At 66.2% G+C, this 225841-nt stretch carries 204 protein-coding genes, 6 tRNA genes and 2 riboswitches (1 of these 212 cut by a window edge); of the genes, 113 read left to right on the forward strand and 97 right to left on the reverse strand.

Going from position 1 to position 225841, the window contains the following annotated elements:
- Nucleotides 1–170: 170 nt before the first annotated feature.
- Entirely contained in the window at nt 171–734 is a 564-nt protein-coding gene (locus ACM9LZ_RS03480) for a TetR/AcrR family transcriptional regulator (protein ID WP_416617953.1), read from the reverse strand.
- 342 nt (nt 735–1076) lie between these two features.
- On the opposite strand from ACM9LZ_RS03480, the gene ACM9LZ_RS03485 reads away from it, so the two are divergent.
- The 5 genes from ACM9LZ_RS03485 to groL all read left to right on the forward strand — a co-directional run bounded on the left by ACM9LZ_RS03485 (nt 1077) and on the right by groL (nt 4007).
- Nucleotides 1077–1274, forward strand: coding sequence for a hypothetical protein (locus ACM9LZ_RS03485; RefSeq protein ID WP_416617954.1), 198 nt, complete (start codon nt 1077–1079; stop codon nt 1272–1274).
- Nucleotides 1271–1498, forward strand: coding sequence for a cytochrome P450 (locus ACM9LZ_RS03490; RefSeq protein WP_416617955.1), 228 nt, complete (start codon nt 1271–1273; stop codon nt 1496–1498). The genes ACM9LZ_RS03485 and ACM9LZ_RS03490 overlap by 4 nt, the downstream gene beginning before the upstream one ends.
- Nucleotides 1499–1697: 199 nt before the next feature.
- Nucleotides 1698–1829 carry a hypothetical protein gene (locus ACM9LZ_RS03495; protein WP_416617956.1) on the forward strand — a complete coding sequence of 44 codons (132 nt, stop codon included), beginning with the start codon at nt 1698–1700 and terminating at the stop codon, nt 1827–1829.
- Between the two features lie 181 nt (nt 1830–2010).
- A complete protein-coding gene (gene groES / locus ACM9LZ_RS03500; protein ID WP_094458166.1) occupies nt 2011–2301 on the forward strand; it encodes a co-chaperone GroES in 291 nt (96 codons plus the stop codon).
- Nucleotides 2302–2354: 53 nt separating this feature from the next.
- The gene (groL, locus tag ACM9LZ_RS03505; RefSeq protein WP_416617957.1) at nt 2355–4007 is read left to right on the forward strand and encodes a chaperonin GroEL; all 1653 of its coding nucleotides are present in this window, start codon (nt 2355–2357) and stop codon (nt 4005–4007) included.
- Nucleotides 4008–4132: 125 nt separating this feature from the next.
- Here the strand turns inward: groL and ACM9LZ_RS03510 are convergent, their stop codons facing one another.
- Complete coding sequence (locus ACM9LZ_RS03510) at nt 4133–5092, reverse strand: hypothetical protein (RefSeq protein ID WP_416617958.1); 960 nt, start codon at nt 5090–5092, stop codon at nt 4133–4135.
- Between the two features lie 187 nt (nt 5093–5279).
- Between ACM9LZ_RS03510 and ACM9LZ_RS03515 the strand changes: the two genes are divergently transcribed.
- From ACM9LZ_RS03515 to ACM9LZ_RS03530, 4 genes are all read left to right on the forward strand, one after another.
- Nucleotides 5280–6071 (forward strand): ABC transporter ATP-binding protein, encoded by a 792-nt coding sequence (locus tag ACM9LZ_RS03515; protein WP_416617959.1) that lies wholly within the window; start codon nt 5280–5282, stop codon nt 6069–6071.
- A 91-nt stretch (nt 6072–6162) separates the two neighbouring features.
- Entirely contained in the window at nt 6163–7035 is an 873-nt protein-coding gene (locus ACM9LZ_RS03520; protein WP_416617960.1) for a transporter substrate-binding domain-containing protein, read from the forward strand.
- Between the two features lie 85 nt (nt 7036–7120).
- A complete protein-coding gene (locus ACM9LZ_RS03525) occupies nt 7121–7834 on the forward strand; it encodes an ABC transporter permease (protein ID WP_416617961.1) in 714 nt (237 codons plus the stop codon).
- A 16-nt stretch (nt 7835–7850) separates the two neighbouring features.
- Nucleotides 7851–8528 carry an ABC transporter permease gene (locus ACM9LZ_RS03530; protein WP_416617962.1) on the forward strand — a complete coding sequence of 226 codons (678 nt, stop codon included), beginning with the start codon at nt 7851–7853 and terminating at the stop codon, nt 8526–8528.
- Here ACM9LZ_RS03530 and ACM9LZ_RS03535 read toward each other — a convergent pair whose 3' ends face one another.
- The 5 genes from ACM9LZ_RS03535 to ACM9LZ_RS03555 form a co-directional block, all read right to left on the reverse strand.
- Entirely contained in the window at nt 8529–10958 is a 2430-nt protein-coding gene (locus tag ACM9LZ_RS03535; RefSeq protein ID WP_416617963.1) for a patatin-like protein, read from the reverse strand.
- 67 nt (nt 10959–11025) lie between these two features.
- Entirely contained in the window at nt 11026–12105 is a 1080-nt protein-coding gene (locus ACM9LZ_RS03540) for an NAD(P)/FAD-dependent oxidoreductase (RefSeq protein WP_416617964.1), read from the reverse strand.
- Between the two features lie 7 nt (nt 12106–12112).
- Nucleotides 12113–13984 (reverse strand): LodA/GoxA family CTQ-dependent oxidase, encoded by a 1872-nt coding sequence (locus tag ACM9LZ_RS03545; protein WP_416617965.1) that lies wholly within the window; start codon nt 13982–13984, stop codon nt 12113–12115.
- Between the two features lie 282 nt (nt 13985–14266).
- A complete protein-coding gene (locus ACM9LZ_RS03550; protein WP_416617966.1) occupies nt 14267–14617 on the reverse strand; it encodes a hypothetical protein in 351 nt (116 codons plus the stop codon).
- A gap of 143 nt (nt 14618–14760) precedes the next feature.
- Nucleotides 14761–14836 (reverse strand) — tRNA-Ala (locus tag ACM9LZ_RS03555).
- A gap of 247 nt (nt 14837–15083) precedes the next feature.
- Between ACM9LZ_RS03555 and ACM9LZ_RS03560 the strand changes: the two genes are divergently transcribed.
- From ACM9LZ_RS03560 to ACM9LZ_RS03575, 4 genes are read left to right on the forward strand one after another with little or no spacing between them, the layout of a single operon-like run.
- Nucleotides 15084–15377, forward strand: a complete 294-nt coding sequence (locus ACM9LZ_RS03560; RefSeq protein ID WP_416617967.1) for a YggT family protein — start codon at nt 15084–15086, stop codon at nt 15375–15377.
- 3 nt (nt 15378–15380) lie between these two features.
- Complete coding sequence (locus tag ACM9LZ_RS03565; protein WP_416617968.1) at nt 15381–15698, forward strand: DUF167 domain-containing protein; 318 nt, start codon at nt 15381–15383, stop codon at nt 15696–15698.
- A 28-nt stretch (nt 15699–15726) separates the two neighbouring features.
- A complete protein-coding gene (gene folD, locus ACM9LZ_RS03570; RefSeq protein ID WP_416617969.1) occupies nt 15727–16641 on the forward strand; it encodes a bifunctional methylenetetrahydrofolate dehydrogenase/methenyltetrahydrofolate cyclohydrolase FolD in 915 nt (304 codons plus the stop codon).
- Nucleotides 16638–17693: a magnesium transporter CorA family protein gene (locus ACM9LZ_RS03575; RefSeq protein WP_416617970.1), complete on the forward strand. Its 1056-nt coding sequence runs from the start codon at nt 16638–16640 to the stop codon at nt 17691–17693. Before folD ends, ACM9LZ_RS03575 begins: the two co-directional genes overlap by 4 nt.
- 49 nt (nt 17694–17742) lie before the next feature.
- On the opposite strand, the gene mtgA is transcribed toward ACM9LZ_RS03575, so the two are convergent.
- Complete coding sequence (gene mtgA / locus ACM9LZ_RS03580; protein WP_416617971.1) at nt 17743–18441, reverse strand: monofunctional biosynthetic peptidoglycan transglycosylase; 699 nt, start codon at nt 18439–18441, stop codon at nt 17743–17745.
- Between the two features lie 118 nt (nt 18442–18559).
- Here mtgA and ACM9LZ_RS03585 point away from each other — a divergent pair, with 118 nt between their 5' ends.
- Together ACM9LZ_RS03585 and metZ are read left to right on the forward strand one after the other, a co-directional pair.
- Entirely contained in the window at nt 18560–19195 is a 636-nt protein-coding gene (locus ACM9LZ_RS03585; protein WP_416617972.1) for a glutathione S-transferase family protein, read from the forward strand.
- 88 nt (nt 19196–19283) lie between these two features.
- A riboswitch (SAM riboswitch) is annotated at nt 19284–19361 on the forward strand.
- Between the two features lie 84 nt (nt 19362–19445).
- Entirely contained in the window at nt 19446–20651 is a 1206-nt protein-coding gene (gene metZ, locus ACM9LZ_RS03590; protein WP_416617973.1) for an O-succinylhomoserine sulfhydrylase, read from the forward strand.
- Between the two features lie 40 nt (nt 20652–20691).
- Here metZ and ACM9LZ_RS03595 read toward each other — a convergent pair whose 3' ends face one another.
- Nucleotides 20692–21471, reverse strand: coding sequence for a class I SAM-dependent methyltransferase (locus ACM9LZ_RS03595; RefSeq protein ID WP_416617974.1), 780 nt, complete (start codon nt 21469–21471; stop codon nt 20692–20694).
- 154 nt (nt 21472–21625) lie between these two features.
- On the opposite strand from ACM9LZ_RS03595, the gene ACM9LZ_RS03600 reads away from it, so the two are divergent.
- The 6 genes from ACM9LZ_RS03600 to ACM9LZ_RS03625 all read left to right on the forward strand — a co-directional run bounded on the left by ACM9LZ_RS03600 (nt 21626) and on the right by ACM9LZ_RS03625 (nt 26674).
- A complete protein-coding gene (locus ACM9LZ_RS03600) occupies nt 21626–21832 on the forward strand; it encodes a hypothetical protein (RefSeq protein WP_416617975.1) in 207 nt (68 codons plus the stop codon).
- 156 nt (nt 21833–21988) lie between these two features.
- Nucleotides 21989–22444, forward strand: coding sequence for an MmyB family transcriptional regulator (locus ACM9LZ_RS03605; RefSeq protein WP_416617976.1), 456 nt, complete (start codon nt 21989–21991; stop codon nt 22442–22444).
- A 115-nt stretch (nt 22445–22559) separates the two neighbouring features.
- Nucleotides 22560–23492, forward strand: a complete 933-nt coding sequence (locus ACM9LZ_RS03610; protein ID WP_416617977.1) for a substrate-binding periplasmic protein — start codon at nt 22560–22562, stop codon at nt 23490–23492.
- A 180-nt stretch (nt 23493–23672) separates the two neighbouring features.
- On the forward strand, nt 23673–24119 hold the full coding sequence (locus ACM9LZ_RS03615) for a tripartite tricarboxylate transporter TctB family protein (protein WP_416617978.1): 447 nt from the start codon (nt 23673–23675) through the stop codon (nt 24117–24119).
- A 3-nt stretch (nt 24120–24122) separates the two neighbouring features.
- Complete coding sequence (locus ACM9LZ_RS03620; RefSeq protein ID WP_416617979.1) at nt 24123–25631, forward strand: tripartite tricarboxylate transporter permease; 1509 nt, start codon at nt 24123–24125, stop codon at nt 25629–25631.
- A 71-nt stretch (nt 25632–25702) separates the two neighbouring features.
- Nucleotides 25703–26674 (forward strand): tripartite tricarboxylate transporter substrate-binding protein, encoded by a 972-nt coding sequence (locus tag ACM9LZ_RS03625; RefSeq protein WP_416617980.1) that lies wholly within the window; start codon nt 25703–25705, stop codon nt 26672–26674.
- Between the two features lie 220 nt (nt 26675–26894).
- On the opposite strand, the gene ACM9LZ_RS03630 is transcribed toward ACM9LZ_RS03625, so the two are convergent.
- Entirely contained in the window at nt 26895–27272 is a 378-nt protein-coding gene (locus tag ACM9LZ_RS03630) for a VOC family protein (RefSeq protein ID WP_416617981.1), read from the reverse strand.
- A 220-nt stretch (nt 27273–27492) separates the two neighbouring features.
- Between ACM9LZ_RS03630 and leuD the strand changes: the two genes are divergently transcribed.
- The 8 genes from leuD (at nt 27493) to sucD (ending at nt 35416) form a co-directional block, all read left to right on the forward strand.
- Nucleotides 27493–28104 (forward strand): 3-isopropylmalate dehydratase small subunit, encoded by a 612-nt coding sequence (gene leuD, locus ACM9LZ_RS03635; protein ID WP_416617982.1) that lies wholly within the window; start codon nt 27493–27495, stop codon nt 28102–28104.
- Nucleotides 28105–28248: 144 nt separating this feature from the next.
- Nucleotides 28249–29364 (forward strand): 3-isopropylmalate dehydrogenase, encoded by a 1116-nt coding sequence (gene leuB / locus ACM9LZ_RS03640; RefSeq protein ID WP_416617983.1) that lies wholly within the window; start codon nt 28249–28251, stop codon nt 29362–29364.
- 22 nt (nt 29365–29386) lie between these two features.
- Complete coding sequence (locus ACM9LZ_RS03645; RefSeq protein WP_416617984.1) at nt 29387–29860, forward strand: GNAT family N-acetyltransferase; 474 nt, start codon at nt 29387–29389, stop codon at nt 29858–29860.
- 412 nt (nt 29861–30272) lie between these two features.
- Entirely contained in the window at nt 30273–31238 is a 966-nt protein-coding gene (gene mdh, locus ACM9LZ_RS03650) for a malate dehydrogenase (RefSeq protein WP_416617985.1), read from the forward strand.
- A gap of 761 nt (nt 31239–31999) precedes the next feature.
- Nucleotides 32000–32314, forward strand: coding sequence for a hypothetical protein (locus tag ACM9LZ_RS03655; protein ID WP_416617986.1), 315 nt, complete (start codon nt 32000–32002; stop codon nt 32312–32314).
- A 343-nt stretch (nt 32315–32657) separates the two neighbouring features.
- Nucleotides 32658–32969: a hypothetical protein gene (locus tag ACM9LZ_RS03660; RefSeq protein ID WP_416617987.1), complete on the forward strand. Its 312-nt coding sequence runs from the start codon at nt 32658–32660 to the stop codon at nt 32967–32969.
- Nucleotides 32970–33345: 376 nt separating this feature from the next.
- Complete coding sequence (gene sucC, locus ACM9LZ_RS03665) at nt 33346–34542, forward strand: ADP-forming succinate--CoA ligase subunit beta (RefSeq protein ID WP_416617988.1); 1197 nt, start codon at nt 33346–33348, stop codon at nt 34540–34542.
- A 1-nt stretch (nt 34543) separates the two neighbouring features.
- Complete coding sequence (sucD, locus tag ACM9LZ_RS03670; RefSeq protein ID WP_416573306.1) at nt 34544–35416, forward strand: succinate--CoA ligase subunit alpha; 873 nt, start codon at nt 34544–34546, stop codon at nt 35414–35416.
- Between the two features lie 89 nt (nt 35417–35505).
- Here the strand turns inward: sucD and ACM9LZ_RS03675 are convergent, their stop codons facing one another.
- A complete protein-coding gene (locus tag ACM9LZ_RS03675) occupies nt 35506–35976 on the reverse strand; it encodes a helix-turn-helix domain-containing protein (protein ID WP_416617989.1) in 471 nt (156 codons plus the stop codon).
- A gap of 829 nt (nt 35977–36805) precedes the next feature.
- Here ACM9LZ_RS03675 and ACM9LZ_RS03680 point away from each other — a divergent pair.
- On the forward strand, nt 36806–37024 hold the full coding sequence (locus tag ACM9LZ_RS03680) for a hypothetical protein (protein ID WP_416617990.1): 219 nt from the start codon (nt 36806–36808) through the stop codon (nt 37022–37024).
- Here ACM9LZ_RS03680 and ACM9LZ_RS03685 read toward each other — a convergent pair.
- The 6 genes from ACM9LZ_RS03685 to ACM9LZ_RS03710 form a co-directional block, all read right to left on the reverse strand.
- Nucleotides 36995–38686 (reverse strand): PAS domain-containing sensor histidine kinase, encoded by a 1692-nt coding sequence (locus ACM9LZ_RS03685; RefSeq protein ID WP_416617991.1) that lies wholly within the window; start codon nt 38684–38686, stop codon nt 36995–36997. The genes ACM9LZ_RS03680 and ACM9LZ_RS03685 overlap by 30 nt on opposite strands.
- A 113-nt stretch (nt 38687–38799) precedes the next feature.
- Nucleotides 38800–39922, reverse strand: a protein-coding gene (gene prfB, locus ACM9LZ_RS03690; RefSeq protein WP_416617992.1) for a peptide chain release factor 2 whose coding sequence is annotated in 2 segments (ribosomal slippage) — nt 38800–39852 and nt 39854–39922 — 1122 coding nt in all. Because the reading frame shifts where the segments join, the coding sequence is not laid out codon by codon here.
- A gap of 160 nt (nt 39923–40082) precedes the next feature.
- Nucleotides 40083–40739: an OmpW/AlkL family protein gene (locus tag ACM9LZ_RS03695; RefSeq protein ID WP_416617993.1), complete on the reverse strand. Its 657-nt coding sequence runs from the start codon at nt 40737–40739 to the stop codon at nt 40083–40085.
- A 180-nt stretch (nt 40740–40919) separates the two neighbouring features.
- Nucleotides 40920–43211, reverse strand: a complete 2292-nt coding sequence (locus ACM9LZ_RS03700) for an ATP-binding protein (RefSeq protein WP_416617994.1) — start codon at nt 43209–43211, stop codon at nt 40920–40922.
- A 139-nt stretch (nt 43212–43350) separates the two neighbouring features.
- A complete protein-coding gene (gene odhB, locus ACM9LZ_RS03705; RefSeq protein WP_416617995.1) occupies nt 43351–44565 on the reverse strand; it encodes a 2-oxoglutarate dehydrogenase complex dihydrolipoyllysine-residue succinyltransferase in 1215 nt (404 codons plus the stop codon).
- 55 nt (nt 44566–44620) lie between these two features.
- Complete coding sequence (locus tag ACM9LZ_RS03710; protein WP_416617996.1) at nt 44621–47557, reverse strand: 2-oxoglutarate dehydrogenase E1 component; 2937 nt, start codon at nt 47555–47557, stop codon at nt 44621–44623.
- Between the two features lie 243 nt (nt 47558–47800).
- Here ACM9LZ_RS03710 and ACM9LZ_RS03715 point away from each other — a divergent pair, with 243 nt between their 5' ends.
- From ACM9LZ_RS03715 to ACM9LZ_RS03725, 3 genes are all read left to right on the forward strand, one after another.
- Nucleotides 47801–48409 (forward strand): TetR/AcrR family transcriptional regulator, encoded by a 609-nt coding sequence (locus tag ACM9LZ_RS03715; protein WP_416617997.1) that lies wholly within the window; start codon nt 47801–47803, stop codon nt 48407–48409.
- A 3-nt stretch (nt 48410–48412) separates the two neighbouring features.
- Nucleotides 48413–49714: a hypothetical protein gene (locus tag ACM9LZ_RS03720; protein ID WP_416617998.1), complete on the forward strand. Its 1302-nt coding sequence runs from the start codon at nt 48413–48415 to the stop codon at nt 49712–49714.
- A gap of 61 nt (nt 49715–49775) precedes the next feature.
- Nucleotides 49776–50687 carry a peptidylprolyl isomerase gene (locus ACM9LZ_RS03725; RefSeq protein WP_416617999.1) on the forward strand — a complete coding sequence of 304 codons (912 nt, stop codon included), beginning with the start codon at nt 49776–49778 and terminating at the stop codon, nt 50685–50687.
- A 100-nt stretch (nt 50688–50787) separates the two neighbouring features.
- Here the strand turns inward: ACM9LZ_RS03725 and purF are convergent, their stop codons facing one another.
- Genes purF through radA form a run of 3 tightly spaced genes read right to left on the reverse strand, consistent with a single transcriptional unit; the run spans nt 50788 to nt 54439 of the window.
- Nucleotides 50788–52242 carry an amidophosphoribosyltransferase gene (gene purF / locus ACM9LZ_RS03730; protein WP_416618000.1) on the reverse strand — a complete coding sequence of 485 codons (1455 nt, stop codon included), beginning with the start codon at nt 52240–52242 and terminating at the stop codon, nt 50788–50790.
- Nucleotides 52243–52302: 60 nt separating this feature from the next.
- Nucleotides 52303–53025, reverse strand: coding sequence for a CvpA family protein (locus ACM9LZ_RS03735; protein ID WP_416618001.1), 723 nt, complete (start codon nt 53023–53025; stop codon nt 52303–52305).
- 13 nt (nt 53026–53038) lie between these two features.
- On the reverse strand, nt 53039–54439 hold the full coding sequence (radA, locus tag ACM9LZ_RS03740) for a DNA repair protein RadA (RefSeq protein ID WP_416618002.1): 1401 nt from the start codon (nt 54437–54439) through the stop codon (nt 53039–53041).
- Nucleotides 54440–54710: 271 nt separating this feature from the next.
- Here radA and ACM9LZ_RS03745 point away from each other — a divergent pair, with 271 nt between their 5' ends.
- Nucleotides 54711–55049: a hypothetical protein gene (locus ACM9LZ_RS03745; RefSeq protein ID WP_416618003.1), complete on the forward strand. Its 339-nt coding sequence runs from the start codon at nt 54711–54713 to the stop codon at nt 55047–55049.
- 346 nt (nt 55050–55395) lie between these two features.
- Here ACM9LZ_RS03745 and ACM9LZ_RS03750 read toward each other — a convergent pair.
- Nucleotides 55396–55469, reverse strand: a tRNA-Gln gene (locus ACM9LZ_RS03750).
- A gap of 347 nt (nt 55470–55816) precedes the next feature.
- On the opposite strand from ACM9LZ_RS03750, the gene ACM9LZ_RS03755 reads away from it, so the two are divergent.
- The 3 genes from ACM9LZ_RS03755 to ACM9LZ_RS03765 all read left to right on the forward strand — a co-directional run bounded on the left by ACM9LZ_RS03755 (nt 55817) and on the right by ACM9LZ_RS03765 (nt 58997).
- On the forward strand, nt 55817–56779 hold the full coding sequence (locus ACM9LZ_RS03755) for a Ppx/GppA phosphatase family protein (RefSeq protein ID WP_416618004.1): 963 nt from the start codon (nt 55817–55819) through the stop codon (nt 56777–56779).
- 145 nt (nt 56780–56924) lie between these two features.
- Nucleotides 56925–57635 (forward strand): RlmE family RNA methyltransferase, encoded by a 711-nt coding sequence (locus ACM9LZ_RS03760; protein ID WP_416618005.1) that lies wholly within the window; start codon nt 56925–56927, stop codon nt 57633–57635.
- Nucleotides 57636–57926: 291 nt separating this feature from the next.
- Nucleotides 57927–58997: an HD-GYP domain-containing protein gene (locus tag ACM9LZ_RS03765; protein WP_416618006.1), complete on the forward strand. Its 1071-nt coding sequence runs from the start codon at nt 57927–57929 to the stop codon at nt 58995–58997.
- Nucleotides 58998–59208: 211 nt separating this feature from the next.
- Here the strand turns inward: ACM9LZ_RS03765 and ACM9LZ_RS03770 are convergent, their stop codons facing one another.
- Nucleotides 59209–59724: a DUF2059 domain-containing protein gene (locus ACM9LZ_RS03770; protein WP_416618007.1), complete on the reverse strand. Its 516-nt coding sequence runs from the start codon at nt 59722–59724 to the stop codon at nt 59209–59211.
- A 59-nt stretch (nt 59725–59783) separates the two neighbouring features.
- Nucleotides 59784–60881 carry an ABC transporter substrate-binding protein gene (locus ACM9LZ_RS03775; RefSeq protein WP_416618008.1) on the reverse strand — a complete coding sequence of 366 codons (1098 nt, stop codon included), beginning with the start codon at nt 60879–60881 and terminating at the stop codon, nt 59784–59786.
- A 178-nt stretch (nt 60882–61059) separates the two neighbouring features.
- Here ACM9LZ_RS03775 and ACM9LZ_RS03780 point away from each other — a divergent pair, with 178 nt between their 5' ends.
- On the forward strand, nt 61060–62196 hold the full coding sequence (locus tag ACM9LZ_RS03780; RefSeq protein WP_416618009.1) for an acyltransferase family protein: 1137 nt from the start codon (nt 61060–61062) through the stop codon (nt 62194–62196).
- Nucleotides 62197–62286: 90 nt separating this feature from the next.
- On the opposite strand, the gene ACM9LZ_RS03785 is transcribed toward ACM9LZ_RS03780, so the two are convergent.
- From ACM9LZ_RS03785 to ACM9LZ_RS03850, 14 genes are all read right to left on the reverse strand, one after another.
- Nucleotides 62287–64128 carry a DUF885 domain-containing protein gene (locus ACM9LZ_RS03785; protein ID WP_416618010.1) on the reverse strand — a complete coding sequence of 614 codons (1842 nt, stop codon included), beginning with the start codon at nt 64126–64128 and terminating at the stop codon, nt 62287–62289.
- A 293-nt stretch (nt 64129–64421) separates the two neighbouring features.
- Nucleotides 64422–64784 (reverse strand): hypothetical protein, encoded by a 363-nt coding sequence (locus tag ACM9LZ_RS03790; protein ID WP_416618011.1) that lies wholly within the window; start codon nt 64782–64784, stop codon nt 64422–64424.
- A gap of 120 nt (nt 64785–64904) precedes the next feature.
- Nucleotides 64905–65723, reverse strand: coding sequence for a ferritin-like domain-containing protein (locus tag ACM9LZ_RS03795; protein ID WP_416618012.1), 819 nt, complete (start codon nt 65721–65723; stop codon nt 64905–64907).
- 92 nt (nt 65724–65815) lie between these two features.
- Nucleotides 65816–66160 (reverse strand): HesB/IscA family protein, encoded by a 345-nt coding sequence (locus ACM9LZ_RS03800; protein ID WP_416618013.1) that lies wholly within the window; start codon nt 66158–66160, stop codon nt 65816–65818.
- Between the two features lie 11 nt (nt 66161–66171).
- Nucleotides 66172–66561, reverse strand: coding sequence for an SUF system Fe-S cluster assembly protein (locus tag ACM9LZ_RS03805; protein WP_416618014.1), 390 nt, complete (start codon nt 66559–66561; stop codon nt 66172–66174).
- 15 nt (nt 66562–66576) lie between these two features.
- The gene (gene sufU, locus ACM9LZ_RS03810) at nt 66577–67059 is read right to left on the reverse strand and encodes a Fe-S cluster assembly sulfur transfer protein SufU (protein WP_416618015.1); all 483 of its coding nucleotides are present in this window, start codon (nt 67057–67059) and stop codon (nt 66577–66579) included.
- A 65-nt stretch (nt 67060–67124) separates the two neighbouring features.
- Entirely contained in the window at nt 67125–68393 is a 1269-nt protein-coding gene (locus ACM9LZ_RS03815) for a cysteine desulfurase (protein ID WP_416618016.1), read from the reverse strand.
- The gene (locus ACM9LZ_RS03820; RefSeq protein ID WP_416618017.1) at nt 68393–69286 is read right to left on the reverse strand and encodes a GNAT family N-acetyltransferase; all 894 of its coding nucleotides are present in this window, start codon (nt 69284–69286) and stop codon (nt 68393–68395) included. The genes ACM9LZ_RS03815 and ACM9LZ_RS03820 overlap by 1 nt, the downstream gene beginning before the upstream one ends.
- 3 nt (nt 69287–69289) lie before the next feature.
- A complete protein-coding gene (gene sufD / locus ACM9LZ_RS03825; RefSeq protein WP_416618018.1) occupies nt 69290–70549 on the reverse strand; it encodes a Fe-S cluster assembly protein SufD in 1260 nt (419 codons plus the stop codon).
- Between the two features lie 3 nt (nt 70550–70552).
- Nucleotides 70553–71440: a GNAT family N-acetyltransferase gene (locus ACM9LZ_RS03830; RefSeq protein ID WP_416618019.1), complete on the reverse strand. Its 888-nt coding sequence runs from the start codon at nt 71438–71440 to the stop codon at nt 70553–70555.
- 18 nt (nt 71441–71458) lie between these two features.
- Nucleotides 71459–72217 carry a Fe-S cluster assembly ATPase SufC gene (gene sufC, locus ACM9LZ_RS03835; RefSeq protein ID WP_416618020.1) on the reverse strand — a complete coding sequence of 253 codons (759 nt, stop codon included), beginning with the start codon at nt 72215–72217 and terminating at the stop codon, nt 71459–71461.
- An 86-nt stretch (nt 72218–72303) separates the two neighbouring features.
- Nucleotides 72304–72588 (reverse strand): GIY-YIG nuclease family protein, encoded by a 285-nt coding sequence (locus ACM9LZ_RS03840; protein ID WP_416618021.1) that lies wholly within the window; start codon nt 72586–72588, stop codon nt 72304–72306.
- Between the two features lie 167 nt (nt 72589–72755).
- Nucleotides 72756–74237: a Fe-S cluster assembly protein SufB gene (gene sufB / locus ACM9LZ_RS03845; RefSeq protein ID WP_416618022.1), complete on the reverse strand. Its 1482-nt coding sequence runs from the start codon at nt 74235–74237 to the stop codon at nt 72756–72758.
- Nucleotides 74238–74274: 37 nt separating this feature from the next.
- Entirely contained in the window at nt 74275–74733 is a 459-nt protein-coding gene (locus tag ACM9LZ_RS03850) for an SUF system Fe-S cluster assembly regulator (protein WP_416618023.1), read from the reverse strand.
- A 668-nt stretch (nt 74734–75401) separates the two neighbouring features.
- Here ACM9LZ_RS03850 and ACM9LZ_RS03855 point away from each other — a divergent pair.
- Nucleotides 75402–75794, forward strand: a complete 393-nt coding sequence (locus ACM9LZ_RS03855; RefSeq protein WP_416618024.1) for a helix-turn-helix domain-containing protein — start codon at nt 75402–75404, stop codon at nt 75792–75794.
- A 55-nt stretch (nt 75795–75849) separates the two neighbouring features.
- Here the strand turns inward: ACM9LZ_RS03855 and ACM9LZ_RS03860 are convergent, their stop codons facing one another.
- The 3 genes from ACM9LZ_RS03860 to rho all read right to left on the reverse strand — a co-directional run bounded on the left by ACM9LZ_RS03860 (nt 75850) and on the right by rho (nt 79479).
- Complete coding sequence (locus tag ACM9LZ_RS03860) at nt 75850–77649, reverse strand: M3 family oligoendopeptidase (RefSeq protein WP_416618025.1); 1800 nt, start codon at nt 77647–77649, stop codon at nt 75850–75852.
- Nucleotides 77650–77711: 62 nt separating this feature from the next.
- Nucleotides 77712–77921 (reverse strand): hypothetical protein, encoded by a 210-nt coding sequence (locus tag ACM9LZ_RS03865; RefSeq protein WP_416618026.1) that lies wholly within the window; start codon nt 77919–77921, stop codon nt 77712–77714.
- Between the two features lie 289 nt (nt 77922–78210).
- The gene (gene rho / locus ACM9LZ_RS03870) at nt 78211–79479 is read right to left on the reverse strand and encodes a transcription termination factor Rho (RefSeq protein ID WP_416618027.1); all 1269 of its coding nucleotides are present in this window, start codon (nt 79477–79479) and stop codon (nt 78211–78213) included.
- Nucleotides 79480–80013: 534 nt separating this feature from the next.
- On the opposite strand from rho, the gene ACM9LZ_RS03875 reads away from it, so the two are divergent.
- The 3 genes from ACM9LZ_RS03875 to ACM9LZ_RS03885 all read left to right on the forward strand — a co-directional run bounded on the left by ACM9LZ_RS03875 (nt 80014) and on the right by ACM9LZ_RS03885 (nt 81735).
- Entirely contained in the window at nt 80014–80658 is a 645-nt protein-coding gene (locus ACM9LZ_RS03875; RefSeq protein WP_416618028.1) for a response regulator, read from the forward strand.
- The gene (locus tag ACM9LZ_RS03880; protein WP_416618030.1) at nt 80648–81181 is read left to right on the forward strand and encodes a hypothetical protein; all 534 of its coding nucleotides are present in this window, start codon (nt 80648–80650) and stop codon (nt 81179–81181) included. Before ACM9LZ_RS03875 ends, ACM9LZ_RS03880 begins: the two co-directional genes overlap by 11 nt.
- 227 nt (nt 81182–81408) lie before the next feature.
- Nucleotides 81409–81735 (forward strand): hypothetical protein, encoded by a 327-nt coding sequence (locus tag ACM9LZ_RS03885; protein ID WP_416618031.1) that lies wholly within the window; start codon nt 81409–81411, stop codon nt 81733–81735.
- A gap of 15 nt (nt 81736–81750) precedes the next feature.
- On the opposite strand, the gene ACM9LZ_RS03890 is transcribed toward ACM9LZ_RS03885, so the two are convergent.
- Complete coding sequence (locus ACM9LZ_RS03890; protein WP_416618032.1) at nt 81751–82554, reverse strand: polyphosphate kinase 2 family protein; 804 nt, start codon at nt 82552–82554, stop codon at nt 81751–81753.
- 198 nt (nt 82555–82752) lie between these two features.
- Here ACM9LZ_RS03890 and ACM9LZ_RS03895 point away from each other — a divergent pair, with 198 nt between their 5' ends.
- Nucleotides 82753–84936 (forward strand): M3 family metallopeptidase, encoded by a 2184-nt coding sequence (locus ACM9LZ_RS03895; RefSeq protein ID WP_416618033.1) that lies wholly within the window; start codon nt 82753–82755, stop codon nt 84934–84936.
- A gap of 158 nt (nt 84937–85094) precedes the next feature.
- On the opposite strand, the gene ACM9LZ_RS03900 is transcribed toward ACM9LZ_RS03895, so the two are convergent.
- Entirely contained in the window at nt 85095–85814 is a 720-nt protein-coding gene (locus ACM9LZ_RS03900) for a hypothetical protein (protein WP_416618034.1), read from the reverse strand.
- Nucleotides 85815–85921: 107 nt separating this feature from the next.
- Nucleotides 85922–86590 carry a glutathione S-transferase family protein gene (locus ACM9LZ_RS03905; RefSeq protein ID WP_416618035.1) on the reverse strand — a complete coding sequence of 223 codons (669 nt, stop codon included), beginning with the start codon at nt 86588–86590 and terminating at the stop codon, nt 85922–85924.
- 531 nt (nt 86591–87121) lie between these two features.
- Between ACM9LZ_RS03905 and ACM9LZ_RS03910 the strand changes: the two genes are divergently transcribed.
- The 7 genes from ACM9LZ_RS03910 (at nt 87122) to ACM9LZ_RS03940 (ending at nt 94297) form a co-directional block, all read left to right on the forward strand.
- Nucleotides 87122–87577: a GNAT family N-acetyltransferase gene (locus ACM9LZ_RS03910; RefSeq protein WP_416618036.1), complete on the forward strand. Its 456-nt coding sequence runs from the start codon at nt 87122–87124 to the stop codon at nt 87575–87577.
- Entirely contained in the window at nt 87574–89184 is a 1611-nt protein-coding gene (locus ACM9LZ_RS03915; RefSeq protein ID WP_416618037.1) for an ABC transporter substrate-binding protein, read from the forward strand. Before ACM9LZ_RS03910 ends, ACM9LZ_RS03915 begins: the two co-directional genes overlap by 4 nt.
- Before the next feature lie 118 nt (nt 89185–89302).
- Nucleotides 89303–89761: a GNAT family N-acetyltransferase gene (locus ACM9LZ_RS03920; RefSeq protein WP_416618039.1), complete on the forward strand. Its 459-nt coding sequence runs from the start codon at nt 89303–89305 to the stop codon at nt 89759–89761.
- Nucleotides 89762–90098: 337 nt separating this feature from the next.
- Nucleotides 90099–91160 (forward strand): efflux RND transporter periplasmic adaptor subunit, encoded by a 1062-nt coding sequence (locus ACM9LZ_RS03925; RefSeq protein ID WP_416618041.1) that lies wholly within the window; start codon nt 90099–90101, stop codon nt 91158–91160.
- 59 nt (nt 91161–91219) lie between these two features.
- Nucleotides 91220–91909 carry an ABC transporter ATP-binding protein gene (locus ACM9LZ_RS03930; RefSeq protein WP_416618042.1) on the forward strand — a complete coding sequence of 230 codons (690 nt, stop codon included), beginning with the start codon at nt 91220–91222 and terminating at the stop codon, nt 91907–91909.
- Nucleotides 91906–93063 (forward strand): ABC transporter permease, encoded by a 1158-nt coding sequence (locus ACM9LZ_RS03935; protein WP_416618043.1) that lies wholly within the window; start codon nt 91906–91908, stop codon nt 93061–93063. Before ACM9LZ_RS03930 ends, ACM9LZ_RS03935 begins: the two co-directional genes overlap by 4 nt.
- Before the next feature lie 46 nt (nt 93064–93109).
- On the forward strand, nt 93110–94297 hold the full coding sequence (locus ACM9LZ_RS03940) for an ABC transporter permease (RefSeq protein WP_416618044.1): 1188 nt from the start codon (nt 93110–93112) through the stop codon (nt 94295–94297).
- A 130-nt stretch (nt 94298–94427) separates the two neighbouring features.
- On the opposite strand, the gene ACM9LZ_RS03945 is transcribed toward ACM9LZ_RS03940, so the two are convergent.
- The 5 genes from ACM9LZ_RS03945 to ACM9LZ_RS03965 all read right to left on the reverse strand — a co-directional run bounded on the left by ACM9LZ_RS03945 (nt 94428) and on the right by ACM9LZ_RS03965 (nt 99665).
- Nucleotides 94428–96587, reverse strand: coding sequence for a TonB-dependent receptor (locus ACM9LZ_RS03945; protein ID WP_416618045.1), 2160 nt, complete (start codon nt 96585–96587; stop codon nt 94428–94430).
- An 82-nt stretch (nt 96588–96669) separates the two neighbouring features.
- Nucleotides 96670–96873, reverse strand: a complete 204-nt coding sequence (locus ACM9LZ_RS03950; protein WP_416618046.1) for a hypothetical protein — start codon at nt 96871–96873, stop codon at nt 96670–96672.
- Nucleotides 96870–98021 carry a PepSY-associated TM helix domain-containing protein gene (locus ACM9LZ_RS03955; RefSeq protein ID WP_416618047.1) on the reverse strand — a complete coding sequence of 384 codons (1152 nt, stop codon included), beginning with the start codon at nt 98019–98021 and terminating at the stop codon, nt 96870–96872. The genes ACM9LZ_RS03950 and ACM9LZ_RS03955 overlap by 4 nt, the downstream gene beginning before the upstream one ends.
- A 206-nt stretch (nt 98022–98227) precedes the next feature.
- Entirely contained in the window at nt 98228–98644 is a 417-nt protein-coding gene (locus tag ACM9LZ_RS03960) for an HRDC domain-containing protein (protein WP_416618048.1), read from the reverse strand.
- A 277-nt stretch (nt 98645–98921) separates the two neighbouring features.
- Entirely contained in the window at nt 98922–99665 is a 744-nt protein-coding gene (locus tag ACM9LZ_RS03965) for a SapC family protein (protein WP_416618049.1), read from the reverse strand.
- Nucleotides 99666–99996: 331 nt separating this feature from the next.
- Here ACM9LZ_RS03965 and ACM9LZ_RS03970 point away from each other — a divergent pair, with 331 nt between their 5' ends.
- On the forward strand, nt 99997–100899 hold the full coding sequence (locus ACM9LZ_RS03970; RefSeq protein ID WP_416618050.1) for a LysR substrate-binding domain-containing protein: 903 nt from the start codon (nt 99997–99999) through the stop codon (nt 100897–100899).
- Between the two features lie 35 nt (nt 100900–100934).
- Here ACM9LZ_RS03970 and dapD read toward each other — a convergent pair whose 3' ends face one another.
- Nucleotides 100935–101780, reverse strand: a complete 846-nt coding sequence (dapD, locus tag ACM9LZ_RS03975; RefSeq protein ID WP_416618051.1) for a 2,3,4,5-tetrahydropyridine-2,6-dicarboxylate N-succinyltransferase — start codon at nt 101778–101780, stop codon at nt 100935–100937.
- Between the two features lie 199 nt (nt 101781–101979).
- Nucleotides 101980–102732, reverse strand: coding sequence for a pyrimidine 5'-nucleotidase (locus ACM9LZ_RS03980; protein WP_416618052.1), 753 nt, complete (start codon nt 102730–102732; stop codon nt 101980–101982).
- 111 nt (nt 102733–102843) lie between these two features.
- On the opposite strand from ACM9LZ_RS03980, the gene ACM9LZ_RS03985 reads away from it, so the two are divergent.
- The 4 genes from ACM9LZ_RS03985 (at nt 102844) to ACM9LZ_RS04000 (ending at nt 107840) form a co-directional block, all read left to right on the forward strand.
- Nucleotides 102844–104520 carry a sensor domain-containing diguanylate cyclase gene (locus tag ACM9LZ_RS03985; RefSeq protein ID WP_416618053.1) on the forward strand — a complete coding sequence of 559 codons (1677 nt, stop codon included), beginning with the start codon at nt 102844–102846 and terminating at the stop codon, nt 104518–104520.
- Nucleotides 104521–104572: 52 nt separating this feature from the next.
- Entirely contained in the window at nt 104573–105850 is a 1278-nt protein-coding gene (locus ACM9LZ_RS03990) for a DUF2336 domain-containing protein (protein WP_416618054.1), read from the forward strand.
- 4 nt (nt 105851–105854) lie between these two features.
- A complete protein-coding gene (locus tag ACM9LZ_RS03995; protein ID WP_416618055.1) occupies nt 105855–107141 on the forward strand; it encodes a CCA tRNA nucleotidyltransferase in 1287 nt (428 codons plus the stop codon).
- A gap of 147 nt (nt 107142–107288) precedes the next feature.
- The gene (locus ACM9LZ_RS04000; protein ID WP_416618056.1) at nt 107289–107840 is read left to right on the forward strand and encodes a DUF924 family protein; all 552 of its coding nucleotides are present in this window, start codon (nt 107289–107291) and stop codon (nt 107838–107840) included.
- 27 nt (nt 107841–107867) lie between these two features.
- On the opposite strand, the gene ACM9LZ_RS04005 is transcribed toward ACM9LZ_RS04000, so the two are convergent.
- From ACM9LZ_RS04005 to ccmA, 3 genes are all read right to left on the reverse strand, one after another.
- The gene (locus tag ACM9LZ_RS04005; protein WP_416618057.1) at nt 107868–109298 is read right to left on the reverse strand and encodes a peptidoglycan DD-metalloendopeptidase family protein; all 1431 of its coding nucleotides are present in this window, start codon (nt 109296–109298) and stop codon (nt 107868–107870) included.
- 224 nt (nt 109299–109522) lie between these two features.
- On the reverse strand, nt 109523–110188 hold the full coding sequence (gene ccmB, locus ACM9LZ_RS04010; protein ID WP_416618058.1) for a heme exporter protein CcmB: 666 nt from the start codon (nt 110186–110188) through the stop codon (nt 109523–109525).
- The gene (gene ccmA / locus ACM9LZ_RS04015) at nt 110185–110871 is read right to left on the reverse strand and encodes a heme ABC exporter ATP-binding protein CcmA (RefSeq protein ID WP_416618060.1); all 687 of its coding nucleotides are present in this window, start codon (nt 110869–110871) and stop codon (nt 110185–110187) included. Before ccmA ends, ccmB begins: the two co-directional genes overlap by 4 nt.
- A gap of 755 nt (nt 110872–111626) precedes the next feature.
- Between ccmA and ACM9LZ_RS04020 the strand changes: the two genes are divergently transcribed.
- From ACM9LZ_RS04020 to ACM9LZ_RS04035, 4 genes are all read left to right on the forward strand, one after another.
- A complete protein-coding gene (locus ACM9LZ_RS04020; protein ID WP_416618061.1) occupies nt 111627–112754 on the forward strand; it encodes a type III PLP-dependent enzyme in 1128 nt (375 codons plus the stop codon).
- Between the two features lie 280 nt (nt 112755–113034).
- Nucleotides 113035–113739 carry a TorF family putative porin gene (locus ACM9LZ_RS04025; RefSeq protein ID WP_416618062.1) on the forward strand — a complete coding sequence of 235 codons (705 nt, stop codon included), beginning with the start codon at nt 113035–113037 and terminating at the stop codon, nt 113737–113739.
- A 177-nt stretch (nt 113740–113916) separates the two neighbouring features.
- Nucleotides 113917–114345 (forward strand): flagellar basal body rod protein FlgC, encoded by a 429-nt coding sequence (locus tag ACM9LZ_RS04030; RefSeq protein ID WP_416618063.1) that lies wholly within the window; start codon nt 113917–113919, stop codon nt 114343–114345.
- Between the two features lie 204 nt (nt 114346–114549).
- Complete coding sequence (locus ACM9LZ_RS04035) at nt 114550–115131, forward strand: hypothetical protein (RefSeq protein ID WP_416618065.1); 582 nt, start codon at nt 114550–114552, stop codon at nt 115129–115131.
- 69 nt (nt 115132–115200) lie between these two features.
- On the opposite strand, the gene ACM9LZ_RS04040 is transcribed toward ACM9LZ_RS04035, so the two are convergent.
- From ACM9LZ_RS04040 to oppB, 4 genes are read right to left on the reverse strand one after another with little or no spacing between them, the layout of a single operon-like run.
- Nucleotides 115201–116202: an ABC transporter ATP-binding protein gene (locus ACM9LZ_RS04040; RefSeq protein WP_416618066.1), complete on the reverse strand. Its 1002-nt coding sequence runs from the start codon at nt 116200–116202 to the stop codon at nt 115201–115203.
- A 19-nt stretch (nt 116203–116221) separates the two neighbouring features.
- Nucleotides 116222–117235, reverse strand: a complete 1014-nt coding sequence (locus tag ACM9LZ_RS04045) for an ABC transporter ATP-binding protein (RefSeq protein ID WP_416618068.1) — start codon at nt 117233–117235, stop codon at nt 116222–116224.
- Nucleotides 117236–117248: 13 nt separating this feature from the next.
- Nucleotides 117249–118166 (reverse strand): ABC transporter permease subunit, encoded by a 918-nt coding sequence (locus ACM9LZ_RS04050; protein ID WP_416618070.1) that lies wholly within the window; start codon nt 118164–118166, stop codon nt 117249–117251.
- Nucleotides 118167–118181: 15 nt separating this feature from the next.
- Nucleotides 118182–119105: an oligopeptide ABC transporter permease OppB gene (gene oppB, locus ACM9LZ_RS04055; protein ID WP_416618071.1), complete on the reverse strand. Its 924-nt coding sequence runs from the start codon at nt 119103–119105 to the stop codon at nt 118182–118184.
- Nucleotides 119106–119748: 643 nt separating this feature from the next.
- Here oppB and acnA point away from each other — a divergent pair.
- Nucleotides 119749–122457, forward strand: a complete 2709-nt coding sequence (gene acnA / locus ACM9LZ_RS04060; RefSeq protein ID WP_416618072.1) for an aconitate hydratase AcnA — start codon at nt 119749–119751, stop codon at nt 122455–122457.
- Between the two features lie 211 nt (nt 122458–122668).
- Here the strand turns inward: acnA and ACM9LZ_RS04065 are convergent, their stop codons facing one another.
- The 5 genes from ACM9LZ_RS04065 to znuC form a co-directional block, all read right to left on the reverse strand.
- Entirely contained in the window at nt 122669–123277 is a 609-nt protein-coding gene (locus ACM9LZ_RS04065) for a periplasmic heavy metal sensor (RefSeq protein WP_416618073.1), read from the reverse strand.
- A complete protein-coding gene (locus ACM9LZ_RS04070) occupies nt 123274–123789 on the reverse strand; it encodes a hypothetical protein (RefSeq protein WP_416618074.1) in 516 nt (171 codons plus the stop codon). The genes ACM9LZ_RS04065 and ACM9LZ_RS04070 overlap by 4 nt, the downstream gene beginning before the upstream one ends.
- The gene (locus tag ACM9LZ_RS04075) at nt 123786–124481 is read right to left on the reverse strand and encodes an RNA polymerase sigma factor (RefSeq protein WP_416618075.1); all 696 of its coding nucleotides are present in this window, start codon (nt 124479–124481) and stop codon (nt 123786–123788) included. The genes ACM9LZ_RS04070 and ACM9LZ_RS04075 overlap by 4 nt, the downstream gene beginning before the upstream one ends.
- 397 nt (nt 124482–124878) lie before the next feature.
- On the reverse strand, nt 124879–125670 hold the full coding sequence (locus ACM9LZ_RS04080; protein ID WP_416618269.1) for a metal ABC transporter permease: 792 nt from the start codon (nt 125668–125670) through the stop codon (nt 124879–124881).
- Nucleotides 125663–126499, reverse strand: a complete 837-nt coding sequence (gene znuC, locus ACM9LZ_RS04085; protein WP_445376559.1) for a zinc ABC transporter ATP-binding protein ZnuC — start codon at nt 126497–126499, stop codon at nt 125663–125665. Before znuC ends, ACM9LZ_RS04080 begins: the two co-directional genes overlap by 8 nt.
- A 153-nt stretch (nt 126500–126652) precedes the next feature.
- On the opposite strand from znuC, the gene ACM9LZ_RS04090 reads away from it, so the two are divergent.
- The gene (locus tag ACM9LZ_RS04090) at nt 126653–127588 is read left to right on the forward strand and encodes a zinc ABC transporter substrate-binding protein (protein ID WP_416618076.1); all 936 of its coding nucleotides are present in this window, start codon (nt 126653–126655) and stop codon (nt 127586–127588) included.
- A 61-nt stretch (nt 127589–127649) separates the two neighbouring features.
- A complete protein-coding gene (dapB, locus tag ACM9LZ_RS04095; protein ID WP_416618077.1) occupies nt 127650–128447 on the forward strand; it encodes a 4-hydroxy-tetrahydrodipicolinate reductase in 798 nt (265 codons plus the stop codon).
- 79 nt (nt 128448–128526) lie between these two features.
- Here dapB and ACM9LZ_RS04100 read toward each other — a convergent pair whose 3' ends face one another.
- The 6 genes from ACM9LZ_RS04100 to ACM9LZ_RS04125 all read right to left on the reverse strand — a co-directional run bounded on the left by ACM9LZ_RS04100 (nt 128527) and on the right by ACM9LZ_RS04125 (nt 132295).
- Nucleotides 128527–129180, reverse strand: a complete 654-nt coding sequence (locus ACM9LZ_RS04100; RefSeq protein ID WP_416618078.1) for a TerC family protein — start codon at nt 129178–129180, stop codon at nt 128527–128529.
- Nucleotides 129181–129514: 334 nt separating this feature from the next.
- Nucleotides 129515–129886, reverse strand: coding sequence for a hypothetical protein (locus ACM9LZ_RS04105; RefSeq protein ID WP_416618079.1), 372 nt, complete (start codon nt 129884–129886; stop codon nt 129515–129517).
- Between the two features lie 110 nt (nt 129887–129996).
- Nucleotides 129997–130608 carry a histidine phosphatase family protein gene (locus ACM9LZ_RS04110; RefSeq protein WP_416618080.1) on the reverse strand — a complete coding sequence of 204 codons (612 nt, stop codon included), beginning with the start codon at nt 130606–130608 and terminating at the stop codon, nt 129997–129999.
- A 10-nt stretch (nt 130609–130618) separates the two neighbouring features.
- Nucleotides 130619–131518 carry an oxygen-dependent coproporphyrinogen oxidase gene (hemF, locus tag ACM9LZ_RS04115; RefSeq protein WP_416618081.1) on the reverse strand — a complete coding sequence of 300 codons (900 nt, stop codon included), beginning with the start codon at nt 131516–131518 and terminating at the stop codon, nt 130619–130621.
- A 46-nt stretch (nt 131519–131564) separates the two neighbouring features.
- Nucleotides 131565–132050, reverse strand: a complete 486-nt coding sequence (locus ACM9LZ_RS04120; protein ID WP_416618082.1) for a tRNA (cytidine(34)-2'-O)-methyltransferase — start codon at nt 132048–132050, stop codon at nt 131565–131567.
- A 2-nt stretch (nt 132051–132052) separates the two neighbouring features.
- On the reverse strand, nt 132053–132295 hold the full coding sequence (locus ACM9LZ_RS04125) for a hypothetical protein (protein WP_416618083.1): 243 nt from the start codon (nt 132293–132295) through the stop codon (nt 132053–132055).
- 281 nt (nt 132296–132576) lie between these two features.
- Here ACM9LZ_RS04125 and rpmB point away from each other — a divergent pair, with 281 nt between their 5' ends.
- The 6 genes from rpmB to ACM9LZ_RS04155 all read left to right on the forward strand — a co-directional run bounded on the left by rpmB (nt 132577) and on the right by ACM9LZ_RS04155 (nt 138011).
- A complete protein-coding gene (rpmB, locus tag ACM9LZ_RS04130; protein WP_416618084.1) occupies nt 132577–132873 on the forward strand; it encodes a 50S ribosomal protein L28 in 297 nt (98 codons plus the stop codon).
- A gap of 162 nt (nt 132874–133035) precedes the next feature.
- Entirely contained in the window at nt 133036–133809 is a 774-nt protein-coding gene (locus ACM9LZ_RS04135) for a queuosine precursor transporter (RefSeq protein ID WP_416618085.1), read from the forward strand.
- A 126-nt stretch (nt 133810–133935) separates the two neighbouring features.
- On the forward strand, nt 133936–135186 hold the full coding sequence (gene tgt, locus ACM9LZ_RS04140; RefSeq protein WP_416618086.1) for a tRNA guanosine(34) transglycosylase Tgt: 1251 nt from the start codon (nt 133936–133938) through the stop codon (nt 135184–135186).
- A complete protein-coding gene (locus ACM9LZ_RS04145) occupies nt 135183–136094 on the forward strand; it encodes a diguanylate cyclase (protein WP_416618087.1) in 912 nt (303 codons plus the stop codon). The genes tgt and ACM9LZ_RS04145 overlap by 4 nt, the downstream gene beginning before the upstream one ends.
- A 17-nt stretch (nt 136095–136111) precedes the next feature.
- On the forward strand, nt 136112–136888 hold the full coding sequence (locus ACM9LZ_RS04150; RefSeq protein ID WP_416618088.1) for a glycosyltransferase family 2 protein: 777 nt from the start codon (nt 136112–136114) through the stop codon (nt 136886–136888).
- A 130-nt stretch (nt 136889–137018) separates the two neighbouring features.
- On the forward strand, nt 137019–138011 hold the full coding sequence (locus tag ACM9LZ_RS04155; protein WP_416618089.1) for a TerC family protein: 993 nt from the start codon (nt 137019–137021) through the stop codon (nt 138009–138011).
- Nucleotides 138012–138072: 61 nt separating this feature from the next.
- On the opposite strand, the gene ACM9LZ_RS04160 is transcribed toward ACM9LZ_RS04155, so the two are convergent.
- The gene (locus tag ACM9LZ_RS04160) at nt 138073–138756 is read right to left on the reverse strand and encodes a DUF1194 domain-containing protein (RefSeq protein ID WP_416618090.1); all 684 of its coding nucleotides are present in this window, start codon (nt 138754–138756) and stop codon (nt 138073–138075) included.
- A gap of 25 nt (nt 138757–138781) precedes the next feature.
- Nucleotides 138782–139870, reverse strand: a complete 1089-nt coding sequence (mutY, locus tag ACM9LZ_RS04165; protein WP_416618091.1) for an A/G-specific adenine glycosylase — start codon at nt 139868–139870, stop codon at nt 138782–138784.
- 28 nt (nt 139871–139898) lie between these two features.
- On the opposite strand from mutY, the gene ACM9LZ_RS04170 reads away from it, so the two are divergent.
- Complete coding sequence (locus tag ACM9LZ_RS04170) at nt 139899–140372, forward strand: DUF721 domain-containing protein (protein WP_416618092.1); 474 nt, start codon at nt 139899–139901, stop codon at nt 140370–140372.
- Between the two features lie 40 nt (nt 140373–140412).
- Here the strand turns inward: ACM9LZ_RS04170 and ACM9LZ_RS04175 are convergent, their stop codons facing one another.
- Nucleotides 140413–141582, reverse strand: coding sequence for an aminotransferase (locus ACM9LZ_RS04175; RefSeq protein ID WP_416618093.1), 1170 nt, complete (start codon nt 141580–141582; stop codon nt 140413–140415).
- An 81-nt stretch (nt 141583–141663) separates the two neighbouring features.
- A complete protein-coding gene (ispH, locus tag ACM9LZ_RS04180; protein ID WP_416618094.1) occupies nt 141664–142638 on the reverse strand; it encodes a 4-hydroxy-3-methylbut-2-enyl diphosphate reductase in 975 nt (324 codons plus the stop codon).
- Nucleotides 142639–142805: 167 nt separating this feature from the next.
- On the opposite strand from ispH, the gene ACM9LZ_RS04185 reads away from it, so the two are divergent.
- The 6 genes from ACM9LZ_RS04185 (at nt 142806) to ACM9LZ_RS04210 (ending at nt 149717) form a co-directional block, all read left to right on the forward strand.
- Nucleotides 142806–143360, forward strand: coding sequence for a hypothetical protein (locus ACM9LZ_RS04185; RefSeq protein WP_416618095.1), 555 nt, complete (start codon nt 142806–142808; stop codon nt 143358–143360).
- A gap of 59 nt (nt 143361–143419) precedes the next feature.
- A riboswitch (glycine riboswitch) is annotated at nt 143420–143520 on the forward strand.
- Between the two features lie 171 nt (nt 143521–143691).
- Nucleotides 143692–144810, forward strand: a complete 1119-nt coding sequence (gene gcvT / locus ACM9LZ_RS04190; protein ID WP_416618096.1) for a glycine cleavage system aminomethyltransferase GcvT — start codon at nt 143692–143694, stop codon at nt 144808–144810.
- Between the two features lie 193 nt (nt 144811–145003).
- Nucleotides 145004–145375 carry a glycine cleavage system protein GcvH gene (gene gcvH / locus ACM9LZ_RS04195; RefSeq protein WP_416618097.1) on the forward strand — a complete coding sequence of 124 codons (372 nt, stop codon included), beginning with the start codon at nt 145004–145006 and terminating at the stop codon, nt 145373–145375.
- Nucleotides 145375–146721, forward strand: a complete 1347-nt coding sequence (gene gcvPA / locus ACM9LZ_RS04200) for an aminomethyl-transferring glycine dehydrogenase subunit GcvPA (RefSeq protein WP_416618098.1) — start codon at nt 145375–145377, stop codon at nt 146719–146721. Before gcvH ends, gcvPA begins: the two co-directional genes overlap by 1 nt.
- Nucleotides 146721–148274 (forward strand): aminomethyl-transferring glycine dehydrogenase subunit GcvPB, encoded by a 1554-nt coding sequence (gene gcvPB / locus ACM9LZ_RS04205; RefSeq protein WP_416618099.1) that lies wholly within the window; start codon nt 146721–146723, stop codon nt 148272–148274. Before gcvPA ends, gcvPB begins: the two co-directional genes overlap by 1 nt.
- A gap of 603 nt (nt 148275–148877) precedes the next feature.
- The gene (locus ACM9LZ_RS04210) at nt 148878–149717 is read left to right on the forward strand and encodes a substrate-binding periplasmic protein (protein ID WP_416618100.1); all 840 of its coding nucleotides are present in this window, start codon (nt 148878–148880) and stop codon (nt 149715–149717) included.
- Nucleotides 149718–149747: 30 nt separating this feature from the next.
- Here the strand turns inward: ACM9LZ_RS04210 and ACM9LZ_RS04215 are convergent, their stop codons facing one another.
- Entirely contained in the window at nt 149748–151325 is a 1578-nt protein-coding gene (locus tag ACM9LZ_RS04215) for a peptide ABC transporter substrate-binding protein (RefSeq protein ID WP_416618101.1), read from the reverse strand.
- A gap of 154 nt (nt 151326–151479) precedes the next feature.
- Between ACM9LZ_RS04215 and ACM9LZ_RS04220 the strand changes: the two genes are divergently transcribed.
- The 4 genes from ACM9LZ_RS04220 to smc all read left to right on the forward strand — a co-directional run bounded on the left by ACM9LZ_RS04220 (nt 151480) and on the right by smc (nt 157230).
- Nucleotides 151480–152217, forward strand: coding sequence for a TerC family protein (locus ACM9LZ_RS04220; protein WP_416618102.1), 738 nt, complete (start codon nt 151480–151482; stop codon nt 152215–152217).
- Nucleotides 152218–152383: 166 nt separating this feature from the next.
- Nucleotides 152384–152773, forward strand: coding sequence for a winged helix-turn-helix domain-containing protein (locus ACM9LZ_RS04225; RefSeq protein WP_416618103.1), 390 nt, complete (start codon nt 152384–152386; stop codon nt 152771–152773).
- Between the two features lie 102 nt (nt 152774–152875).
- Nucleotides 152876–153523 (forward strand): thioredoxin domain-containing protein, encoded by a 648-nt coding sequence (locus tag ACM9LZ_RS04230; RefSeq protein ID WP_416618104.1) that lies wholly within the window; start codon nt 152876–152878, stop codon nt 153521–153523.
- A gap of 182 nt (nt 153524–153705) precedes the next feature.
- Nucleotides 153706–157230: a chromosome segregation protein SMC gene (smc, locus tag ACM9LZ_RS04235; protein WP_416618105.1), complete on the forward strand. Its 3525-nt coding sequence runs from the start codon at nt 153706–153708 to the stop codon at nt 157228–157230.
- A gap of 59 nt (nt 157231–157289) precedes the next feature.
- Here smc and rlmN read toward each other — a convergent pair whose 3' ends face one another.
- Entirely contained in the window at nt 157290–158492 is a 1203-nt protein-coding gene (rlmN, locus tag ACM9LZ_RS04240; RefSeq protein ID WP_416618106.1) for a dual-specificity RNA methyltransferase RlmN, read from the reverse strand.
- A gap of 319 nt (nt 158493–158811) precedes the next feature.
- On the opposite strand from rlmN, the gene ACM9LZ_RS04245 reads away from it, so the two are divergent.
- Both ACM9LZ_RS04245 and ACM9LZ_RS04250 read left to right on the forward strand, forming a co-directional pair.
- Nucleotides 158812–159075 (forward strand): hypothetical protein, encoded by a 264-nt coding sequence (locus ACM9LZ_RS04245; RefSeq protein WP_416618107.1) that lies wholly within the window; start codon nt 158812–158814, stop codon nt 159073–159075.
- Nucleotides 159076–159120: 45 nt separating this feature from the next.
- The gene (locus ACM9LZ_RS04250) at nt 159121–160581 is read left to right on the forward strand and encodes a methyl-accepting chemotaxis protein (RefSeq protein WP_416618108.1); all 1461 of its coding nucleotides are present in this window, start codon (nt 159121–159123) and stop codon (nt 160579–160581) included.
- A 113-nt stretch (nt 160582–160694) separates the two neighbouring features.
- Here ACM9LZ_RS04250 and thpR read toward each other — a convergent pair whose 3' ends face one another.
- The 3 genes from thpR to polA form a co-directional block, all read right to left on the reverse strand.
- A complete protein-coding gene (thpR, locus tag ACM9LZ_RS04255; protein WP_416618109.1) occupies nt 160695–161246 on the reverse strand; it encodes an RNA 2',3'-cyclic phosphodiesterase in 552 nt (183 codons plus the stop codon).
- Between the two features lie 25 nt (nt 161247–161271).
- Nucleotides 161272–162315 carry an aldo/keto reductase gene (locus ACM9LZ_RS04260; RefSeq protein WP_416618110.1) on the reverse strand — a complete coding sequence of 348 codons (1044 nt, stop codon included), beginning with the start codon at nt 162313–162315 and terminating at the stop codon, nt 161272–161274.
- Nucleotides 162316–162394: 79 nt separating this feature from the next.
- A complete protein-coding gene (gene polA / locus ACM9LZ_RS04265; RefSeq protein WP_416618271.1) occupies nt 162395–165325 on the reverse strand; it encodes a DNA polymerase I in 2931 nt (976 codons plus the stop codon).
- 392 nt (nt 165326–165717) lie between these two features.
- On the opposite strand from polA, the gene ACM9LZ_RS04270 reads away from it, so the two are divergent.
- Nucleotides 165718–167904 (forward strand): putative bifunctional diguanylate cyclase/phosphodiesterase, encoded by a 2187-nt coding sequence (locus tag ACM9LZ_RS04270; protein ID WP_416618111.1) that lies wholly within the window; start codon nt 165718–165720, stop codon nt 167902–167904.
- Nucleotides 167905–167945: 41 nt separating this feature from the next.
- On the forward strand, nt 167946–168455 hold the full coding sequence (secB, locus tag ACM9LZ_RS04275; RefSeq protein ID WP_416618112.1) for a protein-export chaperone SecB: 510 nt from the start codon (nt 167946–167948) through the stop codon (nt 168453–168455).
- 42 nt (nt 168456–168497) lie between these two features.
- Here secB and ACM9LZ_RS04280 read toward each other — a convergent pair whose 3' ends face one another.
- Nucleotides 168498–169520 (reverse strand): 2-dehydropantoate 2-reductase, encoded by a 1023-nt coding sequence (locus tag ACM9LZ_RS04280; RefSeq protein ID WP_416618113.1) that lies wholly within the window; start codon nt 169518–169520, stop codon nt 168498–168500.
- Between the two features lie 7 nt (nt 169521–169527).
- Nucleotides 169528–170082, reverse strand: coding sequence for an Mpo1 family 2-hydroxy fatty acid dioxygenase (locus tag ACM9LZ_RS04285; RefSeq protein WP_416618114.1), 555 nt, complete (start codon nt 170080–170082; stop codon nt 169528–169530).
- A gap of 94 nt (nt 170083–170176) precedes the next feature.
- Between ACM9LZ_RS04285 and ACM9LZ_RS04290 the strand changes: the two genes are divergently transcribed.
- Nucleotides 170177–170839 carry a TetR/AcrR family transcriptional regulator gene (locus ACM9LZ_RS04290; RefSeq protein ID WP_416618115.1) on the forward strand — a complete coding sequence of 221 codons (663 nt, stop codon included), beginning with the start codon at nt 170177–170179 and terminating at the stop codon, nt 170837–170839.
- Between the two features lie 3 nt (nt 170840–170842).
- Here the strand turns inward: ACM9LZ_RS04290 and ACM9LZ_RS04295 are convergent, their stop codons facing one another.
- From ACM9LZ_RS04295 to secA, 4 genes are all read right to left on the reverse strand, one after another.
- The gene (locus ACM9LZ_RS04295; RefSeq protein ID WP_416618116.1) at nt 170843–172258 is read right to left on the reverse strand and encodes a DegQ family serine endoprotease; all 1416 of its coding nucleotides are present in this window, start codon (nt 172256–172258) and stop codon (nt 170843–170845) included.
- A 34-nt stretch (nt 172259–172292) separates the two neighbouring features.
- On the reverse strand, nt 172293–172550 hold the full coding sequence (locus ACM9LZ_RS04300; RefSeq protein WP_416618117.1) for a hypothetical protein: 258 nt from the start codon (nt 172548–172550) through the stop codon (nt 172293–172295).
- A gap of 133 nt (nt 172551–172683) precedes the next feature.
- Nucleotides 172684–173319: a MarC family protein gene (locus ACM9LZ_RS04305; protein WP_416618118.1), complete on the reverse strand. Its 636-nt coding sequence runs from the start codon at nt 173317–173319 to the stop codon at nt 172684–172686.
- A 201-nt stretch (nt 173320–173520) separates the two neighbouring features.
- Nucleotides 173521–176271, reverse strand: coding sequence for a preprotein translocase subunit SecA (gene secA / locus ACM9LZ_RS04310; RefSeq protein WP_416618119.1), 2751 nt, complete (start codon nt 176269–176271; stop codon nt 173521–173523).
- Nucleotides 176272–176619: 348 nt separating this feature from the next.
- On the opposite strand from secA, the gene ACM9LZ_RS04315 reads away from it, so the two are divergent.
- Nucleotides 176620–177510, forward strand: coding sequence for a peptidylprolyl isomerase (locus tag ACM9LZ_RS04315; RefSeq protein WP_416618120.1), 891 nt, complete (start codon nt 176620–176622; stop codon nt 177508–177510).
- A 93-nt stretch (nt 177511–177603) separates the two neighbouring features.
- Here ACM9LZ_RS04315 and ACM9LZ_RS04320 read toward each other — a convergent pair whose 3' ends face one another.
- Complete coding sequence (locus tag ACM9LZ_RS04320; RefSeq protein ID WP_416618121.1) at nt 177604–179040, reverse strand: hypothetical protein; 1437 nt, start codon at nt 179038–179040, stop codon at nt 177604–177606.
- A 285-nt stretch (nt 179041–179325) separates the two neighbouring features.
- Here ACM9LZ_RS04320 and ACM9LZ_RS04325 point away from each other — a divergent pair, with 285 nt between their 5' ends.
- Entirely contained in the window at nt 179326–184272 is a 4947-nt protein-coding gene (locus ACM9LZ_RS04325) for an alpha-2-macroglobulin family protein (RefSeq protein ID WP_416618122.1), read from the forward strand.
- 149 nt (nt 184273–184421) lie between these two features.
- On the opposite strand, the gene trpB is transcribed toward ACM9LZ_RS04325, so the two are convergent.
- On the reverse strand, nt 184422–185639 hold the full coding sequence (gene trpB, locus ACM9LZ_RS04330; protein ID WP_416618123.1) for a tryptophan synthase subunit beta: 1218 nt from the start codon (nt 185637–185639) through the stop codon (nt 184422–184424).
- A 133-nt stretch (nt 185640–185772) separates the two neighbouring features.
- Nucleotides 185773–186918, reverse strand: coding sequence for a succinylglutamate desuccinylase/aspartoacylase family protein (locus ACM9LZ_RS04335; protein ID WP_416618124.1), 1146 nt, complete (start codon nt 186916–186918; stop codon nt 185773–185775).
- Nucleotides 186919–187008: 90 nt separating this feature from the next.
- On the opposite strand from ACM9LZ_RS04335, the gene ACM9LZ_RS04340 reads away from it, so the two are divergent.
- Genes ACM9LZ_RS04340 through ACM9LZ_RS04355 form a run of 4 tightly spaced genes read left to right on the forward strand, consistent with a single transcriptional unit; the run spans nt 187009 to nt 190184 of the window.
- The gene (locus ACM9LZ_RS04340; protein WP_416618125.1) at nt 187009–188232 is read left to right on the forward strand and encodes a hypothetical protein; all 1224 of its coding nucleotides are present in this window, start codon (nt 187009–187011) and stop codon (nt 188230–188232) included.
- A gap of 46 nt (nt 188233–188278) precedes the next feature.
- Nucleotides 188279–188584 (forward strand): hypothetical protein, encoded by a 306-nt coding sequence (locus ACM9LZ_RS04345; protein ID WP_416618126.1) that lies wholly within the window; start codon nt 188279–188281, stop codon nt 188582–188584.
- Complete coding sequence (locus ACM9LZ_RS04350) at nt 188551–189210, forward strand: hypothetical protein (protein ID WP_416618127.1); 660 nt, start codon at nt 188551–188553, stop codon at nt 189208–189210. The genes ACM9LZ_RS04345 and ACM9LZ_RS04350 overlap by 34 nt, the downstream gene beginning before the upstream one ends.
- Entirely contained in the window at nt 189207–190184 is a 978-nt protein-coding gene (locus tag ACM9LZ_RS04355; protein ID WP_416618128.1) for a glycosyltransferase family 2 protein, read from the forward strand. The genes ACM9LZ_RS04350 and ACM9LZ_RS04355 overlap by 4 nt, the downstream gene beginning before the upstream one ends.
- Here ACM9LZ_RS04355 and ACM9LZ_RS04360 read toward each other — a convergent pair.
- From ACM9LZ_RS04360 to ACM9LZ_RS04385, 6 genes are all read right to left on the reverse strand, one after another.
- Nucleotides 190091–190564, reverse strand: a complete 474-nt coding sequence (locus tag ACM9LZ_RS04360) for a helix-turn-helix domain-containing protein (protein ID WP_416618129.1) — start codon at nt 190562–190564, stop codon at nt 190091–190093. The two genes, ACM9LZ_RS04355 and ACM9LZ_RS04360, sit on opposite strands and share 94 nt — an antisense overlap.
- A gap of 204 nt (nt 190565–190768) precedes the next feature.
- Nucleotides 190769–191536, reverse strand: a complete 768-nt coding sequence (locus ACM9LZ_RS04365; RefSeq protein WP_416618130.1) for a glycosyltransferase — start codon at nt 191534–191536, stop codon at nt 190769–190771.
- Between the two features lie 3 nt (nt 191537–191539).
- On the reverse strand, nt 191540–194536 hold the full coding sequence (locus tag ACM9LZ_RS04370) for a polysaccharide biosynthesis/export family protein (RefSeq protein WP_416618131.1): 2997 nt from the start codon (nt 194534–194536) through the stop codon (nt 191540–191542).
- Nucleotides 194537–194674: 138 nt separating this feature from the next.
- Nucleotides 194675–195553: an N-carbamoylputrescine amidase gene (gene aguB, locus ACM9LZ_RS04375; protein ID WP_416618132.1), complete on the reverse strand. Its 879-nt coding sequence runs from the start codon at nt 195551–195553 to the stop codon at nt 194675–194677.
- A gap of 163 nt (nt 195554–195716) precedes the next feature.
- Nucleotides 195717–196703 carry a FecCD family ABC transporter permease gene (locus ACM9LZ_RS04380; RefSeq protein ID WP_416618133.1) on the reverse strand — a complete coding sequence of 329 codons (987 nt, stop codon included), beginning with the start codon at nt 196701–196703 and terminating at the stop codon, nt 195717–195719.
- 7 nt (nt 196704–196710) lie between these two features.
- A complete protein-coding gene (locus tag ACM9LZ_RS04385; RefSeq protein ID WP_416618134.1) occupies nt 196711–197649 on the reverse strand; it encodes an ABC transporter substrate-binding protein in 939 nt (312 codons plus the stop codon).
- Nucleotides 197650–197905: 256 nt separating this feature from the next.
- On the opposite strand from ACM9LZ_RS04385, the gene ACM9LZ_RS04390 reads away from it, so the two are divergent.
- Nucleotides 197906–198469 carry an AAA family ATPase gene (locus tag ACM9LZ_RS04390; RefSeq protein ID WP_416618135.1) on the forward strand — a complete coding sequence of 188 codons (564 nt, stop codon included), beginning with the start codon at nt 197906–197908 and terminating at the stop codon, nt 198467–198469.
- Here ACM9LZ_RS04390 and ACM9LZ_RS04395 read toward each other — a convergent pair.
- On the reverse strand, nt 198462–199766 hold the full coding sequence (locus ACM9LZ_RS04395) for a pentapeptide repeat-containing protein (RefSeq protein ID WP_416618136.1): 1305 nt from the start codon (nt 199764–199766) through the stop codon (nt 198462–198464). The genes ACM9LZ_RS04390 and ACM9LZ_RS04395 overlap by 8 nt on opposite strands.
- A 117-nt stretch (nt 199767–199883) precedes the next feature.
- Here ACM9LZ_RS04395 and phoU point away from each other — a divergent pair, with 117 nt between their 5' ends.
- From phoU to ACM9LZ_RS04415, 4 genes are all read left to right on the forward strand, one after another.
- Nucleotides 199884–200615 carry a phosphate signaling complex protein PhoU gene (gene phoU, locus ACM9LZ_RS04400; protein WP_416618137.1) on the forward strand — a complete coding sequence of 244 codons (732 nt, stop codon included), beginning with the start codon at nt 199884–199886 and terminating at the stop codon, nt 200613–200615.
- 121 nt (nt 200616–200736) lie between these two features.
- On the forward strand, nt 200737–201234 hold the full coding sequence (locus ACM9LZ_RS04405; RefSeq protein ID WP_416618138.1) for a PAS domain-containing protein: 498 nt from the start codon (nt 200737–200739) through the stop codon (nt 201232–201234).
- Between the two features lie 103 nt (nt 201235–201337).
- Nucleotides 201338–202111 (forward strand): hypothetical protein, encoded by a 774-nt coding sequence (locus ACM9LZ_RS04410; protein WP_416618139.1) that lies wholly within the window; start codon nt 201338–201340, stop codon nt 202109–202111.
- 116 nt (nt 202112–202227) lie between these two features.
- The gene (locus tag ACM9LZ_RS04415) at nt 202228–202464 is read left to right on the forward strand and encodes a hypothetical protein (protein WP_416618140.1); all 237 of its coding nucleotides are present in this window, start codon (nt 202228–202230) and stop codon (nt 202462–202464) included.
- Between the two features lie 58 nt (nt 202465–202522).
- Here ACM9LZ_RS04415 and ACM9LZ_RS04420 read toward each other — a convergent pair.
- Nucleotides 202523–202597: transfer RNA gene (locus tag ACM9LZ_RS04420), tRNA-Thr, on the reverse strand.
- A gap of 53 nt (nt 202598–202650) precedes the next feature.
- On the reverse strand, nt 202651–203871 hold the full coding sequence (gene rlmB, locus ACM9LZ_RS04425) for a 23S rRNA (guanosine(2251)-2'-O)-methyltransferase RlmB (protein WP_416618141.1): 1221 nt from the start codon (nt 203869–203871) through the stop codon (nt 202651–202653).
- 138 nt (nt 203872–204009) lie between these two features.
- Here rlmB and ACM9LZ_RS04430 point away from each other — a divergent pair.
- The 15 genes from ACM9LZ_RS04430 to ACM9LZ_RS04500 all read left to right on the forward strand — a co-directional run bounded on the left by ACM9LZ_RS04430 (nt 204010) and on the right by ACM9LZ_RS04500 (nt 221255).
- Nucleotides 204010–204094 (forward strand) — tRNA-Tyr (locus ACM9LZ_RS04430).
- Nucleotides 204095–204173: 79 nt separating this feature from the next.
- Nucleotides 204174–204247, forward strand: a tRNA-Gly gene (locus tag ACM9LZ_RS04435).
- Between the two features lie 67 nt (nt 204248–204314).
- Entirely contained in the window at nt 204315–205502 is a 1188-nt protein-coding gene (gene tuf, locus ACM9LZ_RS04440; protein ID WP_416618142.1) for an elongation factor Tu, read from the forward strand.
- Between the two features lie 265 nt (nt 205503–205767).
- Nucleotides 205768–205843, forward strand: a tRNA-Trp gene (locus tag ACM9LZ_RS04445).
- Nucleotides 205844–205928: 85 nt separating this feature from the next.
- Entirely contained in the window at nt 205929–206144 is a 216-nt protein-coding gene (gene secE, locus ACM9LZ_RS04450; protein ID WP_416618143.1) for a preprotein translocase subunit SecE, read from the forward strand.
- A 2-nt stretch (nt 206145–206146) separates the two neighbouring features.
- Nucleotides 206147–206677 carry a transcription termination/antitermination protein NusG gene (gene nusG / locus ACM9LZ_RS04455; RefSeq protein WP_416618144.1) on the forward strand — a complete coding sequence of 177 codons (531 nt, stop codon included), beginning with the start codon at nt 206147–206149 and terminating at the stop codon, nt 206675–206677.
- A 137-nt stretch (nt 206678–206814) separates the two neighbouring features.
- The gene (rplK, locus tag ACM9LZ_RS04460) at nt 206815–207249 is read left to right on the forward strand and encodes a 50S ribosomal protein L11 (RefSeq protein WP_416618145.1); all 435 of its coding nucleotides are present in this window, start codon (nt 206815–206817) and stop codon (nt 207247–207249) included.
- On the forward strand, nt 207249–207956 hold the full coding sequence (gene rplA / locus ACM9LZ_RS04465; protein ID WP_416618272.1) for a 50S ribosomal protein L1: 708 nt from the start codon (nt 207249–207251) through the stop codon (nt 207954–207956). The genes rplK and rplA overlap by 1 nt, the downstream gene beginning before the upstream one ends.
- Nucleotides 207957–208260: 304 nt before the next feature.
- A complete protein-coding gene (gene rplJ / locus ACM9LZ_RS04470; protein ID WP_416618146.1) occupies nt 208261–208779 on the forward strand; it encodes a 50S ribosomal protein L10 in 519 nt (172 codons plus the stop codon).
- A 45-nt stretch (nt 208780–208824) separates the two neighbouring features.
- The gene (gene rplL / locus ACM9LZ_RS04475) at nt 208825–209202 is read left to right on the forward strand and encodes a 50S ribosomal protein L7/L12 (protein ID WP_416618147.1); all 378 of its coding nucleotides are present in this window, start codon (nt 208825–208827) and stop codon (nt 209200–209202) included.
- Nucleotides 209203–209581: 379 nt separating this feature from the next.
- Complete coding sequence (gene rpoB, locus ACM9LZ_RS04480) at nt 209582–213775, forward strand: DNA-directed RNA polymerase subunit beta (protein ID WP_416618148.1); 4194 nt, start codon at nt 209582–209584, stop codon at nt 213773–213775.
- Nucleotides 213776–213863: 88 nt separating this feature from the next.
- Nucleotides 213864–218153, forward strand: a complete 4290-nt coding sequence (rpoC, locus tag ACM9LZ_RS04485) for a DNA-directed RNA polymerase subunit beta' (RefSeq protein ID WP_416618149.1) — start codon at nt 213864–213866, stop codon at nt 218151–218153.
- 518 nt (nt 218154–218671) lie between these two features.
- Entirely contained in the window at nt 218672–220315 is a 1644-nt protein-coding gene (locus ACM9LZ_RS04490) for an EAL domain-containing protein (RefSeq protein WP_416618150.1), read from the forward strand.
- Between the two features lie 309 nt (nt 220316–220624).
- Nucleotides 220625–220963 carry a hypothetical protein gene (locus ACM9LZ_RS04495; protein ID WP_416618151.1) on the forward strand — a complete coding sequence of 113 codons (339 nt, stop codon included), beginning with the start codon at nt 220625–220627 and terminating at the stop codon, nt 220961–220963.
- Nucleotides 220964–220973: 10 nt separating this feature from the next.
- Nucleotides 220974–221255: a hypothetical protein gene (locus ACM9LZ_RS04500; protein ID WP_416618152.1), complete on the forward strand. Its 282-nt coding sequence runs from the start codon at nt 220974–220976 to the stop codon at nt 221253–221255.
- 193 nt (nt 221256–221448) lie between these two features.
- Here the strand turns inward: ACM9LZ_RS04500 and ACM9LZ_RS04505 are convergent, their stop codons facing one another.
- Nucleotides 221449–221850: a DUF2306 domain-containing protein gene (locus ACM9LZ_RS04505; RefSeq protein ID WP_416618153.1), complete on the reverse strand. Its 402-nt coding sequence runs from the start codon at nt 221848–221850 to the stop codon at nt 221449–221451.
- Nucleotides 221851–221875: 25 nt separating this feature from the next.
- Nucleotides 221876–223213, reverse strand: a complete 1338-nt coding sequence (rimO, locus tag ACM9LZ_RS04510; RefSeq protein ID WP_416618154.1) for a 30S ribosomal protein S12 methylthiotransferase RimO — start codon at nt 223211–223213, stop codon at nt 221876–221878.
- Between the two features lie 811 nt (nt 223214–224024).
- Here rimO and rpsL point away from each other — a divergent pair.
- The 3 genes in view from rpsL to fusA are tightly spaced (at most 36 nt apart) and all read left to right on the forward strand, a layout consistent with a single transcriptional unit that may run on beyond the window.
- The gene (rpsL, locus tag ACM9LZ_RS04515; protein ID WP_029013599.1) at nt 224025–224396 is read left to right on the forward strand and encodes a 30S ribosomal protein S12; all 372 of its coding nucleotides are present in this window, start codon (nt 224025–224027) and stop codon (nt 224394–224396) included.
- A 12-nt stretch (nt 224397–224408) separates the two neighbouring features.
- Nucleotides 224409–224879: a 30S ribosomal protein S7 gene (rpsG, locus tag ACM9LZ_RS04520; RefSeq protein ID WP_416618155.1), complete on the forward strand. Its 471-nt coding sequence runs from the start codon at nt 224409–224411 to the stop codon at nt 224877–224879.
- 36 nt (nt 224880–224915) lie between these two features.
- Nucleotides 224916–225841: the start of an elongation factor G gene (gene fusA, locus ACM9LZ_RS04525; protein ID WP_416618156.1), read on the forward strand. The gene runs 1147 nt beyond the window's last position; only the first 926 of its 2073 coding nucleotides appear in the window; it begins with the start codon at nt 224916–224918; the stop codon falls past the right edge of the window.

The raw sequence follows: 225841 nt of genomic DNA on the forward strand, positions 1-225841 counted from the left end.
TTCACGACGCACAGCCGCGGCGGGCGCAGTCGCCAACGGAGCTGTTTCCGGTCGACCGAAAACAGCTCTAACGGAACATATCCTGCCGCAGCGGCCGGATCAGGTCGCCGGCACGGCCATCACGGCGCGGCAGGGTCAGTCCCCGCACCAGCACCAGCCGCATTATAGTATCAGTCCCCGCCCGCGGCCCGGCGGAAGGCCGCGCGCTGCCTTTCCGCGGTCCAGTATGACTGGTCGAAGACCGTCTGCATGGCGATGCCGTAAAGCGCCTTGCAGATATCCTCCGCCCGCTGGTCGGCCGCCGGGTCTGCCATGCCTGCGGCAATGAAATGGGTGCGCAATCGTTCGCGCGTGCCGACAAGCCCGCGCTGATGTTCCTGCGACAGGCCCGGTTCGAACAGGGCCGCGGTCCAGAAGCACAGCCAGATGATCCAGTGCCGCCGCTGGTCCGGCCCCACGGGCAGCAATTCCTCCATCGCCCTTACCGGATCGGCCGGCAGTCCCGCCAGCGCCTGCTCGCGAAGGGCCACGGCCTGCATGAAATTGTAGCGGTAGGTCTCCAGCAGCACCTCGTTCTTGTCGCGGAAGAAGTGGCTGATGACGGTGGTGCTGCAGCCCAGCCGGGTCGCCAGGTTGCGGAAGGTCACGGCATTCAGCCCACCTTCGATGATCAGGTCCGCCGCGGCGGCGGCAACTTCCGTCCGGCGCTGGCCACTATCCACGGCAACGGGCATCGGCCCCCATCCTTACCTACTATGCGACACCTGTTCTACAGGCCCGGCCGGCCCGGCGGAAGAGGGGATAGAAAATGCGCATCAGTGCAAAAAAATATGGTGTGCAACATATGCTTTACACCCATGATCCGGAACAGGGAGGCGCGGTCGCCTGTCCGCAGAACAGGGATGGGCCGCGGCAGAAGAAGGAAGATCGGCGATGCAGCAGCACCCCGTCATTCCCGACCATGTGCCGCCGGGCCTGGTACGGGATTTCAGCTATTTCAGGTCGCCCGGCATGGCCCCGACGCCCAACGGCAATCCGCAGGCGGGCTCAGCTTTGTGCATCAGGGTGGGCCGCCCGTGTTGTACGCCCCGGCCAACACCTATGACGGGCGCGGCACCTGGGTCATCACAAGGGCCGATGACCAGTTCCACGGCACGCTGGAAAAGCGGCTGGCCGCTATGCGCACCGTCGTGGATTTCATGAAGGGCCTGGCGAACTGCGCCGGCGGGAGCCGGCGGACGATTTCGTCGGCTTCCTGCTGCGCGCCGGGGTGAAAGGCCGGCCGCTGACCGACAAGGAGGTGCTGGGCATTGCCGTGCTGCTGTTCGAGGCCGGCCTGGACACGGTGGCCGCGGCCCTGGGCTTCGACCTCTACCATCTTGCCACGCATCCGCAGGATCAGCAGCGCCTGCGCGACGACCGCGAATTGATCAAGCCGGCGGTGGAGGAGTTCTTCCGCGCCTATTCCACGGTGCAGATGCTGCGCCCTGGCGCGTGAGAACAACCGTCACACGGCCTTCGCCTATGGTCCGCACCGCTGTCTGGGGTCCCATCTGGCACGGCGGGAACTGATCATCGGGCTGGAGGAGTTCCTGGAGCGGATTCCGGCATTCCGGATCAAGCCCGGCACGGCGCCCATGACCCATGGCGGCATGTGTTCGGGATCGAGAATGTCGTGCTGGACTGGATGGGGGGAATTGAGAAATGCGCATGGAGACCCACGCAAGGTCGGCCTGTCGCTGGTCTTGACGGTGCTGTTCCTGCTGCTGCCGGCGGCCTGCCTGCGGGCTGGGGGCCGGGCGGCGATGCGGCGGCGGCTGGCGGATTGATGTCGCGGGCGGTGGGCCGGGGTGCGACCCCTTTCGCCGCCGTCATGGCAACCCCATCCAATTATGCCAGCGCCCCTCTTGACAGGCGGGGATGGGATGAATAGCTCTGTTGGCACTCACCGAGCGTGAGTGCTAACAAAGGCTCACGCCAACCCTTTTGCCTATCTCAGGGAGAGATCCTATGAAGTTCCGTCCGCTGCACGACCGCGTCGTGGTCAAGCGCGTCGAGTCCGAAAAGAAGACGGCCGGCGGCATCATCATCCCCGACACCGCCTCGGAAAAGCCCCAGGAGGGCGAGGTGGTCGCCGTGGGTCCGGGTGCCCGTGACGAGGCCGGCAAGCTGGTGGCTCTCGACGTCAAGGCCGGCGACCGCGTCCTGTTCGGCAAGTGGTCGGGGACCGAGGTGAAGATCGACGGTGTCGAATACCTGATCATGAAGGAAAGCGACATCATGGGCGTGCTGAACGCCTGAGTCGGATCACCTGATCCACGCCCGACCCCATAGAATTCAAAAGGATTAGAGCAATGGCTGCCAAGGAAGTTAAGTTCGGCTCCGACGCCCGCACCAAGATGCTGCGCGGCGTGGACATTCTGGCCGATGCCGTGAAGGTCACCCTGGGCCCGAAGGGCCGCAACGTCGTGATCGAGAAGAGCTTCGGCGCTCCCCGCATCACCAAGGACGGTGTCTCGGTCGCCAAGGAAATCGAACTGTCCGACAAGTTCGAGAACATGGGCGCCCAGATGGTCAAGGAAGTGGCGCAGAAGACGGCCGATCTGGCCGGCGACGGCACCACCACCGCCACCGTGCTGGCCCAGTCCATCGTCCGTGAAGGCGCCAAGGCCATCGCCGCCGGCATGAACCCGATGGATGTGAAGCGCGGCGTCGATCTGGCCGTCGCCACCGTCGTGGCCGACATCCAGTCCCGCTCGCGCAAGGTCACGACCAACGACGAGATCGCCCAGGTCGGCACCATCTCCGCCAACGGCGAAGCCACCATCGGCGCCCAGATCGCCGAGGCCATGGCCCGCGTCGGTAACGAAGGCGTCATCACGGTTGAAGAGGCCAAGAGCCTGGAGACCGAGCTGGACGTCGTGGAAGGCATGCAGTTCGACCGCGGCTACCTGTCGCCCTATTTCGTGACCAATGCCGACAAGATGGTCGCGGACCTGGAAAACCCCTATATCCTGCTGTTCGAAAAGAAGCTGTCGGGCCTGCAGGCGATGCTGCCGGTTCTGGAAGCCGTCGTGCAGTCGTCCCGTCCGCTGGTCATCGTGGCCGAGGATGTGGAAGGCGAGGCGCTGGCCACGCTGGTCGTCAACAAGCTGCGCGGCGGCCTGAAGATCGCCGCCGTGAAGGCCCCGGGCTTCGGTGACCGTCGCAAGGCGATGCTGGAAGACATGGCCATCCTGACGGGCGGCCAAGTCATCAGCGAAGATCTGGGCATCAAGCTGGAGAACGTGACGCTGGACATGCTGGGCCGCGCCAAGAAGGTGACGATCAGCAAGGACAACACCACGATCGTCGACGGCGAGGGTGCGAAGGAAGACATCACGGCCCGTATCGCCCAGATCAAGGCCCAGATCGAAGAGACCACCAGCGACTACGACCGCGAGAAGCTGCAGGAGCGTCTGGCGAAGCTGGCTGGCGGCGTTGCCGTCATCCGCGTCGGCGGCGCCACCGAGGTCGAGGTGAAGGAGCGCAAGGATCGCGTTGACGACGCGATGCACGCCACCCGCGCCGCCGTGGAAGAGGGCATCGTCGCCGGCGGCGGCGTGGCCCTGCTGTACGCCACGAAGAAGCTGGAAGAACTGGTCGCCCCGAACGCCGACCAGAAGTTCGGTGTGGACATCGTCCGCAAGGCCCTGCAGGCCCCGGTCCGCCAGATCGCCCAGAATGCCGGTTTCGACGGCTCGGTGATCGTCGGCAAGCTGCTGGAGCAGGCTGACACCAACCATGGCTTCAACGCCCAGACCGGCGAATATGGCGACATGTTCAAGTTCGGCGTCATCGACCCGACCAAGGTCGTGCGCGCCGCCCTGCAGGACGCCGCCTCCATCGCCGGCCTGCTGATCACCACCGAGGCGATGATCGGCGAGAAGCCGCAGCCGCCGGCCGCCGGTGGCGCCGCTCCGGGCGGCATGGGTGGCATGGGCGGCATGGGCGGCATGGACTTCTAAGTCCGGGCCGTTCAGCCGAACAGGCATGAATGCGAAGACCCCCGGCAGGGCAACCTGCCGGGGGTTCTTCTTTTCGGGGAGCCCCCCTTCTGCGGGAGCGGGGTGCCGGTCCTTGGTGCCGGTCCTTACCGCGGCGGCGCGCGGCTGGCCAGACGCCAATGCTTGGCCTGGGAATAGCTGCGGGCCAGGAACTGGTATGTCTTTTTCAACACGGCCTCGAAGGGTGCCCCCTTCTCGATGGCGACGGCTTCCCAATCCTCCATCACCTCGTCCCAGGGCAGCAGCGTCTGGTGCAGGTCGTCACGCATCTCGCGGATATAGGTGATGTTCTTGTCGAACAGGGTCAGCATCGACAGGACCTCTCCCGTCTGGGCATCGACCTGCGCGAACCGCTGCTCGATATCGGTGATGGGCGGCAGCGACAGGGTCTGCATGCGCACGATCTCCTCGCGCAGGGTGCGCTCGATCTTGTAAAGGCGGTGCGCCAACTCCAGCCCGTCGCGGATCTTGTGCAGGCGGCTCGCCCGTTCGCGCAGCGCCTCGATATAGGACAGTTCCTTGGCCAGCGCGTCGATGCGGTCTTCCACCTGCTGCTCGGCATTGCCGGTCAGGGCCAGCCGGTTGGCGATCATCTGGAAGGCCTCGCGCACGCGGGTTTTCGTGGTCGGGTCCTCAACCACCTGTTCCAGTTGCTCGGGGCTGGAAATGACCGTCTCGCCACCTGTCAGCCAGGTCACCATCTGCACCGTCAGCCGACCCTTGGCGATGGCATAATGCCGGTCATCGACGCGCCAGGATGCGGTACCGTCGATCAGTTCATTGGGGATCGTGTCGCCGGGCCGGATCTCGCGCACATATTTCAGGCCCTTGGCCACCATGTCGATCAACTGGCCATCGAAGCTTTTGGGATCGATCTTGAACTCGTTGCACAGCTTGTCGAGCGCCACCTCTGCCTCCACTTTGCCGAGGAGGAAACGCATCACCGCCTCCTCGGCGGACCGGGACCAGACGAAGCGGCAGCCTTCCACCGTGAAGACCTTGTGTTCGAACAGGAAATGCGTGCTGCGGTTCGGGGTTGGCTGCATGCCTTGGCTCATGCTGGCGCGGGGCTCCGGAACAGGGGAACGGTACGGCCTTCCTTCCATAGCATGGGATGCCGCCCGCCCGCCCGTCAATTCCGCCACGCCTGGGGCCGGATTTCCCCTTTCGCTGCCGGGGGTTGGCGAGGTAGCTTTGCCTTGTCACCCGTCCACATCGCAGCCATGGACCCCGATGCCACCCACCCCCACCGTTTCCGCCCCCGTGCCGGCCGTGCAGGTGGAGGCGCTGCACAAGCGTTTCGGTGACAACGAGGTTCTGAAGGGCGTCTCCCTGTCGGCGCAGGAGGGCGAGGTGGTGGCCCTGATCGGATCGTCCGGGTCGGGCAAGAGCACGCTGCTGCGCTGCATCAACCTGCTGGAAATCCCCGATGACGGCATCGTGCGCATCGAGGGGGAACAGATCGCCATGAAGCGCACCCGCCATGGCGCGCAACCGGCCGATGGCCGGCAGGTGGATCGTATCCGCCAGCGCTGCGGCATGGTGTTCCAGGGTTTCAATCTCTGGACCCATATGACGGTGCTGGAAAACATCATCGAAGCCCCCGTGCATGTGCGGGGCCAGCCGAAGGACCAGGCCGTCGCCCGGGCGGAGGCGCTGCTGGCCAAGGTCGGCCTGTCGGCCAAGCGCGACGCCTATCCTTCGCAGATGTCGGGCGGGCAGCAGCAGCGCGCGGCCATCGCCCGCATGCTGGCCATGGAGCCCCGCGTCATGCTGTTCGACGAGCCGACCAGCGCGCTGGACCCCGAACTGGTGGGCGAGGTGCTGCGGGTCATCCGCGACCTGGCATCGGAGGGGGCGACGATGCTGATCGTCACGCATGAAATGGCCTTCGCGCGGGAGGTGGCGCACAAGGTCGTCTTCCTGCATCAGGGCCGGATCGAGGAGGAGGGGACGCCGGCGGAACTGTTCGGCAATCCCAGATCCGAACGCTGCCGCCAGTTCCTGACCCGCGAGGGGCTGTGACCGGCGGCGGACAGAAAACCGGAAAAGCAGGCACGCAATCCAGACGCCGGGCACAGGGCAGGCAGGCACAGGGTCGAGGGGGTATCGGGTGATGAGGAAATTGATGGTGGCGCTGGCCATGGCCGGCCTCGTGGCGCTGACGGGCTGCGGCAAGGAGGGAGGCGAACAGGCGGCGACGGCGCCGGGTGGCATACCCGATCCGTTGCGCGTGGCGACCGAAGGCGCCTATCCGCCCTACAACATGCTCGACGCATCCGGCAATCTCGTCGGGTTCGAGGTCGACATGATGAAGGATGTCTGCCGCCGCATGGCGGTGCGCTGCCAGTTCATCGCCCAGGCCTGGGATGGCATGATCCCGGCCCTGCAGGCCGGCCGCTTCGATGTCATCGTGGCCGGCATGTCCATCACCGGGGAACGCCAGCAGGCCGTCGACTTCACGAAGGGTTATGCCACGACGCCGGCCTATCTGGTCTCTGCCAACGCCAACCCGTTGCAGCAGGTGGATTACGGCGTGGAACGGGTGGACCTGACGGAGATCGACCAGGCGGAGCAGGCCGCCATCGACACGCTGCGCGAACACCTTAAGGGCAAGGTCCTGGGCGTGCAGACCAGCACCATCCACGCCAATTTCGCCGATACCTATCTGGCCGATGTGGCCAGCATCCGCCGCTATGACACGCAGGAGAACCTGGCGCTGGACCTGCAGACGGGCCGCGTGGAGGTGGGACTGGCCGACGCCATCACCTGGAACGCCTTCCTGCAACGGCCGGAAGGCAAGGATTTCAGCTATTTCGGGCCGGGATTCGATGGTGGGCTGTTCGGCCGCGGCCAGGGTATCGCGGTGGCCAAGGGCCGGCCGGACCTGCTGGGCGCGCTGGACAAGGCGGTTGCCGAGATGAAGGCCGACGGCACCATGTCGAACCTGTCGGTGCAGTGGTTCGGTTTCGACAGTTCCATGCCCTGACCCGCCCCGGAGGCCGGAGGGGACGGGGGACGTACCCCGTCGGCCCTGACGGCCCGCCCAGGACCAAGCCGGACCGGACCTGCCCATGCTCGACCTTCTTCGTTTCGGTGCCGATGGTTGGGGCGATGAAATCGCCGCCGGTGCCGCCATGACCCTGGCGGTGGCCATCCTGGCCTATCTGCTGGGGCTTGTCGCCGGATCGCTGGCGGCCGCGGCCAAGCTGGCGGGACCGGCGCCCGTGCGCTGGCTGGCAGCCATCTATACAACCGTGGTGCGCGGGGTGCCGGCGCTGCTGGTCATCTGGCTGCTGTTCTTCGGGGGGGCGGGCTTCGTCACCTGGATGGCCGGCCTGTTCGGCTATACGGGCCGGGTGGACCTGCCGACCTTTGCCGTGGGCGTCGTGGCGGTGGGCATCGTGTCGGGCGCCTATGCGGCGGAGGTGATCCGCGGTGCGGTGCAGGCCGTGCCCAAAGGCCAGATCGAGGCGGCGCGCGCGCTGGGCATGCATCGCCTGCTGATCCTGCGTCGCATCCTGGTGCCGCTGGCCCTGCGCCATGCGCTGCCCGGCCTGGGCAATGTCTGGCAGATGACGCTGAAGGATACGACGCTGGTATCCGTCGTTTCCCTGGCCGAACTGATGCGACAGTCCTTCCTGGCCATGCAGTCCACGCGCCAGGCTTTCCTGTTCTATGCCACGGCGGCCATTCTCTACATGATCATGACGACGGCGTCGGAACTGGGCTTCCGGGCCCTGTCGCGCCGGGCCGAGCGCGGCGTGCGCCGGGCCGGCGGCAATTGAGCGGGGGAGAGGCGGCATGAATATCGATCTCGTCCTGTCCTCCCTGCCGGCCCTGCTGGCCGGAACCTGGACCACCTTGCAACTGGTCGTCCTGTCGCTGGGGCTGGGCTTCATGCTGGCCATGGTCGTGGCCTTCGGGCGCCTGTCGTCCAGCCCGGTCCTGTCGGGCCTGTCGGGGACCTACATCTTCCTGTTCCGGTCGACGCCGCTGCTGGTGCAGATATTCCTGATCTATTACGGGCTGGGGCAGTTCCAGGCGGTAAGGGACAGTTTCCTGTGGCCCGTGCTGCGCGAGCCCTACGGGTGCGCCATCATCGCGCTGACGCTGAACACCGCCGCCTATACGGGCGAGATCATCCGCGGTGGCATCCGGTCGGTGCCGTTCGGCCAGATCGAGGCGGCGCGCGCGCTGGGCATGTCGCGCCCGCTGCTCTACCGCCGCATCGTGCTGCCGCAGGCCCTGCGCCAGATGCTGCCCGCCTATGGCAACGAGATGATACAGATGGTGCAGGCCACCTCGCTGGCCAGCACCATCACGCTGGTGGAACTGACGGGGGCCGCCCGCAACATCGCCTCGCGCACCTTCCAGCCCGTGGAAATCTTCATCATCGCGGGTGCCATCTATCTGGCCATGAATTTCATCATCGCCCAGGCCATCCGCTGGGCGGAGCGCCGGACGGCGGCGGCGGGCTGATCAGCCGCAGCCCTCCACCCAGACACGCACCTGGGCCAGCGCCCGGTTGTCGGGGCCGAGCCGCCGGGTCTCCGTGGCCAGGATGGCGTCGAAGGCGCGACGCTTCAGCGCGTCGATGCGATCGGCGGGCAGGGTGCGCCCCCCGGCATCCACGACCAGGTCGATGCAGCGTTCCGCCGCCTGCAGGCGGCCCAGCAGGTAATCATGTTCCCGGTCATGGCGGCTGAAGAAGCCGCCGAAGGCGTTCATGCGGGCGCTGCGCAGGTCGGTGGGCGCGCCGGCCTGCTGCAAAAGCCGTGCATCGGGCGGCGCGATGCGGTCCACGCGGATGGCGTGGAACTCGTCCAGTTCGACCCAGCCACTGGTGGAGAAGGTCAGCACATCCCAGAAGGCGAAACCCAGATAGGCCTCGAATATCTGCCGCCGTGCGGCCGGCCCCAGATAGTTCAGGCCCATCAGGGCGAAAATCTCGTCGATCTCGTCAGACTGCGCTTCCAGGTTCCAGGCGGCGGCCAACTGGCCCAGCACGCGGTCCAGCGTTTCGGGGCCGGGCACGGGGCCGTCGGCCCGCATGGTGTTGTTGAGCGCGCTGCGCTCCCCGGCATTGAACACGCCCAGCCCGTCCGTTGCGGCCCCCGACGGGCCGGGCAGCCGTTCCAGCGCGCTGTACAGGCTGGCCTTGATCTCGTCCAGGTCGTCGGGGAGGGTGTCTGCATGCTCACCCGTCCCGACCATCGGATAGATGGCATTCAGTTCCCGGATCAGGAAACGCAGGCGCCGCGCGCGGAAGGCGATGTCGAAATCGCGCAGGAACCGCACCCAGGCCAGCATCTCCCCTTCCCGTCCCGCATCCAGCCGGTCGGGCAGCACGCCACGCGACCGCGCCCATTCATGCAGGGCCGCCAGCAAGGCCGGCCGCGCACCGGCATCCAGCCGGCCCAGGCAGGGAACCAGCAGGTCGGCCAGATATTCCAGGGCGCCCTCGATCTTCAGGCGCAGATAGGCCTCGAACGCGAAGCCGGCCTGTTCAGCGGCCCGCGCGCTGGCCCGGTCGCGCCAATGGCGGATCTGTTCGATGGTCGGGGCGAAGGGCAGCGGCCCGCCCACCACCAGCGCCACCTGTTCGGCCACGCGCGGCCGGGCGGCATCCAGCAGGCCGCGCAGCCGTTCCACGCGGGCATTGCGGGCGGCGATGGCCAGCAACTCGTCGCGCACGGGTTCATTGCGGGGAATGTCGGACAGGGCGCCGCGAATGGTCCGGAAAAATCCCGGCACGTCCCGCCGTCCGCCCGGCGCCTGTGCCCTGGCCGCCGGCTTGGGGTCGATATAGACGACGCGGCGGTCCACCTCGCGATAGGCCGGCCGGCCCGCGATGGCGGCCACGGCGGCGGCGAAGGGTTTGTTGTTCAGGACCGACCCGTCGATGAAGCTGGCCTGGTCGGGATCGGCGCCTTGCCGGCGGTATTCGGCGAAATTGCGCTGGAAGAAATGCGCCCGGCCGTCCCACCCCTCGCCGCGTTCGTTCAACAGCCGGTCGATATGGCGCAACTGGGCGGGCGGGAAGGCACCGGGGTAGGACGCGGACGCCCGTGCCGCAAAGACCAGCCCCGGCACGTCGCCATCCCTGAAATCGCTTTGCACGTCCCCCGCCCCACCCCGGCGGTAATGGAAGGAGAAGCGGTGCCGATGCTCCCGCTCCAGAATCTCCGGCGGGTCATGGGCCGGGATGCGGGTCGTGTAGCCGTGGAAATCCGTCACCGTCACATGCAGCGACAGGGGCAGGCCGCGCGGCATCAGGCTGGCCTGGGGCTGCGCGTCGCTTCGGCCCATGGCATGCGCGGCGTCCAGCAGAAATCCCATCAGGCGGTTGCCGTCGAAGGGGGGCCGGAACCAGCGCGAGCGCACGAACAGCGACAGCTTGTCCCGCACCTCCGGGTCGGGTGCCAGCCGTTCCAGCCGCCGCGTCATGGCCCAAAGCACGGGCCGCATGAACCATTTGCTCCATTTGCCGGCGCGGCTGTCGGCCGTCAGCAGCCGTGTGACGTCGGCATTCTCCAGCCACAGGCCCGTCAGCGGATCCAGGTCCAGGTCATGGGCCAGGGCGCGGGCCAGCAGCACACCGTTGATGCCCCCGGCGCTGGCCCCGGCGACGACATCGATCAGCACGCGCAGGGACAGGTCGGGAAGCAGATCGTGCAGCAGGTCGAAATACACCGATTCGGTGTCGAAGGGCCGGTTGTCGCCGACGCTGGCGGCCGCGAAATCGTGGGACTGGCCGTGGCCCGTGCCCGGGCGCCCATGGCGGCCGGCATGCAGTGCCTGGCTGGCACGGACCAGCTTCCACAATTCCTTGGTGACGCCGTGCATGTAGACCGCCAGGCTGACCCCGCCATAGCAGACCAGTGCTATCCGCAGTTCCTTTTCCTTCACCGTCCCGGTTCCTCCCCTTTCCGGTTCCAGGGGGCAGAGTGGGGCCGGGCGGCGGCCAGCGTCAATCTCATCCGCGATCCGGCCGGCGTGCCCAGAAGGGCCGGCCGGCCCAGCGCCGCTCCAGCCCATAGAACGCGGTCAGATGCGCGCGGTAGGCGGCGCGGATGTCGTTCAGGCGGCCGGTATGGGTGCCGGCCGCCCCGGCCCTGTCGCCAGCCAGGGCGCGATCGGCCCCTTCCGCCGCGGCCAGGCCGGTATAGAGCGCGTTGAACAACCCCTGGGCGGACAGCGGATCGAACGCACCGGCCGCATCGCCGCAGGCAAACCAGCCGGGTCCGGCGGGCGGGTCCAGCACGCTGCCATGCGCGGCCGTGAAGCCGCCCGGTCCGGCCGGCACGGCCCCTTGTGGCAACAGGGGGGCCAGCGCCTTCACACCGGCGGCCCGCCACAGCAGGCCCACCCTGTCATGCACGCTGCCCGCGGCATCCAGATCGGCATCGGTATGGAAGGCCAGCACACGCTGTCCGCCCGGCAGCGGCGCGCTGTACCACCAGCCGTCGGGTTCCGCCACGATGCTGGTCAGGCCGGGGGCAGCGCCCGTGTCGGGCAGGTGGGCCCAGGCGCAGGCCAGCCGGTCCAGCGGGCGCGGCATGACGCCCAGCCGGCGGGCCAGCGGGGCCGCCCGGCCACCGGCATCGATCAGCACGCGGGCCTGCACGATCCGGCCACCGGCCAGCCGCACCCGCCATCCGTCGCCGTCACGTTCCAGCCCGGCCAACTCATCGGGAATGGACAGTGCCGCCCCGCGACAGCGGGCAACATCGCGCAGCCAGCCGTCGAACCGGGCCCGGTCCAGGTGCCAGCCATGGCCATAGGGGTCGCGCAGTGCATCGCGTTCCACCGGCTCCGGCCCGCCCCACAGGGAGCGCTGCCCGTGGCAGGGGGCATGACGTTCGGCCAGGAAGGCCGGCAGCAGTCCCATGTCGGCCAGCAGGCGCCCGGCCGCTGCGGGCAGCGACTCGCCGATACGCGGCGGACAGTCCGCCCGCCGGTCGATCAGCAGCACGCGCCGCACCGGGGCCAGGTTCAGCGCGGCGGCGCAGCCGGCCGGACCCGCCCCGATGACCAGAGCATCGACGCTTTCCACGCCTGCGTCAGAGGCGGACGCGGGAGGTGAAGCGCCGCACCTTCTCGATCTTCGACAGGTCGGGCGGGGCGCCGTCCGTCTCCAGACCGGCCTTCAGCAGCGCAGGCGGCGGCGCCTCCCGGTCGGCGACCTCCATCACCTTGGGAAGCGGCAGGTCGCCCGGACCGGGGGCCACGTCCACCACGGCCACGATATCGATATTATTGGCCAGGTTGTTGATCTGGCTGATGTAGGTGCCCTTGCCCAACGGATCGTTCCAGGAGGCGCGGCGGGCGAAGGCGGCCAACCTTTCCTCCGCCGGCAGCTTCTTGTTCATCACCGTCTTGTAGTCGCTGGGCGTCAGCACCTGGTTGGGGACGCGCGCTGGCCAGAAGGTGGGCAGATAGGGATCATAGGCGGTGTCATAGCCCGACCGGCAGCTTGCCGTGTCGGTCTGCCAGGGCACCGCCATCCAGCGGGAGATGGAACCCGGCCGCTGGCCATAGAGCGGGCCATCTGGCGTCCCGCAGATCTCCGATGTCATGACGGGGCCGTAATCCGGTTCCTTGCTGCCGGCGGGCGCATGCAGGAAGCGGTAGGCGCCCATGAAGATGCTTTCCGACCGCACGGGCCATGTCATCTCGCAGCCGGGATGAAAGGCGTCGGCCAGACAGAATTCCAGCGACGCGCGGTCCAGCATGTCGGGCTGCCGTTCCACGGGCACCTTGTCCAGGCTGGCCGGCGGCCTGGCCGTGGGGTCGTAATCATTGATAAAGTCGCCGGCCACCCACTGTTTCAGGAAGCCCAACTGGGTCTCGGTCAGTTGCGTGAACTGGCGCGGTGTCCTGGCGGCCGGCACGCTCATCGCGTCGCCATAGACCCAGGGCCAGGGCACGGGCGACCAGCTATCCCGGTCACCCTGGCGGAACTGGTTGTAAAGCTGGCGGCGGGTTTCCTGGTTGGAAGCGGAACCGTCGGCCAGCTTGGCCTGCCAGTCCGGGCTGGTGAAGTCGAACGGGGAACCCCAGCCGAAACCACGGGCGAAGCCGGCATTCACCCATTGCAGCCGGCTCAACCGCTCGAAGATGGGCAGGATGTCCCCGGTGAAGGACGGACGGGCCGGCCGCTTCAGAAAGGCCAGATCATAGGCGATGTCGCGCATCAGGTCCCACATGGTGCGGACCGATTTCTGCTGCGGGGCATAGTTGGGCGGGCCGACGACGATCCAGGCCGGCGTCACCTGGATATCCTTGCCCTGCCAGCGCACGGATGCCGTCACCGGCCCGTCGGCCACATCATCATGCCAGCCATCATTGTTGCCGAAGGTCACGGCCGGCGCACCATTGTAGGAGGCCGACTTGCCATGCCCGCCCAGCACGACCAGACGCCCCGCCTCATCGGTACGCAATTCGCCCAGATAGACGCGCTTGCCCACGAACTCCCCGTCATCGAAGGCAACCGGACCCTTGCCGGCACCTGCCAGCGAGCGCGGGCCGGGATCGATGGTCAGCGAGGCGCGGTCCTTCACCTGGGCATTGCGGCGGTAGGAGGGCGGGGCGGCGGCCGCTTCCGGAATGTCCAGCGCCAGTTGGAATTCGTACCAGGAGGCCTTCTGGTTGGCCAGATGCACGGTCCATTCCACCTCCGCCCCCTTCGCCCCCGTCAGTTCCTTCACCGGCAGGCCGGCGGCGTTAAGGCCATAGACCCGGAACCGGGCCGCCTGCCGCTTCAACGCTCCCGTTTTGTCCCGGTAGAAACCGGCGGGCTGCGGCGGCGGGTCCGGCACCTCGGGACCATAGAACCATTCCTGCGGGCTGTTGCCGACGCGCGCGACACCGATGGCCGGATAGATCGCCGCGCTGACGATCGTATCGTCGACAGAAGGGGCCTTCTTCGCCATGACCGGATTTCCTTGCCTTGACCATAGGGCCGCCACGCTGGCGGATCACGACGAAATTGCGCGAATATCTTTTTAAGTACAACAATTAAAACGATAGAAAGTCCTATTGTCGATAGGTGTCACCCTGGCCGTGTCCGGCCGTGTCTGGCCGCCGGGGGCGACGGTACGGGCGCAACAAAGCCCGCTCCGGGGCGAGGCGGCGGGCCGCCGCCGGCCATTTTCATTTCCCATCGGGAGACAGTGGAAATCCTGGCGGCCGCGACCGCGGCCGTGCGCGATCCGTCACGCCACGCGGGTGCCGCCGCGTTCGTTCTGGGCGCTCTTGTGGACGACAAGGGTGATCTTGTCGTTCATCATGTGCAACTGCTTGGCCGATTTGGTCGGCAGCGGGATGCGCTGGTTGATGCAGAAGAAGATCAGGCAGGCGGCCAGCGTGGGATTGTCCACCCAATGCACCTGACGCGCCCCGTCATCCTGCCCGACATGCAGCGCACAGCGCACGGGGTCGGCCATCACCTCCATCCGGATGACGCTGCCCGACGGCATGGGGTTGCCGGCACGGCGGTGATATTCCACCACGGCGCGGATCACCTCGTCATTGCTGAACAGGATATGGCGGATTTCAGTCGGCATGCCCAACCTTACCCGCCCCGCCGGGATACGTCACCAGCCGGAAACGGGAAATGAAACCAGGGTACGGGAGACATCAGGGCGCAGGAAGGTGGCGGAGCGGCAAAGCCCGCAGCCTGTCGAACGAAACGGATATGAAGGAGGAATGGTGGAGCCGAGGAGGATCGAACTCCCGACCTACGCATTGCGAACGCGTCGCTCTCCCAGCTGAGCTACGGCCCCACACCATCGTTGCCCGAAACGACAAGTCAACCGGGCCCCTGAAGTGGCGCGGATAATGCTGATCGGGCCGGCCCCTGTCAAGCGCGGCATTGCGCCCCAGGGTTCCGTCCCGTGCATGGGGCCCGCGCATGGGTCCGTTCCAGGGCGGCGGGGCCCGGATGGGGGGTGGACAGGGACAGGTGGCGACATTACGTTCCACAGCACAAGGCGCCTGTTGCCGATACCGTCCACCAGATCCGGAAAAATCATGGACCCGCTGCTGCGCACCATCGTCGAAATCCTCTATGTGGTGCTGGACCTTTATGTCTGGGTTCTGATCATCTCGGCCATCCTGTCCTGGCTGATCGCCTTCAACGTCATCAACACGCATAATCGCGTGGTCTATACCATCTCCGACATCCTCTACCGCCTGACGGAACCGGCGCTGCGCCCCATCCGCAACGTCCTGCCCAATCTGGGCGGCATCGACCTGTCGCCCGTGGTCCTGATCCTGATCATCATGTTCGTGCAGCGGCTGATCCTGAATTACGGGCTGTTGTAAGGGATGAAGCCGGCCCTGGAAGGTGCGGCCGGCGGCGTCCGGCTGTTCGTGCGGGCGGCACCCAGGGCCAGCCGCAACGCCGTGCAGGGGATGGCCCCCGGTGCGGATGACAGGATGCAGGTGAAAATATCGGTCACGGCCGTGCCGGAGGATGGCAAGGCCAATGCCGCCATCATCGGGCTGCTGGCCAAAGCGTGGCGAATTCCGAAAAGCAGCATCAGCGTCGTCGCGGGTGGCACCGACCGGTCAAAGATATTATTCGTTGCCGGCGAAACAGAGGCCCTGATGACCCGGCTGTCGGACTGGCTGGGCGGGCTGTAACGTCGACAGGATCGAAGGGGAACCGGGCATGGCCGAGGCACGCATCATCGACGGCAAGGGCTTTGCGGCCGGCTTGCGGGCACGAATCGCAACGGCGGTGGACCAGTTGCGCACGGCGCATGCGCTGGTCCCCGGCCTGGCCGTCGTGCTGGTGGGGGAAGACCCGGCCAGCGCCATCTATGTGCGCAGCAAGGGGGAGCAGACGCGCGAGGCGGGGATGCATTCCGTCACCCACCGCCTGGACGCGGCCACCAGCCAGGAGGATCTGCTGCGTCTGGTCAACCAGTTGAACAACGACCCCTCGATCCACGGCATCCTGGTGCAACTGCCCCTGCCGGCCCATATCGACAGCCAGACCGTGCTGGCCGCCATCGATCCGGCCAAGGATGTGGATGGGTTCCACGTCATTAATGCCGGGCGGCTGTCCATCGGCCTGCCGTCGCAGGTGCCCTGCACGCCTCTGGGCTGCATGCTGTTGCTGAAGGACACGGTCGGGGACCTGCGCGGCCTGCACGCCGTCGTCATCGGCCGGTCCAACATCGTGGGCAAGCCCATGGCGCAGTTGCTGCTTCAGGCCGATTGCACCGTCACCATCGCCCATTCCCGCACGCGCGACCTGCCCGCCATCTGCCGGGAGGCGGATATCCTGGTGGCCGCCGTCGGCCGGCCGGAAATGGTGAAGGGCGACTGGATCAAGGAGGGGGCGGTCGTCATCGATGTGGGCGTCAACCGCGTGCCCGCGCGTGACCCGGCGGCGGCGGCGGCCGGCAAGACCCGGATCGTCGGTGATGTCGCCTATGCCGAGGCGGCGTCGGTGGCCGGCGCCATCACGCCGGTGCCCGGCGGCGTGGGGCCGATGACCATCGCCTGCCTGCTGTCCAACACGGTGACGGCCGCCTGCCGCGCGGCCGGCGTGCCGGTGCCCGCCGGGATCGGTCTTTGATCACGGTCTATGTCCGTGATGGCACGGGCCTGCGGGCCCAGGCCCTGGACCCCGGCGAGCCCGTGCCGTCGGGGACGATCTGGCTGGACATGCTGTATCCGGACGAGACGGAGCGGCTGACCGTTTCCACCCTGCTGTCGGTCGACCTGCCGACGCAGGAGGATATCAGCGAGATCGAAACCTCCTCCCGCCTCTATACCGAGGGGGAGGTGGCCTTCATGACTACGCCCGTGATCGTGCGCTCATCCACGGGGCCGCTGGAACGCGGGCTTCTGACCTTTGTGGTGGCGCCGTCGCTGCTGGTGACGATCCGGCATGCCGAACCCCTGTGGTTCACCATCTTCGCGGCCCGCGCCCAGCGGCAGGTGGAACTGGTCACCTCGCCGCTGGAGGCGTTCCTGGGGTTGCTGGAAGCGGTCGTGGACCGCGCGGCCGACGTGCTGGAACGGGTGACGGCCGACCTGGACCGGCTGTCGCACCGCATCTTCGCCGATCACGAGGACCGGGTGGTGGAACCGCTGGTGGGGCGTGATGGCGGGGTGGTACAGCGCCGGCAGGCGGTGGCCCGCGAACATACCCGCCGCCGCCCGCCCACCACCGTGTCCATGCGCGCGGTCATCACCGCCATCGGCCGGGCCGGCGACCTGACCCAGAAGGTACGCGACAGCCTGGCCGGCCTGGAACGGCTGGTGGCCTTCGCCACGACCGTCGCCGGGCCGCGCATGGCCAAGGACCAGAAGGCGCGGCTGAAGACCATCGGCCGCGACGTGCATTCGCTGGTCGAACATGCGGCCTTCCAGGCCATGCAGACGAATTTCCTGCTGGATGCCACGCTGGGCGTGATCAATATCCAGCAGACGAACATCATCAAGATTTTCTCCGTCGCGTCCGTGGCCTTTCTGCCGCCGACGCTGGTCGCCAGCATCTATGGCATGAACTTTCACCATATGCCCGAACTGGACTGGACGCTCGGCTATCCGCTGGCGCTGCTGCTGATGGTGCTGTCGGCGGTGGGGCCGCTCTGGTATTTCCGCAAGCGCGGCTGGCTGTAGGCTGGGCGCCCGCCCCCGCGCTCAACTCAGAACGCCGTCCTTGCGCCTGTCAGAGGACGCAATCATCCAGCGCATCGCGACGGACGATCGCCATGCGCTGCATCAGCGTGCCGGCCCGCGACGCGACATAGGGTCCGGGCGGGTCGGCCTTCCACTGGCGCGGGCTGGGCAGGATGGCGGCCAGCAGGGCGGCCTCGCGCGTCGTCAGCGCATCGGCCCCCTTGCCGAACCAGTGACGGGCCGCCGCCTCGGCGCCATAGACGCCCGGCGCCCATTCCACGATGTTCAGATAGACCTCCAGGATGCGCCGCTTGGACCAGAAGGTCTCCACCAGCAGCGTGAAGCCCAGTTCCACCCCCTTGCGCAGCCAGGAGCGGTCGGGCCACAGGAAGGCGTTCTTGGCGACCTGCTGGCTGATCGTGCTGCCGCCACGCAGGCGCCCGCCCGACTGGTTACGTTCCAGCGCCCGCTCGATGGCGTCCATGTCCAGGCCGCCATGGGCGCAGAACCGGCTGTCCTCCGCGGCGATGACGGCACGGACCAGATGGGGGCTGATCCGTTCCACGGGGCGCCATTCATGGTGCCATTCCTGGCCCTGGATGGCGCGGATGACCATCAGCGGCGTGCCCGGCACGGGAACGACCGCATAGGCCAGCACCCAGGTCACGCAGAAGCCGGCCAGCGCCAGCAGAACCACCCCCAGCCAGAGCGCGACCCTGCCGATCCTGCCGCGCCCGCTCTTCGCCATTGCCGCCAATGCCCGTTCCCCGCATGGTGCCGACCGCCACCGCAGCCTTCATTCGTTGAAGGCTGCCAAGCATAAGGTAAAAACCGGTCCGCCCCTTTCCAACCCGGAAGATGTGACGATGTACAAGCTTTACTGGAATCCCGGTATGGCCAACCTGGCCCCGCACATGGCGCTGGAGGCCATTGGCGTTCCCTATGAACTGATCCGCGTCGATACCGGTGCGGGCGAACAGCACAACGAAGCCTATCGCCGGCTGAACCCCACGGGCCGCATCCCGACCCTGGTCCATGACGACCAGCCCCTGTTCGAGACGGCGGCCATCCTGCTGCATCTGGCCGACCGGCACCCGGAAGCCGCGCTGATGCCGGCGCCGGGCACGCGGGACCGGGCCCTGGCCTATCAATGGCTGATCCATCTGACCAATACGGTGCAGGCGACATATCTGGCCTACTATTATCCCGAGCGCCAGGTGGCCGACCCCGCCCTGGCCGGCAGCGTCCGCCAGGCGGCCGAAACCCGGCTGGGGGAGATGTTCGACCTGCTGGAGCAGGCCCTTGACGGTCGGGAATGGATGGTGGGCGAGGGGCCGACCATCGTGGATTTAATGCTGCTGATGATGATCCGCTGGGGCCGCAATTTCGCCCGCCCGCCGCGCAGCCTGCCCAACCTGGGCGTGCTTGCCGCCCGCATCGCCGCCCTGCCGCCCGTGCGCCGCGCGTTCGAACAGGAAGGGCTGGCCCAGCCCTGGTACTGAACCCGACCGGGGCGGATGACAGGGTTGGCGCCAGCGCCGGCCCGGCCGCAACCGGACGGCTTGACAAGCAGGGGCGGGAGGGATTTAACCAAGCCCACGTGGTGATTTGGTGACCGGATTGCAGACCACGTTAAAGAAACTGCTAAAAGGTCGATGCCATGAACCAGATGCCGGATACGGACGGGAACAGGGCCTCGATCGAACGGTCGGGGCCGCTGGAAGCCGGCCTTTAGGCAAGTCTGGAAGGAACATGGCGATGAGTGATCTGCCCGATGATGTGAACCCCGCGACCCTGCTGGTGCATGGCGGCACGCGCCGCAGCCAGTTCGAGGAGACGAGCGAGGCCATCTTCCTTACTTCGGGTTATGTTTATGGCAGTGCGGAGGCGGCCGAGGCGGCCTTTGCCAATGACGGATCGCGCTTCGTCTATTCCCGCTTCCGCAACCCCACGGTCGCCATGTTCGAGGACAGGCTGGCGCAGTATGAGGGGTATCCCCGCTGCTTTGCCACGGCGTCCGGCATGGCGGCCGTGCATGCCGCCGTCATCGGCCTGCTGAAGGCCGGTGACCGGCTGGTGGCCAGCCGCGCGCTGTTCGGCTCCTGTCTTTACATCGTGTCCGACATCGCCCGGCGGTTCGGGATCGAAAGCGTCATCATCGACGGCACGAAGCCGGAGGAATGGGAGAAAGCCCTGTCGGTGCCGACCGACCTTGTGTTCCTGGAAACCCCCAGCAACCCCTGCCTGGACGTGGTGGACCTGGAACATGTCGTGCCGCTGGCGCATAAGGCCGGGGCCCGCGTCGTCGTCGACAATGTGTTCGCCACGCCCGTTCTGCAGAAGCCGAACCGGTTCGGGGTCGATGTCGTCGTCTATTCGGCCACCAAGCATATCGATGGGCAGGGACGCTGCCTGGGCGGCGCCATCCTGTGTGACGACACGGTGGCGGCGCTGCTGGCGCCCTATCTGCGCCATACCGGCCCCGCCATGAGCCCGTTCAACGCCTGGACCCTGCTGAAGGGGCTGGAGACGCTGGAACTGCGGGTGAAGGCGCAGCAGGCCGCCGCCCTGAAGGTTGCCACGTTCCTGGAAGGGCACCCGGCCGTGGCGCGCGTGCTTTATGCCGGACTGGACAGCCACCCGCAGCGTGCATTGCTGCGGCGGCAGATGGCCGGTGGCAGCAACCTGATCTGCTTCCACCTGAAGCCCGCCGGCGGCGACGCCAAGGCGGCTGCCTTCGCCACCCTGAACGCGCTGCGGATCATCAAGATTTCCAACAATCTGGGCGACAGCAAAAGCCTGGCGACCCACCCCGCCACCACCACCCATCAGCGCCTGACGGTGGAGGAGAAGGAGACATTGGGCATCGGCCCCGGGACCATCCGCCTGTCGGTGGGCCTGGAAGACCCCGACGACCTGATCGCCGACCTGAAGCGCGGGCTGGATGGGCTGGTATAATACCAGCCCCGGGGATCAGAACTCACCGGGCCCCGGCGGATCAGCCGCGCCTTGCCTGGATCAGCATGGTGTCCAGCCGGAAACTGCCGTCGGGCTGGATGGCGAAATGGTCCTTCACCTCCGGGGCGGCACCGGCCTGAAGGCTGGCAAGGGCCGGGCGGTGGGCGGTGGGTGTGCCGATCCTTTCCATCCAGCTTTCAAAGGCGATGGGCAGCCGGTAGGTCTGCGGCGCCTGCGGCACCAGCCCGGCGCCGGTCAGCATGTGCCGCCATTCGGCCAGGCTGTAATTACGGACATGGCTGGGGTCGCGCACCATTTCAATGGTTTGCAGGTGGCTGTCCAGCAGCGGATCGGCCGGGGCGAAGACATCCATGATGATGCAGCGCCCGCCGGGCCGCAGCACCCGCACCGCCTCTGCCAGCGACCGGGGCACGTCGCGCCAGTGATGCGCGCTGTAGCGGCTGACCACCAGATCGAAGCTGCCATCCGCAAAGGGCAGTTCCTCTGCCCGCCCCTGACGTGTGGCGATGTTGCACAGGCCGCGTTCGACGGCGCCGGCCGCCACCACGTCCAGCATGGCGCGCGACAGGTCATAGGCCACGATATGGTCGGCGAAGGCGGCGGCATGGAAGCTGGCATGCCCGCCGCCACAGCCCAGATCCAGCATCCGGTCGGCCGGCGCGATGCGCAGAAGGGATTGGAAATCCGTCAGGTCCGGGCCGCTTGCATGGGTGGGGCTGCTGGCATAGGCGGCGGCGCGCGGCGCAAACTGCCGGACGACAAGGTCATGCTGGCTGACGGTGGCGGCTGCGGCTGACATCGGGTGACGCTCCATCGGGGATCTGGTACGGCGGCGCTGGCGATTGAGGTGCCGAAACCTTGACCATCGATCAAGATTTTCGGCCGCTGGTATAAGGCTGGCATCCTCACCAAACTGGTACAAGATAAGTAGTTATCCTGGTATGAATACCACCATGAACACGCCCCCTGTTCTTCTGAATGATGGCCGGGATGCCGCCACGGCGCAGCGGCGTCTGCTGGGGCTTTTCCTGCGGGAAAGGCGGGCACGGCTGGACCCGGCCGCCGTGGGCATCGGCAGCCTGGGCCGCCGTCGCGCACCGGGCCTGCGGCGGGAAGAGGTGGCGATGCTGGCCGGGATCAGCCCCACCTGGCTGACCTAGCTGGAACAGGGACGCGACATCCAGGCCTCTTCCCAGGCGCTGGACCGGCTGGCCCGTGCGCTGCGCCTGGCGGCGGCGGAACGCGCCTATCTGTTCCAGCTTTCCGGCCGGCGCGACCCGCGCGAACCCGGTCCGGCCGATACCGATGCGGCCCTGTTGCCGCTGCTGCGCCAGGCGGTCGATGGCCAGCAGGCTCCCTGCTATGTCCTCAACCATCGTTATGACATGCTGGCCTGGAACCGGGGGGCAGCGGACCTGTTCGCCGGCTGGCTGGATCGGCCGGGCCCGCACAACCAGCTTCGCTTTCTGTTCCTGGACCCGGTGGCGCGGCGCCTGCTGGTGGATTGGCCGGCCCGCACGGCGCGCGTGCTGGCCGAATTCCGCGCCGATCATGGCCGCCACCTGGCGGATGGGTCCCTGGCCGCGCTGGTGGGCGAACTGCGGGAGCGCAGCCCCGAATTCGCCGCCGGCTGGACAGGCGCCGATATCCGCGGGCGGGAGGGTGGGGAACGTCTGTTCCTGCACCCGGATCAGGGCCTGCTGCGCCTGACACAGGTGACCCTGGCGGTGGAAGCGCGGCCCGATCTGCGTCTGGTGCTGCTGTTGGGATAGGTGTTTTCCCGCTTGCCATCACGCCGGAAAACAGGTGACCTGTTGTCCTGGCACGGGCGGTGGGTCCAGCATCCACGGACAATAAGCGAATACCGCCCCGGGGGTAGGAGGCGCCATGCGCTGGCGGTTGGCCACGCTGCTGTCTTTGGCGGGGCTGTCTTTGGCGGGCTTGCTGACGGGTTCGCTGTTGTTTCAGGCAGGGGCCATGGCGGAACCTGTGGCCCCGAACGTCTACCGGATCGAGCATAATGCCTCGCCGGCCGGGGCCAATGTCCGCTCCTATTATATCGATCTGATCGAGGAGATATTCCACCGCACGCAGGCGGAGTTTGGTCCCGCCACCCTGGAAAGGGTGCCGGGTGACGTGCCGCAGGCCCGGCTGCTGGCACTTCTGGCCCACGGGCGACTCGATCTTCTGTGGACGACGACCAGCCGCCAGCGGGAGGCGTTGGCCACACCCATCCGCATTCCGCTGGACATGGGGCTGACCGGCCAGCGTGCGCTGGTGATCCGGGCCGACCGCAAGGCGGAATTCGATGCCATCACCAGCCTGGAGGAACTGGGCCGGCTGAAGGCCTGCCAGGGCGCCTATTGGCCCGACACCGCCGTGCTGCGCGCCGCCGGCCTGCGGGTGGTGGAGTTCGAATGGATCGATCTGGCCTATCCGGCCCTTTATGACGGGCGTTGCGATTATCTGCCGCGCGGCATCAACGAGATCGACAGCGAGGTCCGGGCGGTGGGTGATCCCGGCGTCATGGTCTATGACCGGCTGTTGCTGTCCTATCCGCTGCCCATGTACCTGTTCGTGGCGCCGCAGCGCGCGGAGTTGGCCCGGCGCCTGACACTGGGGCTGGAACGGATGGTGGCCGATGGCGGCCTGCGCCGGTTTCTGGAGCAGCACCCTGCCACATCCATGATCTTCCCCCTGGGGCGGTATCGCGGCGCCCGCGTCCTTCACCTGGCCAATCCCGACCTGCCGGAGGAGACACCGCTGAACGATCCCCGCCTGTGGCTGGATGTCGCCGGGCCGCATCGACCAAAGTCCTGATGCCCGCACCGGCCGTTGCGGGCCGTTGGCAGGAAGATTACTGTTCATGTGGGCATGAATGCCCTTCAACCCCGGCGCGTGGCCCGATCCGGACCCGAGACCGGGGAACAGCATAGGGGAGGGACGGACGGATGCGATATCCCGGGGTCGCGCGTTTCCTTGTCCGCAGGGGGGCATGCCATGCGTGTGCGTAGCCCCCAGGATCTCGTGGGCGGGATCGCCCTGGTGCTTGTCTCCATCCTGGCCTTTTCCCAAATCGGCGATTTGCGCATGGGCACGGCGTCGCGCATGGGGCCGGGCTATTTCCCGATCGTGCTGGCCGGGCTGACAGGGCTTCTGGGGCTGGTCATCGCGGGCCGGTCGCTGGTTCTGGACGGGCCACCGCTGGACCGGCTGCACTGGCGCCAGGCGTTGCCGCTGCTGGGGGGCATCGTGGCCTTCGGGCTGGCCATCCGGCCCCTGGGCCTGGTGGCTGCCTCCGCCCTGCTGTTCGGCGTGGCGGCACTGGCGTCCGACGATACGCGCTGGCGTGAATTGCTGGTGGTCAGCGTGGTCCTGATCCTTTTCGCGGTCGGGCTGTTCGTGCTGCTGCTGGGTCTGCCCTTCCCCCTGTGGCCGCGGACGTGACGCATGGATAACGTCTTCTCCAACCTCGCCATGGGATTTGGCGCCGCCGCCACGCCCATCAATCTGGGCCTGTGCTTCGTGGGGGTGCTGGTGGGCACGCTGATCGGCGTGCTGCCGGGGCTGGGCCCCATCGCCACCATCGCCATCCTGCTGCCCATCACCTTCTATCTGGACCCGCTGGGTGCGCTGATCATGCTGGCTGGCATCTATTATGGCGCGCAGTATGGCGGCAGCACCACGGCCATCCTGGTCAACATGCCGGGGGAGACCTCGTCCGTCGTCACGACGCTGGACGGGCACCAGATGGCGCGGCAGGGCCGCGCCGGTCCCGCCCTGGCCATCGCGGCGCTCGGCTCCTTCTTCGCGGGCTGTGTCGCCACCTTCGTCGTCGCGCTGTTCGGGCCGTTGCTGGCGGCGTTTGCACAGAATTTCGGCCCGCCGGAATATTTCGCGCTGATGCTGCTGGGGCTGGTCGGGGCCACGGTCCTGGCGTCCGGCTCGGTGGTCAAGGCTGTTTCCATGATCATCGTCGGCCTGCTGCTGGGCTGCGTGGGATCGGATATCGAGACGGGGGAACAGCGCATGACCTTCGGCATCGCGGAGATGGCGGAGGGCATCAATTTCACGACCCTGGCCGTGGGCCTGTTCGGCGTGGCGGAGATCCTGCGCAACCTGGAAAAGACCCAGGACCGGTCCGTGGTGCAGGCGAAGATCAGGGGTTTGATGCCGACGCTGGCCGACCTGCGGCAGAGCTTCCCCGCCGTGCTGCGCGGGACGGGCCTGGGGTCGGTGCTGGGCATCCTGCCGGGCAACGGCGCGGTCCTGGCACCCTATGCCAGCTATACCCTGGAAAAGAAGCTGGCGCGGGAGCCGCAGCGGTTCGGCCGGGGTGCCATCGAGGGTGTGGCCGGGCCGGAAAGCGCCAACAATGCCGGGGCGCAGACCAGTTTCATCCCGCTGCTGACGCTGGGCATCCCGCCCAATGCCGTGATGGCCATGATGGTCGGTGCCATGACCATCCAGGGGATCGTGCCGGGCCCGCAGGTCATGAACGAAAACCCGACCCTTTTCTGGGGCATGATCGCCAGCATGTGGATCGGCAATGCCATGCTGGTCATCATCAATCTGCCGCTGGTCGGCGTCTGGGTGAAACTTCTGCAGGTGCCCTACCGGCTGCTGTTTCCGGCCATCCTGATGTTCTGTTGCATCGGGGTCTATTCCATCAATTCCTCGGGCGTGGAGGTGATGCTGGTCGCGCTGTTCGGGCTCATCGGCTATTTCCTGCTGAAACACGGGTTCGAGCCGGCCCCCCTGCTGCTGGCCTTCGTGCTGGGCCCGCTGATGGAAGAGAACCTGCGCCGTTCCTTCCTGATCGCGCGCGGCGACCCGATGATCTTCGTCAGCCGCCCGCTGTCGGCGACCTTGCTGGTCCTCACCCTGCTTCTGTTGGCCATCGTGTTGCTGCCGGCCGTCCGTCGCCGGCGGGAGGAGGTGTTCCACGAGGAGGATTGAGGATGATGCCGGCCGGCAATGGCGGGCCGGCATGCCGAACAACCATATCGAACCATAAAGGGAGGTCCCCCATGCGTTTCAGGTCCATCATCCTCGCGGCCGCGCTGCTGGCCGGACTTGGTCCCGCTGCCGCGCAGGATTATCCGACGCGGCCCATCACCATGGTCGTGCCCTTCTCGGCCGGCGGCCCGACCGATACCGTGGCCCGCCTGGTGGCGCAATCGATGAGCCGTACCCTGGGCCAGCAGGTGCTGGTGGAGAATGTCGGCGGGGCCGGCGGTACCATCGGGGCGGCCCGCGTCGCCAAGGCGTCGCCCGACGGATACACGATCCTGCTGCACCATATCGGACAGGCGACGTCCGCCACGCTCTATCGCCGGCTGCCCTATAACGCCCTGACCGATTTCGCGCCGGTCGGGCTGGTGACCGACGTGCCCATGGCCATCGTGGCGCGCAAGGATTTCCCGGCCAGGGACCTGGCCGAACTGGTGGCCTATGTGAAGGCCAACCCCGACAAGGTGACGCTGGCCAATGCCGGGGTCGGCGCCGCCTCGCACCTGTGCGGCATGCTGTTCATGCAGGCGCTGGGCACGCCGCTGACCACGGTGCCATACAAGGGCACCGGACCCGCCATGAATGATCTGGTCGGCAGCCAGGTGGACATGCTGTGCGACCAGACGACCAACACGACCGGCCAGATCAAGGGCGGGGCGGTAAAGGCCTATGCCGTCACGACGGCGACCCGCGTGCCCTCCCTGCCGGACCTGCCGACGACGCGGGAAGCCGGGCTGCCGGGCGTGCAGGTGGCCGTCTGGCACGGCATCTACGCGCCGAAGGGCACACCGGATGCGGTGACGGGCAAACTGTCCGACGCGCTGAAGGTGGCGCTGAAGGATGATCTCGTGAAGCAGCGCTTCGGCGAGCTGGGGACCGAGCCCGTGGCCGAGGACCGCGCCACGCCCAAGGCCCTGGGCGATTTCCTGGCCGCGGAGATCGAGCGCTGGCGCCCCCTGATCACGGCCGCCGGGGTTTATGCCGACTGATAGCAGCGGCCGAAAATCTTGACCGATGGTCAAGGTTTTCGGCACCTCAAGCGCCGGGCCGGCAGTCGCCGGCCTATACCAGGAGCATCAGTCATAAATTCATGCCCCTGGTATGATACCGGGTCGGGAAATCCTGGTCCCCGGAATCCGCGCCGGCTGGCGCGCTCCCCCCCCATGTCATGCTTCATGACCTTGGGGGATGCCGGATCAGGGCAGGTGCTCACAGGCCCGTGAATTCCGTTCCCGCCGCCACGAAGCAGAGCGGGTTGCCGAACGGGTCGCGGCAATAGAAGCTGCGCTCCCCCCAGGGACGGACGGCGATGGCGCCATCCTGTGCCAGCACGGCGCCCGCCGCCACTGCCCTGGCATGGAAGGCCGCCAGGTCATGCACGGCCAGGTAGACGGGCTCGGGCAGGGGTGTCGCCGGCCCGGTGTCGCCATCGGCAACGGGGTCGTAACAGGCCAGCACCATCTGGCCGAGGTCGAAATAATGCCGCCCGGCGGACACGCGCCTTCCGGGTTGGCCCAGCAGCGACTTATAGAAATCCGCCGCGGCCCCGATCGGGCTGGCGGGCAGGATGATGCGGAACACACGCATGGCGCCTATCCCTCCCTCGACATTTTCGTCCTTCTTGATCATTGAAGATAATGTCGATGGCCGGGCTCTGCCATCCCCGCCAAGGTCGAACCCCGCCGTGCCGGGTGTTTCACGCAAGCTTCTGTCGCAGGGCAGCCTTCCGACGATCATGTATTGCGCAGTGCGGGAGCGACGTGGCAAAACAGAGGCCGTTTGATCCCCTTTTCGGTCGGGTAGTCCCATGGAGAAGTTTGTTCAGCTTACCGGCGTCGCCGCCCCGCTGCGTCTGATGAATGTCGATACGGATATGATCATCCCGGCCGACTATCTGAAGACGATCAAGCGCACGGGCCTGGGTGCCGGCCTGTTCGCCTCGATGCGCCTGAAGGACGGGGAGGAAATTCCCGACTTCGTCCTGAACAAGCAGGCCTATCGCCAGGCCAGGATCCTGATCGCCGGTGACAATTTCGGCTGCGGCTCCAGCCGTGAGCATGCGCCGTGGGCGCTGGCCGATTTCGGCATCCGCTGCATCATCGCCCCCAGCTTCGCCGACATCTTCTTCAACAACTGCTTCAAGAATGGCATCCTGCCCATCCGCCTGCCGACCGAACTGGTCGACAAGCTGATGGGGGCCGCCGACAATGGCGCCAACGCCGTCTTCACGGTGGACCTGGAAGCGCAGCAGATCACCCTGCCCGACGGGGAGAAGATCGGTTTCGACGTGGAGCCGTTCCGCCGCCAGTGCCTGCTGAACGGCTGGGACGATATCGGCCTGACCCTGCGCAATGCCGATGCCATCGACGCCTTCGAGGGCAAGTCGAAGGACGGGCAGCCCTGGCTCTGGGCCTCCTGATCGGCGTCTTCGGTCGCGATCCGCGAAGGGAAATTCCCGATCCCGTGCCCGGCGCCCCCTGGCGGCGGACGCGGGATCGGTTTATCAACGCAAGGCGTGCCCGACCGGCCGCCATCGCCCAAGAAAACATACAGAGGTATTTCGATGTCGACGAAGCGTTCGCTCCTCCTGCTGCCGGGCGACGGCATCGGCCCCGAGGTCATGCGTCAGGTCCGCCGCGTCATCGACTGGTATGCCCGCAAGCGCGGCATCGAGTTCCAGGTTGAGGAAGGCCTGGTCGGCGGCTGTTCCTACGACGCGCATGGCACGCCGCTGACGGACGAGACCATGGCCCGTGCGCTGGCCGTGGATGCCGTGCTGCTGGCCGCCGTGGGCGGACCGAAATGGGACAATCTGGGCTTCGACAAGCGCCCGGAGGCAGGGTTGCTGCGCCTGCGCAAGGAAATGGAGCTGTTCGCCAACCTGCGTCCGGCCAAGGTGTTCGACGCGCTGGTCGATGCGTCCACGCTGAAACCCGACGTGGTGCGCGGGCTGGACATCATGATCGTGCGCGAACTGACGGGCGGCATCTATTTCGGGGAGCCGCGCGGCATTTCCGACCTGCCCAACGGCGAGCGCCGGGGCATCAACACCCAGGTCTATGACACGCACGAGATCCACCGCGTGGCCCGTGTGGCGTTTGAACTGGCCCGCAAGCGCTCCAACAAGGTCTGCTCTTCGGAGAAGGGCAATGTCATGGAGTCGGGCCTGCTGTGGCGGCAGGAGGTGATCGCCCTGCACAAGGCCGAATATCAGGATGTGGAACTGTCCCACATGCTGGCCGATGCGGCCGCCATGCAGCTGGTGCGCAATCCCAAGCAGTTCGACGTGATCGTCACCGACAACCTGTTCGGCGACATCCTGTCGGACGAGGCCTCGATGCTGACCGGTTCCATCGGGATGCTGCCCAGCGCCTCGCTGGGGGCGACCGATGCCGACGGCAAGCGCAAGGCCCTGTATGAGCCGGTGCATGGTTCGGCCCCGGACATTGCCGGCCGCGACCTGGCCAACCCCATCGCCATGTTCCTGTCCTTCGCCATGGCGCTCCGCTGGTCCTTCGACCTGCAGGCCGAAGCCGACATCCTGGAACAGGCCGTGGAGAATGTGCTGTCCACGGGGCTGCGCACGGGCGACATCATGCAGCCGGGCATGGCCAGGGTTTCCACCTCCGTCATGGCCGACAGCATCCTGCGTGAGATGGACAAGCTGGCGACCGCCTGATCGCGGAACCGTGACGGCCATCGTGAAGAGACAGATCGGCGTCCGTCGGGCCACCCCGGCGGACGCCGATCTTGTTTGCGCCTTCGTCGCCGCGCTGTCGGCAGAGGAAGGCATGGACCCGCCCGCCCTGACCCCGGCGAAATTCCGCCGCCAGGGGTTCGGGGAGGATGCGCTGTTCCGCTGTCTGGTGGCGGAATGCGGGGACCGCATTGCCGGCATGGTCTTGCTCACCCCTGGCTATGACAGCCAGACCGCCACCGGCGGCATGATGCTGGAAAATATCTATGTGGAGCCGGGATCGCGCCGGCTTGGCGTGGGCCGCGCCCTGATGGCCGCGGCAGGGCGGATGGCGCTGGACCAGGGCCTGTCCTGGATCTGCTGGCACGCACGGCCCGCCAATGTCCGCGCTGGCCTGTTCTATCGGGCGCTGGGCGCGCGGACGGAGAGCGTCACCCTGCTGGGCATCGATGTGAAGCTGCTGGTGGGGACGGGCTAAGCAGGTTCCTCCAGATCGGGCCACACATGGCCCGGCCTGGAGGAACCTGCCGACTCCATGGTTAGCAGATTTTCCGAGCCCGCCCATCTGTGGGCGGCGTTCGGAAAATCTGCTTAGTGCCAGCCTTCGCCTGCGGTGGAGGCGAAGAGCGGGCGCGCAAGCAATCTGCGTCATCAACCATGCCGGTCAGGGCCTGAAATCCCGGCCGACGGCACCTTCTGCATACACGCCTTGCGTCAGGCGCTGACCAGCCACCCCGCACCCACGACCCTTGTCGGCTTGCCCGAACGGCTGTTTCAGGCTAATGACGCCGCCCAGGGTCATCCCGCATTGCAGCTAATGATGAGCGCGGCTCGGATGTTCCAAACGTAATCTTGTTTCCTGACCCGAACCAAATCGAAGGGAAATTCCCATGGCACGCAAGAAGATCGCGCTGATCGGCGCCGGCCAGATCGGTGGCACGCTGGCCCTGCTGGCTGGCCAGAAGGAGCTGGGTGACATCATCCTGCTCGACATCCCCGACTTCGCGGGCGTTGCCAAGGGCAAGGCGCTGGACATTGCCGAACTGTCGCCGGTCGCCGGTTTCGATGCCGGTTACTCGGGCACGTCGGATTATGCCGACATCGCCGGCGCCGATGTTGTGATCATCACCGCCGGCGTGCCGCGCAAGCCGGGCATGAGCCGTGACGATCTGGTCGGCATCAACGCCAAGGTCATCAAGGCCGTGGCTGCCGGCGTCAAGGAACACGCCCCGAACGCCTTCGTCATCGTCATCACCAACCCGCTGGACGCCATGGTCGGCCTGTTCCAGCAGGTCTCCGGCCTGCCGGCGGAGAAGGTGGTCGGCATGGCCGGCGTGCTGGACAGCGCCCGCTTCCGCTGGTTCCTGGCCGAAGAATTCGGCGTGTCGGTCGAAGACGTGACGGCCTTCGTGCTGGGCGGCCATGGCGACACGATGGTGCCGTCGGTCCGTTATTCCACCGTCGCCGGCATCCCGCTGCCCGATCTGGTGAAGATGGGCTGGACCACGCAGGAGAAGCTGGACAAGATCGTGCAGCGTACCCGTGACGGCGGTGCGGAGATCGTCGGTCTGCTGAAGACCGGCTCCGCCTTCTACGCCCCGGCCGCTTCCGCCATCGCCATGGCTGAGAGCTATCTGAAGGACAAGAAGCGCGTCCTGCCGGTGGCTGCCAAGCTGTCCGGCGAGTATGGCGTCGACGGTCTCTATATCGGCGTGCCGACCATCATCGGCGCCAAGGGCGTGGAGAAGATCATCCAGATCGACCTGTCCGATGAGGAGAAGGCCAATTTCGACAAGTCCGTCGACGCCGTGAAGACCCTGGTGGACGTCACCGCCAAGGTTTCGGCCGAAGGCTGATCCGGTTTCCCCCTGTCCCGCATCCGCGGGGCAGGGTCATCCGGCCTGAAAACCCCGCACAGCGATGGCTACGCGGGGTTTTTTTACTTCCGGCCTGCGAATGGTTTCATTCCGTCACCCTGGCGAGAGGTCGGGGCCTGGCTCTCAGGACGGGGCGCTTGTCATGGCCTTCCGGTGCCCGGTGCCGGGGTGAGGACAACCCCGAAAGACAGGGCCTGCATGATTCTGAAATCATGTGGAATTTTCCGGATGGGTATCGGGGGTGCAGGGATCGCGCCAGGGGGCACAGGCAATGATCCATGGTGTGATCGTGCGTTTGATGGCCTTTACTGATAATTTCCGCAAAATACACAATAAATCCTGCTCAAATGAAGCGAGGCCATTCCCTTGCTTCCCCTTGAGGCCGTTGCAACACTGGTCTGCATTGCCGCACGCCCAAAGTATAGTTTTGGTTTCCGTTGTTAACCATTCGCTTACTCGTGACCCCTATAGTCCGCGCACGACGCCGAAAGCCTGAATAATAAGGTATGTGTCGGGGGCGCATGGACAGAAGCCATCGGCTTTCAGAGGGGCAATCCGGTTAATCCGAAGTCTCTTTGATGGATGGTGGCATTCTATGCTGTGCATCCATCAAATAATAAACGTCCCCAGCCGCTGGAATGGGGAAGGACGCCTGCCCCGGAACTGTGATCACCGTCTTTATCTATCGCAGAATCCCCCACCATCACCCATTCCGTGACCGGAAGGAAAAAGGATCTCCAATGAAGACCGCCGTGCTGTTCTCCGTCGCCCTTCTCTCCCTCACCGCCGGCACCGCCATGGCGCAGAGCTGCGATCAGGGGGCTCCGCCCGTGCTGGTTGACGGTTCCACCGCGACCGAGGCGCAGATGGCAGATACGATGAAGGCCGTTAAGGCCTATATCGTGGCGACCGAGGAATACCAGGCGTGCCTTGAGGCTGCCGGCCGCGGCGGCAAGGTGGATGTGGATGCCTATAACCGCTCCGCCGCCCGCATGGAGGCGCTGGCTGCCGACTTCAACAAGCAGCTCAAGACCTTCAAGGCCCGCAACGGCTGATCGTCGTCATCGGGTCTTCCGGGGCGTCAAGAAAAGAGCCCGCGCCGGGAACCGGCGCGGGCTCTTGCTTTTGCAGTGCCGGGTGGACTGCCGGCTGATCGGTCATGGCGCTGCCGGATGCAATGTCTGCAAGAACCCTTTCCCGGCCGTTGGAATTGACGATTACTCCAGATGAACCTATCCTTCCGGCAGGTTTAGGGAGATAGGGCAGATAAGCCTAATAATTAGTCAATTGGGGATAACGCGGCACCCAATAAAACAGCAGTGGGAACGAAAATTCCATTCTTCTTGCGGGATGAGATTGGAAGTTTCCTGAATTTTTATTGTCTGGGGGTGTCCAATCATGAAGAAAGCAATCCTGATCACGACCTTTGTCTCCTGCCTGTTCGTGCCGGCGGCGTTCGCCGCCTGCGAGCAGGGTGAACCGCCCAGCCTGCCCGACGGCTCGACCGCCACGGAGGCCGAGATGGGGCAGGCGGTGCAGCAGGTGAAGGCCTACATCGCAGCGACGGAGGAGTACCAGGCCTGTCTGACCGCGGAAGGACGCCGTGGAAAGATGGATATCGACAGCTACAACAAATCGACCGAAAGGATGGAGCGTCTGGCGGCCGCCTTCAACCGCCAGCTCAAGGCCTACAAGAGCCGGGGCGGCTGACCCGGGCGGCTGATCTGGGGCATCGGGAAAGTCCGGCTCCCCTCCGGGGCCGGACATCCTGTCTGCCGGCCATCATGCCTGTCGGTAACGGGATTGTCCTCATTACATGGCACCCTTGCGTGGTGCCATTGGGTTATGTCGCACTTGCGGCACAGCGTGTTGCGATGCAAGGGTTTGCGGGCTTCCTTACCGCTGTTCGGACAGGCGGGGGGCGGCCGGCGCCGGGCCTCCGCTGCGGCCATGGGGGACCTTTGGATGGTTGATCCCGGTCGGCATAGTGCTAAAGTGCGGCCCGCGCGGGGATCAACCCGGCGCGCGGCCCGGCGGATCCCCGTCTGGCCGGCCCGTCTCCCATCCAGAGCAAGACGGCTGAGCGATGAATATCCATGAGTACCAGGCCAAGAGCCTGCTGAAGAAGTACGGCGTCGCGGTGCCGCGTGGCGGCGTGGCCTATACGCCGGAAGAAGCCGCCAAGGTCGCCACCGAGCTGGGTGGCCCCATCTGGGTGGTGAAGTCGCAGATCCATGCGGGCGGCCGTGGCGCCGGCCGCTTCCAGAATGACCCGAATGGCAAGGGCGGCGTCCGCGTCGTCAAGAGCGTGGAGGACGTGCAGTCCAACGCCGCCGCCATGCTGGGCCAGGTTCTGGTCACCAAGCAGACCGGTCCGGACGGCAAGGAAGTCGCCCGCCTCTATATCGAGGAAGGTGCGGACATCAAGCGTGAGCTGTACCTGTCCATGCTGCTGGACCGCGGCTCTTCCCGCGTCACCATCGTCGCTTCCACCGAAGGCGGGATGGAGATCGAGGAAGTGGCCCACAGCCACCCGGAAAAGATCACCAAGGTCGCCATCGATCCGGTGGAGGGCCTGCAGGGCTATCATGCCCGCAAGGTCGCCTTTGCCCTGGGCCTGGAAGGCAAGCAGGTCAATGCCGCCGCCAAGTTCATGACCGCCATGTACAAGGCGTTCGTGGATCTGGACATGAGCATGGTCGAGATCAACCCGCTGGTCGTGACCGGTGCTGGTGAGGTGATCGCGCTCGACGCCAAGGTCAACTTCGACGACAACGCGCTGTACCGCCACCCGGAAGTGGAGGAACTGCGCGACCCGACCGAAGAAGAAGCCTCGGAGACGGAAGCCACCAAGCACGGCCTGAACTATGTGAAGCTGGATGGCAACATCGGCTGCATGGTGAACGGTGCCGGCCTGGCCATGGCCACCATGGACATCATCAAGCTGTATGGCGGCGAGCCGGCCAACTTCCTGGATGTCGGCGGCGGTGCCACCAAGGAGCGCGTGACGATCGCCTTCAAGCTGATCCTGTCCGATCCGAACGTGGAAGGCATCCTGGTCAACATTTTCGGCGGCATCATGCGCTGCGACGTCATCGCGGAGGGCGTTGTCGCTGCCGCACGTGAAGTGTCCCTGCATGTTCCGCTGGTTGTCCGCCTGGAAGGCACGAATGTCGATCTCGGCAAGAAGATCCTGGCCGAAAGCGGTCTGCCGATCCTGTCGGCCGACAACCTGGCCGACGCCGCCGAGAAGATCGTCAAGGCCGTGAAGGAGGCCGCGTAACATGGCCGTTCTCGTCAATAAAGACACCAAGGTCATCTGCCAGGGCTTCACCGGCGCGCAGGGGACCTTCCATTCCGAACAGGCCATCGCCTATGGCACCAAGATGGTCGGCGGTGTGACCCCCGGCAAGGGCGGTTCCAAGCATCTGGACCTGCCCGTGTTCGACACCGTGGCCGACGCGGTGCTCAAGACCGGTGCCAACGCCTCGGTCATCTATGTGCCGCCGCCGTTCGCGGCCGACGCCATCCTGGAAGCCATCGATGCCGAACTGCCGCTGGTGGTCTGCATCACCGAGGGCATCCCGGTGCTGGACATGGTCCGCGTCAAGCGTGCCCTGGCCAATAGCGGTACGCGCCTGATCGGCCCGAACTGCCCCGGCGTCATCACCCCGGACGAGTGCAAGATCGGCATCATGCCAGGCCACATCCACAAGCGTGGCAAGATCGGCATCGTGTCCCGTTCCGGCACGCTGACCTATGAGGCGGTGGCGCAGACGACGGCCGCCGGCCTGGGCCAGACCACCTGCATCGGCATCGGCGGCGATCCGGTCAACGGCACGAACTTCGTGGACGCGCTGGAGATGTTTGCCAAGGACCCGGAAACCGAAGGTATCATCATGATCGGCGAGATCGGTGGTGACGCTGAGGTGAACGGTGCGGAGTATATCAAGGCGTCGGGCCTGAAGAAGCCGGTCGTCGGCTTCATCGCCGGCCGCACGGCTCCTCCGGGTCGCCGCATGGGCCATGCCGGCGCCGTGATCTCCGGCGGTAACGACACCGCCGAGTTCAAGGTGGAGGCCATGCGCGCCGCCGGTATCCATGTTTCCGAAAGCCCGGCCAGCCTGGGTTCGACCATGGTGAAGGCGCTGGGCTGATTTCCAGTCTGCAGCTCGCACTCCTGGTGATTGCAGGAAACCCGCCGGGGCGACTCGGCGGGTTTCGCTTTGCCGGGGCCCCGATAGCTTCACCGCTCCGGTATTTCGGCTGCCCGCGACAGCGGGTAGGCGGCCAGTTCGCTTTCCGTCAGCCGCGCCGAAGCCGCATAGAGGCGGGCGATGATTTCCCCTTTTTCCAGCGGCGTCAGGGTGTGGCTGTATTCGCGTTCCACCCGGTGGATCATGGCCGCCAGCAGATATTCATCGACTTCCAGCGAGGTTGTCGCTTCCGGTGGTGGAGGGGGATGGTTCATGGCATCCGCGCCATCCATCGCGGCCGAGGACAGAAGCATCTCCCCTTCACCTGTCAGAAGCCAGTTCAGGTTCACGCCCCGCCGCGCCAGTTCCACCAGCCATTCCACCTTGGGCGGACCGGAATCACCTTCGTAAGCGCTGTAGGTGGAGTTGGGCAAACCCAGGTGACTGGCCATGTCGGACCGGCGGTTGAAGCCGATTCGAATGCGCAATTCCCGCAGGCGCAAGGCGATACTGCTTTTCACGTTCCGGCCTCCCCCGCATTGATCGGCATGAAGGCCCGAGGCCCGGTATTCATACCTTTGTTTCCAATGAGATTGGACAGCCACCGTGGATTGTCGGAATTCACTTGCATACATTCGTATGCGATTCCGTGTTCCGGTTTCCCATGCTGCTTTATTCGCCCAACCATCGTGAAGTGAGACGGTTTTTCGTTGAATTCCCGTTTTTCGATGCGTAAAGTCATTTTCAAGTGATCGAGCCCTTGTAGGATGGAGGCACGGAGGGGGGATAAGAAGTAATTGAACCAACTTTTCCCTAATCCAGATGTTGGGGCGGGATCATCCTTTCCAGATTTGGGAAGGGGAGAGGAAATGGTTGGCCGTCAACAAAGCCGACCATTTGAATGGACTGGCTGTTGTTCTCTAGATCGTGATTTTGGGCTGGACAAACGGTTTCCGGCTTTTGCCTCCATCCGGTGAAACGACCCTAATGGTGACTGAAAACTTGTCCGTTTGTCAAAGTGGACAGTGGTCGCGACAGATTGTGACATTTTGGGTCAATGCCATTGGTCGTGCGGCATCCGTGCGGAATCCGTTGGTCAGGCTGGCTGACAAGATAGGATTTCCTTCGCCTTTTCCCATGCCTTGGCTGGCCCCTTCTATCCTCAGCGCAACTGGCCTCAGCGCAACTGGCCTCAGCGCAACTGGCCTCAGCGCAACTGGCCGAATGGAATTGCCGCCGATGTCCGTGGGAATCCCGACCGATCAGCGATACATGCAAAGGGTTGGGTTTGCGTTACCCCGCGCACTGGGGGTGGCGTCCGGCTTTTGCGGTATTCCGGGAATTCGCTGAATGAGCGACCCCATTAAAAATGGTTCGCCAACAAAATCGTTGGCGATGCATCTGGCGCCGGAAGATGATTGGCGTCGAAGCATGGAGCTTTCCCATCGCGTCGCCTTCCTGGCTTGGCTGGATTGTGCCGAGGGGGCCACCCGCCGTCAGTTGGCGGCGGAAATGGCAAAGGTTTCAGGGGCCCCGGTGTCAGGTACCAAGTGCGGTTGCTGTGGTTGACCTTTCGCGCAGATCATTGCTGGCGGCTGGTCGCGGCGCCGTGCCACGGGTGACATTGGGGGCGGGGAAACGGAAGGTGAAGGTCGTGCCTTGCCCCAGAACACTGTCCACCGCGACCTCTGCACCGTGCAACTCGGCCAGCGCCCGCGCGATGGACAGGCCCAGCCCGGTGCCGTTCTGGTGGTCCTGCACCTGGCCGACCTGTTCGAACGGATGCCAGATGCGATCCAGGTCGCTGTCGGAAATGCCGACGCCTGTGTCCGCCACCGACAGGACAAGGTCGCGGCTGTCGGGGTCGATAATGGCACCAAGGTTGATCTTCCCGCCGGCCGGCGTGAACTTCACGGCATTGCCGACGATGTTCAGCAGCAATTGCCGCAGGGCCCGCTCGTCTGCCAGAAGCAGCACCGGTTCCCCCTCGGGCAGGTCGACCCGGACGTCCAGATTCTTGTCCTGTGCAAGCCCCAGGGCAATGCGCTGGATCTGCCTTAACTCACCTTCCAGGGGAATCCAGCAGGGCTCCAGCGTCAGGCGGCCGGCTTCGATCTTGGACAGGTGCAGCATGTCGTTGATGACGGACAGAAGGTGCCGGGCCGCCAACATGATGTCGCCCGCATATTCGACATGATGGGGATCGACGGCCGTTCCGTGCTGCCCGCTGCCGGCAATCATGCCGGCGAAGCCCAGGATGGCGTTCAGCGGCGTGCGCAACTCGTGGCTCATGGTCGCGATGAAGGCGGATTTGGTCCGCGATGCCTCCTCCGCGGCCAGACGCGCGGCCTCGGCGGCGGCGGCCTTGGCCTGGGCCGTCACATCAACGACCGTGGATTGAATGGCATGGCTCCCGTCCCAGACGATGCGGCGGGCCAGCACATCCACATGGATGATCGATCCGTCCTTCTTCAGGACCTTGGCTGCCCGGAAAATGGGCAGCTTGCCGCCGGCCAGCAGGATCGACCAGGCCCGGTCGGCCTGCGCCCGTTCCGCAGCCGGAATGATCAGGGATATGTCGCCCGCGATCACGTCCAGCACCGACGAGTAGCCCAGCATGCTGGCATAGGCCGGGTTGCAGAACAGGATGCGGGATCCCTGATGCACCACGATGCCCTGCACCGACCCTTCGACCATGTCGCGCAGCCGTTGCTCGTTGGTTCGCAAGGCCTGTTCGATGTCGCGCGCCTCCGTCACGTCCCGCCCTTCCACCACCAGACGGGGATGGCCATCCCCGTCATGGTCGATTGGCGTGATGGACAGGTCGAAGACAAGCGGGGCGCCCGTTTCAGGCCCCGTTCCCAGGTCGAAGCGGATGGTGGCGCCCTTGCAGGCCGCCTGCACGGCGGAAACAAGCCGGTCGCGCGCCACGTCGGAGCCCCGCCACCAGGGCGTGTCCCACAATGCGATGCCCTGTACCTGGGAGGGGGGCAGATCGCCCACGCGCAAGGCCGCCCGGTTGGCCGCCAGCACGACGCCATCCCCGTCCAACAGGAGAAGCACCTGCGATGTGCTGTTGAAATAGGATATGAACAGCCGGTCGGCACCTGCCAGACCATCCACCCATAGATCCGAACCGGTCGCCTCCGCTGCCGCCATCAGGCATTCCCCTGCGATGTCCAGGGCGTGCGCCAGGGCGCCCAGGGCATCCGCCGAAAAAAATGGGAGCAATCCCGCCCATCGCCGGGGGCAGGACAGCCTGTCCATTTGTGATAGAAAAGCGAAAGCCCGGCAACAGAATGTTGCCGGGCTTGGGCAGGAAGATAGCCGCAGGTGGAAGATACCTACTCGTTCTTCCCGTCACCGTGGCCATTCAGCCGCTGTGCCAGGGCCGCCTGCAGGAACTTGTCCAGATCACCGTTCAGCACGCCGGCGCTGTCGGATGTCTCCACCCCGGTCCGCAAATCCTTCACCATCTGATAGGGCTGCAGGACATAGGAACGGATCTGGTGGCCCCAGCCGATATCGGTCTTGGTGGCTTCCAGGGCGCTGGCAGCCTCTTCCCGCTTGCGCAGTTCCAGCTCGTACAAGCGGGCACGCAGCATATCCCAGGCCTTGGCCCGGTTCTTGTGCTGGCTGCGTTCCTGCTGACAGGAAACCACGATTCCAGTCGGGATATGCGTGAAACGCACGGCCGAGTCGGTCTTGTTCACGTGCTGGCCACCGGCCCCGCTGGCGCGGAACGTATCGACCTTCACGTCCTTCTCGTTGATTTCCACATTGATCTTGTCATCGATCACGGGGGTGACCGAAACCGATGAGAAGGAGGTGTGGCGCCGTGCCTGGCTGTCGAAGGGAGAGATCCGGACCAGACGATGCACGCCCGATTCCGACTTCAGCCAGCCATAGGCGTTATGGCCCTTGATCTGGATGGTGGCGGACTTGATGCCGGCTTCCTCGCCGTCGGTCTCGTCCAGCATTTCCACCTTGTAGCCGTGCTGTTCGGCCCAGCGGGTGTACATGCGCAGCAGGATCAGGGCCCAGTCCTGGGCTTCCGTGCCGCCGGCACCGGCATTGACTTCCAGGTAGCAGTCATTGGCATCGGCCTCACCGGAAAGCAGGCTTTCCAGTTCCATGGTGGCGGCGCGATCCTGCAGGCTGAACACGGCCTTCTCGGCCTCGGCGACCATGTCCTGATCGCCTTCCATCTCGGCCAGCTCCAGAAGTTCCAGATTGTCCTTCAGGTCGCGTTCCAGCTGCCGCGTCCCGTTCAGGGATGCTTCAAGCTGGTTCTTTTCCCGCAGCAGCTTCTGGGCCCGGTCGCTGTCATTCCACAGGTTGGGGTCTTCGGTCAGTGCGGTCAGTTCGTCGAGGCGGAAAAGGGATTTCTCCCAGTCAAAGATGCCTCCTCAGCAGGACCAAGGACTGTTCCACAGCCTCGGCCACCGCTTGGATTTCGGCGCGCATGGGCATGCTCCCGATCAAGAACGGTGCGGCCTTGCCCGGACAGGGACCGGGGGCGGCCTTGTTGCGAAGGGCCTTGTGTACCCCCGGATGCCGCCGAGGCCAAGTCCCTTCCCAACATGGCCGCCCCCGGTTTGCGGGGACGGTCGCGCCGGACCGCCGATCAGAAGCGGTAGCCGAAGCCGACGCCGAAGATCCAGGGATCAAGATCGACCTTGGCATTGACCAGCGCGGGCAGGCCGGCATTCACCTTCACATCGGTGTTCAGCCACAGCTTCTTGACGTCCAGGTTCAGCGACCATTTGTCCGTCAGCGCCACGTCCACGCCACCCTGCAGGGCCACGCCGAAACTGTTGTCATAATCGATGCCCAGCGCGGCACCGGGATCGTCGCCATAGAAGATGGTGTAGTTGACACCGGCGCCGATATAGGGGCTGACCTTGCCCTTGGGGTTGAAATGATACTGAAGGGTCACCGTCGGCGGCAGCAGCCAGACATCGCCCAGATCCACCGACGCACCCAGCGGCGAGCCCTTTGCCTTCACATGATGATGGGTCGTGCCCAGGATCAGTTCGGCGGCGATATTGTCGGTGAAGAAATAGCTGAAATCGAGTTCCGGCACCGTGGAATTATCGACCGATGCCTTGCCGGGGATCGCCGTGGTGCCCAGCTTCAGGTTGCTGCCTTCATCAGGCTGCACATAGATGACGCGACCACGCACAAGCAGATCACCGGCTGCCTTCTCCGCCTGTGCCGGCACGGCAGCGGCGGCGGCAATCGTCAACGCGGCGGCAACCGCCGGGACAGCGATGTTCCTCATCGAAAGGCTCCTGTATTGTGTGCCGGGCGAATATTTCCCCGGCGTCATGGCGCAGTTTCGTGCGTCGTTTACAGGAAGAAGATATATTCTATTGGTCAGGCGCGATCCCTGACTTGGATCAATTTATGGATTTGACTGGATCGCCTTGGTGGAATGCAATAATCGCGGGTGTCGCTTCTTTTATTCTGCCGCGTTGCGCCGGGTCCGGGGCAGCCGGGCCTGGGCATCGGCCAGGATGGCGTCCATGGCGGCCAGGGCCGTATTCATGGGCTGGCCGGGTCGCAGCAGGGCCAGACAATCCCGCAAGGCCTGGGCATCGGCCGTGAAGCCGACGCAGTCCAGCCCGTCCGCCAGCCGCAGGGTGACACGACGAATATCCTTCAGGGGAGGGGGCTTGCGCTCCTCGGCCTGCCGGAATTGCTGACGGGCGTCGGCAACATTCTGTGCCGCCAGCGACAGAAGCCCGTCGACCGCCGGTGTCCCCAGCCGGCCACGCAGCAGCGCCACAGGCCCGGCATCCGCGAGCGGCTGGGGGGCTGATGCCGCCTCTGACGCCCGGCTCGCCTCCGGGATGCTGCCGATGCCGTCAGGCGGGATATGACGCCCCAGCGCGGTCAGCAATTCATCAAGCTTGATGGGCTTGCTCAGGAAGCCCTGCATGCCCACGGCACGGCTGCGGGACACGGTTTCGGGCAGGACATTGGCTGTCAGGGCGATGACGGGAACCGTGGCCATGGGGCCGCCACCGGCCCGCAGCCGTGCCGTGGTTTCAAACCCGTCGAGTCCAGGCATGCCGATATCCATCAGGACCAGCCTGACACGCAGCGTTTCCAGCAGGCGCAGGGCCGTCTCCCCGTCCTCCGCGGTTGTGACCTGGAAGCCCTGCCGGGTAAGAAGCTGTGTTGCGACGAACTGGTTGACGGCATCATCCTCCACCAGCAGCACGGCCGGCCGGCTGGTCCAATAGGGTAACAGGCGGCTGCCCTGGCTGGCCTGGGCGGGGGCGGCGGTCAACGGCATGGGCAGGTCCAGCAAGAAGACGGTGCCATACCCTTCGGCGCTTTCCGCCCGGATGGTGCCGCCCATCATGTCGACCAGCCGCTTGCAGATGGCCAGTCCCAGGCCCACCCCGCCAAAACGCCGGCTGTTGCCCGTCTCCACCTGATAGAAGGCGTCGAACACATGGGGCAGCTTGGCCGGTGGAATGCCGATGCCCGTGTCGGCGACGCTGATCCGGATCAGCGCCGCGCCGGGTGTGATGCTGGCATCGCCGATGCTGGGTTGTTGCCGGCTCACCTCGACCCGGATGCCGCCATGTTCGGTGAACTTGATGGCATTGCCGATCAGGTTCAGCAGGATCTGGCGCAGGCGGGCCTGGTCGATGCTGACATGGCGGGGCACGTCGGGGGCAATGGCGATATCCAGCAGCAGGCCGCCGGCCGCGGCACGCCCGGCCATCAGGTCGATGGCATCATGCAGGCGCTGGTGCAGGTCGGTCGGCTGTGGCAGCAGGGACAGGTGCCCCGCCTCCATGCGGGTGATGTCCAGCAGGTCGTCCAGCAGGGCCATCATCGACTGGCCGGCTTTCTCCATCACCTCCAGCACCTTCTGCTGGGGTGATCCCTTCGGGGGCGGGTCCTGGCGGTGCAGGATTTCCAGCCCGCCCAGCACGGCGTTCACGGGGGTGCGGATCTCGTGACTGACGGCCGCCAGGAACATGGACTTTGCATGGTTGGCCGCCTCCGCCGTCTGGGCCGCGTGGTCGCGCTCCTGTGCGACGCGCGCATTCTCCGCTGATTCCATTTCCAGACGGCGCTGCAGCCATTCGTTGGTCAGCGCCATCATGGCGATGCTGCCCATCACCAGCCCCAGGGTGGTCAGCAGGAAGTTCAGCGATGCGGTCGGGCTGGGCGCGAAAATCCCCTCCGCGTCGGGGTGCAGCAGCAGGTCGGCCAACCGTACCGACAATATCACGGCCATCCCGCCGAAGATGGTGGCGATGGCCACCCACAGCCGCGGCGCCACCTTGCGCCCGTATCGCCAGCATTCGTAGGTGATCAGCAGCTTGATGCCGACAACCCAGATGGTGGCCACGATGGAGCGCAGCACGATGTCGTCGCGCGTCAGCACATCGTAACCCAGGATGGCCGTCATCAGCAGCAGGGAAGCCACCGGCATGGCCAGCCGCGCGCGTCGCCCGTTGAAAAGGCGGATGGAGCCCAGCAGCGCGACCAGCGCCCCACCGACCAGGAAATTGCCAAAGATGACGGCAAACCAGAGCGGCGCGAACCCGCGGCTGGCCAGAACCGCGACGCCCAATCCCACAAGGAAGATGCCGACCGTGAAGTGCGACAGGCCCGGCACGGTCCGCTGACGCCACCAGTAGAGACCCACCGACAGGCCGAGTCCCAGCGCGATCGCCGAAAAGGTGACCAGTTGGGTGATGGTATCGAGGTGCCGAACCAGTTCCATGCCCGCCATCCGCCGGAACGTGTGCCGACAGTTCAAGCATGTCGTGCCCGGCTTGTCATCAAAAGGCTGTTATCCAAAAGAAAAGGCCGTCCCCTGGGGGACGGCCTCTCGCGCACAAGGTTCGGTGCCGATCCGCGGATCAGACATCCAGCAGGATGCGCTCCGGGTTCTCGATGCATTCCTTGACGCGCACCAGGAAGGTCACGGCCTCGCGGCCGTCGATGATGCGGTGGTCATAGGACAGCGCCAGATACATCATGGGCCGAACCTCGACCTTGCCGTTCACGACGACGGCGCGGTCCATGGTCTTGTGCATGCCCAGGATGCCGGATTGCGGCGTGTTCAGGATCGGCGTCGACATCAGCGAGCCATAGACGCCGCCGTTGGAGATGGTGAAGGTGCCACCCGACAGGTCTTCCATGGACAGCTTGCCGTCGCGGGCCTTCTTGCCCAGCTCGCCGATGGTCTTCTCAACGCCGGCGAAGGACAGCTTGTCAGCGTCGCGGACCACGGGAACCACCAGACCCTGCGGCGTGCCCACGGCCACGCCGATATCATAGTAGTTCTTGTAGACAAGATCGGTGCCGTCGATCTCGGCATTGACGGCGGGCAGTTCCTTCAGCGCGACCAGGCAGGCCTTCACGAAGAAGGACATGAAGCCCAGCTTCACGCCGTGCTTCTTCTCGAAGGCGTCCTTCAACTGGTTGCGCATGGCGATCACGTTCGTCATGTCCACCTCGTTGAAGGTGGTCAGCATGGCGGCCGTGTTCTGCGCTTCCTTCAGGCGCTCGGCGATGCGCTGGCGCAGGCGGGTCATGCGCACACGCTCTTCCAGGTCGGCCTTGGCGCGCGGACCGGATGGGGCGGGTGCGGCCTTGGGCGCGGGGGCCGGTGCCGGGGCGGCCTTCGGCGTCTCGATGGCGGCCAGCACGTCGCCCTTGGTCACGCGGCCATCCTTGCCGGTGCCGGCGATGGCGCCGGTATCGACGCCGTTATCCGCTGCGATCTTGGCGGCGGCCGGCATGACCGGGGCCGTGGCGGCCGGTGCGGCGGCAGCGGCGGCCGGCGCAGCGGGTGCCGGGCTGGCCTTGGCCGCGGGGGCCACAGCGGCCCCGGACCCTTCACCGATGGTGCCCAGCAGGGCGCCGACATCGACGTTGGCGCCTTCTTCGGCGACGATCTCCGTCAGCACGCCGGCGGCCTGTGCATTGACCTCCAGCGTCACCTTGTCGGTTTCCAGTTCCACCAGGGCGTCATCGACATTGATGGCGTCCCCGACCTTCTTCAACCAGCGGGCAACCGTCGCTTCCGTGACCGATTCGCCCAGGGTGGGCACCTTGATTTCCGTCGCCATATTCTGTGGCCTTCGTGATTGGATGGTCGTGGGTATGAAAGGATGTTGCCGGCGGTCAGACCGTCAGCGCGTCGTCCAGAAGCTTCGCCTGCTCCTGGTTGTGGCGCTTCAGCATGCCGGTGGCAGGGGCCGCGGATTCGGGCCGGCCGGCATATTTCGGACGGCCCGCCTTGTGCCCGATGCTGGTCAGCACCTTTTCAATGCGGCGGTCGACGAAGTTCCAGCTTCCCTGGTTCTCCGACTCCTCCTGGCACCAGACGACATCGGCGTTCGGATACTTGGCCAGTTCCACGCCCAGCGCATCGGCCGGGAACGGATAGAGCTGTTCCAGGCGGACGATGGCGATGTCCTTGAGGCCCCGGCTCTCGCGTTCCTGGAACAGGTCATAATAGACCTTGCCGGAGCACAGGACCACGCGGCGGATCTTGTCATTGGCCACCAGATCGACGCCCGTTTCGTAAAGGACGCGATGGAAGGTCTGGCCGTTGGTGAACATCTCCAGCGGCGACACGGCCAGCTTGTGGCGCAGCAGCGACTTCGGCGACATCACGATCAGCGGCTTGCGGAAATCGCGGCGGACCTGACGGCGCAGGGCGTGGAAATAGTTGGCCGGCGTCGTGATGTTGCAGACCTGCCAGTTATCCTCGGCCGAGTTCTGCAGAAAACGCTCCAGCCGGGCGGAGCTGTGTTCCGGACCCTGGCCTTCCATGCCGTGCGGCAGCAGCATGACCAGACCGGACATGCGCAGCCACTTCGATTCGGCCGAGCTGATGAACTGATCGATGATGACCTGCGCACCGTTCACGAAATCGCCGAACTGTGCTTCCCAGATGGTCAGCGCATGCGGTTCGGCCAGGGAGAAGCCATATTCGAAGCCCAGCACGGCCGCTTCCGACAGCGGGCTGTCATGCACCTCGAAGGTGGCCTGCTTGCCCGGACGGATATTGTTCAGCGGGATGTACTTCTCTTCATTCTTCTGGTCGATCAGCACGCTGTGCCGCTGGGAGAAGGTGCCGCGGCCCACATCCTGCCCGGACAGGCGCACGGCCGTGCCCTCCACGGCCAGCGTGCCGAAGGCCAGCGCCTCGGCCGTGGCCCAGTCGATGCCCTGGCCCGAGCTGATGGCCTCTGCCTTGGCCTTCAACTGGCGGGCGACCTTGGAATTGACGTTGAAATCGGCCGGCACGCGGGAGATGGCCATGCCCACTTCCGTCAGCAGGTCGGCGGGGACGGCCGTCGTGCCGCGATGCGCATCGGCCTTCGCGGCGGACAGGCCCGCCCACTTGCCTTCCAGCCAGTCGGCCTTGTTGGGCTTGTAGGACATGCCCGCCTGGAATTCGGCTTCCATCCGGGTATTGAACTCGGTGACGAAGCCCTCGGCCTCGTCCTGGCTCAGCACACCTTCAGCGACCAGTTGCTGGGCATAGAGCGCGCGGGTCGTCTGCTGCTTGGCGATGGTCTTGTACATCAGCGGCTGCGTGAACGCCGGCTCGTCGCCTTCATTATGGCCCTGGCGGCGGTAGCAGACGATGTCCACCACCACGTCCTTCAGGAACTTCTGGCGGAATTCGATGGCGATGCGGCTGACATGGATCACCGCTTCGGGATCGTCGCCGTTCACATGGAAGATCGGGGCCTGGATCGACTTGGCCACTTCCGTCGGATACGGGCCGGAACGGCTGTATTGCGGGGCGGTGGTGAAGCCGATCTGGTTGTTGATGATGAAATGGATGATGCCGCCCGTGCGGTAGCCCTTCAGTTCGGACAGCAGCAGCGTTTCCGGCACCAGCCCCTGGCCGGCAAAGGCGGCGTCGCCATGCAGCAGCACGCCCAGCACGTTCCAGCGGCTTTCGTCGGACGGCGGCACCTGCCCGGAAATCTGGCACTGCTTGGCCCGCACGCGGCCGCAGACGACCGGGTTCACGACCTCCAGATGCGACGGGTTGGGCGACAGCGACAGGTGGATGGTGTTGCCATCGAAATCACGGTCGCTGGACGTCCCCATATGGTACTTCACGTCGCCGGAGCCCTGGACATCCTCGGGGTTCGCGGGGTTGCCCTGGAACTCGCTGAAGATGGCCTTGAAGGGCTTGCCCATCACATTGGCCAGCACGTTCAGGCGGCCGCGATGGGCCATGCCCAGCACGATCTCCTTCAGGCCCAGCTGGCCGCCGCGCTTCATCACCTGTTCGATGGCCGGCACCAGCACCTCGCCGCCTTCCAGGCCGAAGCGCTTGGTGCCCGTGTATTTCACTTGGCAGAACTTCTCGAACCCTTCCGCCGCCGTCAGGCGTTGCAGGATGGCCTTCTTGCCATTCACCGTGAAATCGGTCTGGTTGCGGATGCCTTCGATACGTTCCTGGATCCAGGCCTTCTGCTCGGGATCCTGGATATGCATGAACTCCACGCCGATCGAGCCGCAATAGGTGCGATGCACCGCGTCCACGATCTGGCGCAGGGTGGCCGTCTCCATCCCCAGCACGTTGTTGATGAAGATCGGGCGGTCCAGGTCGGCGTCGGTGAAGCCGTAATGGCGGTAGTCCAGTTCCGCATGCTCGGCCCGCTTGTCCAGGCCCAGCGGGTCCAGCTTGGCCAGCAGATGGCCGCGCACCCGGTAATTGCGGATCAGCATCAGGGCGCGCAGGCTGTCCAACTGTGCCTGGCGGACCTGCTCGGGCGTGAAGCCGTTGGCGACCGGTGCCGCGGCCGCCGCGGGGGCGGCCGCCTTGTCGCCCTTGCCCGGCTTGGCCGGCACGGCGTCCGGATCGGCGGCCCCGATGACCCTGGCGGTCGACTTCGCCCAGGACGCACCGTTCAGCTCCGCCAGGATGGCATGACCGTCATCGCCCAGATCGGCGAAGAAGGCCTGCCAACTTGCGTCGACGGAGGCGGGGTCCTGTCTGTAACGGGCGTAGAGTTCCGCGATGAAGGTGCCGTTGGCGCCGAAAAGGAAGGAAAGGCGCTCACTCGGGGCTTGGTCGTAGGGGGCCATTGGGGATTCCGGTCGGAAAGGCCGTGGTGCGGAGCCGCACCGGGCCGGGTGCAAAGGCATGAAATTCCGCGACGGTTGTACGTCAGTGCAACGGTGTCATCAATATGCAGGTCTGCCGTGGCAGCCTTTTGCCTGTAGCACGGGTAGGGTGGATAGCCGGACAAAGGTCGATGCCGTCATCCGGCCGTGTTACAGATAGGAACCCGTCGCGCCAAATCCAGGGAAAATCGGGAAAAATCGCCCATGACACGCCAGCCCCGCGCCGAACTCGCCAAAGCCGTCCTGCACGAGGCGCGCAAACTGGTCGCTGACCACGGACTGGCCGCGCTCACCGCCAGGACTTTGGCGCAGGCGGTCGGTTGCTCTGTCGGGACCCTGTACAACCTGTACCCGAACCTTGATACCGTGCGCCTGCATCTGAACGCGGAACTGCTGGACCGCCTGCAGGTCGTGATGGCCGCCGCCGATGCGGCCGTGCCCGCGGATGCGGCCGTGGAGACACGGCTGCTGGCGCTGGCCAACGCCTATCTTTCGTTCGCACGCTCCAACCTGAACCTGTTCCAGACCCTGATCGACAACCGGCCGCCCGTCCTGACCGAACCGCTGCCCGACTGGCTGCTGGAACGGATCGTGCGCCTGCGCCGGGGGGTGGAGGCGGCGGTCGCCCCGCTGGTGCCCGATGCGGGGGCGGAGCGGCTGGAACGCGCGGCCACCACCATCTGGGCCGCCGTCAACGGCCTGGTGGAGGGCATCGTGTCGGGCAACCTGGCCCCCGTCAGCAGCGCCGACCCCGAATTGCTGATGAGCGAGCTGGTGGAGATGCTGGCCGCGGGCCTGCGGGCCAGGGGGTAGGCCATGGGCCGTGCAGTCACTGCCATCCTGTCATGCGTGCTGCTGGCCCTGCCCGTGTCGGCTGCGGAGCCGGCGGATCCGGCACCGGCGGAAACGCCCGCCGAAAGGGCGCTGGCCGTCCGGCTGTGTGCCGCGCTGACGGTTGCCATCGACAATGTGCCGGGGCGGGGACCCGCATTCCTGCGTTCCTACGACGCCCCGTCGGGCCAGGGCGCGCCGGAGGAGCCGGCGCTGGCCACGGCGGCCTTCACCTATGACAATGCGCTGGCCGCCATCGCCCTGGTGGCCTGTGGCCGCGCGGCCAAGGCGCGGCGTATCGGCGACGCGCTGCTGGCAGCTGTGGAGCATGACCGCGCCGGGGCCGACGGGCGGCTGCGCACGGCCTATCGCGCCGGCCCGCAGCAGGAATTCCCGATTCCACCCAATGGCTGGTGGAATCAGCGGCGGCAGCGCTGGGAGGAGGATGCCTATCAGGTGGGCACCGCCACCGGCAATGTCGCCTGGGCCGGGCTGGCTCTGCTGACCTTGGGTGATGTCCTGGACGAGCCCAGATACCATGCCGGGGCCGCGGCGCTGGGCGCCTGGGTTCTGGCCCGGACGGCGGATGACCGGGGGCCGGGTGGCTTCACGGGCGGGGTTCACGGATATGACGGCGAGACCGTGGCGCTGACCTGGAAATCAACGGAACATAATGTCGATCTGGTGGCGCTGTTCGGCTGGCTGGAACGCGCCGGTGCCGCGGGCGGGGACTGGGCCGGGGGCCGGGCGGCGGCGCGGGGCTTCCTGGACAGCTTGTGGCGGGCCGACAGCGGCCATTTCCCCACGGGCACCCTGCCCGACGGCGTGACGGTCAATGACGGCAATTCGGGCCTGGATGCGCAGCTCTGGCCCCTGATGCTGCCAGGGGCGCCGGACGAATGGCGCCGCGCGCTGGCCTATGCCGACGCGGCGCATGGTGTCGGCGGCGGCTATGATTTCAACGCCGACCGCGATGGCGTCTGGGTGGAAGGCACGGCGCAGGCGGCGCTGGCCTGGCGCATTGCGGGCGACCGGGAACGGTCCGATGCGCTGCTGGAAGGGCTGGCGGCGGATGTCAGCCCCGGCGGCTATCTGTGGGCCACGCGCAGCGACCGTGTTTCCACCGGCTTCGCCATCGGCCCCGACAGCGCGGAAGCGGATTTCTTCTATCACCGCCAGCCGCACCTTGGGGCCACGGCCTGGGCCGTGCTGGCGGCCAGGGGCTGGAACCCCTTTGCGGGCCGGCGTATCGGCGGGCCCAGCGGCGGGCCCAGCGGCGGGCCTTGAGGGCCGGGGCGCCTTCTGGGATGCTGCCGGTCCATCGGCAATCCATCACAAGAAGAAGCCCATGCGCCCGACCCTGTCCGCCGCCGCCCTGGCCCTGGCCCTGGCAGCCCCCGTTTCCATCCCCGCCGCCGCGTCGGCGGCCGCACACCCGACACAGGCGGAGGTGCTGGCCGCCTCGCCCGCGTCGGACTGGCGCGCGCCCGTGCCGGAGAACACGCTTTATCTGGAACTGCCGGCCGGGCGGGTTATCATCGAACTGGCCCCCGGCTTCGCGCCCGCGCATGTGGACAATATGCGCAAGCTGGCGCGGGAACATTGGTATGACGGCACCTTCATCGTGCGGGTGCAGGACAATTACGTCACGCAATGGGGAATGCCGGAGGAAACGCCCCGGCCCATGAAGACCGCCCTGGACCGGCTGGCGCCGGAATTCACGGTGAAGGACGGGGCGGCGGCCTTGCCCTTCACCGTCTCGCCCGATCCCGATGCCTATGCGCCGGAAGTCGGCATTTCCGACATCTTCCCCGCCGCCCGCGATCCGCGGACGGGAGAAGCCTGGATGACCCATTGCTATGGCATCGTCGGGGTGGGGCGCGGCTATGCGCTGGACAGCGGCAGCGGTGCCGAACTCTACACCGTCATCGGCCACAGCCCCCGCCCGCTGGACCGGGTGATCACCCTGGTCGGGCGCGTGCTGAAGGGGATGGAACTGCTGACGGCGCTGCCGCGCGGCACGGGGCCGCTGGGTTTCTATGAAAAGGCCGAACAACGGGTGCCGATCCACAGCGTGCGCCTGGCCGCGGACCTGCCCGCGACGGAACGGGAACGGATCGAGGTGCTGTCCGGCCAGTCCGCGACCTATGTGAAATGGCGCGAGGCGCGGCGCTTCCGCCAGGATGATTTCTTCATCCGGGCGGCCGGCCATATCGATGTCTGCAATGCGATGCCTCCGGTGCGCAGCATCGACGGCTGAGCGGCCGCCACCGGGCGGCACAGACCGGGCCCTGTGTTCCGATCGATGCCGGGATGCGCCGATGCCGCCTTGCGGGCAGCCCGGCGCATCTCCGCCGGGATCAGGCCCGCTTGGCGCCGATATAGGCCACGTCGGCGCGCGGGGTGCTGTCGAAATCGGTCAGCGGAATCGGATATTCGCCCGTGAAGCAGGCGTCGCAATATTGCGGCAGGTCGCTTTCGCGCCTGGCATGGTCCAGCGACTTGTAAAGCCCGTCCAGGCTGATGAAGGCCAAACTGTCGGCATTGATATAGCGCTGCATCTCCTCCACCGTCATGCGGTGGGCCAGCAGCTTTTCCTTCTCCGGCGTGTCGATGCCGTAGAAGCAGCTATGGCTGGTCGGCGGGCTGGAGATGCGCATATGCACTTCCTTGGCGCCGGCGTCGCGCATCATCTCCACGATCTTCACCGACGTGGTGCCGCGCACGATGCTGTCATCGACCAGGATGATGCGCTTGCCCTCGATGAAATGCCGGTTGGCATTATGCTTCAGCTTCACGCCCAGGCGGCGGATCTTGTCCGTCGGCTGGATGAAGGTGCGGCCGACATAATGGTTGCGGATGATGCCCAGGTCGAAGGGGATGCCGCTCTGCTCGGCATAGCCCAGCGCGGCGGGTACGCCGCTGTCCGGCACGGGGATGACCAGATCGGCATCCACATGGCTTTCGATGGCCAGTTGCTGGCCGATCTTCTTGCGCACGCCATAGACGGAATGGCCTTCCATGAAACTGTCCGGCCGGGCGAAATAGATATATTCGAAGATGCAGAACTTGGACGCGGTATTCTGGAAGGGCCGCAGGCTCTGGACACCGTTGCGGTCCAGCACCACCATTTCCCCCGGTTCGATGTCGCGCACGTAATCGGCGCCGATAATGTCCAGCGCCACCGTTTCCGACGCCAGCACATGGCTGTCGCCCAGCCGGCCCAGCACCAGCGGGCGCACGCCATACGGGTCGCGCACGCCGACCACCTGGTCCTTGGCCATGCAGACCAGGGAATAGGCGCCTTCGATCTGGCGCAGCGCATCGACCAGCCGGTCGATGACGCTGCCGTTCCGGCTGGTCGCCATCAGGTGGATGATGGTTTCGGTGTCCGACGTGGACTGGAACAGGCAGCCGCGGCGCACAAGCTGCCGGCGGAGCTGCATGGCGTTGGTCAGGTTGCCGTTATGGGCCAGGGCGAAGCCGCCGAACTCGAACTCGGCGAACAGCGGCTGCACGTTGCGCAGGCTGCGCTCGCCCGTCGTGGCATAGCGGACATGGCCGATCGCGACCTCGCCCGTCAGGTTGCGCATGACCGTTTCGCTACCGAAAATATCGCCGACCTGCCCCAGGGCGCGGTGCTGTGGAAAGTCCTGGCCGTCGAAACTGACGATGCCGGCCGCCTCCTGCCCGCGATGCTGGAGCGCATGCAGCCCCAGCGCCACGAGCGCCGCCGCATCCTGGGGACCATACACACCGAAGACGCCGCACTCCTCGCGCAGCTTGTCGTCGTCGAAGGGATGGGTCGTAAGCATGGGCAGAACGCCTTTCGCGGCTGAGGATGTGTCCGGTTATGTCGAGTTGGCGGGCCGGGTCTAGCGTTGGTCCCCGTCGGGACGTCGATCCGGTTCAAGGAACGGTTGGTCGGTGCTTTTGATCACCTGGTCGAGACGGCCGAGATCATCGGCATTATAGCCGCGATCGGTCTCCGGCACAGCCGCGTTCCCCGCAGATGTGGGGCGCGGATTGGCCAGCCTTTCCAGGGTGCGCCGGGCGTTCTCCGCCTCTTCCAGCCTGTGGCGCGCGCGCTCCGCCTCCCGCTGTGCCGGCGTCAGGTCGGCATTGGGCAGGAAGCCGCGCAACATGTCAGCCCCGGTTTCCAGATAGGGACGGGACTTCGCCTCGCGCAGCCAGACGGGTTGTTCCGGCCACAGCCAGGCGGCGAAAAGATAGGCCAGCGACACCAGCACCGCCCCGCGCACGATGCCGAACGCGAATCCCAGTGACCGGTCGATGGCCGACAGGCTGCTTTCCTGCACCCGACCCGAAATGGCACCGGTCAGCAGGGACAGCGCGATCAGCGAGCCCGTGAACAGGCCCAGGATGGTCACGCCGTCGGCAACATATTGGGTATCGATATGGGCACGGGTGAAGGGGGCTGCCACGGGAAACAGCCATAATGTCGCAAGTGCCGCCCCGATCCAGGCCGCCACCGACAGCACCTCGCGCACGAAACCGCGCGCGAAGGCCATCAGGGCGGAGATCAGCAGGATGATGATGACCGCGATATCGACCGGGTTCAGGCTGCTGGCTTCCATGACGGCTTCCCCCTCAATCCCGGCCGCGCGGCGGACGGGGCGGCGCATCCGCCTGGAACAATGGCAGCAGGTCGGACAAATGGTCCAGTTCGACGCGCCGCAGCCCGTCGGCCGAACCACCACCGCGCGCGCGGCGCGGCTGCGGCATCAGGGCGCGGTTGAAGCCCAGCTTGGCGGCTTCCTTCAGCCGCTGGTCGGTCTGGCTGACGGCCCTGATCTCCCCTGACAGCCCGATTTCCCCGAACACCACGGCGTCGGCCGGCACGGGTTCCCCCGTCAGGCTGCTGATCAGCGCCGCGGCCACGGCCAGGTCGGCCGCCGGTTCGGAAACCTTCAGCCCGCCGGCCACCGACAGATAGACGTCGTTGGCCCCGATGGCCACGCCGCAGCGCGCCTCCAGCACGGCCAGCACCATGGCCAGGCGCGACGTGTCCCAGCCCACCACGGCCCGGCGCGGTGTGCCCAGCGGGGACGGCGCGACCAGGGCCTGGACCTCCACCAGCACGGGGCGCGTACCCTCCAGCCCGGCGAAGACGGCGGTGCCCGTGATATCGCGGCGGCGGTCGGCCAGGAACAGTTCGGACGGGTTGGGGACCTCCACCAGCCCGTCCTCCCCCATCTCGAACACCCCGATCTCGTCGGTCGGGCCGAAACGGTTCTTCACGGCGCGCAGGATGCGGAACTGGTGCCCCCGTTCCCCTTCGAAATAAAGCACGGTGTCGACCATGTGTTCCAGCACGCGGGGCCCGGCGATCTGCCCGTCCTTGGTGACATGGCCGACGATCAGCAGGGTGATGCCCCGGCGCTTGGCCACGCGGATCAGTTCGGCCGCGCAGGACCGGACCTGGGCCACGGTGCCCGGCGCGCTGTCCAGCGTGTCGATATACATGGTCTGGATCGAATCGATGACGGCGACCTGCGGTCCGTCGGGGGCTTCCAGGCTGGCCACGATGTCGCGGACATTGTTGGCCGATGCCAGTTGCACGGGCGCGTTGGCCAGCCCCAGACGGGCGGCACGCATGCGCACCTGATCCACCGCCTCTTCCCCGCTGATATAGGCGCAGCGCGTTTCCTGTGCCAGGCAGCAGGTGACCTGCAGCAGCAAGGTGGACTTGCCGATGCCGGGATCGCCGCCGACCAGCAGGGCCGAGCCATTGACCAGCCCGCCGCCGCATACACGGTCGAATTCCTGGATGTGGGTCATGCGGCGGGGCGCATCCTTGGACACGCCGGAAAGGGCCACGAACTCTATGCGCCGCCCGCTGCCGGATTTGCCCAGCCCCTTGGGCATGGCATCGGCGGCCTGCTCCTCCACCAGCGTGTTCCATTCCCCGCAGGCATCGCATTTACCCGACCATTTGGGGTAATACGCCCCGCAATTCTGGCAGACATATCGGCTGGTGGCGCGGGCCAAGGTCGTGCAGGCTCCAGGGGTCGGGGGACGCGCCTTATATAGACGCATCATGCTGCCAAGGGGAGCCCTTCATAACACGGATGCAACATGCGCAAGGGCTGGCCGTAAGGGCTATCCCGTCGGGGGGCGGCAGGGCCGGCCCGGGGGGCGCATACGATACGTTCGATCAGATAAGCGAATGGATAGCTTGCCTGTTCATGTGGCAATGGTCAGGTTTGAAACATGCGGTCATGCTTGATCCGCGCGTTCACAATGCAAGGACCTCCCCGCCATGGGCCAAGTCATCCCCTTTCCCCGCCCGCAGGGCGCGACACGGGTTGCCGCCCTGGCCAACAGTCTGGTTGCCACCAATGCGGCACTGCCCCAATTGCTCTCGGTCATGGGGGATGTGGGGCGTTCCACGGAGGCGCTGTGCCGGTCCTTCCAGGACAGCCTGCTGCAATTGAGCGCATCGTTCGATGAGGCATTGATGCTGAATGCCGCCCATCGCCGCCTGCAACGGGCGACGCAGGACGCCATGGAACTGGCCGCCACCGATCCGGAAAAGGCGGCCTTGAGGCTGGCCGAACTGCGCGCCGATTACGCCCGCATCAATTGCCAGGGTTCCTGACGGACGGCAGGGAACGGGGCTGTTCACCTTATACTATTTTGCGGTGACCAGAACCTATAGGTTCTGGTCACCGTCCTCAATTGCCGGCGCCAACATTCGTTGGCTTGGCTGCGCCGCACGAGCGGCGCGGCGGCGGCCGCCGCCGGACCAACTGGCGATGAGTTCTACTCATCGCCAGTTGGTATTACCTCACCTCACCGCGCCCCTGGGCGCAACAGGTCACCTCACCTCACCGCGGAGGCGCCAGGCCGCGTCGGCTGGCGATGCATGCAAGGATCGGCCTGTAAGGCTATCCGTCCGGATGCCGGCCTTGTATCAGCAGGAAATATGCGATCTCGGGAAGAGGTGGCTGGGGGACTAGGATTCGAACCTAGACTGGCGGAGTCAGAGTCCGCTGTCCTACCGTTAGACGATCCCCCATCCGAACCGGCGTCCGGTGCCGCACTTGGCGACCCGCCGTCGGGGTGGGCGGGCTTATAGCACCGGGTTTCGGGGTTGTGAACCCCTTATCTTCACAAAAAACGCACGGGTCGTCCGCCGGGTGGCGGGGCTGCCCACGGGGTGGCCAGTCCGCCAGCCGGGCGGGCAGGCCTGCTTGAACGGTGCTTGCGGGCTGTCGGTCTTCAGTTACGATGGCACGACGGTTTCAACATGGCAGATGTCGCTGGGATTTGGCAGTCGTGGAAGGTGGTGTTGCAGACAGGGGCGGCTCTGACCGCTGTGGGCCGCCGGCGTCGGAGCCGGCGACAGCCGGTTGTCGCTCGCCCGTGCTGGCGGCACTGGATCTGGGCACCAACAATTGCCGCCTGCTGATCGCGAAGCCGGCGCGTGAGGGGTTCCGTGTCATCGACGCCTTTTCCCGCATCGTCCGTCTGGGCGAGGGGCTGTCGCGCAGCGACCGGCTGTGCGACGACGCGATGGCCCGCACGGTCCAGGCGCTGAAGGTCTGCCGGTCCAAGATGGAACGCCGCGGGGTCAGCCACCTGCGCGCCGTCGGGACGGAGGCCTGCCGCCGCGCCGGCAATTGCGACGAGTTCCTGAGCCGTGTGGAGGGGGAGACCGGTCTGAGGATCGAGATCATCAGCACGCGGGAGGAGGCGCGGCTGGCACTGGCCGGCGTGGCTCCGCTGCTGGATGCCAGGATCCCCAACGCCCTGGTCTTCGATATCGGCGGTGGTTCCACCGAGCTGATCTGGATCGAACTGGTGCGCGGTCGCCCGCGCGTCATCGATCAGATATCGGTGCCGCTGGGCGTCGTCAACCTGACGGAGACTTATGGCGGCGACCGCGTCTGTCCCCTGGATTACCGGCGCATGATGGACAGGGTGGGGGCCGGACTGGGCGATTTCGACGAGCGTAACGGCATCGCCCGCGCTGTGGCGGAAGGGCGGGTGCAGATGCTGGGCGCCTCGGGCACCGTCACGACGCTGGCCGGCATTCAGATGGGTCTGGAACGCTATGACAGGTCGCGGGTGGATGGCGCCTTCCTGGATCGCGACAAGGCGCGCAGCATCTCCGACACGCTGCTGGGGCTGGATTACATGGGCCGGGCCGGCCAGCCCTGCGTCGGTCGCGACCGGGCCGATCTGGTGATTGCCGGCTGCGCCATCCTGGATGCCATCTGGCGCCAATGGCCGGTGCCGCAATTGCGCATCGCCGACCGTGGCGTGCGTGAAGGCATCCTGTGCGAACTGGCCGCCGCCGCCCGCCGTCGGCGGGGCCGGGGCTAGCGGTTTCGGATGACCGGAAACGGTGCCGGCGCCTGGTGAAGGGCAGGGTAGGGCTGGGTTGCGGCCCTACCCCCTTGTGCCGGGGGGCGTTCGGGGGAATGCTACCTGCCTGATCCTTCATTTCCGTTCCGATGGCGCCTGTCCCATGAGCAAATCCTCCGGCAACATTCCCACCGGCCGCGGCCAGTCCGTCCGCGTGAAGACCGCCAAGCGCCGGTCGGTGTCATCGGCGCGCTGGCTGGAACGGCAACTGAACGACCCCTATGTCGCCGAAGCCCGCAAGCGCGGCCTGCGCAGCCGCGCGGCGTTCAAGCTGCTGCAGCTTGACGAGAAGTTCGGCCTGCTGAAGCGCGGGCAGCGCATCGTCGATCTGGGCGCCGCGCCCGGCGGCTGGACACAGGTGGCGGTCGACAAGTCGAAGTCCGACCAGGGTGGCACCGGCCAGGTGGTCGGGCTGGATTTGCTGGAGATGGAGCCCGTGCCCGGCGCCACCACCTTCCAGATGGATTTCACGACCGACGAGGCGCCGGCCCGGCTGAAATCCCTATTGAACGGCCCGGCCGATATCGTGATGTCGGACATGGCGGCCAACACGACGGGCCACACCCAGACCGATCATCTGCGCATCATGGGTCTGGCCGAAATGGCCTATCAGTTCGCGACCGAAGTGCTGGCGCCCGGCGGGCATTTCATCTGCAAACTGTTCCAGGGCGGGGCGGAGCGTGAATTGCTGGCCCGCATGAAGCAGGACTTTGCCAGCGTCCGCCATGCGAAGCCGGCCGCCAGCCGACAGGACAGCAGCGAGACCTATCTGGTCGCCATGGGTTTCCGTGGTGCAACCCCGCCGCAGGCCTGACGCCGGGCGCGATTGCGCAAGGTTGGTTTCCATTCTGGCAAAAGTAATGCCGCGCCGATCGCGTCATATCCGGAAGGGCCGGGGCGGGGTGGTATTTCCATAGGTGTAGTACAACCCGTTTGAAGGGCTGATCCAACTGAGATAAATTGTTGGCTTGGCGGCTCCAGTAAGGGGAGCCCGCTCCATTTGAGCGGGTGTGGTTCGTCCGGTGACAGGACGAATCCGACTTCAATTCTCGGGAAAGGGGATATTTGGTCGCCACTTGCGCAAACCGTGGGGCTTGGAATGCAGATGGCTATCAATATACCCGATGAAATATCGCTTAGTTCGGCACGGCTTCTGGTCATAGATGATATGCAGGTCAGCGTTGATCTGCTGATCTGTATTCTTCGCCGGGCCGGGCTGGCGCATATATCCGCGACAACTGATCCGCTGGAAGGGCTCAATTTGTGCCTTGTTTCGCCGCCGGATCTTGTGTTGCTGGATTATTGCATGCCGGGCCTGGACGGCCCGGCCTTCATCGAGGCGATGAACCAGGCCCTGGGCGATGATGCCCCGCCCGTGCTGATCATCACGGCCCATGATGCCGGCAATATGCGCCGCCGCGCGCTGGAAACCGGTGCCATCGATTATGTCACCAAGCCCTTCACCGACTGGGAAATACTGACCCGTGCCCGCAACCTGTTGCGGCTGAACATGCTGTATCGCAGCCAGCGTTCGCTTTCCCGCTTCCTGGAGGAGCAGGTACGGGCGCGCACGGCCGAACTGGAGCATACGCGCGCGGAGATCATCCATCGCCTGTGCAATGCGGGGGAGTTCCGGGACGAGGATACGGGCCGGCATGTGGCACGGATCGGACAATTATCGGCCCGGCTGGCGGCCCTGGCCGGGCTTGACGACGGGTTCGTGCAGCGGCTGGGGGCCGCGGCCCCGCTGCATGACATCGGCAAGATCGGCATTCCGGACAGGGTCCTTTTGAAGCCGGGCAAGCTTGATCCCGCAGAATGGAACGTGATGCGCAGCCACTGCGCCCTGGGCGCGCAAATCCTGGCGGGCAGCGGCCTGCCGCTGCTGGACCTGGCGTCGGAGATCGCACTCAGCCATCACGAAAAATGGGATGGGGGCGGCTATCCGCGCGGACTGTCGGGCACCGATATCCCGCTGTCGGGCCGGATCGTCGCCGTTTGCGACGTGTTCGACGCGCTGCTGTCGCACCGGCCTTACAAACAGCCCTGGTCCATGGATCGTGCGCTGGCCTATATCGGAGAGGTGGCGGGCAGTCACCTGGACCCCGACATCGCACAGCTTTTCCTGGACAACCGGGAGGAGATGATCGGCATCCGGCTGGACATGGCGGACTGATACCAACGTGCGATGAGTAGAATTCATCGCACGTTGGTCCGGCGGCGACTGCCACAGCACCGCTCGTGCGGCGTCGCCGGCGCCAACGAATGTTGGCGCCGGCAATTGAAGGCGGTGATTAGAACCAATAAGTTCTAATCACCGCAAAATAATATGATTCCGGTCCCGGTGCCGGCGGCGTGGGGATCGGCCGCGATCACCGCCGCCTGTGTCAAAGCGGTTGCGGCAGCGCCAGGCCACGCGCCTTGGCGGCTTCGACGAACCTGCCGGCCGCACGTTCCCCCACGCCCTGGCCCCAGACCTGTCCGATGGCCATCGACTGCTGGGTGATCATCGGCAGTGACTGGACAAGCTTGGAGCCGGTTGGCGTCCTGTAGAAGCGGATGATATCGTCCAGTTCGGCCATCGTGAATTGGGTGGCATAGATGCCGGCCAGTCCCCGGATCAGATCGGGCAGGGCGGCCTTGGCCTCCGGCACGAAATATTCCTGCAGCAGCGACCGGATTTCCCCCGCGTGGCCCGGATTGCGATCGATCATCTGCTGTTCCATTTCGTGGAGCATGGCGACGATCAACTGTTCCCCGATATTGGCGGCACCGGAAACCCTCAGCAGTTCGGCAGCCTTTTCCTGGCGGGCGGCCGGCTGTTCGGCGTTGCCGGCAAGGCTTGCGGGTGCCAGCAGCAAAAGCCCGGCAAGGATGGCGGGAAAGGTCTTGCGGATCGGCACGGGTTCCTCGGAGGCTGGGGGGAGGGATGGCTGGGGGGAGGGATGATGGTGCGGCCGCGTCAGACTGCCAGCACGGAGGTGACCTGCAGGTCGTATGCCCCGCGCCGCTGCCGCAGGCGGGAAAAGTCGATCCGGCTCCAGCCGTCATCACCGAAGCGGGCCAGATAGCGGTCGGCCCCCTGCCGGTCCAGCGGGGCCAGGGACAGACGCTGTTCAGCCCCGCCGGCGGCCGCGAAATCACGGCCATCGGCATGGTCGCGCAGCCAGGCCAGGGCCCAGGCACCAAGCAGGAAGTGGCCACCCATAGATAGCGCGATCCGCCCCGCCGCCACCTCTCTCAGTGCATCGGTCTGCCAGTTCATGCCGACCAGCGCCAGATCGATGCCGGTCTTGAAGCCCAGTTCCGCGGCACCGTCCAGGGCACCCAGCGCCATATCGTCATTGGCGCACCAGATACCCTCTGTCTGCGGCTGACGGCGCAGCAGGGAAATGACGCGGCTGCGCGCCTGTTCCCGGCTCCAGTTCAAGGAGACATGGTCCAGCACGACCGCATTGCCGTCCGCGGCCACGGCGAGGCGCAGCCCGTCCGACCGTTCCTGACCGGCCGGTGTGGCGGCCGGCCCGGCGATCGCCAGCAGCGGAACGGCATCCGTCCGCTCCGGCCGGCGCAGGCGGCGGCATTCGGACAGAAGCCCCCGGGCCATGGCAGCCCCCGCCGCCATATTGTCGGCGACCAGACTGCCCAGCAGCAAGGGGGAACGTTCCCGCGGGCGGCCCAGGATGGCAATGTCATCCGCCGCCAGCCCGCTGAAGACCAGCAGGCAGGGTGTGCCGGCCTCCATCGCTGCATTCGCCAGGGGGACGGCTGTGCGGTGTTCATTGACGATGGCCAGATAATCCAGCCCCTGGTCGATCAGTTCCCGCCCCTGAACAATGATCCGCTGCCGGTCGCGTTCACCCCGGCGAACCACCAGATCGATATCGAAATGATCGGCGGCCGTCCGCATCAGCCGGTCCGCCATCTGCCAGAATCCGTCCGTGGTGCGGCCGGGATTGACGAACCCCACGCGCAGGCGCCGGGCCCGCGCCTGCGATGGCAGGGTCAGGCCAGCAAGGGAACCGGTCAGCAACTGACGACGTGAAGGTCGAAAAGGCACGGGGGTGAAGCCCCTATTAGGTGTGGGCAGGTAAAGATCATACCCTGTTTGGCGTCGGAACTGCAAAGGGGTGTCGCATCTTCCGCCCTGGTTCCTTTGCATACGAAGTCATGTTGCGTATGAATTTTTTGCCCTCCCTAATGAAATGGAAAAAGTTTCTTATAAGGCAGGGGGGAATATGATTGCGCCTGTGGACCGGCGGTTCGACCGTCCGGAGCTGGATGTGTTGCGCTTCCTGGCTTTTGTCGGTGTCTTCGCCTTTCACTATATCGATTACGCGCCATTCGACCGTGATGCCCATCCGGTCTTCATGGCTTTTTGCACCATCGGTGCCTTTGGCGTTTCGGTATTTTTCCTGTTGTCGGCCTATCTGATCACCGAACTGCTTTACCGGGAACGTCAGGCGGCCGGGCGGGTCGATGTGAAGCGGTTCTTCATCCGCCGCAGCCTGCGGATATGGCCGCTTTACTTTGCGACCCTGTTCGGGCTGCTGGCGTTGGGGCAGGTGGTGCCCAAGGTGGCGCCGGACACCTGGCCGGCGGTGCTGACCTTCCTCACCTTCACCGGCAACTGGTACGTCATGGATCAGGGCTGGATCGCCGGGTCGTTCGACCCGCTATGGAGCATTTCGGTCGAGGAGCAGTTCTATATCCTGGTACCTTTCGCCATCGCGCTGTTGACGCGCCGGTGGGTCGTGGGCATCTGCCTGGGGATCATCGGCCTATCCTATGCCACCATCCTGCATTATGCGATGCACCCGGTTGCCGGGGACAACGGGATGTGGACCAACAGTCTGGTGCAGTTTCAGTTCTTCGCCGCCGGCACGCTGCTGTCCATCGGGCTGCGCGGGCGGGTGCCGGATTGGGGGATCGCGCGACGGTCCGGCCTGTTCGCGGCCGGGCTGGGGTGCTGGCTGTGGGCGCTGTGGGGGTTTGGCGTCAAAAGCTGGGATGCGCATCCCACGCCCGCCGGTGCGCTTGCCGGCTGGGCGCTGGTGCTGCTGGGGGCGGTGCTGTTCTTCCTGGCCCTGCTGGGTATGGACCGGCGGCTGGCCCCGCCCTGGCTCACCTACTGGGGCCGGGTGTCCTATGGGCTTTACCTGTTTCATTCACTGGTCATGTATCTGACCTTCGGGTTGCTGCTGGGCTGGTTCGGCACGCCGGCGCTGCTATCGGGGGAACCGGGCGGGCCGGCCCTGTGGGCGGGCACGGCGCTGTCGCTGCTCGTGCTGTTCACCCTGGCCCATCTTTCCTACCGCTATTTCGAAAGTCCGTTCCTGCGGCTGAAACAGCGTTACGCCATCGTCCGGCGATGAAGGGACGGGGTGGGGCGGCTCTCACCCCCCACCCCGTCCGCCTGGTATCAAGCCCGTCGATCGCCGGTGCCCGCCCATGGGTCCGGGGCGTCAGGCCGCGTTCCGGCGGCCCTCGATCCAGCCATCCACCACTTCTTCCAGGATGGGCAGGGTGACGGCCCCGTTCATCAGCACGGTGTCGTGGAAGCCGCGGATGTCGAACCGGTCCCCCAGGGCGGCCCGCGCCTTCTCCCGCAATTCCAGGATCTTGTTCATGCCGATCTTGTAGCCCAGCGCCTGACCCGGCCAGACGAAATAGCGGTCGATCTCGTTGGCATTGTCGGCCAGCGGGTTGGCCGTGTTCTCGCCCATCCAGGCCACGGCCTGCTCGCGCGTCCATTGCTTGGCGTGAATACCCGTATCGACGACCAGCCGCCCGGCGCGGAACAGTTCCGACACGATGCGGCCCGCCTCGTTCAGGGGAGATTTGTAGAAGCCGTAATCCTTGGCCATGCGCTCGGTATACATGGCCCACCCCTCCCCATAGGCCGTGTCCCAGGCATATTTGCGGAAGGTGGGCAGGCCCTGGGTCTCCTGCGCGATGGCGATCTGCATGTGATGGCCCGGCAGCGCTTCGTGGAAGCACAGCGCCTGCAGGTCGTGGCGTGTCTGCACCGACATGTCCGACAGGTTGGCATAGAACACGCCGGGCCGGGCGCCGTCGGGGGATGAGGGTTCATAGAAGGCGCTGGGCGTCGCATTCTCGCGATAGGCCTCCACGGGCTTCACCACGACCCTGGCCTTGGGAAGCGCGCCGAAGAATTCCGGCAGCCGGGCGCCCATCTCCTCGATATAGGCGGTGGCAGTGGCCAGATATTCCTGCCGTCCCTCCGCGCTGTCGGGGAAGCGGATGGACGGTTCGGTACGCAGGTGCTGGAAGAAATCCTGCACGCTGCCCGCAAAATCCATCGCCGCCATGGCTTCCCGCAGTTCCGCATGCAGGCGGGCCGTCTCCGACAGGCCGATGGCGTGGATCTCGTCTGCGGTCAGGTCCAGACCCGTATGGACCATGATCTGCGTGCGATAGAAATCCGCCCCGTCCGGCAGGGACCAGACGCCGTTGCTGTCCTTCTGCCGGTCGGCCATCTCGGCCACGGTGGCCAGGAAGCGCTGATAGGCGGGCAGCAGGCTGTCCGTCATGGCCCTGGTGCCGGCCCGGATGATGGCCTGCTTTTCCGCGGTGGGGATGGACAGCTTGCCCACCTTCTCCTTCAGATCGGCCAGCAGCGGGTTGTCCTTGCCGGCGCTCGCCTCGAATGGCGCACCGGCGATGACATTGCGGGCCGATTCCGTGATGCGGCCGAAGCAGAAGGCGGGGGGCAGCACGCCCTTGCCGGCCTGCCGGCGCATGTTCTCGCCGGCAATATCCATCACCTGTCCGGCCCCTTCCAGCCGGCGGACATAGTCCCTGGCATCCGCGGCACTGTTCACGGCGTGATAGCCGATCAGGAAGGATGGAATCTCGGTATGCGCACCGCCCAGATGGCTGACGGCATAGAGATGATGGCGCCAGCGGTAGAAATCGAGCTGGCGGCGCAACGCCTGGCCGAACAGCTTGTGGCTGACCTGCGCCGTGGGCGACAGTGCTTCCAGGTCAAAGGCGGACAGGCCCTGCAACTGTTCCGCCGCGATGCGCAGGCTCAATTGCTGGAAACCCTCGTCGGGCAGGGTCCAGCGGTCATGCGGACCGGGCAGCCCCATGCGCGTCCGCTGTTCGGGGCTGCGGGCCAGGTCCTCCTGCCAGCATTTCTCCAGATATTCGTTCAGCGCCTTGTCGGCCGGTCCGTCCTGGCCCGCCATCGCAAGCCGGGGGATCACGCCCTCCAGCGCAACGGCGGTGGCGGACAGGGCAAACAGGCCGGTAACGGCGGCACGGCGGGTAACGCTGGGCATGATGGCTCCGGTTCGGACGGGCGGGAATACCGGGCGCATCCTACCCTGTCCCGCCGCGCGGCCAACAGAACCATTGTAACCCGCCTGTAATACCAACGTGCGATGAGTAGAACGCATCGCACGTTGGTCCGGCGGCGACTGCCACAGCACCGCTCGTGCGGCGTCGCCCGCGCTAACGAATGTTGGCGCCGGTAATTGAGGGCGGTGACCAGAACCAATAGGTTCTGGTCACCGCAAAATAGTATAACGGGTGGGCCGGACATGCGGCCCGGCAGGTCCGGCCGGCCCCGGTTTCAATCCCGGCTGGGGCGGCCCTGCACGCTGTCACTGCTGGGGCTGCGCATAACGCTTTTGCCACTGTCCGGATTGGGGGTGTCGGTCATGCGGTCCGCGCGGCGGTTCGGGCCGCCGGGCGTGCCATAGATCTTGTGCAGCCGGTCGAATTCCTGGCGGTGATGTTCCCAGCTTTCCTGGAAGCCTGGCTCCCCGTCGCGGCGGCCGCGAACGATGATCTCGTCTTCCATCTGCTGCTGTTGCTGTGCCTTGGCGGGTGCCGGCGGTTCAGGGTTCTGCTGTGCCTTCACGGCAAGCGCTGTCATCAACGCGAACAGCGTGGCGCAAACCAGCACCAGACCCACTTCCAGCATCATCCGCATCAATCACCCCTGCATCCCGCGATACCATGCGCAGGATGCCACAGGCAGGTCAAGATGAACATAGTTCATTGGACATAGGGAGCGATCATACCAACTTGCGATGAGTAGAACTCACCGCCCTCAATTGCCGGCCAGCGGCTCGTACCAGTCCGATGGCAGGCCCGCCAGCTCGCGTGACAGACCGTTGAAGGGGCGCTTCAGTTCACCCTTGAAATGGGTGCGCACCAGTTGCTGCCACCAGGGGCCGGCCTCCTGCCCCAGGCATTGCGCGGCTACCTGGAACCAGCGGCGGCCTGTGGCGACGTGGCCGACCTCGTCGCGCAGGATGATGCGCAGGACCTCCACGCTTTCCGCATCGCCGGCCTTGGTCAGGCTGTCGATGATGGCGGGTGTGACGTCCAGGCCGCGGGCCTCCAGCACCATGGGCACGACCGCCAGCCGGGCGGCCAGATCGTGCGCCGTGGCCTCTGACGCCTGCCACAGCCCGTCATGGGCCGGCAGGTCGCCATAGGCCGCCCCCAGACTGGCCAGGCGGTCGGCGACCAGGGTGAAATGCAACGCCTCCTCGTCCGCCACCCGCAGCCAGTCGGCGTGGAACGAGAGGGGAAGCGGCGAGCCATCCGGCAGGTGCCGGAACCGGGCCAGGATATCCCAGGCCAGGTCGATGGCGTTCAGTTCGATATGGGCGATGGCGTGCAGCAGCGCGACGCGGTTGGCGATGGATTGCCCCCGCCCGCGCTTGGGCATGTCCTTCGGGTGGCGCAGTTCAGGCCTGGCCGGCCGGGCGGGACGAGCGGGCGGCATGCTGCTGCCCGGGCCGGTGATGGAGCCATCCCGCCACGCCGCCGCGAAGGCGCGGGTCAGGCGAGCCTTTTCCCGCGCGTCGGCGGTGGTCAGCACGGAGACGGCGGCGTCGGAAAGGCTGGGGGGAAGGGACATGAAAGGTCGCGAGGATGCTTATCGATGCTTTGAACGCCCACGCACACGGGAAGGGATGAACGGGGAGGCGTGGTGGATCATTGTTGGGGTTCCTACACCGAAAAACTCTCTCCGCATCCACACCGCGCCTTCTCGTTCGGGTTCTTGAAGGTGAAGCCGGACTGGAACTTGTCCTCGGCATAGTCCATTTCGCTGCCGATCAGGAACATGGTGGCGGCGGGGTCGATCAGGATGGTGACGCCCTTATCCTCCACCACCTCCTCGAACTTCTTCTTTTCCTCGGCATATTCCACGAAATAGGACATGCCGGAACAGCCGCGGGTCTTCACGCCCACGCGCAGGCCGACCAGCGGCTTCTCGGACCGGGACATCAGTTCCCTGACCCGTTCGGCGGCGGCGTCGGTCAGGGTCAGGGCCTTGGGCATGGGGCGGGCCATCTGCTCCTCCTTCAGAACATGTTCAGCGCGATGCGGGCTTCGTCGCTCATCCGGGTGGGGTCCCAGGCGGGCTCCCAGACCAGTTCGACATGCACGCTGCTCACGCCATCGACGGCGGCCACGACCTGCTGCACCTGGCCCGGCATCTCGCCGGCCACGGGGCAACCGGGGGCCGTCAGGGTCATGTCGATCTCCACATCGCCATCGCCGTCGATGTCGCAGCGGTAGATCAGCCCCAGTTCATATATATTCACCGGGATCTCGGGATCATAGACGGTGCGCAGCGCCTCGATCACCCTGTCATGCAGCGGGGCGTCGGGGGGCAGCTTCTCGTCGGCCGGAATGTCCACGGGGCTGCCCATGGAAACGTCGGGGGCGATGGGGCGGGTGGTCTGGTTCATGTCTCGTCTCTCCCGTCAGAAGGAGGCATTTTCGGTGGAGGCGGCGGCTTCGCCATGCAGGGCCGCATTCATCGTGTGCCAGGCCAGCGTGGCGCATTTCACCCGCATGGGGAATTCGCGCACGCCCGACAGGACGGCCAGCTTGTCGGTGGCATCCTCGTCCAGGGCGCCATGGTCGCCCTGCTCATCCTCGTCCTTGGTACACATGTCATGGAAATAGCCGAACAGCGCCTCGGCCTCCTTGACGGGCTTGCCGCGCAGGATCTCCGTCATCAGGCTGGCGCTCGCCTGGCTGATGGCACAGCCGCGCCCATCGAACCGCAGGTCCTGGATGATGCCGGCATCATCCACCGTCAGATAGATGGCGATCTTGTCCCCGCACATCGGGTTGTCACCCCGGGCCGTGCGGTTGAAGGCATCGGGCTTGCCGAAGTTCCGCGGGTTCTTCCCGTGGTCCAGGATCACTTCCTGATAAAGATCACGCAAATCATCGAACATTGCTTACCCCGTCAATTCCCACAGGGCGCCGGACCGGTGCCCGCCGCCCTGTGGAAGGCCCGCTGTCACCCGAAGAACGCCTTGCAGGCCTGGACCGCCTCGACCAGCGCATCCACCTCGGCCTCTGTATTATATAGGCCGAAACTGGCGCGGGCGGTGGCCCCGACCCCGAACCTGTCCATCAGCGGTTCCGCACAGTGCCGGCCCACCCGTACCGCCACCCCGCCGCGATCCAGCAGGGTGCCGATATCATGGGGGTGGATGGCGTCCATGGTGAAGCTGATGATGGCCGCCTTGTCCGGGGCCGTGCCGATGATGCGCAGCCCTTCCACCTCCGACAGCCTGTGCGTGGCATAGGCCAGCAGGCGCTGTTCATGCGCCTGGATGGCGTCCATGCCAAGTGCGGTGACATAGTCGATGGCGGCCCCCAGCCCGATCCCTTCCACGATGGCCGGCGTTCCGGCCTCGAACCGGTACGGTGCTTCGCGATAGGTCGTCTTCTCGAAACTGACCGCGCTGATCATGTCGCCGCCGCCCTGCCAGGGCGGCATGGCGTCCAGAAGCTCCTTGCGGCCATAGAGAACGCCGATGCCGGTCGGGCCATAGAGCTTGTGGCCCGTGAAGATGTAGAAATCGGCGTCGATGGCGGTGACGTCCACCGGCTGATGCACGGCGGCCTGGCTGCCGTCGAAGGCGACCAGGATGCCCTTGGCATGGGCCAGCCTGGCGATGCGGGCCGCCGGGTTGACCGTGCCCAGCACGTTGCTGGCATGGGTGATGGAGACCAGCTTCACCTCCGGCGTCAGCATGGCCTCATAGGCATCCATGTCCAGGCTGCCATCATCCAGCACCGGCACGACCTTGATGTCGATGCCGATCCGGTCGCGCAGCAATTGCCAGGGCACGATATTGGCATGGTGCTCCATCCAGGAGATGACCACCGCGTCACCCGCCTTCAGGAATCTGCCGCCCCAGCTCTGGGCCAGCAGGTTGAAGGCTTCCGTCGCGTTGCGGGTGAAAACGATGTTCTCGCGCGAGGGGGCGTTCAGGAAGGCGGCGACCTTGTCGCGCGTGGCCTCGTACAGGTCGGTGGAACGCTGGGACAGGAAATGCACGCCGCGATGCACATTGGCGTAATCATTTTCCAGCAGGTGCGACATGGCATCGATCACCTGGCGCGGTTTCTGCGCGCTGGCGCCATTGTCCAGATAGACCAGGGGCTTGCCGGGGCGGCCCTTCTTTTCATGCACCAGCCGCGTCAGGATCGGGAAATCCTGGCGGATGCGCATGACGTCATAGGGGGCGTTGCCGATCGTCCTGGTCTGCTCACTCATCATTCATCCCCGATGGCCCGCCGCAACCAGTCGCGGCCATGGCCCAAAAGATAGTCATCGACCCGCAGATGGCGGGCATATCCGTGACGGCGGAAAAAGTCCGGCTGCTGATAGTCCATCGGCATCACCGTGGACCAGCGGCAGCCCGCCTGCACCCCCGCCTGTTCCAGTGCCGCCAGCAATCGCCGGCCGATCCCCTGTCCCCGCCATGCCGGCAGCACCAGCAGGTCGACCAGCGTCAGATAGGCGCCGTCCACCACGGCCAGCCCGGCCCCGACCCGCGCCCCGGCCGCATCCGTGATCTCCACCGCCGTCTCGGTATAGGGATCGGGAATGGTCAGATACCAATGCGCGTCCAGCCCGTTCTCCACGGTGCGCACATCGGCATCGTCGGCGGCTTCGGCCCGGTGCAGGTATAGGCCCGCCGGCAGCGGCAGGGCAGGGGCGGGGGCCAGCGTCTCCTTGCGGAAATAGTGCCGGTCGTGCCCCCAGGTGAAGTCGGTGAACACGCCTTGGGCGGCAAAGCCGTAGCGTGGATAGAAATCCGGTCCCTGGAAACCCATGGTGGACAGGTAGAGCCGCGCCGCGCCGGCCGTCACGGCGGCGTTTTCCGCCGCGCGCAGCAGGGCGACACCCACCCCGCGTCCACGCCATGGCGCATCCACCCACAGCACGTGGATATAGGCGTCGCGGCCATAGAACCACAGCACGATGCCGCCCTGGATGGCCCCGCCCGCGTCGCGTGCGAACAGGGCCAGGGTCTGGCGCTCCACGCCCAGCGCCGCGCGCTCCGCCGTCATGGCCTGCCCGTGCAGCCAGCCGATCACCGCCCCGTCCGCCGGATGGCGAGGGGTCAGCGTCAGCGTGGCGTTGCGGGACGGGCCGTCGGACATGCCTCAGCGCCTTCCCATCCAGCTTTCGGCCCGGCCACGGAAATGGGCGCGGATATCTTCGTCGATGATCTCGTCCAGCGCTTCGTCCAGAAAGGCACCGATCAGCAGCACGCGGGCCGCGTCGCGCGGGATGCCGCGGGCCCGCAGATAGAACATCTGGTCCTCGTCCAGCTCGCCCGCCGTGGCGCCATGGCTGCATTTCACGTCGTCGGCATAGATCTCAAGCTCGGGCTTGGAATTGATCTCGGCATTGTCCGACAGCAGCAGCGCGCGGTTCAACTGATAGCCGTCGGTCTTCTGCGCATCGGGGCGCACGACGATCTTGCCCTGGAACACGGCGCGGGCATTGCCGTCGATCACGCCTTTCACGACCTCGCGGCTGGTGCAGCTGGGTCTGGCATGGTCGATCAGGGTGGTGATGTCGCTGACCTGATTGCCGCCGATGGCATAGGCGCCGGACACCCGCGCCTCGATCCCCGTCCCGTCCAGCACCTGCCGGGCCTCATGCCGGGCCAGGCGCGCACCCAGGTTCAGCACGAACGTGTCATAGACCGCGTCCTGTGCCAGATGGGTGGCGATGTTGGCCAGATGCCAGGCATCCAGGCTTTCGGCCTGCAGCTTGTAATGATGCAGGCGGGCGCCGGCCCCCACCTTCACATCGGCGGCGATGTTGCTGACATAGGGGCCGGCATTGGCGCCGACATGGTGTTCCACCACGGTGGCCTCGGCCCCGTCGGCGATGTCGATCAGGATGCGCGGGTTCCACAGCGCCGCCTTGTCCCCCGCACTGGCGGCGATGAAGACCAGTTCGACGGGTCTGTCCAGCTTCACCGCCGGTCCGATACGCAGGGCGGCCCCATCCGACGGCAGGGCGCTATTCAGCGCGCGGAACGGGTCGTCGCCCGTTGCGGGGGCGGCGGTGCCGGCGGCAAGCGGTTCCAGCACCGCGCCGTCGGGCAGGCCATCGGTGCGCGACAGGTCGGCCCGGAACTGACCGGCCACGAAGACCAGTCGCGGACCGGGCCGGTCCAGCGCCGTGGGAATGGCATCCACCGCCACCGATGCGGCATCGGGCGCCGGGCCCAGGATCAGCTTGTCCAGCCCGCGCAGGTTGGTGAATTTCCAGGCTTCCACCCGGGTGGTTGGCAGGCCCGCCTTGGCGAACCGGTCCAGCCCCTCGCCGCGCACACCGTCCAGGGCGGGGGCAAGCGCCACCACCTGTTCCACGAAACCCTTGGCGGTCTGGTTCTGTTCGTCGCGCATCGTCTAAAGCTTCATGTCAAAGAAGTTCATGTTCAGGCCCGGCACGTCATATTCGGCATAGCCGAAGCGCCGGAACCCATGCAGCGGATAGAAGGTCGGGGCCTGGCAATCCATCGTCTCCACCGCGGCCCGCGTGCAGCCCATCCGCCGTCCCTCGTCCAGGGCGGCGGCCAGCATGGCAAAGCCCGTGCCGGTGCCGCGCAGCCCTTCCTCCACCCACACCATGTCGACCATGAAGTCGGTTCCCACGGCATAGCAAAGGGCGGCCCCGCGCGGGGCGTTGTTGGTGCGGTCGCGGACATAGGCTGCCACCAGCCGGACGGGGGCACCCAGCAGTCCCTGACGGCGGGCATCGGTGATGCGCCATATCTCCTGCGACAGCGGCCGGGGCGGCGGCTCGTGGATGGCCAGCGCCAGGCCCGGCGGCATGTCCCGCCCCCCACCGTCGCGCGCGGCCAGCCGCTTTTCCAGCACCGTGAAGGCCCCGCCGCTTATATGGTCCGCGATCACCTGCCGCAACCCGAAGCCGGCGGCCAGATAGGGGGCCGTATCGTCATGGGCGCGGACCACCATGATCAGCCGGTCCACGTCGCGGCGCAGCAGCTCCGCCTCCGTGCGGGCCAGCAGGGTGGAGATGGCCGGCGCCGCTTCAACCCCCGGCGCCGCCCAGGCGCCCCAGAAGCAATAGGCATCGCGGCCCCACAGCGTCAGCGAGAGACCGGCCTGCGGCGTGCCCTTCTCCTGATCGCTGGCAACCAGCACGAAACGGCCGGCGGCCGGCGGCAGGTTGGCGGCGTTGTAGGCCATCAGCCCGTTCAGCACGATCTCGGCGTCGGGCGCCGTGAGCGGCACGTCATGTTCGATGCTGATGCGGATATCGGGGGAGACCATGGCCGCGGGCCCTTCGTCCTAAGCCGCCTCGGTCACGCCGAATTCGGCATAACCCTTGGCTTCCAGCTCCAGGGCCAGTTCCTTGCCGCCCGTCTTCTGGATGCGGCCATGGGCCAGCACATGCACCACATCGGGCACGATATAGTCCAGCAGGCGCTGGTAATGCGTGATGACCAGCATGCCGCGGCCGGGGCCGCGCAGCTTGTTCACGCCCTCGGCCACGATCTTCAGCGCGTCGATGTCCAGGCCGCTGTCGGTTTCGTCCAGAATGGCCAGCTTGGGCTGCAGCACGGCCATCTGAAGCGCTTCGTTGCGCTTCTTCTCACCCCCGGAGAAGCCGACATTGACGGCGCGCTTGATCATCTCGTCCGTCATCGACAGATCCTTGGCCTTGGCCCGGATCAGCTTCAGGAACTGCATCGCGTCCAGCGGGCTCTCGCCGCGCGTCTTGCGCACGGCGTTCAGCGCCTCCTTCAGGAAGGTGGTGTTCGAGACGCCGGGAATTTCCACCGGATACTGGAAGGCCAGGAACAGGCCGGCGGCGGCCCGCTCCTCGATCTCCATGGACAGCAGATCGCGGCCGTCGAAGGTCACGGACCCTTCGGTGATCTCGTATCCCTCACGGCCCGCCAGCACATAGGACAGCGTGCTCTTGCCCGACCCGTTGGGGCCCATGATGGCATGCACCTCCCCCGGATTGATGGTCAGATCGATCCCTTTCAGGATCGCCTTGCCATCGACAGCGGCATGCAGGTTCTTGATTTCGATCAGGGACATCGCCTTACACCCATTCCTTAGGGGACCTTGGTCCCAATCCTTCCTCTGCTGTCATTCCAGCGAAAGCGGGATTGACAGTGACGCTGCTAAAGCAGCGTCGAACTCAAATCCTTCCACTCCGGATTGGAGGCTTCGATCAACTCCAGCTTCCAGTCGCGGTTCCATTTCTTCATCTGCTTTTCCCGAAAGATCGCATCATCTATCCGGTCGAAAAGCTCGTAATGGACCAGTGTTTTCACACCATACTGCTTGGAGAAGCCGTCCACCAATCCTTCCCGGTGTTCGTAAATCCGCCGTCCGATGTCGCTTGTCACCCCGATATAAAGGGTACCGTTGCGCTGACTGGCGAGGATGTAGACGTAACCGGGCACACCCCTTCCTTTCCGCTTCCATCCTTCTCCACCGTCATCCCCGCGAAAGCGGGGATCCAGCGTAGCGGCGTCAGCCGCGATAGGACTCATATCGGCGCCAACCGCGCCTCACACTGGATTCCCGCTTTCGCGGGAATGACGGTAGTGAGAGTGGGCGGGGGCGTTCATCACCCCACGCTTCCCTCCAGGCTGATCGCCACCAGCTTCTGGGCTTCCACCGCGAATTCCATGGGCAGTTCCTTCAGCACTTCCTTGCAGAAGCCGTTCACGATCAGGCCGACCGCATCCTCTTCCCCCAGGCCGCGCTGGCGGCAGTAGAAAAGCTGGTCTTCGCTGATCTTGGCCGTCGTCGCCTCATGCTCCACCCGCGCCGTGCGGTTGCGGCTTTCGATGTAGGGCACGGTGTGCGCCCCGCACTTGTCACCGATCAGCAGGCTGTCGCACTGGGTGAAGTTGCGGGCGTTTTCGGCCCGGGGCAGGATGCGGACAAGGCCGCGATAGGTGTTCTGGGCGCGGCCGGCGGAGATGCCCTTGGAGATGATGGTCGATCGGGTGTTCTTCCCGATATGGATCATCTTCGTGCCGGTATCGGCCTGCTGCATGTTGTTTGTGATGGCGACGGAATAGAACTCGCCCACCGAATTGTCGCCCTGCAGGATGCAGCTCGGGTATTTCCAGGTGATGGCCGACCCGGTTTCCACCTGCGTCCAGCTCACCTTGCTGTTCCGGCCGCGGCAGGCGGCCCGCTTGGTCACGAAATTATAGATGCCGCCCTTGCCGTTCTCATCGCCCGGATACCAGTTCTGGACGGTCGAGTATTTGATGGTGGCGTCATCCAGCGCCACCAGTTCCACCACGGCGGCATGCAACTGGTTCTCGTCGCGCTGCGGGGCGGTGCAGCCCTCCAGATAGGAGACGTAGGACCCTTCATCGGCGATGATCAGGGTGCGCTCGAACTGGCCGGTATTCTTCGCATTGATGCGGAAATACGTGGACAGTTCCATCGGGCAGCGCACGCCCTTGGGGATATAGACGAAGCTGCCATCGGTAAAGACGGCACAGTTCAGGGTCGCGAAGTAATTGTCGGAATAGGGCACGACGGTGCCCAGATACTGGCGCACCAGATCGGGATGGGTCTTCACCGCCTCGCTGATGGAACAGAAGACGATGCCCTTCTCCTCCAGCTTCTTCTTGAAGGTGGTGGCCACCGACACGCTGTCGAACACGGCGTCGACCGCGATGGACGGGCTGTCGCCAGCACCCTCCACGCCGGCCAGGATGGCCTGTTCCTTCAGCGGGATGCCCAGCTTCTCATAGGTCTTCAGCAGTTCCGGATCGACCTCGTCCAGCGACTTCGGGCCGGCCGTCGTCTTGGGTGCGGAATAGTAATAGCTGTCCTGATAGTCGATCGGCGGGTAATGCAGCTTGGCCCAGTCCGGCTCTTCCATGGTCAGCCAGTGGCGATAGGCCTTCAGCCGCCATTCCAGCAGCCATTCCGGCTCCCCCTTCTTGGCGGAGATGAAGCGGACGATATCCTCCGACAGGCCCTTGGGCGCCGTTTCGGATTCGATGTCGGTGAAGAAGCCGTACTTGTACTTCCCCTCCGCCAGGCTCTTGACCTGTTCGATCGTCTGTTCAGTGGCGGCCATGTCCGTCGCTCCCTATCAACCTTCAACCCGACGCCGTTCAACCGGCCAGCGCCGCGCGGCGGGCCGGCGGCGGCTGGTCGAAATCGAACAGGTTGGGCGTGGCCATGTCGGCCAGCGTCACATCCTCCAGCGCCCGGCGCACGGCGCCGTTCACCTTTTCCCAATGGCCCTTGCGCGAGCACAGGCTCTGCACACCGCATGACCCGCTGCCGCCATCCACGCAATCGGTCAGGGCGATGGGCCCCTCGATCGCTTCGATGATATGCACGACATTGATGCGGTCGGGCGTGCGCGACAGGCTGTAGCCACCCATCGCGCCGCGGTGCGATTGCAGCAGGTCGCCACGGGCCAGCAGCTTCAACAGCTTCTGCACCGTCGGCATGGGCAGGCCCGTGCGGTCGGCCAGCGAATTCGCCGTGTGCAGCGCGCCGTCGGCATGCGCCAGCGTGGTCAGGACGACCACGGCATAATCCGTCATCTTGCTGAGCCGCAGCATGGGCTTTTGCGAACCTTTCTCAATACAGGACCAATCTGGTCCCGATTAAGTGATCCGACCGGGCACGATAGTCAAGCGCCGGCCCACCCCCCCTGCGACACGGGAGACATGCAGTAGCGTGGAAGCCATGGGCCTGCCAAGCAAAGATTGGAGAGGAAATCCGGCTTCAATGCTGGCTTCCCGCAGCCATGACCTGAGCGGGCAGCTTTCGCCCTGCACCATTCGGCATTGGACGTTGATCGGGTGGCGGGATGGGTGCAGGCTTAATTCACTGGCGGGGCAATCGGGACCAATCCCCGCCATGACCGACCTGCCCCGATGACGGGTGGCCGGACAATCGGCCGGATCATTCGCGGCAAAGCCCCCGCCTCCGCGCGGTTTAAACATGGCTTGTGCCCATCCGGCTGAGGCCGAGAGGCTATCGAAGAAACGGCGGGTCTGTCCGTGACAAGCGGATGGCCCGCCGTCTTTCGTTTCGGCCCCCCCCTGTGCCGACCGGTATCGGCCCCGTGGGCCCATCCGGTGGGCATACCCCTGCTGGACGATATCCTGATGCAAATGGATTGGTGGGACGTTTGTCCCAGGCTCGCCATTTTTCAGCCGCCCATGTGCCATCCCCGCTGCGTTCCCTGTTTATCAACTGCGACGTAACAGCGGAGCTTATTCCCATGTTGACTGGCAGCACACTCATGGCCGCCCCCCACGCCAATGGTATGGCGGCACCCGCGCAGCATATGGTGCGGGGTGACCTGGATTTGCGGCTGGATACCGGCCGTGTGCAATGGCGGGGGCGGCCTGTGCCCCTGACCATGACGGAATGCAAGATGGTGCGCCTGATGGCGCAGCGGCCCGGTACGGGCGTCACCTATCGCGACCTGTACGATCTGGTCCACGGGCCGGGCTTCATGGCGGGCAAGGGGGCGTCAGGTTACCGTGCCAACGTGCGGGCCTTCATCAAGCGTATCCGCAAGAAGTTTCGGGACATTGATGATGGGTTCGATGCCATCATCAATGATCCCGGCACGGGCTATAGCTGGGCCAAGCAGGGGGAGGCCGAATAGGCTTCCCCCCCACCGGCGGGCATCGCCCCCGGTCAGCGCCACCTGCCAGGCCGGATCACAGCCCTTCCAGTTCCGTGATGAAGCTGTCCAGAAGGCCCAGTCCCTTGTTCCAGAAGGACGGGTCCTTCAGGTTCAATCCGAACGGGGCCAGCAGATCGCCATGATGCAGGGTGCCGGCCGCGGACAGCATTTCCATATATTTGGCGGCAAACGCTTCTCCCTGGCCCTGGACCGCGGCTTCCTGATAGGCGGCGTACAGGCTGTTCACCAGGCAATCGCCGAAGGCATAGGCATAGACATAGAAGGGTGAATGGACGAAATGCCCGATATAGGCCCAATAGGGCCGATAACTGTCCTCGAACTGGAAGGCGGGGCCCAGGCTTTCGGTCTGCACCTGCATCCAGATGTCGGCGATCCGCTCGGCTGACAGTTCGCCTTCCCGCCGCTCGGTATGCAGGGTCCGTTCGAACTGGTAGAATGCGATCTGCCGGATCACCGTGTTGATCATATCCTCCACCTTGCCGGCCAGCAGCGCCTTGCGCTTGGCCTTGTCGGTGGTGGCGTCCAGCAGGCTGCGGAAGGTCAGCATTTCCCCGAAGACGGACGCGGTTTCGGCCAGCGTCAGCGGGGTGGATGCCTGGAGATGGCCCTGGGCCCGGCACAGATACTGATGCACGCCATGGCCCAGCTCATGCGCCAGGGTCATCACGTCGCGCGTGCGGCCCATATAGTTCAGCAGCAGATAGGGATGGGCCGAGGGCACCACCGGATGCGCAAAGGCACCGGGGTTCTTGCCCGGGCGCGGCGGGACATCGATCCAGGGATTGTCGAAGAATTTCTGCCCGATCTCGGCCATGGCCGGGCTGAAGCGGGCATAGGCGCCGCGCACGATCTCCTTGGCATCCGACCATGGTATCTTGCGGTCGTCATCGCCGGGCAGCGGGGCGTTGCGGTCCCAGTAATCCAGCTTGTCCTGTTTGAACCATTTGGCCTTCAGGCTGTAATAGCGGTGGGACAGGCGCGGATAGGCAAGGCGGACCGATGACAGCAGCGCGTCCACCACCTCGTCCTCCACCTGATTGGCCAGGTTGCGGGCCGACCAGGGATAGGGGTAGTGGCGCCAGCGATCCTCGATCTCCTTGTCCTTGATCAGGGTGTTCATGATGTGGGCGAAGGTGCGCTGGTTCTTTGCCAGCACGTCGCCCAGCGCGAGCGCTGCATCCTTGCGCAGCGAGGCATCGGTGGATGACAGCAGGTTCAGCGCCTGGGCGGAGGTCAGGTTCTCCCCCCGCACATTGAAGCGCAGGTCGGCCAGATGCTCGTCGAACAGGCGGGTCCAGGCGGCGCGGCCGGCCACATGCTTTTCATGGAGCAGCCGTTCGGCCTCGTCGGAAAGCTGGTGCGGCCGGAACAGACGGGTGTCGCGCAGGAAGGGCATATAGGCGGCCAGCGCCCTGTCCTTCAACTTGGCTTGTATATCCTTGTCCTCCAGCCGGTTGATCTCCAGCGTGAAGAACAGCAGGTGGACGGAGATGGCGGTCACCCGCTCGCTCATGCCCTGATAGAAGCGGCCGATGGCCGGATCGGCCATGTTGCCGGCATAGAGCAGGCCGGCATAGCTCATCACCTTGGAAAGGACCTCGTCCAGCCGTTCATAGTCGGCGATGGCCCGGGCCATTTCGGCCCCTGTCAGGCCGGGCAGCTTGCCCTGGTAGCGGCGGGAGAAGGCGACGGCGTCGGCTTCCGCCTGGTCCAGGTCGGTCTTCAATGCGGGACTGTTGGGTCCGGCATACAGGTCGGACAGGTCCCAGGTGGGCAATTCACCCAGTTCGGCTTGGTTCAGGCTGTCGGGCATTCGCCCCCTCCGGCAAAAAAGGACTGCCGGTTGCATATGGCACGGCGGGAACGTCAGTTCAATCAGGCGGCCGTCGTCACGAAGGCGGGCCGGCCGCAATCGTTGCTGGCCATGCGCCCGGCCGTCACGCGCATCAGCCGATGCACATCGTCGGCGGCGACGCCGTCACGGTCCATCAGCAGCCGCGCGATGGGATCGGCCAGCAGATCATTCAGGCTTGCTTCCCCAAGAAGATCGGGGTTCAGCGGCAAGGTCGTATCGAAAATATCCATTTGTGTCCTCCTGTCCGGGCCCTGCGGCCAGCGTCAGCGGTTCCACGAGGCAACGGGATGATCATGCGCTTGTTCCATGACAATACAATGCTCTCATGACCGATTTGACGGACCCTATACCTTTGCGTGGCCGGGTGCCGTGATGCAGGTCACGCGGTCTATGAAATGCCTATGAAAAAAGGCCGCGGCGGATATCCGCCGCGGCCTTCCATCGGGGGAACCGGTGATCGCGGGGGGCGGGGCACACCCCTCACCCCGGCTGGTGACGGCATGAGGGGGGCGGCTCCGGTCACTGGTTCATGCTGTCGAAGAAATCGTTGTTGGTCTTGGACTGTTTCAGCTTGTCGACAAGGAATTCGACGGCGTCCTGCGGACCCATCGGGTTCAGGATGCGGCGCAGGATCCACATCTTGGCCAGCGCCCCGCGATCGACCAGCAGATCCTCCTTGCGGGTGCCGGACTTCTGGATGTCCAGCGACGGGAAGATGCGCTTGTCGGACAGCTTGCGGTCCAGGACGATTTCGCTGTTGCCCGTGCCCTTGAACTCTTCGAAGATCACCTCGTCCATGCGGCTGCCGGTATCGATCAGCGCGGTGGCGATGATGGTCAGCGACCCACCTTCCTCGATATTGCGGGCGGCACCAAAGAAGCGCTTGGGGCGCTGCAGGGCGTTGGCATCGACACCACCCGTCAGCACCTTGCCCGACGAGGGGACGACGGTGTTGTAGGCGCGGCCCAGGCGGGTGATGCTGTCCAGCAGGATGACCACGTCACGCTTATGCTCCACCAGGCGCTTGGCCTTTTCCAGCACCATCTCCGTCACCTGCACGTGGCGGGTGGCCGGCTCGTCGAAGGTGGAGGATACGACCTCGCCCCGGACCGAGCGGGCCATGTCGGTTACTTCTTCCGGACGCTCATCGATCAGCAGGACGATCAGATAGACTTCCGGATGGTTGGTGGCGATGGAATGGGCGATGTTCTGCAGCATCACCGTCTTGCCGGTGCGCGGCGGCGCCACGATCAGGGCGCGCTGTCCCTTGCCCAGGGGAGCGACAAGGTCGATGACGCGGGTCGTCATGTCCTTGCGGCCCTTGCCGGAATTATCGACCTCGACCTCCAGCTTCAGCCGCTCGTCCGGGTAGAGCGGGGTCAGGTTGTCGAAGTTGATGCGGTGGCGCACCTTGTCCGGGTGGTCGAAATTGATGGAATTGACCTTCAGCAGGGCGAAGTACCGCTCCCCGTCCTTGGGCGCCCGGATCTGGCCTTCCACCGTATCCCCGGTGCGCAGGCCGAAGCGCTTGACCTGCGAAGGCGAGATATAGATGTCGTCGGGGCCCGGCAGATAGTTGGCTTCCGGGCTGCGCAGGAAGCCGAACCCATCGGGCAGCACCTCCAGCACCCCTTCGCCATAGATCGGCACATCATTGTCGGCAAGCTGCTTCAGAATGGCGAACATCATGTCCTGCTTGCGCAGCGTGCCGGCATTCTCGATCTGCAGCTCCTCGGCGAAGGCGAGCAGCTCTGCGGGGGTCTTGGCCTTGAGTTCCTGGAGATTCATCGGATCTGGCTTCGGTCGGCCGGAAGGCCGGTTGCGGGGAGGGGGAAACGGGGGATACCCGTGGGATGTGTCCCATGGCGTGCAGCCGGATCGGGCATGCATCCGGATTGCGGCAGGATCACGGCCCTGGAGGCCGCTTGGAGAATCGCTCTGGTAGCCGGTGGCACAGGGTCTGCACGAACTTGCAAGGAGGGGATCAAGAAGGGGATGGGGAGGTGTGAGCATGCCGGACAGGCATACCCAGGTGACAGCCGCGTCGAATGGCCATCCAAGATGGACTGCCGTCCGGCGATTCGCCCTGACACCTGCCCGGTGCCCGGACCCTGCAGGCGCGTTGGGGCGCCCCGTATCCGGCCTTAACCTTCTACCGTGGTCATCGATAGCCCAGCAGCCTGTGCAAGTCAAAGCAAAAGAGTGGGTAAGCCCTGTTCCACCCTGTCGCAGCCGGATCACCACCTGTTCCCGCCGGATAAGTGCGCCTCATGGCAACGGGAGACTATGCGCAATCGCCTGTTGCTGTAATATAGCGTTTAAATGGCTTACTTTTTGGGCAACAAGACCATGCGCCTGCTGATCGCCGACGACCACGATCTCTTACGCGACGCCCTGCGTTCCCATTTCGAACGGGAAGCGCCGGGCACTTTTGTCCAGGGGGTGGGCACGGTCAGCGAAGCGCTGAAGGTGCTGGATGACGGGCAGCCGTTCGATATCCTGCTGCTGGACCTGCGGATGCCGGGGATGAACGGCCTGAACGGTCTGGTCCGACTGCGGGAGCGCTATCCGTCCCTGAAGATCGCCCTGATGTCGGGCGAGGCCAAGAACGAGGATATCCGCCTGGCCATGGCCCATGGCGCCATCGGCTTCCTGCCCAAGACGCTGCCCGGTTCGGTGCTTCTGCAGGCCGTGCAGCGCATGGCGGGCGGCGAGGTGTTCATGCCGGACAATCTGCCGGAAAGCGCCATGGCCGACAGCAACGCGCTGAACAGTACCTTCACCCGACGCGAGCGGGAGGTGCTGGACTTCCTGCTGAAGGGCCAGTCCAACAAGGAGATCGCCCGCGCGCTGGACCTGGAAGAGGTGACCGTCAAGCTGCATATCCGTGGCCTTTGCCGCAAGCTGGGTGCCAAGAACCGCACCCAGGCCGCCATGCGCGCCGTGGAGCTTGGCCTTGCCCGCTGACGACCGCGCCCCCGCTGCACCGGCCGTATCCCCGCCGCTGGATGCCAACGGTCTGCCGCGCGGGCTGCGCCATGATCTGGTCAATGCGCTGAACGCCCTGCTGGGCTTCGCCACCTTCCTGGAAGCCGACCTGCCGGAAGGCCCGTCGCGCGAATTCGCCACCCGCATCCTGCAGGCCGGCCGTCAGGCCATGACCCTGGCCGAGCGCATTCCGTCCAGCAGCCGGGCGGCGGCGGTGCGGGTGCTGATGGTATCGACCGCCGCCGATGCCGATCCGCTGGTGCTGGAACTGGACGGCTATGGCTGCGAGGTGACGCTGGTGACCAGCGTTGCCAAGGCTGCCCAGGCCTTGCGGCAGGCGCCGAACGCCTGGGACGTGGTGCTGGCCGACCTGCCGGGTCCGGCCGACGCCGCGACCCTGCGCGCGGCGGCTGGCCGGATGGAGATCATCCCCCGGACGGCGGAGGCCACGGCCGCCGGTCTGGCCCTTGTCCTGCGTGCCGCAGGGACGGCGCCTGCCTGAGCGCGATGCTGCGGCATCCCCTCATCGTTCCCGATTGATCCCCCCCCGATGGGCACTCCTATGTGCGGCCCCCGGTGTCCGATGCGCCGGTGGCGCTGGCCTGTTCCTTCGCTGATCGGTTGTAAAGCTTCCGCGACCTAGCCTTTTGTACCCCTGTCGGTCAGGGTTGTTTCGTGCGAGTCTCAGGTGCTCGGCCTTTTGGCCGCATGCAACCAGGCTGGTTTCTCATGCCCTGTCGTCGATCCGCCCCCGCCCTGCTGCTGTTCGCCTTTTCGCTGGCGGCAACGCCTGTGCTGGCCGGGCCCTGCACGCTTCCGAAGATCGATGGCGGCATTGCCATCGGCGAGGCCGACCGGATCGACAAGGACCGTGACGCCCTGCTTTCCTATGAGGCCTGCCTGGCGGAGCAGGAGGAGCTGGAAGGCGCCTTCAACAGCGATGCGGCGGACCGCACCGCCTTGCAGCGCGAGGCGGCGGCCAACCTGCGCCGCACCCTGGATGCCTGGCAGAAGACGCGCCGTGCCGCCGACGCCACCCCCCAGAAACGGTCCTGAGCGCGGGGTGAGGCGTCACTTCCGCAACAGCTTTTCCGCCGCCGCCTTCACGGCCGGGTCCAGCGGAGGCGGAGTGATGTCGATGCCTTGTGACAACACCTCCACCACATGCCGCAGCACGGCCACCCTGGCATACCATTTGGCATCGGCGGGGATGGCCACCCAGGGGGCGATGCCCGTGCTGGTATGGGTGAACATGTCATCGATGGCCTGTTCATAGTCGGCCCGCCGGTCGCGGTTGCGCAAATCCTCCGCCGTCAGCTTCCAGCGCTTGTAGGGATTGCCGAGCCGTTCCCTGAACCGTTCAAGCTGCTCGGCCTCGCTGACATGCAGGAACAGCTTGACGATCCGCACCCCGTCATCGCTCAGCAGCCGCTCGAACTCGTTGATCTCGTCATAGGCGCGGCGCCATTCATGGGGCTTGGCAAAGCCTTCGACCCGCTCCACCAGGACGCGCCCGTACCAGGAGCGGTCGAAGATGGCGAAGGTTCCCGGTTCGGGCAGGCGCTGCCAGAAGCGCCATAGGTAATGCCGGCCCTGTTCGGCCGCCGTGGGGGCCGCGATGGGCCAGACATGCGCGCCGCGCGGGTCCAGGTTCTCGGTCAGGCGGCGGATGGCGCCCCCCTTGCCCGCGGCGTCCCACCCCTCGAACACGATGATGGCCCGCCGCTTGGCATGCCAGTAGGCCTGCTGCACATGCAGGATTTTCTCCTGCAACGCCGCCAGTTCCTTCTGATAGGCGGCTTTCTCGGCGAAGCGGTGCCCCTTCATGTCCAGGTCGGCCAGGCGGGGAACAGAATGGGCGTTGTCGTGCATCATGACTCCGGCAGGGTGGGGCGGACGGTCCTTCGGGTCGGCTGGCAGCTTATACCAGAGACCGGTGATCGGTTGCGATCACCGGGACTTATTAGCGACGGTGCGGATATTGTAACAGAACTGTTTCGCCCCTTGTCTTGGCACACGCCATATCGGACCCATGTAGTTTCGGACGAACCCTGGCAAAAATGGGGACATGTGGTGAAGACGGTGTTGAAGAACGGGGCCTCGGCCCTGATCCTGGCCATGGTGGGCGCTGTCGCCCCCATGACCGTGATGGCGGCGGACGCCCCGGTGCAGGTGGCGCAGGCGGAGACCAAGGTGACCAGCGAGAATCCCTTCTTCCAGGAATGGAAGACCCCGTTCGGCGTGCCGCCGTTCGACGCGATCAAGCCCGCGCATTTCCGGCCCGCCTTCGACAAGGGGATGGCCGACCATCTGGCCGAGATCAAGGCCATCACCGACAACCGGCAGGCCCCCACCTTCGCCAACACCATCGATGCTTTGGAAAAAAGCGGCCGGTTGCTGGGCGATGTGTCGCGGGTGTTCTTCAACCTGACCGCCTCCAACACGAATGACGAGCTGCAGGCGCTTCAGCGCGACATGGCGCCGCTGCTGGCCGACCACAGCAACGCCATCAACCTGAATGCGGCCCTGTTCAAGCGCATCGACACGCTGTACGCCCAGCGCGAGAAGCTGAAGGTCACCGCCGAACAGCGCCGGGTGCTGGAACGCTACCACCTGGATTTCGTGCGCGCGGGCGCCCAGTTGGAAGGCCAGGACCGCGAGCGGATGGCCGCCGTCCTGCAGCGCCTGGCCGTGCTGTCCACGCAGTTTTCCCAGAACGTCCTGGCCGACGAGAAGGAATACAAGCTGGTCCTGTCCAGCAAGGACGAACTGGTCGGCCTGCCCGACTTCTTCGTGGCTGCCGCGGCCCAGGCCGCCAAGGATCGCGGCGATGACGGCAAGTATGTCGTCACCCTGTCGCGCTCCTCGATCGAGCCGTTCCTGACCTTCTCCGCCAACCGGCCCCTGCGCGAGCAGGCGTGGAAGGCCTGGATCGCCCGCGGCGACAATGGCGACGAGCACGACAACAACGCCATCATCACGGAGATCGTGCAACTCCGTATCGAGCGCGCGAACCTGCTGGGCTACAAGACCTTCGCCGAATACAAGCTGGCCGACACGATGGCCAAGACCCCGCAGGCCGTCAGCGACCTGCTGCTGCAGGTCTGGGAACCGGCCAAGATTCGCGCCGCGGAGGAACGCGACGAGATGCAGAAGCTGGCCGCTGCGGAAGGCCAGAACATCACGATCGAGCCGTGGGACTGGTATTATTACGCGGAGAAGGTCCGCAAGGCGAAGTACGACCTGGATGAGGAGCAGATCAAGCCCTACTTCCAGCTCGACAAGATGATGGAGGCCGTCTTCTACACGGCCACCCAGCTGTTCGGCGTCACCTTCACCGAGATGAAGGACGCGCCGCGTTACCATCCCGATGTCCGGGTGTACGAGGTCAAGGACCGCAAGGGCCAGCATGTCGCCGTGTTCTACAGCGACAATTTCGCCCGCCCGTCCAAGCGCAGCGGCGCCTGGATGTCGTCCTTCCGCGATCAGGAAAGGCTGTCGGGCACCGTCACGCCCGTGGTGATCAACAACAACAACTTTGCCAAGGCGGCGGAAGGGGAGCCGACGCTGCTGTCCTTCGACGATGCGACGACCCTGTTCCATGAATTCGGCCACGGCCTGCACGGCATGCTGTCGAATGTGACCTATCCGATGTTCTCCGGCACCTCGGTCCTGCGCGATTTCGTGGAGTTCCCGAGCCAGATCCTGGAACACTGGATTTCCCAGCCGGAGGTGCTGCAGCGCTTCGCCGTCCATTACAAGACGGGCGAGCCCATCCCGAAGGAGTTGCTGGACAAGATCCTGGCCACGCAGACCTTCAATCAGGGTTTCGCGACCGTGTCCTATACCTCCTCGGCGCTGGTTGACCTGGCCTATCACAGCCTGACCGATGCCAAGGGGCTGAACCCGGACACGTTCGAGCGGGAAACGCTGGACAAGCTGGGCATGCCGAAGGAAATCGTCATGCGCCACCGCAGCCCGCATTTCAGCCATATCTTCTCCGGCGACGGCTATTCGGCCGGCTATTACAGCTATATGTGGGCCGAGGTGCTGGACGCCGACGGCTTCAACGCCTTCAAGGAGGCGGGGAACATCTTCGATCCGAAGCTGGCCCAGAAGTTGTACGAGAACATCTACAGCGCCGGCGGTGCGGTGGATCCGATGGATGCCTATGTCGCGTTCCGCGGCCGCGCGCCGAAGGTCGATGCGCTGCTGGAGAATCGCGGCCTGCTGGGCGTCGGTTCGCGCGTGAACTGATACTATTTTACGGTGATCAGAACCAATTGGTTCTGATCACCGCTCTCAATCGCCGGGCCGAACCGGCGGGAATAGGCAAGGGCCGTGGGAGGTGATCCCGCGGCCCTTTTCCGTGCAAGGAGTCGGCCCGTTCCGGTGCCGGCCCGACGGGAATGATATCAGTTCGGCGGGGTGGCGAAGGCCGACAGCGTCACGCGGGCGCCAACCACCAGCTTGTCCTGCACGCCGGGCTGGGCGTCGGCCATGGGGGCCGCCGCGGCTTCCATCATCTGCTTGCGCGCGCCGGTGACCATGACGGCCCGCGGCACGGACTGTTCGAAGAAGTCGATGCCGGCCACGCGGTAATTGCGGCCGGGGAAGGCCGTGTTCAGCCGCTTCAATTCGCCATTGACCTGGGCATAGAGCCGGTCGCGCAGGGCCGCCCGCGTCGTTTCCGTTTCCGCCAGGGTCGGGTCGAAGGCCACGGAGCCGACGCGCACCTGCAGGCCGCTGCGGCTGGCCTTCTTGGTACGGTCATTGAGGGCCGGAAGCTGGCTCTCCGGCAGGCGTGCCTGCAGCAGGGCCTGCCAGCGGTCCAGCCCGGCGCTGTCATTCTGCTTGTCCATGGCGATGAAGCGCCACTCGGCCCGGTCGGCCACGCCGGCGACGGCCTTCAGGATGTCACCGCGCAGGTTGGTGCCCTCGCCGCTGCCGGCGACATCGACCACCAGGGTGACCAGGGCCGTCTCGGTCTTCACCCAATCTTCCACGGACAGGTTCAGCGACACGCTGTCGGTGACGGGCGGTACGATGGTCTGGGCCATGGCGGTCGCCGGCATCGCGGCCAGCGGCAGGGCGAGAAGGGCGGCGGCGGTAAGGGGACCCATGAGCCGGCGCATGATTTTTCTCCGTATTTCCGTGCTGGGCGCCCTCTTGGGCGGGGCACCCCTGGGACGTATCATGTCACAGCACGTTTGGCCGAATTGCGACCGAAATGCGGAAAGGATCAGAAATCGAGATCGGCGTAATGCTTGGGCGGCGCCAGGCCCGGCTGGTGATCGGCCAGCAGCGGGCGGAAGCTGGGCCGGCTTTTCACGCGCGCGTAGAAATCCTTGGCGTCGGGATGGTCGTCCCACGGCACGTCGCCCAGATAGTCGATGGACGAAAGCTGGGCCGCCGCCGCGATGTCGGCCCAGGAGAAATCGTCCCCCGCCAGCCATTTCCGCCGTTCGGCCAGCCAGCCGATATAGTCCAGGTGATAATGGATGTTGGCCAGGCCGGCGCGGATCGACTGGGCATGCGGCGTGCCCTGGCCGGAAAAGCGTTTGAACAGCTTCTCGCCTACCAGCAGGTCGGTGACCTCCGCCTTGAACTTCACGTCGAACCAGGCGGCCAGCCGCCGCACCTCTGCACGCTGCGGCACGTCGCGGCCCAGCAGGCTGTGCCCCGGATAGGCATCCTCAAGATATTCGCAGATGGCGATCTGATCGGCGATCACGGTGCCGTCATCCTCCACCAGCACCGGCACCTCTCCGGCGGGGTTCAGCATCATGAAGGCTTCCCGCCGTTCCCAGGGCTTTTCCGGGAGCAGGTCGAAATCCAGGCGCTTTTCCGCCAGTGCCACCCGCACCTTGCGGGAAAAGGGGGAAAGGGGGTGGTGAAAGAGAGTCCGCATCCGCTGTTCCGATCCCGCTGCCCATGGCCTTCCGTCACGCCCCGGACGGCCGGTCCACGGCCGTCAAAGCTGTGCCACAGGCGGCGGGTGTCTGACAAGGGTGACCGGACCGGACAAATCCTTTTCCCGCCGGGGGTTATGCCAACGTGCGATGAGTAGAATTCATCGCACGTTGGTGCGGCGGCGACTGCCGCCGCGCCGCTCGTGCGGCGCAGCCAAGCCAACGAATGTTGGCGCCTGCGAATGAGGGCGGTAACCAGAACCTAAAGGTTCTGGTTACCGCAAAATAGTATTATGCCCGCTCGCGGTGATTACAGCCCGCCGGGGACCGATAGGACGGCGAGGGCCGCCACGCGCCCTGCGGCGCGTGTCAGAGGCCATGGATGGGGGGCTGGCGATTGAGATTTTGTGATAATCATCCCCGCCGCCTTACGCCGCATGGACAGAAACCATGGGGAGTGCGATACCCGAAGCGGCGTCGGGGGACGCCGTTACGGTTTTGGGGGAGCATGGAATTTGACGGCGGGCGGAGTGACCGTGCGTGCGGTCGGGCCTGGGGATCGTGATGCATGGCGCATCCTCTGGGATGAATATTGCGCCTTCTACCGGGTGACGGTGCCGGCGGAGGTGACGCAGACCCTGTGGCACCGGCTGCTGGACCCGGGCTCGCCGGTAAGCGGACTGGTGGCGGTGGGGCCGGATGGCAGCCTGCTGGGCCTTTGCCATTACGTCCTGCATCCGCACACCTGGTCGGTCCGGCTGGTCTGCTATCTGGAGGATCTGTTCACGGCCGGGCCGTGCCGCGGGCGCGGCGTGGGCCGGGCATTGATCAGCCATCTGCGTGAAATGGGCGCGGCGGCCGGGTGGGGCCGGCTCTACTGGAATACCGAGCATGACAACCATCAGGCCCGGGCGCTCTATGACAAGGTGGCGGGTGGGGCTGACGGCTATGTCCGTTATCTGATCCCGTTGGCGCCCCGCGGATGAGGGGCCGGGCCGGCCGGCCGGCCGGTTTCCTCCCCTGGCTGGTCCTGCTGCTGATGCTGGCGGTGCCGGCGCCGATGGTGCGGGCAGAGGCGCCGGATGGGCCGGAACTGCGTATCGGGCTGGACAGTCTGGGGGTGACCTATGCCCCCTATGCGGTCAACAGCCTGTCGACCCGCACCCTGCTGTCCCACCTTTACGAAGGACTGGTGGCGCGACGGCCCGATCTGGGTCTGGTACCGTCCCTGGCGACGGGCTGGAGCCGGCGGCCCGATGGGGCGTGGCTGTTCGAGCTCAGGCCCGGTGTGCTGTTCCATCGTGGCGGGGTCCTGCGGGCCGGCGATGTCGTCTACAGCCTTTGCCGTATCCTGGCCACGCCGGGGTCGGTCCTGGCGACCACGGTGCGCCAGTTCGCCATGGTGGAGGCTGTGGGGGCCGACAAGGTGGCGATCCACCCCCTGGCACCCTTCGCCGATGTGCCGGGGCAGATGGTGGGCCTGTGGATCGTCCAGGCGCCCTCCGGCTGGGCGGGACGCTTCGACCCGGCCGGCTGTGCCGGGGTGGAGGGAACCCCGGGCCCGGTGCCGGACGGCCCGCCGGATGCCAACGGCACCGGGCCCTACCGGCTGGTGCAGTATCAGGCCGACACCCATCTGGTCATGGTGCGGTTTCCCGGCCATTGGCATGGGGTGCCCGCCTGGGGTCGGGTCGTGATGCTGCGGATCGGCGATGCCGGCCGCCGCGCCCGCGCGCTTGTCGTGGGCGAGGTCGACCTGATCGACATGGTTCCGGCCGAAAGCCTGGCCTATCTGCAGGGCCGTCCCAATCTGGAGATCGTGGCAGGCCCGATCTACCGCGTGTTCATGATCCAGATGAACCAGCGTTCCGCGGCCATGGATGTGCAGGGGCGCAATCCCCTGGCCGATGCCCGCGTTCGGCGCGCCATATCCCTGGCCATCGATCGCGGGACGCTGGCCCGGCGCACCATGGTGAACGGGGCGAAGCCCACGTCGCAACTGGTGCCGACCGGCATGGCGGGCCACCAGCCGGACCTTTCCGACGATCCCTATGATCCCGACGCCGCCCGGCGGTTGATGCGGGAGGCGGGATTCACCGACGGGTTCACGCTCAGCCTGGCGACGCTGGACCATGCTGCGCGGCTGGGCACGGCCGTGGCGCGCTATCTTCAGCAGATCGGCATTCGTGTCATCCTCCACACCCTGTCGGAGGCGGAGTTGATCAGCCGGGCGGCTGCCGGGGATTTCCAGCTTTTCATCGGGTCCGCCAACCTGTTCAGCGGCGATTTCACCACCCTGGTGCGCGACCTGCTGGCCAGCCCGGACGAAGCCGCCGGCCGGGGCGGCTATAATCGCGGGCAGTTCCGTGACGCGGAAATGGATGCGCTGGTCGCCCGGCTGATGACGCTGCCGCCCGATGATCCCCTGCTGCCCGCCTATCGCCGCCGCGTCGCGCTTCTGGCCCATGCGCAGACGGCCGTCGTGCCGCTGGCCCATGCCGGACGGCTTTGGGCCGTGCGGCATGGGCTGGCCTTTTCCGGGCGTATGGATGGAATGACACTGGCCATGGATGTGGCGCCGCCCCCGCCCTGATCCTTCAGGATGTTCATCTGTCATCCATTACATCCATGACGGGTGATGGGATTGGACAAGGATATGGTGGACAGGTATCGTTGGGGGGATTTAAGGGTTAACAATGGAGGAAGCGGCCATGGCGGATTTCACCATCGCCCCACCCGCCCCGGAGGATGAGGCTGATTGGCGCCGCCATTGGGCACAATATCTGACCCGCTACACCGTCAATGTCACCCCGCTGACCACCGACATCATCTGGGCCCGCATGCTGGACCCGACATCCGCCATGCGCGGCCTCATCGCCCGTGATGCCGATGGGCGGGGTATCGGCTTCTGCCACCTGATCCTGCACGACAATACCTGGTCGCTGCACCCGTTCTGCTATCTGGAAGATATGTTCATCGCGCCCGAATACCGGCGGCGCGGGATCGGCCGGGCCATGCTGGACCGGATCGTCGAACTGGCACATGCCAACCAGTGGGCCCGCGTCTACTGGACGACGTGGGAGAATAATGCCGGTGCCCGGACCCTGTACGATCAGGTGACGGGCGGCGCCGATTCGCTGGTCCATTACACGATCAAGGTCAGTGCCTGACCCCCGGCCCGTGGCGCACCTCCCTTCTTCTCCCTTGGTTTCCGCCCCTGTCCGCCTGGTGGGCATGTTCTCTTTTGGTTCCGGACGCTAACCATGATAGGGTGGGCGCCGCCGGGGGGCGGAGATGTGATCGGTTGACGGTACGGGTGGACCCCGCGTGAGGCGGCGCGTTTCATCCGGGCCGACCGATGCATGTTGCTCCCTTCACAAGTTTCGCATCCACCCTATTTCCGGTCCGGGTCGCTTCCGCCGGTCGGCGGAAAGCGGGACGAACCCGGCAACAGGCCGGCGCCGCAGGCATGGCGCGGGCGGGAATGAAAATGGTTGGACGGTCGTGATGGACAATAAACGGGACCTGCTGCACTCGCTGAAGATCGACCGCCGGGAGGACCCGGCCATGCCGGCGCAGGGAACCAGCGGCTGGGTCCGTGTGGCGGGCGTGGCGGGCTTGCTGGTGCTGGGCGTCGTGGGTGGGGTCGTTGGCGCCCGCCTTCTGGGGGAAACCGGGCCGGCGGCTTCCGGTCCGGCTGCCTCCGGGGCCAATGGCGCAGCGGTGCAGGCGCCCTCTGCCGCCAGCGCCGCTGGCACCGCCAACGCCGCCCCGGCGCGGCCGGCCGGCTCGCTGGTGGCGTCGGGCTATATCGTGGCCCGGCGCACGGCGACCGTGTCGGCGGAACTGACGGGCCGGGTGCAGGATGTGCTGGTGGATGAGGGCATGGTGGTGACCAGGGGCCAGGAACTGGCGCGGCTGGACGCGACCCTGGCCGTGATCGACCTGGACCTGGCCAAGGCCCGCGTGGCCGCCGCCCAGGCCCAGGCGGAGGGGCTGTCCGCCGACCTGCGCGACGCGGAGCGGGTGTTGCAGCGCACCTCCTCCCTTTCCCGGGCTTCCAACGCCTCGGAAGCGGAACTGACGCGCGCCCAGGCCCGGGCGGAAACATTGCGCGCCCAACTGAAAGGCGCCCGCGCAGAGATGGAGGTGGCGCGCATTTCCGTGGCCCGTCAGGCGGAAACCGTGGACAGGCATGTCGTGCGGGCCCCGTTCGACGGCGTCGTGATCGACAAGAACGCGCAGCCGGGAGAGATCATCTCCCCCATGTCGTCGGGCGGCTTCACCCGTACCGGCGTCTGCACGCTGGTGGACATGACCAGCCTGGAGGTCGAGGTGGATGTGAATGAGGCCAATATCGGCCGCGTCCGGCCGGGCCAGAAGGTGGAAGCCGTGCTTGATGCCTATCCGGACTGGAAGATCGCGGCCAGCGTGATCGCCGTGGTGCCGCGCGCCAACCGCGACAAGGCGACCATCAAGGTGCGCATCGCCCTGGATCAGCGTGACGCCCGCGTCCTGCCCGACATGGGGGCCAAGGTCACGTTCCTGGACGCCAGATCGTCCGATTGAAGCATTTTCAACTTGGCGGCCGCTGTCCCCTCGGGATGGCGATTGGGGGGAGAGCGTACATGACGGCACTGATCACCATCACGGGCGGCGCCAAGCGTTTCGTCAAGGGCAAGGAAACCATCACCATCTTCGACCGGCTGGACATGCAGATCGAGGAGGGGGATTTCATCGCCATCATGGGCCCCAGCGGGTCGGGCAAGACGACACTTCTGAACCTGCTGGGCGGTATCGACAAGCCCACCGCCGGGTCCATCGATTTCGCCGGGCAGCGCCTGGATCAGATGGGCGAGGGGCAATTGTCGGCCTGGCGCGCAGCCAATGTCGGCTTCATCTTCCAGTTCTACAACCTGATGCCGGCCCTGAACGCGGCGCGCAATGTGGAACTGCCCCTGCTGCTGACCCGGCTGGGTGCGGGGGAGCGCCGGCGACGGGTGGAAACGGCACTGAAGATCGTGGGCCTGGCGGAACGCGCCCGGCATTTCCCGCGGGAGATGTCGGGCGGGCAACAGCAGCGCGTCGCCATCGCGCGCGCCATCGTGGCCGACCCCAAGCTTCTGCTCTGCGATGAACCGACGGGCGATCTGGACCGCAAGACGGCGGACGAGATTCTGGGCATGCTCCAGTTGCTGAACCGCGAGCTGGGCAAGACCATCATCATGGTCACCCATGATCCGGAGGCGGCGCGCCACGCCAACCGCGTCCTGCATCTGGACAAGGGCCGCTTCGTGGAGCAGGAGGGCGTGGCATGACCGATTTCAGCCTGATCCTGGCCAACCTGTTCAGCCGCAAGCTGCGGGCCGCGCTGATGATCGTGGCGATTTTCTTCGCCTTCCTGATCTTCGGCATGCTGGCCGGCGTGCAGAACGGCTTCAACAGTATCGGCAGCAGTGCCGGGGAAAACCGGCTGGTCACGGTGAACAAGATCAACTTCACCCAGCCCATGCCCATCGCCTATGTCAACCGCATCCGCGCCGTGGACGGCGTGGCGCGGGCCAGTTTCGCCAATTGGTTCGGGGGCTATTACCAGGACCCCAGGAACCTGGTGATGACCTTCGCCATCGATCCGGAAAGCTATCTGGACATCTATGCCAGCGACATCGCCCTGACGGCGGACGAGCGGGCGGCCTTCCTGGCCGATCGCACGGGCCTGCTGGTGGGGCGCAAGCTGGCGGAAAATAACGGCTGGAAGGTGGGGGACCGCATCCCGCTGAAATCCAACATCTATACCAACAAGAGCACGGGTGAGCAGTCCTGGGACTTCACCATCGCCGGTATCATGGAGCCGGCGCGGGAGGAGGCGGATACGAACTATGCCCTGTTCCACCACACCTATTTCAACGAGTCGGTGACATTCGGCCAGGATACGGCCGGCTGGATCGTCATGGAAACCACGGACAAGGCGCTGAACACCAAGGTGGCGCAGACCATCGACGCCATGTTCGCCAATTCCCCGGCCGAAACCGCGACAGACACGGAGAAAGCCTTCAACGAGGCGTTCATCGGCCAGTTGGGCAATATCACGCTGATCATCACGCTGGTGGTCGGGGCGGCCTTCTTCACGATCCTGATGATCGTGGGCAATACCATGGCCATGGCCGTGCGCGAGCGGACGAAGGAGATCGGGGTCATGAAGACGCTGGGCTTCCCCTCCCGCCGCATCTTCAAGCTGGTGCTGGGGGAAAGCCTGCTGTTGTCGGCGCTGGGCGCGCTACCGGCCCTGGCCCTGGCGGCTTTCCTGCTGGCCATGCTGAAGCCGGTCATCGGCTTTCCCGGCCTGGCGCTCAGCCCGCCCTACATCGCGCTGGGCCTGGGCATCATGCTGCTGCTGGGGCTGGTCACGGGCATCATTCCGGCCTGGACCGCCCTGCGGCTGAATATCGTCACCGCCCTGGGGCGGCAGTGAATATCCTCAACCGCCCCGGGGCGGTCGTGAGGGCGGGGGGACACCGATGCGTATCCTGAACCAGATCGTCGCCGTTTCGACCATCAATCTGAAAAGCCTGCCGCAGCGTTTCTGGCTGTCGCTGTCCACGGTGGTGGCCGTGGCGCTGGTGGTGATGGTGCTGCTGTCCTTCCTGGCCATGGCGGCCGGGTTCCAGCGCACCATCGAAGGGTCCGGGTCGCCCGGCATCGCCATCCTGTTGCGCGATGGCTCGCAGCAGGAACTGAATTCCATCGTGATGCTGGAGCAGATACGGCTGGTGGGGGAGGCGCCGGGTATCGTGCGCAAGCCCGATGGCAACCCGCTCCTGTCGGGGGAGCTTTATGTCGTCGTCGACGGCATCCGGCGCAGCACCGGCATGAAGGCGAACATACCGCTGCGCGGCATCGGCCAGGATGGCCCCGGCCTGCGTGACGGGCTGACCTTCTCCCAGGGCCGCATGTTCTCCCCCGGCAGCAACGAGATCGTGGTGGGCGAGGGGCTGGCACGGGAATTCACCGGTTTCGAACTGGGGCGGGAGATCAAGCTGGGGCCGACCACCTGGAAGGTGGTGGGCGTCTTCGCCATGAACGGGGCCGTGTTCGAGAGCGAGATCTGGGCCGACGTCACCGTCGTGCAGAGCATGTTCCGTCGCGGCAACAGCTTCCAGACCATCCGGGTCCGGTTGGAGACGCCACAATCCATCAAGGTGCTGCAGGATTATGTCGCGAACGAACCGCGGCTCAAGCTCGCCGTCTCATCCGAGCAGGAATTCTTCGCGGGCCAGTCCTCGGGCACCGTGAAGCTGATCCGGGGTGCTGGCTGGCCGCTGGCCATTGCCATGGCCGTGGGGGCGCTGGCCGGGGCGCTCAACACCATGTACAGCTCTGTCGCTGCGCGGACGCGGGAGATTGCGACCCTGCGCTGTCTTGGCTTCGGCGGCTTTCCCAGCTTTGTCGCCACCCTGCTGGAAAGTCTTGTCCTGTCGGCCATCGGCGGGCTGATCGGGACCGTGCTGACCTGGATGTTCTTCGACGGGTTCAGCACATCCACCCTGGGCGAGGGGTTCACCCAGATCGTGTTCAGCTTCTCCCTCACCCCGGCGCTGGCCGTGCAGGGGGTGACGCTGGCCCTGGTGGTGGGCATGATCGGCGGCTTCTTCCCGGCCTTGCGCGCCGCACGGCTGCCGATCGTCGCGGCCTATGCCCAGGGGTGATGCCAAATTGCGATAATGCCAATCCGCCTTGATACTGACCATCGGCCAGTATCAAGGCGGATTGGCATGACCTGACATCTTCCGGTTCTGTCCGGTGAGGGGGCCTGCCCCCACCGGACAGGGGTGCTGATCAGAAATCGACCGTGGTCGACAGCTTGAACGTGCGCGGCGCGCCCTGCAGAAGCGTGGTGGCGAAGGCGTCGTAGGAAGAGGCCCAGTACCGCTTGTCCGCCACATTGTCGACGTTCAGGCGCAGCGTCACCGGCCGGTCGCCCGCCAGGAACACATAGCGGGCCCCCAGGTCGAACCGCGTCCAGGCGGGGATCGACAGGGTGTTGGCCGCATCCACCTTCTGGCTGCCCGTGCGCACGACCCGCCCGGTCAGCGTGACGGCCGGCATGAAGGGCAGGTCCCATTCGACATTGCCGTTGATCGTGTAATCGGGAACGCCGATCACGTCATTGCCCTCGTTCACACCGCCGGCCGTCTTGCGCAGCTCCGCATCGCTGAGCGAGAAGCCGCCGATCAGGCGCAGCCCGTCCACCGGCTCCCCATCCAGGCTGAGTTCGATGCCGCGGTTGCGCTGTTCGCCATCCATCGCAAAGACCAGCGGGCCGGCCGGGTTGGCCGCGTCGACCGGCCGGGTGAAGGCGCTGGGCTTCTTCGTCTGGAACAGGGCCAGCGACACGGCCATGCGGCCGAAATCATACTTGCCGCCGATTTCATACTGTGTGGACTTGTAAGGGGCGAACACCTCCCCCGAATTCACCACGCGCACATCGATGGGGGCCGTCGGCCCCTGCGCCAGCCCCTGGATGCGGTTGGCGTAAAGCGACAGCCCCTCGGCCGGCTTCACGACCAGGCCGACGACGGGCGTGTTGGCGCTTTCATCATATTCGCCGGACTGGACGCCCGTGCCATAGGCATAGCTTTTCGTGCGGATGACCTGGTGGCGGATGCCCAGCGTCAGCAGCACCTTGTCGTCGAAGGCACCCAGCGTGTCGGCGATATAGGCGCTGTAAAGCCGCGTGCGGGAAATGGGATCAGGATCGTCCAGATCCCCGCCGGAGAAGGCGGAGGCCGGCTGTGCCACCGCCGGCGTGGTGTAGAGATTGCTGGCAAAGCCGCCGAAGAAATCATAGGCATTGCGGTTGACCTGCCAGACGGCCGAGCCGCCGGCATTGATCTCGTGGCTGATGGCGCCCGTGCCCAGCTTGGCCCGGATGCCGGCCTGCGCGGCTTCGTTATTGTCGGTACGCGGAATGTACGACCCGCCGCCATTGGCGGCACCGGTCAGCACATCGGTCACGGTGATGCTGTCATAGATGCCCTTTTCCGACCCGTCGCGGGCGCCGGCCGCCGCGTACAGCGTAACATTCTCCGTCACGTCATATTCACCGCGCAGGATACCGAACACGTCGCGCAGGGTGCTGTAGGACCAGGACTGGCCGTAATTGTGATCGGCCTTCGGCACGTCGGGGATGGCGTTTGTGCCCAGGGTCACCTTGGGGCGAAGGTTGCGCACATGCATGCGCTGATAGGCCAGGTCGAAGGAAAGGCGCGCACGCTCCCCCGTCCAGTCCAGGCCCGTGCCCAGCACATAGGCGCTGCGGAATTCCCCGTCGATGGCCACATCGCCGGTGCGGGCGGCGCCGTTGATGCGGATGCCGAACTGGTCGCCCTCCCCGAACCGGCGGGCCATGTCGAAGCTGCCGCCTATATGTTCGTCGCCGGTATAGTTCAGCGTGGCGCGGGCCAGCGGCCGGGCTCCCGCCCGCTTGGGCACCAGATTGACGTTGCCGCCCAGGCCCGAGCCGCCGGGGGCGGCGCCGTTCAGGAAGGCGCTGGCGCCGTTCAGCACCTGCACCTGCTCGTAAAGCTCCGGGGCGATCAACTGGCGCGGGGTCAGGCCGTACATCCCGTCGATGGCGATATCATCGCCGAACAGCGGGAACCCGCGCACGATGAACAGTTCGGCGGCATTGCCGAAGGCATAGCCCGTGCGCACCGACGGGTCATTTTCCAGCACCTGACCCAGCGTCTGCGGCTGCTGGTTCAAGATCAGGGCCGAGCCATAGGATTTGATGGCGAACGGTACATCGCCGGCCGGCTTGTCGCCCAGCACGCCGACGGTGCCGCCGCGGATGACCTGGGTCTGGTTCCCGCGCTGCGCGGTCACCACGATTTCCGACAAGGCCTCGCCCCCGGCCTGCTGAGCCTGCGCCGGCAGACCGGCCGCCAGCAATGCCGCCAGGGAGACACCGGCAATCAGGGCATGATCGAGTTTCATTCTCTTCCTCCGGCGTTGAAGCCGCTTCCTTAATCAAGGGTGAAATCGCAATCGCTTCTTAGTGGCGATTGCCTGGAACAAATCAGGACCGTCGCGCCCACAGGGCCCAGGCCACGACCAGGACCGGAATGCCAAGCGTGATCCAGGAGACCAGATCGCGCAGGCCGTCGCCCGTCAGCGCGGCGATCAGGCCGATGGTGCTGGCGATGGCGATCAAGGTGGGCGCCAGGAAGATGGCCGCCAGGGATTGCCGGCCTTGACGCCCGGTTCCGGTCCCGCGGCTCATTCCGCTGCCCCCGCCGCCTGGATGCCGCCCGTCTCCACCTCCCGCACGCGGGCTTCCAGGCTGGGGGTGCGACGGCCCAGCCAGAGATAGAGACCGCTGCCCAGCACGATCGTGGTGAAGAGGGTCAGCACCGCCCATAGCAGTTTCAGCGGCAGCCCGCCGTAATCCCCGAAATGCAGCGGCCGCGACAGCATCAGCGCTTGCATATACCAGGGCATGGGCCGGGCGGCCGTCAGGTCGCCGGTACTGGCATCGACCAGGGCGGGGGTCAGCAGTTCCTTGGTCAGCGGCGTGGCCCCTTGCAGGAACACGCCGTAATGATGGCGGGTGGAATAGGCCGTGCCGGGGAAGGCCACGAATTGCGGCCGGCTGTTGGGCACGGCGGCCTTGGCCGCCTCCACCGCGTCATGCAGGGAGGCCAGGTCGCGCGTCACCACCCCTTCCCGGTCGCCATAGGCGCTGGTCAGCGCCGCGAGCTGCCCGCGCTGCCATGCCTGGACGATGGGCGTGTCGAAGGCGTTCAGCACGCCCGTCAGCCCCACCACCAGGGCCCAGGCCAGGGACACGATGCCCAGCAGATTATGGTAATCCAGCCATTTCAGCCGTGTGCTGCGCGTTGTCCGCACCGTACCGAACGGCAGCTTGCGCATGAAGGGCGCGTAAAGCACCACACCCGACACGATGGCCACCAGGAACAGGATGCCCATCACACCCAGGAACAGCATGCCGGGCAGCCCCAGGAACATGTCGGTGTGGAGCTGCAGCAGGAAATGCATGAAGCCGCTATCATCGATGATGCCGACCAGTTCGCCCGTGCGCTGGTCAAACGACCGGATGGTCATCTCCTTGGCGGTGACATCGGGGCGCGGACCGGTGGTGATGTTCACCACGGGCCGGTCCTCGTCGAAGCTCATGAACAGCCCGATCTCGCCGGGACGGGAGGACAGCGCGATGGCCATCATCTCGTCCAGCGTCTTCAGCCCGGCATCGGTGTCGGCCAGGACCTGCCTTTCCTCCGTCAGCGCCTCGATCTCGTCATGGAAGATCAGCGGCAGCCCCGTGATGCACAACATCAACAGAAAGGCCGTGCAGATGATGCTCGTCCATTTATGGATCAGGAACCAGGCCCGGATGGTTGCCGAGGTCATGAATATCCCGCAAGGCGAAGGATTATGATAGTCATTATCAATTCTTATAGGCGCCAAAGCCTGGGCCGGCAAGCCGGTTCCCGGCATGGTGGGCGGCGTGGCCCGGACACGACAGGAATTGGCCCGCAAGCAAAACGGCCTGCCGGGCGGCATTACGCCCCGCAGGCCGGGATGGGCGGCATGGGTACTGTCGGGGAAGGGGACGGTCAGCCTGTCAGGTCTTCCATGGTGCGGCGGACCACACGCACGATCTCGGCCCCGCGCTTGTGCGCATCCTCACCCAGGCTGCTGACGATGACCGACAGCTCGATCTCCGTGGTGGGCGCGTAGCGGGCGACCTCGGCCAGCAGATGGTTGCTCATCACCTCTTCCCGGTCCACGGCCAGGTTGCGGGCGACCTCACTGCGCCAAAGGTTCAGTTCGGCCTGGATCGCGGTTTCGATCTGGGCCTGCTCTTCCTTCCGGCGCAGGTCGCGGTAATGCACCAGGATACGCCAGCTCTCACCGGCATAGGCCGTGTCGATCCGCTCGACCTCTACCGTGCGCAGGAAATTGGCGACCCGATGCTCATCATCCTCGGCGCTCGCGTCGCGGATGGTGAAGGTCCGAAGCTCAAGATTCATGATGAAAACCTGCCGCTGGTGACCTGATGCGGGCACCTGTACCGACCCGGCGGCACTGCCCGGCTGCTGCGTCCGGTCGCACCGCCCGGTGGAAGGGCCCATCCCGCGCACTATACCGTGGGCGTGTGACAGTGGCATCTATCTTCACGTATGGGTCGGGGGGCATGGAAACCGACCGGAAAACAGCAACGGCCCCGCGGTGATGCCGCGGGGCCGTTGCCAGCCGCCAACCCGCCGTCACAAGGCGGGCACGCTCAAGGCCTGAAGCCTGATCACGTCAGGCCGCGGTGCCCAGCCGGTCGACCAGATTCTGCCAGCGGCCCAGCGACACGAAATGGGCATAGACCAGACCGATCCAGTTGCGCTTGCGCCATTCCAGGAACACCTCGTCTGGCAGGGCGTTGAACTTGGCCTCGTCGATGATGCGGAAACCGGACAGCGACAGGCGCTTGCCGTCGGGGGTCACCACCTCGGCGCGCTGGTCGACCAGCAGGTCCAGCTTCTGCACTTCGTCGCAGAAAAGCTGGGTCTGACGGGCGGAATTGTTGAAGGCCACGCAATAGTTCAGGATGTCCTCGCCATCCTTGGTGCCCTTGCCATTCTCAAACAGCGGCATGTCGCCATCGGGACCAACCAGGCGTGCATCCTCTTCCATGATCAGGATGAGGCGCTTGTCTTCCGGCATTTCCACCAGAAGGAAAGGGTAGCGGCCGATATAGGCCGGCACCTGGACATTCTTGGCCCAGGCGCCATCCTTGTCCACGAACAGGTTTTCACCCGCGCGCAGGCCCGACAGTGCCATCACGCCCGCATTCGGACCGGGGCCGAACACCAGCGGATAGAAATTCTGGAGCTGCGGCATCTCCTCGGCCAGCACCGGGATCGCGTGGATATTGGCAGCATACTCGAAGCTGCGGTTGCGCTTCACCTTGACATTGGCGTGCCGCTCCGCGCTGACGGGCACGGGGTTGTTGTACAGCAGCGGCATCTGGGGGGCGTCGGCGTTGGCGACGTCGGTCATCTTGGTCAGTCCCGGCAAAAGGTATGGCAAGGGCGGTTGCCCGCCCGGTGCTGGAGCCATTCAACTGCCGCAAACCACCCCCCCTGTCAATGCCGGTGGCATGGGTTTTCAGCCGTGAAACGGCACGAAAGCAGGCCGAAAAGCAGGGAAAAGGGCCAGAAGGGACGGGTGGGGGGCGGTGCCTGGCGGGCCATGCTGGCGACTCCGGATCGGGGGGGAAGGTTCTGCCCGCATGATCGGGCTTTCCCGCCTTGACGTCGAACACCGATCCAATACAGTCGCTGTAACTTGTCGTTACAGCAAAGGTCGCGCCATGCGCCGGTTGCCGCCCATGACCATGCTGCGCGCGTTCGAGGCTGCGGCGCGCCACGAAAGCCTGTCGCGCGCGGCGGAGGAACTGAATGTGGCCCATCCGGCCCTGTCCCGGCAGGTCCGGGATCTGGAGTCCTGGCTGGGCTGCGCCCTGTTCACGCGGCACAATCGCGGCCTGTCGCTGACGGAGGCGGGCCGGGTCTATCGCGATGCGGCGGTTGCCGCCTTCGACCTGCTTGAAACGGCGACCGGCCTGCTGCGCACGGCCCCGCCGCAGGCGGGCCGGACACGTCTGGTCCTGTCGGTCGAGCCGTCCTTTGCCCAGCGCTGGCTGGTGCCACGGCTGGGCGATTTCCGCACCCGCAACCCGCTGGTGGAGGTGGTGGTGGATGCCACCCGCGCGCCGGCCGATTTCCGCAAGGGTGGGGCCGACCTGGGCATCCGCTACGGCAATGGTCCCTGGTCGGGTCTGCAGGCGCAGCTTCTATGGGCGGTGGAGAATTTCCCCGTATGCGCGCCGGGTCTGGCGGCCGGGCTGCCGGCCGATCCGGTGGGGTTGCTGGCCGGCGACCTGCTGCTGGAGGAGATGGACATGCCCTGGCATGCCTGGTTCCGTGCGGCGGGCATCGGGGTTGCGGGGCCGCTGCGGGGGCCGCGCTTCTATGATGCGGGAAACGCCATTGATGCCGCGGTGGCGGGGCAGGGGGTGGCGCTGGGTGACGCGATCCTGGCGGCCGACGACGTGGCGGCGGGCCGGCTGGTCCGGCCCTATCCGCAGACGGCGGTCCATGACGCCTACCATCTGGTCGCCCCCGCCCCGCATTTCCGCCGCCCGGCCGTAAGGGCCTTCATCGACTGGGTGGTGGCGGCGATGCGAGATTTCCATGCGCGGCGGGCGGGGCACTCCCCGCCCGGTATCTGAGCCCGGAGACCGGACAAGGTCATCGGGACCGGATATCAGTCGCGCAGCAGGTCATTGATGGAGGTCTTGGAGCGGGTCTGGGCATCCACCCGCTTCACGATCACGGCACAGGACAGGGACGGGCCGGGCGTGCCGTCGGGCAGCGGCTTGCCCGGCAGGCTGCCGGGGACCACCACCGAATAGGCCGGGACACGGCCCACGAACACCTCGCCCGTGGTGCGGTCGATGATCTTGGTCGTGGCGCTGATGAACACGCCCATGGACAGCACGGCACCCTGTTCCACGATCACGCCTTCCACCACTTCGGACCGCGCGCCGATGAAGCAATCATCCTCGATGATCACGGGGCCGGCCTGCAGCGGTTCCAGCACGCCGCCGATGCCGACGCCGCCGGACAGATGCACGTTCTTGCCGATCTGGGCGCAGGAACCGACCGTAGCCCAGGTATCGACCATGGTCCCCTGGTCCACGAAGGCGCCGACATTGACGAAGCCGGGCATCAGCACGACACCGGGGGCGACATAGGCGCTGCGGCGCACGACGCTGCCCGGGACGGCGCGGAAGCCGGCCTGGCGCCAGGCATTCTCGTCCCAGCCCTCGAACTTGGACGGCACTTTGTCCCACCAGTAGGCGCCGCCGGGGCCGCCGGCGATCATGCTGTTGTCATTCAGGCGGAAGGACAGCAGCACCGCCTTCTTCAGCCACTGGTTGACGACCCAGGCGCCGTCCACCTTGGCGGCCACGCGGGCATCGCCGGCATCCAGCAGCGACAGGGCCCGGTTCACGGCGTCGCGCACGTCGCCCGTGGTGGAAAAGCCAAGGCTGGCCCGGTCTTCCCAGGCCTGGTCGATGATACGGGCGAGATCGGCGTGGCTGGTCATCGCGGGGGCTGTCCCTATCGTCGGTTTCAAGATCGGCGGGGACTTTGTGCGTCCCCATCCGCCCTGTCAACGCGGGTGCCCGCAGGGCGCCCATGCCCCCCAGGGGCGCCGGTCCATGCCCCCCAGGGGGCGCCGGTCCATGCCCCCCCAGGGGCGCCGGCCATCCCCGCCCGAGCCCCCTGCCGTGCGGGGCGCGCGATCAGCGCCGGCGCGCCGCCAGCCCCTCCAGCCAGGTTTCCACATCATCGATGACGTGATGCACATGCGGGCCGGGATGCTGGATGGCCTGCGGCTTGAACTCTCCCTTCATCTCCGGGTGCGAGAACTCGCTTTCGGTGCGCACCCAGACGGTGGTCATCCCCATCTCGGCGGCGGGCCCCAGATTGCGGTGCAGATCCTCCACCATCACGGCGCGCGACGGTTCCAGCGCGAAGCGGCGGGCCATGGCTGCATAGGTCGCAGGATCGGGCTTTGGCACGTAATCGGCGGCGACGATGTCGAAGATGCCGTCGAACTGGTCCGCCACCCCCAACCGCGTCAGCACATTCTCCGCATGGCGCACCGACCCGTTGGTGAAGACCAGCTTGCGTCCCGGAAGCGCGCGCAGGGCCGCCGCCATGGCGGGCGAGGGGGCCACCGGCGTCACGTCGATATCGTGGACATAATCCAGGAAGGCCGCCGGATCCATGCCGTGATGGATCATCATGCCGCGCAGCGATGTGCCGTGGCGCAGATAATAATCCTTCTGCCGGGCCCGTGCCGCCTCCCGGTCCAGTGCCAGTTCGCGCGCGATATAATCCGTGATGCGGACATCGACCTGTGCGAACAGGTTGCATCGGGCGGGATAAAGCGTGTTGTCCAGATCGAACACCCATTGGTCCACATGGGCGAAGGGATCGGCAACCGGTGAACCCGCGGGCGGCGGAATGGTTTGGTGATCGACTTTCATCATGTCCTTAAGATGATCATGCCCGGCAGGGACCGCAAGTGCGATGGACCCGGCGGCGGGAGTGGAGTACCACTTGCTGTTGTCCCCCAGGGCTTTGACAGGAGCATGGCCGCCTTGCCCCCCGATGAAGGTTCGATACCGCCCGGCGATGGTGCGGATGCCCTGGCAGGCCTTATGCATGGCTGGCCCGGCCCGGCGCTGGCCATTTGCGGCGACGGACGGGTGCGCTCCTGGAACGAGTCGGCGCGGGTGATGGCCAGCCGGCATGATGGCTGGCTGACGGAACTGGCCCGCTGGGTGGGGACCGGCGGCGCGCTGAACGAACCCTGCCGCTCGGTGCCTGTGGAAACCGGCAGTGGACCGGGAGTGGTGGAATTCACGACCGTGCTGCTGCCCCAGGGCATCGTCGCCTGCCTGGGCCGCGATGTGACGCTGGAACGGCGTCTGCGGCATGCCCTGACCGAGTCGCGCCAGCGCTACAAGGATCTCGTCGATGTCTCGTCCGATTTTGCATGGGAAGTGGGGCCGGACGGGCGATTCGTTTTCGTCTCCTCGGCGGGGGCCATCGGCTACCATCCCGATGACCTGATCGGACGCCACCCGTCGGAATTCGTGCTGTCCGACTTCGCCGACCAGCCGCTGCCCTTCGATACGGCCGTGGGGATCGAACGGACGGAGGTCTGGTTGCGGGCCAAGGATGGGGAGGCCGCCTGCCTGATCTCCTCCGCCGTGCCGCTGATCGGGGTGGATGGCGGCTGGATCGGCGCGCGCGGGGCCTGCCGCGACATTACCGAAGCGCGCGTAAAGGGCATGGAACTGGCCCAGGTCCGCCTGCGCGAGAAATATCTGGGCTATATCGTCTCCTCCACGCGCGACGACGTGGACCCGGCCAAGACGCTGGAGATTGCGGTGGGCGTGGCCGTCAACGCCACGGGTGCCGGCGGGGCCATGCTCTATGCCCGCACGGGCGATGTCTTCTCCCGCGCAGCCGGCCAGGGCCTGCTGCCGGAAGGGCTCCGCCCGGCCATCGCACCGTTCCTGGAACAGGTGGCCGGACAGCCGACGCCTACCATCAGCCGGGCCGGCGGCTGGACCCTGCTGGCCACCCGGACCCTTTTCCGCCACGAGGTCAACGGCGCCGTGCTGGTCTGGCGCGACGACGGCCAGGACTGGAACGAGGATGACCTGTCCATGGTCCAGGCCATCGCCGACCAGGTGGGCGTGGCCGTGGCCCAGGCCCGTTACCAGGAACGGCTGAAGACCCTTTCCGAGCGCGACGGGCTGACCGGCCTCTACAACCGCCGCACCTTCATGGAGATGCTGGAGGCGCGGCTGGACAAGCAGACGGGTGGCGGTTCGGCCCTGCTCTATTTCGATCTCGACAATTTCAAGGCGGTCAACGACAAGTTGGGCCATGGGGCCGGCGATGACGTGCTGCGCGCCGTGGGCGAGCTGCTGGGACGGCTGGCACGCCCGGGCGACCTGTCGGGCCGGCTGGGCGGGGACGAGTTCGTGCTTTGGATCGACCGCGTGGACCAGGGGCAGGCGCTGGCCGTGGCCGACCGCCTGCTGCGCGAGGCGGCGGAGTTCCTGCGGCCCCTGTCGGCGACGCACGACAAGCCGCTGGGTGTCTCCGTCGGTGTCGCCTTCTATCGCGGCGGTTCGGGGGAGCCTGCACAGGGGCTTGTCGACCGGGGCGACCAGGGAATGTATGCTGCCAAGCGCATGGGCAAGGGCCATCGCGCGCTGGCACCGGGATTCGAGCCGGCGGGACCGGCGCAGGACAGGTAGGCCGTCGGGCCGAACCGTCCGATGGATGGAACGATCAATGCGGGTTTCGGGCATGTCAGGTTCGCGCATCCCCCTGGACTATGAGACGGCGAAGAAGCTGGCCGCCAGCCAGGACACGGGGGACAGGCGGCTGGTCGCCAGCCGCGCGGACACCCAGCCTGAAATCCTGTTCTTCCTGGCCAACGATGCCAGCGCGGAGGTGCGGCGGGAAATCGCCCGCAACGATTCGACCCCGCGCCAGGCCGATCTTCTGCTGTGCGGCGATCCCGACGAGGAGGTGCGCAGCGGCCTGGCGCGCAAGATCGCCCGGCTGCTGCCATCGCTGACGGCGGATCGTGTGGGCCAGTTGGAGCGGATGACGCTGGACATCGTTGAGGCGCTGGCCCGCGACCAGGCCATCGCCGTGCGCCGCGTCGTGGCCGAAACGCTGAAGGATACCGACGCCGCCCCGCCGCATCTGGTCCAGCAACTGGCCCGTGACCTGGAACTGTCGGTCAGCGGCCCGGTCCTGCGCCATTCGCCGTTGCTGACCGATGACGATCTGCTGTCGATCATCGGCAGTCAGCCCATGGACGGCAAGCTGGTGGCCATCGCGGAACGGGCCGGCCTGTCGGGATCGGTTTCCGAGGCTGTCGCCCGCACGCAGAACGAGGCGGCCGTGGCCGCCCTTCTGGGCAACCAGTCCGCCCAGATCCGGGAAGAGACGCTGGACCGGATCATCGACATGGCGCCCAGGTTCGAGCCGTGGCACAGCCCGCTGGTCCGCCGTCCGTCCCTGCCGCCCCAGGCCGCGGCGCGCATCGCGGGCTTTGTCAGCGAACAGTTGCTGAAGGTCCTGGAAACCCGCACCGACCTGCCGGCCGATGTGCGCGGCGCCATCCGGAGCGCGGTGCAGCAGCGCGCCAATGCCGGCAATCCTGCGCGGGGCGGGGCCGAACCGCTGGGCATCGCCGACCCCGCGGAGGAAGAGGAGCCGAAGGAACGCCCCATGGACCGCGCGCGTAAGGCGCACGCCGCAGGCAAACTGGACGAGGAGATGATCACCGAGGCGCTGACGAAGGGTGACCGCGGCTTTGTGCTGGGCGCGCTGTCCCTGCGGGCCGGCGCCCCGCTGGAGGCGGTGGACAAGATCATTGGCGGACAGAGCGCACGCGGCGTCACGGCCCTGTGCTGGAAGGCGAAACTGTCCATGCGTCTGTGCCGCCAGGTGCAGCTCCGCATCGCGAACATCCCGCCTTCCTCCGTCCTGAACGCCCGCGACGGCAGCCATTATCCCATGTCGGACAGCGAGATGGTCTGGCAGCTCGAATTTTTCGGCCTGAAAGGCTGAAGCAATGGAGGGGGTGGGGGAACAGCCGGACCTGCCGACCGCCCACCCCGGCCCCGTCGGCCTGATGGCCGGCACGGCGGCGCGGCGGGTCATGCAATCGCTGATGCGCACGGGGCAGGAGGCGCGCTTCATCGGCGGCTGCGTGCGCGATGCGCTGCTGGGCGTTCAGGCCAGCGATATCGACATCGCCACCCCGCTGCTGCCCGATGAGGTGACGCGGCGGCTGCGCCAGGACGGCATCCGGGTTGTGCCCACGGGCATCGCGCATGGCACCGTGACAGCCGTGACGGAGGGGGCGTCGTTCGAGATCACCACCCTGCGCCGGGATGTGGAGACCGATGGCCGCCATGCCGTCGTCGCCTTCACCGACGATTGGCTGGTCGATGCGGGCCGGCGCGATTTCACCTTCAATGCCATGTCGCTGACGCCGGAAGGGGAGCTTTACGACCCGTTCGGCGGCGTGCGCGACCTGCGCGCGGGGCGTGTGCGCTTCATCGGTGCCGCCCGGGAACGGATCGCGGAGGATGTGCTGCGCATCCTGCGCTTCTTCCGGTTCCATGGCCGGTTCGGCCAGGGCCGGCCCGACCCCGACGGCCTGGCCGCCTGTGCGTCGCTGGCCCCGCTGCTGCCTTCCCTGTCGGGAGAGCGGGTGCAGCAGGAGGTGACGCGCATCCTGGTCCAGGACCGGGTGGTGGAGGTCTGGCGCCTGATGGCCGGTTGCGGCGTCGTGGCGCAGATCCTGCCGCAGGCGCTGGATACCGACCGGCTGGCCGCCCTGGACCGGCTGGAATGGCTGGTGGGGGAGGCGCATCCCATGGCGCATCTGGCCGCCCTGCTGCCCCCGAGCCTGAGTGCCGCGACCGACGTGGCCGAGCGGCTGCGCCTGTCCAACGCCAATCGCAGCCATCTGCTGGCATTGTGCGCCCCGACCGTGGATGTGCATCCTGATCTGACCGTGACCAGCCGGCGGCATGCGCTGCAGAAGCTGGGACCGGAACTGTACCGCGACCTGCTGCTGCTGTCGGCAGCTTCCCGGCGCACGCCTGCCGTGGAACTGCTGGAGGCGCTGGCCGATGCGGCGACCTGGATTCAGGTGCCCTTCCCGTTGAAGGGGCGCGACGCGATCGACCTGGGCATTCCGCCCGGCCCGGATATCGGCCTGCTGCTGGCCGGCGTCGAAGGCTGGTGGGCCGCCCGCGACTATCGCCCCACGCGGGAGGAGTGCCTGGCCGAACTGGCGCGCCGCATCGCCGGCCGTGCGGCGGCGGAAAGCGGGTCGGGGCAGGCATGACCGGCGCCCGGGAATGGTGCGGATGCCGGAATAATCGGCGTGGATGCTGGACATCCGGTGCCGCTGGCCTCATCTGTTGTTTTCCGACCATGATGCCGGCAGCGGCAGAACAAGGCGGCCGCTGGCCGCGCAGGAGGAGAAGGCCGCATGCGGGCCAGTGATGTCGATGGCGTCCTCAGCTTCTGGTTCGACGAGGCGGGGCCGGCAAAATGGTTCGGCGGCGGGCCGGATTTCGATGTGCTGGTGACACAGCGCCTGCTGGCCGCCCATCTGGCCGCTTCGGCTGGCGATCTGGCGGATTGGACGATGACGCCGGAAGGCACGCTGGCGCTTTGCATCCTGTTGGACCAGGCGCCGCGCAACATGTTCCGCGGTACCGCCCGTGCCTTTGCCAGCGACGAACAGGCGCTGCTGGTCGCCACCGATGCCGTGGCCCGGGAGCAGGATCTGATGCTGCCCGACAATCAGCGCCTGTTCATCTATCTTCCGTTCGAGCATTCAGAGAAGATCGAGGACCAGCGGCTGGCCGTCCGGCTGTTCGCCAACCGCACGCGCGACCCGACGCTGCTGGATTACGCCTGCCGCCATCTGGCCGTGATCGCGCAATATGGCCGCTTTCCCCATCGCAACAAGATGCTGGGGCGGGAGAGTACGCCCGACGAGCTGGCCTATCTGGCGCTGCCGGGATCGGGTTTCTGACCCCGGAAGGCGCGCGGGACCGGGTCCCTATCCCTCGCACAGGTGCCGGCCGCGTTCCATGAAACGCAGCGGATTGACGGGCTTGCCGTCCAGCAGCACCTCGTAATGCAGGTGGGGACCGGAACTGCGGCCGGTGCTGCCCAGGGTGCCCAGGGCGCGGCCGGGGTCCAGATTCTCCCCCCGCTTGACGCTGATCTTCTTCATATGGGCATAGCGGGTATGGATGCCGAAACCATGATCCACCTCCACCATGTTGCCATATCCGGGATCATAGCCCGCCCGGATGACGCGGCCGGCGGCGGGCAGGGTGACGGGTGACCCTTCACGCGCCACCAGGTCCAGGCCGGTATGGGAGGCCCAATCATTGGTGAACGGGTCGCGCCGGCTGCCGAAACCGCTGGAGACGTAGAAATTGTCCACCGGTGGCGTCAGGGGCAGGTAATGCTTCACGGCGCGCAGCCGCGCCTGACGCTCCAGCCGCGATTCGAGCTGGGTCAATGCGACGCGCGCCTCCGGCGGCAGTGCCGCCGTGGGCAGATCGGGCAGGCCGACCAGCGGGCCGCCAACCCCGCGCGGGGTGCCATCCTCCATGGCGGTCAGCACCTGTTCCAGATCGATGCCGGTCTCGCGCAACTCGCCCTCGATGGCGCCGGAGCGCAGTTCCGTATGTTCGGCCAGCCGGGTCAGCAGGGCCACCTGGCCGGCCGCCACCTCGCCCATGCGCTGTTCGGCGGCGGCCAGGGTCGCGGCCATCGCGTCGCGCTCGGCCCGCATCGTTTCCGCCTCGCTCCGGTTGCGCAGCGATTCGGCCTGTGCCTCCGCCAGGGTACGGGCAAGGCCCTGGCCCGCCAGCACCAGCGTGGGCGGCGCATCGGCCGGCGCGTCCAGACCGTCGATGGCCAGGGCCAGCGCGGCCATGGCGGCCTGGGCCCGGCGGGCGGCGATGTCATGGCTGACATCGGTCACCATCTGCAACGATTCCTGCGCGGCGCGCAGATGGCTGCCGCCTTCCGCCACGCCGATGCGCAGCGGGGCCAGTTCGGTGCGCACGGCCGCCAGGACCTGACGCGGGGTCTGCTTGCTGCCGGACCTGTCGGCGGCGATCAGCACGTCCAATGCTGCCTGCACCCGCGCGCGGGAGGCCTGTTCCTCCTCCAGCGCCGCGCCCAGTGCTTCTCTGGCATTTTCAAGTTCGCCGGCGATGCGGGAAATATGCTCCCGGCTGTCGGCAAGCTGCCGGGCCAGACCCTGGGCGCCCTGGTCGACCTGTGCGATGCTGTTGCGGCTGCTGTGCAACGCCACTGTCGTGGCGATCCAGCCGATGGAGGTGGTGACGGCCACGGCCAGTGTGGCGGCCAGCAGCAGCGGCCGGTGCCGGTCGGCGAAGGTGACGGGCTTCGCCTCGCCATCATCCTCGACGATGATCACCTGTCGGCTGCGCTTGAAGATGCCGATCACCCCTTGAACCCCCCGTCAGTGCCGTCGGCCCTGTGCCCGGCTGTGATGGCCGGGATGGAACCTGCTTGCGGACGATCAGGCGCCCGCGGTGCCGGCACTGGCGCCGGCGAGGGGAATTTAAGGGAAACTACCCCGAATGGGCAAGCCGCGAATCGCCAATGGACTATATCCAAGGTGTGGATGGGTCTTTCCCGGTTCCCCGATCGGGGAACAGTCCAGGGCGATCAGTCCAGCGCGGCGCGCAAGGCGGCGGCCCCGGCCCAGGGGGCCAGCGGCAGGGCGGCGGCCAGCAATCCGCCCAGCAGCAGCAGGTGCGGGCGCGCGGTCTGGCCTGTCAGGGTGGCATCAATGGCGGCGGCAGCGAAGATCAGGGCGGGGATGTAGAGGGGCAGCACCAGCAGCGGCAGCAGTACCCCGCCCCGCCGTGCCCCCAGCGTCAATCCGGCCCCGATCCCGCCGATCAGGCTCAAAAGCGGCGTGACCAGCGCCAGCGTTCCCAGCAGGATCGGAAAGCCTTCCCCCGGCAGATTGAGGAACAGGGCCAGCAGCGGGGATGCCAGGATCAGCGGCACACCCGTCACCAGCCAATGGGCCGTGATCTTGGCCGCCGCCACGCCTTCCAGGGGCAGGAGCGACAGGGCCAGCAATTCCAGCGAGCCATCATCCATATCCGCCTGGAACAGCCGGTCCAGGGACAAAAGCGAGGCCAGCAGGGCAGCGACCAGGATGACGCCGGGCGCGATGCGCGACAGCAGGCCCGGTTCCGGCCCGATGCCGAACGGGAACATCACGACGCACAGCACGAAGAACAGCACGGCCATGGCGGCGTCGGCGCCCTGGCGCAGGGCCAGCCGCAGATCACGGCGCAACAGCCGCAGGAACCCTGTCATGGCGCCGGCTCCGCAGCAGCGGGGCCGAACGCGGCCATATCCAGCATGATGGCGTCCGGCACATCCAACTCGCTATGGGTGGACAGCACGACCATCCCGCCATCGGCCCGGTGGGCGGCGATCAGGGCGGCCAGACGGTCGATCGAATCGCGGTCCAGCGCCGTCGCCGGCTCGTCCAGCAGCCATAGCGGTGCCAGTGCTGCCGGCGCCAGGGCCAGCCGGGCCAGATTCACGCGCTTCTTCTGACCGGCGGACAGATAGCGGCCCGGCATGTCGGCGACATGCGCCATGGACATGCGCCGCAGGGCCTGGCGCGACCGGTCCTCCGGTTCGGGCAACCCGTCCAGCCCGGCCCAGACCGAAAGGTTCTCCAGCGCCGTCAGGGTGGGTTTCACTGCATCCTGATGCCCGGCGTAACGCAGGCGGCCGCGGTGGGCGTCCGGGTCCTGGATGATATCGGCCCCGTTCCACAGCAAGGCGCCGGCAAAGGGGCGCGACAGACCGGCCAGCAGGCGCAGCAGGCTGGACTTGCCGCTGCCGTTGGGCCCCACCAGGACCAGTGCGCCGCCGGCGGGCAGGGTGAAATCCAGCGCCGTGAAGACGACACGCTCGCCCCGCAGGCAGGTGAGGCTGCGCGCGGCGAGCAGATCGGAAGAGGGCGCGGAGGCCTGGCCTTCGGTCAAGGATACGGCTCCTGGCAGGGAACGGGCGGTCAGGGCGCCACGATGCCAGAACCGGCGACAAAAAGGGGGCACAAAATGCGGGCAAAGAAACGGCCACCGCGGGGGCTTGTGCGGTGGCCGCAATAGCGTCGATCCGGGGCGGGATCGACAGTTTCGGGCAGATCTTCACAGGTGGGGCCTGGAATCCCGCCGGCACGGGGTGTCTCAAACGTACCGGCGCTGCCACGGCCCAACCTGACCGGCCCGCGTGTCCAAACTCTTGCGGGAAAGTGGCAAAATTTTGATTTGTGCGCAGGTCACCCGTCCTATGCGGAATTTCACGGTCCAGACACAAAAAACTTCTTTGCCCACCGGGGGTTCGGCCCTATATAGCCGCTTATCGCAGCGCACGTGCCTATGGCCCCCACACCCGTCCCGCCTGTCATTTTCAAGAGAGGGACGGAGCCGTCGACCCGGTGGGGTTATGCAACGACGTAAAGCGTATCCCCGTCCGTCCCTTAAACAAGGCGGCGAATTGGAGGCTACGATGGATGTTGTTGTTGTCGGGGGGCCGGCCGTGCCCTTCGTTTCCATTTTCCATTCCGACCGGACCCCTGGCCATGGGGTGTCGGTTCTCCCTGGCGTCATGACCAGTATCTGACCCGCCTGGGCCGGCCGCGAAAGGCGGCACGCTTGGGCGGAACCGGACCCTGTCGGGGTCCGGCAGAGAGCCTTTCACCCTTCATTATCATCGCCATGCCGCCTCGGAGTCCCCGATGACCGAGAAGATCGCCCGTTTTTTCGCTGAACAGACCCCCGCCACCCCTTGCCTGGTCGTGGATTTGGATGTCGTTGCCGACAATTTCGGCAAGCTGGCCGGTGCCATGCCCGACAGCCGCATCTTCTATGCGGTGAAGGCCAATCCCGCGCCGGAGATTCTGCGCCTGCTGGTGGAGCGCGGGTCGAGCTTCGACACGGCGTCCGTGCCGGAAATCCAGTATTGCCTGGATGCCGGTGCCACGGCCGACCGGATCAGCTTCGGCAACACGATCAAGAAGGCCGGCGATATCCGCACCGCCCACGCCCTGGGCGTGGACCTGTTCGCCTTCGACAGCATCGAGGAACTGGAGAAGATCGCCGAGAACGCGCCCGGCGCGCGCGTCTTCTGCCGTATCCTGACATCCGGCGAGGGGGCTGACTGGCCCCTGTCGCGCAAGTTCGGCTGCGAGCCGGATATGGCGCGCGACCTGCTGATCCAGGCGGCTGGCATGAATGTCGTGCCCTATGGCGTGTCGTTCCATGTCGGCAGCCAGCAGCGCGACCTGCGGCAGTGGGACGTGGCGTTGTCCACGGCCGCCGCCATCTTCCGCGGCTGCGAGGAGAAGGGTGTGCTGCTGCGCATGGTCAATATGGGCGGTGGCTTCCCGACGCGCTATCTGAAGGACGTGCCGACCAGCCAGGCCTATGGCGAGGCCATCAACGAGAGCCTGCGCCGCCATTTCGGCAATCGCCTGCCGGAAACCATCATCGAGCCGGGCCGCGGCATGGTGGGCAATGCCGGCATCATCCAGTCCGAAGTGGTGCTGATCTCCCGCAAGTCGGCCAATGACGACAAGCGCTGGGTCTATCTGGATATCGGCAAGTTCGGCGGTCTGGCCGAGACCATGGACGAGGCCATCCAGTACCCGATCCGCAGCGAGCGTGACGGCCCGGCCGAGCCCGTGATCCTGGCGGGCCCGACCTGCGACAGTGCCGATGTGCTTTATGAAAAGGCGGAATATCGCCTGCCGACCTCGCTGAAGATTGGCGACAAGGTGACGATCATGGCGACCGGTGCCTATACGACCACCTATTCTGCGGTCAATTTCAACGGGTTCGCTCCGCTGCACGCCTATTACATCTGACGCTTCCCGAACCGTCATTTTTGCACAAGCCGCCCTTTTCAGGGCGGCTTGTGTCATTTTATGGACTTTTTGGTGGTTTTTTAAGCAACCCTTGGGCAACTGCGTATTTATTTTGCAACACTCCCGGGGATTGTTGCAGGGCAGCATGCGCCGGTTCTAGGCGCTGCGATTGAAAACCCTCATAATCCGGCCTTGTAAGGGCCTCGCGCAGCAAGTGGCATCATATTTGCTGCACTGCGTGCGGACCCCAACCATATAAATGCCTCATAAGGAGTGGTTCATGCGTTTCTCCCGGTTGCTCGCCTCCACCGCGGTTGCCGTCACCATGCTGGGCGCCGCTGGCGCTGCCCATGCCGAGGACGGGCCGTTCTCCTTCTCCGGCTCGGCCGCCCTGACCAGCGATTATGTGTTCCGTGGCTACAGCCAGACCGAAGAAGACCCCGCCGTCCAGTTGGGCCTTGAAGTCGGTCATGAAAGCGGCTTCTTCGCCGGCGCCTGGGGCTCCAACGTCGATCTCGGCGCCGATGCCGATGTCGAGCTGGATGTCTATATCGGCTACGGCAACACGATCGACAATTTCTCCTATTCGATCGTCGGCAACTACTACACCTATCCGGGTGCTGACAGCTCCGCCAAGTATGACTTCTTCGAGTTCGGCCTGAACCTGGAATATGCGCTCGACAAGTTCACGCTGTCTGGCTCCGCCTACTGGTCGCCGGAATTCTACGGCACGCAGGGCGGTGACGGCTGGTACTTCAACACCGGCTTGGCCTATGCCGTGACCGACACCGTGTCGGTCTATGGCGCCATCGGCTTCAACGAGTTCGACAGCGCCCTGCTGGAAGACTATCAGGACTACCAGGTCGGCGTGACGGTCGATTTCGAGCCGTTCGCCCTGGACGTCAAGTATGTCGACACCGACGTGAAGAATGCCGCCCCGCTGGGCAATTCCCGCTTCGTCGCCACGCTGTCCTACTCGTTCTGATCGGGGGCGGGCTTTTGCCCGCTCTCCATCGTCTCAATCAATGTGGTCCGGGCTGCGGCCGGTCTCCCTTCCGGGGACCGGCCGTTGCTTTTCAGCCCTATCCTTTCCCGCGCTTGCCGATGCCGGCGGCCCGGGTCATGCTGGCAACATCCGCGTGACCCCCAAGGACCTTCCCCCATGTCCATCGGCGGCATTAATATCGCCCTGTCCGGCGCCCTGGCGCAGACCCAGCGTCTGGCCGTCAGCGCCGGCAACGTTGCGAACCTGCGCAGCACAGGGGCGATTCCCGCAGCCGACGGCACCGTGCAACCTGGCCAGAGCCAGCCCTACCAGCCGCAGACAGCCAGTCAAACCAGTGTGGCCGGGCCTGGCGGCCAGGGCCAGGGGACGCGGGTTGTCGCACGACCAACCACGCCGGCCTATCTGCCCGAATATCAGCCGGACAGCCCCGACGCCAATGCCGATGGGCTTGTCGCCGCGCCGAATGTAGATATCGTCGGCGAAAGCGTCGGCCAGATGACCGCCCTGCGGGCCTTCCAGGCCAATCTTGCCACCATCCGCACCCAGGATGAGATGGAACGCAGCGCCATCGACACGCTGGCCTGATCGACATGTTGGCCTGATCGACACGCTGGCCTGAGGATCGCTTCGCCGGTGATGGGCGGATTTGCGGTGCGGATGGCTTAATCCGGCCTTGCCCGCCTGCCCACCAAAGAGGCAGGATAGGCGCCATGAAACCGCCACGCCCTGGCGGCAACCTTCCGTTTCAGACCCTTGTCTTCCCCCCTTGCCGCTCCCAAGGACCGCCCCATGCTGCGCCGCTCGCTGCTGACCCTGGCCCTGGCCACGCCGTTCCTGTCCATCCTGCCCGCCGCGGCCCAGTCCGCCGGTGTCGATTTCACGACGCGGGAGCCGATCGTGCTGGATGTGGCCAGCATCGAGGTGGAAAGCCCCTATGTGCCCCCCATGAAGCCGCCCAACGTGGATCACCTGATCCCGCTGACGCCGTCGGATTCGGTCCGGCTTTGGGCCACGTCCCGGTTGAAGGCCGGTGGTCCGCAGGGCCGGGCCCGCGTCATCATCCACGACGCCTCGGTGAAGGAAGAGGACCTGGACCGGACCAAGGGCATCCGGGGCTGGTTCACCAAGGACCAGTCGCAGAAATATGCGGGCAAGGTCCAGGTGGAGGTCGTGGTGGAGGGCACCTCGCGCGGCTATAACGGCAGCGTGTCCGCCACCGTCGCCCGCGCCACCACGGTGGCAGAGGACGTGACCCTGGCCGGCCGGGAAAAGACCATGCTGGGCCTGGTCCGCGACCTGGCAGCCGACATGGATACCGAACTGGACAAGAGCATCCGGGCCAACATGTTCCCGGTCATCATCATCCAGTAGGGTTTTGCTCAGGAGGGGGCACCGGCCTGCCGGCAGTCCCCTTTTGCTGTGGCGCCGTATCAGGCCGGGTCAGACCAGCTTGCGGTCGGGCAGGCCCCAATGGTGGCAGGCCACCTGATGGCCGGGGGCCTTTTCCTCCAGCTTGGGTGTCAGATTGGCGCATTCTTCCGTCGCACGCGGGCAGCGCGTGCGGAAGACACAGCCGGACGGCGGGTTCATGGGGCTGGGCAGGTCGCCGCCCAGCACGATCCGCTCCTTGTTCTTCTCGACATCCGGGTCCGGCACCGGCACGGCGGAAATCAGCGCTTGGGTATAGGGGTGCAGGGGGGCGGCATAGATGGCGTCGCGATCCGCGATCTCCATCACCTTTCCCAGATAAAGCACCATGACGCGGTGGCTGACATGGCGCACGACAGACAGGTCGTGGCTGATGAACAGCAGCGACAGGCCCATCTCCTTTTGCAGATCCATCAGCAGGTTGACGATCTGGGCCTGGATCGACACGTCCAGGGCGGACACGGGCTCGTCGCAGACGACCATTTTCGGCTTCAGGATCATGGCCCGCGCGATGCCGATGCGCTGGCACTGCCCGCCGGAGAATTCGTGCGGATAGCGGTTGATCATCTGCGGCAGCAGGCCGACCTTGGCCATCATGTCCTTGACCAGGGCCTTGCGCTCGGCCTTGGGCATCTTGGGCCGGAAGACGGTCAGCGGCTCGGCGATGATGTCGCCGATGGTTATGCGGGGGTTCAGGCTGGCCAGCGGGTCCTGGAAGACGATCTGCATGTCCTCCCGCTTCTGGCGGATCACCTCCGCCCCCACGCCCGTCAGTTCCGAGCCCATGAACAGCACTTGTCCGTCGGTCGGCTTGATGAGCTGCAGGATGGCACGGCCCAGCGTGGATTTGCCACAGCCGGACTCGCCCACGATGCCCAGGGTCTCTCCCTCGCCCAGGGCGAAGGAGACGCCGTCCACGGCCTTCAGCGGCGTGTACCGCCCGATCAGGACGCCGCCGGTGCGGATGGGGAAATGGACCTTCAGGTCGGAGACGCGGAGCAGTTCCTTGGACATGGGGTGCATACTCCGTGCCTTATTCGCCGACCGGCAGCGACGGGGCGGCCGGATCGGAAACGGGGTTTTGAAGACTGACCAGGTGGCAGGCCTTGGCATGGCCGGGCCCGACCTCGCGCAGCAGCGGCAATTCGCTTACGCAGCGGTCATGCACGAAATCGCAGCGTTCCTGGAACGGGCAGCCCTTGGGCAGGCGCTGCAGGTTCGGCGGCTGGCCGGGAATGGCATAGAGCGTTTCCGACCGTTCCTCCGTCAGGCGCGGCATGGAGGAAAGCAGGCCGGCGGCGTAAGGGTGGGCGGGGGAATAGAAGATGTCCCGCACGGTGCCCGTCTCCATGAACCGGCCACCGTACATGACCTGCACCTTGTCGCACAGGCCGGCGACGGTGCCCAGATCATGGGTGATCAGCACGATGGCGGCCTTGGTCACGCGCTTCAGGTCGGCCATCAGGTCCAGGATCTGGGCCTGGACCGTCACGTCCAGCGCCGTTGTCGGTTCATCCGCGATCAGCAGTTCCGGCTCGCACAAAAGCGCCATGGCGATCATGATGCGCTGGCGCATGCCGCCCGACAATTCATGGGGATATTGCGTCAGGCGCCGGCCCGCCTCCGGGATCCGCACAAGGTTCAGCATTTCCAGCGCGCGCTTGGTGGCGTCGGCGTTGCTCATGCCCTTGTGCTGCACCAGCACCTCGGTCATCTGGCGGCCGATGCGCAGATGCGGGGTCAGGCCGGTCATGCTGTCCTGGAAGATCATGGCGATCTTGTCGCCGCGGATCCTGTTCAGTTCCTTGACCGGCATGCCGACCAGTTCGGTCCCGCGATAGCGGGCGGACCCCAGCGTCCGGCCGTTCTTGGCCAGAAGCCCCATCACGGACATGAAAAGCTGGCTCTTGCCGGAACCACTCTCACCGACGATGCCGACACATTCTCCCTCGTTTACATCGAAGGAAACGCCGTTGACGGCACTGACCTCGCCATCGGGTGTGGCGAAACGGACCTGGAGGTCGCGGACTTCCAAAACTGCGGTCATCTTGTCCGTTCCCTTAGCGGTCCTTGGGGTCCAGCGCGTCGCGCAGCCCGTCGCCGATGAAGTTGAAGCAGAACAGCGTCACCGCCAGGAACACGGCCGGGAAGATCAGCATGTGCGGGGCATTCTCCATCTGGGCGGCCCCTTCGGAAATCAGCACGCCCCAGCTCGTCATCGGCTCCTGCACGCCCAGGCCCAGGAAGGACAGGAAGCTTTCCACCAGGATCACCACCGGCACCAGCAGGGTGACGAACACGATGACCGGGCCAATGACGTTGGGGATGATGTGGCGGCGGATGATGTTGGGCGTGGACACGCCGGCGGCGCGGGCCGCCTCGATATATTCCTTGCGCTTCACGGACATGGTCTGGCCGCGCACGATACGCGCCATGGTCAGCCATTCGACACAGCCGATGGCCGCAAACACCAGGATGATGTGCCGGCCGAACACCACGACCAGGATGATCACGAAGAACATCAGCGGCATGGAATAGAGCACGTCGACGATGCGCATCATGACGCTGTCGATGCGACCACCGAAATAGCCGGCGACGGCACCGTAGACGACACCGATGATCAGGGCGACCAGCGTCGTGACGATGCCCACCGCCAGCGACACCTTGGCACCATACAGCGTGCGGATGAACAGGTCGCGGCCATTGGCATCGGTGCCGAACCAGTGGCTGTTCTCCAGCGTCGGGCCGACGCCGATATAATCCCAGTAGACCGCGTCATATTCATGCGGGCTGAGAAAATCCGCGAAGATCGCCAGCAAGGTGATGATGCCCAGCACGATCATGCTGACCACGGCCATCTTGTTGGCCAGCAGGCGGCGACGCGCGTCCTGCCAGAGCGACCGGCCCAGAACCTCCTCGCCCGCCGCCTTTTCGATCAGGGCCGCCCGTGTGGCGCTGCCGGTGATGTCTTGAACCATGGGGGTTTCCAGTTCTCAGTCGTAGCGCACGCGCGGGTCCATCAGGCCATAGACCAGATCGACCAGCAGGTTCATCAGCACGATCAGGCTGCCATAGGTGATGACGGTGCCCATCACCAGCGTATAGTCACGGTTGATGGCACCCTGCACAAAATAGCGGCCGATGCCGGGCAGCCCGAAAATCTGCTCGATCACCACCGAACCGGTCACCAGCCCGGCAACGGCCGGCCCCAGATAGGAGATCACGGGCAGCAGGGCCGCGCGCAGCGTGTGCCGGGTGATGATCAGGCGTTCCGGCAACCCCTTGGCATGGGCGGTGCGCACGAAGTTCGACCGCAGCACCTCCACCATGCCGCCGCGGGTCAGGCGGCTGATGATGGCGATCTGCGGCAGGGCCAGTGCCACAACCGGCAGAACCAGATGGCGCATCGACCCATCCCCCAGCCCCGCCACGGGCAACAGGCCGAGATAAATGCCGAAAACCAGGGTCAGCAGCGGCGCCATCACAAAATTCGGGATCGTGATGCCCACCATGGCCACACCCATGATGGAATAATCCGTCTTTGAATTCTGCCGCATGGCCGCGATGATGCCCAGCGTGCAGCCGATCACCACGGCCAGGGCAATGGCGGAAAGACCAAGGCGAAGCGAAACGGGGAAACCGGTGCCGATCAATTCGGATACCGTGAAATCCTTGTAGGTGAAGGAGGGGCCGAAATCACCCTGCAGCGCATTGCCCAGATAGATCAGGAACTGTTGCCAGACCGGCTTGTCCAGATTGTAGGCGGCCTTCAGGTTGGCCTCGATCTCCGGCGGCAACACCCGCTCGCTGTCGAACGGGCCGCCGGGGGCGGAGTGCATCAGGAAAAAGGACAGGGCAACGATCACCAGCAAAGTCGGGATCGCTTCCAGCAGCCGCCGGACGGCATAAGACAACATCTACAGGGTCCCTCCATCGCGCCTTATTCAGCCGGCATGGACTCTGCCATGCGCCAAACGCATCCCGCGCGGACGGCATGACATGTCTGTGAAAAAACCGTCCCTGTCAACCGTGCCACGGCAAAAGAGATATTATTTCAAGTCTAGACATGTCCGCGGGCCATTCATCATTTAATGCAGGCCGTATCGGGTAATTTTTGGTGCCGGAAACGCGCGAGGGCATATTCCGGTATTCGCCGGTTCCGTTCCATTCATCATCCACCGCCCATGATCGTGCCGGGTTTCACGGCGGGTTTCCAGTTCAATCACCGGCACTGCGTCCTGTCCGCCGCCGCCATGGGCGGGCTCTCCGGTTACCGGGTCGTGCCCAGGGGGCGGGCCCCGGCGCATGGCCCGTGGCGGTGATCCGGCCGCAGGTCCGTCTCCAGTTAAGATTGTTTCGCAACAAGCCCCTACCTTGAGCGAAATCGACGAAAATGGGGGGCTGATCCCCCCTTCTGGGATTTGCCCCGCACCGCAAAAAGCGCTACACCACGCACCGAAACAGCCATCCTCGGCAGGCCGGTTGTTCCCGGACGCTGGAGCCGGGGCGAAGGTGCGGCCCGCCTAATTCCCGCGACCCCGTTGGAGGAGTCACCCCCTTATGTCCACGACCACCGGCACCGACAGCCTGAAAACCCGCCGCACATTGACCGTCGGCGGCAAGTCCGTTGATTATTTCAGCATTCCCGAAGCCGAGAAGGCCGGCCTGGGCGATGTATCGCGCCTGCCCTTCTCGATGAAGGTGCTGCTGGAGAACCTGCTGCGCTTCGAAGATGGGCGCACGGTGAGCGTGGACGACGTGAAGGCCGTCGCCCAGTGGCTGGTCGACAAGCGGTCCGACCGCGAGATCGCCTATCGTCCGGCCCGCGTGCTGATGCAGGATTTCACGGGCGTTCCGGCCGTCTGCGATCTGGCCGCGATGCGCGAGGCCATGGTGGCGCTGGGTGGTGATCCGACCAAGATCAACCCGCTGACCCCGGTCGATCTGGTCATCGACCATTCGGTGATGGTCGATGCCTTCGGCACCCCGCAGGCCTTTGACGAGAATGTGGACCTGGAATTCCAGCGCAATGGCGAACGGTACGAGTTCCTGCGCTGGGGCCAGAAGGCCTTCAACAATTTCCGCGTCGTGCCGCCGGGCACCGGCATCTGCCACCAGGTGAACCTGGAATATCTGGCCCAGACCGTCTGGACCGATACCGACCAGACCGGCGCGACCGTGGCCTATCCGGACACGCTGGTCGGCACCGACAGCCACACGACCATGGTCAACGGCATGGCCGTGCTGGGCTGGGGCGTGGGCGGTATCGAGGCCGAAGCCGCGATGCTGGGCCAGCCCATCTCCATGCTGATCCCGGAAGTCGTCGGCTTCAAGCTGACCGGCAAGCTGCGTGAGGGTGCGACCGCCACCGATCTGGTGCTGACCGTCACCCAGATGCTGCGCGCGAAGAAGGTGGTCGGCAAGTTCGTGGAATTCTACGGTTCGGGCCTGGACGCCCTGACCCTGGCCGACCGCGCGACGATCGCCAACATGGCCCCGGAATATGGCGCCACCTGCGGCATCTTCCCGATCGATGCCGAGACCATCCGCTTCCTGCACTTCACCGGCCGCGACGCCGACCGCGTGGCGCTGGTGGAAGCCTATGCCAAGGCCCAGGGCATGTGGCGCGATGCCAACTCGCCCGAGCCGGTCTTCACCGATACGCTGGAACTGGACCTTGGTTCGGTTGAGCCGTCCCTGGCCGGCCCGAAGCGTCCGCAGGACCGCGTGCTGCTGTCCAACGTCACCAAGGAATTCGGCGAATTCCTGGCCACCGACGTTGCCGGCCGCCCCGTCAGCCAGCCGACCGACGTTGCCGGTGCCGATTACAAGCTGGATCACGGCCATGTCGTGATCGCCGCCATCACCAGCTGCACCAACACCTCCAACCCGTCGGTGCTGTTCGCCGCCGGCCTGGTGGCGAAGAAGGCGGTGGAACTGGGCCTGAAGACCAAGCCGTGGGTGAAGCCCTCGCTGGCGCCCGGGTCCCAGGTCGTGACCGACTATCTGAATGCCGCCGGCCTGTCGTCCTATCTGGATCAGCTCGGCTTCAATCTGGTCGGCTATGGCTGCACCACCTGCATCGGCAATTCCGGTCCGCTGCCGGACCCGATCGCCGCCGCCGTGGATGCGGGCAAGCTGACCGTCGCGTCGGTTCTGTCGGGCAATCGCAACTTCGAAGGCCGCGTGTCCCCGCAGGTCCGCGCCAACTATCTGGCCTCCCCGCCGCTGGTGGTGGCCTATGCCCTGGCCGGCACGCTGCACCTGGACATCTCCAAGGATCCGATCGGCACGGGCAAGGACGGCAAGCCCGTCTACCTGAAGGACATCTGGCCGTCGAACAAGGAGATCGAGGACACGATCGCCCAGTTCCTGACGCGCGACATGTTCGTCAGCCGCTATGCCAACGTGTTCCAGGGTCCGGAACAGTGGCAGAAGATCAAGACCGTCGAGGGCATGACCTACAAGTGGGACGACAAGTCGACCTACGCGAAGCGTCCGCCGCTGTTCGACGGCATCACCATGCAGCCGGGCGACGTGTCCGATGTGAAGGGGGCCCGTGCGCTCGCCATTCTGGGCGACAGCATCACCACCGACCACATCTCCCCGGCCGGCAACATCAAGAAGGCCAGCCCGGCCGGTGAATACCTGCTGGAGAATGGCGTCACCGTCGCCGACTTCAACAGCTATGGCGCCCGCCGCGGCAACCATGAAGTCATGATGCGTGGCACCTTCGCCAATATCCGCATCAAGAACGAGATGGTGCCGGGTGTCGAAGGCGGCGTGACCAAGTATGTCCCGACCGGCGACGTCATGCCGATCTACAATGCCTCCATGAAGTATCAGGCCGAGGGCACGCCGCTGGTCGTGTTCGCGGGCGCCGAGTATGGCACCGGTTCCTCGCGTGACTGGGCGGCCAAGGGCACCCGCCTGCTGGGCGTTCGCGCCGTGGTGGCGGAAAGCTTCGAGCGTATCCACCGGTCCAATCTGGTCGGCATGGGCATCCTTCCGCTTCAGTACCCGGCCGGTGTGAACCGCAAGACGCTGAAGCTGGATGGCTCGGAAACCTTCGACATCGTGGGTGTCGAAGCCGGCCTGAAGCCGCGCATGAACCTGACGCTGACCATCACCCGCGCCGACGGGTCGAAGGAGACGCTGGACCTGCTGTGCCGCATCGACACGCTGGACGAGGTCGATTATTTCAAGAATGGCGGCATCCTGCAGTACGTGCTGCGCAATCTGGCGGCCCCGGCCGCCGCCGCAGAGTAACCGACGCCCTGATGGACAGGGTTCCCGTCTGGGAACCCTGTCCGGTCTGCCGGCGGCAAATACCGCTGGCGGGCAGGCGGGATGAAGGGCAGGGGCGTCGGTGCAATCCGGCGCTCACCCTGCACAAAGAAAACCCGGCGGAACCATCCGCCGGGTTTTTTCATGAACGGGGCTTGTTTCCGGACATCCCCGGCGGGCTGGCCGGGGATGTCTAGCGCTGCTCGTCGCCTTCCCCTGGCCTGGGGCCCGGCGGTGCTGCCATCGGGGCGCGGGCCGGGTCGAATGGAATGGCACCGGGCGGTGGCGGGGGCATGCCCGGTTCGCGGCCGCCCGGCCCGTCATTCATCAGCAGGCGGGGGCCGCGCATCTCCGTCAGGCGGCGTCTTCCCTCCGGCGACAATTTCTCCAGGACGGCGATGATCGTATCGGTCTGGCCACGCTCCATCGCCTGACGTTCGGCTGCGGCCTTCTCCAACTCCGTGCGCAGGGCGGCGGCGTCGAAGGGGTCGGCCTGCATCAGATCACGAAGGTTATCGATACGGCTCCGGAATGTTTTGGCGCGCTCGGCGAATTTTTCCATATCGCCTTCGAAATGATCCCGAAGTATCTGGGCATCGGCTGGCGGAAGATCATCGATTTTCCGCCGCAGGGCGATCATGGGACCACCGAAGCCCGGGGGGCCCTCCGGACCGTCCGCCATCATGCGTGGCGGATGGGGCGGGGTGGGCGCCAGCCAGTGGGGAACCTGCGTTCCCAGCAGGAAAAGGTTGAGGCCGACCGACGCCAGCAGCGCGGTCTGGATCAGGCGGTTGCGGTTCATTGGAACAGGCTTTCCAGGGCGGACGGGGTGAAAAGGGCGCCGGCCAGATCATTGCCGGCGGTGGCCGTGACGGCGGTGACCGCGGGGGCGGGGCCTGTCGCCGGTGTCACGGTGCCGACGAGGATTCCGGCCGCGGTGCAGGCCGCCAGCCCGGCTGTGCGGGGCCAGACGGGGGCAAGTGTATCCACCCAGCGGCGCAGACGCTGTGCAAAAGGGGGCGGCCGCCGCACCGGCTGCCGTGCGGGCAGGTCGGCCAGGGCCCCGGCCACGACCCGGGCCACGCGATCGGCCCCTGTGTCGGGCCGCGGGGCCATGTCCAGCAGTCCGTCCAGGGCCGCGGCCTGTCGCAGGGCCGCGTGTGCCTCTCTGGTGCTCGCCAGCAATGCCTGGGCCGGGCCACGCCATTCGGCAGGCCAGCGGTCCGGTGCGGCGCCGTACTGCTCCAGCAGGCTCCGGAAGGTGGCCATCCCCATGGCCGTCTCCCGATCCGCATCTTGCTTCGGTTCCCTCATGTCTCATCCTCCCCCACGCCCGTAATCCCCAGGGCGGTCAGCCGGCTGCGCAAGGCGCGGCGGGCGCGGGCCAGCAGCGATTCCACTGCTGGCACCGACAAGTCCATCACCCGCCCGGCCTCGGCGGCGCTCATCTCCTCGTAATAGCAAAGGGCGACGGCCGCCCTTTGCCGCTCCGGCAGGCCCGCAAGGGCCGCCTCCATCTTTGCCGATACCTGCCGACGCGCCACCAGCGTGCCAGCGGCGGGTGCCGGGTCGGGAACGTCGGGTGCGTCGTCCAGCGCCTCGAACCCCTGCCGCCGCCGGCGATCGATGCATTGGTTGACGACGACCCTGTGCAGCCAGGTGGGGAACCGGGCCGAACCGCCCGCCTGCCACTGGCCGGCCCGGGTCCAGACCTTCACCCACGCCTCCTGTACCACCTCGTCCGCCTCGGCGGCACTGCCCAGAATACGCTGGGCAACGGACAGGGCCCTGGCGCTGTGCCGGGTGGCCAGCACGGCAAAGGCCGCCCGGTCGCCATCGGCGATAAGGGCCAGCAGCGTGTCATCGTCCAGCACCTGCTCCGCAGCCGTCATCGGCGTCACGGTCACCTGCTTCTCTTCGTTCCGAACCCGTCCGGCGGCGCTGGATATCCGGGCGTCGCGCCCCGGCGGATCCAGCGGTGACGGCAACCGCTTCGTCGCCAGCATGCCCCTTCCACGCGGCGGGGCACAGGGGACTGTCGCGCCCCTGTGCGGGAAAAATTACCAAGCCTACGCGACAGGGACCAGCCGGGGGCAGCGTGGAAGAGGTATCGCCACCCGGTGCAAACCCCATCCGACGGCACCGGCAAAATCCCCCGTACCCCAGCCCATCCGGCCCCGGGGGATCGGCGATGAACGGGCCGGCCTCCCGGCATATCCGGACCCCGCCGACCCCGCCCCTTCAAAAAGGCGGTGTCCGGCCCGGGAGGTTCCAGGTGCGGCCATGTCTCCAGAGTAGGGCTGACCCCCGCTGTTCCTGCCCGGACGGCGGGGGTCTTCCTGCCTGCTGCATCATGCCCTTCAATCGCCAGCGCCCCATGCGTGGGCCATGACCACGCGGTCGCTACGCAGCCGCGCGGGCCGGCAGCAGGTGGCTGATCAGGAACAGGAAAGCGCCGGCCGACACGATGGCCGGTCCCGTCGGCAAATCAGCCCAGAGCGAGGCGGCAAGCCCCGTTACCACCGTGCCCATGCCGATCAGGACGGACAGCAGGGCCATGGCTTCCGGCCCGCGCACGAAGCGCCGGGCCGTGGCCGCCGGGATGATCAGCAGCGACGTGACCAGCAGAATGCCCACGATTTTCATGGCCAGCGCGATGGTGACGGCGATCAGCAGCGTGAAGCCCAGCCGGATGCGGCGCACGGGCACGCCTTCGACACGGGCCAGATCCTCATCCACGATCAGGGCCAGCAACCCGCGCCAGATCCAGGCCAGCAGCGCCAGCACGACAGCCCCGCCGGCCCAGATGGCGTAAAGGTCCGCGTCGGCGACGGCCAGAATGTCGCCGAACAGATAGGACAGCAGATCCACCCGCACCGACCCCAGCAACGCCATGGCGACCAGCCCCAGGCTGAGCGTGGAATGCGAGATGATGCCCAGCAGCGTGTCACTGGCCAGCCGTCGCTGTTCCTGGAGGAGGGTCAGCGAAACGGCAATGACCAGACAGACCAGCACGATGCCGGCCCCGGCCCCGATCCCGGCCAGAAAGCCCAGTGCCACGCCAAGCAGGGCCGAATGGGACAGGGTGTCCCCGAAATAGGCCATACGCCGCCAGACGACGACGCAGCCCAGCGGCCCCGTGACCAGCGCCATGCCGATACCGGCCAGCAATGCCCGAACCAGGAAATCATCCATGGTCATGCCCCGCCGGATGATGATGGCCGTGCCCGTGCCGCCCATGGTCATGGTGATGATGGTGGCTGTGGGGGGTATGTTCCTGCCCCGCCGGCACCACGCAGCCATCATCGGCGTGGCTGTGGTCATGGCTGTGGTGATAGACGGCCAGTGCCTCTGCATGGCGGCCGAACAGGGCCGTGTATTCAGGATGGCGCGACACGTCCTCGGGCTTGCCCTGGCAGCAGACATGCCGGTTCAGGCAGAGCACCGTGTCGGTGCGGGCCATGACCAGATGCAGGTCGTGGCTGACCAGCAGTACGCCGCAGCCCCGGCGGTTGCGGATATCGCCGATCAGTTCGAACAGTTCGATCTGGCCATGCACGTCCACGGCCTGTACGGGTTCGTCCAGGACCAGCAGGTCCGGGCGGCGCAGCAGGGCGCGGGCCAGCAGCACGCGCTGCATCTCCCCGCCCGACAGGGTCTGCACGGCGCGGTCGATCGTATGGGACGCTCCCACCTCCGCCAATGTGCCGCGCATCTCCGCTTCCCCGCTGCGCGACCAGAGCGACAGGAAGCGCCGCACGGTCAGCGGCAGCGTGGCATCGACGGAGAGGCGCTGGGGCATATAGCCGATGCGCAGGCCCGGCCGGCGTTCCACCCGGCCCGCCGTGGGTGGCAGCAGGCCCAGGCACAGCTTGACCAGACTGGTCTTGCCGGCCCCGTTGGGGCCGATCAGGGTGACGATCTCCCCTGCGCTGACGGTCAGGGACACGTCGTCCAGCACGGCGCGTCCCGCCCGCGACAGGCTCAACCCCTCGGCTTTCAACAGCGGCGTGGACACGGGCATGAAGGCTCCGGTGGCGGCGGGCGGCGATCTGATCTGCGCCTGCCGCAGGGTTTACGCCATGCTGTGCGTCTTGACAAACGTTACATTATAACACATTTGCTGGGTTCCCACTTCTCGACGTCAGGTTTGCTGTCTCCGCCAGGGTTCCGTTGCATGTTCCGTTTGCTGACAATCGCGGTCCTTCTCGTGGCCGGGCTCTCCTTCCCGATTGCCGCGGCACCGCCGCCGCCCAAGGTGGTCGTGTCGGTGAAACCGCTGCATTCCCTGGTTGCCGGGATCATGCAGGGGGCGGGGGAACCTTATCTGCTGGTAAGGGGCGCCGCCAGTCCGCACGCCTTCGCGCTGCGGCCGTCCGATGCCCGGGCCCTGGCCGATGCGCAACTGATCGTGTGGGCCGGCCCGATGATGGAGACATTCCTGGAACGGCCGCTATCCACGCTGGCGCGCGGGGCCACGCTGCTGACCCTGTCACAGTCCGCCGGGGTGCGGCTGCTGCCCACCCGGGCCGGCGGTGCCTGGGAACATCACGACCATGATCACGGCCATGCCGGCCACGATCATGGTGACCTGACGACCGACGGGCATTTGTGGCTGGACCCCATGAACGCCAAGGCCATCGGCCTGGCCGTGGCGGGGGCGCTGTCCACACTGGACCCGGCGCGGGCGGCCCTCTACCACGCCAATGCGCAGGCCCGGAGCGAAGAGATCGACCGCCTGCACGCGGAATTGTCGGCCGAACTGGCGACGGTCAGGGACCGGCCCTTCATCGTCTTCCACGACGCCTATCATTATCTAGAGGACCGGTACGGGCTGGCCACCGCCGGGGCCATCACGGTGAGCCCGGACCAGCCGCCGGGTGCCGCCCGCCTGTCGGCCCTGCGCCGGCGTATCGCGCAGGCCGGGGCCGTGTGCATATTCGCCGAGCCGCAGTTCGAGCCGGCCCTGGTGCGCACCCTGGCCCAGGGGACCAAGGCGCGCACGGGTGTGCTGGACCCGGAAGGGGCGAATATTCCCGACGGGCCGGGCCTTTATCCCGCCCTGATGCGCTTCAACGTGCGTTCACTGGTGGATTGCCTTTCCGGGGGCTGATCAGGGCACCGGGGCATGCTATGCCCATGGTCTGGATCATGTCTGGGTGAGGGAAATGGCGATGCGTATCGGAATCGTGGGCGGCGGCGGCCGCATGGGTCAGATGCTGATCCGCGAGGTCCTGGCGACCGGGGGGGCCAGCCTGTCCGGTGCCACGGAGCGGCCGGGTTCGGCCGTCATCGGCCGTGACCTGGGCGTGCTGGTGGGGGGCGAGCCGGCGGGTGTCGCCGTCACCGACGACGCGGCCGCCCTGTTCGCCACGGCCGATGCCGTCATCGACTTCACCGCACCGGCGGCCACGGTGGCCCACGCCGCCCTGGCTGCCGAACATGGCACGGCGCTGATCGTGGGCACCACCGGCCTGACGGCCGACGACCATGCGCGGCTTGCGATGGCGGCGGAGAAGGCGCCGCTGGTCGTGGCGGCCAATTTCAGCCTGGGCGTCACGCTGCTGGCCGGACTGGTGCGCAAGGTTGCGGCGACGCTGGGTCCCGACTGGGATATCGAGATCGTGGAGATGCACCACAAGCACAAGGTCGATGCGCCCAGCGGCACGGCGCTGGCATTGGGCCGCGCGGCGGCGGCCGGTCGCGGGGTGGACCTGATGGATGTGAAGGATGCCGTGCGCGACGGCCATACGGGCGCGCGCAAGCGGGGGGATATCGGCTTTGCCACCGTGCGCGGCGGCGACGTGGTGGGGGACCATACCGTGATGTTCGCCACCGAGGCGGAACGGCTGGAACTGACGCACAAGGCCGGCAGCCGCGCCATTTTCGCGCGCGGCGCCGTGCGGGCCGCATTGTGGGCCGGGGGCCGGGCACCGGGACTATATTCGATGGATGACGTGCTGGGCCTCTGACCCCGGCACGCCAGAGACGACGCGATCGGCAAGGGGCCGGCCGGGGGGGGGCGCATACCCCCCCGGCCGGCCCGGTTCCTCAGCCGCCGATCATGCCCACGAAGGGCACCACCTGCTCCCCGCCACTGATGATCATCTTGATGGCCACGTAAAGGATGACCAGCAGGCCGATATAGGCGATCCAGTGGTAGCGCGACAGAAGCTTGGCGATGGCTGTCGCGGCCGCCCCCATGAAGGCCACCGACAGGGCCAGCCCCAGGATCAGCACCTCCGGATGGTCATGCGCCGCGCCGGCCACGGCCAGCACATTGTCCAGCGACATGGACACGTCGGCGATGACGATCTGGATGATGGCCTGGCGCACCGTCTTGGTGCCTTCCGGCGGCAAACTCTCTGCATCGGGATTGTCGCCATCGGGGTTGGCGGCCTCGTCCACCACCTCGGCGGCCAGCGCCTCCTGCCGCTGTTCGCGGATTTCGCGCCACATCTTCCAGCAGACCCACAGCAGCAGGATGCCACCCGCCAGGGTCAGTCCCACGATATCCAGCAATTGCGTGGTCAGCAGGGCGAAGATGATGCGCAGCACCACGGCCGCCGCGATGCCCCAGAAGATGACCTTCGTGCGTTGATGGGCTGCCACCCCGGCTGCGGCCAGGCCGACGACGATGGCATTGTCGCCCGCCAGCACGATGTCGATCAGGATGACCTGCCACAGGGCATGCCAGAACGACATTTCAAAAAACATTTCCATATCCGCAGATCCTCTCGCCGATGGTGCCCGTCCGTTTGCGGAGAGGCATTTTTATTGATTTAGACAAGTACAAAAAAGCCCGCCCCTTGAAACAGGGGCGGGTTATCAAGTCTTGGCAGTTGGATCCTGCATGAATGATGACAGGACAATTTGAGATTGGGCGCAGAAATCGCGGATGTCAAACAGTAAATTCACAAAATATCAAAATGAATTGGCGATATTTACTTAATCTCAGGCAAAGAAAAAGCGCTTTCATCCAATTATATGGATGAGGTACTTCAAGTTATTGCAATGAAAGAAGGAGTTGCCGGAGCCCTTACAGGCGCGGCGGGCCCGTGGCCCAGGGGCGGCCCGTCAGGCGGCCATCCTGCTGCGCGGCAGTGGCGAAGATACGGGCCGATGTCGCCGTGAATCCCCGCTTCAACGTGGAAGCAGGGGAGGCGAGCCCGTCCATGCCCGAGCCCTCGTCGCTGTTGGCAGGCGACGGTGTCTCGGGTATCGCGGTCAGAAGCAGGGGGGCGGTATCGTCGGGGCCGGGCGGCGGCAGGGGGATGTCGTCCCCGGCTGTCGCAATGCCACCTGGCGGCTGATCGGGGGCGAGCCCGTGCGCTGTTGCCGGCGGGGCCAGCAACAGGAAGGACAGGCTCAGCAAAAGGACAAGCAACCGTACAACGGTCACAGGCATCATCCCCGGCGGCGCAATCCCATCTCGGGACGCTACATCCCTACAATGGGCGCGCCCTGGCCCGACGGCAAGGGCAAGAAAGGCATGTGAGCCCCCCGGCGGGGCCAGGGGCGTCAGCCGCCCAGTTCCTCCACCCCATGCCGGGACAGCCGGAACACGCGATCCTGCGGCACGGGCAGGGCACAGCATGTGGCCTGGTCCTGGCCGGCATAATGGCCGCGCAGGACGCGGCCCGTCATGCCGTGTGAGATGGCGATGGTGGGCCGGTCCACGACCGCCAGGAAGGATAGCAGCCGTTCGAGCACGCCGTCGAAACGCTCCCCGTTCGGGGCGTGGAACTGCCAGCCATGCGGGCCGTGGGCGGCCAGCCAGGGATTGGCCGCCTCGATCTCCGGCCGGGTCATCCCTTCCCAATCGCCGAACGACACCTCTGCCAGGCGTGCATCCAGCGTGACGGGCAGGTCCAGATGGCGGTTGATGATGCGCGTCGTCTCCTGCGTCCGGCCCAGAGGGCTGGAGACCAGCCGGACGCCGTCGCGCCCGCCGGGGATCGCCGCCAGCAGGGTCCGAAGGATACGGCCCACCTGATCGGCCTGGGCACGGCCCTTTTCCGTCAGGTCGCTGTCCATCTGGCCCTGGCACCGCGCCTCCACGTTCCATCGGGTCTGCCCGTGGCGGACCAGCAGGATGGGATGGGCGGCGATGGTGCGGTGTTCCAGGATCATGTCCATGGGATCAGGGCCATTTCACTTCGGGCGGCAGGCTCATCAGGATGGCGTCGATATTGCCGCCCGTCTTCAACCCGAACAGCGTGCCGCGATCATGCAGCAGGTTGAATTCGACATAGCGGCCCCGGCGCAGCAACTGGTGCTCGCGCTGGGCGTCGGTCCAGTCCTGCTGCATGCGCCGGGCAACGATGCGGGGATAGACATCCAGGAACGCCTCGCCCACCGCGCGGGTGAAGGCGAAATCGGCTTCCCAGTCGCCGCTGTCCAGATGATCGTAGAAGATGCCGCCCACGCCCCTTGGCTCGTCGCGGTGGGGCAGGAAGAAATAGCGGTCGCACCATTCCTTGAACCGGTCGTAATAATCGGCGCCGTGCCGGTCGCAGGCCGCCTTCAGCGCAGCGTGGAACGCGGCCTTGTCCTCTTCGGTCTGCACGCCTTCCAGGAACATCGGCGTCAGGTCGGCGCCGCCGCCGAACCAGCCCTGGCTGGTGACCAGCATGCGGGTGTTCATATGGACGGCCGGAACCAGAGGGCTGCGCATATGGGCCACCAGACTGATGCCGCTGGCCCAGAAGCGCCCGTCACCGCCCGCCCCCGTGATCGATCCCCGGAATTCAGGAGAGAAGGTGCCATGGACGGTGGAGATGTTGACGCCCACCTTCTCGAACACGCGGCCCTTCATCACGCTCATCACGCCGCCGCCGCCCTCGGCCCCGTCATGGTTGGGCCGGTTCCATTCCTTGCGTTCGAACCGGCCGGCCGGCAGCCCGGCATGCCGTCCGCCCGCCAGATCATCCTCCAGCCGCTCGAACGCGGCGCAGATATGATCGCGCAGGGTCCGGAACCATGTGCTGGCCTGGGCCTGGCGGGCGGCCAGGATGTCGGGGGCGGGAAGCGGGGTGGGCATGGGGCGGGTCCGGGACAGCCAACGGGAACGGGGAACGGATGCGGGTTTACCCTGTCGCGCCCGTGCGTGCCATGGGGGAATCGGCCGCACCGCCCCCCACCTGCCGCAACACTTCCCCCAGCACCATGGCGGCGGCCACGGCGACATTCAGCGACCGTGTGCCCGCGCGCATGGGGATCAGCACCCGCAGGCTGGCGGCCTCATGCACATCTTCCGGCACGCCGGCGCTTTCCCGGCCCAGCAGCAGGATGTCGTCGGGCCGGTAGGCGACCTGGGTATAGGGCACGGCGGCGCGGGTGGTCAGCAGCACCAGCCGTCCCTGCCGCCGGGCCTGGAAGGCATCCCAGCTCGCATGGCGCGTCACCTCGGCATGGCCGGCATAATCCATCACCGACCGCCGCATGCGCCGGTCGTCCAGGATGAAGCCGCAGGGCTCTATGATGTCCAGGCCGACGCCGGTGCAGGCGGCCAGCCGCATCAGCGTGCCGGCATTCTGCGGAATGTCGGGCTGGTAAAGGGCGATGCGGGGCAAGGTCAGGTCAGCACGTCCAGATACATGCCACGGCGGTAGCGGGCGGGAAGGCGCAGCATGCCATCAACGATCAGGGCCGCCAGCTCCCGCGGGTTGGGCCAGCGGTTGCCGGGCCGCCCCGTGGGGATGGGCCGCCCGCCGGGGCCGGTGATGGCGATGGTGCCGCGCCGGCCACCGCCTTCCACCAGGGCGCCGCCCATGCCGCTGGCAGCGGCGGATGTCGAATTCATGCGCGTATCGACCATCTCGTGGTGTCCCCCGGCCGGGTTGTCTTTGCATCAGGAGCAGACAGGATATAAGGAACAAGGCCCGGCGGAAAGGGGCTGGTGCATCCCCGCATGGCGGAATTGCGGGGGAAAGCCGCTGTCCACGGGCTTGACTCCATGCAACCCCTCGTCTATCAACGCGGCTTCGTTGGTCGGGCGGGTTCCCGGCCGGCAATGTCGAGTTTCGTCGTCGAGTTTCGTCAGGGTGCGCCCCGGTATCTTCTTATCCGTGGCCGCCAGCAGCAAAGAATAGGTGTTCCATGTCCCGCAAGTGCGCCGTGACCGGCAAGGGTGTGCAGACCGGCAACAACGTCTCCCACGCCAACAACAAGTCCCGCCGGCGCTTCCTGCCGAACCTGCAGGAGACCTCCCTGCTGTCCGATGCGCTGGGCCGCATGGTGCGCCTGCGCCTGTCGACCAACGGCATCCGCACGATCGAGCACAAGGGTGGCCTGGACGCCGCCCTGCTGGACATCGCCGACGCCAAGCTGAGCGACGATGCCCGCAAGGTGAAGAAGCAGATCCAGAAGGCGCTGGCCGCCAAGTCCGCCGCCTGATCGGCGCGCGACGGTTCTTCTGATCGCTGCTGACGGTATCGTCGGCCCCGCGAGACATCCCGAGGGGATCGTTTCGCGGGGCCGCTGCCGTTTGCGGGCAGGGCCTTTCCATCCGGCCGTCGCCGGCCGGTGTGCCCGCCGTTCCTGCCAAGGTGCCGCCGCATGTCGCTGTCGCCCGCCGACCTGATCGCCTTTCTGAACGGGATGCCGCCCGAGGCGCTGCTGCTGTTCCAGGCCTTGTTCTGCTTCGGCACGATTCTGGTGATGGTGCGGCTGTTCGGGGCCGCCGGCCTCTACCTCTATATCGCCACGGCCGTCATCGCGGCGAATGTGGAGGTGCTGAAGGCCGTGCAGTTCAGCTTCTATGACCATCCCGTGGCCATGGGCACGGTGCTGTTCGGCTCCACCTATCTGGCGACCGACATCCTGACGGAACATTACGGGCGCCAGGCGGCGCGCCGGGCCATCTTCCTGTCCTTCGCCGCCTATCTGCTGTTCACGCTGCTGATGGTCCTGACGCTGGGCTTCCGGCCCATGAATGCCGAACAGGCGGCCGGCGGCATGGAATGGGCCCTGCCCATGCACGACCATATCGGCGCCCTGTTCAGCCCCGCCCCGGCCCTGTTCGCGGCCGGGATGACGGCCTATCTGACCAGCCAGCTTTTCGATGTCTGGGTCTATCAGCGGATCCGGGGCGTCACGGGTGACCGCCATCTCTGGCTGCGCAACAATGCCAGCACGATGCTGTCCTCCCTGGTCGACAACGTGATCTTCTCCGTCCTGGCCTGGGTCGTCTTTTCCCCCGACCCGGTGGGGTGGGAGGCGCTGTTCTATACCTATATCCTGGGCACCTATGGCATGCGCGTCGCCCTGACCGTGCTGGACACCCCCTTCATGTACCTGTCACGCCGCATGGTGCGGCGGGTGGATGGCTGAGGACGGAAGGGGTGGCGGCCAGCCATTCGCTGTGGCTTCTGTACAAAGCCGCCATTTTCGCCAATACCGGTAGGCAAGCGGCGCTGGGCGCCTGACCGTCACATCCGAAGAGTTTGTTTGCACGCCATGTCCGCAACATATCCCGGTTTCTCCTTCGACATCACGCATCGCGATCCGGCCGGGTCGAAGGCGCGGATCGGTACGCTGTCCACCCCGCATGGCGCCATCCAGACGCCGAATTTCATTTTCTGCGGCACCAAGGCGGCCATCAAGGGCCTGACCACGGAGCAGATGCGGGAAGAGAAGACGGACATCATCCTGGCCAATACCTACCATCTGATGATCCAGCCGGGCGCCGATCTGGTGGCGAAGCTGGGCGGCCTGCACAAGATGATGAATTGGCACGGGCCGATGCTGACCGACAGCGGCGGCTATCAGATTTTCGCCATGGGCCACGGGTCGGTGGCGGACGAGGTGAAGGGGCGGCGGACCACGACGCGCGAGAAGACGCTTCTGAAGATCACGGAGGAAGGGGCGACCTTCCGGTCCTACACCAATGGCGAAAAGCTGTTCCTGACGCCGGAGAAAAGCATCGACATCCAGCGCAAGCTGGGACCGGACTTCGTCGTGCAGCTTGATGAATGCACGCCCTTCCATGTCGATCGCAGGTACACGGCCCGTTCCATGAAGATGTCGCATCGCTGGGGCGACCGGTCGCTGGCGGCGTTCCGGGAATTTGGCGGCATCTCGGCCAATGGAATGCCGCAGGCCATGTATGGCATCGTCCAGGGCGGCGTCTATCCCGACCTGCGCAAGGAGAGTGCCGAGATCGTCGCCAGCCAGGATTTCTTCGCCACGGCCGTCGGCGGCTGCCTGGGCGCCACGCGCGAACAGATGCACGATGTGGTGGGCATGGCCATGGCGCATGTGCATCCCGACCGGCCGGTGCATCTGCTGGGTATCGGCGGCATCGTGGATATATTCGAAGGGGTGGCGCTGGGCATCGACACGTTCGACTGTGTCAGCCCCACCCGCATCGCCCGCCATGGCTGGGCCCTGGCGCCCGGCGTGAAGGGCGAACGGCTGAATATGCGCAATGCGCGGTTCAAGGATGATGATACGCCCATCGATGCCGAATGCGGCTGCTTCGCCTGCCGCACGGCCAGCCGGGGTTATGTCCACCATCTGCTGAAGGCGGAGGAGATGCTGGGCATGCAGTTGCTGACCATGCACAATGTCCACACCATGAACCGTCTGATGCGCGATATCCGCGCCGCCATCATCACCGGCACCCTGGCCGAGGCGCGGCGCAAATGGGTGTGGCAGCCGGGCGACGGGGCCGAGGGGGCCGAGGGGGCCGAGGGGAGAAGTAAATGAGCGAACCGGCCGGCGCGGCGCCTTCCACGACCATCGCCGGCCTGTCGGCGGTCGTGGACGAGCATCTGCGCTGGCTGACCCGCTGGCACCGGGCCGCCTTTTTCCCGCGCGAAAGCGGGCTGACCGGTCTTGATGACGTGCCCGTGCCGCCCGGCCTGGCGGCCTGGGTTGCACAGATGCGGCAGGACATGGTGGCCGACCAGCCGGCCATCGACCGGCTGATGCTGCTTCATGAGCAGTTGCACCGCATGGGCCGGCTGCTGCTGCTGCGGGCCATGGAGGGCGACCCGCCCGACCATGGCGCCTATGGCGCCGTGATGGACCGTTTCGATGAGTTCATCCAGCAATGCCGCCGCATCGAACGGGCGCTGTCGGTCGCGGGCAGCGGCATCGATCCGCTGACGGGCCTGCGCAACCGCACGGGCCTGATGGAGGAGGTGGGGCGCGAGCTGGCGCGCTTCGCCCGCACGGGCCAGCCCTTCTGCGTGGCCCTGTGCGATCTGGACCGGTTCAAGTCGGTCAATGACACCTTTGGGCACGAGGCCGGCGACCGCGTGCTGGTGGCCGCCGCCGGTTGTCTGGGCAGCGGCATCCGCGCGCTGGACGAAGCCTTCCGCCTGGGTGGAGAGGAAATCCTGATCCTTCTGAAGGAGACGGGGCTGGAAGAGGCCGTGGCCGTACTCGACCGGCTGCGCGCCGACCTGGCGGCGACGCCCGTGCAACTGGCCGACGGGCATGTGCTGCATGTCACGGCCAGCTTCGGCGTGGCCTGCCATGGCCTGGCCGAATCGGCCATCGGCCTGATGGCGGACCAGTTGCTGGAAAGGGCCGACCAGGCGCTTTATGCTGCCAAGCATGGCGGCCGCAACCGGGTGGAGGCCTGGCGGCCCGCCCATTCCCCTCCCTGATCGCCGGGCCGTCGCCGATGCCGCCGAAGCTGCCCCTGTCCGTCTTCATCATCTGCCAGGACGAGGCCGACCGGATCGGCCCCGTCATCCGGGCCGTGGCCGGCTGGGTGGACGAGGTGGTGGTGGTCGACAGCGGCAGCAGTGACGGCACGCCGGACCTGGCCCGGTCGCTGGGGGCCCGCGTCATCCACCATGACTGGCCGGGATACGGCCCGCAGAAACGCTATGCGGAGATGCAGTGCCGGCACGACTGGCTGCTGAACCTGGATGCCGACGAGGTGCCCGTGCCGGAACTGGAGGCGGAGGTGCGGTCCTTGTTCGCGGCCGGCCCGCCGGCGCACCAGGGATATCGCATACGCACCGTGATGGCCCTGCCGCATCAGCGCCGGCCGCACCGGTTCGCCCCCCGGCACAATTACATCCGCCTTTACGACCGGCGTCACGGGCGGTTCGCCGACAGCGCCACGCATGACGCCGTGGCAATGCACAGTGGAACGGTTGCCAGCCTGCGCGCCATCATCGTGCATTATTCCATCCGCAACCACGCCGACCTGATCGCCAAGCTGAACCGCTATTCCACGGCGCAGGCGGCGGAGATCGTGGGGGCGGGCAAGGCCGGACGCTATGGCGCGCTGCGCGCCGTCACGGAGTTCCCCGTCAACCTGCTGCGCTATTTCTTCCTGAAGGGCTATTGGGTTTTCGGGCTGTACGGGCTGGAACTGGCGGCCATCATCGCCTTTTTCCGGTTCGCGCGCGTGGCGAAGGTGCGCGAAATGCATCGCGTCCCCCCTTGAACAATACGGTCCGCTCATTACATTGCACCCCATCCGGGCCCCTCTGGCAGCCGAGGCGTCGGCTGTGATGTCGGATATGAACCCTCATCGCTGACGCAAGCATATCAGGCTGATCCAAGGAGGCGCTCCCATGGAGTTCCTGACAACGATCCTGCTTGAGCCGGTCATGGGTAAGGCCCTGTGGCTATGGCTCGTTTTCATGACCATCGTCCTCACGCTCCTGGCTTTCGACCTGGGCGTCCTCAACAAGAAGGACCATGAGATCGGAATCAAGGAAAGCCTTTATCTTTCGGCTTTCTATATCGTCATCGCCGTCATTTTCGGCAGTTGGGTCTGGTGGTATCTGGGGCCCGATCCGGGCATGCAGTACTTCACCGGCTATGCCCTGGAAAAGGCGCTGTCGCTCGACAATGTCTTCGTCATCTCCCTGATCTTCGGCTATCTGGCCATCCCGCGGCTCTATCAGCACCGGGTGCTGTTCTGGGGCATCCTGGGCGTCATCATCCTGCGCGGCGTGATGATCGGGCTGGGCACGGCGCTGGTCACGAAATGGTCCTGGATATTGTTCCTGTTCGGCGGCTTCCTGATCCTGACGGGTCTGAAGATGCTGTTCATCGCCGACAAGGATGACAAGACGCTGGACGACAATGCCATGGTGCGCTTCCTGCGCCGGCATGTCCGCGTGACCCCGGAACTGCATGGCAACAGCTTCTTCGTTCACCAGCCGCATCCCGCGACCGGCAAGCTCACGCGCTATGCCACGCCGCTGTTCCTGGCGCTGCTGATGGTGGAATTCGCGGACATCGTGTTCGCGGTGGACAGCGTGCCGGCCATCTTCGCCATCACGACCGATCCGTTCATCATCTATACCAGCAACATCTTCGCCATCCTGGGGCTGCGCGCGCTCTACTTCGCGCTGGCCGCCATGGTCCATCGCTTCGAATATCTGAAATATGCGCTGGCCCTGGTGCTGGTGTTCATCGGCGGCAAGATTTTCTGGAACCATTTCCAGGGGAAGATGGACCCGGCCATCTCGCTGTCCGTCACCTTCGTCCTGCTGGCCGGCGGCGTGGTCTATTCATTGCTGAAGACCCGCCGCGCGGAGGCCAAGGACAAGATCTGATGTGGGCCGGCGGGCGGGTGCAACACCCCGCCCGCCCCCGGTGCCGCCCCTTGGCAGGCGGTCACACCATCTCCGTCACCAGCTTGCCCAGCAGCACGCCGGCGAAGGCATCCAGGCTGTCGGCCGCGCGCACGAAGGCGTCGCGGCCGGTGATGACGTTGCCGGTATAGTAATTCTCCAGCCAGTCATATTCGTTCAGGATGGCCAGCGCGTTGATGGTGACATTGGCGCCGGCCGCATAGCCGCGGGCCGATCGCGGATCGATGCCGGCATTGCTGAAGCCGTTGGACACGACATCGATGGTCCGCCGGGCGGTACTGAAAGGTGCCTGGTCCAGAAGGGCCACGGCCCGCACCATGGCGCTGCCCAGTGCCGTCGCCCCGCCCATGGCCACACCGGGGGCAGCATCGATGCTGGCGGCGAAGGTCTCGCAATCGCTCCCCGTCCGCAGGTGCCGCCAGGGAACCAGGGTGGTCAGCGTATCGGGGCCGGCGAACTGGGCCAGCATGACGGCGATGCCATTGCCCCCGCCCCGGACGATGGCTTCGGCCACCGCCTTGTGCCGAAAGGCGGCGGCATGGCCGCGCAACTGGAAATCCAGCAATCCCTCATCGATGCTGGCCGATGCATCCACGGCCAGCAGCAGGGCGAGATCGACCGCCGGCGCCGGCTGGGCCAGTGCTGCGGGAACCGCTGGCAGGGCCGCCAGTCCTGACAGGATGGAACGACGCGACAGCAGGGTCACAGGATGCTCGGGGCCTCCGCCCGGTTCAGGCCATGCGGGTCAGCGCATGGCGCAAGATCTTCATCATGACGGTGGGCAGGGCTTCGTCCGCCAGCGCGTCGGGCGCCACCCATATCAGCCCCGGACCCTTTTCCTCTGTGCCGGCCGTCCGGCCCGCCACCACGCCAATTTCGAACTCGAAATGGGTGAAAGTATGACGGACCAGCCCCGGCAGCGCCTGCCAGCCGATGCCGGGCAGGGGGACGTGGCCGGCGGCGGCCGGCAGGGAGGGAAGGGGCGCCGTTTCCCACGGGGTGGTCGGCACCTCCATCATGCCGCCCAGCAATCCTTTCTCCGGCCGGCGGCGCAGCGCGACATGGCCGCGACCGTCGGTCAGCACAAAGGCCAGCGCCCGGCGCACGGGCTTTGCGGCCTTGGCCGTCTTGGCGGGCAGTTCCTCTGCGATGCCCTGCCGGCGGGCCCGGCACGGGTCGGCCCAGGGGCACAGGATGCAGCGCGGCTTGCGCGGCACGCAGATGCTGGCCCCCAGGTCGAACAGCGCCTGGGTATAATCGCCGGGGCGGGTTTCGGGCACCAGGGCGGCGGCATGGGCCTTCAGCACGGGTTTTGATCCCGGCAGCGGGTCGCGCACGGCATGCAGGCGGGCCATCACCCGCTCGACATTTCCATCCATGGCCGTGGCCGGCTTGTCGAACGCGATAGCCAGGATCGCGGCGGCCGTGTAGGTGCCGATGCCGGGCAGGGACAGCAGCCCCTCCTCGCTGTCGGGAAAGTGTCCGCCATGCCGGTCGGCCACGGTCACGGCGCATTTATGCAGGTTGCGGGCGCGGGCATAGTAGCCCAGCCCGGCCCAGGCCCGCAGCACATCATCCAGTTCGGCCGCCGCCAGGTCGGCAATGCCGGGCCATCGCGCCAGGAACGCCTGGAAATAGGGGCCAACCGTGGCCACCGTCGTCTGCTGGAGCATGATCTCCGACAGCCAGACGCGGTAGGGATCGGCTTTTTCCCCCGGCGCGGCGCGCCAGGGCAGCACGCGGCGGTGCCGGTCGTACCAGTTCAGCAGAAGGCGCGGCAGGTCACCGGGCTGGTCAGTGCCGGGGCGATCTGCTTTCATGGGGCCAGCAAGGGAAGATCGTGCTGTCATGAATGAACCTGGTGGTTTCGGGCCGCAGCGGCTCGGGCGGACATTGAAGACCATCGCCGGCAAGGCGCTGGGCAAGGATGGGCTGGCCTTCGGTGCATTGCTGACCGACTGGCCCACCATCATGGGCTCACGGCTGGCCGAGCAGACGGGGCCGCTGAAGCTCGTCTTTCCGGCAGGCCGGCGGGAGAATGCCGTGCTGCATATCCGCGTGTCCAGCGCGGCGGCCCTTCTGGTCCAGCATGAGGAGCCGCAGATCCTGGAGCGCATCAACGCCTTCATGGGCTGGCGGGCCGTGGCGCGTCTGAAACTGGTGCATGCCGGGCCGGCATTGCCGCAGAAGAACTATGCGCTGCGGCCGCTGAAACGGCTGGACCCGGTGAAGGAGGCCGAACTGACGGCCGCCACGGCCCCCGTCGACGATCCCGAACTGCGCGCCGCGCTGGAACGGCTGGGCCGGGCGCTTTCCGGATAGGCATAACCAGAGGTGGCCACCTGCCGGCCCCGCTTTCATCCTATCCGGCCAGCGCGCCGCGCCCCCGGATCAGCCGGGCTATGGCCTCGTCCAGTATTTCGTCCCGCTTGCAGAAGCAGAAACGGGCCAGATGCGTGGGCGCGTCCGCCTCATAGAAGGCGCTGAACGGGATGGCGGCCACGCCGACCCGTTCGGTCAGCAGGCGGCAGAAATCCTGATCGGCCATGTCGATGCCGCTGGCTTGCAGGTCCACGGCCAGGAAATAGGTCCCGGCACAGGGCAGCACGGCCAGCCCCACCGCCGACAGCCCGGCCGACAGCCGGTCGCGCCGCGCCTGCATGTCGGAAGCCAGCCCGGTGAAATAGCCATCATCCTTGGAAAGCCCCAGCGCCACGGCATGCTGCAGGTTGGGCGCCGTCGTGAAGGTCAGGAACTGGTGCGCCTTCATGACGGGTGCCAGCAGGTGCGGCGGCGCCGTGAGATAGCCGACCTTCCACCCGGTCAGGGAGAAGGTCTTGCCGGCCGATCCGATGCGCAGCGTGCGCTCGCGCATGCCGGGCAGGGTCATTAACGGGATGTGCGGCCGCCCGTCGAATACCAGATGCTCATAGACCTCGTCGCACAGCGCGATGGCATCATGGGCGATGACGCGGCCGGCCAGCAATTCCAGCTCCGCGCGCGTCCAGACCTTGCCGGCCGGGTTCTGCGGGTTGTTGATCAGCACCAGCTTGGTGCGTTCCGAAAAGACGGCATCCAGGTCGGCCGCGGAGAAGGACCAGTCCGGCGCCTTCAGGCTGACGAAGCGCGGCACGGCCCCGGCCCGCCGGATGAGGGGGACATAGCTGTCATAGAGCGGCTGGAACAGCACCACCTCGTCCCCCGGCTCCAGCAGGCCGAACAGACAGGCCGCCAGCACCTCCGTGGCACCGCAGGCCACCATGGTTTCCGTCGCCCAGTCGATGTCCAGGCCATAGAATCGCCGGCCATGGGCCGCCACGGCCTGACGCAGGGCCGGCAGGCCCGGCATGGGCGGATACTGGTTCCAGCCGCTGGCAAGATAGTCGGCGGCGGCGGCCACGATGTCGGGCGGGCCGTTGCCATCCGGGAAGCCCTGACCCAGATTGACGGCCTTGTGCTGGTCGGCCAGCCGCGACATGACCTCGAATATGGTCGTGCCGTAGGAGGACAGGACGGAATTGCCTGATTTCATCGTGAACCCTGGCTGATCGTGCGGAACGGGGGAAGGCCGGGACCGGGCAATACCACCGGTCAAGATAACCAGCCGCTGGTGTTATTCCGCGGCCAGCACGCGCGGCAGCTTGAAGGTGACGTTCTCCGTTGCCGTCACGACTTCCTCCACCGTCACCGCGAATCGTTCGCCCAGGGCGGCCAGCACCTCGTCCACCAGCACTTCCGGGGCCGACGCGCCGGCCGTGATCCCCAGGGTCCGGATATTCTCCAGCCGGTCCCAGTCGATCTGGGCGGCCCGCTGCACCAGCATGGCACGGGTACAGCCATGGGCGCGCGCCACCTCCACCAGCCGGACGGAATTGGACGAGTTGGGGGCCCCCAGCACCAGCAGCGCATCGGCGCCGGTCGCGATGGCCTTCACGGCCGCCTGCCGGTTCGTGGTGGCGTAGCAGATATCCTCCCGCTTCGGGCCGGCGATGGTGGGAAAGCGGGTGCGCAGCGCCTCCACGATGGCGCCCGTGTCGTCGACCGACAGGGTGGTCTGCGTGGCGAAGGCCAGGTTGTCGGGATCATCGACCGACAGGGTGGCGACATCGGCCACCGTCTCCACCAGTTTCACGGCCCCATCGGGCAACTGGCCGATCGTGCCCACCACCTCCGGATGGCCGGCATGGCCGATCAGGATGACGGTGCGTCCCGTCTCGAAATGGCGCTCCGCCTCGCGGTGGACCTTGGAAACCAGGGGGCAGGTTGCATCCACGAAGATCATGTTGCGCCGCTGAGCCTCGGCCGGAACCGATTTGGGCACGCCATGGGCGGAAAACACCACGGGCCTGTCGTCCGGCACCTCGTCCAGTTCCTGCACGAACACGGCACCCTTGGCTTCCAGGCTTTCCACCACGAAGCGGTTATGCACGATCTCGTGCCGGACATAGACGGGGGCGCCGAATTTCCGCAGGGCCGTTTCCACGATCTGGATGGCGCGGTCCACCCCGGCACAGAATCCCCGGGGTGCCGCCAGCAGCACGTGCAGCGGCGGAAGCGGGGCGGCGGGGCGGGCAATGTTCTCGGACATGATGATGGGATGATCCCTGTCGAAGCGTGTCAGCGGTTGGGGCCATGCTTGCGCGGCCGGATGGCCCCCTATATTGTCGCAACCCGGCATATATAGGGTGCGGGCCATGCTGTTGACATGGTCGCCGCCCAATCTGGCCGCGGTGAACGGAAGTGAACGGACCCTTGATGACCAGCCCTTGCTCGATGAAGACCCGGCCCGACCATAAACCGGTTTCGCCGGTCAGGAAAGCCGCCCGCCGCTGGACCCTGGCCGCTTTGGCGGGGATGGGTGTCCTGACGCTGGGCGCCTGTTCGGACAATGAACACATGATCGCCGCCTGCCCCAATGTGGGCGTGCTGCGCGATGCCGGCACGGCCCGCAGCGAGGCCGGTGTGGCCATCCTGTCCGGCATCCTGGCCAATTGCGGCTATGACGACAATTCGGTCACCGTTGCCGCCAACCTGGTCATCACGGGCCGCGCGGCCGATGGGGGCACGGCCACCGCCATCCCGGTCACCTATTTCGTCGCCGTGACGGACCCGGACCGCAACATCCTGTCAAAGAAGACCTTCACGACGTCCGTGCCCCTGTCGGGCGGGGCCGGCACGGTGGAACAGAAGCTGACCCAGGTCATCCCCGCGCCCAAGACCATGGATGCGCGCTGGTTCGAGGTCCTGGTCGGCTTCCAGCTCACCCCGGAAGAGATCGCTGCCAACCGGGCGTCGAACGAGGGGCGGTGACCCTTCACTGGGGGTTGACAGGCGCGAAGGTAAGCGTAGGTTAGCGCCCGCATAGCCGATGACCCCATGCGGGAGAGACCGGCCCCTGGCAACGGGGTGTCCGGCGCCGAAGGAGCAACCGCCCCCGGAAACTCTCAGGCAAAAGGACCGCACAGGGTAGGCGCATCTGGAAAGCAGGCGGGTCCGGCAACGGGCCGACAGCCCACCGACGGAGTAAGCCGACGTGTGAACCGCGCGGCGAATCTCTCAGGGGCCAGGACAGAGGGGGGCGAACCGCCGCGGGGAGGCGCCCCGTGACGGCCGCACTCTGTCCTGATGGGAGTGTCCCGCCTTGGGTGACACCAGCCTGCTGCGCACACCGCTTCATGATCTTCACGTCGAACTGGGCGCCAGGATGGTGCCGTTCGCCGGTTATGACATGCCGGTCCAGTATCCGCTGGGCGTGCTGAAGGAGCATCTGCACACGAGAGCCCGCGCCGGTCTGTTCGATGTGTCGCACATGGGACAGGTCCGCCTGCGGGGGGGCGGCATCGACAGCGTGATCAAGGCGCTGGAAGCGCTGGTGCCGGGCGATATCGCGGCCTTGGCGCCGGGCCGCATCCGCTACACCATGTTCACCAATGATGAAGGCGGCATCCTGGATGACCTGATGGTCACCCGGTTCGAGGATCACCTCTATGTGGTGATCAATGCCGGCTGCAAGGCGGAGGATCTGGCCCACCTGAAGGCCAGCCTGCCCGCCGACGTGACCATCGACTATCTGGGCGACGATGCCGGCCTGCTGGCCCTGCAGGGGCCGGAGGCGGCGTCCATCCTGTCCCGCCTGCTGCCCGAAGCGGCGGCCATGGGCTTCATGAGCGCGCGCCAGGCTGTCATCGGCGGCATTCCCGTGCAGATCAGCCGCTCGGGCTATACCGGCGAGGACGGGTACGAGATCAGCGTGGCCGCGGCCGATGCCGAAGGGCTGGCCCGCCTGCTGCTCGCCCAGGACGGGGTGGAGGCGATCGGGCTGGGTGCGCGCGATTCGCTGCGCCTGGAAGCCGGCCTGTGCCTTTATGGTCATGACATCGACACCACCACCGATCCGGTGGAAGCCGCCCTGACCTGGACCATCTCCAAACGCCGGAAGGCAGAGGGCGGGTTTCCCGGTGCATCGGTGGTGCAGTCCCGACTGGCTGCCGGCCCCGCCCGCAAGCGCGTGGGCATCCAGCCGGAAGGCAAGGCGCCGGCCCGTGAGCATACCGAAATCCAGGACCTGTCCGGCAATCGTATCGGGGAGATCACCAGCGGCGGCTTCGGCCCCACGGCCGGCGGCCCTGTTGCCATGGGCTATGTCGATGCCGGCTTTGCCGCCGTCGGCACGGAGGTCCGGCTGATCGTCCGTGGCAAGGCTTTGCCCGCCAAGGTGGCCGCCATGCCGTTCGCACCGCACCGCTATTTCAAGGGCTGAGGGTCGCAAGACCCTCTTCCCCGCCGCACAGATGCTGCCATTGCTGTGAAAGTGCCTGGGCGCTGATTGACCATTCCTCATCACGCCGTCTTCCCCGCTTTCGTGGGGATGGCCGTGATGAGGGGCCAAGCGCAGACACAGCAATGGCAACCAACCGACCTTCCCATCCCCCAAGACCCGAGAGACCCGACCCATGACCATCCGTTTCACCAAGGACCATGAGTGGATCAGCCTGGACGGTGGTGTTGCCACCGTCGGCATCACCGACTATGCCCAGAACGCGCTGGGCGACGTGGTGTTCGTCGAGGTGCCGGACGCCGGCAAGGTCCTGACCCAGGGGGCGGAAGCCGCTGTGGTGGAATCGGTGAAGGCCGCCTCGGAGATCTATGCGCCCGTCGCTGGCACGGTCCTGGAGGGCAATGCCGCCCTGGCCGATGAGCCGGCCCTGGCCAACACCGACCCGCAGGGTGACGGCTGGTTCTTCAAGATGACCATTGCCGATCAGGCGCAGTTCGACGCCCTGATGGACCAGGACGCCTATAACGACTTCATTCAGGGGCTGTGATGCGTTACCTGCCGCTGACGGATGCCGACCGTGCCGCCATGCTGTCCACCATCGGGGTGGACAGCGTGGATGCCCTGTTCCGTGACGTGCCCGACCATGCAAGGCTGCCGGGCAAGATCGCGGGCCTGCCCGACCATAAGGGCGAACTGGAGGTGGAACGCCACCTGTCGCGCCTGGCCGCCAGGAACGTCGCGGCCTCGACCGTGCCGTTCTTCGTGGGGGCGGGGGCCTACAAGCACCATGTGCCCGCCTCGGTCGATCAGATCCTGCTGCGTGGCGAGTTCCTGACCAGTTACACGCCGTACCAGCCGGAAGTCACCCAGGGCACGCTGCAATATCTGTTCGAGTTCCAGACCCAGGTGGCGGTGTTGACCGGCATGGATGTGGCCAACGCCTCCATGTATGACGGGGCGACGGGCACGGCGGAGGCCGTCCTGATGGCCGCCCGCGTCAACAAGCGCAACAAGGTCATCCTGTCCGGCGGCCTGCACCCGCATTACCGCGAAGTGGTGGAAACCACCTGTGGCGTGATGGGTATGGATATCCGCGCCCAGGCGCCGGACTGGAAGAATGCCGAGGAGCTGTCGGCCCTGCTGGACGCGGAGACCTCGGCCGTCGTCGTGCAGACCCCGTCCCTGTTCGGCCATCTGCGCGACTTCACGGCACTGTGCGAGGCGGCGCACGCCAAGGGCGTGATGGTCATCGTGGTGGTGACGGAGGTGGTGTCGCTGGGCCTGTTGCCGTCGCCCGGTTCCATGGGGGCCGATATCGTGGTCTGCGAGGGGCAGAGCATCGGCAATGGCCTGAATTTCGGCGGTCCTTACGTGGGCCTGTTCGCCACGCGCGACAAATTCGTGCGCCAGATGCCGGGCCGCCTGTGCGGCCAGACGGTGGATGCCGATGGCAAGCGTGGTTTCGTGCTGACCCTCTCGACGCGCGAGCAGCATATTCGCCGCGAGAAGGCGACGTCGAACATCTGCACCAATTCCGGCCTGTGTGCGCTTGCCTTCACCATCCACCTGTCGCTGCTGGGCGAGCAGGGGCTGGTGCAACTGGCCCGCATCAACCACGCCAATGCTGTGATGCTGGCCGACAAGCTGTCGGCGGTGAAGGGGGTCAGCGTCGTCAATGACGGGTTCTTCAACGAATTCACGGTAAAGCTGCCCCGGAAGGCGGCGAAGGTCGTCTCCAAGCTGGCGGCCAGGAACATCCTGGCCGGCGTGCCGGTCAGCCGCCTGCACCCGGATGTGGAAGGGCTGGACGATCTGCTGCTGGTCGCGGTCACCGAGATCAGCAGTGTGGAAGACATGGACGCGCTGGCGCGCGGCCTGGAGGAGGTTCTCTGATGGCCATGAACAGCCAGGGTCGCGACAGCACCCCCCATGCCGTGTCGATCACGGACGAAATCGTCACCTTCACCGGCAACAAGGCGCTGCAGCAGGAAGAGGCGCTGATCTTCGAACTGGACAATCCGGGCGCCATCGGCGTGGACTTGGACGAACCGGTGACCGCCGCCACCCGCCTGGGGGGCCTCAGCCCGCGTGCCGGTGTCGGCCTGCCGTCGCTGGCCGAGCCCGATGTGGTGCGCCATTACACGCGCCTGTCCCAGAAGAACTTCGCCATCGACACGACCCTCTATCCGCTGGGGTCCTGCACGATGAAACACAATCCGCGTCTGAACGAGAAGGTGGCCCGCCTGCCGGGCTTCAGCGATATCCACCCGATGCAGCCGGTGGAAACGGTTCAGGGTGCGCTGGAACTGATCGATCAACTGGCGCACTGGCTTAAGACGCTGACCGGTATGCCCGCCGTCGCCATGTCACCGGGCGCCGGCGCGCATGGGGAGCTGTGCGGCCTGATGGCCATCCATGCGGCGTTGGAAGCACGGGGCGAAAGCCGTCGCCGCCGCGTGCTGGTTCCCGAATCGGCCCATGGCACCAACCCGGCCACGGCCGCCTTCTGCGGTTTCACCGTCGACACGATCCCGACGGAGGATAATGGCCGTGTCAGCGTGGAGGCCGTGAAGGCCAAGCTGGGCGACGATGTCGCCTGCATCATGCTGACCAACCCCAATACCTGCGGCCTGTTCGAACCGCAGATCAGGGAAATCGCCGACGCGGTGCATGCGGCCGGCGGCTATTTCTATTGCGATGGTGCGAATTACAACGCCATTGTCGGCCGGGTCCGCCCCGCCGACCTGGGCGTCGATGCCATGCACATCAACCTGCACAAGACCTTCTCCACCCCGCATGGCGGCGGCGGTCCGGGTTCCGGCCCGGTGGTGCTGTCCGACGCCCTGGCCCCCTTCGCGCCGCTGCCCTTCGTGGTGCATGGCAAGGACGGGTTCACCCTGGTCGAACATGCCAGGGATGCCGGCGAGGCCCGGCCCTTCGGCCGGCTGAAGGGCTTCCATGGCCAGATGGGCATGTTCGTGCGGGCGCTGGCCTACATGCTGTCGCACGGGGCGGACGGGCTGCGACAGGTGTCTTCCGACGCCGTACTCAATGCCAATTACGTGCTGGCCAGCCTGAAGGATGTGATGTCGGCCTCGTTCGAGGGGCCGTGCATGCACGAGGCCCTGTTCGACGACCGCTTCCTGAAGGGTACGGGCGTCACCCCACTGGATTTCGCCAAGGCGATGATCGACGAGGGTTATCATCCCATGACGATGTATTTCCCGCTGGTCGTACACGGCGCCCTGCTGATCGAGCCGACGGAAACGGAAAGCAAGCGCACGCTGGACCTGTTCATCGGGACCATGCGTCATCTGGCGGCGAAGGCCAGGGCGGGTGACCAAACCCATTTCCAGGCCTCCCCCCGGCTGACCCCGCGCAAGCGGCTGGACGAAACGCAGGCGGCCCGCAAGCCTGTACTGCGGTGGACCAGGCCCGCCGCCTGACAGCGGCAGGTCAGGGGGCCTGATAGGGATGGGGTCATTGTCCCGGGGTGAACGGAACGGATTGCGGGCCTTCCGTCACCCCGTCATCCAGGGACAATCCCTGTGTCGTTTATCGGCCATGCCAGTTCCCGGTGATCAGAACCTGTTGGTTCTGATCACCGCTCCCTATCGCCGGCGCCAGCATCCGCTGGGTTGGCGACGCTGCACAAGCGCTGCTGTGGCAGTCGCCGCCGGACCAGCTTGCGGCCAGTTCTGACAGGCATACTATTTTACGGTGACCAGAACCTATAGGTTCTGGTCACCGCCCTCAATCGCCGGCGCCAACATTCCTTGGCTTGGCTACGCCGCACGAGCGGCGCGGCGGCGGTCGCCGCCGGACCAAGTTGCGATGAGTTCTACTCATCGCAACTTGGTATCAGACAGTCTCCACAATAGTGGCCGAGGCCAGTTGCGGCCGTCCTTCTCTTTGTCCAGAGAGAAATTGAATAAAATTATCGAAAAACATTGTTAAAGCCGGATACAGGACGGGGTTTCCACGGATTTTCTTATAGACTTCAAAGTCCGGGCGTGATTTGTGCCGGAGCATGTGTATATTACCGTCCCATGCTGAAGTCCTTGGCCGATCTCCGGTGCATCCTCATCCCCCAATGCTTCGCCCTGGCATTCGTCATCGGTGCTGATGGGGTTCGCGCCCATGAACTGAACGCGACCGAACTGGCACGGCCCGTTGTCATCGCGTCAGACCCTTGGTGCCCCTATGCCTGTGATCCGGACGCCGATGGGCGCGAGGGTTACATGGTTGATATCGCAAGGGAAATATTCGAGGCGTCGGGCCTGCGGGTTGAGTATCGCGTCGTCAATTTCGCCGTGATGCGGCGCATGGCCAGCGATGGCAGCGCCACGGCGTTACCCGGCGTGGCTTCCGACATGGATGGTGCCATCCGGTTGCCGGAACTGGCGCAAGGCAATTCAGCCAATGCCGTGGCCGTGACCCGCGGCCGTGGCTTCATCTTCAACGATCCCGAAGATTTCGTTCCTTTCCGCCTGGGCGTGATCAAGGATTATGATTATGGCGGCGCGTTGCAGGCGTATGTTAACAGGAATCAGGACAATCCGGACCGGATCACGGTGCTGAGTGGCTTTGGCTATTCGCACCTGGTGCAGGGGCTGCGCATGTTGACGGCCGGGCGCATGGACATGCTGCTGGACGACTATAACGTGTTGCGCTGGCAGGTCCGCCGCCTGGGCCTGGACCATAAGGTCGAGACCGTGCCGTTGCGCGACGATGCCGACCTGTTCGTCGGGTTTTCAGCCAGCGATCCGCGTGCGCCCGTCCTGGCCCGGATGATGGCCGACGGGACACGCCGGCTGCGGGAGAGCGGCCGGCTGGCCGCCATCATGCGCCAATACGGGCTGGAGGAGCAGGCCGACGTCGTGAATTGACGCCGCCCCCCCTCCGGTCTCACGCCGGTCTCAGCGCTTCACATCCAGCCAGCGCGTCGGCAACTGGTCCAGCGGCACCGGCCGCCAGCCCTGGACCTTGGGCGATACCATCCGGCGGCGGTTGTTGTGGTAGAGCGGGACGATGGGGAAGTCGGCCTGGTACATGCGTTCGGCCTCTGCCAGCATCGTCATGCGCTCTGCCGGGTCCAGGCTGGCATTGGCCTTGTCCAGCAGCGCGTCATAGGCCGGATTGCGATAATCGGACAGGTTCTGCTGGGCCACGTCACCGCGCAGCAGTTTCAGGAAATTGATCGGATCGGGAAAATCACCGATCCAGCCATATGAAATGACGTCCTTGTAGCTCTTCTGGTTGCCGATGCTGGCGACGACGCGGAATTCCTGGTTGTTCAGGTTGGTCTGCACCCCCAGCTTCTGCCGCCACATGGCGGCCACGGCCACCATGACCCGCCGTGAATTCTCCGAGGTGGAATGCAGAACCTCCACCGTCGGCAGCGTATTGCCGCCGGGGCCATAGCCCGCTTCTGCCAGCAGCTTCTTCGCCATCTCGTCACGCTGCGCCTGGGTCAGGGCCGCCCAGTCCGGGCGCGGCGGTTCGTACCCGCCGACATTGCCCGGCGGGGTGAAGCTGTAGGCGGGCAGCATGTCGCCGTTCAGCACCTTTTCCGTCAGCACCTCCCGATCAATGGCCAGGGTCAGCGCGGCCCGCAGCTTGGGGTTGGACTTCCAGGGCTCGTGCCGCAGGTTGAAGGCCAGATAGAAGGTGGAATAGGTGGGGGTCGGCACATAGGCATCGGCCGCCTGCCGCCGCGCCCATTCCGCCTGGGTGACGGGCAGGGTATAGGTGATGTCCAGCTCACCGGCCCGGAACCGCTTCAGCTCCGTTTCCAGGTTCTCCGTGACATTGTGATAGACCGTGTCGATCTTCACGGCCGCATTGTCGTAATAGTAGGGGTTGCGGGTCAGCTTGTAGTGGGTCTGGGGTATCATCTCCACCAACTGATAGGCCCCGTTGCTGATGGGCTGGCCGTCCTTGCGGTCCAGCCGGATGGGGGACATGGACTGATGTGAAAGCTGGCCCAGGAAATAGGCGGCCGGTTCCTTCAGCACCACCTTCAGCGTGCGGTCGTCCACCGCTTCCACGCCCAGTTTTTCCGGCGGCAGCTTGCCCGACGACACTTCGGCCCCGTTCTGGATGACCCAGACGAAATAGCCATAGGGCGACGCCGTGGCCGGTGCCGCCAGATGCCGCCAGGCCGTGACGAAATCGCCGGCCACCACGGGCTTGCCGTCGGACCATTTGCCATCGGCGCGCAGATGGAAGGTGTAGGTGCGGCCATCGGCCGATATGTCCCATTTCTCCGCCGCACCCGGGCGTGGTGTCCCGTCCGCGCCGGGCGTCAGCAGCCCTTCATACAGGTCATAGATGACGATGGACGACGGGTGCAGTTCGGCCTTGCCGGGGTCCACCGTATCCGGGGCGGCCCCGATGCCCCGGCGCAGCACGGTTTCAGCGGCGGCGGGCAGGGCGCTGGCCAGCGGCGCGGCCGCGAGGGCGGCCAGCAGGAGCGAGCGGGCGATGAGACGCATGGGCGGTTCCTGATCGGTATGGATTTGCCTGTCACGCTATTCCCGATGGCCACCCACCGCAAGCTTGCACGCGCGGGCTCCTTGCAGGCTGGAACGTCTCTTCCTTATGCTTGTTCACTTTTCGCTAACCAACCCTTATCGGCAGGTGGAACGAATGTTCGACTGGTTGTCCGACCCCAATGCCTGGGCCAGCCTGGCGACCCTGACGGCGCTGGAGATCGTGCTGGGCATCGATAACATCATCTTCATCTCGATCATGGCCAACCGCCTGCCGGAGGCGCAGCGCGCCAGGGCGCGGCAGATCGGGCTGGGCCTGGCCCTGGTCATGCGCCTGGGGCTTCTGGTCTCCATCGCCTGGATCATGTCGCTGACCCGGCCGCTGTTCACGCTGTTCGAGATGGATTTCTCCGCCCGCGACCTGATCCTGCTGGGGGGTGGGCTGTTCCTTCTCTACAAGGGTACACAGGAGATACATCACACGATGGAAGGCGGGCAGGAGGACGGGGGCAAGCCCCTCGTCGTGGCCACCTTCGGCGGTGTCATCGCCCAGATCCTGGTGCTGGACATCGTCTTCTCGCTGGACAGCGTGATCACCGCGGTCGGCATGGCCAACCATCTGCCCGTCATGGTGACGGCCGTGGTCATCGCGGTTGCCGTCATGCTGTTCGCGGCCGGCCCCACATCCCGTTTCGTGCAGGACCACCCGACGGTGAAGATGCTGGCGCTGGCCTTCCTGATCCTGGTCGGAGTGGCACTGATCGCCGACGGACTGCATTTCCACATTCCCAAGGGCTATCTATACTTCGCCATCGCCTTCTCGATCGGTGTGGAGAGTTTGAACCTAGCCGCCGCCAAGCGGCGCCGGCGCAAGGCGGAAGCGGCGGGGCACTGACGCGGCAGCGTCGGGGGGTAACTGACGCGGCAGCGTCGGGGGCAAGTGACGTGGAGGCTGCTGCGGCTTGACGCCGGGGGCCTTTCCCGCCCAATTGACAGGGTTCTTCCCGCGCCCGCCGGGGAAGGAGACTTTCACGCCCCGCCCCTGCCACGGATGCCCACCGATGACCCGCCTCACCCTGCGCCTGGATTTTACCAATGGGGCCAAGCTCGGCCCCGGAAAGATCAGGCTGCTGGAAGCCATCGAGGCTACGGGTTCCATTGCCGCGGCCGGGCGGTCGCTGGGCATGTCCTATCGGCGGGCCTGGCTGCTGGTGGACGAGGTGAACCGCGCCTTCGCCGGGCCGGCCGTTGCGGGACAGACGGGCGGCAGCGGCGGCGGCGGTACGGCCCTGACCGACTGGGGCCGGGAACTGGTCGTTCTCTATCGTCAGGTCGAGGCCGAAAGCCGCATGGCCAACACCACCGCCCTGGCCCGTCTGGAAAGCCGGCTGGGAGTGGGGGAGGCGGGGGCGGCGGCCAAGGACGCCGGAAAGCCGCCCCGGGGCCGTTGAGCGCCGACTGCGCGCGGTCGCCCAACCGCCTTGCCGCCGCCATGATCATCCCCCTATAGTCGCATCCGAGCCGATCCATCCTTTTGCCTGGAGACAAGCCCCGTGAGCGGTTCCGTCGTTTCCGCCTTCTCGCGCCGCCACCTGCTGGCCAGCGGTGCCGCCCTGTCACTGGCGCCTGCCCTGCCGGCCTTCGCCCAGGATGGCGCCATCGACCTGAAGGCCGCCATGGCCGAAATCTCCTATGGCGATCCGAAGGCCAAGGTGACCGTGGTCGAATATGCCTCCCTGGCCTGTTCGCACTGCGCCCATTTCGAGACGGAGATGTTTCCGACCTTCAAGAAGGAATTCATCGACACGGGCGAGGTCAGGCTGATCTTCCGCGACTTTCCGCTGAACGGGCCGGGCCTGCGCGCGCACATGCTGATGCGCTGTGCCGGCGGGGCGAAGACCCAGGCGCTGAAGACCGTCATCTTCAAGAACCAGGGGAGCTGGCTGAACCAGAACTTCCTGGTCAATCTGGCCAATATCGGCAAGCTGGCCGGCGTCAGCCAGGCACAGTTCGACGCCTGCATGGCGTCCAAGCCGCTGGAGGATTTCCTGATCAAGGGCCAGTATGCCGCCAGCCAGGAAAAGCAGATCAACTCCACCCCCACCTTCATCGTGAATGACGAATATGTCATCGCCGGTGCCTATCTGGACCAGTTGACCGAGGCCGTCATCAAGGCCGGCGCCAAGCGCAAATCGTCCTAAAAGCGGGATGCCGGCGCTGGCGGCCGGCTGAACGCGGAATGCCGGCGCGGACCGCCGGATCATCACGGACGGGGGTGCGGCGGGTGACGCCGTGCCCCCGTTATTGTTTTCGCGCCGGAGTGCGCCGCCGGCTGACGGTCGGGCCGGCGCCGTCCCCTTCCCCGACACGGATGTAAGCCCCCGTGCAGTTCAACAAGCTCCGCCTGTCCGGCTTCAAATCCTTTGTCGATCAGACCGAGTTGCTGATCGAGCCCGGCATGACGGGTGTCGTCGGCCCCAATGGCTGTGGCAAGTCCAACCTGCTGGAGGCGCTGCGCTGGGCCATGGGTGAGACATCGGCCAAGCGCATGCGCGGCGAGGACATGGACGATGTCATCTTCGGCGGCACGGCCACGCGGCCGGCGCGCAATATCTGCGAGGTGACGATGGTGCTGGCCAATGATGCCCGCACCGCCCCACCCCCCTTCACCGATGCGGAAGAGCTGGAGATCACCCGGCGGCTGGAACGTGGCTCCGGGTCCGATTACCGCATCAATGGCAAGCTGGTGCGTGCCCGCGATGTGCAGATCCTGTTCGCCGACCATTCCTCCGGCGCCAACAGCCCGTCCATGGTCAGCCAGGGCCGCGTCGGCGCGCTGATCAATGCCCGGCCGTCCGACCGGCGGCAATTGCTGGAAGAAGCGGCCGGCATCAGCGGCCTGCATGCAAGGCGGCACGAGGCCGAACTGCGCCTGCGTGCCGCGGACACGAACCTGACCCGGCTGGAGGACGTGCTGGGCGCCCTGGACGGGCAGTTGCAGGGACTGCGGCGTCAGGCCCGGCAGGCGCAGCGCTATCGTCAGGTGCAGGACCATATCCGCCGGGCCGAGGCCCTGTTGCTGTACCAGCGCTGGCACGAGGCCAACCGGTTCCTGGACCGGGCGCACGCCGCCCATGCCGCCGCCGATACCGCCGTGCGCGACCAGATGCTGGCGGTCACGGCGGCATCGACGCTGCGCGAACAGGCGGCAGAGGCGCTGCCGCCGCGCCGGCAGGAGGATGCGGCGGCGGCGGCGGCGCTGCAGCGCCTTGTTCTGGCGCGCGAGCAACTGGATGCCGAGGAGGCGCGGGTCGCGTCGGCGCATGCCGCCACGCAGCGGCGGCTGGCGCAACTGGCCACCGATCTGGCCCGTGAACGGTCGCTGGCCGCCGATGCCGACAGTGCCGCCGCCCGTCTGGCGGCGGAACGGACCGCCCTGCTGGAAGCCCAGGCCGACGAGGTCATGGAACTGGAAGCGGCGGAGGAGGCCGCGCAGGTGGTGCTGGACGCGGTGGATCTGGCTGAACGCGACCTGTCCCGCGCGCTGGAGGTGGCCGCCGCACAGGACGCGGCCCGCAACGGTGCCGCCGGCCGGCTGCGCGACGCCCAAGCACGGCTGGCCACGCTGGAAAGGCGGCTGGCCGAACAGGCGGCGCAACTGGCCACCCTGGATGCCCGCATCGACGATGGCATGGACCTGGAACAGGCGGCCGAGACCTGTTTGCTGGCGGAGGAGCGGCTGGAGCTTGCCCGTGACACGGCCGAAACGGCAGAGGCCGTCCGGCAGCAGGCCGACGCGGCGCTTGAGCGGGCGCGCGCCGAAGGTCAGGCCGCCATCGCCGCCGGTCGCGCCGCCCTGTCGCAGGCCGAGGCACGCGACACCCAGTTGCGGGCGGAACGCGACGGGCTGCGTGCCCTGCTGCACCTGGAGGAGGAGGATCTCTTTCCGCCGCTGATCGATGCGATCACGGTGGCTGCCGGCTATGAGCAGGCGCTGGCGGCGTCGCTGGGGGAGGATCTGACGGCCCCGCTGGACGAGGCTGCCGCCCGCCACTGGCGCGCGTTGCCGCCCCTGGCAGACAGCCGTGCCCTGCCGGCCGGGGTGGAGCCGCTGGCGGCCCATGTCAAGGCGCCTGCCGAACTGGCCCGCTGCCTGTCCCATATCGGGCTGGTATCCGACACGGCCCTGGCGCAGCATCTGGCCCCGACGCTGGCGCCGGGCCAGATGCTGGTCAGCCGGGATGGCGGGTTGTGGCGCTGGGACGGGCTGACCGTCACGCCGGGGGCCCCGACGGCGGCAGCCATCCGTCTGACACAGCGCAACCGTCTGGCCGCGATCGAAGCCGACCAGCAAAGGGCTACGGCCGAACTGGCCGGGACCCGCAAGGCTTATGCCGAAGCCGTGGCTGCGGCGGATGCGGCAATCGCCGTAGCGCGACGGGGGCAGGAAGAAGCGGCCGCCCGCGACCGGCAGGCCCGCGACGCCGTGCGCCATGCCTTCACCGGCCTGGACCAGGCCCGCGCCGCCCAATCCCGGCTGGCCGCGGAAGCCGCTGCCGCCCGGTCCCGGCGTGATGCCCTGGCCCAGGCGCTGGACGCGCTGGACGGCGACCGGGCCATGGCGGCCGGCGACGTGGCCGCGGCGCAGGCCGAGCTGGACGGCTCACCCGACCCCACCCTGTCGCGGCTGGCCGTGGCCGATGCGCGCGGCCTTCTGGCCGAACAGCGCGGACACCTTTCCGGCGCGCAGGCCGGTGTGGAGCGTGTGAAGCGCGAGGCCGAACAGCGCCGCCGCCGGCTGGCCACGCTGGAGGCCGAGCAGGCATCCTGGCGGATGCGGGTGGAAGGCGCCGCGGCCCGGCTGGCCGAATTGACCGAACGGGCCGAGGAAGGGCGCGGCGAATTGGAACGGCTTGCCGAACGGCCCGTGGAGATCGAGGCGGAGCGTGATGCGCTGCGTGACCGCATCACGGCCGCCGAGCGTCAGCGCCGCCGGACCGGCGACGCGCTGGCCGAGGCGGAAACAGCCCTGTCGGCGGCCGACCAGTCCGTGCGCCGTGCCGAAACCGGTCTGGCTGATGCGCGCGAGGCGCGCGCCCATGCCGAAGCGGCCGTCGCCCAGTCGTTGTCCGCCCTGGCGGCGCTGGTGGAACGGGTGCGGGAGAAGCTGGACTGTGAACCGGGCGACGTGCTGGCCACGGCTGGCGTGGAACCCGACGAGGAGATGCCGCCGCCATCCCAACTGGAACAGCGGCTGGCCCGGCTGATGGAGGATCGTGAGCGTATCGGCCCCGTCAATCTGCGGGCCGAGGTCGAACTGGCGGATATGGAAGGGGAGGTGGCCCGGCTGACGGCGGAACGCGACGATCTTGTCGCAGCCATCGCCCGGCTGCGCCAGGGGATCGGCGCCATCAACCGCGAGGCGCGGGAAAAGCTGCTGGCCAGCTTCGAACTGGTGGACGGCCATTTCCAGCGGCTTTTCACGCGCCTGTTCGGCGGTGGCATGGCATATCTGAAGCTGACCGAATCGGAGGACCCGCTGGATGCGGGGCTGGAAATCTATGCCAGCCCGCCGGGCAAGAAACTGCAGGTCCTGTCCCTGCTTTCAGGGGGCGAACAGGCGCTGACGGCCCTGTCGCTGCTGTTCGCGGTGTTCTTGTGCAACCCGGCGCCGGTCTGCGTGCTGGACGAGGTGGATGCACCGCTGGACGAGGCCAATGTCGGCCGGTTCTGCGACATGGTGGAGGAGATGGCGGCCAGCGGCGCCACCCGCTTCCTGATCGTCACCCATCACCGGCTGACCATGGCCCGCATGCACCGGCTGTTCGGCGTGACCATGATGGAACGCGGTGTCAGCCAGCTCGTATCGGTCGATCTGGCGCGGGCCGCCGAAATGGTCGACGCCTGAGGCTGAGAGCGCCTCCCTGCCCAGATGTCCCATGTCCCACGGTCCCAGTCCCATCCGGCCTACAGTGCCAGGGCGGCTTCCTTCGCGGCGATCTGGGCCGCGTATTCGGCGGCCAGCAGCTTGTGCTGTTCCAGTTGCGCCATGCGCTGGGCGGCGCTGGGGCGCTGGCTTTCGCTTTTCAACTGACCGCAGGCCGCCAGGATGTCGTCGCCGCGCGGCCGGCGGATGGGGCTGGCATAGCCCGCCTCGTTCAGATAGTCGCTGAACCTTTCGATCTGGTCCCAGTCGCTGCGCTCGAACGGGGAGCCGGGCCAGGGATTGAAGGGGATCAGGTTGATCTTGGACGGGATGCCGCGGATCAGGCGTACAAGCTCGCGCGCGTCCGCCATGCTGTCATTGACGCCCTTCAGCATCACATATTCCCAGGTGCAGCGCCGGGCATTGTTCAGACCCGGATAGGTGCGCACCGCTTCCATCAGTTCCCGGATGGGGTATTTGCGGTTGATGGGCACGATGCGGTCGCGCAACTCGTCATTCACCGCATGCAGCGAAACGGCCAGATTGACACCGAGCTCGGCGCCGCAGCGCTTCATCAGGGGCACCACGCCGCTGGTCGACAAGGTGATGCGCCGCTTGGATATGGAGATACCCTCCCCATCCATGATGATCTTCAGCGCCTTGGCGACATTCTCGTAATTGTAGAGCGGTTCCCCCATGCCCATCATGACGATGTTGGACAGCATGCGGCCATCCACGGGGCTGGGCCATTCATCCAGATGGTCGCGGGCCAGCATGACCTGGCCCACGATCTCGTCCGCCGTCAGGTTGCGCACCAGACGCTGGGTGCCCGTATGGCAGAACCGGCAGGTCAGCGTGCAGCCGACCTGGGAGGAGACGCACAGCGTGCCGCGATCCTCCTCCGGGATATGCACGGCCTCCACCTCCTGCCCGTCATGCATGCGGCAGAGCCATTTGCGCGTCCCGTCGGTGGATTTCAGATCCTTCACGGGCATCGGCCGGTCGATCAGGAACCGTTCGGCCAGCTTTTCGCGCGCGGGCTTGGCCAGCGTGGACATGAGTGCGAAGTCCGTCACCCCGCGATGGTACAGCCAGTGCCAGACCTGACGGGCCCGGAACTTCTCGAATCCGGCGTCGGTCAGCGTGCTTTCCAGCTCCTCGCGGGAAAGGCCGATCAGATTGATGCGCCCGTCGGCCCGCGGGGCCGCGGGGGCGAAGCTGCTGCTGTGATTCTCAATGCCCATGACCGGGTTAAATGGCGCATGCGGCGGCCCCTGTCAAAGGCCTTGCCGCCAGGGGTGGCTTGCAGGGGCCGCAGGGGCGGGGATACGGAAGTTGCGGATGTGACAGGTATATGATTGCGTTAGTATGCATTCATGCCTCGAATAAAAATCTTCAGTCAATCATGGCAGCCTGCATGTACGGAGCGAAATATATACGTAAGGTCATCTGGATTATCGCGGTGGCATCACCATGTTAAATTGTCGCCCACTATCATAAGGCGAAGATTTTCAATAGTTTGGTGACTTCACTATGTTCAACCGATCCGGTTTTCTTGTCGGCTTGACGCTGTTGGTCACGTTGCTGGTCCCGATGCTGGTGGCCCTGTCACCCGTGCCGCAAGGGGGGCGCAGCTTCGCGGTCATCCTGCCGCCCTGGATGGCGCGTGATGCCCAGATCGCGACCCTGGCGGACACCGGCGTCCGGCTGCGCGAAGGCGGTGCTCCCGTCTGGATCGTCGATGTTCCCGACCAGGAAAGCGCGCGCCGGCTGGCCGCCCTGCCGGCCCTGCTATTGTCGGGAACCCTGGTCGGCTGCGGTTCCTGACATTCCCCGACCCTGTCCTGTCTGTCCCCGGTTAAGGCAATGCCCATGACACCCATCGATCGCATCCGCAGTATGGCACTGCTCGTCTTCATCGCCTTTCTCTGGCTTTGCGTGCCGCTGGCGCTGGTGGCGGCCATCCTGGATCAGGTGAATTGGGTGGCGTCGGTCCTGTCAGCCCTTCTGATCGCCGGATTGGGGACCACAGCCCATCTCCTGCGCATGCCGCGTCCGGGCGTGGAATATCTGTTCGCGGTGCTGGCAGTGGCCCAGGTTTCGGTGGTCGTGGCCGCCGCCGCCGGCCCGTGGCAGATCGACGCGCATTTCCTTTACTTCGCCGTGCTGGCCATGCTGACGGCCTTCTGCAACTGGCGCGTCATCCTGGTGGCGGCCGGCGTCACGGCTGTCCATCACCTGACCCTCAGCTTCCTGCTGCCGGCCCTGGTCTTTCCCGATGGCCAGGGCAGCCTGCTGCGTGTGCTGGTGCATGCGGCCGTGGTGATCATGGAGACCGCCGTGCTGCTGTGGCTGTCCTGGAACCTGGAGCGCGCCTTCGTCTTCAGCGAGCGCGCCCGCGCCACGGCGGAGGCGGCCGCGGTGGAAACCGAACGGCTGCGGGCGCAGCAGCAGGCGGCGGCCGAGACGCAGCGGGCCGAGCGCATGACCCTGCGCAAGGCGCTGGCCGACCGGTTCGTGGTCGATGTGGAAAGCATGACCCGCCGCCTGGACGGTGCCGTGCGGGGCCTGAAGGAGGAGGCGGACCTGCTGGGCCAGACCGTGTCCAGCACGGGTGATGTGACCAGCAGCGCCCGTATTGAGGCCGAGGAGGCGACCAGCCATGCCGCCAGCGTGGCCGCCGCCGTGGAGCAGATGGCTGCCAGCATCGCCGAGGTTTCCCGCGCCGCCAGCGGAGCCGCCGTCCAGGCCCGTGGCACGAATGTGGAGGTGGGGCGCGTGCGCGAGCGGGTGGCTGACCTGTCCGACACCGCGGCCCGTATCGGCAATATCGTGCAATTGATTGCCGACATTGCCGGTCAGACCAACCTGCTGGCCCTGAACGCCACGATCGAGGCGGCCCGCGCCGGTGATGCCGGCAAGGGCTTCGCTGTCGTGGCCAGCGAGGTCAAGTCCCTGGCCAGCCAGACGGGCCGCGCGACGGAGGAGATCAGCCGTCAGGTGGCGGAAATCCAGGCGGCAACGCGCCAGGCCGTGGAGGCCATTGCCGGGGTCGCCGAAGCGGTCACGGCGCTGGACACCGGCGCCGGTGAAATCTCCGACGCTGTGCAGCAGCAGGAGGCCACGGTCATGGAAATCAGCCGGTCGATCCAGACCGTATCCAGCCGCACGGCAACGCTGGGCGGGGCCGTTGCACGCATGGCCGACGTGGCCACGGAGATCGCCGGTGCCGTCGGCAAGACCCACGCCACGGCGGGAGACGCCGAACGCCTGTCCACAGAGATGCATGATCGGCTGGACAGCTTCATCAACGAATTGCGCGACGCGGCGTAATACTATTTCGCGGTGATCAGAACCTATTGGTTGTGATCACCGCCTTCAATTGCCGGCGCCAACATTCGTTGGCTTGGCGACGCCGCACGAGCGGCGGTATAAGGCCGGACCGGTCAGTCCGGCTGCCAGCCGCCCAGCGGGTACTCCTGCAGGATGTGGTAGCTGGGGCCGGACCGGCCCGGGACGCTTTCATAAAGGCAATAGCGGTCGACGGTGAAGGGGCCGGCCTGGAACAGGCCATTGGCCCCCATATAGGTGGCCAGCCGCGTTTCCGGTGTGTCGGAAAGGTAGGCCAGCGTCACATGCGGGCTGAATTTCCGCTCCTCCGCCGGCAATCCGGCCCGGACCAGGGCCGATTCCACCTTGTCACGCAGGTGATGCAGCGCGTCGGCGGGTGCCACGCCCGCCCATAGCGCATGCTGCCTGTGTCCCCGGCCGAAACAGCCCAGCCCCGACAGGGCCACCGGAAAGGCCGGGCCCGTGACATAGTCCAGCGCCTCGTCAACATCATGGGCGGTGCCCTCGTCCACCTCTCCCACGAAGCGCAGGGTCAGGTGGTAATTCTCCGGCGGGACCCAGCGCGCGCCGGGCAGGCCCGATGCCAGGGCCGACAGGCGTTCAACGACCATTTCCGGCATGGGAATGCCGATGAACAGGCGCAGCATTGCGGCAGTTCCCCCTTCTCGCGTCTCAAAGGCAGGGGTTGGGATTGGCGGCGTGTACCGCCTCCAGTGCCGTCAGCACCTCCGGCGGCAGGGTCATCGCGCCGCCGTCGATGGCGATCCGCAACTGGTCCAGGCTGGTGGCCCCGATGATGGTGCTGGTCACGAAGGGCCGGCTCACCACATAGGCGATGGCCATGGCCGCCGGGTCCAGCCCGTGGGCCCGGGCAATGGCCAGATAGTCGCGGGTTGCCGTGTCACCCCGCGCCGTATCGTAGCGGGAGCGGCGATTATCGATGGCGCGGCGGGTGCCGGCGGGGATGGCCCCGTCCAGGTACTTGCCCGTCAGCGTGCCGGCGGCCAGCGGGGAATAGGCCAGCAGCGACACATCCTCGCGCAGCGCCACCTCCGACAGGCCCATCTCGAAGCTGCGGTTCAGCAGGTTGTAGGGATTCTGGATCGATGCGATGCGGGGCAGGCCCAGGCGGTCCGCCGCAGCCACATAGCGCATGGTCCCCCAGGCCGTCTCGTTGGAGATGCCGACATGGCGGACCTTGCCCGCCTGGACCAGATCGGCGAAAACGGCCAGCGTCTCCTCGATCGGGACCTCGTCGGGGCCCGTGGCGGGGTTGGTGATGGTCCGGCCGAAACGGTCGGCATTACGGTCCGGCCAGTGAAGCTGGTAAAGGTCGATATGGTCGGTGCGCAGGCGGCGCAGGCTGGCTTCCACCGCCGCCTCGATATTGGCGCGGTCGGCCCTGGCCCCGCCACCGCGTACATAGGCAAAGCCGCCATCGGCATTGCCGATCACCTTGCTGGCCAGCAGCACGTCGTTCCGGCGGCCGGTCCGGGCGAACCAGTTGCCGATGATCTCCTCCGTCCTTCCATAGCCCTCTGGCGAGGGCGGTGCGGCATACATTTCCGCGGTGTCCCAGAAGAACAATCCATGGTCCAGGGCCATGTCCATCTGGGCGAAGCCCTCGGCCTCCGTGTTCTGCCGGCCCCAGGTCATGGTGCCCAGGCACAGGGCCGGAACGGAAAGGTCGGTGCGGCCGAGGCGGCGAAGCGTCATGGGACGTGTCCTTGTCAACAATAACGGATGAAACCACCGGCGAATATGGATCGGGCGGGCGCCTGAATCTTGAGGCGCCTCAATGCGCTTCGGCCCAGGAGGCACCGGTGCCGGCCTCCGCCACCAGGGGAATGCCGATATCAGCCGCCCCCTCCATGACCGCTCGCACCAGGGTCGACGTAGCCTCCACCTCCGCGTCCGGCACCTCGAACAGCAGTTCGTCATGGACCTGGAGCAGCATGCGGGCCTTCAGCCCGGCATCGGCCAGGGCGCCGGGCAGCCTGATCATGGCCCGCTTGATGATGTCGGCGGCCGTGCCCTGGATGGGCGCGTTGATGGCCTGGCGCTCGGCATAGGCCTTGCGCGCGCCCTTCTCCTGGATACCCGGTATCCAGCATTTGCGGCCCAGCAGCGTGCGCACGAAGCCGTGTTCCCGGGCCTCGGCCTTGGTCTTCTCCATATAGGCCTGCAATTCCGGGAACCGCTCGAAATAGGCCTTGATGAAGGCCCCGGCCTCCCCCGGTGCGATACCGAGCTGGCGTGACAGGCCGAAACTGGAGATGCCATAGATGATGCCGAAATTGATGGCCTTGGCCCGCCGGCGGATTTCGGACGTCATCTGGTCCAGCGGCACGTTGAACACCTGGCTGGCCGTCATGGCGTGGATGTCGATCCCGTCGCGGAAGGCCTGCTGCAGGGCCGGGATGCCCGCCATTTCCGCCACGATGCGCAATTCGATCTGGCTGTAGTCCACGGACATGATGCGGTGGCCGGGGGCAGCCACGAAGGCACGACGGATCTTGCGCCCCTCCTCCGTCCGGATGGGGATGTTCTGCAGGTTCGGGTCGGTGGAGGACAGGCGGCCCGTGGAGGTGGCGGCCAGCGCGAAGCTGGTATGGACGCGGCCCGTCACGGGGTTGATCTGTTCGCCCAGCGTGTCGGTATAGGTGGATTTCAGCTTCTGGAACTGCCGCCAGTCCAGCACCTTCTGCGCGATGGGAATGCCCAGGTCGGCCAGTTCCTCCAGCACGGAACTGTCGGTGGACCAGGCGCCGGTCTTGCTGCTTTTCTTGCTGCCCGACAGTTTCATCTCATCGAACAGGATCTCGCCCAACTGCTTGGGACTGCCCACATTGAACTCTCGCCCGGCCAGCTTCTGGATATCGGCCTCGAACTCCACCATCTTCTTGGCGAAATCACTGGAAAGTTCGCGCAGGACCTGCCGGTCGACCAGCACGCCCTCCATCTCCATGTCGGCCACGACCCGGATCAGCGGCCGGTCGATGGTCTCGTAGACCGTCACCATGCGGTCGGCCAGCACGTCGTGGCGCAGCACGTGCCACAGGCGCAGTGTGATGTCGGCATCCTCTGCGGCATAGGAAGTGGCCTTGTCCAGCGGCACGCGGTCGAAGGTGACGCGCGCCTTGCCCGTGCCTGTCACCTCGTCATAGGTGATGCAGGTGATGCCCAGGTGGCGCTGGGCCAGTTCATCCATGCCGTGCCCGTGCCGCCCGCCGCCGATGACGTAGGAACGCAGCATCGTATCGTCGATGGGATCGACCTTGATGCCGTTCTTGGCAAACATCTGCCAGTCGAACTTGATATTGTGGCCGACCTTCAGCACCCCCGGATGTTCCAGCAGGGGGCGCAGGATTTCCAGGGCGCGGGCCGCCTGTATCTGGCGCGGCGGCGGGGCGGCATCGCCGAAATCCAGCCCGCCGGCCCCATCCTTGGGCGTGGACGGATCGATATGGGCGACAGGGATGTAGCAGGCACGGCCGGGCCGGGTGGCCAGCGAGATCCCCACCAGGTTGGCCCGCATCGGCGTCAGCCCGTCCGTCTCCGTGTCCAGGGCCACGACGCCGGCTTCCAGCCCCTCCGCAACCCAGGCGGCCAGTGCCTCCTCCGTATCGACCAGGATATATTCCACGGTCGCGGGGCGGGGGATATGCGCATCCTCCCGCGCGTCCGGCGCGGCGGCGGGGGGGGCATAGGAACGGCCATCCAGGGCGGCACGCAGGTCGCGCAGGCCCTGTTCCCCGCCACCCGTACCGGCCGCGGCGCTGATGGCGGCGCCGTCGGCCAGCGTACCATCCTCGGCAATTTCCGCCTTCACCTTGGCGATGATGCTGCGGAAGCCCTGCACCCCCAGCCAGGACAGCAGCCGGTTCACGTCCGGCTCGCGCACCTTCAGCGCCTCCACGGGCACGGGCACGGGGGCGTTTTCCTCCAGTTGCACCAGGCGCTTGGAAATCCGGGCCATGTCGGCATTGTCGATCAGCTTCTGCCGCCGGCCCGCCTGCTTGATCTCCGCCGCCCGTTCCAGCAGCACTTCCAGCGATCCGTACTCGGTGATCAACTGGGCGGCCGTCTTCACGCCGATGCCGGGCACACCTGGCACATTGTCGACGCTGTCGCCGGCCAGCGCCTGCACATCCACGACCTTCTCGGGTGCCACGCCGAACTTCTCGAACACCTCGTCCGGTCCGATCAGCCGGTTCTTCATGGGGTCCAGCATGCGGATGCCGTCGCCCACCAGTTGCATCAGATCCTTGTCGGACGACACGATGGTGACGGGGCGGCCCAGCGCCCGGGCCTGGCGGGCATAGGTGGCGATCAGGTCGTCCGCCTCGTACCCTTCCAGCTCGATGCAGGGCAGGCTGAACGCCTCCACCGCCTCCCGGATCAGGGCGAACTGGGGCCGCAGATCCTCCGGCGGGTCGGGCCGGTGGGCCTTGTAGTCGGGATAGAACTCATTGCGGAAATTGATGCGCTTGCTGTCGAAGATGACAGCCACCGCCTCCGCCTTCAATTCCGCCAGCAGGCGCATCAGCATGTTGGTGAAGCCCATGACAGCGTTCACCGGCGTGCCGTCCGGCCGGCTCAGCGGCGGCAGCGCGTGATAGGCGCGGAAGATAAAGCCCGAACCATCGACCAGATAGAGCGGATTGCCGTCCGCCGGCGGCGGCGGCGCAACAGGGCTGGCGGCGGTCAGGATGTCGGTCGGCATGGGGCGGCCTGTCGTTCCGGCTGTGTTCTGGGGCTCGATCCGAACATGGCCCATCGGGCGGCCCCTTGTCGAGAGGCGCAGCGTCGAGAGGGGCAGCGTCGAGAGGGGCAGCGTCGAGAGGGGCAGCGTCAAGGGGGGCGGCGCCATCAGCCCCGCTTCCCGACCGCACTCCGTGTCGCCAGGCGGCAGGACAGGGTTGAAGCCGGCGTGGGAGGGATGAGCGCGTTTCACATAACCCTATGGATATGTGGGATTATTGGCGAGCTTAGTTCTTTGGCATTAGGGTCATCTTGTATGACGACTAAAGTAATAGGCTATAGGGCCTAGTTTCTTGGTTCGGTTTCGGCTCGCGATTTCAGCCGCCCGCCGACTTCGAAGAGGATGCTTCCACCGTGCACCTGTCTGATCACCAAAGGCACTATCTGGCCAGCATCGTCGAAAGCAGTGATGACGCCATCATCGGTGAGGATCTCGATGGCCGGATCACAAGCTGGAACCGGGCGGCCGAAAAACTGTTCGGCTATGGTGCGGCGGAAATGCTGGGCCAACCGGCGGCCCGACTGCTTCCGGCGGAAATGGCGCAGGACCGGGACATCCTTGACCGCATCTCCCGTGGCCAGCCCGTGGGATCGTTCGATACGATCCGGTTGCATCGCGATGGCCGCCCGCTGCATCTGTCCGTTGCCGCTTCTCCTATCCTGGATGGGGTGGGCAAGGTGATCGGTGCGTCCATGATCGCCCGCGACATCACGGCCCGCAGGCGGGTGGAGGAGCGGCTTGAACTGACGGCCAGTGTCTTCGACCATTGTTCGGAAGCGGTGGCGATCATCGATGCCGATGGCGTCTTCATCGAGGTGAACGGCGCTTTCGCCACCGTCACCGGCTATAGCCGGGAAGAGGTGCTGGGTCGCACGGCTTTTCTGTTCCAGTCGGGCCGGCAGGGGCCTGAGCTTTATCACCGCATGTTCCACGACCTGATCATGACCGGCTGCTGCAAGGGAGAGGTCTGGACGCGGCGCAAGGACGGGCAGTCCCTGGCCGGCCTGCTGACGGTCAGCCGGATCCGCGACGGCAAGGACAGGGTTGCCAGATATATCGCCATCTTCGCGGATGTCACGCCGCTGCGCCTGCAGCAGGAGCGGGTGCAGCGGCTGGCCCATTACGATCCGCTGACCAACCTGCCCAACCGGCTGCTGCTGTCCGACCGGTTGCGGCAGGCCGTTCTTCATGCGCGGCGGACGGGCCAGGAAGTGGTGGTCGCCTATCTGGACCTGGACGGATTCAAGGAGATCAACGACAGCCACGGCCATGCCGTGGGGGACGAGGCGCTGAACACCGTGTCACGTCGCATCCAGGGCACCATGCGGGCCACCGATACATTGGCCCGCATCGGTGGCGACGAGTTCGTGCTGGTGCTGGGTGGCATCGACGATCAGGAAAGCTATACCGCGATTCTGGACCGCGTGCTGGAGACCTGCCGCCGGCCCATCATGCTGGGTTCGGCCAGTCTTCAGGTTTCCGCCAGCATCGGCGTCACGGTCTATCCCACAGACTCGTCCGACGTGGATCAGCTTCTGCGGCATGCCGATCAGGCCATGTATGACGTCAAGCAATCGGGCCGCAACCGCATCCATTTCTTCGATGTCGGCCGTCAGCACCGGAACCGCCATCTGCATGCCCGGCTGAACAGCATCGAGCGGGCGTTCGGGAATGGGGAATTCGTGCTGTACTACCAGCCGCGCATCTGCCTGCGCGATGGTTCCGTCGCCGGTGCGGAGGCACTGATCCGCTGGCAGGACCCGCAGCGCGGGCTGGTCGGGCCGGGTGACTTCCTGCCCCTGATCCAGGACCATCCGCTGATTGAAAGGCTGGGGGCCTGGGTGATCGACAGCGCGCTGGATCAGGTCGCCGCCTGGAGCCGACAGGGCATGCCGACACCGGTCAGCATCAACGTGGCCCCCCGGCATTTCCTGGCCGGGGGCTTCCTGGACGATCTCCTGTCCCGGTTGCGGGCGCACCCGTTGGTGACGCCCGAGATGATCGAACTGGAATTGGTGGAAACCAGTGCGCTGGAGGATACAGCCCGCGTGGCCGCAGCCATGGAGCGCAGCCAGCAGGCCGGGCTGCGCTTCGCCATCGACGATTTCGGCACGGGCTATTCCTCGCTGACCTATCTGAAGACCCTGCCGGCCGAAATCCTGAAGATCGACCGCAGCTTCGTCCAGGGCATGATGGAGAATGAGCGGGATGAAAAGCTGGTGCGCGCCATTGTCGGCATGGCCGATGCCTTCGACCGCATGGTGGTGGCCGAGGGCGTGGAATGTGTCGAACAGGGAGTAGCTCTGGCTGCCATGGGGTGCTGGCACATACAGGGATTCGCCATCGCCCGGCCCATGCCGCCGGCCCGGTTCGAACGCTGGTCGGCGGCCTGGCTGGCAAGCCGGCAGGTGACCGACGGGGTCTTCGACCTGCCGGCGACGGTCGACCGGTGCCGCCGGCGCCTGGCACTGGACGACCTGCTGTCGCAGGAAGGCGCCGGCCATCGGGGGACGTTGCCGACAAGCACCGTTCCGTGCTAGGTCCCGCACCGGAGTTGATGTTCCCGAAACCGGAGTTCCCCATGACCGACGAGACCGTCGATAACGGCAACGAAGCCGCCGAAGCCGATAACGCGCGCCCTGTGATGCCGCTCGTCGTCAATATGCAGTATGTGAAGGACATGTCCTTCGAGAACCCGAATGCGCCGCGTATCCTGACCGGCGCCTCGGAACAGCCGAAGATCGACCTGCAGGTCGACCTGCAGGCCCAGGGGCTGGCCGACAACGTGGCGGAAGTGCAGATGCGCCTGCGCGCCGAGGCCACGATCGGCGAGGCCACGGCTTTCATCGCCGAACTGGTCTATGCCGGTGTCTTCACCCTGCCGCCGTTGCCGCCGGAACAGCAGCGCGCCGTGCTGCTGATCGAGGGGCCGCGCCTGCTGTTTCCCTTCGCCCGCCAGATCATCGCGGAGATCACCAGCCAGGGCGGCTTCCCGCCGCTGCTGCTGCAGCCGCTTGATTTCGTCGACCTGTACCGTCGTCAGGTGCTTGCCCAGCAGGCCCAGATGGGCGAGGCCCAGGGCACGGCCTGATCATCGGTCCCGTATCCGGCGGCAGGCCGGGTAGGGGAATCCCTATGCCCCGCCGCCCTGTGCCCCCACGGCATCGGGCGGCAGCCCGGGCGAGCCGGTTCCCGCCGCTTCCGCCTGCCGGACAAGGTCGCGGACACGCGCGTTGACCGGGGCGGACAGGCTGTGGCGGCCGGCAAGCGCCACAATGGCGCCCTGCAGGCGGTCGATCTCCGTCGGGCGACGGCGTTCCAGATCCTCCCACATGGAGGAGCGGGCCAGCGGATCGATGGACAGCATCCGCCGGGCCAGCAGCCGGAACAGCGGGTCCGGCAGGCGCAGCACATGGGGCAGCAGTCCCGGCCGCAGCGGACCCAGCCGGGCCGGGCGGATGCCGGCCGCGGCCAGTGCGCGCAGCGCCTCCCGCTGCTGTTCGGCCAGAAGCAGGCGCCAGGGGCGCAGCCCGAGCTGTTCGGCCAGCGGCAGGCCCGACAGGGCATTCAGCGCATTGTTCAGATTGATCAGCAGCTTGCCCCACAGCACGCTGTCCATGTCCGCGCTTTCGACCACGGGCAGGCCCGGCACGTCCAGTTCCGCACGCAATCCCGCATGCCCCGCGGCGACCATGACGGCGCCATCCGTGCCGCGATGGAAACGGCCATCGGCAAGCTGCACGATATTGAAGGGCACCATGCCGGCCACGACGCGGTCATGGCCCAGAGGTTCGGCCAGCAGGGCGGCATTGCCCACGCCGTTCTGAAGGCTGATCACGGTCGTATCCGACGGGGCATGATCGGCGATCAGCCGCCCCATGGCAGCCGTGTCGGCGCATTTCACCGTCACCAGGATCAGACCCGCGTCCCGCATGGCGGCGGCCGGATCGGTTTCCGGCCGCAGGCCGGGGCCGGCGGCAATGTGATGGTGCCGGCCTTCCAGGTCGCTGACATGCAGACCCCCGGCGGTGATCCTGTCCATCAGGGAGGGCCGGCCCAGCAAGGTGATCGGCCGGCCCGCATGGGCCAGACAGCCGCCGGCATAGGTGCCGACGCTGCCGGCCCCGGCGATCAGGATGCGGCGTCCGCCGACCATGACCGGTTCAGCCCTGCTGCATTTTCAGCCCCAGCGCGCCGGGGCCGCCGACGCCGTCGGCGACCAGCCGTTCAACCTCCGCCTCCACATCCTTGCGCAGGCCCAGCGCGAAATAGGCCTCCGCCACCAGGAACAGGGGGGCCACGAAAATCTGGAGCAGGTTGGCGGTCAATGCCGGCCTGTTGCCTTCGAACTTGTGTCCCAGCAACTGCACGGCCCAGCCACCGACAAAGGCCACGATGCCCACCGTGGCCGCCAGAACCGGGGGCTGCGTCGTCAGATGGTCGGCCAGCATCAGCACCGGAATGGCGATGGCCGTCAGCGTGCCGCCGATCATCGGGTCCAGATAGACATAATAAGCGGCCAGCACCGCCATCAGCAGCAGGGCCAGGCTGATGTTCGCGCCGCCCAGCGGCAGGGTGACATAGGACAGGCCCAGCATGACGGCGAACACGATGACCGGCACGCCGAAATAATGTGTCAGCCGGTTGTGCGGGTGCCGGTGATAGGCGGAATAGAAGGCCATGCTGCGGGCCAGCCTGCTGACATTCTGCGTGCTCATCCTTGCCGTTCCTTCCTGTTATTGATAAAACAGACCGATCGGTTTGTTTTTACATGGCAGGGGCTTCCATGGCAATGGTGAAAGGAACGAACGGTTGGACGATACCGGAGGCATGATGGCAAAGGGGGGTGCCGCCCGGCGCAGCCAGGCCGAGCGGCGGGACGGGATGCGTCAGCGGCTGGCGGCGGCGACGCTGGATGCGCTGTGCCGGCATGGCCATGCGGGGGCATCGCTGTCGGTGATCCTGGACGGGGCGGGCGTGTCGCGCGGCGCCTGGGCCCACCATTTCGAGACCAAGGCCGAAATGCTGGCACTGGCGGCGGAAGGGCTGCTGCGCGACGCGGTGGAGGCGGCACGCACCTTGGCCCCGCCGGCCGTCACGCTGGACGGCATGGATGTGGAAAGGCGGCTGACGGCGATGATCGAAATCGCCTGGAACCGTTTCTATACCGGCCGCCATCGCGACCTGCTGTTCGAGGTGGCGCTGGCGGCGCGCACCGATGGGGAACTGCGCGAGAGGCTGGCGCCGATCTTCGCCGGTTTCCTGGCGGCCGTCGGCGGCAATTGGGGGCTGGCGCTGAAGCCCGGTGCCGGCGCCGGCACGGAGATCGCGGGCCTGATGACGCTCAGCATCTACATGCTGCGCGGCATGGCCATGCAGGAACTGGCGGCCGGTCCCGTGGCGGACCATGCCGGCCTGCGCGCGCTGTGGGTGCGGCTGCTGGCCGGATGGCTCCGCGTAGGTGACAGGGCCTGACGGTCAGCCGCCGACCGTCGTGGTCAGCGTCTGGTCGCCGCGGCGCACCGCGATGGTCCAGCGGCGGGCCTGGGTGCCCAGCGCCGCGTCCAGGTCCTTGACCAGCCGGATGTCACGGTCGTTCACCCGCAGCAAGACGTCGCCCGGCCGCAGGCCCAGCGAGGCGGCCGGCGTGCCGCGGCCCACCTCCAGCACGATCACGCCCTCCCCGGCCCCATCGAACCGCAGTTCCTCCACCAGGGCAGGGCTGAGATTGGCGACCTTGGCGCCCGACAGGGGGGTGCGGCCGGCCAGCAATGTCTCGTCGCGGGGCGGGTCTTCCGGCGGGCCGATCAGGCGCAGGGACAGGGTCTGTTCCCGGCCCTGGCGCAGCACGGTGATGGTGGTCGTGCCGCCCACGGCCAGCGTGGCGACGCGGTAGCGCATGCTGTCCGGATCGTCCACGGGCTTGCCATTGACGGAAACCACCACATCGCCGACGCGCAGGCCCGCCTGTTCGGCCGGCCCGCCCCGGCGGATCTGGTTGATCAGCACGCCTGCCGGCCGGGCCAGGCCCAGCGAGGCGGCGATATCGCTGGTCACGGCCTGTCCGCCGGCACCGATCCAGGGGCGCACCAGCTTGCCGCCATTGCGCACGGCTTCCACTACGGTGCGGACCATGTTGGCCGGGATGGCGAAGCCGATGCCGATCGACCCGCCGGACCGGCTGAAAATGGCCGTGTTGATCCCGACCAGCCGCCCGTCCATGCCGATCAGCGCACCGCCGGAATTGCCGGGATTGATGGCCGCATCGGTCTGGATGAAGAAATTATAGTCGGAGATGCCGACCGCCGTGCGCGCCACGGCCGACACGATGCCGCTGGTCACCGTCTGGCCCACGCCGAACGGATTGCCAATGGCCAGCACCAGGTCGCCGACCTCCAGATTGTCGCTGTCGCGCATGTCCAGCACCGGCAGCTTTTCCCGGCCGGGATCGATGCGCAGCACGGCCAGGTCGACCTGTTCGTCCGTCGTCACCAGCTTGGCCGGGAATTCACGGCGGTCGGCCAGGACGACCGTGATCTCGTCGCTGTCCTTGATGACATGGGCGTTGGTGACGATCAGCCCGTCGGTTCCCAGGATCACGCCCGATCCCAGACTGCTTTCCACCCGTTCACGCGGGATGCCCGACAGGGCGTCGCCGAAGAACCGCTGGAACAGCGGGTCCTGCAACAGGGGGGAGATGCGCTGCTGCACCCGCCGCTTGGTGTAGATGTTCACCACGGCGGGACCGGCCTGTTTGACCAGCGGCGCGAAGGACAGGGTGATGTCGGCCCGGCCGGCCGGCACGGCCCGTTCCTGGGCCGGTGCGGGCAGCGGGGCCATGACCAGGGCGGCCAGCGTCAGGGCCGCCAGTTTCTTGGCAACAATGGCTTTCATTCTTCCATTCCGCGAACAGGGTTCGCCCGCCGGATCAGCAGCGGGCAAGGCAGCTTTGCAGTTCGGCCTTGCAGGTGGCGCCCATGCCATGGTCGGTGTTCCCGACCTGGGAGGTGTTGCCGCCGCGGGTCGACTGCTGGTCCATGCAGATATTGTTGTCGCGGTTGCATTGCGCAATGCAGGCGCGGCGCGGATCGACACCGACGCGCGCTTCCCGCTGGGCAGGGGCGGCCATGCAGCCGGCAAGGCCCAGAAGGGCCAGCAGGGCGACGGTGGTACGGGCGGATTTCATGTCGGGGACCTTCCCAGGATCAATCTGCCGCCATCCTAGGCCGAATGGGGCAGAGCGCAACAGGCATGCTTGTCACGGGGCCGCGCGTGGCGGCCCGTCGCCGGTGGCATGCCATTCAGTCCTTGTCCCGCGGTCAGGTCATCCAGCCGGGGAACAGCGCGCGCAGCCCGTTGGCCATGATCTCCACTGCGACCGCGGCCAGCAGCAGGCCGGTCAGGCGGTTCATGATGTTCAGGCCCGTCTGGCCCAGCTTGGCCCCGATGGGCACGGCCAGGCGCAAGGTGATGTAAAGCCCGGTGCAGACCAGAACGATACAGCCGACCAGAACGGCATAATGCTCCCAGCCATGGCCGCGCTGCACCTCGATGATGACGGCAGAGATGGAGCCGGGACCGGCCAGAAGCGGCAGGCCCAGCGGGACCACGCCGATGGCGGTGCGCTGCCCGGCCTCGTCGGCTTCCTGCGGCGTCTGCTTCACGGCGCTGACCGTCGCGTTCAGCAGCGACAGCGCGATCAGGAACAGCACGATGCCGCCGCTCACCCGGAAACTGGCAAGGCTGGTGCCCAGCACCTTCAGCACGGCATCGCCCAGAAAGACCGAACTGATCAGCACGGCCGCCACCGTCAGCACGGCCGACCGCGCAATGCCGTTGCGCTCATGCGGGGCGCGGCCTTCCGTCAGCCCCAGGAAGATGGGGATGGCCGCGAAGGGCGTCAGGATGGCGAACAGGGCGATGAAGAAGCGGGAATATTCCGACCAGGCTTCCATTGGGGATGTCCGGCTGCATGTCCCCCTTCGGGGGAATTATTGTGGGGACCGAACCATAGCATGGCTGCCGGGTCCGGATAGAGGGGCAAGGAAGGCGGCGCGGACACGGCGGCGGGACGGGGCGACCCGCCGCCGGTGACCAAGAAAAAAGGGGACGGCTGCCTGCCGCACCCCTTCCCGATCCGCCGGGATGACGGCCGGTCAGCCGGCCGCACCGTGGCAGTGCTTGAACTTCTTGCCGCTTCCACAGGGGCAGGGGGCGTTGCGAGGCGTATTGATCCAGGATTCGCGTTCCTTCAGATCGCTTTCCTGCGCGACGGGCAGGCCCGTGGCGCCGAACGACGGCACGGTGGCACTCCGCCGTACCATCCCCTCCGGCAGGGGGGCGTCGGCGGGGGGCATTCCGCCGCCGGCCAGGGCCGGGTCCAGGCGGGTTTCCTGCCCCACCACAGGCGGCGGGGTGAGGTCGGGTTCCGCCACGCGCACCTGGATCAGCATCAGCATCTGGGTCACCTGCTCGCGCAGATTGTCCAGCAGGCCGGAGAAGAGTTCGAATGCCTCGCGCTTGTACTCGTTCAGCGGGTCGCGCTGGGCATAGGCGCGCAGGTTGATGCCCTGGCGCAGATGGTCGAGCGACAGCAGATGGTCCTTCCAGACCTGGTCCAGGATCTGAAGCAGCAGGCTCTTCTCGATATTGCGCAGCAGTTCGGGTCCGTAGGAGGCTTCCTTTTCCGCCATCTTGTCGTCGGAGAACTTGATCAGCCGCTCGGTGATCTCCTCGTCCGCGATGCCTTCCTCCTGCGCCCATTCGCGCACGGGCAGGTCGGCCCCCAGCAGGCGCAGGCATTCCTCGTGCAGCAGGTTCATGTTCCACTGCTCGGCATAGGCGTTTTCCGGGATGGCCCGGCGCACCATGTTGGCGATCACCTCATGGCGCATGGACGTCACCATTTCCTGGACGTCCTCGGCCTCCATGATCTCGCGGCGCTGCTCATAAATGACCTTGCGCTGGTCATTCATGACATTGTCATACTTCAGCAGGTTCTTGCGGATCTCGAAATTGTGGGCTTCGACGCGCTGCTGCGCCTTGGCCAGGGCCTTGTTGATCCAGGGGTGGATGATGGCCTCCCCCTGTTCCAGGCCCAGCTTCTGCAGCATCGTGTCCAGCCGCTGGGTGCCGAAGATGCGCATCAGGTCGTCTTCCAGCGACAGGAAGAACTTCGAGGCGCCCGGATCGCCCTGACGGCCCGACCGGCCGCGCAACTGGTTGTCGATTCGGCGGCTTTCATGCCGTTCCGTGCCGACGACATAAAGGCCGCCGGCCTTCAGCACCACGTCGCGGGCGGCGGCCACCTCGTCCTTGATGGTCTGGATGCGGCGGTCGCGCTCCTCCCCCTCGGGGATGTCGGCCAGCTCATGCTCGATGCGCATGTCCAGGTTGCCGCCCAACTGGATGTCGGTGCCGCGGCCGGCCATGTTGGTGGCGATGGTGATGGCGCCGGGCCGGCCCGCCTGCGAAACGATATAGGCTTCCTGCTCGTGATAGCGGGCGTTCAGCACATTGTGCGGGATGCCCTTCTTCTTCATCAGGGCCGACAGCGTCTCCGATTTCTCGATCGAGACGGTACCGACCAGCATGGGCTGCTGGCGCGCGCGGCATTCCTCGACCAGCTTGACGATGGCCTCGTACTTTTCTAGCGCGGTGCGATAGACCTCGTCATCCTGGTCCTTGCGGGCCACGGGCAGGTTGGTGGGGATGTCCACCACTTCCAGGCCGTAGATTTCCGCGAATTCGGACGCTTCGGTCATGGCTGTGCCGGTCATGCCCGACAGCTTGGGATAGATGCGGAAGTAATTCTGGAAGGTGATGCTGGCCAGCGTCTGGTTCTCCCGCTGGATCGTGACGCCTTCCTTCGCTTCCAGGGCCTGGTGCAGGCCCTCCGAATAGCGGCGGCCCTCCATCATGCGGCCCGTGAACTCATCGATGATGACGACCTTGTCGTCCTTGACGATGTAATCCACGTCGCGGGTGAACAGCTTGTGCGCCTTCAGCGCCTGGTTCACGTGATGGACCAGCGAGATATTGTGGATGTCGTAAAGGTCGCCGGTCTTCAGCAACTCCATGTCCTTCAGGATCTGGGCCACCTTCTCGGTGCCGCCCTCGGTCATGGAGACGGCCTTGGCCTTCTCGTCCTTCTCGTAGTCGGCCTCGTCCAGCAGGGCCATCACCTTGTTGATGGCGATATAGAGTTCGGAACTGTCGGTGGAGGGGCCGGAGATGATCAGCGGGGTCCGCGCCTCATCGACCAGGATGCTGTCGACCTCGTCGACGATGGCATAGTTGAAGGGCCGCTGGACCATGTCGGTCAGGCGGTACTTCATATTGTCGCGAAGATAGTCGAACCCGAATTCGTTGTTGGTGCCATAGGTGATGTCGCTGGCATAGGCCGCGCGGCGTTCATTGTCATCCAGCCCATGGACGATGACGCCCGTGGTCAGGCCCAGGAAGCCATAGAGCCTGCCCATATGGCTGGCATCGCGGCTGGCCAGGTAATCGTTGACGGTGACGACATGCACGCCCTTGCCCTGCAGGGCGTTCAGGTAGACAGACAGCGTGGCGACCAGCGTCTTGCCCTCGCCCGTGCGCATTTCCGCGATCTTGCCGGCATGCAGCACCATGCCGCCGATGAGCTGCACATCGAAATGGCGCATGCCCATGACCCGCTTGGACGCCTCGCGCACCGTCGCGAAGGCGTCGGGCAGGATGTCGTTCAGCGTCTCGCCCTTTTCCAGCCGGTCGCGCAACCAGTCCGTGCGCATCTGCAATTCGGCATCGGACAGGCCGGCCAGCTTCGGCTCCAGCGCGTTGATGGCCTCCACCTGCTTGCGCAGGCCCTTGACCACCCGCTCATTGGCGCTGCCGAACAGCTTGCGGGCGATGGCACCGAACATGAAAGCACTCCACCAAAGGAACAGGCGCGAAGGACACCGGACACAACGAAATCCCGGTCACGGCCGGGCTGGCCGCCGGGAAGGCTTCTGGCCGAAACGGAGTTACCTATTTCAGCGCCCGTCACAGATAAGACCTGCCATCCCGCCGGTCAATGCGGCATCGGTATCCCGAAGGCGTTTGGCCGCCATGAAACCGCCATTTAGGGGTGATTTGGGTTGCTCTTACCCGTATCAACCGTCCCCCCTTGCCTGTTCGTGGGCTGTCATGCTTTATGCCGGGGCGGCCGGGGATGAGGATCTGATACCCCCCTTAGTGCCGACCGTACTGTTTCGAGGGAACCCCTGCTGATGTCTTTCAAGACCATGCGTGCCGCCCTGGTTGTCGCCGCCCTCGGGTCGGTCGCCACCGCCGCCCTTGCCCCTGCCATGGCGCAGGATGCTGCCCGGCCGGCGGCTGGCGCCAATCTGGGTGACGACCCCGTCGTCGCCCGCGTCAATGCCAAGGAATTCAAGCGTTCCGACGTGCTGGCCCTGCTCCAGCAACTCGACCCGCAGGTCCAGCAGATGCCCTTGCAGCTCATCTACCCGCAGCTTGTCGAGCAGCTGGTCCAGGGTCAGCTGCTGACCGAAGCGGGCTACAAGGCCAAATTGCAGGACAGCGCGGACGTCAAGCGCCGCATGAAGATGGCCGAGGAGCAGTTCGTGCAGCAGGCCTGGCTGAAGGCCGAGATCGACAAGAAGCTGACGCCGGAACGGCTGCGCGCCGCCTTCGACAAGTGGACGAAGGAGAATCCGCCGCAGGATGAGGTGCGGGCCCGTCACATCCTGGTCAAGACCAAGGCCGAGGCGGAAGCGCTGATCAAGCAGCTTCGCGGCGGCGCCGACTTTGCCAAGCTGGCGGCCGAGAAGGGCACCGACGGCACCAAGGATTCCGGTGGCGACCTGGGCTATTTCGTGCATGACCGGATGGTCAAGCCGTTTGCCGACGCCGCCTTCGCGATGAAGGCCGGCGATATCAGCCAGACCCCGGTCCAGACCGATTTCGGCTTCCATGTCATCAAGGTCGAGGACAAGCGCAAGCAGACCCCGCCGACCTATGAGCAGGCGGCCCCGCAGCTTCGTGGCATGGTCGCGCAGGAAATCGCCGAGGAACTGGTCGAAGGCCTGCAGAAGACCGCGAAGGTCCAGACCTTCAATATCGACGGCTCGCCCATGCCGGCCGCCGCACCGGCCCCCTGAAGAACCGGCGCTTCCCCCTGACGGTGCCAGCACCGTCAGGGGGAAGCGGATTTCCCGCCCCATTCCAGGCCGATCGCCGGGGATGGGGTTTTTTCATGCCGGGGGGCTGTTGGGGGCCGGCCGGACCTGTCCCCGCCGCCGCATATCCAGCCAGGCGGCCATCGCCATTCCGGTCGCCAGTGTGGCCAGCCATACGACTCGGCCCTGATAGCGGTCATGCGGGTTGGAAAGGGCGCCGTTGATGAAGGCGTTGCCCAGCAGGGCCAGGGCCGTGAACAGGGCAAGCGCCCCCAGGTCGGCCCGCCCGCCCCGGCGCAGGCCCCAGGCGGCCGCCAGCAGCAGCCCCAGGCCCGACAGGTGCGCCACGGGCACATGTACGGCGTTCAGCGTATCGAAAAGGCCGCGCGTCACCTCGCCGCGCTGCTGGCGGGCCGTGGTGAAGGACAGTTCCTGCTGCCGCGGCATGAAGGCGGCAAAGACCCAGCGCGTGACCTCATGCCATTCATCCAGCCCGTCCCCGGTCCTGACGGTGACAAGCTGGCGCGCCGCGGCCCGCAGCCCGGTGGCCAGGAAGGCCAGGGGTTCTTCCCGGATGATGCCGGCGACGAGGCGGGACAGTTCCGCGTCGGCCCCGCCCCACCAGCCGATGACGCGGAAGGGGCTGTCCGCATGCCACAGGAAATCGTTGGCCGTCGACGGCATCCGGTCGCGGTGATCACACAGCCGGATGGTTGCGTCCGGGCAATGGCGCTCCAGATAGCGCTGGGCCAGCCCGTCCTGCACCAGCCGGCCGAACACGAAGGCGGGGCCGCCGGGCGTGTAGCCCTGCTTGCCGATCAGCGCCATATGCAGCGTGGGCATCAGCAGCAGGGCCATCGCCACAAGGCCGGCGGCGGGGCCCAGCCGGGGCGACAATGCCCAGCCGCACCGGCGGTCCAGCACCCTGGCCACGGCGATGACGGCGACCAGCCCGACGGCCAACCCCATGCCCGACATATGGGACAGCAATGCCAGCAGGCCGATGGCAGCCACGCCCAGCCTTTCACCGGGGTTCAGCGTTTCCCACCGGAAGGCCAGCAGCCAGAGGGCTAGCACCAGCAGGCCCAGCAGGATGTCGGGCATCAGTTGCGCCACATACCAGGAAATGCCCGTCAGCGCGGACAGGCCGATGGCGGCGACCCCCGTGACCTGGGCGGCCGGCCAGTCGCGGCAGCCGATGGCATGGCTGCGCAGGGTCAGATGGATCAGCCACAGCGTCGCCGCCGCCTGGGCCAGCACCGGCCCCCAGAAGCTGAACCATCCGGCGGAGGTGGCGAAGAGGAACAGGCCATAGAAGAAGGACCGGCCCGGTTCCAGGTCCCAGTCAAGCACGCGCTTGATATAGCCGCCCGTATCGAAGAACACGACGGGGAAACCGTTCCACAGGGCCGGCCCCAGCAGCGCGAAGGCCCCCAGCCACAGGGCCAGGCGGGGCCAGTCCAGGCGCGGCAGGCGTCGGGGGGCGTCGGGCGCATCTTCGGGGGCGGTCATGGCTTGACGATCTCACAGGGGGAACGGTCGGGACAGCATGCCGGCCGGCCCGTTGACGGGGCACGGGGGACGGCGGCACGCGGCGTACTGTCACGGGATCGGGGGCTTCATGCAAGGCGCATCCCGATCCCTCTCCCTCGGGGGTGCGCTCCCCCATCCCAATGACCTTGTTGCAAAGATTTGGAAAACAGCGTCCTCTGGCCGTTGTGGTGCCATATTCGTGGCGTCCATTCCACCGTCGCTCCGCTTCCGCCCTTCCGTCCCGCCATTCGCCTCCCAAGACACATGCCGCGCATTCAAGCCCTGCTGCTCGCCACGGCTATTCTCCTGGCGCCCGCTGCCCTTGCCCAGGGAGGTCAGCGCCCGCCGCCGCCGCCCGCCGCCGCGCCGGCCGCGGACCCGGAGTCGCGCCCCTTCGAACTGATGGGGGTGGAGGTGGCGGCCGAGCGTGACCAGCCGCAGGCCTGTTTCGCCTTCACACGGGCATTGCCGCGCCAGCGGGGCCGAACGAACGAATTGTCGCGCTTCGTCTCCGTCGATCCGGGACAGGGCGTCAACCTGACCACGCGCGATCAGACCCTGTGCCTGGACGGGCTGAAGCATGGCCAACGCTATGCCGTCACCATCAAGGCCGGATTGCCCGCCGCCGGCGCGCGGGAAAAGCTGGCCGACGCCGTTACCCGCGAACTGGCCGTGCCGGACCGGCGGCCCAGCCTGTCCTTCCGCGGACAGGGATACATCCTGCCGCGGGTCGGGGCGGACGGGCTGCCGCTGCGCAGCGTCAACACCGACCGTGCCCGCCTGACCGTGCTGCGTGTCAATGACCGCGCGCTGGTGGAACAGGTCTATTATGGCCGGTCCAACCAGACCATGACCGATTTCGAGATCGGCGATGTCCTGGACCAGAAGGGCGAGCGCGTCTGGAAGGGCGAGATGGCCATCGGCGGCGCGCGCAACAAGAGCGTGTTGACGCCGTTTCCCATCGATGCCGTGCTGGGGGCGCTGACGCCGGGCGTGTATGTCGCCGTGGCAGAGGATGCGGCCCTGTCCTTTGTGGCGTGGGACAAGCGCACGACGCAATGGTTCGTGGTTTCCGATCTGGGATTGACCAGTTTCAAGGCCGGCAACGGGCTTTATGTCTTCGCCCGCAGCCTGGCCACGGCAAAGCCGCTGGCCGGGGTGGAACTGCGGCTGGTGGCGCGCGACAAGCGCGAACTGGGCCGTGCTGTGACGGGGGCCGACGGCATGGCCCGGTTCAACGCCGCCCAGATCGGCGGCGTGAACGAGGCGGCGCCACAGGCGCTGTTCGCGTCCAGCTCCGATGGCGGTTTCTCGCTGCTGGATTTCGGCGTGCCGGCCGTGGAATTGCTGGGGGGAAGCGGCGGCCGTGCCGTGTCGGGGCCGGCCGACGCCTATCTTTTCACCGAGCGCGGCGCCTATCGTCCGGGCGATCCGGTATGGCTGACGGCATTGCTGCGCGATGCCGACGCCAATGCGCTGGCTGGCCAGAAGCTGACAATGCGCTTCGTCCGGCCCGACGGGCTGGAAGTGGAACGGCGCGTGGTGGAGGATGAGGGCGCTGGCGGCCATGTGCTGCGCTTCGAGCTTCCCGCCAATGCACCGTCGGGTCGCTGGACGGCAACCGCGCATCTGGACCCGTCCGGCCCCGCAATCGGCGAGACGCGCTTCAATGTCGGGGAGGTCGCGCCCGCCCGCATCGCCTTCGACCTGTTGGCCGACCGGCCCCGCATCGGGGCCGACGGGAAGGTCAATCTGTCCGTGGCGGCCCGTTACCTGAACGGGTCGGCGGCTGGTCTGCTGCCGGGTGAGATGACCGTGACGCTGCGGTCGACGGACAAGGTCTGGCCGGGGCTGGAAGGGTATCAGTTCGGGCTGGCCCAGCAGGTGCCGTCGCCGGAAAGGCGGCCGCTGCCCGGCTTCACGACCGGCGACGATGGTGCGGCGCAATTGTCGCTTGATGTGGGGCGTCTGCCGGATACGACCCGGCGGCTGGAAGCCGTGCTGCGTGCCACGTTGCATGATGTCGGCGGCCGTTCGGTGGATCGCGAGCTGGTCCTGCCCGTCGGTCATCGCCCTGTCTTTCTGGGTTTGAAGCCCAATTTCAGCGGCGATGCCGTGCCGGAGGGGGCGACGGTGGCCGTGGATGTCGTGGCCGCCGCGGCCGATGGCCGCCGTATCGCGCGCAACGGCCTCTCCTGGGACCTTTTCGAGGAAGAGTTCGATTACGAGTGGTACGCCGCCGATGGCCGCTGGGAATACCGCACCACGGTCAAGGACCGGCGGCTGACCGGCGGCAGCATTGACGTTGCCGCCGATCAGCCCAGCGTCATCGAGGAGCAGGTTCGCGCCGGCCGCTACCGGCTGGAGGTTTTCGACCCGGCATCCGGCACGGCCAGTTCCATCCGCTTTTCCGCCGGCTGGTGGGTGAGTGCCAAGCTGGGTGACGCGCCCGACATCGTCGAGGTCAAGGTGCAGGAGCCGCTGCACCGGCCGGGCGACAAGGTGCGGGTCTTCGTGCGGCCGCCCTATGCCGGCACGGTGGCCGTCACCCTGGCGGATCGCGCCATTCGCCAGACCGTGGTCAGCGAGATCGGGACCGAGGGCGCCTTCGTGGAACTGTCCCTGCCGGGCGATGTGACGGCCGGTGCCCATGTGCTGGCCACGGCCTTCGCCCCGGCCAATCCCGGCAACCGCACGCCCCCGCGCCGCGCGCTGGGGTCCGGCTGGGTCGCCATCGATCCCGCCGACCGGTCGCTGACCGTGACGGTGGAAGCGCCGGAGGCCGCGCATCCCCGCGGTCCCGTGACCCTGCCCGTCACCGTGACGGGCTTGGAACCGGGCGGCACCGTCAATCTGGTCCTGACCGCTGTGGATGAAGGTGTGGCCCGCCTGCCCGAAACGCGCAAGGTCGATCCCGTCGGCTGGTATCTGGGCAAGCGGCGGCTGGCGGTGGAACTGCGCGATGTCTATGGGCGGCTGGTCAGCCCGACGGAGCCGCCAGCCGCAGCCGCAGCCGGCGACAATGGCGAGGCGGCACGCAGCCGTGTCACCACGGCCCCGCGCTCCGGTCCCGTCACGGCGCTGCATTCGGGCGTCGTCACGGTTGGCCCGGATGGCAAGGCCGTCGTGACCCTGGACCTGCCCGACGCCACGGGCCGGCTGGACCTGACGGTGGTGGCCTGGAGCGGGGCCAAGGTCGGCAGGGGGACGGCCGTGCTGGATGTGCGTGACGACATCGCGGCGGACGTGAGCCTGCCGGGCTTCCTGGCGCCGGGCGACCGGGCGCGCATCGCCCTGACGCTGGAGAACCTGTCCGGTCCGCGCGGCGCCTACAAGGTGTCGTTCACGGCGGAAGGCCCGGTGAAGCTGGAAGGCGGGCAGGAGGAGACGCGCTTCTCCTCTCTGGCACGCGGGCGCAAGGTGGTGCTGAACCGCCTGCTGGTGGGCGGTGATCCTGGCTACGGCGTGCTGGTCGTGCATGTCACGGGACCGCAGGGCTACAGCCTCACCCGGCGGTTCCCCGTCAATATCCGCCCCGCCCACCCGTTGGCGGTGACCCAGGTGCGGGGTGAACTGGCCGCCGGCCAGACGGTGGCCCTGACCCCGCCGCAGCATGAGGCGCCGGTGGCGGGGGCGACGACGCGCCTGGCCATGGTGTCGGCACCGCCGCCGCTGGACGCGCTGACGCATCTGCTGCTGATCGACAGCCGGCCGTTCGGATCGGCCGACCAGTTGGCCGCCCGCCTGTTGCCCCTGCCGGGGGCCAATGCCTGGCTGAAGGCGCTGGACCTGCCCGCCGACGAACGGCTGTCCGCCAAGGCAGAGGATCTGGTGGAACGGCTGATCAGCCGCCAGCGGGCCGATGGTGCCTTTTCGCTCTGGGCGCATGACGGGCCGGCCGATCCGTGGCTGACGGCCTTCGCGCTCGACGTGCTGACCCGCTCACGCGAGGCCGGGTTCACCGTGCCCGAGGACGGCTATCGCCGGGGGCTGGATTATCTGGTCCGTTCCATCGGCAACCGCTGGATCGAGGATGCGGAACTGCCGGCCCGCGCCTACGCGCTCTATGTCGCGGCCCGGGCCCGGGCCATCGACGCCGCACCTATCCGTTTCTTCCAGGAAACCTTCATGGCCCGTGTGCCCACACGGCTGGCCCGCGCTCAGGTCGCCGCGGCCTTCGCCATCCTTGGTGAAGGGCAACGCGCGGCCGACCTGCTGGCACGGCTGGACGATCCGCTGCCCGTGGCGGTGGGCATCCGTGATTTCGGCTCCCCCTTGCGCGACCGGGCGGCCACCTTGTCGCTGCTGATCGCCGCCAATGCCGATCCTGCCCGCATCAATGCGGAGACGGCGACGTTGTCGGAGATGCTGCGCGATCCGTCGCTGGTGGCCACGCAGGAACGGGCCTGGCTGCTGCTGGCGGCGCAGTCGCTGGCCCGAGTCACGCCGCCATTGTCCCTGACCGTGGATGGCCAGCCCGCGACGGGGGATGGCCCGTTGCTGCGGCCGCTTGCTGCCGACGGTCCGGGCCTGTCGGTGCGCAATGACGGCGATCAGCCGCTGCGGACCCTGACCATGTCGGCCGGCATCCTGTCGACGCCGGACAAGGCTGATGCCGCAGGCCTGGGCTTGACCCGGCAGATCATGGACAGCCGCGGCCGGCCCGCCAACCTGTCGCGGGTGCGCACCGGCGATCTGCTGGTCGTGGTGCTGGAAGGCCGGGCCGAACAGCCGCTGACCGGGCCGTTGCTGCTGCTGGACCCGTTGCCGGCGGGTCTGGTCGTCGAAAATGTGCGCCTGGCCGGCAGTGCCCAGTTGGGCAACCTTTCCTGGCTGGGTACCCTGTCGGAAGCGGCACTGGTGGAATTCCGCGACGACCGGTTCGTGGCGGCGCTGGACGGCATGCCCGATGGCGGCAGTTTCCGGCTTGTCTATCTGGCCCGCGCCGTGACGGCTGGCACCTTCGCGCTGCCATCGGCCCGGCTGGATGACCTGATCGACGGCACCCGCTTCGCGCGCACCGCGGCGGGTACCCTGACCGTGCTGCCACCCGCCCCCCCGCCGGCGCCGGCCCCCCAGCCGGTTCCCGCCCCCACGCCGGCGCCTGCACCGGCGCCCATTTCGGCGCCCCCCTCGGCCCCGACGACCGGTCCGGTGCAACCGGCGCTGGACGTTCCCGCCCCGCCGCCATCGGCCGCGCCGTCCCCCTGATCAGGAACGACAAAGCCGCCGCCATGCGCTCCCCTGGGGGGCAATGGCGGCGGCTTCGCAGGTATTGCCGATCTTTCCCGTGGTGCCCCGGACAAAGGCGTGCCCCGGACAAAGGCGTGCCCTGGTCAAGGCATGCTCCGGACAAGCGATCAGAGTGCCACGCCCAGCTCGTTGCCGATGGTGAAGATGTCCTTGTCACCGCGACCCGACAGGTTCACGACCAGGAGCGTGTCCCTGGGCAGCGTCGGGGCCAGCTTGGCGACCACGGCCAAGGCGTGGCTGGGCTCCAGGGCGGGCAGGATGCCCTCCAGGCGGGCCAGCAGTTGGAAGGCGTCCAGCGCCTCCTTGTCCGTGGCGCTGACATATTCGACGCGGCCCACCTCGTGCAGCCAGGCATGTTCCGGGCCGATGCCCGGATAGTCCAGCCCGGCGGAGATGGAATGGCCTTCCAGGATCTGGCCGTCTTCATCCTGCAGAAGATAGGTGCGGTTGCCATGCAGCACGCCGGGGCGCCCACCGGCCAGACTGGCGGCATGGCCGTTGGGCGTGTCCAACCCGTGGCCGCCGGCCTCCACGGCGACCATGCGCACCGACGGGTCGTCCAGGAACGGGTGGAACAGGCCCATGGCATTGGACCCGCCGCCGATGCAGGCGACCAGCAGATCGGGCAGGCGGCCTTCCATCTCCATCATCTGCTGGCGCGTTTCCTCGCCGATAATGTTCTGGAAGTCGCGCACCATGGCCGGATAGGGATGGGGGCCGGCGACGGTGCCGATGATGTAGAAGGTATCCTCCACATTCGTCACCCAGTCGCGCAGCGCATCGTTCATCGCGTCCTTCAGCGTCGCGGCACCGCTGGTCACGGCCTTCACCTCCGCCCCCAGCAGCTTCATCCGGAACACGTTGGGCGCCTGGCGCGCGATGTCGGTGGCGCCCATGTAGATCGTGCAGGGCAGGCCCATCAGGGCGCAGACCGTGGCTGTGGCCACGCCGTGCTGTCCGGCACCCGTTTCCGCGATGATCCGCTTCTTGCCCATGCGCTTGGCCAGCAGGATCTGGCCCATGCAATTGTTGATCTTGTGCGCGCCGGTATGGTTCAGCTCCTCGCGCTTCAGATAGATCCGCGCGCCGCCGAAATGGCTGGTCAGCCGCTCGGCGAGGTAGAGCGGGCTGGGCCGGCCCACATACTGCTTCAGATAGCCTGCCAGTTCGGCGTGGAAGGCCGGATCGGCCTTCGCCTCCTCATAGGCCTTTTCCAGGTCCAGGATCAGCGGCATCAGCGTTTCGGCCACGAAACGGCCCCCGAATATGCCGAAATGCCCGTGCTCGTCGGGGCCGTTGCGGTAGCTGTTCAAGGGCTTGTTCATCGGATGACCATCATGCTGGCGCGAATGTGACAGGCAAACTAGACCGCCGGCCCGGGATTTCCAAGTCCGCACGGGTCTGTATTGCATCATGGCGCGGCGGCGATTTCGCGGGCAATGAAATGTCCGCTTCGCATCAGGCCGTCAGCAGGGGACCGCTGGTCACCAGCACTTCCCGGCCCGCGATGGACAGGAGGATGTCGCCGGGGCAGGCATAGCGGTTTCGCGACCGGGCCCAGACGGGGCCGTCGCTGGCGGCATGACAGGCGTGGCGGGTGCCCGTCATCGGGTCCAGCACGCAGGCGACATGCTGTCCGGCCTGTACCTGCTCACCCAGCATGGCATGGTACAGCACCACGCCACCGGCCGGCGCGCGCACCCTGTCCACGGCGGCCAGCGGCGTGGCGATGTCGGCGGCAATGGCCATGGCGGGTGCGGGCACGTCCAGGATGCCGCGCCAGCCCAGGTGATCGATCAGGGCATCGGCATCCCGCCGCGCCATCGTCTCGTCGACATCATGCTGGCCGCGCAGTTCCACGGTCACCGAAATGCAGCCCACGGGAATGGGGGTGGCGGGGCCGCCATGCCCGCGGCGCAGGCTGTCCCACGGGGTGGAACACACCTCGTCGAAGGGGTTGCCGCCCGATGTCTCGGCCAGCAGCGCCACCCCGCAATCCAGGCGGGCCGCCAGATCGTCCACACCCAGCGGCCAGCAGCAGGGGGTGGTGTACAGATGCATCAGCGCCTCGCTGTCGCAATGCAGATCCAGCACAAGATCGGCATCCACGGCATGCGACAGCAGCAGTTTGCGCAGCGCCTCGGTCTCCGTCCGGGTCCGGATTTCGCCGGCCGCCTGTGAAAGGGCTGCCTGCAGAAGGCGCCGGTTGGCCTCGGGGTCTGCCGACAGCGGTCCCAGCGTTCCGGCCGCCAGCCGTGCCGACACCGGATCGGACAGGTCGGCGAAGGCGCGGTTGAAATTGACCCCGCCGGCCAGGTCGAATCGGCCCATATGACCGCCCATGATGATCTGGTCCAGCCCGATCGGGTTGGCCATGGGGATCAGCACGACATGGCCCGCCACCTTGCCCTGCCCGTCCAGTGCGGCCAGCCGGTCGATCAGGTGGCGGGCAACCAGCATGCCGGGCAATTCATCAGCATGCAGGCCGGCCTGGATATAGGCCTTGGGCCGGGCGCCCGGCTGCCCGAACTGGTGGATGGTCAGCTGCCGGCTGGTGCCCGGCCGGCCGTGCGGCAGTGCGATGGTGTCGATCTGGTGCGTCATGGCCAGGGATTTGGACCCGGCACGGCATGCTTGTCCAGTCCCGATCCCATGGCACAATGGGTGTTGAGGAAGATGGTTGCGGATCGCGTGATGCGGGTAGGGTGGGCGGAAGATAGACGCTGGGTGGCGCTGGGGCTGGCCTTCATCGCCTATGGGCTGGGCAGCGCACCCGCCCCACCCGGCATCCGTTTGCAGGAACTGCTGGTTTTCGTCGGCATCGCGGTCTGTGCCGGCCTGGCTGTTCCCTGGCGCTTCCTGTCCGGCCTGGCCGTAGCACGGGGGCCGGCCGTGCTGGGGATCGGGTCCGCCATCATGGTCTGGCTGTTCTGGCAGGGGCTGGTTCGGGGCCTTTGGAACGGCTGGGGCCTGACAGACATGGTGCGCGACATCGTGCCCATGATGTTCCTGGCGCTGCCATTGCTGCTGGCCCCCGCGCTGGCGCATCTGCCCGACCGGTCGGCTGATCGGCTGGCCGATGCGGCGGCGATGGGCGGGGTGGCCCTGGCCATGCGCTGGTGGCTGGATGCCGGCATGGCCTTGTCCGCTGTCGGTTCCGCCCCCCTGGGCGAGGGGCGGGACTATCTGTTGAACAGTGCGCTGATTCCCTTTGCCTCGGTCTGGCTGGGGCTGCGCGGGATGGACGGGCTGGCGATGGGGACGGGCTGGTTCAGGCGGGTGCCGGCCCTGCTGGCGCTGGCCGGTGCCGCCTGCTGTCTGCTGGCCCAGGCCGCCACCCTGCATCGCGCCGGGCTGGGCCTGTCGCTGCTGGCGCTGCTGGCGGGTCTGGCGCTGCCCCTGTGGCGGCTGGTGGTGCGGCGGCCCGTATGGCTGGTGCTGGGGCTGTTCCTGCTGGCCTTGTTCCTGTTGGTCATCCGTGAACCGCTGGCCGGCGTGGCGGGGTTGCTGGCGGACAAGACGCAGGCGGTGGGGCTCAACAACCGCGCCGATGAATTTCTGGCCGTCCTGGACCAGATGGGTCGCAGCCCGGTGGCCTTCCTGTTCGGCGACGGCTGGGGCGCGCTGGTGGCCAACCCGGCCGTTGGCTGGTGGCGGGTATCCTATACCCACAGCGCCGCCAGCTATTTCCTGTTGAAGCTGGGGGCCGTGGGGCTGGCGCTGGTCGTGATCTATGCCGGATTGCTGGCCGGCCTGGTGGTTCGCAGCCCCGCTGTGCCGATGCGTCTGCTGCTGGCGGCCACGCCGTCGCTGCTGCTGGGATTGCTGCTGCATACAAGCTTCAAGTACATTTGTTTCAGCATGATTATATCATTGGTCGCAGGGAGGGCGCTTTCCGGGCTTTACAAGAGAATATGATGCATACATCCTCTTCTTCAGGTGAGTATAAGAAGAGGCATCCCCCGTGCCGGACAGTCTCGGCTCCACTGTGGCGCTGCCCGCGCCGGGCATCCTGGAAATGTTTCGCGCGCTGGCGGGGGATTGGCGGCGGCTGGCCCTGGCCACTGCGGTGGGCGTGGGGCTGATGGTGCTGGCGCTGCACCTTGTCACGCCGCAATTTACCGCGAGCATGGTGGTGGGCCCACCCGGCCGGTCGGGGCCGGCCGCCATGGGCCCGCGTGCCCCGGCCCTGTCGCCGGCCGCAGCATTGCCGAACCGGGGGCGGCGGACGAGCTTGTGTCCGACTTCGCCCGTTATCTGGCCCTGCTGACCTCGGTGCCCGTGGCGGAAAGGCTGGAGGCGGACCCGGCCATCATGCGGGTCCTGTTCAAGGACAGTTGGGATGCCGAAGCCGGTGGCTGGCGCCCCCCCGTCGGCCTCACCGCCCTGCTGGGCCGGACCCTGCGATGGGTGGCCGGGCATCCCACCTGGGCCCCGCCGGATGCCGTGGACCTGTCGCGACACCTGAAGAAATATCTGGCCATCGAATCGGTGTCCGGCGGCCCCATGCGACGCCTGGTCTATCGGCATGAGCGGCGGGATTTCGCATTGCTGCTGCTGGCCCGGCTGCATGGCGCCACGGAGGCGCATCTGCGGGAGGAGGCGCGGCGGCGCCTGCGGGCCGAGATGGACCATGTCGGCAGCCGGCTGGCCACCATGTCCAACCTGGACCGGTCGCGGTCGCTGACCGGGATGGTGGCGGATCAGGAACAGACCCTGATGATGCTGGAACTGGGCCTGCCCTTCGCGGCGGATCCGCTGGAGGCGCCGTCCGCCCCGGCGCTGGCCGACTGGCCCAATCCCGTGCTGTTGTTGCCGGCGGGCGGGCTTGCCGGCTTCGCGCTCTGCCTGTTCGTGCTGTCCGCCCGGTTCGGGTGGCGCCGGGGGTGGGCATGAGCGGTGATATCCCCGCCACCGTCATCGTGATGACCCGTAACGAGGCGGCGAACATCACCGCCTGCCTGGCCTGCCTGGACCGTTTTGCACAGGTGCTGGTGGTGGACAGCCACAGCGAGGATGGAACCGACAGCCTTGCCAAGGCGGCGGGCGCGGAAATCCTTCCTTTCCGCTGGAACGGCCTTTACCCCAAGAAGAAGCAATGGTCGCTGTCGCATCCGCGGGTACGACACGACTGGGTGCTGTTCATCGATGCCGACGAGCGGGTGCCGCCCGCCCTGGCGGAGGAGATCGCGGTGCTGTTGCGCGGTGAGAGCCGCCATGATGCCTTTTTCATCGACAGCCGGCCCGTCTGGCTGGGCCGCACGCTGCGCTTCGGCACCCCTTACCGCAAGATCGCCCTGCTGCGCCGCGACCGGGTGCGTTTTCCGACCTGCGACGATCTGCACATCACCCGCATGTGGGAGGTGGAAGGCCATTATCAGCCCGTTGCTGACGGGTCGGTGGGCCGGCTTTGCGCCTTCATGCTGCATGATGATGCCAAGCCGCCGGCCGCCTGGTTCGATCGTCACAACCGCTATTCGGACTGGGAAGCGGGGCTGTCGCGGTATGCGGCCCGCGGACAGCAGGTACGGCTGGCCGGTGAACGCGGCTGGCGGCGCCGGGCCAAGCATCTGGTGGCGTCCCTGCCGTGCCGGCCGTTGCTGGCGTTCCTGCACGCCTATATCTGGTGCCTTGGCTTTCTGGATGGCCGGGCGGGGCTGCACCATGCCCTGGCCCGGGCCTTCTACTATTGGTCGATCGACCTGAAACGCGACTGGCTGGCCACGCGGGACGCAGCCAGCCAGATGGACCGTTCAGGCGCTGGGGACCGGTATGATCAACCGGCCTTGGTGCTGTCCGTCGCGTCGCCGGCCAGGGTCTTGACCAGTTCGAACGTGCGGCGGCGGATGGATTCGTCGGGAATCCGGTAATAGGCGCGGACCAGTTCCAGCGTCTCGCGGCGTGCCATCGACTCGAACTCCTGCGTCTCGCTGGGCTCCTCCTGGACCAGGGTGGCCTCCGGCGCCGGCAGATCGTCGAAGAAGAAGGTCACGGGCACGCCCAGCACCTGGGACAGGTTGAACAGGCGGCTGGCGCTGATGCGGTTGGCACCGCGCTCATATTTCTGAAGCTGCTGGAAGGTGATGCCCACCGCCTCGCCCAGTGTTTCCTGGCTCAGGCCCAGCAGGGTGCGGCGCAGGCGAAGGCGCTGGCCGACATGGATATCGATCGGGTTCGGACCTTCTCCCCGCTTCGACAGGGAATAGGCCTGGGCAAGCCCGGCCTTCGACGGGTTTCTTTTTTCAAGCATCGCTATACTCCTTCGCGCCTGACAGTTACCGCTACATATAGAACCCCGGTTTGTCCGCTCCAATACGGCTAGTTGCATAGTCACAGGTTGCGAACCGGTCACGGTTCGGGGCGGCAGAGGCGCATAGCGGCGGGTGTAACGCTTGAAAACATTGTGTCAATGGCGGTTTAACACCCTCCTGTGGTGGCCATGTTCAGGGTTTCTTTACCGGAAAACCCAAAAGGCATAGCCCCTTGGAAATATATGTCGCATCGTGCCTGCGACAATTTGTATCAGATAAATTCCCTTGGATAAAATCCGTGGCATTTTAAGCAAGTGCTGCCGGATGTACGCCTGCTCCATCCTGCCCAATGCCGCATATCTACGGGACAATCCGCCGGGTGCAAACCGGGCGACGACGCGCGCGGCGCGTGCGACTCGGGGCGTACGCCGCAGGGCCGCCAATGTGAAGGCATAATCCCCCGCGACCTTGTACCCTTGTTCCATCCGCAGGCCTGCGACCAGGGCGCGGCGGTAATATAGCGCGCAATGGTGGGCCGGCATGCCGTAGAATGCCCATCGCCAATGTCGCGCCGGTTTGCGCCGGACCCGCCCGTCGCCTGGGTCCTCCAGCGTATCGCCATAGAAGATGTCGGCGTCCCGGCCCGCCAGCAGGCCGGACAGGTCCTGAAGGACATCGTCGTCGGCCAGCAGGTCGCCGGCATTCAGGAACAGCAGGAAATCGCCCTGTGCATGCGCCATGGCCCTGTCCATGCCGTCGAAGGGGCCGCCATCGGGCCGGCTGTCGGCCCAGTCCGGCGGCCGCGGAACGGCGGCCAGTGCCGCCAGGGTGGCCGGGCCGGACCCGCCATCGGCCACCAACCATTCGAACGCCGTCCAGCGCTGGGCCGCCACACTTCCCGCCGTCGCCGCCAGCCCTTCGGGATCGTCGCGCACGACGGTAATGATGGACAGGCGGGGCGGTGGTGCCATGGATCAGTCCTGGATGGCTGCGATGGCGGCGGCGCTGAAGGCGATCTGGCTCAGGATCGTGGTGATGCTCTGTGCCAGCGGCAGCCATTCGAACGGCTCCGCGTCGCGGGGCACCACCAGCATGGAACCGGGCGTGATGGCCATGGCGCGATGCGACAGCCAGCCGCTGCGCAAGGGCTCGGCCGCGCCATCGGGATGGATGATGAAGATGCGGCCATCATCGGCGTAGCGGGTCAGTCCGCCCGCCTCGCGCAGGTAATCGCGCGGCGTCTTTTCCGGATCGAACAGCAGCGATGCGGGGGACAGCACCTCCCCCGACACCGTGACGGTCAGTGGCCGCCGGGGAATATGGATGCGATCGCCGGGCATAAGGGGAATGTCCAGTTCGGGCCGGTCGGCCAGCACACCGGGATCGGCCTTCACGGTTATGCGTCCCAGGGCGCTGACCCCGCGCAGATCCTCCGTCAGGCGGCGCAGCAGGTCCACACGCGCCGGGTCGGGCGGGTTCTTGCCGCCCAGCATCTGGGCCAGTTGCCGGTCCAGTTCCCGCGCATTGCGTCGCAGCCCCTCCTCCTCCGCCAGCCGGGCGCTTTCGCGGGTGAAGATGGTGCCGTCGGGATAGGCATCGGCCGTCAGCCCGCCCGCACGGGTCAGCAGGCCGGACAATGTCTCGCCCGGCGCCAGATCGTAGGTTCCCGGCTCCATCACCTCTCCGGCCAGCAGCACGCTGCGCCGTTCCTGCGGCCGCTGCCGCAGCCCGACGCGCAGCGCCGAGCCCGGTGGTATGGATTGTGCCCCGGCGCTACCCTGCGGCAGCAGGCGGGGCTGCCCTGCGAACGGGTCGGTGTCGGGCCCGGCGGGGGGGTGGGGGGTCAGCTCCACCCGCGCGCCATCGGCATCCGGATGCAGGCCGCCGGCCACGCGCAACAGCAAATCCAGCGGGGCCGGACCTGCCACGGGGTATTCGCCGGGCCGCATCACCCCGCCCCGCACGGCGATGGTCCTTTCGCGCAACAGGGCGCGGGCGGCCGGTTCCAGCGGGTCCGGCGTGTCGGGATTGTCGGGTGCCGCCATCACCTCGGTCTGATGGAACAGCGTGACGCGGTCGCCGTCCCGCAGGCGCAGGTCGAACCTTCCGGCCAGGACATCGGCCGGGGCGAACAGGTGTGTCCGCCGCGCCGGTCCCGCGGGGTCGGCACGGTCCAGGATGGCCGCCAGCCCGTAGGCGTCCGGCAGCGGGGCGCCCGCCCCCGTCAACAGGCTGCGCAGGCTGCCGCCGTCGAAGGGGCGAAGGCCCGGCTGGCGCACCGCCCCGGCCAGCAGGATGCCGTCGCCCCCCGCATCGGCCACCTGGCCGGGATGGGCCAGTTCGCGCCCCTCGTGCCGCCCGCCGGCCACCGGCGCCAGCAGAGACAATGCCACCGGGCCGGCCACGGGATAGGGACCGGGCCGCATCACGCCGCGCCGCAGGAACACCGATTGCCGCAGCAGGAAGGGCAGAAGGTCGGGATCATCGATGAACAGGGATGGGCAGGGCAGGGGCGGTCCTTCCATCCCTGTGGCGGCCAGGGCGCCCGGCCCGGCGGCCAGCGGTCCCCCGGGGTCGGCCGTCAGCGCGGCGGCCAGCGACGCCAGGCCGGGGCAGGCCGCGACCGCGCCTGGATCGGGGAAACGCCCGGCCAAAAGCGACAGCACGGCCCGGCTGCGCAGGAACGCCACATCGGTCGCAGCCAGCAGCAGCAGCCGGTCCCCGTCGCGCGCTTCCTCCCCCTGGTGGCCGGCCAGCAGGGCGGCAAGGTCCAGGGCCAGCATCTCCGGCGGGCCGCCGGCCGCCGGCCGGCGCAGCAGGATGGCGACGGGATAATAGATGTCGGCCGGCAGCATATCCGCATCCACCAGCCCGGCCAGCCGCATGCCCGCCGCCAGCGGCCGTTCCCCTGGTTCCGCCACGGCACCGCCCAGTGTCACGCTGCCCTGACGGGCGCCGCCCAGCGGGGCATGCAGCAGAAGGTCGCCGTCGCGCAGGGGCAGCGGTGTGCCAGCCGATACGGGCTGTGGCCGTTCCACCCCCTGGGCGTCATAGCGCAGCAAGGTCGACCGGTCCTGTCCCGGCCGCAGGCTGCCACCGGCCAGCGCAAGCAGGTCCGCCGTATCGTCCGGGCCGGTCAGGCCCCCGTCACCGGCCGGCAATTCATAAAGGCCGGGGCGCTTTACGGCGCCGGCCGCGGCCACGACGGGCCCGATGGGCGGAATGACAAGCCGTGTGCCGTCGGCCAGCAGCCGGGTGGCGGCACCGTCGCCACGTGTCATCAGATCGTAAAGATCGACCAGGGTCTCCTGTCCGCCGGGCTCCAGCAGGCGGATGGCACGCAGGCTGCCATCCGGCAGCACGCCGCCGGCCGCCTGCAAGGCATCCAGCGCTGTGGCGAAGGCGGGCAATTGCTGACGGCCCGGCCGCGCCACCTGGCCCAGCACCAGCACCCCGACCTGTCGGGGTGCCACAACCGACAGAAAGGCCTGGGTCTGGAGATGGGCCACGGCGATGGCCGCCTCCACCTCCTCCCGCACGTCCCGCAGGCTGCGGCCGGCGGCGGCGATAGGGCGGAGATCCTCGATCAGCAGCAGCCCGTCGGCGCCGATCCGGTACAGCCTGCTGCGCGACACCTGCCCCCGCAGCAACAGCGACAATTCATCGCCGGGGCCCAGACGGTATTCGTCGCCCACCATGCCCAGCAGCGGCGTGCCGTTCGTCTGTGGTCCGCTCGTCTGCAATCCGGGCGCCGGCGGCCCGCCGAACAGGTCACGCCCAAACAGGGTCAGTACCTGGCCCGCGCGCTGGCTGAACATCCGCTCCAGCCGTCCCTGGGGCGGCTGGCCGGATTGCGGCTCGGCCGCCACTGTCATCCGCGGCTCGGCCGCCACTGTCATCCGCGGCTCGGCCGCCACTGTCATCCGCGGCTCGGCCGCCACTGTCATCCACGGCTCGGCCGTGCCGGTCATCCGCGGCTCGGCCGCCGCAACCGTCAAAGCTGTGATTGTCAGAAGGAAGATCAGACAAAAGAGCAGGCGCAAGGTTGCAATGGGTCCTTAAGGGTGCAGGACCACAGGATTACACATATATTCGGTTTATTAAAGACGCTATGCGTGGCGCAGGCTGCCATCCAGGCTCAGGATCGGGGCGTAAAGCGTGGGGCGCCGGTCTCGGAACACGCCCCAGCCGGCGCGCGTGCGGGCGATGGCGTCCAGGTCGAATTCCTGCACCAGCAATGCTTCCTCCCCCCGACCCGCCTCGGTCAGTTTGGCCCCCTTCGGGTCGGTGATGAAGCTGGACCCGTAGAAGGTAATGCTGCCCGTGTCGAAATCCTCCTGCCCGATGCGGTTGCTGGCGATCACGGGGATCAGGTTGGCCCCGCTATGGCCCTGCATCACGCGCTGCCAATGGTCACGGCTGTCCAATGTCGGGTCCTGCGGTTCGGAACCGATGGCCGTGGGATAGAACAGCAGTTCTGCCCCCTGCAGCGCCATGACGCGCGCGGCTTCGGGAAACCACTGGTCCCAGCAGATGGCGGTGCCGATACGGGCGTATCGGGTCTGGCAGGTCCTGAACCCGGTATCCCCGGGGTTGAAATAATATTTCTCCTGATAGCCCGGCCCGTCGGGAATATGGCTCTTGCGATAGATGTCCAGGATGGTGCCGTCGGCATCAATGGTGGCCAGTGAATTGTAATGGGCGTTGTTTGCCTTTTCGAAAAAGGACAGGGGCAGCACGACCGCCAGCTCCCGCGCCAGGGACTGAAAATGTGACAGCAGCGGATTGCCGGCGGCCGGTGCGGCCAGTTCGAAATATTCCGGCTTCTGGTCCTGACAGAAATAAGGGGTTTCAAACAGTTCCTGGATCAGGATGATCTGTGCGCCCCTCGCATGGGCGTCGCGGATCATCCGTTCCGCCTTGGCGATATTGGCTTCGCGATCCCAACTGCACGCGAACTGCGTGGCGGCGACGGTCACCTTGCGCATGTCATCATCCCCGGAGAAAAGTCCGGCTCCCAGCATAGTCAAGCCAGGGCCGGGGGGTGAGTGAAATTCCCGCTTAACCCCATGGTCCGGCGATCGCAACCGGCGGCCGGCGTCCATCGCCGGCGTCCATCGCCGCAGCCGGGGCCCGCAGCCGGGTCCCGCATCAAACCAGCCGTGCGCGCGTCTTCAGCACCAGGACCAGGAAGAAGGGCGCGCCCAGCAGGGCCGTGACGACACCCAGCTTCAGTTCCTGTCCCGGCCCGCCCAGGCGGACGGCGGTGTCGGCGGCCAGCAGCAGGGCGGCCCCGCCCAGGGCCGACAGCGGCAGCAGGCGCGATGGCTGCGCCCCGGCCAGCGGGCGCAGGAGATGCGGCACGATCAGCCCGATGAAGCCGATGGCGCCGGCTACCGACACTGCCGCCCCCACCGACAGCGCCGTGCCGATGATGACCAGCGCGCCCGTGCGACCGGGGTTGAACCCCATGGACCGCGCCGTTTCCTCCCCCAGTGACAGGGCGTCCAGCCCGCGACCGGCCAGCAGCAGCAAAAGCGCACCGGCCAGCATGAAGGGGGCCGCCACCGTCACATGATCCATGGACCGGTCGGCCAGCGATCCCAGCATCCAGAACACGATTTCCGACAGGGCGAACGGATTGGGCGACAGCGACAGGGCCAGGGAAGTCAGCGCCGACGCCAGGCTGCTGATGGCCACGCCGGCCAGGATCAGGGTCAGGACGGAGGCCTGACGCCCGGCCAGCAGATAAAGAAGGGTAACGGCGACCAGCGCCCCGGTCATGCCGCCCAGGGGCAGGGCCAGCGGGAAAACCAGGGTCATCCCGGCATAAAAGGCGATGACCGCGCCCAGCCCGGCACTGGCCGACACGCCGATCAGGGCCGGCTCGGCCAGCGGATTGCGCAAAAGCCCCTGCAGGGCGGCGCCGGCCAGCCCCAGCACGGCACCGATGCCCAGCCCCAGCAGGGCGCGGGGCAGGCGAATGTCGGCGAAGATGATGGCGGCCGTTCCGTCGCCCCCCCGCCACCATTCGCCGACGGCCAGCGGCAGTGACACGGCGCTGGGGCCCACGGCCAGCGAGGTGACGAAGAAAAGCGGTACGGCCAGGATCAGCAGCGGCAGGGTCCAGCGCGGCATGGATGGGTCATTCCTTCTCAGAACCGGGCCGTCTTGAAACCCGGCCTTCGTCAAAAACGGTCTCCGCCAGAAGCCGGTCGCGGGCGGCGGCCAGGCCGGCCACGGCTTCTGCGGTGAAAGGCCCGCCGCAGGTCCACAGCCGGCCCGGCACCACGGGCCGCCGGCCGGCCGGCACGGCATGGGTCAGGGCCGGGTGGGTCAGCATCTGCCCGTTCAGCGACGGGTGCCGCCCCTCGTCGGTGCCGGCGACCAGCAGATCGGGCGGGTCGGCGGCCACGGTCTCGACCGACAGATAGCCATAGCCGGCAAGGCCCTTGCCGGCGGCATAATTGTCCAGGCCCGCCGCCCGCATGACGGCGTCGTAAAGCGTGCCGGACCCGGCCGTGAAGGCACCGGGCGCCAGCGACAGCACGCGCAGCCGCCGCGCCGGCCCGTCGGCCCGGCGGGCGGCGGCCAGCATGGCATCCATCTCCGCGATGGCAGCTTCGCCCCGCGCCGTTTCGTCCAGGGCGGCGGCCACCTGCCGGATCTGGGCACGGATATCGTCGAAATCATTCACCAGGCCGATTTCCAGCACGGGGATGCCGCGGGCGCGCAGCAGGGCGATGGTGTGGCGCGTCGTGAAGGCGCCGGCCAGGACGAGGTCGGGCTTGAGGGGCAGCACCTCTTCCGCCATGCCCTGCAGAAGCGGAATGCGGCCCACCTGTCCGGCCAGGGCGGACAGGCCGGGATCGGCGGCCAGATGCGTCAGCCCTGCGATCCTGTCACGCGGCAACAGCAGCAAGGCCAACTGGTCGGTGCAGAGATTAAGGGAAACAACCCGCGCCGGCCCCGCTTTCGCCGCAATCGGCACCAGCATCGCCATGGTGACGACACAGAGGGCGGCGAAGACGGAGAGGCCGCATCCCCGCCTTTCGGAGGGATTGGCGGCGGGAGCGCTAGGCACGATGCTATCCTTTGGACCCGTACATCCGCCCGACGGCGGATGCGACCTTATACCAAACTGCGATGAGTGGACCTTATCGCAATTTGCTACGGCGGCGACTGCCGCCGCGCCGCTCGTGCGGCATCGCCAAGCCAACGGATGTTGGCGCCGGCATTTGAGGGCGGTAATCAGAGCCAACAGGCTCTGATTACCGCAATGCAGTATTATAAGGCCGATGGAACGGCACGGGCAAGTTCTGGGGGAGGTGGCGCAGGAGATGACGCGACAGCCACGCATCGGGATTGCCGGCAGCGCCGGCACCGGAAAATCGACCTTGGCCGCCCGCCTGTCGGGGGACCTTGGCCTGCCCGTGCGCCAGGAGGCGATGCGCGCCAGACTGGCGGCCGGGTTCGATTTCCACGATCTGACCCGGGATGGACACAGGCGGTTGCTGGCGGGGGATGCCGACGCGCTGGCGGCCGATCTGGCCCGCGGCGACGGGCTGGTCACCGACCGCACGCCGCTGGATTTCGCGGCCTTCTGGCTATCCAACGGCTTTGGCGTGGATGACCCGGCCGCAACGGAGGCGCTGCTGGCCCGTGCCGTCTGCGCCATGGCGGATTACAGCCTTGTCGTGCTGCTGCCCTGGGGGGCCATGCCCCTGGCCGGCGACGGGGTGCGGTCCACCAATCCCTGGCTGCAGCTTCATTTCCAGACGGTGCTGGAAGGGCTGTGCCAGCGCTATGTGGCGCCCGCGCGCCTGTTGTCGCTGGCCGATGCGCCGGCCGACACGGCAACGCGGTTGTTACTGGTGCGTTCGCGTCTGGCGGTGCTCAACTGAAATCATCATCCTCATCGGGTGCGGGCAGGGCCGCCCCCTTGGTGACGGCCCCCGCCATGTCGGCGCCTCGCATGTTGGCATCCAGCAGGTTGGCGTCGGTCAGGTCCGCATCGCGCAGATTGGCGCCCGACAGGTTCACGCCGCGCATGCTGGCGCGGGTCAGGCTGGCCTGGACAAGGGTGGTGTTGGACAGGTTGGCGGGCCATTTGCGGCCCGTGCCGCGGCCGTTCGGCCCCTTGATCTCCACCGAGCCGACCTTGGCACCGTCCAGCTTGGCGCCCGTCATGTCGCTGCCGCGCAGGTTGGCCCCGTCCAGCGTGGCACCCGTCAGGTCGGCATAGTTCAGGGCCGCGCCCGACAGGTCGGCCATGATGAACAGGCCGTCGCGCAGCTTGGCGCCCGACAGCTTCACGCCCTTCAGATTGGCGCCGCCCAGGTTGGCACCGGCCAGGTCGATATGCGACAGGTCCTGGCCCTCCAGGTCGGCACGCTCCCCCTTCTCGCCATTGCTGGTGATCCAGGTCTGGTGCTGGCTGAGGATGCGTTGGATGGTGGCAGAGAAGCTTTCAGCCGAGCGGCTGAAATTGGCGCCCAGCATGTCGACATTGGACAGGTCGACCCCTTCCAGATTGGCCCCCTGCAGGTCGGCATTGCGCAGGTTGGCGCCGGCCATCACTGCGCCGGCCAGATTGCAGTCGCGCAGCCGCGCACCGGCCAGGTTGGCGCCAGCCAGGCTGACGCCGCGCATGTCGCTGCCCGCGAAATTGGCGTTCTTCATGACCGACCGGGCCATGTTGCAGCCGGCCATCTGCGCACCTGAGCAATCCGCGCCCACCAGCGAGCATTCCGACAGGTCGGCCCCGGCCAGATTGGCATTGGCCAGCGTGGCGTCATCCATGTCGGCACCGCGCAGATCCGACGGTTCCATCCGCACATTGCCGGGATTGCGCCGGTCCAGCAGCGCACCGCCCCGCAGGTCCGCCCCGCGCAGGATGGCGCATTTCAGCCGGGCGCCGCGCAGGTGGGCGCCGCGCAGGTCGGCATTGGTCAGGTTGGTATTGACCAGGATGGCGCGGCTCAGCCTTGCGGCGAACAGGTCGCATGCCGACAGGTTGGCACCGGTGAAGTCGCAATCGGAAAGGTCGGCGCCGGAAAACTTGCCATTCTGCAAGTTGGCACCGGAGAAATTATGGCCCTGCAGGTCAGCCAGCGCCAGCATGGCGCGGGCGCCGCCCGTCAACCTTTTCAGCCAGCGTTCATGTTTGTCTATGACGGCAAGCAATTCATGCGGGGTCATCGTGGCGGGAGCCCGTTCGCGAAAGATGAACTTTTCTTGAACCTGCCACAGGCGCGGACATTTGTGTTAGATGCTTTCTTGACAATTGTATCCGTTTCCAAGGCCGGAGCCCGCCCCGTGGACGAGAAAAGCAGCGTCGTGCCCACGCGCCATATCGTGAGCGCGTTCGACGAGCAGTTGGATATCCTGCACGAACTGATCCGGGAGATGGGCCGGGTGGCCGTTCGCCAGATCACGGAGGCGGTGACCGCCATGACCGAGCGTGACGGCGACCTGGCCACCGCCGTCATGGCCCGCGACAGCGTGCTGGATGATCTGGAACGCAAGGTGGAGGCGCAGACCATGCGCCTGCTGGTGCTGCGCCATCCCAAGGCCAACGATCTGCGCGATGTCATCGCCGCCATGCGCATCGCCAACAATCTGGAGCGAATCGGCGATTTCGCCTCCAACGTCGCCAAGCGCACCATGGTGCTGCAGACCTTGCCGGAAGTGGCGCTGGCCCGATCCATGCGGCCCATCGCCCGATCGGTGGCCGACATGCTCGAACTTGTCATGCAAGCCTATGACGAGGCGGATGATACCAAGGCCCTCGCCGTGCGCGACAAGGATGAGGAGGTGGACCGCGCCTATACCGCCCTGTTCCGCGAGTTGCTGACATATATGATGGAAGGCCCGGTCCGCATCACGGCCTGCACCCATCTGCTGTTCGCGGCCAAGAATCTGGAGCGTATCGGCGACCATGCCACAAACATCGCCGAGACCCTTTGCTATCGCGTCCAGGGGCAGCCCCTGGACGCCGCCCGGGCCAAGGGCGACGATACCGCCGCCGTCACGGTGATGCCGGCCTGATCCGGCCCTTGCCCCGCGACGGTTGAGCTGGGCCTTCCCTTTCATCGAAAGGGTTGCCGAATCCCGGGCCTGGCCCCACCTTGATTGATGGTGGGGCCGCAGTGATCGGGGGCCGGTGGCCATGACGGATGCCTACATACTGGATATCGGCCCGGCGCAGGGCAGCCTGCGGGCCTTGCCCCTGCGCATGCTGTTCGATGCCTGGACCCGTGCCATCCGGCCGGGGGATCGCCTGCCGCGCCTTGCTGCGATCGACCCGACGGTCCTGGCGGTGGTGGCTGACCGGTTCTGGTCCTTCGATCTCTTGCCGTCGCCGGTGCCGGGTGGCCGGCCCGATTTCCGCGGGCGGATTTTCGGGGCGGTCACCATCGCGTCCTATCAGATGGACCCTGCGGGACGGCTGGTCAGCGAGTTCATCCGCATGCCCGTTTATGCCCGCATCTTCCGCGTCCTGTCGGCCGTGGCGGGCGGCGGGGGACAACCGGTTCGCTTCGCGGCGGACCAGTCGGTGATGTCCGACGGGCGGTTGTCGGACGTGGAGGCGCTGGGCCTGCCCGTGACGGGAGATGATGGCGTCCTATCAGGGATCATCGGGGCCACCTACGCCCGTGGCGATTGACCGGGGCCGTTGTTTCATGCCGCTGGCATGGCGGTTGCTTGGCATGATCAGAATTTCGGGCCGATCCCGGACCCGTGCCCCTTTGAGAACCGGAACCGCCGCCATGCCCCGCCATTCCCCGTTCCTTCCCCGCCTCCGGGTCCATCCAGGGCTGGCCCTGCCGCTTCTCCTGGCGCTCTGCCTGGGGCTTGCGGGTTGTTCCGGCCGGCCCCTGGCCGTGGGCCAGGCGCTGCGGCCCCAGCCGGTGCTGCAATCGGCAGGGCAATGGCAGGTGGTCGCCGATGATGTCGCCTCGGCAATTTCAGCCCACCTGGAACTCCAGATGGGCAGGAAGGTGCCGGTGCAGGTCTATATGATGCGCCGCGACGATACGCTGTTTGCCGATGCCTTTCAGTCGGCCGTGACCACCAAGCTGGTACAGGCCGGCCATCTGGTATCGGTCGATGCGCGGCCCGACGTCGTCGCGGTCGGCATCGATGTGCTGACCGTGAAAAGCAGCGGTCCCCGCATGGCGGCCGACCCGTTCCCCGGTCCGCTGACGCTGCTGGCGGCGGGTGTCGGCGTGGCATCATACCTGTCGGGGGGTGACCTGCCCAAATTCCCCTGGGGCATCTCGGCAGGCCTGGCCGCGGTGGGGCTGGAGGCGCTGAATGCGAAGCCGGCGGAAACGGATATGGAGATGGTCCTGACCGTTTCCATCGCACGCGATGGTTTCTACACCTTCCGCACCAGCGCCGTTTACTATGTGAACGAGGCCGACCTCTGGCATTATGCCGGCACGGGATCGGCCCAGGGCATGCACCGGGTGAACCTGAACAGCGTGCCGCAGGGCACCGTGCGCTATGACCTGGGCGGCAAGCCCTATGTCATCAAGTGATGGCGGCCGCGGGCTCGGGCCCCAGGCTCGCTCCCTATCGCCTCTGCATCCCGGCCCGGCCCTTGCAATTCCCGGATAAAATCCTGGAACCGGTCGTCAGCCCTTACGGTGTTGGGATGTTCGACGCCGTGCATTCGCCTGACATTGCCGCACAGGTAGCAGGAGCAGGGCTTCAGGTGGTTGGCCACCCGGCCGGGCTCCTCGACATCTGGATAGAACCTGCGGGCACGCTGCTTCATGCGCGCATAATCGCGGCGGCGTTGGGCACGCTTGTTTTGCATCGGAACCCCGTCATTGGCGGCCCCATCGACGCCGATCCGGTATGGATCGGGTGGGATGGGGCTATCGCATGATCGGTCGATGCTTATTCATTGAGTGCCTTCGGGGCGGGCGCACTGGGGACGGGCGCACTGGTGCCGGCTGTCAGGATTGAACTGACGACCTACCGCTTACAAGGCGGTTGCTCTACCACTGAGCTAAGCCGGCGTTCCAGGCGGGTAACGCCGGAGGGCGGACCCTCCGGCGAATGGGCGGCGACATTAGCGCCGTCGGGCGACCTCGTAAAGGGCCACGGCGGCGGCGGTGGAAACATTCAGGCTGCCGACGGGGCCGCCGGTCGGCAGCTTGACGATTTCATCGCATCGTTCGCCGGTCAGACGCCGGATGCCGTCCCCTTCCGACCCCAGAACCAGTGCCGTCCGGCCGGACAGATCCACCTCGTGCAGGTGGCGGGCACCCGATTCGGCCAGCGCCACGGTCCAGAAGCTGGCGGCCTTCAACTGATCAAGCGCGCGCGCCAGGTTCGTGACGCGGACCAGCGGCACCGCCTCCACCGCGCCCGACGCCGTCTTGGCCAGCGTGCCTGTCACGGGCGGGGCATGCCGGTCCTGCACGATGACCGCCTTGGCGCCGAATGCCGCGGCGGAACGCAGGACGGCGCCCACATTGTGCGGATCGGTCACCTGGTCCAGCACCACGACCAAGGCTGTCGGATCATCGGCGGCGGCGTCGACGATATCCTCGATCTCCACTTCCGCCAAAGGCGCGCAGGAGAGCGCCACCCCCTGATGCACGGCACCCGGCGGCAGCAGCCTGTCGATCTCCTCCTTCTCCACCAGCCTTGGCTCGGGCCGGTCCAGTTCGGCCGTCGAGGCGGCGTCAAAGGCGGCATCGAGCGCCTCCAGCCCGGATTCGGTGACGAACAGGTCGCGGACCCGCCGGCGCGGGTTCGTCCAGGCCGCCGACACGGCATGCACCCCATAAAGCAGGTTGTGCTTGTTCAGGGCGGGGCCGGTGCTGGCACGCAGGGGCGTCGATTCGAGACCAAGTTCCTCCGCGGCGCTCAGCGGCCGGCGGCGTTCGGTGCCGGCGCGCTCCCGGTCCTGCGGGGCGCGGGCCGGGCGCCGCTCGTCCCGCCGGTCCTCGTGCCGGCGATCCTCCCGGCGATCGTCATGTCGACGATCCTCCCGCCGGGCGTCGCCGCCGCGGGCGGGGCGGGCGGATGAGCGCTGATCGCCTTCCTGCTCCCGCCGCGGGCCGCGGGCCGGACGGGCATCGTCCTCCCGCACGGGCCCCCGGGCGGGCCCGCGCAGCGGGCCGCGGGATGTCTTGGTCGCACCGGGCTTGCCGCCGCCGCGCGGCGGACGCGGGGCCTCTTCGCCGGAACGGTTGCTGGTGCGGCCACCGGTGCGCGAAGCGCCAGCGCCGCTGGCGCCGCTCTTGCCGCGGCCTGATTTGGGGGAGGGGGGTCGGTTTCTCATGATGGCACTTTCCGTCAAACCCCGCGTTTCCGCCAGTGGCTAGAAAGAATGAATGCGCATGTCAGAATGGCGTTGACATGGCCGATTTAATCCTTATAACCCGCCTCCGTTCCGGCCGCTGGCCGAGAGCGGCACCGAGGAAGGGTGGCCGAGTGGTTAAAGGCAGCAGACTGTAAATCTGCCCGCATAGCGTACGCTGGTTCGAATCCAGCCCCTTCCACCAGTTCAGGCGCGCCTCAGATGATGAGGCGCGCCGTTCTGCTTGAGGTGGCGCCATCGGTCTGGTGGTTGCAACGACTCGCGCGGGTGTAGCTCAATGGTAGAGCAGAAGCCTTCCAAGCTTACGACGAGGGTTCGATTCCCTTCACCCGCTCCAAATCAGAGTTTGTTTTCCACGACCCGGCGTCTTCTAGAGATCGCAGCAGGCAAGGGCACAGGATACCATGGCTAAGGCAAAGTTTGAGCGGACGAAGCCGCACTGCAACATCGGCACCATCGGCCACGTCGACCATGGCAAGACGTCGCTGACGGCCGCCATCACGAAGGTGCTGGCTGAAAAGGGCGGCGCGACCTTCACCGCCTACGATCAGATCGACAAGGCGCCGGAAGAGAAGGCCCGCGGCATCACGATCTCGACCGCTCACGTTGAGTACGAGACGGACAACCGCCACTATGCCCACGTGGACTGCCCGGGCCACGCCGACTATGTGAAGAACATGATCACGGGTGCGGCGCAGATGGACGGCGCGATCCTGGTGTGCTCGGCCGCCGACGGCCCGATGCCGCAGACGCGCGAGCACATCCTGCTGGCCCGTCAGGTCGGCGTGCCGGCGCTGGTGGTGTTCCTGAACAAGATGGACCTGGCCGATCCGGACCTGGTCGAGCTGGTTGAGCTGGAGCTGCGCGAGCTGCTGTCCTCCTACGGCTTCCCGGGCGACGATATTCCGATCGTGAAGGGTTCGGCGGTCTGCGCGCTGAACGACACGCAGCCGGAGATCGGCCGCGAGGCGATCCTGGCGCTGATGGCCGAGGTGGACAAGTACATCCCGCAGCCGGAGCGTCCGATCGACCGGCCGTTCCTGATGCCGATCGAAGACGTGTTCTCGATCTCGGGCCGTGGCACCGTGGTGACGGGCCGCGTCGAGAAGGGCATCGTCAAGGTGGGTGAGGAAGTCGAGATCGTCGGCCTGAAGGCCACGGTGAAGACGACCGTGACGGGCGTCGAGATGTTCCGCAAGCTGCTGGACCAGGGCCAGGCTGGCGACAATATCGGTGCGCTGCTGCGCGGCACGAAGCGTGAGGACGTGGAGCGCGGCCAGGTTCTGGCCAAGCCGGGCTCGATCACCCCGCACACGGACTTCGAGGCCGAGACCTACATCCTGACCAAGGAAGAGGGCGGCCGTCACACCCCGTTCTTCGCCAACTACCGTCCGCAGTTCTACTTCCGTACCACGGACGTGACCGGCTCGGTGACCCTGCCGGAAGGCACGGAGATGGTGATGCCGGGCGACAACATCCGCATCGGCGTCAAGCTGATCGCCCCCATCGCCATGGACGAAGGCCTGCGCTTCGCCATCCGCGAGGGCGGCCGCACCGTCGGCGCCGGCGTCGTGTCGAAGATCGTCAAGTAAGGTTGACGGGTCCCCGGACCCGTTGGGGAAGGGCCGCTGGTGACAGCGGCCCTTTTCCTTTTATTGGGAAGGGACTGGCGGCGTTGCCGCGGTCCTTATCCGGGATGCGGCGGGCGCAATGTTCCCCTGCAACGTGCCGGGCCGGCTTTCTGCAAACTGGCTGTTGCGTTGCGGGCTCAACTGCGCTATCAACCCGCACTCCCCGGGACCGCTCGGGGCGATGGCGATGTTTTGTCGCCGCCGCCCAGGACGGGACCAGCGGTGTAGGAGTGTAGCTCAATTGGTAGAGCACCGGTCTCCAAAACCGGGGGTTGGGGGTTCGAGCCCCTCCACTCCTGCCATTCCCTCCGGAATGGCCCCCTGCCGAAGATCGGCCCCAGCCGATGCCTGTGCCAGGGTGACCCGCAATGGTATGTGCATTCAGGAATGATGGCCGACGCCGACATGGCAAAAACCAATCCCGCAGAGTTCTTGCGCGAGGTGCGCCGTGAAGTGGCCAAGGTTACATGGCCGACGCGGAAAGAGACCCTCGTGTCCACCGGCATGGTGTTCGTCATGGTGACCCTGGCCGCCCTGTTCTTCCTGGTGGTGGACCAGATCATCGGATTCGGCATCCGCCTGATTCTTGGCATTGGGGGCTGACCATGACGATGCGTTGGTACGTCGTGCATGTCTATTCCGGCTTCGAGAAGAAGGTCGCCCAGGCGATCCGCGAGAAGGCCGCCCAGAAGGGCCTGGAAGAGCTGTTCGGCGACATCCTGGTCCCGACCGAAGAGGTCGTGGAGGTCCGTCGTGGCGCCAAGATCAATTCGGAGCGCAAATTCTTCCCCGGCTATGTGCTGGTGAAGATGGAGCTGACGGACGATACGTGGCATCTGGTCAAGAATGCGCCGAAGGTCAGCGGCTTCCTGGGGTCCGGCGGCAAGCCGCAAGCCATCTCGGAGCATGAGGCCCTGCGCATCATGAACCAGGTGCAGGAAGGTGTGGAACGGGCCAAGCCCTCCATCACTTTCGAGGTGGGCGAGCAGGTCCGCGTCACGGACGGTCCCTTCACCTCCTTCACCGGCCTGATCGAGGAGGTCGACGAAGACAGGACGCGCATCAAGGTTGCGGTGTCCATCTTCGGTCGCGCCACGCCGGTGGAACTGGAATATACCCAGGTCGAAAAGATCTGACCCGTTTCCGGCCGCCGATCCGTCGGTGGCCGGCTTTCGTCGTGGGAGGCTTTGCCCGAAAGTCCAAGGGCGGCCGCACCACGCAATCCCATGGCGGTTAGGGCCCGGCCCGGCCGCCAGATCATGAGGATCATGTCATGGCGAAGAAAATCGTCGGTTACATCAAGTTGCAGGTTCCGGCCGGCAAGGCCAATCCCAGCCCGCCCATCGGCCCGGCGCTGGGTCAGCGCGGCCTGAACATCATGGAATTCGTCAAGCAGTTCAATGCGAAGACGGCCCAGCTTGAGCAGGGTATGCCGATCCCGGTCGTGATCACCGCTTATGGTGACCGTACCTTCACCTTCGTGACCAAGACCCCGCCGGTGACCTACTTCCTGAAGAAGGCCGCCAAGATCGACAAGGGCTCCTCCACGGTCGGCAAGTCCGCCGCCGTCGGCAAGGTGACGACCAGCCAGGTCCGCGCCATCGCCGAGCAGAAGATGGTCGATCTGAACGCGAACGACGTTGAAGCCGCGATGACGATGATCGTCGGTTCCGCCCGTTCCATGGGTCTCGAAGTGGTGGAGGGCTGATCATGGCCATCGGTAAGCGTCTGAAGAAGGCCAACGGCAACGTTGACCGCGCCAAGTTCTACGAGCTGGGCGATGCCATCACCACCGTGAAGGGCAACGCCACCGCCAAGTTCGACGAGACCGTCGAGATCGCGATGAACCTGGGCATCGATCCGCGTCACGCCGACCAGCAGGTCCGTGGCATGGTCGTTCTGCCCAACGGCACGGGCAAGACCGTCCGCGTCGCCGTGTTCGCCCGCGCCGCCAAGGCCGAGGAAGCCAAGGCCGCCGGTGCCGACATCGTCGGTGCCGATGATCTGGCCGAGCAGATCCTGGCCGGCAACATGGATTTCGACCGCTGCATCGCGACCCCGGACATGATGGGCGTGGTCGGCAAGCTGGGTAAGGTTCTGGGCCCCCGCGGCCTGATGCCGAACCCGAAGCTGGGCACCGTCACCCCGAACGTCGGCGAGGCCGTGAAGGCCGCCAAGGGCGGTTCGGTCGAGTTCCGCGCCGAGAAGACCGGTATCATCCATGCCGGCGTCGGCAAGGCCAGCTTCTCTCCGGAAGCCCTGGAGGAGAACGTGAAGGCCTTCGTTGCGGCCATCAACCGTGCTAAGCCCTCGGGCGCCAAGGGCACCTATATCGAGAAGGTCTCGCTGTCCTCCTCGATGGGTCCGGGCCTGAAGCTGGACGTGCAGGCGCTGGCCGCCGCGCTGAACGCCTGAGTCCGGTACTGAGTTTCCCGTTCCGGTCCGCCGGGGCGGGATCGGGCCCTCTCCGGAGGGTCCACCCTGTCCGAGACCGCCGTGCGCCGATGGGACCTGTCCCTGACGCTTAATAGTCCAGCCGGCGCAGACAGGAGCAAAAGCATTGAATTGCCGGGACGGCCGTAGCCGCCCTGGACATGATGGCTTGAAGCTTCTGGGACAGGTAACCCCGATCCGGGCTGGTTCATCCGAACCGGCCTGGATGTGTTGTAACCGGGCGGAACAGCCTTGTGGCTGTCCTGTCCCCTGTTGGAGGCGAACCGTGGATCGTTCACAGAAGGAAGCAACGATCGCGGCCCTTAATCTTGAGCTGCAGTCGGCAGCCCTCGTCGTCGTGACCAAGCAGTCCGGCATGACGGTGGCTGAAGTTACCGACCTGCGCCGCAAGATGCGGGCCGCGGGCGCGAGCTACAAAGTGACCAAGAACCGGCTCGCCGTCATCGCCCTCAAGGGCACGCAGTTCGAGGGCACCGAGGGCCTGTTCAAGGGCCCGACCGCCATTGCCTGGTCCAAGGACCCGGTTGCGGCGGCCAAGGTTGCCACCGATTACGCCAAGGCCAACGACAAGTTCAAGATCGTTGGTGGCGGCCTCGGCGCCGTTCAGCTGGACGCTTCGGGCATCGAAGCCCTGTCCAAGCTGCCGTCGCTGGACGAACTGCGCGCGTCCCTGCTCGGCATGATCCAGACCCCGGCGACCCGTGTCGCTGGTGTTCTGCAAGCGCCGGGTGGCCAAGTGGCCCGCGTTCTCGCGGCCTATGCCAAGAAGGACGAGGCGGCCTGAGCCGCATCCTCTCATACTCACATCTAGTGTCCCTAGGAGACCATCATGTCCAAGCTCGAAAAGCTGGTTGAAGAACTGTCCGCCCTGACCGTCATCGAGGCGGCCGAACTGTCCAAGCTGCTGGAAGAGAAGTGGGGCGTTTCCGCCGCTGCTCCGGTTGCTGTTGCCGCTGCTCCGGCCGCCGCTGCCACTGCCGCCCCGGTCGAAGAGCAGACCGAGTTCACCGTTGAGCTGCTGGACGGCGGCGACAAGAAGATCAACGTGATCAAGGAAGTCCGCGCCATCACCAACCTCGGCCTGAAGGAAGCCAAGGACCTGGTCGAGGGTGCGCCGAAGGTCGTCAAGGAAGGCGTGTCGAAGGACGAAGCTGCCAAGCTCAAGAAGCAGCTCGAAGACGCCGGCGCGAAGGTCGCCGTCAAGTAATAGTGGCGCTCGTCGCTGCATAGGAGGGCGCTGGACGGTGGTCCCCCGGAAGTGGGGGCCGCCGCCCGGCGTCGTCTGTCTTTTCTGAACCGGAACGTTCCGCTATCATGGCGGGCTTTTCCGGCAAGGGACCTTGAGGGTTCCGGAAAGGGTAGGGGTTCTCCCTGTCCGATCCGGAAAAAGTGAGGCAAATCCTGGCTTCTACCGGCAGCGGAAGCGGGAGGCGCCGATACTGACGACGCGGTTCGGCGACAATCCCGACGGGATTTGCGCTCGCGTCGATTCGTGTTTTGGGGCACCGGGTAGCAGGCCCGGGGTTCCAATGTTGGGCATTGACCAGAGCGCGCACTGCACCGGGCGAGTTCACGAGAGGCACTCTATGGCCAAGTCGTTCACGGGACGTAAGCGTATCCGCAAGAGCTTCGGGCGTATCCCCGAGGTGACCCGCATGCCGAACCTGATCGAGGTTCAGCGCAGCTCCTACGACCACTTCCTGCAAATGGATGTGGTGCCGGAGAAGCGGGCGGTCCTCGGTCTCCAGGAAGTCTTCAAGTCGGTCTTCCCGATCAAGGACTTCTCCGAGCGCGCCGTGCTGGACTTCGTCCGGTACGAGCTTGAGCAGCCGAAATATGATGTCGAGGAATGCCAGCAGCGCGGTATGACCTTCGCCGCCCCGCTGAAGGTGACACTGCGCCTCACCGTGTTCGACATTGATGAGGATACCGGTCTGCGGTCGATCCGCGACATCAAGGAGCAGGACGTCTACATGGGCGACATGCCCCTGATGACGGCGAACGGCACCTTCATCATCAATGGCACCGAGCGCGTGATCGTCAGCCAGATGCACCGCAGCCCCGGTGTGTTCTTCGACCACGACAAGGGCAAGACCCACAGCTCGGGCAAGTACCTGTTCGCTGCCCGCGTGATCCCCTATCGCGGCTCGTGGCTGGATTTCGAGTTCGATGCCAAGGACATTGTCTATGTCCGCATCGACCGTCGCCGCAAGCTGCCGGCCACCACGCTGCTTTATGCGCTGGACGGCACCGAGACCGAGGAACTGCGCGCGCAGCGCCGGGGCCAGGGCAAGGACCTGCTGCCCTATGAAGCGCAGGGCATGACCAAGGAGGAGATCCTTGGCGGCTTCTACGCGACCGTGAATTACACCCGCGCCGGTGCCGGCTGGAAGACCGCGTTCGAGCCCGAGCGCCTGAAGGGTCAGAAGCTGGTCAACGACCTGATCGATGCCCGGACGGGCGAGGTTCTGGCCCAGCGCGAGACCAAGATGACCCCGCGCGTGCTGAAGCGCCTGGTCGAGCAGGGCTTGACGGAGGTTTCCGCCTCGGTCGAGGAGATCGTCGGCCGTTATCTGGCCGTCGACATCATCGACGAGAAGACGGGCGAGGTCCTGTACGAGGCCGGTGACGAGATCAGCGGCGCCGCGCTGGACCGGCTGGAGAAGCTGGGCGTCCAGGACCTGCCGGTCCTGGCCATCGACCATCTGAATGTCGGTCCCTATATCCGCAACACCATGGCTGCGGACCGCAATGCGAGCCGCGAGGACGCGCTGGTCGACATCTATCGTGTGATGCGTCCGGGCGAGCCGCCGACGCTGGAAAGTGCCGAGGCGCTGTTCCAGGGCCTGTTCTTCGACCAGGAGCGCTATGACCTGTCGGCCGTGGGCCGCGTGAAGATGAACGCCCGTCTCGGTTTCGAGACGGACGATCAGATGCGCGTGCTCCGCAAGGAAGACATCCTGAAGATCCTGAAGATCCTGGTGGAACTGAAGGATGGCCGCGGCGAGATCGACGATATCGACCATCTGGGCAATCGTCGCGTCCGCTCCGTCGGTGAGCTGATGGAAAACCAGTACCGCGTCGGCCTGCTGCGCATGGAGCGCGCCATCCGCGAGCGCATGAGCTCGGTGGAGATCGACACGGTCATGCCGCATGACCTGATCAACGCCAAGCCGGCCGCCGCCGCCGTGCGTGAATTCTTCGGCTCCTCGCAGCTGTCGCAGTTCATGGACCAGACCAATCCGCTGTCCGAGATCACGCACAAGCGTCGTCTCTCGGCCCTGGGGCCGGGCGGTCTGACCCGCGAGCGCGCCGGCTTCGAAGTCCGCGACGTGCATCCGACCCACTATGGCCGCATCTGCCCGATTGAGACGCCGGAAGGCCCGAATATCGGTCTGATCAACAGCCTGGCCACCTATGCCCGCGTCAATCAGTACGGCTTCATCGAGAGCCCGTACCGCAAGGTCGTGGACCAGAAGGTGACGTCGGAAGTGGTCTACCTGTCGGCCATGGAAGAGGGCCGCTACATGGTGGCCCAGGCCAACGCGCCGCTGCATGATGATGGGCGCTTCGCCGAGCCGCTGGTGTCCTGCCGCAAGGGCGGGGAATATCTGCTGGCGCGGCCCGACATGATCGACCTGATCGACGTGTCGCCCAAGCAGGTCGTGTCCGTCGCCGCGGCGCTGATCCCGTTCCTTGAGAATGACGACGCCAACCGCGCGCTGATGGGCTCCAACATGCAGCGCCAGGCCGTGCCGCTGATCAAGGCGGACAGCCCGCTGGTCGGTACCGGCATGGAAGCCACGGTTGCCCGTGACAGTGGCGTGACCATCGTGGCCCGCCGCGCCGGCATCGTCGACCAGGTGGATGCCACCCGTATCGTGGTCCGTGCGACCGAGGATACGGATCCGGCCGCTCCCGGTGTCGACATCTACAACCTGCTGAAGTTCCAGCGTTCCAACCAGAACACCTGCATCAATCAGAAGCCGCTGGTGAAGGTGGGCGATCGGGTGATCAAGGGCGATATCATCGCCGATGGTCCCTCGACCGACCTGGGCGAGCTGGCCCTGGGCCGGAACGTGCTGGTGGCGTTCATGCCCTGGAACGGCTACAACTTCGAAGACTCGATCCTGATCTCCGAGCGGATCGTGCGCGATGACGTCTTCACCTCGATCCATATCGAGGAGTTCGAGGTCATGGCCCGCGATACCAAGCTGGGCCAGGAGGAAATCACCCGCGACATTCCGAATGTCGGCGAAGAGGCTCTGAAGAACCTCGACGAGGCCGGCATTGTCTATATCGGCGCCGAAGTCCGTCCGGGCGACATCCTGGTCGGCAAGGTGACGCCGAAGGGCGAAAGCCCGATGACGCCGGAAGAGAAGCTGCTGCGCGCCATCTTCGGCGAAAAGGCGTCTGACGTGCGTGACACGTCCCTGCGTCTGCCGCCGGGCGTGGTCGGTACGGTCGTGGAAGTGCGCGTGTTCAGCCGTCGCGGTGTCGACAAGGACGAGCGCGCGCTGGCCATCGAACGGGCCGAGATCGAGAAGCTGGCCAAGGATCGCGACGACGAGAAGGGCATCCTGGAGCGTTCCTTCTACACTCGTCTGAAGGAACTGCTGATCGGTCAGACCGTCGTGTCGGGCCCCAAGGGCCTGCGCGGTGGCGAGGTGATCAATGCCGAGCTGTTGTCGGGCCTGACCCGCGGCCAGTGGCGCCACATCTCCGTTGCCGAGGACGGGGTGATGGAGTTCATCGAGCAGACCGGCAAGGTGTTCGATGAGAGCGTTCAGCGCCTGCAGGAGAAGTTCGAGAACAAGGTCGAGAAGCTGCAGCGCGGCGACGAGCTGCCGCCCGGCGTGATGAAGATGGTCAAGGTCTTCGTGGCTGTTAAGCGCAAGCTGCAGCCCGGCGACAAGATGGCCGGTCGTCACGGCAACAAGGGCGTCATCAGCCGCATCACCCCGATCGAAGACATGCCGTACCTGGAAGATGGCCGGAATGTCGATATCGTGCTGAACCCGCTGGGTGTGCCGTCGCGCATGAATGTCGGTCAGATCCTGGAAACCCATCTGGGTTGGGCTGCTGCCGGTCTGGGGCGCCAGATCGGTGAGATGCTGGACAAGATGCGGGCCCAGGCCACCGATGCGGCCATCAAATCCAAGACCCTGGATGAGTTGCGGGCCCGCCTGCGCCACATCTATGGCGAGGATGTCTGGGGCAACGACATCTCCGACATGGGCGACGCCGAGCTGATCGAACTGGCCAACAACCTGCGTCGCGGCATTCCCTTTGCCACGCCCGTCTTCGACGGCGCGCGCGAGGAGGACATCTGCCGCATGCTGGAAGATGCCGGCATCGACCGTTCGGGCCAGATGCAGCTGATCGACGGCCGCACCGGTGAGCCGTTCGATCGTCGCGTGACGGTCGGCTACATCTACATGCTCAAGCTGCACCATCTGGTCGACGACAAGATCCACGCCCGCTCCATCGGCCCCTACAGCCTGGTCACCCAGCAGCCGCTGGGCGGTAAGGCCCAGTTCGGTGGCCAGCGCTTCGGTGAAATGGAAGTGTGGGCATTGGAAGCCTATGGCGCCGCCTATACCTTGCAGGAAATGCTGACGGTGAAGTCGGACGACGTGTCCGGCCGTACCAAGGTCTACGAGGCCATCGTCCGCGGCGACGATAATTTCGAGGCCGGCATTCCCGAAAGCTTCAACGTTCTGGTCAAGGAACTGCGTTCTCTGGGCCTGAATGTCGAGCTGAACGAGCGCGACTACTAAGGGCCGGACAGGTCGGCGCCCGGCGGGTCACCGCCCGCCGGGCGCTCTCAATCGTTTGACGAAGCCACACCCCCAGGGGAGACGGCACATGAATACCGAATTGATGAACATCTTCGGCACCCCGCAGGGGCCGCAGAGCTTCGACCAGATCCGCATCTCGATCGCCAGCCCGGAGCGCATCCGCTCCTGGTCGTTCGGCGAGATCAAGAAGCCCGAGACGATCAACTACCGGACCTTCAAGCCGGAGCGCGACGGCCTGTTCTGCGCCCGCATCTTCGGCCCGATCAAGGATTACGAGTGCTTGTGCGGCAAGTACAAGCGCATGAAGTATCGCGGCATCATCTGCGAGAAGTGCGGCGTGGAAGTGACCTTGTCCAAGGTCCGCCGCGAGCGCATGGGCCATATCGAACTGGCCTCGCCCGTTGCCCATATCTGGTTCCTGAAGTCGCTGCCGTCCCGCATCGGCCTGTTGCTGGACAACACGCTGAAGGATCTGGAGCGCATCCTTTACTTCGAGAACTATGTCGTCATCGAACCCGGCTTGACTGAGCTGAAGCAGGGTCAGTTGCTGTCCGAAGACGAGCTGATCGACTTCCAGGACAAGTACGGCGAGGACACTTTCACCGCCAAGATCGGTGCCGAGGCCCTGAAGGACATGCTGTCCTCCCTGGACCTCATCTCCGAGAAGGCGAATTGCCGCGACGATCTGCGCGAGACCGCCAGCGAGGCCAAGCGCAAGAAGCTCGTCAAGCGTCTGAAGATGCTGGAAAGCTTCCTGGGCGAGCCGGTCGAGGTGGAAGATGTCGCCGCTTATGAGCGGTTCGAAGGCTACAAGGAGCGCGTCGAGCATGCCGATGCGCCGACCATCTACAAGACCTATCCCGAGGCGACCCGTCCGGAATGGATGATCCTGGAAGTCGTTCCGGTCATCCCGCCCGAACTGCGCCCGCTGGTCCCCCTGGATGGCGGCCGTTTCGCGACGTCGGATCTGAACGATCTGTACCGCCGCGTGATCAACCGCAATAACCGTCTGAAGCGCCTGATCGAGCTGAAGGCCCCGGACATCATCGTCCGCAACGAAAAGCGCATGCTGCAGGAAGCTGTGGACGCGCTGTTCGACAATGGCCGTCGCGGTCGCGTCATCACCGGCGCCAACAAGCGTCCGCTGAAATCCATCAGCGACATGCTGAAGGGCAAGCAGGGCCGCTTCCGTCAGAACCTGCTGGGCAAGCGCGTCGACTATTCTGGCCGTTCGGTCATCGTCGTGGGTCCGGAACTGAAGCTGCACCAGTGCGGCCTGCCGAAGAAGATGGCGCTTGAGCTGTTCAAGCCCTTCATCTACGCCAAGCTGGAACTGTACGGTCTGGCCAGCACCATCAAGGCCGCCAAGCGGATGGTGGAAAAGGAGCGTCCGGAGGTCTGGGACATCCTGGAAGAGGTCATCCGCGAGCATCCCGTGATGCTGAACCGCGCGCCGACCCTGCACCGCCTGGGCATCCAGGCGTTCGAGCCGACGCTGATCGAAGGCAAGGCCATCCAGCTTCACCCGCTGGTCTGCACCGCGTTCAACGCCGATTTCGACGGCGACCAGATGGCCGTTCACGTGCCCCTGAGCCTTGAGGCCCAGTTGGAAGCGCGCGTCCTGATGATGTCGACGAACAACATCCTGTCGCCCGCGTCGGGCCGTCCCATCATCGTCCCGTCCCAGGATATCATCCTGGGTCTGTACTACATCACGATGGAACTGCCGGGTGCCGTGGGCGAAGGCATGGCCTTCGGTTCGATTGGCGAGATTGAGCATGCGCTGGCGGCCAAGGCCGTGACGCTGCATTCCAAGATCCAGGCCCGCTACCACACGGTGGACAGCGAGGGCAATCCGATCACCACCCGCGTGACGGCCACCCCCGGCCGCATGCTGCTGTCGGAGATCCTGCCCCGTCATCCGGCCATCAAGTTCGACCTGATCAACCGCCTTCTGACCAAGAAGGAAATCGGCAACATCATCGACGTCGTCTACCGCCATTGCGGTCAGAAGGAGACGGTGATCTTCGCCGACCGGATGATGCGTCTGGGCTTCACGAACGCCTTCAAGGCCGGCATCTCCTTCGGCAAGGATGACATGGTCATCCCGGCCGAGAAGGAGACGCTGATCGCCGAGGCGCAGGATCGCGTCAAGGAGTTCGAGCAGCAATATCTGGACGGCCTGATCACCCAGGGCGAAAAGTACAACAAGGTCGTCGACGTCTGGTCGGAAACCACCGAAAAGGTGGCGACTGCCATGATGAAGGTGATCGAGCAGCCGCGCCCCGGCTACGGCGTGAACTCGGTCTACATGATGGCACATTCCGGTGCGCGTGGGTCGCCGGCCCAGATCAAGCAGCTTGCTGGTATGCGCGGCCTGATGGCCAAGCCGTCGGGTGAGATCATCGAGACGCCGATCATCTCCAACTTCAAGGAAGGCCTGACCGTTCTGGAGTATTTCAACTCCACCCACGGTGCCCGTAAGGGTCTGGCCGACACCGCCTTGAAGACGGCGAACTCCGGTTACCTCACCCGCCGTCTGGTGGACGTGGCGCAGGACGCCATCATCACCGAGACGGATTGCGGTACGAAGAATGGCCTGACCGTGAAGGCGGTGATCGATGGCGGCGATGTCATCGTTCCGCTGTCGGAGCGTATCCTGGGCCGCACCTCGACCGTCGATCTAGTCAACCCGCTGACGGGCGAGATGATCGTGCCGGCCGGCGAACTGATCACCGAGCGGGAGATCGAACTGGTCGACCGCGCCGGCATCGACACGGTCCATATCCGTTCCGTGCTGACCTGCGAAACGCAGGATGGCGTGTGCGCCCACTGCTATGGCCGGGACCTGGCCCGTGGCACGCGGGTGAACATGGGCGAGGCCGTGGGCGTCATCGCCGCCCAGTCGATCGGCGAGCCCGGCACGCAGCTCACCATGCGCACCTTCCACATCGGTGGTGCGGCGCAGCGCGGTGCCGAGCAAAGCTTCATCGAGGCGACGCTGGATGCCAAGGTCGTGGTCCGCAACCGCAACTTGGTGCTCAACAGTGACGGCGTGCCCGTCGTGATGGGCCGCAACTGCGAACTGGCGCTGCTGGACGAGCAGGGCCGCGAGCGCGCCAAGCATCGCGTGCCCTATGGTGCCAAGCTGCACAAGGCGCTGGCCGTGGATGGGGCCCCCATCCAGCGCGGCGACCGTCTGGCGGAATGGGACCCGTATACCCTGCCGATCCTGACTGAAAAGGAAGGTACCGCCACCTATGTCGACCTGGTGGAGGGTGTGTCCGTCCGCGAGGTCATGGACGAGGCGACGGGTATCTCGGCCAAGGTGGTGGTGGATTGGCGTCAGCAGCCGCGTGGTGCGGACCTGCGTCCGCGCATCGCACTGCTGGGCGAGAATGGCGAGGTCGTGAAACTGCCGAACGGCACCGAAGCCCGCTATTTCATGAGCGTCGATGCCATCCTGTCGGTGGAGAATGGCGCGAAGGTCCGGGCCGGTGACGTGCTGGCCCGTATCCCGCGCGAAAGCTCCAAGACCCGCGACATCACGGGCGGTCTGCCGCGCGTGGCGGAGCTGTTCGAAGCCCGCCGCCCGAAGGACTTCGCGATCATCGCGGAGATCGAGGGCCGGGTGGAGTTCGGCAAGGACTACAAGACCAAGCGCCGCATCGTCGTGAAGAGCGATGAGACGGGGGAAGAGCGTGAGTACCTGATCCCGAAGGGCAAGCACATCTCCGTTCAGGAGGGTGACTATGTCCAGAAGGGCGACAGCCTGATGGATGGCAGCCCCGTGCCGCACGACATCCTGTCTGTGATGGGTGTCGAGGCGCTGGCCAACTATCTCATCAACGAGATCCAGGACGTCTATCGTCTGCAGGGCGTGAAGATCAACGACAAGCATATTGAAGTGATCGTCCGCCAGATGCTGCAGAAGATCGAGGTTTCCGATCCGGGTGACACCACCCTGCTGATCGGCGACCAGGTGGATCGCGTCGAGTTCGAGCAGGAGAACCGCGCCGTTCAGCAGCGGATCAAGGAAGGCGAGCAGGATCTGCGGTTCGCGCAGGGCAAGCCGGTGCTTCAGGGCATCACCAAGGCCAGCCTGCAGACCCGTTCCTTCATCTCTGCCGCGTCGTTCCAGGAAACGACCCGCGTCCTGACGGAAGCCGCCGTCCAGGGCAAGGTCGATAATCTGGAAGGCCTGAAGGAGAACGTGATCGTCGGTCGTCTGATCCCGGCGGGTACGGGCTCCGTCGTCAATCGCCTGAAGGCGATTGCGGCCGAGCGCGACCGGGCCATGCAACTGGGTGAGAACCCGGATGACGCGCCCGCCCTGCCGCCGGAAGCGGCGGAGTAAGGCCGCGCTGCCCGTCAGGCATCGCATGAATGGGTTAGGGCCGCTCCGGAAACGGGGCGGCCTTTTCCTTTTGAACATCGCCATGGGATTCCGATATATCGGAACAGTCCGGAAGTGATTCGCCACGAATGCCGAAAATCCGTCCCGAAACCAGCCATGGTGGAGGGGGCAACCCGCAGAGGGGGGAGGCGGCTGGTTCCCTCTGCCAGCATCGGGTTGTCGGGATGGCGTTGCCGGTCACCGTCATGGCGGCTGCCGGAAACCAGCGTCACCGCTGGAACCCGGCAGTGTCTGGCATGTGAATTTTCACCTGTGACTATTCCAGTAATCGGCGCCCATCACCTGGCACGGTCATGGACAGGGCAGTAACCGGTCGGGTTGTCCAAGAGGTCGTTGACAGGAAAGGGTGATGTCATCACAAGTTAGCCGGTCTGATATCCCGACAGGCTACCGCATCGCCTGGAAGTCCGTCCGGCAGGCAACGGCGCGGGGGGTGGGCCGGAGGGGGAGCCATGACAATGCCTAAGACCGCGCGCTATCTCGGCTTCGCCTTCGCGAACTCCGATCTGCTGCTTGAGGTTGATTTGGGGGGACGGATCACCTTCCTGGCCGGCGCGGTCCAGGCGCTGACCGGGCGGACCGACGATAATGTCAGGGGGCTGGCGCTGCGTGATCTGCTGTCCGATGCCGACGCGCGTCTGGCATTACGCCTGTTGACCGATCTGGGCGAGAATGAGCGGCTGGAGCCGCGCCTGATCCATCTGCGCCATCCGCTTTTGGGGGAAACCCCCTGTGTGATGGGCGCTTATCGCGTGTTGGGACGGGCGTCCATCAGCGTCACTTTTTCCCGTCTGGCGGGACGCGACGGCACACGCAGTTTCAAGCCGAGCGAATGCGACGTGGAAACCGGCCTGTCCAGCCAGGCCAGCTTCCAGAAATATCTTTCCGGCCTTGAGATGGGCGAGGGGGATTCCCGACATCTGACATTGATCCGTCTGGCCGAATTACGGGAAATGTGTGCCGAGCTGGTGCCGGCGCAGGCCAGTGAGTTGCTGGCCGAAATCGGTGCTGTTCTGCGCCAGCACGCACCGTCCGATGCGGCGGTGGCCCGGCTCGGACCCGACCGGTTCGGCATGCTGCACACCGAGGACGTGGTGTCGGAGATCCGTGGGGAGATCGATGATGTTGTCCGGGCGCTGGTGCCGGACAGCAACGGTACGACCATCGATATCCAGACGCTGGACACAGAGGGTCTCGGCCTGTCGATGCCGGACCGGGTCCGCATCCTGCTGCATGTCGTCCGCCGCTTTGCCGAGAAGGGGCTGGTCAGCTTCGATCCGCAGGGCGGCCGGCCGCTGGTCACGTCGCTGGTGCAGGAAACGGTGCAGCAGATGCTGTCCTTGCGCGATGACCTGCTGGCCAAGCGCATCGGCCTCGCCTATCAACCCATCATCGATTTGCGCACCGGCCGGACACATCACGTGGAAGCCCTTGCCCGCAAGCCGGATGGTACGTCCTATGCCCCCGGCATTGCCTTTGCCGAGCAGGTGGGCGTGGTGGCTGATTTCGACTTGTTCGTCTGCCGCAAGGTGCTGCACGATCTGGAGAAGGCACCGGCCGGCCACCGTGTCGCCGTCAATCTGTCGGGCCATTCGATCGGCAGCGACCTGTTCGTTCAGGCGCTTGTGGAGATGTTGCGGGCCCGCCCGGTGGAAGCTGCCCGGGTGCTGTTCGAACTGACGGAAACGGTGGGTTTGAAGGACCTGCCGCGGGCCGGGAGGATCATTGCCGACCTGCGGGGGGCGGGCCACGCGGTCTGCCTGGATGATTTCGGGGCGGGGGTGGCGTCGTTCCCCTATTTGCGCGACATGAAGTTCGACTATGTGAAGCTGGACGGTTCCTATATCCGCAATCTGGGTCGCAGCGAACGGGATGATGCCATCCTGGGCAGCATGATGGGCCTGTGTCGCCGGCTGAAGGTGAAGACCATCGCCGAGCATGTCGAGACGGTGGAGCAGGCCGTCCGGTTGCGCAGCCTGCGCTGTGATCTGGCGCAGGGCTGGCTGTTTGGCGCCGGGACCAACCGGCTGGAATATCAGCAGTTCGACATCAACAAGTTGAACCAGCCCGGCCAGTGGCACTCGCAGTTGCGCGTGCAGTAGCGGCCGGAGGGGCAGGCGGCCGCGTCCGGGGGACGGCGGCCGATCGCGTCTGAGGCAGTGCGCATGACGAGGGGGCTTTTTACCCTTGGCAACCCATTGCCTGCCCCCTCATACTATTTTACGGTAATCAGAACCTATTGGTTCTGATTACCGCCCTCAATTGCCGGCGCCAACATTCGTTGGCTTGGCTGCGCCGCACGAGCGGTGCTGTGGCGGTCGCCGCCGAACCAACTTGCGATGAGTTCTACTCATCGCAAGTTGGTATAAATAGCCGGCAATGGGAAATTCGTTCAGGGCAGGAGACGGGCAATGGCCGCGCGCAGTCGATTGGGTGGCAGGGTTGGCCTGCTCTTCGCGGCCCTTGCCGGCGCTGGGGCGGCGAGCCTCATGGGGTCGCTGTTGCGGTCACTGCCGGGGGCGGCCGCCATCGCGGCGGATAATCCCGTGATTTTCATCGTGGCGCCCCTGCCCATCGGTGCATTGGTGGCCGTGCTGCACATCTATTGGCTGCGCCGTGTGCTTGCGGCTTCGGCTGCCGCCGGCACTCCGGCCGATACCCCGCCCGCGCCCGCGCGGACCCTCGTGCCGCCTGCCGACGCGGCCAGCGGCGGCAGCCCGCCGCGTTGGCGGCCTGTGATCCGCAACTGAAGCAGAAAAGATGAACCGGACGCAGTTGACCCTGGCGCTGGATGATATGGATCGGCTTTATCCCAATGTCCTGCAGCCGGCCTATCGGGATCAGGTGCTGGGCGTCGGGCGATCCTTTCCGCCCGTGGGGCGGACGGCGAAACGTCTGGCGACATTGCTGCATGCCCATCGCGGCTGCAAGCTGGACCAGGTGAATGAGCCTGTCTTGGCGGAGGTGCGGCGCCTGCATGACGAATTGCGGGAGGGCGCGCAGCGCCTGCTGGCGGCAAAGGTATGGATCGGCGACGAATGATACCAACGTGCGATGAGTTGAACTCGTCCCACGTTGGTCCGGCGGCGACCGCCGACGTACCGCTCGTGCGGCGGCTGAGGGCGGTGATCAGAACCAAATAGTATGATACCCGCGGCAGAAAATCCTGACCGATGGTCAAGATTTTCTGCCGCGGGCATGATTGTGGCTCTGCACCCCGACGGGCGCGCGGCCGTCAGCCCCCGAACAGGACCTGATGCATCAGCCGACCTGGCAGCAGGGTGAAGGCGCCTGTGATGAGCAGGGCCAGCAGGTACAGCCGTATCATGGTGCGCCTATGCCGGGCGATATCGCCGCGCCGGGCCAGCCGGACCCCCTGCCACAAGGTGACCAGAACCAGCACGGCCAGCAGATGGATGGGGCTGAACGGGCCGATCATCCGCAATTCGTGAATACCGAAAGCGGACAGGGCGACCAGCGCCATGCCCCCCACCCAGAAACGGCCCAGCAGCCGGTGACTGCCCGTGCCCTTGGGCAGAGCGAACTGAAGCCCGCCCGCCAGGATGGCGGCAAGGGCCAGGATCGTGTGAAACTGGATCAGCCAGGACGCGCTGAGGAACAGGTCGAGACCGTGCATGGTTCCGGACTCCATCATGGCGGGATCAGCGGATGATGCTGCCCCAAAGGTCGTACTCGTCCGCTTCCTCGATCTTCACGCGAACCATGTCGCCCGGCTTCACCTTGAACTCATCATTCAGGTAGACGGCACCATCGATCTCCGGCGCGTCGGCCCAGGAACGCCCGATGGCCCCCTCGGCATCCACTTCGTCGATCAGCACGTCCATCTCGCGGCCGATCTTGGCGGCGAAGCGCCTGGCGCTGATTTCCTGCTGATGCGCCATCAGGCGGTTCCAGCGCTCCTCCTGGACTTCCCGAGCGACGGCACCGGGAAGCGCGTTCGCGGGAGCGCCGTCCACCGGCTCGTACTTGAAGCAGCCCAGCCGGTCGATCTGCGCTTCGGTCAGCCAATCCAGCAGATACTGGAAATCCTGTTCCGTTTCCCCGGGGAATCCGACGATGAAGGTAGACCGCAGGGTCAGGTCGGGGCAGCCCTGGCGCCACATCTTGATCCGGTCCAGCACCTTGTCGGTATTTGCCGGCCGCTTCATGGCCTTCAGCACGTTGGGGGCGGCATGCTGGAAGGGGATGTCCAGATAGGGCAGGACCTTGCCATCGGCCATCAGGCTGATCACCTCATCCACGTGGGGATAGGGGTAGACATAATGCAGGCGGATCCAGGCGCCCAGGTCACCCAGCTCGCGGGCCAGATCGATGAATTTCGCGCGGACCTGCCGGCCCTTCCACTTGGCTTCGGCGTAGCGGGTATCCATGCCGTAGGCGGAGGTGTCCTGGCTGACCACCAGGATTTCCTTCACGCCGGCCTTCACCAGGGCCTCGGCTTCCGCCAGAACCATGTTGGCGGGACGGGAAACCAGATCGCCGCGGATGGATGGGATGATGCAGAAGGTGCAGCGATTGTTGCAGCCCTCGGAAATCTTCAGATAGGCGTAATGGCGCGGCGTCAGGCGCAGTCCCTGCGGCGGCACGACGTCCAGATAGGGATCATGGCGCGGCGGCACCACCTCATGCACGGCACTGACCACCTGCTCATACTGGTGCGGACCGGTGACGGCCAGCACGTTGGGATGGGACCGGCGGATCAGGCCCTCTTCCTTGCCCAGGCAGCCCGTGACGATGACCTTGCCGTTTTCCTTGATGGCTTCCCCGATGGCCTCCAGGCTTTCTGCCTTGGCACTGTCCAGGAAGCCGCAGGTATTAACCAGCACGACATCGGCTCCGTCATAGGAACCGGAAATCTCATACCCCTCCGACCGCAGCTTGGTCAGGATGCGTTCACTGTCCACCAGTGCCTTGGGACAGCCGAGGGAGACGATACCGACCTTGGGCGCGGCGGCGGGGGCATGGGCAAGCTTGGTCATGGCAACGGGTCCTTGAAAACAAGCGGCCTATATAAGGCCGGACGCGCGCGCAGGCCAGTAGGGCCGCAAGCATGGCGGGGTGGCGATAACCGGCGCAAACGGCGGCTGGACGCGATTCGGGCCATGATAGCCTTCCAATCCGGCGGCCGGGATGGTCGAAGGGCCATCGCCATCCAGATGCCGCCGATCCGAAAGGGACGGGCATGGAGGCTTTCCTTGTCCGGGGCAAGGGCGGATGATCTGTCCGATCAGGCGCGGATGGCGACTGTTGGATTATCGAAACGATCCAAGGTCTGAAAGCCGGGACCCCGCTGGAGAGCGTGGGCGTGACCATCTCCATGGCGCACATTCATGAGGATGTGGAACCGGCGACGCCCGGGGGATGGTGACCACCGGAGGCCGGGGGCAATCCCGTGGCGCCTCCCAGCCCTGCGGACTCCGGAGGGCCAGGATGCGCGGGAAACGGGGCGGAAGCCCTAGGGTCGCGCTTGACGGGGTGGGGTCAGGTCCCTATAGTCCGCCAACCTATTTCGGGGGGGCAGGCTGTAGCCCGCCCTCGTGGCGTCTAGACGCTGTCCCCAATGTTGGTACTGCGCTCCGCGATTGACGGTGCGGCCAGCTCCAAGGAACCCTCCCGGAACAGTCGATAGCCGCACCCGAGTCCTTGTTCGGACGGCGTATGGAAATCTCCCGCACGGAGCTTGACGCTTCGTATGCGGGTCTTTTTCGTCCGTTGTCTGTCGGAATGCTGGTGCGACCGGTTTGGAATGACATCCCCGGACGGGGATTTGAGAAAAGGCGAAGGGCGTTCATGCCGACGATCAGTCAGTTGATCCGCAAGCCGCGGGCTCCGTTGGTGGCCCGGGACAAGGTGCCGGCCCTGCAGGAATGCCCGCAGAAGCGTGGCGTCTGCACCCGTGTCTACACCACCACCCCGAAGAAGCCGAACTCGGCGCTTCGTAAGGTCGCCCGCGTGCGCCTGACGAACGGCTACGAAGTCATCAGCTACATCCCCGGCGAGGGTCACAACCTCCAGGAACACTCGGTTGTCATGATCCGTGGTGGCCGTGTGAAGGATCTTCCGGGTGTGCGTTACCACATCATCCGCGGCACGCTCGATACGCAGGGCGTGAAGGACCGCAAGCAGCGTCGTTCCAAGTACGGCGCGAAGCGGCCCAAGTAAGGAGAGCGAGCAATGTCCCGTCGTCGTAAAGCCGACAAGCGCGAAGTTCTGCCCGACGCCAAGTTCGGCGATATCGTGCTGACGAAGTTCATGAACTGCCTGATGTACGACGGCAAGAAGTCGGTGGCCGAATCCATCGTCTATGGCGCCCTGGATCGCATCGAGGTGAAGACCAAGCAGGACGCCCTGCAGCTCTTCCATGACGCCCTGAACAATGTCCGTCCGTATCTGGAAGTCCGCTCCCGCCGCGTCGGTGGTGCGACCTACCAGGTGCCGGTGGAAGTGCGTACCGATCGTGCGCAGGCCCTGGCGATCCGCTGGATCATCGGTGCGGCCCGCAACCGTTCGGAAAACACCATGACCGAGCGTCTGTCGGGTGAGTTGCTGGATGCCGCGCAGCAGCGTGGTACGGCTGTGAAGAAGCGTGAAGACACGCATCGCATGGCCGAAGCCAACAAGGCCTTCTCGCACTACCGCTGGTAAGTTCGTCAAGAACCACGCATGGCGGAAGTTCCACTCATGGCCCGTTCCCATCCCATCCACTCCTATCGGAATATCGGCATTGCCGCGCATATCGATGCCGGCAAGACGACGACGACGGAGCGGATTCTCTATTACACGGGGAAGTCCTATCGCATCGGCGAGGTCGATCACGGCACCGCCACGATGGACTGGATGGAGCAGGAACAGGAGCGGGGCATCACCATCACGTCGGCAGCGACGACCTGCTTCTGGAAAGATCACCGCATTAATATCATCGACACGCCTGGGCACGTCGACTTCACCATTGAGGTCGAACGCTCCCTGCGGGTGCTGGATGGTGCGGTGGCCCTGTTTGATGCCGTGTCGGGTGTCGAACCCCAGTCGGAGACGGTGTGGCGGCAGGCGGACAAGTACCGTGTGCCGCGCATCTGCTTCGTGAACAAGATGGACCGTGCTGGCGCGGACCTTCTTGCCACGGTCGGGATGATCCGGGAAAGGCTTGGCGCCAATCCCGTTCTCCTGCAGCTCCCGCTGGGGTTGGAGGCCGGGTTCAGGGGTGTCATCGACCTGATCGCCATGAAGGCGGTCATCTGGGCCGATGACATGCTGGGCGCCCGCTTCGATCACGCGGACGTGCCCGCCGATCTGCTCGACGAGGCCAAGCGCTGGCGCGCAAGGCTGGTGGAGCAGGCGGTCGAACTGGACGAGGCGGCGACGGATGCCTTCCTTTCCGGCGATGAGCCGGACGAGGAGGGGCTTCGCCGTCTGATCCGCAAGGGTACGCTCGGGCTGAAGCTGGTCCCGGTGCTGTGTGGTTCGGCGTTCAAGAACAAGGGCGTTCAGCCACTTCTGGATGCTGTCATCGATTATCTGCCGTCGCCGGCCGATGTCGGCGATGTGGTGGGAACGACCCCGTCAGGGGATCCGGCCAGCCGGCCGGCCAATGACGAGGCGCCGTTTTC

It is taken from the genome of Niveispirillum fermenti (genome assembly GCF_048066175.1).
Taxonomy (GTDB): domain Bacteria; phylum Pseudomonadota; class Alphaproteobacteria; order Azospirillales; family Azospirillaceae; genus Niveispirillum; species Niveispirillum fermenti.

What these genes read in the sequence shown, in the direction of transcription:
- ACM9LZ_RS03480 (WP_416617953.1), bottom strand. Translation starts at nt 734, where the DNA reads ATGCCCGTTGCCGTGGATAGTGGCCAGCGCCGGACGGAAGTTGCCGCC.
- groES (WP_094458166.1), top strand. Translation starts at nt 2,011, where the DNA reads ATGAAGTTCCGTCCGCTGCACGACCGCGTCGTGGTCAAGCGCGTCGAG.
- groL (WP_416617957.1), top strand. Translation starts at nt 2,355, where the DNA reads ATGGCTGCCAAGGAAGTTAAGTTCGGCTCCGACGCCCGCACCAAGATG.
- ACM9LZ_RS03510 (WP_416617958.1), bottom strand. Translation starts at nt 5,092, where the DNA reads ATGCAGCCAACCCCGAACCGCAGCACGCATTTCCTGTTCGAACACAAG.
- ACM9LZ_RS03515 (WP_416617959.1), top strand. Translation starts at nt 5,280, where the DNA reads ATGCCACCCACCCCCACCGTTTCCGCCCCCGTGCCGGCCGTGCAGGTG.
- ACM9LZ_RS03520 (WP_416617960.1), top strand. Translation starts at nt 6,163, where the DNA reads ATGAGGAAATTGATGGTGGCGCTGGCCATGGCCGGCCTCGTGGCGCTG.
- ACM9LZ_RS03525 (WP_416617961.1), top strand. Translation starts at nt 7,121, where the DNA reads ATGCTCGACCTTCTTCGTTTCGGTGCCGATGGTTGGGGCGATGAAATC.
- ACM9LZ_RS03530 (WP_416617962.1), top strand. Translation starts at nt 7,851, where the DNA reads ATGAATATCGATCTCGTCCTGTCCTCCCTGCCGGCCCTGCTGGCCGGA.
- ACM9LZ_RS03545 (WP_416617965.1), bottom strand. Translation starts at nt 13,984, where the DNA reads ATGGCGAAGAAGGCCCCTTCTGTCGACGATACGATCGTCAGCGCGGCG.
- ACM9LZ_RS03550 (WP_416617966.1), bottom strand. Translation starts at nt 14,617, where the DNA reads ATGCCGACTGAAATCCGCCATATCCTGTTCAGCAATGACGAGGTGATC.
- ACM9LZ_RS03560 (WP_416617967.1), top strand. Translation starts at nt 15,084, where the DNA reads ATGGACCCGCTGCTGCGCACCATCGTCGAAATCCTCTATGTGGTGCTG.
- ACM9LZ_RS03565 (WP_416617968.1), top strand. Translation starts at nt 15,381, where the DNA reads ATGAAGCCGGCCCTGGAAGGTGCGGCCGGCGGCGTCCGGCTGTTCGTG.
- folD (WP_416617969.1), top strand. Translation starts at nt 15,727, where the DNA reads ATGGCCGAGGCACGCATCATCGACGGCAAGGGCTTTGCGGCCGGCTTG.
- mtgA (WP_416617971.1), bottom strand. Translation starts at nt 18,441, where the DNA reads ATGGCGAAGAGCGGGCGCGGCAGGATCGGCAGGGTCGCGCTCTGGCTG.
- ACM9LZ_RS03585 (WP_416617972.1), top strand. Translation starts at nt 18,560, where the DNA reads ATGTACAAGCTTTACTGGAATCCCGGTATGGCCAACCTGGCCCCGCAC.
- metZ (WP_416617973.1), top strand. Translation starts at nt 19,446, where the DNA reads ATGGCGATGAGTGATCTGCCCGATGATGTGAACCCCGCGACCCTGCTG.
- ACM9LZ_RS03595 (WP_416617974.1), bottom strand. Translation starts at nt 21,471, where the DNA reads ATGTCAGCCGCAGCCGCCACCGTCAGCCAGCATGACCTTGTCGTCCGG.
- ACM9LZ_RS03600 (WP_416617975.1), top strand. Translation starts at nt 21,626, where the DNA reads ATGAACACGCCCCCTGTTCTTCTGAATGATGGCCGGGATGCCGCCACG.
- ACM9LZ_RS03610 (WP_416617977.1), top strand. Translation starts at nt 22,560, where the DNA reads ATGCGCTGGCGGTTGGCCACGCTGCTGTCTTTGGCGGGGCTGTCTTTG.
- ACM9LZ_RS03615 (WP_416617978.1), top strand. Translation starts at nt 23,673, where the DNA reads ATGCGTGTGCGTAGCCCCCAGGATCTCGTGGGCGGGATCGCCCTGGTG.
- ACM9LZ_RS03620 (WP_416617979.1), top strand. Translation starts at nt 24,123, where the DNA reads ATGGATAACGTCTTCTCCAACCTCGCCATGGGATTTGGCGCCGCCGCC.
- ACM9LZ_RS03625 (WP_416617980.1), top strand. Translation starts at nt 25,703, where the DNA reads ATGCGTTTCAGGTCCATCATCCTCGCGGCCGCGCTGCTGGCCGGACTT.
- ACM9LZ_RS03630 (WP_416617981.1), bottom strand. Translation starts at nt 27,272, where the DNA reads ATGCGTGTGTTCCGCATCATCCTGCCCGCCAGCCCGATCGGGGCCGCG.
- leuD (WP_416617982.1), top strand. Translation starts at nt 27,493, where the DNA reads ATGGAGAAGTTTGTTCAGCTTACCGGCGTCGCCGCCCCGCTGCGTCTG.
- leuB (WP_416617983.1), top strand. Translation starts at nt 28,249, where the DNA reads ATGTCGACGAAGCGTTCGCTCCTCCTGCTGCCGGGCGACGGCATCGGC.
- mdh (WP_416617985.1), top strand. Translation starts at nt 30,273, where the DNA reads ATGGCACGCAAGAAGATCGCGCTGATCGGCGCCGGCCAGATCGGTGGC.
- ACM9LZ_RS03655 (WP_416617986.1), top strand. Translation starts at nt 32,000, where the DNA reads ATGAAGACCGCCGTGCTGTTCTCCGTCGCCCTTCTCTCCCTCACCGCC.
- ACM9LZ_RS03660 (WP_416617987.1), top strand. Translation starts at nt 32,658, where the DNA reads ATGAAGAAAGCAATCCTGATCACGACCTTTGTCTCCTGCCTGTTCGTG.
- sucC (WP_416617988.1), top strand. Translation starts at nt 33,346, where the DNA reads ATGAATATCCATGAGTACCAGGCCAAGAGCCTGCTGAAGAAGTACGGC.
- sucD (WP_416573306.1), top strand. Translation starts at nt 34,544, where the DNA reads ATGGCCGTTCTCGTCAATAAAGACACCAAGGTCATCTGCCAGGGCTTC.
- ACM9LZ_RS03680 (WP_416617990.1), top strand. Translation starts at nt 36,806, where the DNA reads ATGAGCGACCCCATTAAAAATGGTTCGCCAACAAAATCGTTGGCGATG.
- ACM9LZ_RS03695 (WP_416617993.1), bottom strand. Translation starts at nt 40,739, where the DNA reads ATGAGGAACATCGCTGTCCCGGCGGTTGCCGCCGCGTTGACGATTGCC.
- ACM9LZ_RS03700 (WP_416617994.1), bottom strand. Translation starts at nt 43,211, where the DNA reads ATGGAACTGGTTCGGCACCTCGATACCATCACCCAACTGGTCACCTTT.
- odhB (WP_416617995.1), bottom strand. Translation starts at nt 44,565, where the DNA reads ATGGCGACGGAAATCAAGGTGCCCACCCTGGGCGAATCGGTCACGGAA.
- ACM9LZ_RS03710 (WP_416617996.1), bottom strand. Translation starts at nt 47,557, where the DNA reads ATGGCCCCCTACGACCAAGCCCCGAGTGAGCGCCTTTCCTTCCTTTTC.
- ACM9LZ_RS03715 (WP_416617997.1), top strand. Translation starts at nt 47,801, where the DNA reads ATGACACGCCAGCCCCGCGCCGAACTCGCCAAAGCCGTCCTGCACGAG.
- ACM9LZ_RS03720 (WP_416617998.1), top strand. Translation starts at nt 48,413, where the DNA reads ATGGGCCGTGCAGTCACTGCCATCCTGTCATGCGTGCTGCTGGCCCTG.
- ACM9LZ_RS03725 (WP_416617999.1), top strand. Translation starts at nt 49,776, where the DNA reads ATGCGCCCGACCCTGTCCGCCGCCGCCCTGGCCCTGGCCCTGGCAGCC.
- purF (WP_416618000.1), bottom strand. Translation starts at nt 52,242, where the DNA reads ATGCTTACGACCCATCCCTTCGACGACGACAAGCTGCGCGAGGAGTGC.
- ACM9LZ_RS03735 (WP_416618001.1), bottom strand. Translation starts at nt 53,025, where the DNA reads ATGGAAGCCAGCAGCCTGAACCCGGTCGATATCGCGGTCATCATCATC.
- ACM9LZ_RS03745 (WP_416618003.1), top strand. Translation starts at nt 54,711, where the DNA reads ATGGGCCAAGTCATCCCCTTTCCCCGCCCGCAGGGCGCGACACGGGTT.
- ACM9LZ_RS03760 (WP_416618005.1), top strand. Translation starts at nt 56,925, where the DNA reads ATGAGCAAATCCTCCGGCAACATTCCCACCGGCCGCGGCCAGTCCGTC.
- ACM9LZ_RS03765 (WP_416618006.1), top strand. Translation starts at nt 57,927, where the DNA reads ATGGCTATCAATATACCCGATGAAATATCGCTTAGTTCGGCACGGCTT.
- ACM9LZ_RS03780 (WP_416618009.1), top strand. Translation starts at nt 61,060, where the DNA reads ATGATTGCGCCTGTGGACCGGCGGTTCGACCGTCCGGAGCTGGATGTG.
- ACM9LZ_RS03785 (WP_416618010.1), bottom strand. Translation starts at nt 64,128, where the DNA reads ATGCCCAGCGTTACCCGCCGTGCCGCCGTTACCGGCCTGTTTGCCCTG.
- ACM9LZ_RS03790 (WP_416618011.1), bottom strand. Translation starts at nt 64,784, where the DNA reads ATGCGGATGATGCTGGAAGTGGGTCTGGTGCTGGTTTGCGCCACGCTG.
- ACM9LZ_RS03795 (WP_416618012.1), bottom strand. Translation starts at nt 65,723, where the DNA reads ATGTCCCTTCCCCCCAGCCTTTCCGACGCCGCCGTCTCCGTGCTGACC.
- ACM9LZ_RS03800 (WP_416618013.1), bottom strand. Translation starts at nt 66,160, where the DNA reads ATGGCCCGCCCCATGCCCAAGGCCCTGACCCTGACCGACGCCGCCGCC.
- ACM9LZ_RS03805 (WP_416618014.1), bottom strand. Translation starts at nt 66,561, where the DNA reads ATGAACCAGACCACCCGCCCCATCGCCCCCGACGTTTCCATGGGCAGC.
- sufU (WP_416618015.1), bottom strand. Translation starts at nt 67,059, where the DNA reads ATGTTCGATGATTTGCGTGATCTTTATCAGGAAGTGATCCTGGACCAC.
- ACM9LZ_RS03815 (WP_416618016.1), bottom strand. Translation starts at nt 68,393, where the DNA reads ATGAGTGAGCAGACCAGGACGATCGGCAACGCCCCCTATGACGTCATG.
- ACM9LZ_RS03820 (WP_416618017.1), bottom strand. Translation starts at nt 69,286, where the DNA reads ATGTCCGACGGCCCGTCCCGCAACGCCACGCTGACGCTGACCCCTCGC.
- sufD (WP_416618018.1), bottom strand. Translation starts at nt 70,549, where the DNA reads ATGCGCGACGAACAGAACCAGACCGCCAAGGGTTTCGTGGAACAGGTG.
- ACM9LZ_RS03830 (WP_416618019.1), bottom strand. Translation starts at nt 71,440, where the DNA reads ATGGTCTCCCCCGATATCCGCATCAGCATCGAACATGACGTGCCGCTC.
- sufC (WP_416618020.1), bottom strand. Translation starts at nt 72,217, where the DNA reads ATGTCCCTGATCGAAATCAAGAACCTGCATGCCGCTGTCGATGGCAAG.
- sufB (WP_416618022.1), bottom strand. Translation starts at nt 74,237, where the DNA reads ATGGCCGCCACTGAACAGACGATCGAACAGGTCAAGAGCCTGGCGGAG.
- ACM9LZ_RS03850 (WP_416618023.1), bottom strand. Translation starts at nt 74,733, where the DNA reads ATGCTGCGGCTCAGCAAGATGACGGATTATGCCGTGGTCGTCCTGACC.
- ACM9LZ_RS03855 (WP_416618024.1), top strand. Translation starts at nt 75,402, where the DNA reads ATGTTGACTGGCAGCACACTCATGGCCGCCCCCCACGCCAATGGTATG.
- ACM9LZ_RS03860 (WP_416618025.1), bottom strand. Translation starts at nt 77,649, where the DNA reads ATGCCCGACAGCCTGAACCAAGCCGAACTGGGTGAATTGCCCACCTGG.
- ACM9LZ_RS03865 (WP_416618026.1), bottom strand. Translation starts at nt 77,921, where the DNA reads ATGGATATTTTCGATACGACCTTGCCGCTGAACCCCGATCTTCTTGGG.
- rho (WP_416618027.1), bottom strand. Translation starts at nt 79,479, where the DNA reads ATGAATCTCCAGGAACTCAAGGCCAAGACCCCCGCAGAGCTGCTCGCC.
- ACM9LZ_RS03875 (WP_416618028.1), top strand. Translation starts at nt 80,014, where the DNA reads ATGGCTTACTTTTTGGGCAACAAGACCATGCGCCTGCTGATCGCCGAC.
- ACM9LZ_RS03885 (WP_416618031.1), top strand. Translation starts at nt 81,409, where the DNA reads ATGCCCTGTCGTCGATCCGCCCCCGCCCTGCTGCTGTTCGCCTTTTCG.
- ACM9LZ_RS03890 (WP_416618032.1), bottom strand. Translation starts at nt 82,554, where the DNA reads ATGATGCACGACAACGCCCATTCTGTTCCCCGCCTGGCCGACCTGGAC.
- ACM9LZ_RS03900 (WP_416618034.1), bottom strand. Translation starts at nt 85,814, where the DNA reads ATGCGCCGGCTCATGGGTCCCCTTACCGCCGCCGCCCTTCTCGCCCTG.
- ACM9LZ_RS03905 (WP_416618035.1), bottom strand. Translation starts at nt 86,590, where the DNA reads ATGCGGACTCTCTTTCACCACCCCCTTTCCCCCTTTTCCCGCAAGGTG.
- ACM9LZ_RS03915 (WP_416618037.1), top strand. Translation starts at nt 87,574, where the DNA reads ATGAGGGGCCGGGCCGGCCGGCCGGCCGGTTTCCTCCCCTGGCTGGTC.
- ACM9LZ_RS03920 (WP_416618039.1), top strand. Translation starts at nt 89,303, where the DNA reads ATGGCGGATTTCACCATCGCCCCACCCGCCCCGGAGGATGAGGCTGAT.
- ACM9LZ_RS03925 (WP_416618041.1), top strand. Translation starts at nt 90,099, where the DNA reads ATGGACAATAAACGGGACCTGCTGCACTCGCTGAAGATCGACCGCCGG.
- ACM9LZ_RS03930 (WP_416618042.1), top strand. Translation starts at nt 91,220, where the DNA reads ATGACGGCACTGATCACCATCACGGGCGGCGCCAAGCGTTTCGTCAAG.
- ACM9LZ_RS03935 (WP_416618043.1), top strand. Translation starts at nt 91,906, where the DNA reads ATGACCGATTTCAGCCTGATCCTGGCCAACCTGTTCAGCCGCAAGCTG.
- ACM9LZ_RS03940 (WP_416618044.1), top strand. Translation starts at nt 93,110, where the DNA reads ATGCGTATCCTGAACCAGATCGTCGCCGTTTCGACCATCAATCTGAAA.
- ACM9LZ_RS03945 (WP_416618045.1), bottom strand. Translation starts at nt 96,587, where the DNA reads ATGAAACTCGATCATGCCCTGATTGCCGGTGTCTCCCTGGCGGCATTG.
- ACM9LZ_RS03950 (WP_416618046.1), bottom strand. Translation starts at nt 96,873, where the DNA reads ATGAGCCGCGGGACCGGAACCGGGCGTCAAGGCCGGCAATCCCTGGCG.
- ACM9LZ_RS03955 (WP_416618047.1), bottom strand. Translation starts at nt 98,021, where the DNA reads ATGACCTCGGCAACCATCCGGGCCTGGTTCCTGATCCATAAATGGACG.
- ACM9LZ_RS03960 (WP_416618048.1), bottom strand. Translation starts at nt 98,644, where the DNA reads ATGAATCTTGAGCTTCGGACCTTCACCATCCGCGACGCGAGCGCCGAG.
- ACM9LZ_RS03965 (WP_416618049.1), bottom strand. Translation starts at nt 99,665, where the DNA reads ATGACCGACGTCGCCAACGCCGACGCCCCCCAGATGCCGCTGCTGTAC.
- ACM9LZ_RS03970 (WP_416618050.1), top strand. Translation starts at nt 99,997, where the DNA reads ATGACCATGCTGCGCGCGTTCGAGGCTGCGGCGCGCCACGAAAGCCTG.
- dapD (WP_416618051.1), bottom strand. Translation starts at nt 101,780, where the DNA reads ATGACCAGCCACGCCGATCTCGCCCGTATCATCGACCAGGCCTGGGAA.
- ACM9LZ_RS03980 (WP_416618052.1), bottom strand. Translation starts at nt 102,732, where the DNA reads ATGATGAAAGTCGATCACCAAACCATTCCGCCGCCCGCGGGTTCACCG.
- ACM9LZ_RS03990 (WP_416618054.1), top strand. Translation starts at nt 104,573, where the DNA reads ATGTCAGGTTCGCGCATCCCCCTGGACTATGAGACGGCGAAGAAGCTG.
- ACM9LZ_RS03995 (WP_416618055.1), top strand. Translation starts at nt 105,855, where the DNA reads ATGGAGGGGGTGGGGGAACAGCCGGACCTGCCGACCGCCCACCCCGGC.
- ACM9LZ_RS04000 (WP_416618056.1), top strand. Translation starts at nt 107,289, where the DNA reads ATGCGGGCCAGTGATGTCGATGGCGTCCTCAGCTTCTGGTTCGACGAG.
- ccmB (WP_416618058.1), bottom strand. Translation starts at nt 110,188, where the DNA reads ATGACAGGGTTCCTGCGGCTGTTGCGCCGTGATCTGCGGCTGGCCCTG.
- ACM9LZ_RS04020 (WP_416618061.1), top strand. Translation starts at nt 111,627, where the DNA reads ATGACCGAGAAGATCGCCCGTTTTTTCGCTGAACAGACCCCCGCCACC.
- ACM9LZ_RS04025 (WP_416618062.1), top strand. Translation starts at nt 113,035, where the DNA reads ATGCGTTTCTCCCGGTTGCTCGCCTCCACCGCGGTTGCCGTCACCATG.
- ACM9LZ_RS04030 (WP_416618063.1), top strand. Translation starts at nt 113,917, where the DNA reads ATGTCCATCGGCGGCATTAATATCGCCCTGTCCGGCGCCCTGGCGCAG.
- ACM9LZ_RS04035 (WP_416618065.1), top strand. Translation starts at nt 114,550, where the DNA reads ATGCTGCGCCGCTCGCTGCTGACCCTGGCCCTGGCCACGCCGTTCCTG.
- ACM9LZ_RS04040 (WP_416618066.1), bottom strand. Translation starts at nt 116,202, where the DNA reads ATGTCCAAGGAACTGCTCCGCGTCTCCGACCTGAAGGTCCATTTCCCC.
- ACM9LZ_RS04045 (WP_416618068.1), bottom strand. Translation starts at nt 117,235, where the DNA reads ATGACCGCAGTTTTGGAAGTCCGCGACCTCCAGGTCCGTTTCGCCACA.
- ACM9LZ_RS04050 (WP_416618070.1), bottom strand. Translation starts at nt 118,166, where the DNA reads ATGGTTCAAGACATCACCGGCAGCGCCACACGGGCGGCCCTGATCGAA.
- oppB (WP_416618071.1), bottom strand. Translation starts at nt 119,105, where the DNA reads ATGTTGTCTTATGCCGTCCGGCGGCTGCTGGAAGCGATCCCGACTTTG.
- acnA (WP_416618072.1), top strand. Translation starts at nt 119,749, where the DNA reads ATGTCCACGACCACCGGCACCGACAGCCTGAAAACCCGCCGCACATTG.
- ACM9LZ_RS04065 (WP_416618073.1), bottom strand. Translation starts at nt 123,277, where the DNA reads ATGAACCGCAACCGCCTGATCCAGACCGCGCTGCTGGCGTCGGTCGGC.
- ACM9LZ_RS04070 (WP_416618074.1), bottom strand. Translation starts at nt 123,789, where the DNA reads ATGAGGGAACCGAAGCAAGATGCGGATCGGGAGACGGCCATGGGGATG.
- ACM9LZ_RS04075 (WP_416618075.1), bottom strand. Translation starts at nt 124,481, where the DNA reads ATGCTGGCGACGAAGCGGTTGCCGTCACCGCTGGATCCGCCGGGGCGC.
- ACM9LZ_RS04080 (WP_416618269.1), bottom strand. Translation starts at nt 125,670, where the DNA reads ATGGATGATTTCCTGGTTCGGGCATTGCTGGCCGGTATCGGCATGGCG.
- znuC (WP_445376559.1), bottom strand. Translation starts at nt 126,499, where the DNA reads ATGCCCGTGTCCACGCCGCTGTTGAAAGCCGAGGGGTTGAGCCTGTCG.
- ACM9LZ_RS04090 (WP_416618076.1), top strand. Translation starts at nt 126,653, where the DNA reads ATGTTCCGTTTGCTGACAATCGCGGTCCTTCTCGTGGCCGGGCTCTCC.
- dapB (WP_416618077.1), top strand. Translation starts at nt 127,650, where the DNA reads ATGCGTATCGGAATCGTGGGCGGCGGCGGCCGCATGGGTCAGATGCTG.
- ACM9LZ_RS04100 (WP_416618078.1), bottom strand. Translation starts at nt 129,180, where the DNA reads ATGTCGTTCTGGCATGCCCTGTGGCAGGTCATCCTGATCGACATCGTG.
- ACM9LZ_RS04105 (WP_416618079.1), bottom strand. Translation starts at nt 129,886, where the DNA reads ATGATGCCTGTGACCGTTGTACGGTTGCTTGTCCTTTTGCTGAGCCTG.
- ACM9LZ_RS04110 (WP_416618080.1), bottom strand. Translation starts at nt 130,608, where the DNA reads ATGATCCTGGAACACCGCACCATCGCCGCCCATCCCATCCTGCTGGTC.
- hemF (WP_416618081.1), bottom strand. Translation starts at nt 131,518, where the DNA reads ATGCCCACCCCGCTTCCCGCCCCCGACATCCTGGCCGCCCGCCAGGCC.
- ACM9LZ_RS04125 (WP_416618083.1), bottom strand. Translation starts at nt 132,295, where the DNA reads ATGGTCGATACGCGCATGAATTCGACATCCGCCGCTGCCAGCGGCATG.
- rpmB (WP_416618084.1), top strand. Translation starts at nt 132,577, where the DNA reads ATGTCCCGCAAGTGCGCCGTGACCGGCAAGGGTGTGCAGACCGGCAAC.
- ACM9LZ_RS04135 (WP_416618085.1), top strand. Translation starts at nt 133,036, where the DNA reads ATGTCGCTGTCGCCCGCCGACCTGATCGCCTTTCTGAACGGGATGCCG.
- tgt (WP_416618086.1), top strand. Translation starts at nt 133,936, where the DNA reads ATGTCCGCAACATATCCCGGTTTCTCCTTCGACATCACGCATCGCGAT.
- ACM9LZ_RS04145 (WP_416618087.1), top strand. Translation starts at nt 135,183, where the DNA reads ATGAGCGAACCGGCCGGCGCGGCGCCTTCCACGACCATCGCCGGCCTG.
- ACM9LZ_RS04150 (WP_416618088.1), top strand. Translation starts at nt 136,112, where the DNA reads ATGCCGCCGAAGCTGCCCCTGTCCGTCTTCATCATCTGCCAGGACGAG.
- ACM9LZ_RS04155 (WP_416618089.1), top strand. Translation starts at nt 137,019, where the DNA reads ATGGAGTTCCTGACAACGATCCTGCTTGAGCCGGTCATGGGTAAGGCC.
- mutY (WP_416618091.1), bottom strand. Translation starts at nt 139,870, where the DNA reads ATGAAAGCAGATCGCCCCGGCACTGACCAGCCCGGTGACCTGCCGCGC.
- ACM9LZ_RS04170 (WP_416618092.1), top strand. Translation starts at nt 139,899, where the DNA reads ATGAATGAACCTGGTGGTTTCGGGCCGCAGCGGCTCGGGCGGACATTG.
- ACM9LZ_RS04175 (WP_416618093.1), bottom strand. Translation starts at nt 141,582, where the DNA reads ATGAAATCAGGCAATTCCGTCCTGTCCTCCTACGGCACGACCATATTC.
- ispH (WP_416618094.1), bottom strand. Translation starts at nt 142,638, where the DNA reads ATGTCCGAGAACATTGCCCGCCCCGCCGCCCCGCTTCCGCCGCTGCAC.
- ACM9LZ_RS04185 (WP_416618095.1), top strand. Translation starts at nt 142,806, where the DNA reads ATGACCAGCCCTTGCTCGATGAAGACCCGGCCCGACCATAAACCGGTT.
- gcvH (WP_416618097.1), top strand. Translation starts at nt 145,004, where the DNA reads ATGACCATCCGTTTCACCAAGGACCATGAGTGGATCAGCCTGGACGGT.
- gcvPA (WP_416618098.1), top strand. Translation starts at nt 145,375, where the DNA reads ATGCGTTACCTGCCGCTGACGGATGCCGACCGTGCCGCCATGCTGTCC.
- gcvPB (WP_416618099.1), top strand. Translation starts at nt 146,721, where the DNA reads ATGGCCATGAACAGCCAGGGTCGCGACAGCACCCCCCATGCCGTGTCG.
- ACM9LZ_RS04210 (WP_416618100.1), top strand. Translation starts at nt 148,878, where the DNA reads ATGCTGAAGTCCTTGGCCGATCTCCGGTGCATCCTCATCCCCCAATGC.
- ACM9LZ_RS04215 (WP_416618101.1), bottom strand. Translation starts at nt 151,325, where the DNA reads ATGCGTCTCATCGCCCGCTCGCTCCTGCTGGCCGCCCTCGCGGCCGCG.
- ACM9LZ_RS04220 (WP_416618102.1), top strand. Translation starts at nt 151,480, where the DNA reads ATGTTCGACTGGTTGTCCGACCCCAATGCCTGGGCCAGCCTGGCGACC.
- ACM9LZ_RS04225 (WP_416618103.1), top strand. Translation starts at nt 152,384, where the DNA reads ATGACCCGCCTCACCCTGCGCCTGGATTTTACCAATGGGGCCAAGCTC.
- rlmN (WP_416618106.1), bottom strand. Translation starts at nt 158,492, where the DNA reads ATGGGCATTGAGAATCACAGCAGCAGCTTCGCCCCCGCGGCCCCGCGG.
- ACM9LZ_RS04250 (WP_416618108.1), top strand. Translation starts at nt 159,121, where the DNA reads ATGACACCCATCGATCGCATCCGCAGTATGGCACTGCTCGTCTTCATC.
- thpR (WP_416618109.1), bottom strand. Translation starts at nt 161,246, where the DNA reads ATGCTGCGCCTGTTCATCGGCATTCCCATGCCGGAAATGGTCGTTGAA.
- ACM9LZ_RS04260 (WP_416618110.1), bottom strand. Translation starts at nt 162,315, where the DNA reads ATGACGCTTCGCCGCCTCGGCCGCACCGACCTTTCCGTTCCGGCCCTG.
- polA (WP_416618271.1), bottom strand. Translation starts at nt 165,325, where the DNA reads ATGCCGACCGACATCCTGACCGCCGCCAGCCCTGTTGCGCCGCCGCCG.
- secB (WP_416618112.1), top strand. Translation starts at nt 167,946, where the DNA reads ATGACCGACGAGACCGTCGATAACGGCAACGAAGCCGCCGAAGCCGAT.
- ACM9LZ_RS04280 (WP_416618113.1), bottom strand. Translation starts at nt 169,520, where the DNA reads ATGGTCGGCGGACGCCGCATCCTGATCGCCGGGGCCGGCAGCGTCGGC.
- ACM9LZ_RS04285 (WP_416618114.1), bottom strand. Translation starts at nt 170,082, where the DNA reads ATGAGCACGCAGAATGTCAGCAGGCTGGCCCGCAGCATGGCCTTCTAT.
- ACM9LZ_RS04295 (WP_416618116.1), bottom strand. Translation starts at nt 172,258, where the DNA reads ATGAAAGCCATTGTTGCCAAGAAACTGGCGGCCCTGACGCTGGCCGCC.
- ACM9LZ_RS04300 (WP_416618117.1), bottom strand. Translation starts at nt 172,550, where the DNA reads ATGAAATCCGCCCGTACCACCGTCGCCCTGCTGGCCCTTCTGGGCCTT.
- ACM9LZ_RS04305 (WP_416618118.1), bottom strand. Translation starts at nt 173,319, where the DNA reads ATGGAAGCCTGGTCGGAATATTCCCGCTTCTTCATCGCCCTGTTCGCC.
- secA (WP_416618119.1), bottom strand. Translation starts at nt 176,271, where the DNA reads ATGTTCGGTGCCATCGCCCGCAAGCTGTTCGGCAGCGCCAATGAGCGG.
- ACM9LZ_RS04315 (WP_416618120.1), top strand. Translation starts at nt 176,620, where the DNA reads ATGTCTTTCAAGACCATGCGTGCCGCCCTGGTTGTCGCCGCCCTCGGG.
- ACM9LZ_RS04320 (WP_416618121.1), bottom strand. Translation starts at nt 179,040, where the DNA reads ATGACCGCCCCCGAAGATGCGCCCGACGCCCCCCGACGCCTGCCGCGC.
- ACM9LZ_RS04325 (WP_416618122.1), top strand. Translation starts at nt 179,326, where the DNA reads ATGCCGCGCATTCAAGCCCTGCTGCTCGCCACGGCTATTCTCCTGGCG.
- trpB (WP_416618123.1), bottom strand. Translation starts at nt 185,639, where the DNA reads ATGAACAAGCCCTTGAACAGCTACCGCAACGGCCCCGACGAGCACGGG.
- ACM9LZ_RS04335 (WP_416618124.1), bottom strand. Translation starts at nt 186,918, where the DNA reads ATGACGCACCAGATCGACACCATCGCACTGCCGCACGGCCGGCCGGGC.
- ACM9LZ_RS04340 (WP_416618125.1), top strand. Translation starts at nt 187,009, where the DNA reads ATGCGGGTAGGGTGGGCGGAAGATAGACGCTGGGTGGCGCTGGGGCTG.
- ACM9LZ_RS04355 (WP_416618128.1), top strand. Translation starts at nt 189,207, where the DNA reads ATGAGCGGTGATATCCCCGCCACCGTCATCGTGATGACCCGTAACGAG.
- ACM9LZ_RS04360 (WP_416618129.1), bottom strand. Translation starts at nt 190,564, where the DNA reads ATGCTTGAAAAAAGAAACCCGTCGAAGGCCGGGCTTGCCCAGGCCTAT.
- ACM9LZ_RS04365 (WP_416618130.1), bottom strand. Translation starts at nt 191,536, where the DNA reads ATGGCACCACCGCCCCGCCTGTCCATCATTACCGTCGTGCGCGACGAT.
- ACM9LZ_RS04370 (WP_416618131.1), bottom strand. Translation starts at nt 194,536, where the DNA reads ATGACCGGCACGGCCGAGCCGTGGATGACAGTGGCGGCCGAGCCGCGG.
- aguB (WP_416618132.1), bottom strand. Translation starts at nt 195,553, where the DNA reads ATGCGCAAGGTGACCGTCGCCGCCACGCAGTTCGCGTGCAGTTGGGAT.
- ACM9LZ_RS04380 (WP_416618133.1), bottom strand. Translation starts at nt 196,703, where the DNA reads ATGCCGCGCTGGACCCTGCCGCTGCTGATCCTGGCCGTACCGCTTTTC.
- ACM9LZ_RS04390 (WP_416618135.1), top strand. Translation starts at nt 197,906, where the DNA reads ATGACGCGACAGCCACGCATCGGGATTGCCGGCAGCGCCGGCACCGGA.
- ACM9LZ_RS04395 (WP_416618136.1), bottom strand. Translation starts at nt 199,766, where the DNA reads ATGACCCCGCATGAATTGCTTGCCGTCATAGACAAACATGAACGCTGG.
- ACM9LZ_RS04405 (WP_416618138.1), top strand. Translation starts at nt 200,737, where the DNA reads ATGACGGATGCCTACATACTGGATATCGGCCCGGCGCAGGGCAGCCTG.
- ACM9LZ_RS04410 (WP_416618139.1), top strand. Translation starts at nt 201,338, where the DNA reads ATGCCCCGCCATTCCCCGTTCCTTCCCCGCCTCCGGGTCCATCCAGGG.
- ACM9LZ_RS04415 (WP_416618140.1), top strand. Translation starts at nt 202,228, where the DNA reads ATGTTCGACGCCGTGCATTCGCCTGACATTGCCGCACAGGTAGCAGGA.
- rlmB (WP_416618141.1), bottom strand. Translation starts at nt 203,871, where the DNA reads ATGAGAAACCGACCCCCCTCCCCCAAATCAGGCCGCGGCAAGAGCGGC.
- tuf (WP_416618142.1), top strand. Translation starts at nt 204,315, where the DNA reads ATGGCTAAGGCAAAGTTTGAGCGGACGAAGCCGCACTGCAACATCGGC.
- secE (WP_416618143.1), top strand. Translation starts at nt 205,929, where the DNA reads ATGATGGCCGACGCCGACATGGCAAAAACCAATCCCGCAGAGTTCTTG.
- nusG (WP_416618144.1), top strand. Translation starts at nt 206,147, where the DNA reads ATGACGATGCGTTGGTACGTCGTGCATGTCTATTCCGGCTTCGAGAAG.
- rplK (WP_416618145.1), top strand. Translation starts at nt 206,815, where the DNA reads ATGGCGAAGAAAATCGTCGGTTACATCAAGTTGCAGGTTCCGGCCGGC.
- rplL (WP_416618147.1), top strand. Translation starts at nt 208,825, where the DNA reads ATGTCCAAGCTCGAAAAGCTGGTTGAAGAACTGTCCGCCCTGACCGTC.
- rpoB (WP_416618148.1), top strand. Translation starts at nt 209,582, where the DNA reads ATGGCCAAGTCGTTCACGGGACGTAAGCGTATCCGCAAGAGCTTCGGG.
- rpoC (WP_416618149.1), top strand. Translation starts at nt 213,864, where the DNA reads ATGAATACCGAATTGATGAACATCTTCGGCACCCCGCAGGGGCCGCAG.
- ACM9LZ_RS04490 (WP_416618150.1), top strand. Translation starts at nt 218,672, where the DNA reads ATGCCTAAGACCGCGCGCTATCTCGGCTTCGCCTTCGCGAACTCCGAT.
- ACM9LZ_RS04495 (WP_416618151.1), top strand. Translation starts at nt 220,625, where the DNA reads ATGGCCGCGCGCAGTCGATTGGGTGGCAGGGTTGGCCTGCTCTTCGCG.
- ACM9LZ_RS04500 (WP_416618152.1), top strand. Translation starts at nt 220,974, where the DNA reads ATGAACCGGACGCAGTTGACCCTGGCGCTGGATGATATGGATCGGCTT.
- ACM9LZ_RS04505 (WP_416618153.1), bottom strand. Translation starts at nt 221,850, where the DNA reads ATGCACGGTCTCGACCTGTTCCTCAGCGCGTCCTGGCTGATCCAGTTT.
- rimO (WP_416618154.1), bottom strand. Translation starts at nt 223,213, where the DNA reads ATGACCAAGCTTGCCCATGCCCCCGCCGCCGCGCCCAAGGTCGGTATC.
- rpsL (WP_029013599.1), top strand. Translation starts at nt 224,025, where the DNA reads ATGCCGACGATCAGTCAGTTGATCCGCAAGCCGCGGGCTCCGTTGGTG.
- rpsG (WP_416618155.1), top strand. Translation starts at nt 224,409, where the DNA reads ATGTCCCGTCGTCGTAAAGCCGACAAGCGCGAAGTTCTGCCCGACGCC.